207 protein-coding genes, 4 tRNA genes, 2 pseudogenes and 1 riboswitch (2 of these 214 running past the window's edge) are annotated in these 225,777 nt (G+C 71.5%); of the genes and pseudogenes, 101 read left to right on the forward strand and 112 right to left on the reverse strand.

Annotated features, from left to right (window positions below; all coding sequences use genetic code 11):
- Positions 1-816, forward strand: the 3' portion of a protein-coding gene (locus ACIQMR_RS00455; protein WP_401381152.1) for a hypothetical protein. 612 nt of this gene lie to the left of the window's left edge; 816 of the gene's 1,428 nt are visible here — the last part of the coding sequence; its start codon lies beyond the left edge, outside the window; its stop codon occupies positions 814-816.
- Here ACIQMR_RS00455 and ACIQMR_RS00460 read toward each other — a convergent pair.
- Together ACIQMR_RS00460 and ACIQMR_RS00465 are read right to left on the reverse strand one after the other, a co-directional pair.
- Positions 806-1,081, reverse strand: coding sequence for a DUF397 domain-containing protein (locus ACIQMR_RS00460; RefSeq protein WP_401381154.1), 276 nt, complete (start codon positions 1,079-1,081; stop codon positions 806-808). The genes ACIQMR_RS00455 and ACIQMR_RS00460 overlap by 11 nt on opposite strands.
- On the reverse strand, positions 1,063-1,917 hold the full coding sequence (locus tag ACIQMR_RS00465) for a helix-turn-helix transcriptional regulator (protein WP_401381157.1): 855 nt from the start codon (positions 1,915-1,917) through the stop codon (positions 1,063-1,065). Before ACIQMR_RS00465 ends, ACIQMR_RS00460 begins: the two co-directional genes overlap by 19 nt.
- Positions 1,918-2,050: 133 nt before the next feature.
- On the opposite strand from ACIQMR_RS00465, the gene ACIQMR_RS00470 reads away from it, so the two are divergent.
- On the forward strand, positions 2,051-2,266 hold the full coding sequence (locus tag ACIQMR_RS00470; protein WP_358667397.1) for a hypothetical protein: 216 nt from the start codon (positions 2,051-2,053) through the stop codon (positions 2,264-2,266).
- The gene (locus tag ACIQMR_RS00475) at positions 2,263-2,481 is read left to right on the forward strand and encodes a hypothetical protein (protein ID WP_401381160.1); all 219 of its coding nucleotides are present in this window, start codon (positions 2,263-2,265) and stop codon (positions 2,479-2,481) included. Before ACIQMR_RS00470 ends, ACIQMR_RS00475 begins: the two co-directional genes overlap by 4 nt.
- Before the next feature lie 16 nt (positions 2,482-2,497).
- On the opposite strand, the gene ACIQMR_RS00480 is transcribed toward ACIQMR_RS00475, so the two are convergent.
- Both ACIQMR_RS00480 and ACIQMR_RS00485 read right to left on the reverse strand, forming a co-directional pair.
- Entirely contained in the window at positions 2,498-2,635 is a 138-nt protein-coding gene (locus ACIQMR_RS00480) for a hypothetical protein (RefSeq protein WP_401381163.1), read from the reverse strand.
- A 118-nt stretch (positions 2,636-2,753) separates the two neighbouring features.
- Positions 2,754-3,101 carry a DUF6247 family protein gene (locus tag ACIQMR_RS00485; protein WP_401381165.1) on the reverse strand — a complete coding sequence of 116 codons (348 nt, stop codon included), beginning with the start codon at positions 3,099-3,101 and terminating at the stop codon, positions 2,754-2,756.
- Positions 3,102-3,296: 195 nt separating this feature from the next.
- On the opposite strand from ACIQMR_RS00485, the gene recO reads away from it, so the two are divergent.
- Both recO and ACIQMR_RS00495 read left to right on the forward strand, forming a co-directional pair.
- Positions 3,297-4,046: a DNA repair protein RecO gene (gene recO, locus ACIQMR_RS00490; protein WP_401381167.1), complete on the forward strand. Its 750-nt coding sequence runs from the start codon at positions 3,297-3,299 to the stop codon at positions 4,044-4,046.
- Between the two features lie 14 nt (positions 4,047-4,060).
- Positions 4,061-4,924, forward strand: coding sequence for an isoprenyl transferase (locus tag ACIQMR_RS00495; RefSeq protein WP_401381170.1), 864 nt, complete (start codon positions 4,061-4,063; stop codon positions 4,922-4,924).
- A gap of 80 nt (positions 4,925-5,004) precedes the next feature.
- Here the strand turns inward: ACIQMR_RS00495 and ACIQMR_RS00500 are convergent, their stop codons facing one another.
- From ACIQMR_RS00500 to ACIQMR_RS00515, 4 genes are all read right to left on the reverse strand, one after another.
- Positions 5,005-5,415, reverse strand: coding sequence for a Fur family transcriptional regulator (locus tag ACIQMR_RS00500; protein ID WP_266374322.1), 411 nt, complete (start codon positions 5,413-5,415; stop codon positions 5,005-5,007).
- A gap of 65 nt (positions 5,416-5,480) precedes the next feature.
- Positions 5,481-6,410, reverse strand: coding sequence for a metal ABC transporter permease (locus ACIQMR_RS00505; protein ID WP_401381172.1), 930 nt, complete (start codon positions 6,408-6,410; stop codon positions 5,481-5,483).
- A 2-nt stretch (positions 6,411-6,412) separates the two neighbouring features.
- Positions 6,413-7,171, reverse strand: coding sequence for a metal ABC transporter ATP-binding protein (locus tag ACIQMR_RS00510; protein WP_401381175.1), 759 nt, complete (start codon positions 7,169-7,171; stop codon positions 6,413-6,415).
- A gap of 47 nt (positions 7,172-7,218) precedes the next feature.
- Positions 7,219-8,232 carry a metal ABC transporter substrate-binding protein gene (locus ACIQMR_RS00515; RefSeq protein ID WP_401381177.1) on the reverse strand — a complete coding sequence of 338 codons (1,014 nt, stop codon included), beginning with the start codon at positions 8,230-8,232 and terminating at the stop codon, positions 7,219-7,221.
- 196 nt (positions 8,233-8,428) lie between these two features.
- On the opposite strand from ACIQMR_RS00515, the gene ACIQMR_RS00520 reads away from it, so the two are divergent.
- The gene (locus ACIQMR_RS00520; RefSeq protein WP_401381179.1) at positions 8,429-9,811 is read left to right on the forward strand and encodes a glycine--tRNA ligase; all 1,383 of its coding nucleotides are present in this window, start codon (positions 8,429-8,431) and stop codon (positions 9,809-9,811) included.
- 128 nt (positions 9,812-9,939) lie between these two features.
- A complete protein-coding gene (locus ACIQMR_RS00525; RefSeq protein WP_401381181.1) occupies positions 9,940-10,155 on the forward strand; it encodes a hypothetical protein in 216 nt (71 codons plus the stop codon).
- 76 nt (positions 10,156-10,231) lie between these two features.
- Here ACIQMR_RS00525 and ACIQMR_RS00530 read toward each other — a convergent pair whose 3' ends face one another.
- Positions 10,232-10,819, reverse strand: a complete 588-nt coding sequence (locus tag ACIQMR_RS00530) for a TetR family transcriptional regulator (protein ID WP_401381184.1) — start codon at positions 10,817-10,819, stop codon at positions 10,232-10,234.
- A gap of 77 nt (positions 10,820-10,896) precedes the next feature.
- A complete protein-coding gene (locus ACIQMR_RS00535; protein ID WP_401382601.1) occupies positions 10,897-11,901 on the reverse strand; it encodes an aldo/keto reductase in 1,005 nt (334 codons plus the stop codon).
- A gap of 279 nt (positions 11,902-12,180) precedes the next feature.
- On the opposite strand from ACIQMR_RS00535, the gene ACIQMR_RS00540 reads away from it, so the two are divergent.
- Together ACIQMR_RS00540 and ACIQMR_RS00545 are read left to right on the forward strand one after the other, a co-directional pair.
- Entirely contained in the window at positions 12,181-12,408 is a 228-nt protein-coding gene (locus ACIQMR_RS00540) for a DUF6243 family protein (protein WP_401381186.1), read from the forward strand.
- Positions 12,409-12,528: 120 nt separating this feature from the next.
- Entirely contained in the window at positions 12,529-12,774 is a 246-nt protein-coding gene (locus tag ACIQMR_RS00545; protein ID WP_266374332.1) for a DUF6158 family protein, read from the forward strand.
- 10 nt (positions 12,775-12,784) lie between these two features.
- Here ACIQMR_RS00545 and ACIQMR_RS00550 read toward each other — a convergent pair whose 3' ends face one another.
- Entirely contained in the window at positions 12,785-13,393 is a 609-nt protein-coding gene (locus ACIQMR_RS00550; RefSeq protein WP_401381189.1) for a Uma2 family endonuclease, read from the reverse strand.
- A 140-nt stretch (positions 13,394-13,533) separates the two neighbouring features.
- Complete coding sequence (locus ACIQMR_RS00555; protein WP_401381191.1) at positions 13,534-15,000, reverse strand: MFS transporter; 1,467 nt, start codon at positions 14,998-15,000, stop codon at positions 13,534-13,536.
- A gap of 52 nt (positions 15,001-15,052) precedes the next feature.
- Between ACIQMR_RS00555 and dusB the strand changes: the two genes are divergently transcribed.
- The 3 genes from dusB to ACIQMR_RS00570 all read left to right on the forward strand — a co-directional run bounded on the left by dusB (position 15,053) and on the right by ACIQMR_RS00570 (position 20,905).
- Positions 15,053-16,198 (forward strand): tRNA dihydrouridine synthase DusB, encoded by a 1,146-nt coding sequence (gene dusB / locus ACIQMR_RS00560; protein ID WP_401381193.1) that lies wholly within the window; start codon positions 15,053-15,055, stop codon positions 16,196-16,198.
- Positions 16,199-16,647: 449 nt separating this feature from the next.
- Positions 16,648-19,356, forward strand: coding sequence for a pyruvate, phosphate dikinase (ppdK, locus tag ACIQMR_RS00565; protein WP_401381197.1), 2,709 nt, complete (start codon positions 16,648-16,650; stop codon positions 19,354-19,356).
- A 517-nt stretch (positions 19,357-19,873) separates the two neighbouring features.
- Entirely contained in the window at positions 19,874-20,905 is a 1,032-nt protein-coding gene (locus ACIQMR_RS00570) for a helix-turn-helix domain-containing protein (RefSeq protein ID WP_401381198.1), read from the forward strand.
- Here ACIQMR_RS00570 and ACIQMR_RS00575 read toward each other — a convergent pair.
- Positions 20,871-22,031 carry a PhoX family protein gene (locus tag ACIQMR_RS00575; protein WP_401381200.1) on the reverse strand — a complete coding sequence of 387 codons (1,161 nt, stop codon included), beginning with the start codon at positions 22,029-22,031 and terminating at the stop codon, positions 20,871-20,873. The two genes, ACIQMR_RS00570 and ACIQMR_RS00575, sit on opposite strands and share 35 nt — an antisense overlap.
- Positions 22,032-22,283: 252 nt before the next feature.
- Here ACIQMR_RS00575 and ACIQMR_RS00580 point away from each other — a divergent pair, with 252 nt between their 5' ends.
- Entirely contained in the window at positions 22,284-22,688 is a 405-nt protein-coding gene (locus ACIQMR_RS00580) for a VOC family protein (RefSeq protein WP_266374343.1), read from the forward strand.
- Positions 22,689-22,864: 176 nt separating this feature from the next.
- Here the strand turns inward: ACIQMR_RS00580 and ACIQMR_RS00585 are convergent, their stop codons facing one another.
- From ACIQMR_RS00585 to ACIQMR_RS00605, 5 genes are all read right to left on the reverse strand, one after another.
- Positions 22,865-23,392, reverse strand: a complete 528-nt coding sequence (locus ACIQMR_RS00585; protein ID WP_401381203.1) for a hypothetical protein — start codon at positions 23,390-23,392, stop codon at positions 22,865-22,867.
- An 80-nt stretch (positions 23,393-23,472) separates the two neighbouring features.
- Positions 23,473-23,985: a DinB family protein gene (locus ACIQMR_RS00590; protein WP_401381206.1), complete on the reverse strand. Its 513-nt coding sequence runs from the start codon at positions 23,983-23,985 to the stop codon at positions 23,473-23,475.
- Positions 23,986-24,073: 88 nt separating this feature from the next.
- Positions 24,074-24,400 (reverse strand): nitrite reductase small subunit NirD, encoded by a 327-nt coding sequence (nirD, locus tag ACIQMR_RS00595; RefSeq protein WP_401381208.1) that lies wholly within the window; start codon positions 24,398-24,400, stop codon positions 24,074-24,076.
- Positions 24,397-26,916, reverse strand: a complete 2,520-nt coding sequence (gene nirB / locus ACIQMR_RS00600) for a nitrite reductase large subunit NirB (protein ID WP_401381211.1) — start codon at positions 26,914-26,916, stop codon at positions 24,397-24,399. The genes nirD and nirB overlap by 4 nt, the downstream gene beginning before the upstream one ends.
- Before the next feature lies 1 nt (position 26,917).
- Positions 26,918-28,162 carry an NAD(P)/FAD-dependent oxidoreductase gene (locus ACIQMR_RS00605; RefSeq protein ID WP_401381213.1) on the reverse strand — a complete coding sequence of 415 codons (1,245 nt, stop codon included), beginning with the start codon at positions 28,160-28,162 and terminating at the stop codon, positions 26,918-26,920.
- Positions 28,163-28,356: 194 nt separating this feature from the next.
- Here ACIQMR_RS00605 and ACIQMR_RS00610 point away from each other — a divergent pair, with 194 nt between their 5' ends.
- Entirely contained in the window at positions 28,357-29,709 is a 1,353-nt protein-coding gene (locus tag ACIQMR_RS00610; protein ID WP_401381216.1) for a ferric reductase-like transmembrane domain-containing protein, read from the forward strand.
- A 351-nt stretch (positions 29,710-30,060) separates the two neighbouring features.
- A complete protein-coding gene (locus ACIQMR_RS00615) occupies positions 30,061-30,840 on the forward strand; it encodes a TSUP family transporter (protein ID WP_328725186.1) in 780 nt (259 codons plus the stop codon).
- A gap of 68 nt (positions 30,841-30,908) precedes the next feature.
- Here ACIQMR_RS00615 and ACIQMR_RS00620 read toward each other — a convergent pair whose 3' ends face one another.
- The 4 genes from ACIQMR_RS00620 to soxR form a co-directional block, all read right to left on the reverse strand.
- Positions 30,909-31,529, reverse strand: a complete 621-nt coding sequence (locus ACIQMR_RS00620; RefSeq protein ID WP_401381218.1) for a class F sortase — start codon at positions 31,527-31,529, stop codon at positions 30,909-30,911.
- A 143-nt stretch (positions 31,530-31,672) separates the two neighbouring features.
- Entirely contained in the window at positions 31,673-32,185 is a 513-nt protein-coding gene (locus ACIQMR_RS00625; RefSeq protein ID WP_401381221.1) for a hypothetical protein, read from the reverse strand.
- 269 nt (positions 32,186-32,454) lie between these two features.
- Positions 32,455-33,237, reverse strand: a complete 783-nt coding sequence (locus tag ACIQMR_RS00630; RefSeq protein ID WP_401381223.1) for an aminotransferase class IV — start codon at positions 33,235-33,237, stop codon at positions 32,455-32,457.
- 20 nt (positions 33,238-33,257) lie between these two features.
- Positions 33,258-33,713 carry a redox-sensitive transcriptional activator SoxR gene (gene soxR, locus ACIQMR_RS00635; RefSeq protein WP_401381225.1) on the reverse strand — a complete coding sequence of 152 codons (456 nt, stop codon included), beginning with the start codon at positions 33,711-33,713 and terminating at the stop codon, positions 33,258-33,260.
- An 84-nt stretch (positions 33,714-33,797) separates the two neighbouring features.
- Here soxR and ACIQMR_RS00640 point away from each other — a divergent pair, with 84 nt between their 5' ends.
- Positions 33,798-34,421, forward strand: a complete 624-nt coding sequence (locus ACIQMR_RS00640; protein ID WP_401382602.1) for an NADPH-dependent FMN reductase — start codon at positions 33,798-33,800, stop codon at positions 34,419-34,421.
- A gap of 134 nt (positions 34,422-34,555) precedes the next feature.
- Here the strand turns inward: ACIQMR_RS00640 and ACIQMR_RS00645 are convergent, their stop codons facing one another.
- Together ACIQMR_RS00645 and ACIQMR_RS00650 are read right to left on the reverse strand one after the other, a co-directional pair.
- A complete protein-coding gene (locus ACIQMR_RS00645) occupies positions 34,556-35,842 on the reverse strand; it encodes a sensor histidine kinase (protein ID WP_401381228.1) in 1,287 nt (428 codons plus the stop codon).
- The gene (locus tag ACIQMR_RS00650) at positions 35,839-36,591 is read right to left on the reverse strand and encodes a hypothetical protein (RefSeq protein WP_401381230.1); all 753 of its coding nucleotides are present in this window, start codon (positions 36,589-36,591) and stop codon (positions 35,839-35,841) included. Before ACIQMR_RS00650 ends, ACIQMR_RS00645 begins: the two co-directional genes overlap by 4 nt.
- Positions 36,592-36,814: 223 nt before the next feature.
- Here ACIQMR_RS00650 and cutA point away from each other — a divergent pair, with 223 nt between their 5' ends.
- Positions 36,815-37,153, forward strand: coding sequence for a divalent-cation tolerance protein CutA (gene cutA / locus ACIQMR_RS00655; RefSeq protein ID WP_401381233.1), 339 nt, complete (start codon positions 36,815-36,817; stop codon positions 37,151-37,153).
- Between the two features lie 98 nt (positions 37,154-37,251).
- Positions 37,252-37,695 (forward strand): gamma-glutamylcyclotransferase family protein, encoded by a 444-nt coding sequence (locus ACIQMR_RS00660; RefSeq protein WP_401381236.1) that lies wholly within the window; start codon positions 37,252-37,254, stop codon positions 37,693-37,695.
- A gap of 79 nt (positions 37,696-37,774) precedes the next feature.
- Here ACIQMR_RS00660 and ACIQMR_RS00665 read toward each other — a convergent pair whose 3' ends face one another.
- Positions 37,775-39,895 (reverse strand): molybdopterin oxidoreductase family protein, encoded by a 2,121-nt coding sequence (locus ACIQMR_RS00665; protein WP_401381238.1) that lies wholly within the window; start codon positions 39,893-39,895, stop codon positions 37,775-37,777.
- A gap of 103 nt (positions 39,896-39,998) precedes the next feature.
- Positions 39,999-40,709 (reverse strand): vancomycin high temperature exclusion protein, encoded by a 711-nt coding sequence (locus tag ACIQMR_RS00670; RefSeq protein WP_401382605.1) that lies wholly within the window; start codon positions 40,707-40,709, stop codon positions 39,999-40,001.
- A 220-nt stretch (positions 40,710-40,929) separates the two neighbouring features.
- On the opposite strand from ACIQMR_RS00670, the gene ACIQMR_RS00675 reads away from it, so the two are divergent.
- The 5 genes from ACIQMR_RS00675 to dnaG all read left to right on the forward strand — a co-directional run bounded on the left by ACIQMR_RS00675 (position 40,930) and on the right by dnaG (position 47,261).
- Positions 40,930-41,226, forward strand: coding sequence for a hypothetical protein (locus ACIQMR_RS00675; RefSeq protein ID WP_401381241.1), 297 nt, complete (start codon positions 40,930-40,932; stop codon positions 41,224-41,226).
- Between the two features lie 66 nt (positions 41,227-41,292).
- Positions 41,293-42,279: a sirohydrochlorin chelatase gene (locus tag ACIQMR_RS00680; protein ID WP_401381244.1), complete on the forward strand. Its 987-nt coding sequence runs from the start codon at positions 41,293-41,295 to the stop codon at positions 42,277-42,279.
- 35 nt (positions 42,280-42,314) lie between these two features.
- On the forward strand, positions 42,315-43,637 hold the full coding sequence (locus ACIQMR_RS00685; protein WP_401381247.1) for a deoxyguanosinetriphosphate triphosphohydrolase: 1,323 nt from the start codon (positions 42,315-42,317) through the stop codon (positions 43,635-43,637).
- Between the two features lie 405 nt (positions 43,638-44,042).
- The gene (locus ACIQMR_RS00690; protein WP_401381249.1) at positions 44,043-45,311 is read left to right on the forward strand and encodes an NAD(P)/FAD-dependent oxidoreductase; all 1,269 of its coding nucleotides are present in this window, start codon (positions 44,043-44,045) and stop codon (positions 45,309-45,311) included.
- A gap of 51 nt (positions 45,312-45,362) precedes the next feature.
- A complete protein-coding gene (dnaG, locus tag ACIQMR_RS00695) occupies positions 45,363-47,261 on the forward strand; it encodes a DNA primase (RefSeq protein ID WP_401381252.1) in 1,899 nt (632 codons plus the stop codon).
- On the opposite strand, the gene ACIQMR_RS00700 is transcribed toward dnaG, so the two are convergent.
- On the reverse strand, positions 47,258-48,307 hold the full coding sequence (locus ACIQMR_RS00700) for a nucleotidyl transferase AbiEii/AbiGii toxin family protein (protein WP_401381255.1): 1,050 nt from the start codon (positions 48,305-48,307) through the stop codon (positions 47,258-47,260). The genes dnaG and ACIQMR_RS00700 overlap by 4 nt on opposite strands.
- A 349-nt stretch (positions 48,308-48,656) precedes the next feature.
- Between ACIQMR_RS00700 and ACIQMR_RS00705 the strand changes: the two genes are divergently transcribed.
- Positions 48,657-49,910 (forward strand): RNA polymerase sigma factor, encoded by a 1,254-nt coding sequence (locus tag ACIQMR_RS00705; RefSeq protein WP_401381257.1) that lies wholly within the window; start codon positions 48,657-48,659, stop codon positions 49,908-49,910.
- A gap of 43 nt (positions 49,911-49,953) precedes the next feature.
- On the opposite strand, the gene ACIQMR_RS00710 is transcribed toward ACIQMR_RS00705, so the two are convergent.
- From ACIQMR_RS00710 to ACIQMR_RS00725, 4 genes are all read right to left on the reverse strand, one after another.
- Positions 49,954-51,879 carry an ABC transporter ATP-binding protein gene (locus ACIQMR_RS00710; protein ID WP_401381260.1) on the reverse strand — a complete coding sequence of 642 codons (1,926 nt, stop codon included), beginning with the start codon at positions 51,877-51,879 and terminating at the stop codon, positions 49,954-49,956.
- Positions 51,879-53,612: an ABC transporter ATP-binding protein gene (locus ACIQMR_RS00715; protein ID WP_401381262.1), complete on the reverse strand. Its 1,734-nt coding sequence runs from the start codon at positions 53,610-53,612 to the stop codon at positions 51,879-51,881. The genes ACIQMR_RS00710 and ACIQMR_RS00715 overlap by 1 nt, the downstream gene beginning before the upstream one ends.
- Positions 53,613-53,758: 146 nt before the next feature.
- Positions 53,759-55,198, reverse strand: a complete 1,440-nt coding sequence (locus tag ACIQMR_RS00720) for an FGGY family carbohydrate kinase (RefSeq protein ID WP_401381265.1) — start codon at positions 55,196-55,198, stop codon at positions 53,759-53,761.
- Positions 55,199-55,819: 621 nt separating this feature from the next.
- Complete coding sequence (locus ACIQMR_RS00725; RefSeq protein WP_401381268.1) at positions 55,820-56,122, reverse strand: YtxH domain-containing protein; 303 nt, start codon at positions 56,120-56,122, stop codon at positions 55,820-55,822.
- 250 nt (positions 56,123-56,372) lie between these two features.
- Here ACIQMR_RS00725 and ACIQMR_RS00730 point away from each other — a divergent pair.
- From ACIQMR_RS00730 to ACIQMR_RS00740, 3 genes are all read left to right on the forward strand, one after another.
- Positions 56,373-56,445: transfer RNA gene (locus ACIQMR_RS00730), tRNA-Asn, on the forward strand.
- 5 nt (positions 56,446-56,450) lie between these two features.
- Positions 56,451-56,523, forward strand: a tRNA-Asn gene (locus tag ACIQMR_RS00735).
- A gap of 177 nt (positions 56,524-56,700) precedes the next feature.
- Positions 56,701-56,777: transfer RNA gene (locus ACIQMR_RS00740), tRNA-Ile, on the forward strand.
- Positions 56,778-56,924: 147 nt separating this feature from the next.
- Here ACIQMR_RS00740 and ACIQMR_RS00745 read toward each other — a convergent pair.
- On the reverse strand, positions 56,925-57,131 hold the full coding sequence (locus tag ACIQMR_RS00745) for a hypothetical protein (RefSeq protein WP_401381270.1): 207 nt from the start codon (positions 57,129-57,131) through the stop codon (positions 56,925-56,927).
- A 461-nt stretch (positions 57,132-57,592) separates the two neighbouring features.
- Positions 57,593-58,570 carry a helix-turn-helix transcriptional regulator gene (locus ACIQMR_RS00750; protein ID WP_401381272.1) on the reverse strand — a complete coding sequence of 326 codons (978 nt, stop codon included), beginning with the start codon at positions 58,568-58,570 and terminating at the stop codon, positions 57,593-57,595.
- Between the two features lie 130 nt (positions 58,571-58,700).
- Between ACIQMR_RS00750 and ACIQMR_RS00755 the strand changes: the two genes are divergently transcribed.
- Together ACIQMR_RS00755 and ACIQMR_RS00760 are read left to right on the forward strand one after the other, a co-directional pair.
- Positions 58,701-59,441, forward strand: coding sequence for an NIPSNAP family protein (locus tag ACIQMR_RS00755; RefSeq protein ID WP_401381274.1), 741 nt, complete (start codon positions 58,701-58,703; stop codon positions 59,439-59,441).
- Between the two features lie 346 nt (positions 59,442-59,787).
- Positions 59,788-60,531, forward strand: a complete 744-nt coding sequence (locus tag ACIQMR_RS00760; RefSeq protein ID WP_401381276.1) for a hypothetical protein — start codon at positions 59,788-59,790, stop codon at positions 60,529-60,531.
- Between the two features lie 46 nt (positions 60,532-60,577).
- On the opposite strand, the gene ACIQMR_RS00765 is transcribed toward ACIQMR_RS00760, so the two are convergent.
- Together ACIQMR_RS00765 and ACIQMR_RS00770 are read right to left on the reverse strand one after the other, a co-directional pair.
- On the reverse strand, positions 60,578-61,237 hold the full coding sequence (locus tag ACIQMR_RS00765; protein ID WP_401381278.1) for an NADPH-dependent FMN reductase: 660 nt from the start codon (positions 61,235-61,237) through the stop codon (positions 60,578-60,580).
- A 331-nt stretch (positions 61,238-61,568) separates the two neighbouring features.
- The gene (locus tag ACIQMR_RS00770; RefSeq protein WP_401381279.1) at positions 61,569-61,742 is read right to left on the reverse strand and encodes a CsbD family protein; all 174 of its coding nucleotides are present in this window, start codon (positions 61,740-61,742) and stop codon (positions 61,569-61,571) included.
- 468 nt (positions 61,743-62,210) lie between these two features.
- On the opposite strand from ACIQMR_RS00770, the gene ACIQMR_RS00775 reads away from it, so the two are divergent.
- Together ACIQMR_RS00775 and ACIQMR_RS00780 are read left to right on the forward strand one after the other, a co-directional pair.
- Complete coding sequence (locus tag ACIQMR_RS00775; protein WP_401381281.1) at positions 62,211-63,551, forward strand: MFS transporter; 1,341 nt, start codon at positions 62,211-62,213, stop codon at positions 63,549-63,551.
- Between the two features lie 357 nt (positions 63,552-63,908).
- Positions 63,909-67,592 carry a S8 family serine peptidase gene (locus tag ACIQMR_RS00780; RefSeq protein ID WP_401381283.1) on the forward strand — a complete coding sequence of 1,228 codons (3,684 nt, stop codon included), beginning with the start codon at positions 63,909-63,911 and terminating at the stop codon, positions 67,590-67,592.
- 162 nt (positions 67,593-67,754) lie between these two features.
- On the opposite strand, the gene ACIQMR_RS00785 is transcribed toward ACIQMR_RS00780, so the two are convergent.
- From ACIQMR_RS00785 to ACIQMR_RS00800, 4 genes are all read right to left on the reverse strand, one after another.
- On the reverse strand, positions 67,755-67,973 hold the full coding sequence (locus ACIQMR_RS00785; RefSeq protein WP_401381285.1) for a hypothetical protein: 219 nt from the start codon (positions 67,971-67,973) through the stop codon (positions 67,755-67,757).
- Positions 67,957-68,208: a DUF6400 family protein gene (locus ACIQMR_RS00790; RefSeq protein WP_401381287.1), complete on the reverse strand. Its 252-nt coding sequence runs from the start codon at positions 68,206-68,208 to the stop codon at positions 67,957-67,959. The genes ACIQMR_RS00785 and ACIQMR_RS00790 overlap by 17 nt, the downstream gene beginning before the upstream one ends.
- 125 nt (positions 68,209-68,333) lie before the next feature.
- The gene (locus tag ACIQMR_RS00795; protein WP_401381289.1) at positions 68,334-69,695 is read right to left on the reverse strand and encodes a carboxyl transferase domain-containing protein; all 1,362 of its coding nucleotides are present in this window, start codon (positions 69,693-69,695) and stop codon (positions 68,334-68,336) included.
- On the reverse strand, positions 69,688-71,208 hold the full coding sequence (locus ACIQMR_RS00800; protein WP_401381292.1) for an acyl-CoA synthetase: 1,521 nt from the start codon (positions 71,206-71,208) through the stop codon (positions 69,688-69,690). The genes ACIQMR_RS00795 and ACIQMR_RS00800 overlap by 8 nt, the downstream gene beginning before the upstream one ends.
- Before the next feature lie 182 nt (positions 71,209-71,390).
- Here ACIQMR_RS00800 and ACIQMR_RS00805 point away from each other — a divergent pair, with 182 nt between their 5' ends.
- Positions 71,391-72,110 carry an esterase/lipase family protein gene (locus ACIQMR_RS00805; protein ID WP_401381294.1) on the forward strand — a complete coding sequence of 240 codons (720 nt, stop codon included), beginning with the start codon at positions 71,391-71,393 and terminating at the stop codon, positions 72,108-72,110.
- A gap of 58 nt (positions 72,111-72,168) precedes the next feature.
- Here the strand turns inward: ACIQMR_RS00805 and ACIQMR_RS00810 are convergent, their stop codons facing one another.
- From ACIQMR_RS00810 to ACIQMR_RS00830, 5 genes are all read right to left on the reverse strand, one after another.
- Positions 72,169-73,392: a nitrate/nitrite transporter gene (locus ACIQMR_RS00810; RefSeq protein WP_401381297.1), complete on the reverse strand. Its 1,224-nt coding sequence runs from the start codon at positions 73,390-73,392 to the stop codon at positions 72,169-72,171.
- 86 nt (positions 73,393-73,478) lie between these two features.
- The gene (locus ACIQMR_RS00815) at positions 73,479-74,123 is read right to left on the reverse strand and encodes a LysE family transporter (RefSeq protein WP_401381300.1); all 645 of its coding nucleotides are present in this window, start codon (positions 74,121-74,123) and stop codon (positions 73,479-73,481) included.
- A gap of 219 nt (positions 74,124-74,342) precedes the next feature.
- Positions 74,343-76,064 (reverse strand): GAF domain-containing protein, encoded by a 1,722-nt coding sequence (locus tag ACIQMR_RS00820; RefSeq protein WP_401381302.1) that lies wholly within the window; start codon positions 76,062-76,064, stop codon positions 74,343-74,345.
- A 2-nt stretch (positions 76,065-76,066) separates the two neighbouring features.
- Positions 76,067-77,104: a rod shape-determining protein gene (locus tag ACIQMR_RS00825; protein WP_266374393.1), complete on the reverse strand. Its 1,038-nt coding sequence runs from the start codon at positions 77,102-77,104 to the stop codon at positions 76,067-76,069.
- 153 nt (positions 77,105-77,257) lie between these two features.
- On the reverse strand, positions 77,258-77,806 hold the full coding sequence (locus ACIQMR_RS00830) for a hypothetical protein (RefSeq protein WP_401381305.1): 549 nt from the start codon (positions 77,804-77,806) through the stop codon (positions 77,258-77,260).
- 138 nt (positions 77,807-77,944) lie between these two features.
- Between ACIQMR_RS00830 and ACIQMR_RS00835 the strand changes: the two genes are divergently transcribed.
- On the forward strand, positions 77,945-78,655 hold the full coding sequence (locus ACIQMR_RS00835; protein ID WP_401381308.1) for a hypothetical protein: 711 nt from the start codon (positions 77,945-77,947) through the stop codon (positions 78,653-78,655).
- A gap of 199 nt (positions 78,656-78,854) precedes the next feature.
- Here ACIQMR_RS00835 and ACIQMR_RS00840 read toward each other — a convergent pair whose 3' ends face one another.
- Positions 78,855-79,289, reverse strand: coding sequence for a MarR family winged helix-turn-helix transcriptional regulator (locus ACIQMR_RS00840; RefSeq protein WP_401381310.1), 435 nt, complete (start codon positions 79,287-79,289; stop codon positions 78,855-78,857).
- A gap of 92 nt (positions 79,290-79,381) precedes the next feature.
- On the opposite strand from ACIQMR_RS00840, the gene ACIQMR_RS00845 reads away from it, so the two are divergent.
- The 3 genes from ACIQMR_RS00845 (at position 79,382) to ACIQMR_RS00855 (ending at position 81,918) form a co-directional block, all read left to right on the forward strand.
- The gene (locus tag ACIQMR_RS00845; RefSeq protein WP_401381313.1) at positions 79,382-80,401 is read left to right on the forward strand and encodes an NADP-dependent oxidoreductase; all 1,020 of its coding nucleotides are present in this window, start codon (positions 79,382-79,384) and stop codon (positions 80,399-80,401) included.
- A gap of 61 nt (positions 80,402-80,462) precedes the next feature.
- Positions 80,463-80,885 (forward strand): organic hydroperoxide resistance protein, encoded by a 423-nt coding sequence (locus ACIQMR_RS00850; RefSeq protein WP_401381315.1) that lies wholly within the window; start codon positions 80,463-80,465, stop codon positions 80,883-80,885.
- Between the two features lie 199 nt (positions 80,886-81,084).
- Entirely contained in the window at positions 81,085-81,918 is an 834-nt protein-coding gene (locus tag ACIQMR_RS00855) for an EI24 domain-containing protein (RefSeq protein WP_401381318.1), read from the forward strand.
- A 31-nt stretch (positions 81,919-81,949) separates the two neighbouring features.
- Here ACIQMR_RS00855 and ACIQMR_RS00860 read toward each other — a convergent pair whose 3' ends face one another.
- The 3 genes from ACIQMR_RS00860 to ACIQMR_RS00870 all read right to left on the reverse strand — a co-directional run bounded on the left by ACIQMR_RS00860 (position 81,950) and on the right by ACIQMR_RS00870 (position 85,403).
- Complete coding sequence (locus ACIQMR_RS00860) at positions 81,950-82,684, reverse strand: carbon-nitrogen hydrolase family protein (RefSeq protein ID WP_401381321.1); 735 nt, start codon at positions 82,682-82,684, stop codon at positions 81,950-81,952.
- A 23-nt stretch (positions 82,685-82,707) separates the two neighbouring features.
- Positions 82,708-83,958 (reverse strand): pyroglutamyl peptidase, encoded by a 1,251-nt coding sequence (locus ACIQMR_RS00865; protein WP_401382607.1) that lies wholly within the window; start codon positions 83,956-83,958, stop codon positions 82,708-82,710.
- A 524-nt stretch (positions 83,959-84,482) separates the two neighbouring features.
- Entirely contained in the window at positions 84,483-85,403 is a 921-nt protein-coding gene (locus tag ACIQMR_RS00870; RefSeq protein WP_401381323.1) for an SGNH/GDSL hydrolase family protein, read from the reverse strand.
- Between the two features lie 245 nt (positions 85,404-85,648).
- On the opposite strand from ACIQMR_RS00870, the gene ACIQMR_RS00875 reads away from it, so the two are divergent.
- The gene (locus tag ACIQMR_RS00875) at positions 85,649-86,143 is read left to right on the forward strand and encodes a DUF3145 domain-containing protein (protein ID WP_385474392.1); all 495 of its coding nucleotides are present in this window, start codon (positions 85,649-85,651) and stop codon (positions 86,141-86,143) included.
- Between the two features lie 37 nt (positions 86,144-86,180).
- Here ACIQMR_RS00875 and ACIQMR_RS00880 read toward each other — a convergent pair whose 3' ends face one another.
- Positions 86,181-86,627, reverse strand: a complete 447-nt coding sequence (locus ACIQMR_RS00880) for a MarR family winged helix-turn-helix transcriptional regulator (RefSeq protein ID WP_401381326.1) — start codon at positions 86,625-86,627, stop codon at positions 86,181-86,183.
- A gap of 84 nt (positions 86,628-86,711) precedes the next feature.
- Between ACIQMR_RS00880 and ACIQMR_RS00885 the strand changes: the two genes are divergently transcribed.
- Positions 86,712-87,398 (forward strand): hemerythrin domain-containing protein, encoded by a 687-nt coding sequence (locus ACIQMR_RS00885; protein ID WP_401381328.1) that lies wholly within the window; start codon positions 86,712-86,714, stop codon positions 87,396-87,398.
- Positions 87,399-87,501: 103 nt separating this feature from the next.
- On the opposite strand, the gene fabF is transcribed toward ACIQMR_RS00885, so the two are convergent.
- The 5 genes from fabF to ACIQMR_RS00910 form a co-directional block, all read right to left on the reverse strand.
- Entirely contained in the window at positions 87,502-88,764 is a 1,263-nt protein-coding gene (gene fabF, locus ACIQMR_RS00890; protein WP_401381330.1) for a beta-ketoacyl-ACP synthase II, read from the reverse strand.
- 79 nt (positions 88,765-88,843) lie between these two features.
- A complete protein-coding gene (locus tag ACIQMR_RS00895) occupies positions 88,844-89,092 on the reverse strand; it encodes an acyl carrier protein (RefSeq protein ID WP_266374407.1) in 249 nt (82 codons plus the stop codon).
- An 81-nt stretch (positions 89,093-89,173) separates the two neighbouring features.
- The gene (locus ACIQMR_RS00900; protein WP_401381332.1) at positions 89,174-90,205 is read right to left on the reverse strand and encodes a ketoacyl-ACP synthase III; all 1,032 of its coding nucleotides are present in this window, start codon (positions 90,203-90,205) and stop codon (positions 89,174-89,176) included.
- A gap of 16 nt (positions 90,206-90,221) precedes the next feature.
- Positions 90,222-91,136 (reverse strand): ACP S-malonyltransferase, encoded by a 915-nt coding sequence (locus tag ACIQMR_RS00905; RefSeq protein WP_401381334.1) that lies wholly within the window; start codon positions 91,134-91,136, stop codon positions 90,222-90,224.
- A gap of 89 nt (positions 91,137-91,225) precedes the next feature.
- Entirely contained in the window at positions 91,226-92,422 is a 1,197-nt protein-coding gene (locus tag ACIQMR_RS00910; protein WP_266374410.1) for a CdaR family transcriptional regulator, read from the reverse strand.
- A gap of 296 nt (positions 92,423-92,718) precedes the next feature.
- On the opposite strand from ACIQMR_RS00910, the gene ACIQMR_RS00915 reads away from it, so the two are divergent.
- On the forward strand, positions 92,719-93,375 hold the full coding sequence (locus ACIQMR_RS00915) for a pirin family protein (RefSeq protein WP_401381337.1): 657 nt from the start codon (positions 92,719-92,721) through the stop codon (positions 93,373-93,375).
- A 42-nt stretch (positions 93,376-93,417) separates the two neighbouring features.
- Here ACIQMR_RS00915 and ACIQMR_RS00920 read toward each other — a convergent pair whose 3' ends face one another.
- Positions 93,418-94,242: a serine hydrolase domain-containing protein gene (locus tag ACIQMR_RS00920; protein ID WP_401381339.1), complete on the reverse strand. Its 825-nt coding sequence runs from the start codon at positions 94,240-94,242 to the stop codon at positions 93,418-93,420.
- Positions 94,243-94,252: 10 nt separating this feature from the next.
- Positions 94,253-94,714, reverse strand: a complete 462-nt coding sequence (locus ACIQMR_RS00925; RefSeq protein WP_401381341.1) for a GNAT family N-acetyltransferase — start codon at positions 94,712-94,714, stop codon at positions 94,253-94,255.
- A 110-nt stretch (positions 94,715-94,824) separates the two neighbouring features.
- Between ACIQMR_RS00925 and ACIQMR_RS00930 the strand changes: the two genes are divergently transcribed.
- Positions 94,825-95,280 (forward strand): MerR family transcriptional regulator, encoded by a 456-nt coding sequence (locus tag ACIQMR_RS00930; RefSeq protein WP_401381344.1) that lies wholly within the window; start codon positions 94,825-94,827, stop codon positions 95,278-95,280.
- A gap of 4 nt (positions 95,281-95,284) precedes the next feature.
- A complete protein-coding gene (locus ACIQMR_RS00935) occupies positions 95,285-96,295 on the forward strand; it encodes an aldo/keto reductase (RefSeq protein WP_401381346.1) in 1,011 nt (336 codons plus the stop codon).
- A gap of 68 nt (positions 96,296-96,363) precedes the next feature.
- Here the strand turns inward: ACIQMR_RS00935 and ACIQMR_RS00940 are convergent, their stop codons facing one another.
- The 7 genes from ACIQMR_RS00940 to ACIQMR_RS00970 form a co-directional block, all read right to left on the reverse strand.
- Positions 96,364-97,593, reverse strand: a complete 1,230-nt coding sequence (locus tag ACIQMR_RS00940; RefSeq protein WP_401381349.1) for an acyltransferase — start codon at positions 97,591-97,593, stop codon at positions 96,364-96,366.
- A complete protein-coding gene (locus tag ACIQMR_RS00945; RefSeq protein ID WP_401381352.1) occupies positions 97,590-98,630 on the reverse strand; it encodes an alpha/beta hydrolase in 1,041 nt (346 codons plus the stop codon). The genes ACIQMR_RS00940 and ACIQMR_RS00945 overlap by 4 nt, the downstream gene beginning before the upstream one ends.
- Before the next feature lie 104 nt (positions 98,631-98,734).
- The gene (locus ACIQMR_RS00950) at positions 98,735-99,415 is read right to left on the reverse strand and encodes a response regulator (protein WP_401381355.1); all 681 of its coding nucleotides are present in this window, start codon (positions 99,413-99,415) and stop codon (positions 98,735-98,737) included.
- A complete protein-coding gene (locus tag ACIQMR_RS00955; RefSeq protein ID WP_401381358.1) occupies positions 99,412-100,782 on the reverse strand; it encodes a sensor histidine kinase in 1,371 nt (456 codons plus the stop codon). Before ACIQMR_RS00955 ends, ACIQMR_RS00950 begins: the two co-directional genes overlap by 4 nt.
- Before the next feature lie 153 nt (positions 100,783-100,935).
- Positions 100,936-101,799 carry a DUF4429 domain-containing protein gene (locus tag ACIQMR_RS00960; RefSeq protein ID WP_401381361.1) on the reverse strand — a complete coding sequence of 288 codons (864 nt, stop codon included), beginning with the start codon at positions 101,797-101,799 and terminating at the stop codon, positions 100,936-100,938.
- Between the two features lie 86 nt (positions 101,800-101,885).
- The gene (locus ACIQMR_RS00965) at positions 101,886-103,097 is read right to left on the reverse strand and encodes an alpha/beta hydrolase (RefSeq protein ID WP_401381364.1); all 1,212 of its coding nucleotides are present in this window, start codon (positions 103,095-103,097) and stop codon (positions 101,886-101,888) included.
- 87 nt (positions 103,098-103,184) lie between these two features.
- On the reverse strand, positions 103,185-103,871 hold the full coding sequence (locus ACIQMR_RS00970; RefSeq protein ID WP_401381367.1) for a TetR/AcrR family transcriptional regulator: 687 nt from the start codon (positions 103,869-103,871) through the stop codon (positions 103,185-103,187).
- Positions 103,872-103,997: 126 nt separating this feature from the next.
- Between ACIQMR_RS00970 and ACIQMR_RS00975 the strand changes: the two genes are divergently transcribed.
- Together ACIQMR_RS00975 and ACIQMR_RS00980 are read left to right on the forward strand one after the other, a co-directional pair.
- Positions 103,998-105,602, forward strand: a complete 1,605-nt coding sequence (locus ACIQMR_RS00975; RefSeq protein WP_401381369.1) for an MFS transporter — start codon at positions 103,998-104,000, stop codon at positions 105,600-105,602.
- A 190-nt stretch (positions 105,603-105,792) separates the two neighbouring features.
- Entirely contained in the window at positions 105,793-106,206 is a 414-nt protein-coding gene (locus ACIQMR_RS00980) for a peptidase inhibitor family I36 protein (protein WP_401381371.1), read from the forward strand.
- Here the strand turns inward: ACIQMR_RS00980 and ACIQMR_RS00985 are convergent.
- Together ACIQMR_RS00985 and aceE are read right to left on the reverse strand one after the other, a co-directional pair.
- A complete protein-coding gene (locus ACIQMR_RS00985) occupies positions 106,187-107,026 on the reverse strand; it encodes a potassium channel family protein (RefSeq protein ID WP_401381373.1) in 840 nt (279 codons plus the stop codon). The genes ACIQMR_RS00980 and ACIQMR_RS00985 overlap by 20 nt on opposite strands.
- Before the next feature lie 85 nt (positions 107,027-107,111).
- Entirely contained in the window at positions 107,112-109,859 is a 2,748-nt protein-coding gene (gene aceE, locus ACIQMR_RS00990) for a pyruvate dehydrogenase (acetyl-transferring), homodimeric type (RefSeq protein WP_401381376.1), read from the reverse strand.
- Positions 109,860-110,198: 339 nt separating this feature from the next.
- Between aceE and ACIQMR_RS00995 the strand changes: the two genes are divergently transcribed.
- The 6 genes from ACIQMR_RS00995 to ACIQMR_RS01020 all read left to right on the forward strand — a co-directional run bounded on the left by ACIQMR_RS00995 (position 110,199) and on the right by ACIQMR_RS01020 (position 114,813).
- Positions 110,199-110,627: a DUF3052 domain-containing protein gene (locus ACIQMR_RS00995; RefSeq protein WP_266374427.1), complete on the forward strand. Its 429-nt coding sequence runs from the start codon at positions 110,199-110,201 to the stop codon at positions 110,625-110,627.
- A 162-nt stretch (positions 110,628-110,789) separates the two neighbouring features.
- A complete protein-coding gene (locus tag ACIQMR_RS01000; RefSeq protein ID WP_266374428.1) occupies positions 110,790-111,248 on the forward strand; it encodes a peroxiredoxin in 459 nt (152 codons plus the stop codon).
- 184 nt (positions 111,249-111,432) lie between these two features.
- Entirely contained in the window at positions 111,433-112,008 is a 576-nt protein-coding gene (locus ACIQMR_RS01005) for a TerD family protein (protein ID WP_401381379.1), read from the forward strand.
- Positions 112,009-112,138: 130 nt separating this feature from the next.
- Entirely contained in the window at positions 112,139-112,714 is a 576-nt protein-coding gene (locus tag ACIQMR_RS01010) for a TerD family protein (RefSeq protein WP_266374430.1), read from the forward strand.
- 69 nt (positions 112,715-112,783) lie between these two features.
- A complete protein-coding gene (locus ACIQMR_RS01015) occupies positions 112,784-113,917 on the forward strand; it encodes a DUF475 domain-containing protein (protein ID WP_401381382.1) in 1,134 nt (377 codons plus the stop codon).
- Between the two features lie 158 nt (positions 113,918-114,075).
- Positions 114,076-114,813, forward strand: coding sequence for a Tellurium resistance (locus ACIQMR_RS01020; RefSeq protein ID WP_266374434.1), 738 nt, complete (start codon positions 114,076-114,078; stop codon positions 114,811-114,813).
- 82 nt (positions 114,814-114,895) lie between these two features.
- On the opposite strand, the gene ACIQMR_RS01025 is transcribed toward ACIQMR_RS01020, so the two are convergent.
- Positions 114,896-115,768, reverse strand: a complete 873-nt coding sequence (locus ACIQMR_RS01025) for a TerD family protein (protein ID WP_401381384.1) — start codon at positions 115,766-115,768, stop codon at positions 114,896-114,898.
- Between the two features lie 207 nt (positions 115,769-115,975).
- Here ACIQMR_RS01025 and ACIQMR_RS01030 point away from each other — a divergent pair, with 207 nt between their 5' ends.
- From ACIQMR_RS01030 to ACIQMR_RS01040, 3 genes are read left to right on the forward strand one after another with little or no spacing between them, the layout of a single operon-like run.
- Positions 115,976-117,139: an HpcH/HpaI aldolase/citrate lyase family protein gene (locus ACIQMR_RS01030; RefSeq protein ID WP_401381386.1), complete on the forward strand. Its 1,164-nt coding sequence runs from the start codon at positions 115,976-115,978 to the stop codon at positions 117,137-117,139.
- On the forward strand, positions 117,139-119,730 hold the full coding sequence (locus ACIQMR_RS01035) for a phosphoribosyltransferase (RefSeq protein WP_401381389.1): 2,592 nt from the start codon (positions 117,139-117,141) through the stop codon (positions 119,728-119,730). Before ACIQMR_RS01030 ends, ACIQMR_RS01035 begins: the two co-directional genes overlap by 1 nt.
- Positions 119,727-120,620 (forward strand): HAD family hydrolase, encoded by an 894-nt coding sequence (locus tag ACIQMR_RS01040; RefSeq protein ID WP_401381392.1) that lies wholly within the window; start codon positions 119,727-119,729, stop codon positions 120,618-120,620. The genes ACIQMR_RS01035 and ACIQMR_RS01040 overlap by 4 nt, the downstream gene beginning before the upstream one ends.
- 136 nt (positions 120,621-120,756) lie before the next feature.
- Here the strand turns inward: ACIQMR_RS01040 and ACIQMR_RS01045 are convergent, their stop codons facing one another.
- Entirely contained in the window at positions 120,757-121,395 is a 639-nt protein-coding gene (locus tag ACIQMR_RS01045; protein ID WP_401381394.1) for a DedA family protein, read from the reverse strand.
- A gap of 133 nt (positions 121,396-121,528) precedes the next feature.
- On the opposite strand from ACIQMR_RS01045, the pseudogene ACIQMR_RS01050 reads away from it, so the two are divergent.
- Positions 121,529-122,679, forward strand: a pseudogene (locus ACIQMR_RS01050) (sensor histidine kinase).
- A complete protein-coding gene (locus ACIQMR_RS01055) occupies positions 122,670-123,332 on the forward strand; it encodes a response regulator (RefSeq protein ID WP_401381396.1) in 663 nt (220 codons plus the stop codon). Before ACIQMR_RS01050 ends, ACIQMR_RS01055 begins: the two are co-directional and overlap by 10 nt.
- Positions 123,333-123,679: 347 nt before the next feature.
- On the opposite strand, the gene ACIQMR_RS01060 is transcribed toward ACIQMR_RS01055, so the two are convergent.
- The 3 genes from ACIQMR_RS01060 to ACIQMR_RS01070 form a co-directional block, all read right to left on the reverse strand.
- Complete coding sequence (locus ACIQMR_RS01060; RefSeq protein ID WP_328725148.1) at positions 123,680-123,901, reverse strand: zinc ribbon domain-containing protein; 222 nt, start codon at positions 123,899-123,901, stop codon at positions 123,680-123,682.
- A gap of 118 nt (positions 123,902-124,019) precedes the next feature.
- Positions 124,020-124,619, reverse strand: a complete 600-nt coding sequence (locus ACIQMR_RS01065; protein ID WP_401381399.1) for a DUF4383 domain-containing protein — start codon at positions 124,617-124,619, stop codon at positions 124,020-124,022.
- A gap of 138 nt (positions 124,620-124,757) precedes the next feature.
- Positions 124,758-126,128: a hypothetical protein gene (locus ACIQMR_RS01070; protein ID WP_401381401.1), complete on the reverse strand. Its 1,371-nt coding sequence runs from the start codon at positions 126,126-126,128 to the stop codon at positions 124,758-124,760.
- A gap of 298 nt (positions 126,129-126,426) precedes the next feature.
- Between ACIQMR_RS01070 and ACIQMR_RS01075 the strand changes: the two genes are divergently transcribed.
- From ACIQMR_RS01075 to ACIQMR_RS01100, 6 genes are all read left to right on the forward strand, one after another.
- Positions 126,427-126,501: transfer RNA gene (locus tag ACIQMR_RS01075), tRNA-Val, on the forward strand.
- Positions 126,502-127,162: 661 nt separating this feature from the next.
- Complete coding sequence (locus ACIQMR_RS01080; RefSeq protein ID WP_401381402.1) at positions 127,163-128,368, forward strand: IS110 family transposase; 1,206 nt, start codon at positions 127,163-127,165, stop codon at positions 128,366-128,368.
- Positions 128,369-128,588: 220 nt separating this feature from the next.
- Positions 128,589-128,798: a hypothetical protein gene (locus ACIQMR_RS01085; RefSeq protein WP_401381404.1), complete on the forward strand. Its 210-nt coding sequence runs from the start codon at positions 128,589-128,591 to the stop codon at positions 128,796-128,798.
- Positions 128,799-129,840: 1,042 nt separating this feature from the next.
- Positions 129,841-130,707 carry a tetratricopeptide repeat protein gene (locus ACIQMR_RS01090; protein ID WP_401381407.1) on the forward strand — a complete coding sequence of 289 codons (867 nt, stop codon included), beginning with the start codon at positions 129,841-129,843 and terminating at the stop codon, positions 130,705-130,707.
- On the forward strand, positions 130,656-130,985 hold the full coding sequence (locus ACIQMR_RS01095; RefSeq protein ID WP_401381409.1) for a CPCC family cysteine-rich protein: 330 nt from the start codon (positions 130,656-130,658) through the stop codon (positions 130,983-130,985). The genes ACIQMR_RS01090 and ACIQMR_RS01095 overlap by 52 nt, the downstream gene beginning before the upstream one ends.
- 190 nt (positions 130,986-131,175) lie before the next feature.
- Positions 131,176-131,571, forward strand: a complete 396-nt coding sequence (locus ACIQMR_RS01100; protein ID WP_401381411.1) for a DUF4279 domain-containing protein — start codon at positions 131,176-131,178, stop codon at positions 131,569-131,571.
- Between the two features lies 1 nt (position 131,572).
- On the opposite strand, the pseudogene ACIQMR_RS01105 reads toward ACIQMR_RS01100, so the two are convergent.
- Positions 131,573-131,674, reverse strand: a pseudogene (locus ACIQMR_RS01105) (hypothetical protein); the annotation flags it as partial.
- A gap of 274 nt (positions 131,675-131,948) precedes the next feature.
- Between ACIQMR_RS01105 and ACIQMR_RS01110 the strand changes: the two are divergent.
- Together ACIQMR_RS01110 and ACIQMR_RS01115 are read left to right on the forward strand one after the other, a co-directional pair.
- Complete coding sequence (locus ACIQMR_RS01110) at positions 131,949-132,467, forward strand: Imm26 family immunity protein (protein ID WP_401381414.1); 519 nt, start codon at positions 131,949-131,951, stop codon at positions 132,465-132,467.
- Between the two features lie 336 nt (positions 132,468-132,803).
- The gene (locus tag ACIQMR_RS01115) at positions 132,804-133,091 is read left to right on the forward strand and encodes a hypothetical protein (protein WP_401381415.1); all 288 of its coding nucleotides are present in this window, start codon (positions 132,804-132,806) and stop codon (positions 133,089-133,091) included.
- Between the two features lie 356 nt (positions 133,092-133,447).
- Here ACIQMR_RS01115 and ACIQMR_RS01120 read toward each other — a convergent pair whose 3' ends face one another.
- On the reverse strand, positions 133,448-133,774 hold the full coding sequence (locus ACIQMR_RS01120; RefSeq protein WP_401381417.1) for a hypothetical protein: 327 nt from the start codon (positions 133,772-133,774) through the stop codon (positions 133,448-133,450).
- 196 nt (positions 133,775-133,970) lie between these two features.
- On the opposite strand from ACIQMR_RS01120, the gene ACIQMR_RS01125 reads away from it, so the two are divergent.
- The gene (locus ACIQMR_RS01125) at positions 133,971-134,306 is read left to right on the forward strand and encodes a hypothetical protein (protein ID WP_401382695.1); all 336 of its coding nucleotides are present in this window, start codon (positions 133,971-133,973) and stop codon (positions 134,304-134,306) included.
- Here the strand turns inward: ACIQMR_RS01125 and ACIQMR_RS01130 are convergent.
- On the reverse strand, positions 134,200-134,814 hold the full coding sequence (locus tag ACIQMR_RS01130; protein ID WP_401381419.1) for a DUF6959 family protein: 615 nt from the start codon (positions 134,812-134,814) through the stop codon (positions 134,200-134,202). The genes ACIQMR_RS01125 and ACIQMR_RS01130 overlap by 107 nt on opposite strands.
- Here ACIQMR_RS01130 and ACIQMR_RS01135 point away from each other — a divergent pair.
- The 4 genes from ACIQMR_RS01135 (at position 134,813) to ACIQMR_RS01150 (ending at position 141,848) form a co-directional block, all read left to right on the forward strand.
- Positions 134,813-135,154 carry a hypothetical protein gene (locus ACIQMR_RS01135; protein WP_401381421.1) on the forward strand — a complete coding sequence of 114 codons (342 nt, stop codon included), beginning with the start codon at positions 134,813-134,815 and terminating at the stop codon, positions 135,152-135,154. The two genes, ACIQMR_RS01130 and ACIQMR_RS01135, sit on opposite strands and share 2 nt — an antisense overlap.
- Before the next feature lie 663 nt (positions 135,155-135,817).
- Entirely contained in the window at positions 135,818-138,283 is a 2,466-nt protein-coding gene (locus ACIQMR_RS01140; RefSeq protein ID WP_401381423.1) for a SpoIIE family protein phosphatase, read from the forward strand.
- A gap of 341 nt (positions 138,284-138,624) precedes the next feature.
- Positions 138,625-141,081 (forward strand): SpoIIE family protein phosphatase, encoded by a 2,457-nt coding sequence (locus ACIQMR_RS01145; protein ID WP_401381426.1) that lies wholly within the window; start codon positions 138,625-138,627, stop codon positions 141,079-141,081.
- Between the two features lie 296 nt (positions 141,082-141,377).
- The gene (locus ACIQMR_RS01150) at positions 141,378-141,848 is read left to right on the forward strand and encodes a GNAT family N-acetyltransferase (RefSeq protein ID WP_401381429.1); all 471 of its coding nucleotides are present in this window, start codon (positions 141,378-141,380) and stop codon (positions 141,846-141,848) included.
- 113 nt (positions 141,849-141,961) lie between these two features.
- Here ACIQMR_RS01150 and ACIQMR_RS01155 read toward each other — a convergent pair whose 3' ends face one another.
- Positions 141,962-142,705, reverse strand: coding sequence for an SDR family oxidoreductase (locus tag ACIQMR_RS01155; protein ID WP_401381431.1), 744 nt, complete (start codon positions 142,703-142,705; stop codon positions 141,962-141,964).
- A 126-nt stretch (positions 142,706-142,831) separates the two neighbouring features.
- Positions 142,832-143,305, reverse strand: coding sequence for a VOC family protein (locus ACIQMR_RS01160; protein ID WP_401381434.1), 474 nt, complete (start codon positions 143,303-143,305; stop codon positions 142,832-142,834).
- A gap of 468 nt (positions 143,306-143,773) precedes the next feature.
- Here ACIQMR_RS01160 and ACIQMR_RS01165 point away from each other — a divergent pair, with 468 nt between their 5' ends.
- On the forward strand, positions 143,774-144,040 hold the full coding sequence (locus ACIQMR_RS01165) for a hypothetical protein (protein WP_401381436.1): 267 nt from the start codon (positions 143,774-143,776) through the stop codon (positions 144,038-144,040).
- 343 nt (positions 144,041-144,383) lie between these two features.
- Here the strand turns inward: ACIQMR_RS01165 and ACIQMR_RS01170 are convergent, their stop codons facing one another.
- Positions 144,384-144,842: a protein phosphatase gene (locus ACIQMR_RS01170; protein ID WP_401381438.1), complete on the reverse strand. Its 459-nt coding sequence runs from the start codon at positions 144,840-144,842 to the stop codon at positions 144,384-144,386.
- Positions 144,843-145,124: 282 nt separating this feature from the next.
- Here ACIQMR_RS01170 and ACIQMR_RS01175 point away from each other — a divergent pair, with 282 nt between their 5' ends.
- The gene (locus ACIQMR_RS01175) at positions 145,125-145,394 is read left to right on the forward strand and encodes a hypothetical protein (RefSeq protein WP_401382698.1); all 270 of its coding nucleotides are present in this window, start codon (positions 145,125-145,127) and stop codon (positions 145,392-145,394) included.
- Positions 145,395-145,531: 137 nt separating this feature from the next.
- Positions 145,532-145,831 carry a DUF2277 domain-containing protein gene (locus ACIQMR_RS01180; RefSeq protein ID WP_401381441.1) on the forward strand — a complete coding sequence of 100 codons (300 nt, stop codon included), beginning with the start codon at positions 145,532-145,534 and terminating at the stop codon, positions 145,829-145,831.
- Here the strand turns inward: ACIQMR_RS01180 and ACIQMR_RS01185 are convergent.
- The gene (locus ACIQMR_RS01185) at positions 145,800-146,492 is read right to left on the reverse strand and encodes a DedA family protein (protein WP_401381443.1); all 693 of its coding nucleotides are present in this window, start codon (positions 146,490-146,492) and stop codon (positions 145,800-145,802) included. The genes ACIQMR_RS01180 and ACIQMR_RS01185 overlap by 32 nt on opposite strands.
- A gap of 323 nt (positions 146,493-146,815) precedes the next feature.
- Here ACIQMR_RS01185 and ACIQMR_RS01190 point away from each other — a divergent pair, with 323 nt between their 5' ends.
- Entirely contained in the window at positions 146,816-147,445 is a 630-nt protein-coding gene (locus ACIQMR_RS01190) for a superoxide dismutase family protein (RefSeq protein ID WP_401381446.1), read from the forward strand.
- A 246-nt stretch (positions 147,446-147,691) separates the two neighbouring features.
- Here ACIQMR_RS01190 and ACIQMR_RS01195 read toward each other — a convergent pair whose 3' ends face one another.
- The 4 genes from ACIQMR_RS01195 to ACIQMR_RS01210 all read right to left on the reverse strand — a co-directional run bounded on the left by ACIQMR_RS01195 (position 147,692) and on the right by ACIQMR_RS01210 (position 152,985).
- The gene (locus ACIQMR_RS01195; RefSeq protein WP_401382609.1) at positions 147,692-148,144 is read right to left on the reverse strand and encodes a DoxX family protein; all 453 of its coding nucleotides are present in this window, start codon (positions 148,142-148,144) and stop codon (positions 147,692-147,694) included.
- Positions 148,145-148,218: 74 nt separating this feature from the next.
- Entirely contained in the window at positions 148,219-150,192 is a 1,974-nt protein-coding gene (locus ACIQMR_RS01200; RefSeq protein WP_401381448.1) for an FAD/NAD(P)-binding protein, read from the reverse strand.
- A 127-nt stretch (positions 150,193-150,319) separates the two neighbouring features.
- Positions 150,320-152,185 (reverse strand): alkaline phosphatase D family protein, encoded by a 1,866-nt coding sequence (locus ACIQMR_RS01205; protein WP_401381450.1) that lies wholly within the window; start codon positions 152,183-152,185, stop codon positions 150,320-150,322.
- Between the two features lie 146 nt (positions 152,186-152,331).
- Positions 152,332-152,985, reverse strand: coding sequence for an HNH endonuclease family protein (locus tag ACIQMR_RS01210; RefSeq protein ID WP_266374469.1), 654 nt, complete (start codon positions 152,983-152,985; stop codon positions 152,332-152,334).
- A gap of 308 nt (positions 152,986-153,293) precedes the next feature.
- On the opposite strand from ACIQMR_RS01210, the gene ACIQMR_RS01215 reads away from it, so the two are divergent.
- The 3 genes from ACIQMR_RS01215 to ACIQMR_RS01225 all read left to right on the forward strand — a co-directional run bounded on the left by ACIQMR_RS01215 (position 153,294) and on the right by ACIQMR_RS01225 (position 155,982).
- The gene (locus ACIQMR_RS01215; protein ID WP_401381452.1) at positions 153,294-154,103 is read left to right on the forward strand and encodes an ABC transporter permease; all 810 of its coding nucleotides are present in this window, start codon (positions 153,294-153,296) and stop codon (positions 154,101-154,103) included.
- Positions 154,104-154,469: 366 nt separating this feature from the next.
- Positions 154,470-155,054, forward strand: coding sequence for a TMEM165/GDT1 family protein (locus ACIQMR_RS01220; protein WP_401381454.1), 585 nt, complete (start codon positions 154,470-154,472; stop codon positions 155,052-155,054).
- A 238-nt stretch (positions 155,055-155,292) separates the two neighbouring features.
- Entirely contained in the window at positions 155,293-155,982 is a 690-nt protein-coding gene (locus ACIQMR_RS01225) for an HAD-IA family hydrolase (protein WP_401381457.1), read from the forward strand.
- Between the two features lie 112 nt (positions 155,983-156,094).
- Here ACIQMR_RS01225 and ACIQMR_RS01230 read toward each other — a convergent pair whose 3' ends face one another.
- Complete coding sequence (locus ACIQMR_RS01230; RefSeq protein ID WP_401381460.1) at positions 156,095-157,132, reverse strand: peptidoglycan-binding domain-containing protein; 1,038 nt, start codon at positions 157,130-157,132, stop codon at positions 156,095-156,097.
- Between the two features lie 237 nt (positions 157,133-157,369).
- On the opposite strand from ACIQMR_RS01230, the gene ACIQMR_RS01235 reads away from it, so the two are divergent.
- The gene (locus ACIQMR_RS01235; protein ID WP_401382612.1) at positions 157,370-159,451 is read left to right on the forward strand and encodes a DHA2 family efflux MFS transporter permease subunit; all 2,082 of its coding nucleotides are present in this window, start codon (positions 157,370-157,372) and stop codon (positions 159,449-159,451) included.
- Positions 159,452-159,550: 99 nt separating this feature from the next.
- Here the strand turns inward: ACIQMR_RS01235 and ACIQMR_RS01240 are convergent, their stop codons facing one another.
- Positions 159,551-160,030, reverse strand: a complete 480-nt coding sequence (locus tag ACIQMR_RS01240) for a GNAT family N-acetyltransferase (protein ID WP_401381462.1) — start codon at positions 160,028-160,030, stop codon at positions 159,551-159,553.
- A gap of 296 nt (positions 160,031-160,326) precedes the next feature.
- On the opposite strand from ACIQMR_RS01240, the gene gdhA reads away from it, so the two are divergent.
- Entirely contained in the window at positions 160,327-161,697 is a 1,371-nt protein-coding gene (gdhA, locus tag ACIQMR_RS01245) for an NADP-specific glutamate dehydrogenase (protein ID WP_401381465.1), read from the forward strand.
- A gap of 254 nt (positions 161,698-161,951) precedes the next feature.
- On the opposite strand, the gene ACIQMR_RS01250 is transcribed toward gdhA, so the two are convergent.
- Together ACIQMR_RS01250 and ACIQMR_RS01255 are read right to left on the reverse strand one after the other, a co-directional pair.
- Positions 161,952-162,407: a hypothetical protein gene (locus ACIQMR_RS01250; protein ID WP_401381467.1), complete on the reverse strand. Its 456-nt coding sequence runs from the start codon at positions 162,405-162,407 to the stop codon at positions 161,952-161,954.
- A gap of 106 nt (positions 162,408-162,513) precedes the next feature.
- Positions 162,514-162,846, reverse strand: coding sequence for an antibiotic biosynthesis monooxygenase family protein (locus tag ACIQMR_RS01255; RefSeq protein ID WP_401382615.1), 333 nt, complete (start codon positions 162,844-162,846; stop codon positions 162,514-162,516).
- A 225-nt stretch (positions 162,847-163,071) separates the two neighbouring features.
- Between ACIQMR_RS01255 and ACIQMR_RS01260 the strand changes: the two genes are divergently transcribed.
- Positions 163,072-164,058, forward strand: a complete 987-nt coding sequence (locus tag ACIQMR_RS01260) for an NAD-dependent epimerase/dehydratase family protein (RefSeq protein WP_401381469.1) — start codon at positions 163,072-163,074, stop codon at positions 164,056-164,058.
- A gap of 111 nt (positions 164,059-164,169) precedes the next feature.
- Here the strand turns inward: ACIQMR_RS01260 and ACIQMR_RS01265 are convergent, their stop codons facing one another.
- Both ACIQMR_RS01265 and ACIQMR_RS01270 read right to left on the reverse strand, forming a co-directional pair.
- The gene (locus ACIQMR_RS01265; RefSeq protein ID WP_401381471.1) at positions 164,170-164,838 is read right to left on the reverse strand and encodes an O-methyltransferase; all 669 of its coding nucleotides are present in this window, start codon (positions 164,836-164,838) and stop codon (positions 164,170-164,172) included.
- A gap of 309 nt (positions 164,839-165,147) precedes the next feature.
- Positions 165,148-166,302 carry a serine hydrolase domain-containing protein gene (locus ACIQMR_RS01270; protein ID WP_401381473.1) on the reverse strand — a complete coding sequence of 385 codons (1,155 nt, stop codon included), beginning with the start codon at positions 166,300-166,302 and terminating at the stop codon, positions 165,148-165,150.
- Between the two features lie 179 nt (positions 166,303-166,481).
- On the opposite strand from ACIQMR_RS01270, the gene ACIQMR_RS01275 reads away from it, so the two are divergent.
- The 3 genes from ACIQMR_RS01275 (at position 166,482) to ACIQMR_RS01285 (ending at position 170,184) form a co-directional block, all read left to right on the forward strand.
- Complete coding sequence (locus ACIQMR_RS01275) at positions 166,482-167,201, forward strand: SDR family oxidoreductase (protein WP_385481445.1); 720 nt, start codon at positions 166,482-166,484, stop codon at positions 167,199-167,201.
- 170 nt (positions 167,202-167,371) lie between these two features.
- Entirely contained in the window at positions 167,372-168,817 is a 1,446-nt protein-coding gene (locus ACIQMR_RS01280) for a basic amino acid/polyamine antiporter (RefSeq protein WP_401381476.1), read from the forward strand.
- Positions 168,818-168,828: 11 nt separating this feature from the next.
- Positions 168,829-170,184, forward strand: a complete 1,356-nt coding sequence (locus tag ACIQMR_RS01285) for an arginine deiminase (protein WP_401381478.1) — start codon at positions 168,829-168,831, stop codon at positions 170,182-170,184.
- Between the two features lie 237 nt (positions 170,185-170,421).
- Here ACIQMR_RS01285 and ACIQMR_RS01290 read toward each other — a convergent pair whose 3' ends face one another.
- Positions 170,422-171,957: a trypsin-like serine protease gene (locus ACIQMR_RS01290; RefSeq protein ID WP_401381480.1), complete on the reverse strand. Its 1,536-nt coding sequence runs from the start codon at positions 171,955-171,957 to the stop codon at positions 170,422-170,424.
- A gap of 93 nt (positions 171,958-172,050) precedes the next feature.
- Positions 172,051-172,545: a hypothetical protein gene (locus tag ACIQMR_RS01295; protein ID WP_401381482.1), complete on the reverse strand. Its 495-nt coding sequence runs from the start codon at positions 172,543-172,545 to the stop codon at positions 172,051-172,053.
- Positions 172,546-173,034: 489 nt separating this feature from the next.
- Between ACIQMR_RS01295 and ACIQMR_RS01300 the strand changes: the two genes are divergently transcribed.
- From ACIQMR_RS01300 to ACIQMR_RS01310, 3 genes are all read left to right on the forward strand, one after another.
- Positions 173,035-176,655: a hypothetical protein gene (locus tag ACIQMR_RS01300; protein ID WP_401381484.1), complete on the forward strand. Its 3,621-nt coding sequence runs from the start codon at positions 173,035-173,037 to the stop codon at positions 176,653-176,655.
- 112 nt (positions 176,656-176,767) lie between these two features.
- A complete protein-coding gene (locus ACIQMR_RS01305) occupies positions 176,768-177,313 on the forward strand; it encodes a hypothetical protein (protein ID WP_401381487.1) in 546 nt (181 codons plus the stop codon).
- A 124-nt stretch (positions 177,314-177,437) separates the two neighbouring features.
- Positions 177,438-179,639 (forward strand): trypsin-like serine protease, encoded by a 2,202-nt coding sequence (locus tag ACIQMR_RS01310; protein WP_401381490.1) that lies wholly within the window; start codon positions 177,438-177,440, stop codon positions 179,637-179,639.
- A 337-nt stretch (positions 179,640-179,976) separates the two neighbouring features.
- On the opposite strand, the gene ACIQMR_RS01315 is transcribed toward ACIQMR_RS01310, so the two are convergent.
- On the reverse strand, positions 179,977-181,176 hold the full coding sequence (locus ACIQMR_RS01315) for a serine hydrolase domain-containing protein (RefSeq protein WP_401381492.1): 1,200 nt from the start codon (positions 181,174-181,176) through the stop codon (positions 179,977-179,979).
- Between the two features lie 216 nt (positions 181,177-181,392).
- Positions 181,393-182,640 (reverse strand): cytochrome P450, encoded by a 1,248-nt coding sequence (locus tag ACIQMR_RS01320; protein WP_401381495.1) that lies wholly within the window; start codon positions 182,638-182,640, stop codon positions 181,393-181,395.
- 254 nt (positions 182,641-182,894) lie between these two features.
- On the opposite strand from ACIQMR_RS01320, the gene ACIQMR_RS01325 reads away from it, so the two are divergent.
- Positions 182,895-184,064, forward strand: a complete 1,170-nt coding sequence (locus ACIQMR_RS01325; protein ID WP_401381497.1) for a steroid 3-ketoacyl-CoA thiolase — start codon at positions 182,895-182,897, stop codon at positions 184,062-184,064.
- A gap of 272 nt (positions 184,065-184,336) precedes the next feature.
- Positions 184,337-186,817, forward strand: a complete 2,481-nt coding sequence (locus tag ACIQMR_RS01330) for a polysaccharide lyase 8 family protein (protein WP_401381500.1) — start codon at positions 184,337-184,339, stop codon at positions 186,815-186,817.
- Here ACIQMR_RS01330 and ACIQMR_RS01335 read toward each other — a convergent pair.
- From ACIQMR_RS01335 to ACIQMR_RS01385, 11 genes are all read right to left on the reverse strand, one after another.
- Entirely contained in the window at positions 186,804-187,922 is a 1,119-nt protein-coding gene (locus ACIQMR_RS01335; RefSeq protein WP_401381502.1) for a substrate-binding domain-containing protein, read from the reverse strand. The two genes, ACIQMR_RS01330 and ACIQMR_RS01335, sit on opposite strands and share 14 nt — an antisense overlap.
- Before the next feature lie 223 nt (positions 187,923-188,145).
- Positions 188,146-188,553, reverse strand: coding sequence for a transglycosylase SLT domain-containing protein (locus tag ACIQMR_RS01340; protein ID WP_401381503.1), 408 nt, complete (start codon positions 188,551-188,553; stop codon positions 188,146-188,148).
- 302 nt (positions 188,554-188,855) lie between these two features.
- A complete protein-coding gene (locus ACIQMR_RS01345; protein ID WP_401381505.1) occupies positions 188,856-189,785 on the reverse strand; it encodes an ECF transporter S component in 930 nt (309 codons plus the stop codon).
- Positions 189,782-191,719 (reverse strand): ATP-binding cassette domain-containing protein, encoded by a 1,938-nt coding sequence (locus ACIQMR_RS01350; RefSeq protein ID WP_401381506.1) that lies wholly within the window; start codon positions 191,717-191,719, stop codon positions 189,782-189,784. The genes ACIQMR_RS01345 and ACIQMR_RS01350 overlap by 4 nt, the downstream gene beginning before the upstream one ends.
- Complete coding sequence (locus ACIQMR_RS01355) at positions 191,716-193,050, reverse strand: energy-coupling factor transporter transmembrane component T (RefSeq protein WP_401381508.1); 1,335 nt, start codon at positions 193,048-193,050, stop codon at positions 191,716-191,718. Before ACIQMR_RS01355 ends, ACIQMR_RS01350 begins: the two co-directional genes overlap by 4 nt.
- A complete protein-coding gene (locus ACIQMR_RS01360) occupies positions 193,047-193,757 on the reverse strand; it encodes an SCO2322 family protein (protein WP_401381509.1) in 711 nt (236 codons plus the stop codon). The genes ACIQMR_RS01355 and ACIQMR_RS01360 overlap by 4 nt, the downstream gene beginning before the upstream one ends.
- Positions 193,757-195,019: a prenyltransferase/squalene oxidase repeat-containing protein gene (locus tag ACIQMR_RS01365; protein WP_401381511.1), complete on the reverse strand. Its 1,263-nt coding sequence runs from the start codon at positions 195,017-195,019 to the stop codon at positions 193,757-193,759. Before ACIQMR_RS01365 ends, ACIQMR_RS01360 begins: the two co-directional genes overlap by 1 nt.
- A 110-nt stretch (positions 195,020-195,129) precedes the next feature.
- Positions 195,130-195,264: riboswitch (cobalamin riboswitch) on the reverse strand.
- 58 nt (positions 195,265-195,322) lie between these two features.
- A complete protein-coding gene (locus tag ACIQMR_RS01370) occupies positions 195,323-196,375 on the reverse strand; it encodes an MBL fold metallo-hydrolase (RefSeq protein WP_401381513.1) in 1,053 nt (350 codons plus the stop codon).
- A 283-nt stretch (positions 196,376-196,658) separates the two neighbouring features.
- Entirely contained in the window at positions 196,659-197,333 is a 675-nt protein-coding gene (locus ACIQMR_RS01375) for a 1,4-alpha-glucan branching protein (RefSeq protein ID WP_401381515.1), read from the reverse strand.
- Positions 197,334-197,474: 141 nt separating this feature from the next.
- On the reverse strand, positions 197,475-198,371 hold the full coding sequence (locus tag ACIQMR_RS01380; RefSeq protein WP_401381518.1) for an RNA polymerase sigma-70 factor: 897 nt from the start codon (positions 198,369-198,371) through the stop codon (positions 197,475-197,477).
- Between the two features lie 177 nt (positions 198,372-198,548).
- Positions 198,549-199,748 (reverse strand): NAD(P)/FAD-dependent oxidoreductase, encoded by a 1,200-nt coding sequence (locus tag ACIQMR_RS01385; protein ID WP_401382618.1) that lies wholly within the window; start codon positions 199,746-199,748, stop codon positions 198,549-198,551.
- Positions 199,749-200,001: 253 nt separating this feature from the next.
- On the opposite strand from ACIQMR_RS01385, the gene ACIQMR_RS01390 reads away from it, so the two are divergent.
- Both ACIQMR_RS01390 and ACIQMR_RS01395 read left to right on the forward strand, forming a co-directional pair.
- The gene (locus tag ACIQMR_RS01390) at positions 200,002-201,465 is read left to right on the forward strand and encodes an aldehyde dehydrogenase (RefSeq protein WP_401381520.1); all 1,464 of its coding nucleotides are present in this window, start codon (positions 200,002-200,004) and stop codon (positions 201,463-201,465) included.
- Positions 201,465-201,698: a ferredoxin gene (locus ACIQMR_RS01395; protein ID WP_401381522.1), complete on the forward strand. Its 234-nt coding sequence runs from the start codon at positions 201,465-201,467 to the stop codon at positions 201,696-201,698. Before ACIQMR_RS01390 ends, ACIQMR_RS01395 begins: the two co-directional genes overlap by 1 nt.
- A 170-nt stretch (positions 201,699-201,868) precedes the next feature.
- Here ACIQMR_RS01395 and ACIQMR_RS01400 read toward each other — a convergent pair whose 3' ends face one another.
- A complete protein-coding gene (locus ACIQMR_RS01400) occupies positions 201,869-202,564 on the reverse strand; it encodes a TetR family transcriptional regulator (protein WP_401381524.1) in 696 nt (231 codons plus the stop codon).
- Between the two features lie 272 nt (positions 202,565-202,836).
- Here ACIQMR_RS01400 and ACIQMR_RS01405 point away from each other — a divergent pair, with 272 nt between their 5' ends.
- From ACIQMR_RS01405 to ACIQMR_RS01415, 3 genes are all read left to right on the forward strand, one after another.
- Positions 202,837-204,150 (forward strand): glycosyltransferase family 4 protein, encoded by a 1,314-nt coding sequence (locus tag ACIQMR_RS01405; RefSeq protein WP_401381527.1) that lies wholly within the window; start codon positions 202,837-202,839, stop codon positions 204,148-204,150.
- 121 nt (positions 204,151-204,271) lie between these two features.
- Complete coding sequence (locus tag ACIQMR_RS01410) at positions 204,272-205,003, forward strand: class I SAM-dependent methyltransferase (RefSeq protein ID WP_266374532.1); 732 nt, start codon at positions 204,272-204,274, stop codon at positions 205,001-205,003.
- Positions 205,000-206,094 (forward strand): prenyltransferase, encoded by a 1,095-nt coding sequence (locus ACIQMR_RS01415; RefSeq protein ID WP_401381530.1) that lies wholly within the window; start codon positions 205,000-205,002, stop codon positions 206,092-206,094. The genes ACIQMR_RS01410 and ACIQMR_RS01415 overlap by 4 nt, the downstream gene beginning before the upstream one ends.
- Before the next feature lie 52 nt (positions 206,095-206,146).
- On the opposite strand, the gene ACIQMR_RS01420 is transcribed toward ACIQMR_RS01415, so the two are convergent.
- Positions 206,147-206,443 carry a hypothetical protein gene (locus ACIQMR_RS01420; RefSeq protein WP_401381533.1) on the reverse strand — a complete coding sequence of 99 codons (297 nt, stop codon included), beginning with the start codon at positions 206,441-206,443 and terminating at the stop codon, positions 206,147-206,149.
- Between the two features lie 118 nt (positions 206,444-206,561).
- On the opposite strand from ACIQMR_RS01420, the gene ACIQMR_RS01425 reads away from it, so the two are divergent.
- Together ACIQMR_RS01425 and ACIQMR_RS01430 are read left to right on the forward strand one after the other, a co-directional pair.
- A complete protein-coding gene (locus ACIQMR_RS01425) occupies positions 206,562-207,098 on the forward strand; it encodes a hypothetical protein (RefSeq protein WP_401381535.1) in 537 nt (178 codons plus the stop codon).
- A 26-nt stretch (positions 207,099-207,124) separates the two neighbouring features.
- Positions 207,125-207,769: a cysteine hydrolase family protein gene (locus ACIQMR_RS01430; protein WP_401381538.1), complete on the forward strand. Its 645-nt coding sequence runs from the start codon at positions 207,125-207,127 to the stop codon at positions 207,767-207,769.
- A 55-nt stretch (positions 207,770-207,824) separates the two neighbouring features.
- On the opposite strand, the gene ACIQMR_RS01435 is transcribed toward ACIQMR_RS01430, so the two are convergent.
- From ACIQMR_RS01435 to ACIQMR_RS01450, 4 genes are all read right to left on the reverse strand, one after another.
- Entirely contained in the window at positions 207,825-208,838 is a 1,014-nt protein-coding gene (locus ACIQMR_RS01435; RefSeq protein ID WP_401381540.1) for an LLM class F420-dependent oxidoreductase, read from the reverse strand.
- 151 nt (positions 208,839-208,989) lie between these two features.
- Complete coding sequence (locus ACIQMR_RS01440) at positions 208,990-209,805, reverse strand: hypothetical protein (RefSeq protein ID WP_401381543.1); 816 nt, start codon at positions 209,803-209,805, stop codon at positions 208,990-208,992.
- A 162-nt stretch (positions 209,806-209,967) separates the two neighbouring features.
- The gene (locus tag ACIQMR_RS01445; protein WP_401381546.1) at positions 209,968-210,891 is read right to left on the reverse strand and encodes an N-acetylmuramoyl-L-alanine amidase; all 924 of its coding nucleotides are present in this window, start codon (positions 210,889-210,891) and stop codon (positions 209,968-209,970) included.
- A gap of 33 nt (positions 210,892-210,924) precedes the next feature.
- Positions 210,925-211,584: a class I SAM-dependent methyltransferase gene (locus ACIQMR_RS01450; protein WP_401381548.1), complete on the reverse strand. Its 660-nt coding sequence runs from the start codon at positions 211,582-211,584 to the stop codon at positions 210,925-210,927.
- Between the two features lie 159 nt (positions 211,585-211,743).
- Here ACIQMR_RS01450 and ACIQMR_RS01455 point away from each other — a divergent pair, with 159 nt between their 5' ends.
- The 5 genes from ACIQMR_RS01455 (at position 211,744) to ACIQMR_RS01475 (ending at position 218,411) form a co-directional block, all read left to right on the forward strand.
- Positions 211,744-212,892: a permease gene (locus tag ACIQMR_RS01455; RefSeq protein ID WP_401381551.1), complete on the forward strand. Its 1,149-nt coding sequence runs from the start codon at positions 211,744-211,746 to the stop codon at positions 212,890-212,892.
- Between the two features lie 72 nt (positions 212,893-212,964).
- The gene (locus ACIQMR_RS01460) at positions 212,965-213,246 is read left to right on the forward strand and encodes a hypothetical protein (RefSeq protein WP_266374550.1); all 282 of its coding nucleotides are present in this window, start codon (positions 212,965-212,967) and stop codon (positions 213,244-213,246) included.
- Between the two features lie 103 nt (positions 213,247-213,349).
- Positions 213,350-215,596, forward strand: a complete 2,247-nt coding sequence (locus ACIQMR_RS01465) for an acyl-CoA dehydrogenase (RefSeq protein ID WP_401381554.1) — start codon at positions 213,350-213,352, stop codon at positions 215,594-215,596.
- A gap of 15 nt (positions 215,597-215,611) precedes the next feature.
- Positions 215,612-216,799 carry a lipid-transfer protein gene (locus ACIQMR_RS01470; protein WP_401381556.1) on the forward strand — a complete coding sequence of 396 codons (1,188 nt, stop codon included), beginning with the start codon at positions 215,612-215,614 and terminating at the stop codon, positions 216,797-216,799.
- Between the two features lie 169 nt (positions 216,800-216,968).
- Positions 216,969-218,411, forward strand: a complete 1,443-nt coding sequence (locus ACIQMR_RS01475) for an MFS transporter (protein WP_401381558.1) — start codon at positions 216,969-216,971, stop codon at positions 218,409-218,411.
- Positions 218,412-218,415: 4 nt separating this feature from the next.
- Here ACIQMR_RS01475 and ACIQMR_RS01480 read toward each other — a convergent pair whose 3' ends face one another.
- Positions 218,416-219,045: a response regulator gene (locus ACIQMR_RS01480; protein ID WP_401382621.1), complete on the reverse strand. Its 630-nt coding sequence runs from the start codon at positions 219,043-219,045 to the stop codon at positions 218,416-218,418.
- A 74-nt stretch (positions 219,046-219,119) separates the two neighbouring features.
- Complete coding sequence (locus ACIQMR_RS01485; protein WP_401381560.1) at positions 219,120-220,304, reverse strand: cytochrome P450; 1,185 nt, start codon at positions 220,302-220,304, stop codon at positions 219,120-219,122.
- A 386-nt stretch (positions 220,305-220,690) separates the two neighbouring features.
- Here ACIQMR_RS01485 and ACIQMR_RS01490 point away from each other — a divergent pair, with 386 nt between their 5' ends.
- From ACIQMR_RS01490 to ACIQMR_RS01500, 3 genes are read left to right on the forward strand one after another with little or no spacing between them, the layout of a single operon-like run.
- Positions 220,691-221,581 (forward strand): MaoC/PaaZ C-terminal domain-containing protein, encoded by an 891-nt coding sequence (locus ACIQMR_RS01490; RefSeq protein ID WP_401381562.1) that lies wholly within the window; start codon positions 220,691-220,693, stop codon positions 221,579-221,581.
- A 21-nt stretch (positions 221,582-221,602) separates the two neighbouring features.
- The gene (locus ACIQMR_RS01495) at positions 221,603-222,679 is read left to right on the forward strand and encodes a Zn-dependent alcohol dehydrogenase (protein WP_401381564.1); all 1,077 of its coding nucleotides are present in this window, start codon (positions 221,603-221,605) and stop codon (positions 222,677-222,679) included.
- A 15-nt stretch (positions 222,680-222,694) separates the two neighbouring features.
- Positions 222,695-223,648 (forward strand): 3-oxoacyl-ACP reductase, encoded by a 954-nt coding sequence (locus ACIQMR_RS01500; protein ID WP_401381566.1) that lies wholly within the window; start codon positions 222,695-222,697, stop codon positions 223,646-223,648.
- A 59-nt stretch (positions 223,649-223,707) separates the two neighbouring features.
- On the opposite strand, the gene ACIQMR_RS01505 is transcribed toward ACIQMR_RS01500, so the two are convergent.
- Both ACIQMR_RS01505 and ACIQMR_RS01510 read right to left on the reverse strand, forming a co-directional pair.
- Positions 223,708-223,878 carry a hypothetical protein gene (locus ACIQMR_RS01505; RefSeq protein WP_358665410.1) on the reverse strand — a complete coding sequence of 57 codons (171 nt, stop codon included), beginning with the start codon at positions 223,876-223,878 and terminating at the stop codon, positions 223,708-223,710.
- A 133-nt stretch (positions 223,879-224,011) separates the two neighbouring features.
- Positions 224,012-225,175 (reverse strand): hypothetical protein, encoded by a 1,164-nt coding sequence (locus ACIQMR_RS01510; protein ID WP_401381568.1) that lies wholly within the window; start codon positions 225,173-225,175, stop codon positions 224,012-224,014.
- Between the two features lie 237 nt (positions 225,176-225,412).
- Between ACIQMR_RS01510 and ACIQMR_RS01515 the strand changes: the two genes are divergently transcribed.
- On the forward strand, positions 225,413-225,777 hold the beginning of the coding sequence (locus ACIQMR_RS01515) for an ABC transporter substrate-binding protein (protein WP_401381571.1). The gene runs 667 nt beyond the window's last position; 365 of the gene's 1,032 nt are visible here — the first part of the coding sequence; it begins with the start codon at positions 225,413-225,415; its stop codon lies beyond the right edge, outside the window.

Raw genomic sequence — 225,777 nt, forward strand, 5'->3', positions numbered from 1 at the left:
ACCTTCGGCCCCAGCGGAGCGAAGCTCCCCCTCGGCAGCCTGCGCCTCGACGTCGGCGCCGCCCTCGCCACCGCCGACGACGCACCCGTGTCCGCCGCCGCGTCCGTCTCCGGCTTCGTCCAGCTCGCGCCGCAGGTGGAGTTCTCCTACGACGGCAGCGCCAACGGCCAGTCCGGCCGCCCCGCGCCCGGCTCCGCCTTCCTCGGCATGACCGGCGACTGGAGCGCACAGTGGGCCCTCAAGGGCCGCGCCTCCGCGAAGGCCACCCAGCGCATCCCCTTCGCCAAGCTGCACGCCGACCCGGTCATCCAGGTCGGCCCCGTGCCCGTCGTCGTCAACCTCGACCTGACCTGCTACCTCCAGGTCGAGGCCGACGGCCGCATCACCCTCGACGTCCAGCAGAGCGTCAAGGGCGACTTCCGCGTCGGCGGCAGCTACGCCCCGGGCGACGGCTGGACGCCCGTCAGCACCTCCGACGTGAAGAGCACCCCGGTCACCAGCACCGTCACCGCCGCCGGCCAGGCGAAGACCACCCTCGGCGCCGAGGCGTCCGTCGGCCTGTACGGCATGGTCGGCCTCACCGCCGACTTCGCCCCCTACCTGCGCGCGGAGGCCGAGGCCCGCGCGGACGCGTCCTCGGACGGCACGGCGAAGGTCTCCGGCACCTGGGCGCTGCACGGCGGCTTCGACCTCAGCGGAAACCTCCAACTCCAGCTGGCGATCTTCGGCACACCGATCCTCCAGCACCGCATCCCGCTGGGCAGCCTCCACCGCGAATGGCCACTGGCGAGCGGCAAGGGCACGCTCAGGGTTTGACGACGCCCTCGACGAAGGCGGCCCAGGCCGCGGCGGGGAGGACGATGACGGACCCGTCAGGGACCTTGCTGTCCCTGACGGGGACGACACCGGGGAGGTCGTCAAGGACCTCGACGCAGTTGCCGCCTTCGCCGTTGCTGTAAGTGCTCTTGCGCCATGGTGCGGCGCCGGGGAAGTCGTGGGCGACCTCGACGCACTCGCCGCCCTCGCCGTTGCTGTAGCTGCTCTTGCGCCAGCGGGCGTTGCTCAGGTCGTACTCGGGCATCGTCTGTAGTCCTCAGCCGCCGACTCGATCATGGCGAGGGACGCCTCCGGCGACAGCGCGGCGACCCTGAGCAGATCGTAGGCGCGTTGTACGCGCTTCACCACTGCCGGATCGTCCAGCAACGTGCCCGAAAACGACGTCTCCGTATAGGCGGTTGGCGGCGCGTCATCGAACTCCATGAGCCTCAACGACCCATCCATGGAGGCATGCGCCCCAGCCGTGTACGGGACGACCGTTACGAGGGCCTTGCGCTCGCGCGCCATGACCGCGATGTGGTCCAACTGCCGGGCCATCTCGCCCCGGCCACCGACGGGAACGCGTAAGGCGTTCTCATGCAGCGTCGCCCAATACTCGGGCCTTGTAGCGTCCTTGAGGATGTGCGCGCGCTCCATCCGGGACACGACCTTCTCCTCGACGTAGTCCTCGGAGGCGAACGGGTTGGCCGCGAGCGTGACCGCCTGCGCGTACTCGGCGGTCTGCAGCAGACCAGGCACGACCGTCGGTGCGAACTCGCAGATCCTCGTCGCCAGCAGTTCCAGTTCCGCTACCGCCGCGAAGTAATCCGCGTACGGCGAACCGGCGATGAGCTTCCTCCACATCCGTTCGAAAAAGCCGTCGGTTTGTAGCGCCTCGTCGATCCGTCCCGCCACATCCTTCTGCGGCTTCCTAATCGCCTGTTCGAATTGGCCGATGTACCCGCCGGAGACGAATACCCGCCGCCCCAGTTCCCCCTGCGTCAGCCCGGCCGCCTCCCGCCTCCGCTTCAGCTCCAGGCCGAAGAACTCCCAGGCCGCCTGCCGTGCCCAGGCTCCCCGCCCCATACCTGCGTTGGCCATGGATTAACTCCTTTGTGCTGCCGTGCAGTTGTAGCGCGCGTATGTCTGCCGATTCTAGGTCCGTGTCTTCACACTCGAGATGGGAAAGACACAAGGCATCCGGAAGCACGGGAAGCACGAGGAGAGGAGCGCCGTGGCGGAAAGGGAACACCTCCAGGACGCGGAAGCGGTCGTGGCGGAATTGCGGGGCGCGCTCGCACGCATCGGCGTGACGCTGCCGTCGCTCGGGATCGACCCCCTGTCGTACGACGGACGCGAGACCCGCGTCCTGGTCGAACTGGGCCGGTGCAACGTCGAGACCGCGCGGAGGATGGCCGCCGCGCTGCCCGGGGAGGAGACGGACCGATGAAGCCGCCGGCGGTGGGGTCGTACGTGATTGACACGAGCTCCGGCCGGATGGGCAGAGTCATGGGGTACGAGGGGCCGTACGTACAGCTCAGACCGATCGGCGGTGGCCGCGAATGGGACTGCGCTCCGGAGGTGGTGCGCCCCGCCACCGCCATGGAGCGCCTGCGCGCGGCAACGGCGTACGCGAACGCCCGCAGCCGCGGTGAGGTGCCGTGAGACGCCGTGAAGCGCCTCAGCCGTACCAGGTGACGTTGCACACGTAGACGCACTCATGGCGCGGGACCGGCGGAAAGCTGATGAAGCCACGTCCACCGAGGATGTCGAACTCGCGCAGGCCGCCCTCGCGGTCGAAGGGCCTGCCGACCCGCACCGAGTCCTTGCCGAGAGCGGCGAGTTCGGTACTCAGGCGTCCACCTCCGCCATGACCCCGGGCGGCAGTCCCTCGGTGACGTACTCCTGGCTCGGGTTGCAGTCCCAGGTCCAGTCGCTCACAGGCCTGCCTCGGCCTCGGTCGCCGCGCGGATCCGCGTGATCTCCACAATGGCGTCCGCAGGGTCCTGCTCACCCGCGTCCACGATCCGCTCGAGCTCGCGAAGTCGCGCCGCACGCTCCGGGTGGCGTTCGATCGCGACGAACACGGCCCAGGAATGGACGAACGCCCGGAGGGGGGCGAGGCTCTGCGTCTGCTGGGCGTTGGTCGTCGCCTCGAAGAGGTGCCGGGTCAGGGCCGGCACACGACTCGGAGCGATCCGGGAGACCGCCTCCCGCAACGCATCAGGTGTCAGGGCGGGCATCGGGATCAGTGGCCCGTACGGGCCATCGGGCCGCGCGCTCACAGGGACCTCCGGGGCGGATGGGGCTGGCCTTCGTACCGTACCGGCCGGAGCTGGACGACCACCGGGCTTCCGGCCGGTACACCCGCCGGAGGATCGCGCACGGGACTCGGGCTCCGCCATGCCGCACCGACCTTTTCACCGCCAGGAGCGACGACCCCCGCCCGCCGCCCCGCACCCATACGCGAGAATGGGCCCATGAGTCTGTTCCGCGACGACGGCATCGTGCTGCGCACCCAGAAGCTGGGTGAGGCGGACCGGATCATCACGATCCTCACCCGCGGGCACGGGCGCGTCCGCGCCGTCGCCCGTGGGGTGCGCCGTACCAAGTCGAAGTTCGGGGCGCGGCTCGAACCGTTCTCGCACGTGGACGTGCAGTTCTTCGCACGCGGCAGCGATCTCGTCGGCCGCGGGCTCCCGCTGTGCACACAGAGCGAGACCATCGCTCCGTACGGCAGCGGGATCGTCACCGACTACGCCCGCTACACCGCCGGCACCGCCATGCTGGAGACCGCGGAGCGGTTCACCGACCACGAGGGCGAGCCGGCCGTGCAGCAGTACCTGCTGCTCGTCGGCGGGCTGCGCTCCCTCTCCCGCGGCGAGCACCCCCCGCACCTCATCCTCGACGCGTTCCTGCTGCGCTCCCTCGCCGTGAACGGCTACGCGCCGTCGTTCCAGGACTGCGCGAAGTGCGGCATCCACGGGCCGAACCGATTCTTCTCCGTCGCGGCCGGCGGAGTCATATGCGCCGACTGCCGGGTACCCGGCAGCGTCGTACCCTCTGCGGAGGCCGTCGCACTGCTCAGCGCGCTGCTGACCGGAGACTGGGACGCCGCGGAGGGGTGCGAGGAGCGCCACGTCAGGGAGGGCGGCGGACTGGTGTCCGCCTATCTGCACTGGCACCTGGAGCGCGGCCTGCGATCGCTGCGGTACGTAGAGAAGAACTAGGAGAGTGTGACCCCATGGCACGACGCGGATTCCTGGGACGTTCCCGCCGCGAGTACGAGGCCCCCGAACCACACCCCTCCGGTGCCCGTCCGCCGAAGATCCCCGGCGAGCTCGTGCCGAAGCACGTGGCGATCGTCATGGACGGCAACGGCCGCTGGGCCAAGGAGCGCGGCCTGCCCCGCACCGAGGGGCACAAGGTCGGCGCCGAGCGCGTGCTGGACGTGCTGCAGGGCGCGATCGAGATGGGCGTCGGAAGCATCTCCCTCTACGCCTTCTCCACCGAGAACTGGAAGCGCTCGCCGGACGAGGTGCGCTTCCTGATGAACTTCAACCGCGACTTCATCCGCAAGACCCGCGACCAGCTCGACGCACTCGGCATCCGCGTCCGCTGGGTGGGCCGGATGCCCAAGCTGTGGAAGTCGGTGGCCAAGGAGCTCCAGATCGCCCAGGAGCAGACCAAGGACAACGACAGGCTCACGCTGTACTTCTGCATGAACTACGGCGGGCGCGCGGAGATCGCCGACGCGGCGCAGGCGCTGGCGGCGGATGTGAAGGCCGGGCGGCTCGACCCGTCCAAGGTCGACGAGAAGACCCTCCAGAAGTACCTCTACTACCCGGACATGCCGGACGTCGACCTCTTCCTGCGGCCGAGCGGCGAGCAGCGCACCTCCAACTACCTGATCTGGCAGAGCGCCTACGCCGAGATGGTCTTCCAGGACGTGCTCTGGCCCGACTTCGACCGCCGTGACCTGTGGCGGGCCTGCCTGGAGTTCGCCTCACGCGACCGCCGCTTCGGCGGTGCGATCCCCAACGAGGAACTCCTCGCCATGCAGGGCAAGGACCCTGCCCCTGCCCCGGCTCCGGACCCCGCCGGCTGACCCGGCGCATGGGAAAGGGCCTGCACCCGGCGCCGGGTGCAGGCCCTTTCACCTACGTCGATCACGTCGACCACGTCGACTCACTTCCGCGCGCACTCCGCGCACGTACCGAAGATCTCCACGGTGTGTGCCACGTTCACATAACCGTGCTGCGCGGCAATCGTCTCCGCCCACTGCTCCACCGCGGGGCCCTCGACCTCGACCGCCTTGCCGCACATCCGGCACACCAGATGATGGTGGTGCTCACCGGACTCACAACGCCGGTACACCGCCTCACCGTCGCTCGTGCGCAGCACATCCACCTCACCGGCGTCGGCGAGGGACTGCAGCGTCCGGTAGACCGTCGTCAGGCCGACCGAATCGCCGCGGTGCTTGAGCATGTCGTGCAGCTCCTGCGCACTGCGGAACTCGTCCACCTCGTCCAGCGCCGCCGCCACCGCGGCCCGCTGACGGGTCGACCGGCCGCGCACGGGGGGTCCAGCCGTCGCCACAGGTGCCTCCTAACGTTGCGCCGCTCTCCGCCGGACATTCTGCCAGGCCCGGACCGGAGGGCCGATCAGCCTTTTTCGGCCACCGACCGGACAGTCGCGACATCAGCGGTCACACCGCCCACGGACGGAACGTCCACATCGCACTCCGCCCCGGCCGCCCCGGCCGCGCTCACCGCCGCTCTCGCCCGCCGCCTGGCCAGCGGCGCCGCCAGCACCGTCAGCAGCCCGAAGACCCCGATCGCCAGCAGCACGATCGTCGCACCCGGCGGCACGTCCTGGTAGTACGTGGCGACCGTACCCGTCAGCGTGACCGCCACACCGATCGCCACGGCCACGACGAACGTCACCGCGAACGACCGGGTGATCTGCTGCGCCGCCGCCACCGGCACCACCATCAGCGCGCTCACCAGCAGCAGACCCACCACACGCATCGCCACCGTCACCGTCACCGCGGCCGTCACCGCCACCAGGAGGTTCATCGCCCGCACCGGAAGACCCGTGACCCGTGCGAACTCCTCGTCCTGGCTGATCGCGAACAGTTGCCGCCGCAGACCGACCGTCACCAGCAGCACGAAGGCCGCCAGCAGACAGATCGCGACGACGTCCTCGTCGGAGACCGTCGACAGCGAGCCGAAGAGATAGGTGGTGAGCTTGGCCGTCGAGCCGGTGCCGCTGAGGTTCATCAGCAGGACGCCGCCCGCCATGCCGCCGTAGAAGAGCATCGCCAGCGCGATGTCCCCGCGCGTACGCCCGTAGGCCCGGATCAGCTCCATCGCGACGGAACCGGCGACCGCGACCAGCGTCGCCATCCACACCGGGTTGGTGGACAGCAGGAAGCCGAGACCGACCCCCGTCATCGCCACGTGGCCGATGCCGTCGCCCATCAGCGCCTGCCGGCGCTGGACCAGATGAATGCCCACGGCGGGCGCCGTGATGCCGACCAGTACGGCGGCCAGCAGCGCCCGCTGCATGAAGGGGTCCTGGAGCAGTTCCATGATCAGGTCAGCAGTCCCGTGCGGAGCGGCTCGTCGGCCGCGTGCGGATGTACATGGTCATGGCCCGGCAGCGCATGCTGGCCGACCGCCTCGGGCGGCGGACCGTCATGGACGACACAGCCGTCGCGCAGCACCACCGCGCGGTCGATCAGCGGCTCCAGCGGGCCCAGTTCATGGAGCACGAGCAGCACCGTCGCCCCGGCCGCCACCTGCTCGCGCAGCGTCCCGGCCAGGATCTGCTGGCTGGCGAGGTCCACGCCCGCCATCGGCTCGTCCATGATCAGCAGTTCGGGGTCGGCGGCCAGCGCACGGGCGATCAGCACCCGCTGGTGCTGGCCGCCGGACAGCGCGCTCACCGAGTCCTTCGCCCGGTCGGCCAGCCCGACCAGTTCGATCGCCCGCCGTACGGCGGCCCTGTCCTCCCCGGACGGCCACTTCAGCTTCGTACGCGACAGCCGGCCGGAAGCCACCACCTCACGGACCGTCGCGGGCACACCACTCGTCGCGGTCGTCCGCTGCGGTACGTAACCCACCCGCGACCACTGGCGGAAACGCCGCAGCTCCGTACCGAACAGCGACACCGAACCGTCCGTGAGCGGCACCTGACCGATCACCGACCGCACGGCCGTCGACTTGCCCGAGCCGTTCGCACCGAGCAGCGCGACGACCTCACCGCGGTGCACGGTGAGGTCGACGCCACGCAGCACGGGGCGCGAGCCGAGCGTGGCCCTGGCTCCGCGGACGGATATGACGGGCTCCATGGACTGCGCCTCCGATGCTGCTTCCGCTGTTGCTCCAGCTGCTGGTGTCACTTCGCGCCGAGCGCCTTCTGCAGCGCCGCGAGGTTGGACTCCATCACCTCGATGTAGTCATCGCCCTTGGACCTGTCCGTGATTCCCTCCAGCGGGTCCAGGACGTCCGTCTTCAGGCCCGTGTCCCCGGCGAGCGTCTTCGCCGTCCTGTCGCTGGCCAGGGTCTCGAAGAAGACGGTGGTGACCTTGTCCCTCTTCGCGACCGCCTGGAGCTCCTTGATCCGGGCGGGGCTGGGCTCGGACTCGGGGTCGAGGCCGGCGACGCCCTCCTGCTCCAGGCCGTAGCGCTCGGCGAGATAGCCGAAGGCGGAGTGGGTGGTGATGAAGGTCCTGGTGCCGGTGTTCTTCAGGCCCTCGGCGAACCTGGTGTCGAGCGCCTTCAGCTTGGCGACGAGTGTGTCGGTGTTCTTCCGGTAGTCCGCGGCGTGGGCCGGGTCCGCCTTCGCCAGGGAGGCGCCGACGCCCTTGGCGACCTCCGCGTACTTGACCGGGTCGAGCCAGACGTGCGGATCGGCGGCGGCGTTTTCCTCGCCGTGCTCCTCGCCCTCGTGCCCGCCGTGCTCCTCGCCTGCGTGCTCCTCGCCCTCGTGACCGTGATCGTGGCCGTGGTCGTGGCCCACTCCGGTCCCGTGGCTCTCCAGCTGCGTCAGCGTGGCCGCGTCGACCGTGTTCTCCACACCGGCCTGCGCGATCGCGTCGTCGACCGCGGGCTGGATGCCCTTCAGATACAGGACGTAGTCGGCCTGGCGGAGCTCCGAGGTCTGCCTGGGCTTCAGCTCCAGGTCGTGCGGCTCCACGCCGGGCTTCGTGAGAGAGGTGACCGCCACGTGTTCACCGCCGATCTGCTCGGCGAGATACTGCATGGGGTAGAAGGACGCCACCACATCCACCTTGCCGTCGTTCTTGCCGCCGCCCGCGGCTTCGGAACCCGAGCACGCGGAGAGGGTGACAAGAGCCAGAGCGCTCGCTCCGGCGACGGCGGTGGCGGGTATGAGGCGTCGTACGTTCATGACAGTCATTTTCAACAAAAGTGGAAACGATTGTCAACAAAGGGTCGCGTGCGCCCGTACCCCGGACCGATTTGATCCCGGGGGTGCGCCCGCCGGTAATCTGAAGCATTCGCCCCGCCCATCAGCCGATCACCCCCCTCACCAAGGCGCTTCGCGCCACCTCATCCCAATTCGTCGTCGTAGTGAAGAGAGCACCGTGGCCGCCGACAAGATCGACACGATCGTCAACCTGAGCAAGCGCCGTGGCTTTGTCTACCCGTGCAGCGAGATCTACGGCGGACAGCGCGCCGCCTGGGACTACGGGCCGCTGGGAACCGAGCTCAAGGAGAACATCAAGCGCCAGTGGTGGCGCTACATGGTCACCGCCCGCGAGGACGTCGTCGGACTCGACTCCTCGGTGATCCTGGCCACCGAGGTGTGGGAAGCCTCAGGCCACGTCGCGACCTTCACCGACCCCCTCACCGAGTGCACCTCCTGCCACAAGCGCTTCCGCGCCGACCACCTGGAGGAGGCGTACGAGGAGAAGCACGGCCACGGCCCCGCGAACGGCCTCGCCGACATCAACTGCCCCAACTGCGGCAACAAGGGCCAGTTCACCGAGCCCAAGCAGTTCTCCGGCCTGCTCTCCACCCACCTCGGCCCCACCCAGGACTCCGGCTCCGTCGCCTACCTGCGCCCCGAGACCGCCCAGGGCATCTTCACCAACTTCGGCCAGGTCCAGCAGACCTCGCGCAAGAAGCCCCCGTTCGGCATCGCCCAGGTCGGCAAGTCCTTCCGCAACGAGATCACGCCCGGCAACTTCATCTTCCGCACCCGCGAGTTCGAGCAGATGGAGATGGAGTTCTTCGTCAAGCCCGGCGAGGACGAGCAGTGGCACGAGTACTGGATGGAGCAGCGCTGGAACTGGTACACCGGCCTGGGCCTGCGTGAGGAGAACATGCGCTGGTACGAGCACCCCAAGGAGAAGCTCTCCCACTACTCCAAGCGCACCGCCGACATCGAGTACCGCTTCCAGTTCGGCGGCAGCGAATGGGGCGAGCTCGAAGGCGTCGCCAACCGCACCGACTACGACCTGAACGCCCACTCCAAGGCCTCCGGCCAGGACCTGTCGTACTTCGACCAGGAAGCCGGCGAGCGCTGGACCCCGTACGTCATCGAGCCCGCCGCCGGCGTCGGCCGCACCATGCTCGCCTTCATGCTCGACGCGTACAACGAGGACGAGGCACCCAACGCCAAGGGCGTCATGGAGAAGCGCACCGTCATGCGCCTCGACCCGCGCATCGCGCCCGTCAAGGTCGCCGTCCTGCCGCTCTCCCGCAACCCCCAGCTCTCCCCGAAGGCCAAGGGCCTCGCCGCCGACCTCCGGCAGAACTGGAACATCGAGTTCGACGACGCCGGCGCCATCGGCCGCCGCTACCGCCGCCAGGACGAGATCGGCACCCCCTACTGCGTCACCGTCGACTTCGACACCCTCGACGACAACGCCGTCACCGTGCGCGAGCGCGACACCATGAAGCAGGAGCGCGTCTCCCTGGACCAGATCCAGGGCTACCTCGCCACCCGCCTCATCGGCTGCTGACGTCCTCACAACCTTCACCAGGACGTTCACCAGGACGACGACAAAAGGCCCCCGGTTCCGGGTACGGAACCGGGGGCTTCGTTGCACACTGGGCCCACTCGTCGACCGTCGACAGGGGAGCCCCCGCCATGCCGTCCACCACCAGCAGCAAGGTCAGCAGATGGGACCAGCACGGACGAGAACACACCGTCCGGGTCCAGAAAGCAGGCGTACAAAGGTCGTTGACCTGCGACACCTGCGGCTGGCGCAAAGGCGCACAATTCCTGCCCTGGCTCAAGGCCGAGGAACACCTCGCCGACGCACACCAGGCAACCGTCGACCCCACCCGGGACCGCACGGACTGAACGGACCGCACGGACGGAACGGTTCGCACGGACGGAACGGACTGGACCCCGAACGCGCCGCGGTCACCCGCGCAGTTCAGGCCCGCAGCCCGCGCAGCAACAACTCGCACACCGCACGGAACTCGTCATCGATCGACGGCCTCCGCCACTCCGGCGCATGCACCGGATCATGGAAACGCGCCGTCGCGTCGAACACCGCCTGCGCCACCGACACCGGCGACGCGGCCCCGAACTCCCCGCTGCGCACACCCTCTTCGACGATCCGCGTCAACTGGCTCACCAGCACCATCAGATGCTCGTCCACGACCCCGCTCGCCTCGGTGATCAGCACCATGTACGTGGCGAACAGCTCGGGATCGTCCCCCGCCTTGTGACGCTTCGTCTCGAAGAGACCCGCCAGCCACGCACGCAGCTTCTCCTCCGCCGACCGGGCCCGCCCCTCCGTGATCTCCGACAGCAGCTCCTCGGTCCGGCCGAGCCAGCGCGCCGTCACCGCCTCACGCAGCGCCGCCTTCGTACGGAAATGCCGGTACACACTGCCGTGACTGACCCCGAGAGCGCGCGCCACATCGACGACCGTCGCCTTCGACGGGCCGAACCGGCGCAGCACCTCCTCGGTCGCTTCGAGGATGCGGTCGGCGGTCAAGGCCTCGGTGGTGGACATGGCAGTGACGTTACCCTTCACGACTGACACGACCGACACGACCTGGTCCCGGCCGCCGACACCCTCGACGACCACTCTCAGTGCTCGCTGTCGAGATGCGCCATCTGCCCCTCCGGGTAGCGCTCACCGGCCGCCGCGCCCATCGGCACGGCCCGCTCGATCGCCTCCAGATCGGCCGCGTCGAGCGTGACGTCCAGAGCGCCCAGCGCCTCGGAGAGCCGGTCCCTGCGGCGGGCACCGACCAGCGGCACGATGTCCTCACCCCGGGACAGCACCCAGGCGATCGCGATCTGGGCGACCGAGACGCCCTTCTGCTCGGCGATCTTGCGTAGCTGCTCGACGAGGTCGAGGTTGTGCCGCAGATTCTCACCCTGGAAGCGCGGGCTCATGCCACGGAAGTCGTTCGCCGCCAGCTTCCGGTCGCCGGTGAAATGGCCGCTGATCAGGCCGCGCGACAGCACGCCGTACGCCGTGATGCCGATGCCCAGCTCACGGGCCGTGGGCAGGATGGCGTCCTCGATGCCGCGCGAGATCAGCGAGTACTCGATCTGCAGGTCGCAGATCGGGGCGACCGAGGCCGCCCGGCGCAGGGTCTCCGCACCGACCTCGGACATACCGATGTGCCGCACATGCCCCGCCTCGACCAGCTCGGCGATGGCGCCGACCGTCTCCTCGACCGGTACGTCGGGGTCGAGCCGTGCGATCCGGTAGACGTCGATGTGGTCGGTGCCGAGACGCTGCAGCGAGTACGCCGCGAAGTTCTTCACCGCGGCAGGCCGGCCGTCATGCCCGGTCCAGCCGCCGTCCGGATCACGCAGCGCACCGAACTTCACGCTGATCAGCGCCTTCTCGCGGGCAGCCGCCGGAGCGGCGCGGAGCGCCTCGCCGATCAGCAGCTCGTTGTGGCCCATGCCGTAGAAGTCGCCCGTGTCGATCAGCGTGACGCCGGCGTCGAGCGCGGCATGGACCGTCGCGATCGACTCCGAACGGTCGGCGTCGCCGTACAGCGCGGACATGCCCATGGCGCCGAGTCCCAGGGCGGAGACACGGGGACCGGTGGTGCCGAGAGGGCGGGTGGGGATGGTCATGCGAAGGGCTCCTCGGGGGAGGGGAAAGCGGACGTTGCGATAACGACTATGGCATGACAGCTGACAGATTTCAAAATCTGTCAGTCATCATCTGTTCTCGCGTGTCCCGCCTCACTCGACGCACCGGGAAAATCGGGTGTCCGGCCCTGTGCCGGGCTGTACCGTCACTCGCATGTCCTCCTTCTTCCAGATCTACGAGTGAGAGTGCGGCGGCCACGTACCGCCCCCACCAGCTGACATTCGGATCACTTCTCACCACGATGGGAGAACCCCGTGGCCAAGGGCCGTAACAACCTCCTCGGCGTGGGCGGACAGCGCAAGAAGCTGTCCCGCGCCGACCAGCACGGCAACGGTCCGGCGCGCCAGGCCGACCGCCAGGCGACCGCCGACCAGAAGCAGGAACTCCTGCGCAAGATGCGCGAGCGCGCGCAGGGCGCCGAGCAGGGCGAGAACGGCGAGACCGCCGAGCCGTCCCAGAGCGGGACGGACGCCCAGAGCTGACGTTCACTCACCTCGGTCGGGCCCGGATCACTTCCCGTGATCCGGGCCCGATCCGCTTCCCGCTGCCGTCGCCGGATCCGGTCCATGATGGAGGGACGTATCGATCCGGAGGTGTGAGTCATGGCCGAGCGGGACCGCGGAGTGGCACCGGAGCAGTTGGACGAAGGGCTGCTGCTGAAGGAACTGGAGGCCATCCACCGCACGCGTCACGAGACGCTGCTGTACGGATCGGACGACGCCCTGGAGACGCACACCGCCCGGATGGCCGCCCTGGAGGCGGAGTACGTCCGCCGCCACCCCCAGCGGGCCACCTCCGCCTCCCGCACCAGGGCCGGCGCCCGCGCGCGCGGGGCCGACGGCTGCTGAGGGACGGACCTCAGCTCTCGGTGGTGGTCCTGCCGGGTACCTCGAAGCCGGAGGTGTCGAGTTCACAGCCGAACGGGTCGGGAATCTCGAGCTTGCCGCCGAACGGGACCGTCGTGCGCGAGAGATAGCCCTTCTCGGACGGGCCCCAGAAGACCGTGGCGGCTTCCTCTTCCATGTCGATGAGCAGGTACACGGGGACGCCTGCCCTGCCGTAGACAGGGGCCTTGTCCTGCCAGTCCACCAGGCGGGTGGCGGGTGACGTCAGCTCGCAGGCGAACGAGAGGGCCTCGCCGTCGATGTGCCGTGCTTCGGTCCGGAAGGCGGATGCCGCCGCGGCGTAGATGTCGGGACCGTAGGCTCGCTCTTCCCCTGGGAAGGTGAACAGGAACGGGGCGTGGTCGACGACGTGGCCCTTGCGTGCGTGCGGCTCCAGTTGAGCGCGGATTGAGCGCATTACAGGCAGGTAGAAACCCCTGGACCATGGCGACATGACGATGTTTCCCCCGACGATCTCTGCCCGGTAGCCGTCGGGCACCTCCATGGTCAGCAAGGTCTGGCACATCGCCTGGAAGGGCGGTGGGCCGTCCGCAGCCTCTATCGTCGTCGGTCGCTCAAGCATCAGGGTCATGATGCGCCTTCCCCACCCGTGCGGGCCAGACAGCCACGCGTGTTGTGCCGGACACTCAGAGTAGCGAGAGCCGCGGGCCGTGAGGTCGGCATCGGCGGGATTCAGGCCGGGATTCAGCGGGGTCGAGTGGATCAGGACGCGCGGCTGTCCGCCGGAGTTCGTGGCGGGACCGCCTCCAGGCGTTCTGCCGTCCGGCGCGCCGTTTCGCGTGCCCAGCGGCCGCTCGTCGCGAGTCCTACGACCAGGACGGACAGGCCGCAGGCGGTGATGATCCACCAGGCGGGGCGGCCGGCCTCGACGAAGCCGGCCGTGGGGTTCGCGGCGCTCGTGCCGGCGGCCAGGACGGAGCCGATGACGGCGACGCCGAGGGTCGCGCCGGTCTGGCGGCTGGTGGAGGCGACCGCCGCGGCGACGCCCGCCTGGGAGCGGGGCATGCCGGAGACGGCGGTGTTGGTGATGGGGGCGTTGACCATGCCGAAGCCGAGGCCGAAGAGGACGTATCCCGTGAAGAGGAGCGGGGTGGAGGTCTCGGCCTCGAAGGCGGCGAAGAGCAGTCCGCACGCGGCCATGGTGATTCCGGCGACGATGAGGGGCAGTCGTGGGCCGCGGTTGCCGACGATGCGGCCCGACAGCGGGGCGCAGAGGAAGGTGAGTGCGGCCATGGGGAGCATGTAGAGGCTGGCCTGGAGGGCGGAGAGTCCGCGTACGTCCTGCAGGTAGAGGGTGTTGAGGAAGAGGAAGCCGCTGAGTGCGGCGAATGAGCTGATCGCTATGACGGTTGCGCCGCTGAACGGGGCTGAGCGGAAGAAGCGCAGGTCGATGAGAGGTTCGGGGCGTCGGGGCTCGTATGCGAGGAGTGCGGCGAGGGCGAGGGCGGCGAGGGCGGTGAAGGGGAGTACGGCGCCGGGTCCTTCGGTGGGCGCTTCGATGATCGCGTAGGTGACCGAGCCGAGGAGGGTGATGACGAGGAGTTGGCCGACGGGGTCGGGGCGGCGTGGCTTGGGGGCGCGGGACTCGGGGACGTAGCGCCAGGTGAGGAGCAGGGCGGTGAGGCCGACCGGGACGTTGATCCAGAAGATGGAGCGCCAGCCGACGGTGTCGACGAGGAGGCCGCCGACGACCGGTCCTGCGGCCATGGATATGCCGACGACGGCGCCCCAGGCGCCGATGGCGCGGGCGCGTTCGCGTGGGTCGGTGAAGGTGTTGGTGATGATCGACATGGCGACGGGGTTGAGCATGGAGCCGCCGATGGCCTGGATCATGCGGAAGGCGACGAGGGATTCGAGGTTCGGCGCGAGGGAGCAGAGGACGGAGCCGAGGGTGAAGAGGACGAGTCCGGTCTTGAAGACCTTGCGGCGGCCGATGCGGTCGGCGGTGGATCCGGCGAGCATGAGGAGGGAGGCGAGGACGAGGGTGTAGGCGTCGATGGTCCACTGCATGCCGGCGACCGTGGCGTTCAGATCGCTGCGCATGGAGGGCAGGGCGACGTTGAGGACGGTGTTGTCCAGGCTGACGATCAGCAGACTCATGCAGCAGACGGCCAGGATCAGCAGCCTTCGTCGGCGGCTCGGCTCGGGTGTGGGCTCTGACGCTGGCATGCATGCATAGTACGTCTAACTAACGACTCGGGGAATGCGCGACAATGGGCCAATGACCACGCTCGCCCAGTCCTCCATGCTGTCCATCGGTCCGCACGCCGTGCAGCCCCCGGTGGTGCTCGCGCCCATGGCCGGCATCACGAACGCCCCGTTCCGCACCCTCTGTCGTGAGTTCTCAGGCGGCAAGGGGCTGTTCGTCAGCGAGATGATCACGACGCGGGCGCTGGTCGAGCGCAACGAGAAGACGATGCAGCTCATCCATTTCGACGAGGCCGAGACGCCGCGCTCGATCCAGTTGTACGGAGTGGACCCGGTCACCGTCGGCAAGGCGGTCCGCATGATCGTGGACGAGGATCTGGCCGACCACATCGATCTGAACTTCGGCTGCCCGGTCCCCAAGGTGACCCGCAAGGGCGGTGGTTCGGCGCTCCCGTACAAGCGGCATCTGCTGCGGGCCATCCTCGACGAGGCCGTCGGCAACGCCGGGGATCTGCCGGTGACGATGAAGATGCGCAAGGGCATCGACGACGATCACATCACGTATCTCGACGCCGGCCGGATCGCGGTCGAGGCGGGCGTCACGGCGATCGCGCTGCACGGGCGTACGGCGGCGCAGCACTACGGCGGCACGGCCGACTGGGACGCGATCGCGCGGCTCAAGGAGCATGTGCCGGAGATCCCGGTGCTCGGCAACGGCGACATCTGGTCGGCGGACGACGCTCTGCGGATGATGCGGGAGACGGGCTGTGACGGGGTGGTCGTGGGGCGGGGCTGCCTGGGGCGGCCGTGGCTGTTCGGGGATCTCGTCGCGGCTTTCGAGGGGGGCGGGGGCTGTGCGCGTCCGTCGCTGCGTGAGGTCGCGGACGTGATGGTGCGGCATGCCCGGTTGCTGGGGGAGTGGATCGGGGACGAGTCCCGTGGCGTGATCGACTTCCGTAAGCACGTGGCCTGGTACCTGAAGGGTTTCGCGGTCGGTTCCGAGATGCGCAAGAGGCTGGCGGTGACCTCGTCGCTGGAGGAGCTGGGTGCTCAGCTGAGCGAGCTGGACCTGGACCAGTCGTGGCCGGTGGGTGCGGACGGGCCGCGTGGGCGTACGTCGGGGAACAACCGGGTCGTTCTGCCGGACGGCTGGCTGAAGGATCCGTACGACTGTGCAGGTGTGGGCGAGGATGCGGAGCTGGACACCTCGGGCGGCTGACCGGTCGCCGGCGCTCCCGGCGGCGGTTCCGGGTCCTGCGGGGCGGGGTCCGGATCCGGGCAGGGGTGGGTCCGGATACTGGAATTCGGCCCCTGGAAGCGGCGTGATTCTCGCCACCCTTGATAAGGGTTGCGCTCAGATGAGCGCTCTCGGGGTGACTGTGACTTCAGAAGGGGTGGCACTCAGTGCCACCCCTTCTGTGTTCAATAAGTGAACTCAGATGCCTCGTGCGGCGCTCATGTGAGCGGGGATTCCCTGTTTTGAGTCAAGCGCCCTTCGAGGGATGAAGATGCTGGGGCGCCCAGCTTTACGCATCGGTAACCTGCGATCTGCTGGCGGACGGGTGGTTACGGCCGAATGACGGACAAGTGGACGTACCCAGGTGCCTTCGATCTGGGTATGTTCCTCGCCGTCAGGGCAGCCACCGAGTCCTCGAGGAGTCGAGACCCGTGTCGGAAAACAAAGATCAGAAGTTCGTCTACGACTTCACCGAGGGCAACAAGGACCTCAAGGACCTCCTCGGTGGCAAGGGTGCCAACCTCGCCGAGATGACCAACCTGGGTCTGCCCGTCCCTCCGGGCTTCACCATCACCACCGAGGCCTGCAAGGTCTACCTCGACAGCGGCGAGGAGCCCGCGGCACTGCGTGACGAGGTGAGTGCGCACCTCGACGCGCTGGAGCAGGGCATGGGCAAGAAGCTCGGCCAGGCCGACAACCCGCTGCTGGTGTCCGTACGCTCCGGTGCCAAGTTCTCCATGCCGGGCATGATGGACACCGTCCTGAACATCGGCCTCTCCGACGTCTCCGTGGAGGGTCTGGCCAAGCAGGCCGGCGACGAGCGCTTCGCGTGGGACTCCTACCGCCGGCTCATCCAGATGTTCGGCAAGACGGTCCTCGGTGTCGAAGGCGAGCTGTTCGAGGACGCCCTGGAGGCGGCCAAGGACGCCAAGAAGGTCAGCGTCGACACCGACCTGGACGCGGCCGACTGGAAGAAGCTGGTCAAGCAGTTCAAGAAGATCGTCAAGAGCGAGACGGGCCGGGACTTCCCGCAGGACCCGCGCGAGCAGATGGACCTCGCCGTCCGCGCCGTCTTCGACTCCTGGAACACCGACCGCGCCAAGCTCTACCGCCGCCAGGAGCGCATCCCCGGCGACCTGGGTACGGCCGTCAACGTCTGTTCCATGGTCTTCGGCAACCTCGGCCCGGACTCGGGCACCGGTGTCGCCTTCACCCGTGACCCCGCCTCCGGCCACCAGGGCGTCTACGGCGACTACCTGCAGAACGCGCAGGGCGAGGACGTCGTCGCCGGTATCCGCAACACCGTGCCGCTCGCCGAGCTGGAGTCGATCGACAAGAAGTCGTACGACCAGCTGATGCAGATCATGGAGACGCTGGAGACGCACTACAAGGACCTGTGCGACATCGAGTTCACCATCGAGCGCGGGCAGCTGTGGATGCTGCAGACCCGTGTCGGCAAGCGCACCGCCGGGGCCGCCTTCCGGATCGCGACCCAGCTCGTGGACCAGGGCCTCATCGACGAGGCCGAGGCGCTGCAGCGCGTCACCGGCGCCCAGCTCGCACAGCTGATGTTCCCGCGCTTCGACGAGTCGGCGAAGGTCGAGAAGATCGGCCGCGGTATCGCCGCCTCCCCGGGCGCGGCGGTCGGCAAGGCCGTCTTCGACTCGTACACGGCGGTCAAGTGGTCCCGCTCGGGCGAGAAGGTCATCCTGATCCGCCGTGAGACCAACCCGGACGACCTCGACGGCATGATCGCGGCCGAGGGCATCCTGACCTCCCGCGGCGGCAAGACCTCGCACGCCGCCGTCGTCGCCCGCGGCATGGGCAAGACCTGTGTCTGTGGCGCCGAGGAGCTGGAGGTCGACACCAAGCGGCGCCGGATGACGGTGAACGGCACCGTCGTCGAGGAGGGCGACGTCGTCTCCATCGACGGCTCCACCGGCAAGGTGTACCTCGGTGAGGTCCCGGTCGTGCCGTCCCCGGTCGTCGAGTACTTCGAGGGCCGGATGCACGCGGGCGCCGACGACGCCGACGAGCTGGTCGCGGCCGTGCACCGGATCATGGCGTACGCGGACCGGGTGCGCCGGCTGCGGGTGCGGGCCAACGCCGACAACGCCGAGGACGCGCTGCGGGCGCGGCGCTTCGGTGCGCAGGGCATCGGCCTGTGCCGCACCGAGCACATGTTCCTCGGTGAGCGCCGCGAGATGGTCGAGAAGCTGATCCTCGCCGACACCGACGACGAGCGCGAGACGGCGCTCGAGGCGCTGCTGCCGCTGCAGAAGAAGGACTTCGTCGAGCTGTTCGAGGCGATGGACGGGCTGCCGGTGACGGTGCGGCTGCTGGACCCGCCGCTGCACGAGTTCCTGCCGGACATCACCGAGCTGTCGGTGCGCGTCGCGCTCGCCGAGGCCCGTAAGGACGCCAACGAGAACGACCTGCGGCTGCTGCAGGCCGTGCACCGGCTGCACGAGCAGAACCCGATGCTGGGTCTGCGCGGTGTCCGTCTCGGCCTGGTCATCCCCGGTCTGTTCACGATGCAGGTGCGGGCGATCGCCGAGGCCGCGGCCGAGCGCAAGAACGCCAAGGGCGACCCGCGTGCGGAGATCATGATCCCGCTCGTCGGCACCGTCCAGGAGCTGGAGATCGTCCGTGAGGAGGCCGAGCAGGTCATCGCCGAGGTCGAGGCGAGGACCGGCATCGAGCTGAAGCTGGCGCTCGGCACGATGATCGAGCTGCCGCGGGCCGCGCTGACCGCCGGACAGATCGCCGAGGCCGCCGAGTTCTTCTCCTTCGGTACGAACGACCTCACCCAGACCGTGTGGGGCTTCAGCCGGGACGACGTGGAGGCCTCGTTCTTCACGGCCTACCTGGAGAAGGGCATCTTCGGCGTCAGCCCGTTCGAGACCATCGACAAGGACGGCGTCGGCTCGCTCGTACGCAATGCCGTGGCGGCCGGCCGGGCCACCCGCCCGGACCTGAAGCTCGGCGTCTGCGGTGAGCACGGCGGCGACCCGGAGTCGGTGCACTTCTTCCACGAGGTGGGCCTGGACTACGTCTCCTGCTCGCCGTTCCGGATCCCGGTGGCGCGTCTGGAGGCCGGCCGCGCGGCGGCGCAGTCCTCCGGCAGCGACAGCCGCTGAGACCCCGGGGCCGTCGGTAGGTCCCCGACCCTCACCGACCGGCCGGCGGCCCCGGCACACCGAGAGACGAGCGGGACGGACACCTTGTGCGGAGGTGTCTGTCCCGCTCGTTTCCTTTTGCTGAGTCCTGTTGCCGAGAGCGCGTCCGGGTTCGGTGAATCCTGTTGAACGGCGGACCAGTAGCGGGCATTAACGGAAGCTTGATTTTCGCCATTCGTTGAGCAAAGAACAGGCGGGGCGCGGTCGACGGATCCCCACCCGCCGGCCGCGCCCCATTACCGATGCCGGACACGGAGCCGCAACCTCCGCCGACCGCCGCCAGACGGGGAAAGCCCCCCACGGTCTTTGCCTCGTCCCTCGGTACCCGAAGGTTTCGTGCCCGACGTCGTACAGCTTTTCGGTTCGCCCCACCCTTTCGCGATGCGTTTCAACTGTGGCCGAAACACCGTGGTAACGTGCTGTGATTGCATGCATACTCAATGACGGGGGCGATTGCGGGTGCAACAGTGGGGGTTCCGTGCTGCGTATCCACTTCACCGGTGATGACCTCGCCAGGGTTCGGATGGCGGCCAGACCGGACGTTTTGTGGGAAACGATTCTGAGCTTTCATCGTTTACGAGACCGGCGTGGCGCCAGCGTCTTCGGTGAATGGCGGACGCTAACCCGCGCCCGGTTGAACGGTGAAACGCGCCTGCTGGCCGCGCTCGTCCCCTCGCGCGGATATTTCCCCGACTTTCTGACCCCGCCCGAGGCGCTGGACGGCCTGGAGGAGGGCCTCGAAGCGGTGCGGGCGACGCCGGCGCGCAGACTGCGCGCCGAGCTGGCGCTGCTCGCAGGCGACCGCCCGCACAGCGTGCTGTCCGGACGGCTGGCCGGGCTCGCCGACGGCGCGGCGGAGTCGATGGACCGGCTCGTGGGGGCGCTGCGCAGCTACCACCGGGCGGCGGTCGAGCCGCACTGGCCGCACATCCAGGCCGCCGTGGAGGCCGACCGGGCCGTCCGCGGCCGGGCGCTGCTCGACGGCGGCGCGGACGAGCTGCTTGCCTCGCTGCCGCCGATGCTGCGCTGGCGGGCCCCGGTGCTGGAGGCGGACTATCCGGTCGAGCGGGAGGTGCGGCTGGAAGGGCGCGGGCTGCTGCTGCAGCCGTCGTACTTCTGCCGGGGCGCCCCCGTGGTCCGCCGGGATCCGGAGCTGCCGCCCGCCCTGGTCTATCCCGTGACGCACACGGGCTCCCCGGTCACCTGCGAGCGGGACGGGCTCTCGCTCGGCCGGCTCGTCGGTCACACCCGCTCGGCGGTGCTGCAGTCCATCGGCAGCGGCTGCACGACGAGCGAACTGGCCCGCAGGGCCGGGGTGTCGCTGGCCTCGGCCAGCCAGCACGCCTGCGTGCTGCGGGAGGCCGGGCTGGTGGTCACCCTGCGCAACGGCAACGCCGTGCTGCACACGATGACGCCGCTGGGCACCGCCCTGCTCAGGGGCCGTGCCCAGCGGGATCCGGAACCGCCGGGGGTGCCTACGCCCGGAACGGTCCCGTCACCTCGTAGGTGATGCCGCCCGAGGAACTGCCGCTCGTGCCGCGCTGGCTGGAGAAGTACAGCCGCCTCCCGTCCGGCGAGAACGCCGGTCCGGTGATCTCCGAACCGGACTGGCCGCTGATCCGCAGGAACGGCGCGATGACGTCGTTCGGGGTGATGACGCAGATCTCCATGTTGCCGCCGTCCTCCGCGACGAACAGGTCGCCGGAGGACGAGCCGGTGACGTTGTCCACCCCGGTCAGCGGGGCCGAGCCGCCCGTCACCAGGGAGTCGTCGTACGCCAGCTCGTACGTGCCGGCGGTGAGGTTCAGCTGCCACAGGCGGTTGTCGCCCTTGGTGGTGAACCAGACGGTGTCATTGGCGTAGTGGCAGCCCTCGCCGCCGTTGAACTTCTTCGCGCCGGACACCTGGCTGCGGGTCGCGGTCGGGGACCCGTCCGGGTCCGGGACGGATCCCCAGGTGAAGGAGCCGGAGGTGGCGGTTCCGGCGACCAGGACCTGGAGCGTGCCGGAGGAGAGGCTGCCCCAGGTGGTGGGGACGAAGCGGTAGAGACAGCCGTTGCTCTCGTCCTCGGTCAGATAGACGACCTTGCGGACGGGGTCGGCGGCCGCGGCCTCGTGCTTGAACCGGCCCATGGCGTCCCGGCGGACGGCCGCGTTCACCCCCCACGGGTCGGTCTCGTAGACGTAGCCGAGGCTGACCTCCTCACAGGACAGCCAGGTGTTCCACGGGGTCGCGCCGCCCGCGCAGTTGGTGCGGGTGCCCGACAGGATCCGGTACGCGCCGGTGATCGCGCCGGCCGACGAGAACCTGACCGCGCTCGCCCCGCCCGACGGGTTGATCTCCGAGTTGGACACGTAGATCCAGCCCGTGCCGTCGGCGAAGCAGGCGCCGCCGTCCGGTGCGCTGTGCCAGGCGTAGCCGGTGGAGCCGACCTGCTGTCCGGACCGGGCGATCACCCTGCTGGTGAACCCGGCGGGCAGCTGGATGCCGTTCGCGTCGGCCGAGCCGAGCGCCCCGTACGGCCCGGGGCCGGGCTGTGCCGGTGCCGCGGAGGCGGCACCCTGCCACAGCGTGCCGCCGAAGGCGGCGGCCGAGGTGCCGATGACCGCTCCGCGCAGGAAGCTGCGTCGTTCCACTGTCACTCCATGGGGAGTCGTGACTTCCCCGCGCCGCCGGGCGGCGAGCGGGGTCGCGCGCCAACGGACCATAGAAGTGCGGAGTTGACATAGCGTCAACGCGTGGTGACCTGGAGACATCCTGTGCGGTACGGGGCGGGCGGCGGAAGATCTTCGCCCGCGGGCGATGAGTCCTGCGCGGCCCTCGGGTCTACCCACACGACAAGCGACGCCACGGCGTACGACGACGAGCCACGACACAAGGGAACCGCAATGACTCAGATCTTCGTGAACCTGCCGGTGAAGGACCTCGACACGTCGAAGGCCTTCTGGGAAGCGGTCGGCTACTCCTTCAACCCGCAGTTCACCGACGAGAACGCCGCCTGTCTCGTCATCAGCGACACCATCTTCGCCATGCTGCTCACCGAGCCCTACTTCAAGGGGTTCACGAAGAAGGAGATCGCCGACGCGGCCACCAGTACCGAGGTGATCACCGCGCTCAGCGCCGAGAGCCGGGAGAAGGTGGACGAGCTGGTCGACGCGGCGCTCGGCGCCGGTGCGTCGCCCGCGAACGAGGCACAGGACCACGGCTTCATGTACGTCCGCTCCTTCCAGGACCCGGACCACCACCTGTGGGAGATCATGTGGATGGACCCCAAGGCCGTCGAGGGCGAGTAGCGCGCAGCGTTCAGGCGACGGGGGTCGTCAGCCCTCGAGGCCGTCGTACGTCACGCCGGTGAGCTGCTCGAACGCCGCCCACAGCCGCTCACCGGCCGCGTCGCCCGGCGTCCACCCGGCACGCCGGGACCTGGCGGTGGCGCCCCGCCGGGTCCCGTACGGGTCGTGTGGTCCCGTCAGGTGCCGAGGTCCTCGATGATCTCGCTCACCTGGCGGTTCGCCTTGGGCGGCCACCATGTAGGCAATGGCGTGATCCGGGCGACGGCCGTGCTCAGCCATTCCGGGTCACCGAGGCGGTGGAGCGCCCTCGCTTCGGAGGTCTTCCGGAACAGGGCGTCGACCAGGAAGACGTGCGGGCCCGTGTAGGGGCGTTCGTGATGGGTGTAGTTCGCCGACCACTGCTCGTACGGATGGCGCAGGAGTCCATTCACGGAACAGCCACTCGGTCCTGACTCCATCTGGCTGCCGCCCGACGAGATCAGAACGCCCGCGGTACGGGAGGCATGCCACTTCCGAAGGGTGGCTCGGATGCTCAGCTCCACGAACGTGGACCACGGGACGACGGCTGGAGGTCCCAGTGCTTGGGACCTGTGGTGCTCCATGCCCTCGGGGGTGAGGACCAGGCACGAGCCGCCCGCCCGCTTGGGGTCCCCGATGATCCAGCGGTCCCCGACGAATTCCAGTGGCCCCAGGTGCTCCGTCATGATCCCCCGTCGGTCGTGTGCTCGTCCGGTCCGCAAGCGATCCCTTGCGCCGGCCTCGGCCACCCGCTTCACGCCGACGGTCAGTAGTAGCCCGTCTCGCCGTCGAGCAGTTCCCGGATCGTGTCCAGGTGTCCGGCGTGCCGGGCGGTCTCCTCGACCATGTGGATCAGCATCCAGCGCAGCGACGCGGCGGCGGACTTGAAGTCGGAGTGGCGGCCCACGTCGTCCAGCGAGTGGGCCGAGATGATCTCGTTCGAGACCGCGCACTGCCGCTCGTACTCCTCCAGCAACTGCGCGAGAGGGACGTCGTCGACCATCATGTCGGCGTCCTCGGGATCCTCGCTGAACTGGGGCCCGTCAGCAGGCCGGCCGAGGAAGAGCACCTCGAACCAGCACTGCTCGGTCCAGCGCAGGTGGGAGACGAGCCCCGCCACCGTCATGAGCGGGGACGTCGGGAGCACCTGCCGGTGTGCGTCCGCCTCGGACAGCTCCTCGCACTTGTAGTGGACGATCGCGCGCTGCATGTCGAGCCAGCCGACGAGTTGCGTCCGCTCGTCGGCCACGAAGGGCGGGCGGATACGGGAGGGCGTCATGGGCGCCGACGGTATCGGAGGCGTGTTCGGCTCCGCACGGCAATTTGCCCGCCCGCCAGCGGCCGCCCGCGAACGGAGCGGCCTCCCCTCAGACGGCCTCCCGGACCGGGTACGCGCGCACCGAAACCGCGTCGTCGTCCAGGCAGCGGCCGGTCTCCAGGTCGAAGCGCTGTTTCAGCAGCGGCGAGGCGACGAACAGCCGCCCCTCGGCGGTGCCCACCAGCCCCCGGGACAGGACCTGGGCGCCGGTGAACGGATCGCGGTTGTCGATCGCGTACGCCTGGCCCGCGCGGTCCAGGAAGACGGCGGCCTGCCGGCCGTCGGGGAGCAGGGCGGCCATGCCGCGCCCCGGGGTCAGCCGGGACACCTCGCAGACCGGGAACCAGGTCTCCTCCAGCTGCAGTTGGAGCGTCATCGGGTGAGAGTCCCTTCCAGGGTTTCCAGGGTGGTCAGAACGGTCAGGTCCGGCTTGATCTGGTCCCGCTCGGGCACGAACCTCACGGACGGGTCCGGCGCGTCGGGCGCGTTCACGAACGACACGAAGCGGCGCAGCCGGTCCGGGTCGTCCAGCGTCTGGGCCCACTCGTCCCGGTAGCCGGCCACATGCCCGGCCATGAGCGCCTCCAGCTCGTCGCACAGCCCGAGCGAGTCGTGCACCACGACGTCCCGCAGATGGTCGAGCCCGCCCTCCAGACGCTCCAGCCACACCGAGGTGCGCTCCAGCCGGTCCGCGGTGCGGATGTAGAACATCAGGAACCGGTCGACGAGCCGGACGAGTTCGGCGTCGGAGAGGTCCTGGGCGAGCAGGTCCGCGTGCCGGGGAGTCGCCCCGCCGTTGCCGCCGACGTACAGGTTCCAGCCGTTCGCCGTGGCGATCACGCCAAAGTCCTTCGACTGCGCCTCCGCGCACTCCCGCGCGCAGCCGGAGACCGCCGACTTCAGCTTGTGCGGGGCCCGCAGGCCCCGGTAGCGAAGCTCCAGGTCGATGGCCATGCGGACGCTGTCCTGGACGCCGTAGCGGCACCAGGTCTGCCCCACACAGGACTTGACCGTGCGCAGCGCCTTTCCGTACGCGTGCCCCGACTCGAAACCCGCGTCCACGAGCCGTGTCCAGATCGCCGGGAGCTGCTCCACCCGGGCGCCGAACATGTCGATCCGCTGACCGCCCGTGATCTTCGTGTAGAGGCCGAAGTCCCGGGCCACTTCGCCGATCACGATGAGCTTGTCGGGGGTGATCTCGCCGCCCGGGATGCGCGGCACGATCGAGTACGAGCCGTTGCGCTGCAGGTTGGCGAGGAAGTGGTCGTTGGTGTCCTGGAGGGCGCCCTGTTCGCCGTCGAGGATGTAGCCGCCGCCCAGGGACGCCAGGATCGAGCCGACGGCGGGCTTGCAGACCTCGCAGCCGTCGCCGCCACGGGCGTCCTCGCGGCCGTGGGAGTCGAGCAGCTCCGCGTACGAGGTGAACCGCAGGGTGCGGACGATCTCGTACAGCTCGCTGCGGGTGTACGGGAAGCAGCCGCACAGGCCCTTGTCCGCGGCATGCGGCAGCAGCTGGCCGATGACCTTGACGCAACTGCCGCAGCCCGTCCCCGCCTTGGTGCACTTCTTCACCTCGGGGAGCGTGGTGTGCTCGCAGATCTGCCCCTTGGTGACGTTGTGGCAGGAGCAGACGACGGCGTCGTCGGGGAGCGCGGACGGGCCGAGGGCGACGGGCGCGCCGGCGCCGGCGGGCAGCACGAGCTGCTCGGGCGGCACGGGCGGTACGGAGCCGGTGAGCGGGCGGAGCATGCCGTACGTCTCGGCGTCGCCGACGAGGACGCCGCCGAGGAGGGTGCCGTCCGGGGCGACGACGAGCTTCTTGTAGATCCCGGAGCGGGAGTCGGAGTAGACGACGTCGAGGCAGTCGCCGGCCGTGCCGTGCGCGTCGCCGAAGGACGCCACGTCCACGCCGAGGAGCTTGAGCTTGGTGGACAGGTCGGCGCCGGTGAAGGAGCTCTCCGCGGTGCCCGCGAGGGCGTCCGCGACGGTCTTCGCCATCTCGTAGCCGGGCGCGACGAGCCCGTACACGCGGCCGTCCGCGGCGAGCGCGCACTCGCCGATGGCGTACACGTCCGGGTCGGACGTACGGCACCGCTCGTCGACGACGATGCCGCCGCGCTCGCCGACCGTGAGGCCCGTGTCGCGGGCGAGCTGGTCACGGGGCCGCACGCCGGCCGAGAAGACGACGAGATCGGTGGCGAGGGCGGAGCCGTCGGAGAGGTTCATGCCGGTGACGACCGAGTCGGCGGTGACGATCTCCTGGGTGCCGACGCCGGTGTGCACGGTCAGGCCCATGCGCTCGATGGTGCGCAGCAGCGCCGCGCCGCCGCCGTCGTCGACCTGCACGGGCATCAGCCGGGGCGCGAACTCCACGATGTGGGTGTCCAGCCCGAGGCCCTTGAGCGCGCCCGCCGCCTCCAGGCCGAGGAGGCCGCCGCCGACGACGACGCCGGTGCGGGAGGTCTTCGCGTACTCCTCGATCGCGAGGAGGTCCTCGATGGTGCGGTACACGAAGCAGCCCTCGGCGTCCCTGCCGGGGACGGGCGGCACGAACGGGTACGAGCCGGTGGCCAGCACGAGCGTGTCGTACGTGAAGGTCCGCCCGGCGCGTGAGGTGACCGTGCGGGCGGCGCGGTCGATGTGCTCGGCCGGGTCGTCGAGATGGAGCTCGATGCCGTGCCGCGCGATGAAGCCGTCCTCGACGAGGGAGAGCTCGTCGGGGGTCCGGCCGGAGAAGTACGAGGTGAGCTGGACCCGGTCGTAGGCGGGGCGCGGCTCCTCGCACAGCACGACGACCCGGGCGCGAGCGGTGACGCCGCGCTCCGCGAGGGCCTCCAGGAAGTGCTGGCCGACCATCCCGTGGCCGACGAGCACGATCGTGGGGGTGGTCATCTCAGAGTCCTCCATCGGTGGTGAGCAGGTGGAGCAGGGGCGCGTCCGGCAGCGGGTCGTCGCCCTCCCAGGCCCGGGCGAGCGCGCCGACGGTGCCGAGGTCGCCGAGGAGCACGCCCCCGACGAGCCGGTCCCCTCGGACGACGACCTTCCGGTACGCGCCCCGGGTGGCGTCGGCGAGCCGCACGACGTCGTCCCCCGGCCGCGGTGAGGGCTGCCCGAAGGCGGCGACGTCGAAGGTGCCGCTGCCGGAGAGGGTGAGGCGGGTGAGTGCGCGGGTGCCGGTGTAGCGGGGGGCCTCGGGTCCACCGCTGCCGGTGCAGCGGGGAGCCTCGGGTCCGCCGCTGGTCAGGAGGGCCGCCAGCACGTCGGCCTGTTCCAGGGCCGGCGTCGCCAGGCCGTAGACCGTGCCCGCGTGTTCGGCGCAGTCGCCGATGGCGTGGATGCGGGGGTCCGACGTCAGCAGGGTGTCGTCGACGACGACACCCTGACGGACCTCCAGGCCCGCGTCGGCGGCCAGCCCGGTGCGGGGGCGGACGCCGCACGCGAGGACGACGCAGTCGGCGTCGAGGACGAAGCCGTCGGCCAGTTCGACGCCGGTGACCGTACCGTCGCGGTGACGCAGCCCGCGGGCGTGGCACTCGGTGTGGACCTCCACGCCGAGATCCTCCAGATGGCGCCGGACCAGGCCGCCCGCCTCGGGATCGAGGTGACGGTCCATCGGCGTGGGGCCCTGATGGGCCAGGACCACGTCCGCGCCGCGTTCCGCCAGGGCACGGGACGCCGAGACACCGAGCAGTCCGCCGCCGACGACCACGGCACGGGTGCCGCGCCGGGCCAGCGCCGCGAGGGCCAGACAGTCGTCGAGGGTGCGGAACGGATGGACTCCGTCCGGCAGCCCCCCGTCGAGGCCGCGCAGCGGCGGCAGCACCGGGTTCGAGCCGGTCGCCAGCACCAGCCGGTCGTAGCCGACCGCCGAGCCGTCCGCGCAGTGCACCGTCCGCGCCTCGCGGTCGATCCGCACCGCGCGCACCCCGCGCCGTACCGTGTCCGCGCCGCCCGGCACCGGCGGCAGCGCGATCACCTCCGGCCCGTACCGGCCCGCGAGCACCTCGGCCAGCAGCACCCTGTTGTACGGGGCGTGCGGCTCTTCGCCGAGCAGCGTGACGTCGCACGCCGGGCCGAGCCGGCGCGCCAGCCGCGCCCCCGCCATGCCGGCGCCGATCACCACGATCCTCGAGTCCATGTACGCAGCGTGCGGCGCGGGTGTTACCCGAGGGCATCCCGGTTGTTTCCCGTGCGGAACACTGCCCTCAGCGCGCACCGCGCCGCCGTGTGAGGCTTAACCCGTGGTCAGGGCTTGCTCAAGGCCGCCTTAAGGATCGCCGGTACGCCCCTGACCAGCCTCTTTCCCGTCCGCGGCGGCCCTAGGTTGGCGGCGTGACGATCGATGCCGCCCAGCACCGCACCCCTACGCCGCCACCACCGCGTGTCCCGCCGAGGGCACTCAGGGACGGGATCGCGGCCGGCGCCGTCCTGGTCGTCCTGCTGTGGGCCGTACAGGTCGAGCCGTCGGCCCGGCTGGACGCGCTCTTCGCCACCGGCGCCCATCTCAGCGGGCTGCTCGCCGGGTACGGCGTCCTCGTCATGCTGCTGCTGATGGCTCGGGTGCCCGCGATCGAGCACGGCGTCGGCGCCGACCGGCTCGCCCGGCTGCACGCCCGCGGCGGACGGCACGTCATCGGACTGTGCCTCGGCCACGCCCTGCTCGCCCTGTGCGGATACGCCGCCCATGCCGGCACCGATCTGCTCACCGCCACCGCCGGACTCCTCGGCTACGGCGGGATCGCGGCCGCCACCGCGGGCACCGCCCTGCTCGTCTCCGTCGGGGCCGTGTCCGCCCGTGCCGTCCGGCGCCGGATACGGCACGAGACCTGGCGGGCCGCGCATCTGCTCACCTACCTCGGCGCGGCCCTCGCCTTCGGGCACCAGCTGTCCGGCCCCGACATCGCGGGCAGCGTCCTCGCCGTGTGGGTGTGGGCGATGCTGCACACCACCGTCGCCGTACTGCTGCTCTGGTACCGGGCCGTCGTCCCCGTACGGCAGGCGCTGCGGCACGGGCTGCGCGTCGTGGAGGTGCGCCGGGAGAGCCCGGACGTCGTCTCCGTCGTGATGCGCGGCACCGGGCTCGACGAACTCCACGCGGAAGCCGGCCAGTTCTTCCGCTGGCGGTTCCTGCGCCGCCGGCTGTGGCACACGGCCCTGCCGTTCTCGCTGTCCGCGCCGGTACGTGACGACACCCTGCGGATCACCGTCAAGTCCCTCGGCGACCACACCCGCCGGATGCGCCGTCTGCGGCCCGGCACCCGGGTGCTGGCGACCGGGCCCTTCGGCGCGCTGACGGCGCACCGCCGGACCCGGCGCAAGGTGCTGCTGCTGGCGGGAGGGGTCGGGATCACCCCGATGCGGGCCCTGTTCGAGACACTGCCCGGCGGGCCGGGGGACATCACACTCCTCTACCGCGCGGGCAACGCCGCCCAACTGGTGCTGCGAACCGAGCTGGAGGAGATCGCCCGGGCACGCGGCGCCGCGCTGCACTACCTGCTGGGCCCGTCCGACGCCGCCTTCGACCCGCTGGCCCCGCAGGCGCTGCTGGGTCTCGTACCCGATCTCGTCGAGCACGACGTGTATCTGTGCGGGCCGCCCGGAATGACGGACGCGGCGACCGCGGCGCTGCTGCGGGCCGGGGTGCCGGAGAGCCGCGTCCACACCGAATGCTTCACGTTCGCGTGAGCCCCCGGCACAGCACGGAACAGCACTGACACACAGCACGGCACAGCACGGCACTGACACACAGCACTGACAGCCCAGCCCCGCCCGAGTCCCCAGGAGCCCCACCCGTGGCACGCCATCGCAGACCCCACCGCCCCGCCCCCGGAACGCGTCACCTCGAAGGGGCCCGGCGCCGGCTCGCCGTCGCGCTCGTCGGCGCGAGCGCGCTCACCGCGACCCTGTTCACCGTGGCCGGCAAGCCGGCCGCCCCGCCCGCCCCCGACCGGATACCCGTCGGCGGAACCTCAGACGTAGCTCAACTCTCACGAGATTGATGGACGGCGCACCTATCTGCTCCTTAGGGTCGCGACCATGCCTGACATATCGCTCACCACACTCGTCCTCCTCTGCTGCGCCGCCGCGGTGGCCGGCTGGATCGACGCGGTGGTCGGGGGCGGCGGGCTGCTGCTCCTGCCCGCGCTGCTCCTGGGCATGCCGCAGGTCCCCGCCGCGCAGATCCTCGGCACCAACAAGGCGGTGGCCATCGTCGGCACCACCGGCGCGGCGGTGACCTACGTCCGCAAGGCCCCGGTCCAGGTGGGCACCGCGGTACGGATCGGGCTCGCCGCGCTCGCCGGTTCCATGGGCGGGGCCTTCTTCGCGGCGGGCATCAGCAGTGAGGTGCTCCGCCCGGTGATCATGGTGGTGCTGCTGGGCGTCGCGGCGTTCGTGATGCTGCGCCCTTCCTTCGGCACCGCCGAGGACCGCGGGCCGGTGACGCGCGCCCGGATCGTCACCGCGATCGTCCTGGTCGGCGGCGGGATCGGCTTCTACGACGGCCTGTTCGGACCGGGCACCGGCACCTTCCTGGTGCTCGCCCTCACCGCCGTGCTGCATCTGGACCTGGTGACGGCCTCGGCCACCGCCAAGATCGTCAACGTCTGCACCAACGCCGGCGCCCTCGCCATGTTCGCGTACCAGGGCACCGTGCTCTGGCAGCTGGCCGCAGTGATGGCGGTGTTCAACCTGGCGGGCGGCATGTTCGGGGCGCGGATGGCGCTGCGCAAGGGCGCGGAGTTCGTCCGCGGTGTGCTGCTCGTGGTCGTCTTCTCGCTGGTGGCGAAGCTCGCGTTCGACCAGTGGTCGGCCTAGCGCGCCGGGCCGGGGTCAGGGTCGGGGGTCGGGCCGGGGCTGACGCGGGTGCCGGTGCGAGCGGGAGCTCAGTGCGCCGAGCGCCCGCGTACGCCGACGAGGTGCGCGTACGCCACCACGTTACCCAGGTACCCGGTCCTGGGGTCGAAGCGGCCGCCGCAGGTGATCACGCGCAGCTCGGCCCGGCCCCTGTCGCCGTACACCTTCCGGTCGGGGAAGGCGTCGTTGTCGTACACCTCGATCGCGTCGACCGTGAAGACCGCGGTGCGGCCGTCCTCGCGCAGGACCTCGATGCGGTTGCCCTTCTTCAGCGTGCCCAGCTTGTAGAAGACGGCGGGCCCCCGGGAGTTGTCGACATGGCCGGTGACGACGGCGGTGCCCCTGGCGCCCGGCGTGGTGCCGTCCTTGTACCAGCCGGCCAGGTTGGCGTTCCCGGCGGGCGGGACTTCGAGGCTGTTGTCGCGGTCCAGCCCGAGGCGGGTCACGGGAGCGTCCACGGCGATCCTCGGGATGCGCAGACGGACCGGCGCGGACGGCGACAGGGGAGGGGCGGCGGCGTCCGTGTGCTGTCCGCTCGCGAAGGCCTCGGCGGCGGAGGGCACGGGCGGGGTCAGGGGCTTCGAGCCGTTCTGTATCAGCCATATGCCGACACACGCGGCCATGACCAGCAGCCAGCTCTTGGCCTTCATCAGCTCCTCCGGGAGTCTGCCGGGTGCCTTCCGGTCCGGGATTCCGGGAGTGTTGCTCCCCGCCCCCGTCAGCCGTACGAAGCATGACGGGGGCGGGGACGGCGGTACGAGGGACGGTGGAGGCCGAGCGATACCGCTCTCCGTCAGCCCTGCGCGCCGCTCGCCCGACGGCGCAGGAGCCAGGTCCCGCCGGCGGCGGCCGCGGCCAGAACGGCCACCCCCGCCGCGATCTGGGTGGTGTCGGGGCCGACGCTGCCGCCGACACCCGACTTCACATGGCCGCTCGGTGACTGCCCGTGGGACTGCACCACGAGGTCTCCGGTGGCCTCTTTTCCGTTGTCGCACAGCACGTCGACCGCGTAGTTCCCCGGCCCGGTGCCGTCCGGCACCGTGAACGTCCCGACCGCCACCTCCTTGCGGGCTCCGGGCGCCAGGTCGAACTCGTCCGCTCCGAGCGACTCGGCGTCCCCGGTGCCGTGGCCGCCCTTGCCGCAGGCGGTGGTGTTCACGGTGACGGTGGCGCCGGGAGCCGCGATCGAGGGTGACAGCTGCAGCGCCTCGGAGTCCTGGGCGTACGCCGAGGGTGCGGCAAGCACGCCGAGACAGACGGCCGCGAGGGACGCGGGGCCGGCCGGCAGGCGAGCGATGGTGCGCATGTCGTCCTCCGGGGCGATGAACTGCGCCGGCCGAACCGCGGGGCGCGGCGGCCGTTCCTACATCTCAGAGGTAAGAGGCAGTCCGCCGCCCACGCCTGCTGATGGGCGATCAGATTCGCTCGAACCGCGCGGCGTGTCACCTTGTCCGGAGCGCGTCACCGCAGGTCACGCGGGTGCGATTGCGCCATTGGCCGGGCTGTGGAACCGGACGCGCCGAACGAGTGACGATCCATCGCGCAGCCACTGGTGAATGTCCTCGTCAGCGCGCCTCAGATCGCGTCCCACGGCACCGTCGCGTACGCCTCCCGCACCCGCTGCATCAGCTTCCCGTCCACGGCGAACACGGTGGAGTCGATCCGGTGCACGGGCGCGAAGCCCTGCGAGTTCGTGAGGAACGCCGCCGCGTACGAGCCGAGATCCGCCAGCGTCACCTCGCGCCGTGACGACGGCAGCAGCGGCTCCAGCAACGCCATCGTGATGCCGCACAGCGCGGGCGCGTCCGGCCAGACCACGGAAGTGCCGTCCCAGAACGCGACGTTGGTGATGCTCCCTTCCGAGATCACCCCGTTCGGGCCGGTCAGCAGCGCGTCGTCGAAGCCGGCGCGGACGGCGGCGCGGCCGTAGTACGGCTGGCCGATGCCGCCCGCGTGCTTGAGGTGCGCGAGCGGCCGCTGGAACGGCACGGACATCAGGCTCCGCGGCTGCTCCGACATGGTCTGCGGCTCGCGTACGGTCACCACCTGCGTCGGTTCCGCGGCCTCGGGCACCCAGTACACGGCGATCCGCACCGACGCGTCGCGCCGGCCGGCCATGCCGAGAGCCCGGCGTACGAGCGCACGGACGTGGTCCCCGTCCAGCGGCGCGTCGAACATCTCGCGCGTCGCGGCGTCCAGCCTCTCCAGGTGCAGCGCGAGACCGCGGGCGCGGCCGTCGCGTACCTGCATCGCGGTGAAATGCCCGTAGCCGCTCTGCAGCACCGGGATCAGCTCCGGATCGAGCTCGGTCGCCGGCCTGCCGTCGATCTCGATGTACACGTTCGGCCCGGTCGTCATCCGCCCAGCCTAGGACGTGCTCAGTCCTCGATCAGGCGGCGCGGCCCGGGCCCGTGCGAGGACAGCTCGTCCCCCGGATTGGACAGCACGCACCGGTCCAGCGAGAGACAGCCGCAGCCGATGCAGTCCGTGAGATGGTCCCGCAGCCGCTGGAGCGTACGGATCCGCTTGTCCAGGTCCTGACGCCAGCACTCCGAGATGCGCGCCCAGTCCTCCCGGGTGGGCGTACGGTCCTCCGGCAGCAGCCCGAGCACGTCACGGATCGTGGCGAGCGGGATCCCGAGCCGCTGCGAGGTCCGGATGAAGGCGACCCTGCGCAGCGTGTCCCGGCTGTACCGCCGCTGGTTGCCGGCCGTCCGGCGGCTCGTGATCAGCCCCTCGCTCTCGTAGAAGCGCAGCGCGGAGGGGGCGACACCGCTACGTTCTGCCAGCTCACCGACGGTGGCTTCCTTGGCGTCCCAGGCGAGATGCGTCATGTGCCCAGCGTAGCGGTTGACCTCAACCATGCTTTAAGTATCAGGCTGCTCGGTATGGACCTCACCACGCACAAGACCGCCGGCATGCAGGAGTTCGCGTCCTCGTACGGATCCGGCAGCGCGCCCGCGCCCGATCCGCTGAAGCTCGCCGTCGTCATCGGGAGCAACCGCGAGGGCCGCTTCGCACCGGTCGTGGCCGACTGGTTCCTCGCCCGGGCGACCGCCCGCGAGGACTTCGGGGTCGACGTCGTCGACGTCGCCGACGTGGACCTGCCCACCTCGCTCTCCCACCGCCCCGCCGCCCCCGTCCGCGCCGAACTCGCCAAGGTCTCCCCGAGGCTCGCCGGCGCGGAGGCGTTCGTCGTCCTCACCCCCGAGTACAACCACTCCTTCCCCGCCTCGCTGAAGAACCTCATCGACTGGCACTACGGCGAATGGCAGGCCAAGCCCGTCGGCTTCGTCTCCTACGGCGGCATCTCCGGCGGACTGCGCGCGGTCGAACAACTGCGCCAGGTCTTCGCCGAGATGCACGCCGTCACCGTTCGCGACACCGTCGCCTTCCCGAACGCCGGCGGCCGGTTCGACGCCGACGGACAGCCCAAGGACCCGGCCGCGCCCGAGGCCGCCGTCAAGACGATGCTCGACCAGCTCGCCTGGTGGGGCACCGCGCTGCGGGACGCCAGGTCCCGGCGCCCCTACGGGGGCTGACGGCGGGACGGGCCCGGCCGGGACATCGGGCCAAGCCTGGTGGGAACATCGGGCCGGACCCGGCCGGGACATCGGGCCGGGCCCGTTGGGGCAGCACACCGCACGTGGACGCTCGCGCGGCACGTGGTGCACGCCTACGGCCCCTCGCCGTGGGCTCCCGGCAGGACGACGGTGGCCACCGCGCCGCCGTCGTCCGCGTTGCGGAGCACGATCTGCGCGCCGATCACCCGGGCCTGGCCGAGCGCGATGGTGAGCCCGAGCCCGGTGCCCTGGCCGCGCTCCGCCGCTCCCGTGACGAAGCGCTGCGGACCGTCCCGCAGCACGTGCTCCGGGAAGCCGGGTCCGTGGTCGCGGACCGTCAGCGAGGTCCCCGTGACCGTCACCTCCACCGGATCGCCGCCGTGCCGGCGGGCGTTGGCCAAGAGGTTGACGAGAACGCGCTCCAGCCGGCGCGCGTCGGTGCGTACGAGCTCTCCCGGCGCGCTGTCGCCGGCGCTGTCGTCGACGCCGTCGTGGGTGTCCTCGGCCCGCGGCCGTGGGGCGCCCGCCGCGAACCCGGCGCGTTGCAGGATGCCGTCGGTCAGCAGCCCCAGCGGATGGACGTCGAGATCGGGACGCTCGGCCTTCGCGTCGAGCCGGGCGACCTCCAGGAGGTCCTCGGTGAGACGGCACAGGGCCGCCACCCGGTCCCGTACCAGCTCGGTCGGCCGTCCGTCCGGCAGCAGCCCGGCCGCCGTGTGCAGGCCCGTCAGCGGAGTGCGCAGCTCGTGCGCCACGTCGGCGGTGAACCGCTGCTCCGCCTCGATGCGCTGCTGGAGCGAGGCGGCCATGGTGTTCACGGCCGACGCCAGCTCGGCCACCTCGCCCCCGTCGGAGCGCGGCGAGGACGGCATGGCGATCCGGGCGTCCAGCTCGCCCCGGCTGATCCGGCGGGCGGTCGCCGCCGCCGTACGCAGGTCCCGGCTCAGCCGGCTCGCGAGCCCCACGCCGCCGAGTGCGGCCAGCCCCACGACGACGGCGCCCGACGCCACCAGCTCCCGGTCGAGCGCGGCCACCTCGTCGCGTTCGGCGTCCAGTGGTTCGCGTACGGAGAGGACGTGCGAGCCGACCGGCCGGGCGGCCCACACCACGGGACGCTGCTCGTCGAGGTCGAGATAGGTGTTGCGCCTGCCCGACAGCGCGGAGGCGCGCAGAGCGGCCGGCAGCCGTGGCGAGTCGAGGGCCGCACCGTTGTCGGCCGGATCGACCCGGCCGGTGAGCTCGTAGAGCTGGCACACCCGCACCAGTTGCGCGACGGCGCCCGCACGGGCCGAGGACGACAACTGGTCCATCCGGGCATGATGGATCAGCAGCCCGATGGTGACGGCGACGAGGGCGCAGCCGCTCGCCAGCAGCACGGCGATCTTCCAGCGCAGGCTCACGGGCCCTCCTCCGCCGGGCCCTTCTCCACCGAGTTCTTCTCCGCCGGGCTCTCCCGCGTGGGCCGCGATCCGGGCGATGAGTGTGGGGAGGCAGGGGAGCGGGGGCAGGGCCGGTAGCGCTTCTCGTCGCTGATCGTCGACATCCGGGTGCCGTCCCAGGTGTAACGGACGGCCTGCTCGGCTCCGTCGCTCGCCGCGGCCCGGACCACCAGATCGCTGCCGACCGCCTCCACCGCGAGCCGCCGCCCGCCCGTGAACAGGACCTGCACCACCTTGCCGCGCTCCGCGGTGTACACGCTCACGACGGTTCGTCCGCTCTCCACGTCCGCCGCGACGATCAGCTCGGGTGCCCCGTCCCCGGTCAGGTCGCGGTACACGGGCGGCCGCACCCCAGCCCTGCCCGGCAGGTCGATCCGGGCCCGCCCGCACTGCGCCTTCATCCGGGAGTCCGCGCACACGATCGCGTCGGGCTCCATCGCGGCCAGCCCGCCGCGCCCCGGTACGGCGGGCAACCCGGCCAGTGGCGTGGGCGGGGCCTGTTCCTGCGCCGCCTCCGCCGCACCGGCGTCGCCCGGCGGCGTACCGGCCCGCGCCCAGGCGGGCCAGAGCCCCTCGGGGTGCGGCTGTACCGCGACGGGCGGAGCGGGCTCGCCGGAGCCCAGCCCGGAGGGGGTACCGCAGCCGACGAGTGCGGCGGCGGCCAGGGCGGTCGCGAGGAGCGCGTAGGCGAAGAGAGAACGCTGGATCATGGGCCCGGTGGGTGGTGGACGTACCGCCGTGGCGGCCTGGGGGCAAGCGACTCGTGCGACGTTAGGAAGGGACCGTCACAGCCACCGGGAGGTTGTGTAACAGTCGGGCGTACGGTGCGGGTGACCGGTGGGTAGGGGGCTTTGGTCCCGCCCTTTGGTCCCGTCCTGCGGACCCGGCCGCGTCGATGTGCCGTGCTTCGTCTTCTCCGCCGCCGTACGAGGAGTGTTCGTGACCCTGGCCGCCCTGACCGTACTGACCACCACCGACAGCGCCGCGAAGGCCGAGGAGCTGGCGCGCGGCGCGGTGGAGGCGCGCCTGGCCGCCTGCGCGCAGATCTCCGCGCCCGTCATCTCCGTCTACCACTGGCGGAACGCCATCGAGACGAGCGAGGAGTGGCAGATCCTGTTCAAGACCACCGAGGCCTGTTACGAGGCGCTGGAGGCGCATCTGCTGGCCCACCACGACTACGACACCCCGGAGATCATCGCGACGCCGGTGGTGCGGGGCAGCGCGGCGTACCTGGAGTGGATCGCGGCGCAGACGACGGCGAAGGCGCAGTGACGGACGGAGCGGCAGGCCACGTGACAGGCGGAGCGACGGACGCAGCGAGCGACGCGGTGAGCAACGCAGTGAGAGACGACGCAGTGAGAGACGACGCGGTGAGAGACGGACGCGGACACGGACGGGGGCACCGCGAGGCGCTGCCCTTCTTCGTCTACGGCACGCTCCGCCCGGGCGAGCACAACCACGACCTCTTCCTGCGCGGCCGCACCACGGCGGAGGAGCCCGCGCGGCTGCGCGGTGCGCTGCTGTACGAGGGGCCGGGCTATCCGTACGCAGTCGACGGCGACGGCGTCGTCACGGGCGAACTCGTCACGGCCGCGCCGGGCCACTACGGCGAGCTGACAGCGGTGCTCGACCACCTGGAGGAGTACTTCGGCCCCGGCGACCCGCGCAATCTGTACGTACGGGTCGAGCGCGACGTCGACACGGCATCGGGCGCCGTCACGGCGTGGGTGTACGTGGCGGCCGAACACGTGGCGCGCGAACTGAGGGAGAAGGGGGCGCCGATCCCTGGAGGCGACTGGTCGGCGACGCGCTGAGCTCCCTCCACCGGATCCACCCGCCCCACCCGTCGTACCGGTCCCACCCGTCGTAGCCGCCCCACTGCTCCCGTCCGGCTCACGCGGACGGGCGCTCCAGGCGCACCGCGCACACCTTGAACTCCGGCATCCGCGACACCGGGTCGAGCGCCGGGTTCGTCAGCGTGTTCGCGCGGCCCTCGCCCGGCCAGTGGAAGGGCATGAACACCGTGTCCGGGCGGATCGTCTCCGTCACCCGTGCCGGCGCCACCGCCCGCCCGCGCCGTGAGACCACCGCGACCGGCTCGCCGTCCGCCACCCCGACCCGCGCGGCGAGCCGCGGGTGCAGCTCGACGAAGGGCCCCGGGGCCGCCGCGTTCAGTTCGGCCACCCGGCGGGTCTGCGCCCCGGACTGGTACTGGGCCACGACTCGCCCGGTCGTCAGCACCACGGGGTACTCCGCGTCGGTCTCCTCCCCGGCCTCCCGGTGCACGACGGGCACGAACCGCGCCCGCCCGTCCGGTGTCGCGAACGCGTCCAGGAACAGCCGCGGGGTCCCGGGGTGGGCGTCCCGGGCGGGGTCCGCCGCCTCCGGGCAGGGCCAGAAGACGCCCTGTTCCTCCTCCAGCCGCCGGTAGCTGATGCCCGCGTAGTCCGCGGGCCCGCCCGAGGAGGCCCGCCGCAGCTCCCCGAACACCTCCTCCGGGTCCCTCGGGAAGCCCTTCTCGTGCCCCAGGAGCCCGGCCAGCCCGTGCAGGACCTCCAGGTCGCTCCGTACCCCCTCCGGAGGGGTGATCGCGCGCCGGCGCAGCAGCACCCGGCCCTCCAGGTTCGTCGTCGTTCCCGTCTCCTCCGCCCACTGCGTCACGGGGAACACGACATCCGCCAGCTCCGCCGTCTCCGACAGCACCACGTCCGCGACGGCGAGGAAGTCCAGCGCCCGCAGCCGCTCCTCCACATGCGCGGCGCGCGGGGCCGACACCACCGGGTTGGAGCCCATCAGCAGCAGCGCCCGCACATCACGGCCGAGCGCGTCGAGCAGTTCGTATGCGCTGCGCCCCGGGCCGGGCAGCGATGCGGGGTCCACGCCCCACACCCGCGCCACGTGTTCCCGTGCCGCGGGGTCGTCGAGCTTGCGGTAGCCGGGCAACTGGTCGGCCTTCTGGCCGTGTTCGCGGCCGCCCTGCCCGTTGCCCTGCCCGGTGAGACAGCCGTAGCCGGAGAGGGGACGGCCCGCGTTGCCGGTCGCGAGGGCGAGATTGATCCAGGCGCCGACCGTGTCCGTGCCCTTCGACTGCTGCTCGGGTCCGCGCGCCGTGAGCACCATCGCGGCGGGTGCGTCGCAGAACAGGTCCACGGCGGCGCGCAGTTCCGGTACGCCGACGCCCGTGATCCGCTCGACCAGCTCGGGCCAGTGCGCCATCGCCGCCGCCCTGGCCTCCTCCCACCCGGTCGTACGGGCCCGGATGAACTCCTCGTCCGTACGGCCCTGCGTCACCACCAGATGCAGCAGCCCGAGCGCGAGCGCGAGATCGGTGCCGGGACGCGGCGCGAGATGCAGATCGGCCTGCTCGGCGGTCTTCGTGCGGCGCGGATCGACGACGATGAGCGTGCCGCCGTTCTCCCTCAGCTCCGTGAGGTGGCGCAGCGCCGGCGGCATCGTCTCGGCGAGGTTCGAGCCGACGAGGACCACACAGCCCGTGCGCGGAACGTCCTCCAGCGGGAACGGCAGCCCCCGGTCCAGCCCGAACGCCCTGTGGTGCGCGGCGGCCGCCGACGACATGCAGAAGCGGCCGTTGTAGTCGATCTGCGAGGTGCCGAGCACGACCCGGGCGAACTTCCCCAGCGCGTACGCCTTCTCGTTCGTCAGCCCGCCGCCGCCGAACACCCCGACCGCGTCCGCCCCGTGCAGCGCGCGGGCGCGCCGCAGTCCGTCGGCCGTGACGCGGAACGCCTCCTCCCAGGTGGCCGGTTCGAGCCTGCCTGTGGCGGGGCGTCGGACCAGGGGCCCGGTCAGCCGTACCCGCGAGGAGAGCACATCGGGTGCCGTACGTCCCTTGCCGCACAGTGCTCCCCGGTTGACCGGGAAGTCCTCGCGCTCCACGATCTCGAGGGTCCCCGCACCGGACGCGCGCAGGTTCATGCCGCACTGCAGGGAGCAGTAGGGGCAGTGCGTCGGGACGAGTGCGGGGGTGCGCGCGGCGGCCGGTGCTGGGGACATGGCACCCAGCGTGCGTCGTCCGTGTTACGCGGGCGGGCCCGTCGCATTACGCCCTCGGTACACCGCCCTCCCCGCACCCGGATTCGTGCCGTGAGCGAAGGGTTCAGGGCCGGGCGGCGTCGCTCGCCAGCGCCTCCGTGACACCCGGCTCCTTCGGGCCGAGGAAGTGCGGGTCGGGTTCGAGCACGACGTCCAGCGCCGCCTTGCCCGCCGCGAACAGTTCCCGCGTACCGCCGTAGTACCAGACCGAGTCGTGCGGCTCGGCGACGCCGACACCGTACGACTCGATGCCCGCGGCGTCGCACAGCGCGATCGCCCGCTTGATGTGGAAGCCCTGGGTGACCAGCACCGCCCGGTCGACGCCGAAGATCTTCTTGGCGCGGACGCAGGAGTCCCAGGTGTCGAAGCCGGCGTAGTCGCCGACGATCCGCCCGTCCGGTACGCCGCGCTCGGTGAGATACGCACGCATCGCGTCCGGCTCGTCGTACTCGGCCCGGCTGTTGTCGCCGGTGACGAGGACGACCTTGACCTTCCCGGTCCGGTACAGCTCGGCGGCCGCGTCCAGCCGGTGCGCCAGATACGGGGTCGGCCGGCCCTTCCACAGACCGGCGCCGAACACGACGGCGACGTCACGTGCCGGGACGTCGGCGGTGGTACGGATACGGCTGTCCGCGACCGCGTGCATCCAGGTCGCCGGCGCGAGCGCCAGCACGCACCCGAGCATCACGGCCTGCACGGTGCGCCGCTGCGCGCGCCGGCTCCTCGGCAGGAGCGGGACGCGTCCGCGCGGGACGAGCCCGCGCAGGGCGCGCATGTGCGGTGCGAGCTTGCGGAGCGCGAGCTTGCGCATGGATCGACCCCCCAGGTCCCTCGGCACCTCGTCCGACGCCGTCGGGGGCCCGATGGTTCACGCCGTCGTACAGATGTGATCAGGATGACCCTCCGAGGCGTCACCTCTTCGAGGGCGGTACGCCGGTCAGGAGCGGGTCAGGAGCGGGTCAGGAGCGGGTCAGGAGCGGGTCACGGAGCGGGTCATGGAGCCGGCACTGCTCGCGGCCCGCGCCGCCACCGTGCCGGCAGGCACCACGGACGGCGGCACCCGTACCGTCGCCGCAGCGGTCGTGAGCCGCGACGGCGCCGTCGTGGGCATCTCCGATCTCTTCGCCGTGGACGACGACCTCGACGCCGCCCGGGCCGGCTGCCTCGCCGCCGTCGCCTGCTTCTGGCCGGGCGTCCGGTCGGCGGATACGGGCACGGCGGCGCTCTCGCCGCGGGGGCCCGGCAGGGCTGTGTGGGCCGAAGGGCTGACAACCGCGCACGCGCGCTCGTGAGGTGGAGGAAAAGACCCGTCACTCCCGCGCAACGGCATGGCAACCTGCGGCCGCCAGTATCGGTTCATGACGGAGTCGGCAGCACACCCTCGCGAGTCACTGGCCCCGAACACGATGCCCCTCGACAGCACCGCGGAACTGCTCACCCGCATCACCGCGCAGCTCGGGGCCCAGCTCAGTCACGTCCAGCTCAACGGAGTGCGCAGGCCCATGAGTTCACCCATCCTCGCCACCGCCGTGTCCGCCGTCACCGCCGTGTCCGCCGCGTCGGCCGTGTCCGTCGCGTCGGCCGGCTCGTCCACGGCCGGGACCGGCGGCCCGTCACTCGTCGCCGTCGCCCACGGCAGTCGCGACCCGCGTGCCCTGCACACCGTCACCAGACTGCTCGACCGGGTCCGTGAGCTGCGCCCCGGGCTCGATGTCCGGCTGGGGCACATCGAGCTCGACGAACCGCTGCTGCCCGACACCCTCGCCGGGCTGGGCGACCGCGAGGCCGTCGTCGTACCCCTGCTGCTCGGCCGCGGATACCACGTGAAGCGGGACATACCGGACGTCGTCGCCGCCGCGTCACGGCTGCGGGCCCGGATCGCCCCGCCGCTCGGCCCGCATCCGCTGCTCGTCGAGGCGCTGTACGCCCGGCTCACCGACGCCGGCTGGCGCAGCGCCGACAACGCCGGCCGGGGCGCCGCGGTGGTGCTCGCCGCGGCCGGTTCGCGGGACCCCGAGTCGGCCGCCGACGCCCGCCTCACCGCCGCGATGCTCAGCGAGCGCCTCGGCGGGGTGCCCGTCCTCCCGGCCTACGCCTCCGCCGTCTCGCCCACCGTTCCCGAGGCGCTGCGCGCCCTGGCGGCGCGCGGCCGGCACCGTATCGCCGTCGCCTCGTACTTCACCGCCCCCGGCCGGTTCGCCACGGCGTCCAGGAGCGCGGCGCCGTGGATCGCCGCCGCCCCGCTCGGCTCCCACCCCGCGCTCGCCCGGCTCGTCCTGCAGCGCTACGACGAGGCACGGACCGCGCCGTACGCGGCCGACCCGCGTCAACTGGTCACCGCCTGAGTCACGCTGTCGGCGACTGCGGTTACCGTCGGGGCATGGAAGGCACCACGGACACCGGAACCGGCAGCGATCCCCACGACCCCTGCGACTACGACGACGCGGCCACCGCGCGCTGGGCCCCCGAGCCCGACAAGCGCCCCGGCCGCACGGCCTTCCAGCGCGACCGCGCCCGAGTCCTGCACTCCGGGGCGCTGCGCCGGCTCGCCGGCAAGACCCAGGTGGTGACGCCCGGCTCGCGCAGCGCGGCCTGGGATCCCAGTCCCCGTACGCGGCTGACGCACTCCCTGGAGTGCGCCCAGGTCGGCCGGGAGCTGGGGGACGCCCTCGGCTGCGACCCCGATCTCGTGGAGGCCGCCTGCCTCGCCCACGATCTGGGCCATCCGCCCTTCGGGCACAACGGCGAGCAGGCGCTCAACGAGGTCGCCGAGGACTGCGGCGGCTTCGAGGGCAACGCGCAGTCACTGCGGCTGCTCACCCGGATCGAGCCGAAGCGGTTCGTCCACTCCGACGTGCGCGGTGAGCCGGTCAGCGTCGGACTGAACCTCACCCGCGCCGCGCTCGACGCCGCGACCAAGTACCCGTGGGCCCGCGGCGGCCACCCCACCGACCCCGGCACGCCGAAGTTCGGTGTGTACGAGGACGACCTGCCGGTCTTCGCCTGGGTCCGGGAAGGTGCCCCGCCGCACCGCAAGTGCTTCGAGGCGCAGGTCATGGACTGGTCCGACGACGTCGCGTACTCGGTCCACGACTTCGAGGACGGTCTGCACGCCGGCCACATCGACCCGAACGCCCTGCTCTCCGAGGCCGAGCGGAACGAGATCTGGGCGGTCGCCATCGGCCGCTACGTCCCCAAGGAGACCGATCCGCAGTCACTCACGGACGCTCTCGACCGCCTCGTCGACCAGGAGTGGTGGCCGCACGGCTACGACGGTTCGGCCGTCGCCCAGGCCCGGCTCAAGGACGCGACCAGCCAGCTCATCGGCCGGTTCTGCCTGGCCGCCGAGGCGGCCACCCGGCAGGCGTACGGCGGCGGCCGGCTCACCCGGTACGCCGCCGAGCTGGTCGTCCCGGAGGAGGCCCACCTCGAGTGCGCCGTCCTCAAGGCGATCGCCGACCGCTATGTGATGCAGCGCGCGGAGCAGGAGGCGCTCCGCGCCGACCAGCGGATCGTCGTCGCCGAGCTGGCCGAGGCGCTGGTCGCGCGGGCGCCGGAGGGCCTGGACCCGCAGTTCCGCGCCATGTTCGACAGCGCTCCGGACGACCGCGCCCGCAAGCGTGTGATCGTCGACCAGATCGCCTCCCTCACCGACGCCTCGGCCCGCACCCTGCACACCCGGCTGACCGGGCCCCGCCGATGACCGTGTGCCGTAAGTGACCACCCGCCGTGAATGACCGTGCGTCTCCGATGACCATGTGCCGCGAATGACCGTGCGTCGTCGGTGACCGTGGTGCCGTGGTGCCGTGGTGCCGTGGTGCCGTGGTGCCGTGGTGCCGTGGTGCCGTCGTGCCGTGGTGCCGTCGTGCCGTCGTGCCGTGGTGCCGTCGTGCCGCGGCGCGCAGCCCGCTGCCGATGGTCGTCCGCCGCCGGTGACAGCCCGTGGCCGGAAACCGTCGGAGACGGCCGGGAAGCGGTGTGCCCTGCGGAGCACCCCCTCTTCCCCCATCACCCTCCGTGCGGGACGCTCGCAGTCGGGCGGCGTAGCGTGCTGTGTTGTCCTGGGGGTCACCCCCGGGACCCCCGGTCGTCAACAGGGAGGCATCAAGTGGTCGACGCACATCGGACATTCGTCATCGTGGGCGGAGGACTCGCCGGGGCCAAGGCGGCGGAGACCCTTCGCGCCGAGGGTTTCACCGGCCGGGTGATCCTCATCGGTGACGAGCGCGACCACCCCTACGAACGCCCCCCGCTCTCCAAGGGCTATCTGTGCGGCAAGGAGGAACGCGACGTCGTCTTCGTCCACGAGCCCGCCTGGTACGCCCAGAACGACATCGAGCTGCACCTCGGCCAGCCCGTCACCTCCATCGACCGCGAGGGCGGCTCCGTACGGCTCGGCGACGGCGCCGTCATCCACTACGACAAACTGCTGCTGGCCACCGGATCCGAGCCGCGCCGGCTCGACATCCCCGGCACGGACCTGGCCGGCGTCCACCATCTGCGCCGTCTCGCCCACGCGGACCGGATGCGACAGGTTCTCGCCACTCTCGGCCGCGACAACGGCCACCTGGTGATCGCCGGAGCCGGCTGGATCGGTCTGGAGGTCGCGGCCGCCGCTCGTGGCTACGGTGCCGAGGTCACCGTCATCGAGCCCGAGCCCACCCCGCTGCACCAGGCCGTCGGACCCGAGCTGGGCCAGTTCTTCGCCGATCTGCACCGGGACCGCGGCGTCCGCTTCCACTTCGGTACCCGTCTCACCGAGATCATCGGCCAGGACGGCATGGTCCTCGCCGCCCGCACCGACGACGGCGACGAGCACCCCGCCCACAGCGTCCTCGCGGCGATCGGCGCCGCCCCCCGCACCGGCCTCGCCGAAGCCGCCGGCCTCGCGCTCGTCGACCGCGCCCACGGCGGCGGCGTCGCCGTCGACGCCTCGCTGCGCACCTCCGACCCCGAGATCTACGCCGCGGGCGACATCGCGGCCGTGCACCACCCGCTCCTCGACATCCGCCTGCGCGTCGAGCACTGGGCGAACGCCCTGAACGGCGGCCCCGCCGCGGCCCGCGCCATGCTCGGCCGGGACGTCTCGTACGACCGCGTCCCGTACTTCTTCTCCGACCAGTACGACCTCGGCATGGAGTACTCCGGCTGGGCGCCGCCCGGCTCGTACGACCAGGTCGTACTCCGCGGCGACGCGGGCAAGCGCGAGTTCATCGCCTTCTGGCTCAAGGACCGCAGGGTGCTCGCGGGCATGAACGTGAACGTGTGGGACGTGACGGACGACATCCAGGGCCTGATCCGCTCCGGCACACCCGTGGACACGGACGTCCTCGCCGACCCCGCCACTGCGCTCGGCGCCGTCCCACCCGCCCCGTAGCGGTATCTCCCGGGGGACGTCCCCCGGACCCCCGCCCCGTAGAATCGGCGCGTGGCAGGCAGGATCAACGATGACGACGTGAAGGCGGTACGGGACGCGGTCCCGATCGACTCCGTCGTGTCCGAATACCTCCAGCTGCGCAACGCCGGCGGCGGGAACCTCAAGGGGCTGTGCCCCTTCCACGACGAGAAGTCCCCCTCCTTCCAGGTCAGTCCGAGCAAGGGTCTCTTCCACTGCTTCGGCTGCCAGGAGGGCGGGGACACCCTCACCTTCGTGATGAAGGTGGACCACCTGTCGTTCTCCGAGGCGGTCGAGCGGCTCGCCGCCAAGGCCGGCATCACCCTGCGGTACGAGGAGGGCGGGTACAACCCGGCCCATCAGCGCGGCGAGCGCATCCGCCTGGTCGAGGCCCATCAGGTCGCGGCCCTGTTCTACGCGGAGCAGCTCGACAGCGCCGAGGCCGAGATCGGCCGGAAGTTCCTCGCCGAGCGAGGCTTCGACCAGAGCGCCGCGCAGCACTTCGGTGTCGGATACAGCCCGGCCGGCTGGGACCACCTCACCCGCTATCTGCGCGGCAAGGGCTTCTCCGACAAGGAGCTCGTCCTCTCCGGCCTCTCCCAGGAGGGCCGCCGCGGCCCCATCGACCGCTTCCGCGGCCGGCTGATGTGGCCGATCCGCGACATCTCCGGCGACGTCGTCGGCTTCGGCGCGCGCAAGCTCCGCGACGACGACAACGGGCCGAAGTACCTGAACACCCCCGACACGGCGATCTACAAGAAGTCCCAGGTGCTGTACGGCATCGACCTGGCGAAGAAGGAGATCGCCAAGTCCAGCCGGGCCGTGGTCGTCGAGGGCTACACCGACGTGATGGCCTGCCATCTCGCCGGTGTTCCGACGGCCATCGCGACCTGCGGCACCGCCTTCGGCGGCGAGCACATCAAGATCCTCCGCCGGCTGCTGATGGACAACGGCAGCGCGAAGGTGATCTTCACCTTCGACGGTGACGCGGCCGGTCAGAAGGCCGCGCTGCGGGCCTTCGAGGACGACCAGAAGTTCGCCGCCGAGACCTTCATCGCGGTCGCCCCGGACGGCATGGACCCGTGCGAGCTGCGGCTCGCCAAGGGCGACGAGGCCGTGCGGGAGCTGGCCGAACCCCGCAACCAGCTGTTCGAGTTCGCCATCCGGCAGATCGTGAAGAACTACGACCTGGAGACCCCCGTCGGCCGTGCCGCCGCGCTCGACGAGGCGGCGCCCATCGTCGCCCGGATCAAGAACAGCGCCTCGCAGCACGAGGTCGCCGTCCAGCTCGCGGGCCTCCTCGGCATCCTCGACACCCAGTTCGTGGTCAAGCGGGTCTCCCAGCTCGCGCGCTGGGCGCGGGAGCGGGGCAGCGGCGGCGGGCAGCAGTCCCGCCAGGCCCCCTCGTACGACGGCCCCCGGCCCACGGCGCAGCCCAGCGGCCCCGCGCTCAATCTGCGCAGCCCCGCCCACCGCACCGAGCGCGAACTGCTCAAGCTCGCGCTCCAGCACCCGGAGCTGGTCTCCCCGGCGTTCGACGCGTACGGAGCCGACGAGTTCACCGCCCCGCCGTACGCCGCCGTGCGCCAGGCGATCGCCGAAGCGGGCGGCGCCGAGCTGGGCGTCCCCGACGCGCCGGCCTATCTGGCCCGCGTCCGGGACGCCGCACCCAACGACACCGTCCGCGCGATGACCACCGAACTCGCGGTGGAGGCGGTCCACGCCAAGATCGTCGACGAGACCTACGCCGGCGTCCAGCTCGTCCAGGTCCGCCTCCGCGCGGTCGACCGCCGCATCCGCGACGTCCAGGGCACCCTCGCCCGCCTCGGCGCCCACGCCGATCCGGAGCAGCTCTCCGCCGTGCAGAACGAGCTGTGGGTGCTCCAGCAGTACGGGCAGTCGCTGCGCAACAAGGGCGCGGACGCGCTCTAGCCTTCTCCGGTGCTGTCCTGCCCGGTCGAGTCCTGCCCGGTCGAGGCCTGGCCTGTCGAGTCCTGTGCGGTCCGGGCCTCGAAGGTGGGGCGGAGTGCCGTGACGAGCCGGTCCACATAACGCCGGTCGTCGTCGCCCACGCCCGGGTACTCGGCGACGAACTGCTCCCACTCCACCCACTGGGCGATCTCGGCGACATCGCCCAACTCGACGTCACGCGGGTACGGTTCCGCCTCGGCGTGCCGAATCACCCGCGCCAGCAGCTCGTACCGCAGCGGGTGCCGCTCGGCGAGCAGCACCGCGTCGTACAGGTCCTTGCCCTGCGGGTACGAGTCGTCGATCAGCCACATCACCTTCCACGCCAGCGACAGCTCGGGCGTCGCCGCCCGGACGACGGCCGTCCCGACCCGCGCGGGCTCCGCAGGCACCGGCAGCTCCTCGTTGAAGACGAAGTCCAGCTGCACCAGTCCGCCCGGCAGCCCCGGAGCCGACCACGGCAGCACCATGCGCCGCCCGGGGACGCGTTCGTACGTCCAGATGTACTCGGACTCCGCGCCGCGCGCCGAGATGCCGACCGCGCCGCCGCGCTCCTCTGCCGTGCGCTGAGCGGCCTCCGCGATGCCGTCGAGCATCTGCTGCGTGCGGTCCTGCTCAATGCGCCACTCCGCGGGCACGACCACGAAGTCCAGATCGCCCGGGTCGCGCGCCGCGTCGCCGAACCACGCCCTCAGCAGCACGCTGCCGCGCAGCACGAGCGAGTCGGCCCACTCCGAGCCGGCGATCGCGCAGAGCACGATGTCGAGCGCCTCGGCCCGCGCCGCGCGCCATGCTCCGGCCAGGTCGGGGTCGGAGAACCGGGGTTCGCTCGCGCGGTAGGCGTGCGCGAAGTGCTTCAGCGCGGGGTCGAACACCGAATCGTCCGGTCTGCCGCCCGGCGCGAGAACGGTGCGCGGCATGTCGCGCTGCCGTCGTTCCCGCTCGTCCGCCGGCTCGTTCGGGCCCTCCGGGCTCCCGGGAAACGCACGCCGCTCCGATGCGGTGCTCATGGCTCCACCCCCTGCGCCGGATCGTCCCAGACAACGGTGTCACCCGCACCTGGGTATGCGAGCCCGGCATCCACCCGGTCGCGCACCGGCCTCGCTGTGCTGTCCCGGGGGCACCCCCGGACCCCCGGCCCGGTAACCACGCGGTCACGCACCGGCCTCGCTGTGGTGTCCCGGGGGCACCCCCGGACCCCCGGCCCGGCATCCACCCGGTCGCGCACCGGCCTCGCTGTGCTGTCCGGGGGCACCCCCCGGACCCCCGGCCCGGTAACCACGCGGTCACGCACCGGACTCAAAAAGTCATCGCACGCCCCTCGTGGCGGTGATGTGTCGTACCCCACACTGGGGGGCGGTGCCTGAGTCCTCGGAGCGCGGCCGGTCCACAGCAGGTGGGCCACTCACCCCCGCGGATCCGCTCATCGTGAACGGGACGGACAGCGGCCGGGCCGCCGTCCCCGTCCCGCTGCCGCCTGCCCCCGAACCGGCAGCGCCCACCTTGGAGGTCGCCCCCGTGCAGACCCAGACCCTGACAGAAGCCGACCCGGTCACGGCCGTTCCGCCGCAGAGCCGGGCCGCGCACCACCCGGAGAACGAGCCGCCCCCGGAGGCCGGGGCAGCGCCGGACGTCCCCGAGCCCGCGGAGCTGTTCGAGCCGCCCGAGCCGCCGGTCCGCGTCGCGGACACCGGCGGCGGCAGCCCCTCCTCCGACCTCTTCCGGCAGTATCTGCGGGAGATCGGACGCATCCCGCTGCTCACCGCCGTCGAGGAGGTGGAGCTCGCCCGCCGCGTCGAAGCGGGCCTGTTCGCCGAGGCGAAGCTGGGCAACACCCCGGACCTGGACTCCCAGCTCGCCCTCGACCTGGACAAGATCGTCGTCATGGGCCGGATGGCCAAGCGCCGCCTGATCGAGGCCAATCTGCGTCTCGTCGTGTCCGTCGCCAAGCGGTACGTGGGCCGCGGGCTGACGATGCTCGACCTCGTTCAGGAGGGCAACCTCGGCCTGATCCGCGCGGTCGAGAAGTTCGACTACGCGCGCGGCTACAAGTTCTCGACGTACGCGACGTGGTGGATCCGCCAGGCCATGTCCCGCGCCCTCGCCGACCAGGCCAGGACCATCCGCGTGCCCGTCCACGTCGTCGAACTCATCAACCGGGTCGTCCGCGTCCAGCGCCGCATGCTCCAGGAACGCGGCTACGAACCCACCGCCGAAGAGGTCGCCGCACAGCTCGACCTGTCGCCGGAGCGGGTCGGTGAGGTCCTCCGCCTCGCCCAGGAGCCGGTGTCGCTGCACGCGCCGGTCGGCGAGGAGGACGATGTCGCGCTCGGCGACCTCATAGAGGACGGCGATGCCGCGTCCCCCGTGGAGTCCGCGGCGTTCCTGCTGCTCCGAGAGCACCTCGAAGCCGTCCTCTCCACGCTCGGCGAGCGCGAACGCAAGGTCGTCCAGCTGCGCTACGGGCTGGCCGACGGCCGGCCCCGCACCCTGGAGGAGATCGGACGGATCTTCGGCGTGACGCGCGAACGCATCCGCCAGATCGAGTCCAAGACCCTCGGCAAGCTGCGGGACCACGCCTTCGCCGACCAGCTGCGCGGCTATCTGGACTGAGCCCCGCCGGCCCGGGCGGTCAGTTCCCGGGCCGCCGGACGGCTCAGTCGACCTCCGCCACCGCCTGCGCGAACTGCGCCGAGTACAGCCGCGCGTACGCGCCACCCGCCAGCAACAGCTCCTCGTGCGTGCCCTGTTCGACGATCGAGCCGTTCTCCATCACCAGGATCACGTCCGCGTCCCTGATGGTGGAGAGCCGGTGGGCGATCACGAAGCTCGTACGCCCGTGGGCGAGCCGCGCCATCGCCTTCTGGATCAGCACCTCGGTCCGGGTGTCGACGGAGCTGGTCGCCTCGTCGAGAACCAGGATCACCGGGTCGGACAGGAACGCCCGCGCGATGGTGATCAGCTGCTTCTCGCCCGTACTGACGCCCGCGCCGTCGTCCTCGATGACGGTGTCGTAGCCGTCCGGGAGGGTCCGGATGAAGCGGTCGGCGTGGGCCGCCCGCGCCGCCTCCTCGATCTCCTCCCGGGTGACCTTGCGCGAGGTGCCGTACGCGATGTTCTCCGCGATCGTGCCGCCGAACAGCCAGGTGTCCTGCAGCACCATCCCGATGCCGGACCGCAGGTCCTCCCGGGACATCGTGGCCGCGTCGACGCCGTCGAGGGTGATCCGGCCGCCGGTGACCTCGTAGAACCGCATCAGCAGATTCACCAGCGTGGTCTTGCCGGCTCCGGTCGGGCCGACGATCGCGACGGTGTGCCCCGGCTCGACCGCCAGCGACAGATCCTCGATGAGCGGCTTCTCCGGCTCGTAGCGGAACGAGACCTTCTCCAGCGCGACCGCGCCCCGCGGCTCCCCGGGCCGCGCCCCGACGACCGGGTCGGGCGCCTGCTCGTCCGCGTCCAGCAGCTCGAAGACCCGCTCGGCCGAAGCGACCCCGGACTGCACCAGGTTCGCCATCGACGCGACCTGCGTCAGCGGCATCGAGAACTGCCGCGAGTACTGGATGAACGCCTGGACGTCACCGATCGACAGCGTGCCCGACGCGACCCGCAGCCCGCCGACGACGGCCACCAGCACATAGTTGAGGTTCGAGACGAAGAACATCAGCGGCTGCATGACGCCGCTGTTGAACTGCGCCCGGAACCCCGCCTCGTACAGCGCCTCGTTCTGCTCGGCGAACTCCTTCGCCGACTCGTCCTGCCGGCCGAAGACCTTCACCAGCGCATGGCCGGTGTACATCTCCTCGATGTGCGCGTTGAGCCGGCCCGTGGACATCCACTGCTGCACGAACTGCGGCTGCGAACGCTTGCCGATCTTCGCCGCCACCCACACCGACAGCGGCACGGTCACGAGCGCGACCAGCGCCAGCAGCGGCGAGATCCAGAACATCATCGCCAGCACACCGACGATCGTCAGCAGGGAGTTGAGCAGCTGACCCATCGACTGCTGCATGGTCTGCGAGATGTTGTCAATGTCGTTCGTCGCACGGCTCAGCACCTCACCGCGCTTGGCCTTGTCGAAGTACGAAAGCGGCAGCCGGGACAGCTTGTCCTGGATGTCCTCCCGCATCCGGAACATGGTCCGGTTGATGACCACGATCGACGCCCGCGTGGCCACCAGCATCAGCAGCCCGGAAGCCGCGAACACGACCAGCGCCACCAGCAGGATGTCGCCGACCGCACCGAAGTCGATGCCCCGGCCCGGGGTGAAGTCGACCCCGGACAGCATGTCCGCGAGCCCGTCGCTGCCCTGCGCCCGCAGGCCGTCCAGGGCCTGCTCCTTGGTGGTGCCCTCCCGCATCTCACGGCCGACGACACCCGCGAAGACGAGGTCGGTCGCCTTGCCGAGGATCAGCGGCCCGACCACCGAGAGCCCCACGCTCAGCACACAGGCCGCCAGCATCACCCACAGTGCGCGCCGGTCCGGTGCGCACTGCCGCAGCAGCCGCTTGCCCGAGCCCTTGAAGTCCATGGACCGCTCGCCGGACTGGCCCATCATCATGCGTCCGCCAGGACCGGCCATCAGGCAGCCTCCGCCTCGGTCAGCTGGGAGAGCACGATCTCCCGGTACGTCTCATTGCCCGCCATCAGCTCGTGATGGCCGCCCGTCCCCACGACCCGGCCCTCGTCGAGGACCACGATCCGGTCGGCGTCGCGGATGGTCGACACCCGCTGCGCGACGATCACGACCGTCGACTCGGCGGTCTCCAGCGACAGCGCACCGCGCAGCGCCGCGTCCGTCGCGTAGTCCAGGGCCGAGAAGGAGTCGTCGAAGAGATAGATCTCGGGCCGCTGCACCAGCGTCCGCGCGATGGCGAGCCGCTGCCGCTGACCGCCGGACACGTTCGTGCCGCCCTGCGCGACCGGCGCGTCCAGCCCGCCTTCCAGGTCGCGTACGAAGTCGGCCGCCTGGGCGACCTCGAGCGCGTGCCACAGCTCCTCGTCGGTCGCGTCCGGATTGCCGTAGCGGAGGTTCGTCGCGACCGTGCCGGAGAAGAGGTACGGCTTCTGCGGTACGAGCCCGACCGTCCGGGCCATCAGCGCCGGATCCAGCTCCCGTACGTCCACGCCGTCGACGAGGACCTCGCCGCCGGTGACGTCGAACAGCCGCGGCACCAGCCCGAGCAGGGTCGACTTTCCGCTGCCCGTCGACCCGATGATCGCGGTCGTCTCACCGGGCCTGGCGACCAGATCCACCGCGCGCAGCACGGGCTCCTCGGCGCCCGGGTAACGGAAGTCGGCGCCGCGGACCTCCAGATGGCCGTGGCGCGCCAGCTCGTGCACCGGGGAGAGCGGCGGGACGACGCTCGAACCGGTCGCCAGGACCTCCTCGATGCGTTCGGCACAGACCTCGGCCCGCGGCACCATCATGAACATGAAGGTGGCCATCATGACGGCCATGACGATCTGCATCAGATAGGCGAGGAAGGCGGTGAGCGCGCCGATCTGCATCCCGCCGCTGTCGATGCGGTGGGCGCCGAACCAGACGACGGCGATGCTCGACACGTTCACGACGGTCATGACGATCGGGAACATCAGCGCCATGAGACGGCCGGTGGACAGCGACACGTCCGTCAGCTCGGCGTTCGCGCCGCGGAAGCGGTCCGCCTCGTAGGTGTCCTTCACGAACGCCCTGATCACCCGGTTGCCGGTGATCTGCTCGCGCAGCACCCGGTTCACCGTGTCGAGGCGCTCCTGCATGGTCCGGAACAGCGGCCGCATCCTCGTCACGATCAGTGCCACGGAGATGCCCAGCACCGGCACGACCGCGAGCAGCACCGCCGACAGCGGAACGTCCAGGGCCAGCGCCAGGACGATGCCGCCGACGCACATGATCGGCGCGGACACCATCAGCGTGAACCCCATCAGCACCAGCATCTGGACCTGTTGGACGTCATTGGTCGTGCGGGTGATGAGGGACGGGGCACCGAAGTGCCCGACCTCACGGGCCGAGAACGACTGCACCCGCTCGAAGACGGCGGCCCGCACGTCCCGGCCGAGCGCGGCGGCGGTCCTCGCGCCGTAGTACACGGCGCCGATGTTGCACACCACCTGGACCACGCTGACGCCGATCATCAGGGCGCCGAAGCTCAGGATGTAACCGGTGTCACCCCGCACGACACCGTTGTCGATGATGTCGGCGTTCAGCGTGGGCAGATAGAGGGTCGCGCTGGTCTGCAGCAGTTGCAGCGCCACCAGCAGGGTGATCGCTTGTCGGTAAGGACGCAGGAACGTCCGGAGGATTCGTATGAGCACGCGCGGCTGTCTCTCGGGTCGGTGCCGGATCGTGGAGTCGCCCCAATACTCCGACACTCGGCCACCGTCTGCCCAAGGGATTTCGCCAAGGACGGGTCAAGAACGCGCGGACGCACGGCGGTCCGGAACTCGGCCCGTCGGCCGGCTCAGGGGTTGAACGCCCCGGGGTGCACCTGCTCGCGTGTCGCGGCGTACTGCTGCCGCACCGCCTGGCCGACCGCGAGTTCCTCGCCCGCCTCGAACACCTGGGCCGACGCGCCCTGCCAGGCCGGCGGGGTGTGGGGGGCGAGTGTGCCCTGCGCCACACCGAGCGCCCAGGCGGCCTGACGGGCCGCGCCCAGCGCCGCGTAGTCGGCGGGCTGCGGGACGACGACCTGGGCGGCGAAGATCGCGGGCGCCGCGGCCTGCACCGCCGGCAACTCGGCGGCCTGCCCCAGCAGGAACACGCGCCGCACCACCACGCCCCGCCCGCGCAGCACGTCCAGCGCGTCGGCGAGCGAGCACAGCATGCCCTCGAAGGCGGCCCGCGCCAGATGCTCGGGCTTCATCGACTCGCGCCGCAGCCCGGTCAGGGTGCCGGCGGTGTGCGGCAGCTGCGGGGTGCGCTCGCCCTCCAGATACGGGAGCAGGACGAGACCGGAGGAGCCCGGGGTGGACTTCACGGCCAGCGCCGACAGTTCGGACAGATCCTCGATGCCGAGCATCTCGGCGGTACCGCGCAGGACCCGTACGGCGTTGAGGGTGTGCACGACCGGAAGATGCATCCCGGTGGCGTCGGCGAACGAAGTGATCATCCCGGACGGGTCCGCGAGCGCCTCGTGATGGATGGCCATCACGGAGCCGGACGCCCCCAGGGACACCACCGCGTCGCCGGTCCCGAGGCCCAGCCCGAACGCGGCGGCCATCGTCTCGCCGGTGCCGGCGGAGATCAGCAGCCCCTCCGGGGTGGTCCCGGCCGCGTCGGCCGGACCCAGCACCTCAGGCAGCGCGGCCTGCTGGCCGAGCGCCAGCTCCACCAGGTCGGGCCGGTACGAGCCGGTGCCCGCCGACCAGTACCCGGTCGCGGACGCCGCGCCCCGGTCCGTCGTCCTGCGCGCCGGCCGGCCCAGCAGCTGCCAAACCAGCCAGTCGTGGGGCTGCATCACCAGCGCGGTGCGCCGGGCCGCCTCCGGCTCGGTCCGCGCCAGCCAGCGCAGCTTGGCCACGGGCAGCCCGGACTGCGGTACGCAGCCGACGGCCTCGGCCCAGGCGTGCCGCCCGCCGAAGCCCTCGATCAGATCGGCCGCCGCGGCCTGCGCCCGCTTGTCGTTGCCGACCATCGCGGCCCGCACCGGCGCACCCGAGGCGTCCAGCGGGATCACCCCGTGCTGCTGCGCGGACACCCCGATGGCCTGCACACCCTCCAGCAGCCCTCCGGCCGCGGCCTCACCGAGGGACAGCAGCCACGCCTGCGGATCGACGTCGGTGGCTTTCGCCTCGACGGGATGCGGCGCGTATCCCTGGCGCAGCACGGCGCCCGTGTCCGTGTCACAGACGACGATGCGAGTGAACGCGGACGAACTGTCCAGCCCGGCGACTATCCCCATGCCTTCAGATTCTGCCGCACTCCGGCCGCGGTCATGGTCATGGCCCGCTCAATCCGGGACCGCGCGGGCTCGGGGAGGGGGCTTTCGGGGGTTCGAGGACGGGCCTTCGGGACACCGGATGCCGCGCCCGGAAGCCGGAAGGCGGCGGCGACCTCCGTTCGCGCTCCGCAGCGAGGCCGCGGCCCGCGGGGCCCGCCGGGGGCGGGTCGGTGCCCGGCCGTGCTTCGAGGCGGGCCGCTCAGTGGGGCCGGCCCCCGCGGTCGGGGGCGGGTCGATGCCCGGCCGTGCTTCGAGGCGGGCCGCTCCGGGGGGCCCGCCCCCGCGGTCGGGGCCGGCCCGCCGGGCCGGGGCCCGCGAGTGTCGGCCGCACCCGGGCGGGTGCCCGCGGGTGTGGGCGCCGACCCTGGCGGGTGCCCGCGGGTGGTGTGTGCCGGACCCGGGCGGGTGCCCGCGGGTGTGGGTGCCGACCCGGGCCACCTGCGCCCTCGGGTGTCGGCCGTACCGCGGCCGTCTGCGTCCCCGGGTGTCGGCCGTACCGCGGCCGTCTGCGGCCTCAAGTGTCAGCCGTACCGTGGCCGCCTGCGTCCCCGGGTGGCGGCCTGACCGCGGCCGCCCGCATCACTAGGTGTTGGTCGTACCCCAGTCGTCCTCGCCGCCGCCCTGGCCCCGCTCCCGCAGGGAGCGCACCCGGTCGGCCACGGCTTCGGGCATCCGGTCGCCGATCGTGTCGCTCACCACGTGGTAGGCCTTCCCGGCGACCTCGCGGCTCGTCTGCGCGGCGGACTCGGCCGCGTTGCGCACGGCCGGGTTCTGCGTGAACTCCCGAGCGGACTTCTTCAGCTGCTCGTAACGCTCGCGCCCGGCGCGCGTGCCGAGCACGTATCCCAGGGCAAGTCCGGCGATGAACGTGAGCCGGTAGCGCATGGCTGCCACCCTTCGACGGCGTCGTCGGGACGCCGGAGTCGATACGGACCGTGAGGCTGCGGTGCTCGCCTACCCGCCGGTCCCCGAGATCACCCCGCGATCACCTCCAGGGCCACCTGGAGCTCACCGCGAGGTCACCGGGGGAACCGATTGGCGGAGCACCCCCCTGCTTGCGCTAATGTATGTGTCGCAGCGAGCGAGCGCCGCCTGGGAAGCCCCGGGGTAGGTACGTTCGGTGCACACGCAGCAATCCCCTGTAGCTCAATTGGCAGAGCAGCCGGCTGTTAACCGGCAGGTTACTGGTTCGAGTCCAGTCGGGGGAGCGCGATCCCCTGTAGCTCAATTGGCAGAGCATTCGGCTGTTAACCGGAGGGTTGCTGGTTCGAGTCCAGCCGGGGGAGCAGCAGCGGAAGAGGACCCTTCGGGGTCCTTTTTCATGTAGTCGTCCCATCCTGGAACCGGACAGACGGCAGCGCAGTCCTCAAGGTCATAGCGATGCCGACCATCCGAAGCAGGAGATCGTATGAGCGGCTATGCTGCGGCAGACGGCGCGCACAAATGTGCGCGACGCGCCGTTAGGGGCGGTAGCTCAGCCGGTTAGAGCAGCGGACTCATAATCCGTCGGCCGTGGGTTCGAGTCCCACCCGCCCCACCACGCGTTGCTCCCGGAGAACCGTTTCTACCTGCGCAGACGCGAGTACGGTGGTCACCACTCCACGGTGGGGGCCACCGTTCATTCGTTCAGATCAAGAGCCGGGGGACCCCCAGGGGACACGGGGCCGGCTCAGGGGCAGAGGGGCCTTCACACCGGCTTCCAGCGCCTGTTCGAAGCCCGGCGGGCGATCGTGAAGCGCGTGAGCGCGAAGCCGGCCGGCTGCTCCCCGAGGTAGTGGTCGTCGAACTGCCCTGCCCGGCCCGCCTCCAGGCCCTTCGCGGTGCACTGCTCACCCGTCCACGTCACGGCAGCGTCGCCGGCGTCGTCCTGGCCCCGACCGGCGAGGGTGATCATGCCGCGACCCTCGGCGTCGGGCGGCCCCGAGCCCCAACGGCCCAGTGGCACCCGACTGCCGCGCGCCGTGGGCGAAGAGTCGCCCCGAGCCCAGAACCAGGAGCCGGGTCCGGGAGTGGCGCCGAGAGATCAGGATTCGGCGATTCCGCAAACCCGGGCCCACCAATTCCGGCTTCTCGCCGTGGCTTCGCGCAAGGCGTTTCGGAGCGGTCTGCGGAATCCTCTTCGGTCTGTCCCCGGGGATCGCCGGCGCGATGAGGCATTCACCGGGGAGGCATTGACCGGGGAGGCCGCTGCGACCGGTTTCATCGTCGGTATGGGAATCGCGGACTTCGGAGTGCCGCGCGCTCTTTGCGGTCCCTCTCCGCCAGGCGAGACGCCTCCGGCGGAATCGGAGCCATCGCCGCCGCCGTTCGGAGGTCCGGGAAGAGGTGCGCGGTCGGGCCGAGCGCGTGCCGGCGTCAGGGGAGTTCGTAGGCGCGGGCGAGGAACCCTACGGTCTCCGCCATGGTCAGGCGCAGTTCCGCCGGCGCGACGACCTCGACGTCGACGCCGAGCCGCAGCAGCTCGCCGCAGGCGTGTTCGGTGCTCTCGGTCGGGATGACCGCCTCGACCCAGCCGTCGTCGCCGACGGCGGTCGCGGTGGAGTCGACCGCCCGCACCACCTCCGGTGGGACGTTGTCGGGCAGGCGCCGGCGTCCCCGAGGGGACAGGCGGACGGTGGCTGTGCCGGTGTAGCGGCGTGCCTGGAAGTCGTCCAGGTAGGAGGCCCAGTACGTGCCCAGGTCGAAGTCGCCCGGCCGGTCGAACACCTCGTCGCTCAGTACAGCGTCGAGGACATGGGTGACGCGGTAGGTCGCGAGGCCCTTCTCCGTGGCGGCCACGAGGTACCAGGTACCGGACTTGAGGACCAGTCCGTAGGGGCGGAGGCGGCGGTTCACCTCCTGCGGGGCGCGCCAGCGGCGGTAGCGCGCGTCCACCGCACGCCGGGTGAGGACCGCGTCGACGAGCAGGGGGAGATGCGGCGTCTGGTCGGGTTCTCGGTACCAGCCGGGGGCGTCCAGGTGGAAGACCGCCGCGGTCTGCGTCGCCTCTTCACGTAGTCCTGTGGGCAGCGCGGCCAGCAGCTTCAGCCGGGCTGCGGCCACCTCGCGCGCGAGGCCCAGGTCCGCGGCCGGCCCGGGCAGTCCGGCGAAGAACAAGGCCCGCGCCTCGCCCTCACTCATCCCGGTCAGCCGGGTGCGGTAGCCGTCGAGGAGTTGGTAGCCGCCCCCGCGGCCCGACTCCGCGTAGACCGGAACCCCGGCGGCCTGCAGGCGCGTCAGGTCACGGTACGCGGTCCGCACCGACACCCCCAGCTCCTCGGCGATCGCTGGTGCGGACAGGCGGCCACGGGACTGGAGCAACAGGAGCACCGACAGCAGTCGACCGGCAGACATGGACGCATTCTCCTCGGAAACCCTGACAGCCCCTGTCACACGGCTCCCCTACCGTCGGGTCCGCGATCCCGGCTCGGACCGCGCGAGCCGGGATCGCGTCCCCGATGAAGCGTCGAACAGGAGTCCTGCTGTGCCACCGACCGGCCTTGTCGGCCCGCCTGCCGTGATCGAGCTGCGCCAGTACACCCTGCGGCCCGGCAGGCGCGACGAGCTCATCGCGCTGTTCGACCGAGAGTTCGTCGAGCCCCAGGAAGAGGTGGGGATGATGGTGCTCGGCCAGTTCCGGGACCTCGACGACCCGGACCGCTTCGTCTGGTTGCGCGGATTCCGGGACATGGCGGCGCGCCGTCGCGGGCTCACGGACTTCTACGGCGGCCCCGTCTGGGCCAGGCACGGTCCGCAGGCGAACGACACGATGATCGACTCCGACGATGTCCTGCTCTTGCGCCCCGAGCCGGCCGGGAGCGGATTCGCCTGCTCCCCCTCCGGGCGGCCCGCGGTCGGAGCGCCTGCGCCGGACCGGTTCGTGGACGCCACCGTGTGGTCCTTCCCTCCCGGACGGCACGAGGGCGTCGAGCTGATCAGGGACGGACTCCTCCCCGTGCTGCGGGAGACGGGGCCCGCGCCACTCGCCTTCCTGACGACCGAGCACGCGCACAACACGTTCCCCAGGCTGCCGGTCCGCTCCGGCGAGAACGTCGCCGTGATCTTCACCTCGTACCCCGACGAGAGCGCGCACCGTCGACACCTCACCGACATGCGAGCGGATGCCCTGACGCGGGGCGAGCTCCTGCCGGCCATCGCGCGAGAACAGACAGCGGCGCCCCGGAAACTCCGGCTGGCGCCCACGGGCCGCTCACTCGTCTCCTGACTCGTGGGCCGACGACTCAGGCTGCCGTCAGTTCTCGTGCCGCTCCTTCTCGTCCATCACCGCCCGAGCCTCCTTACCCGGGACGCGTCGGTCGGGCCGTGCGCGCCGCGCGTGCCGTGCGCGTCGGCCGGTGACGGACACGCGGTCCCCGGCGGGGGTGTGCCCGTGCGCCTTCGAGGTACGTTCGGGGACAAAGTGGGCGGCCGCGCCGCTCGGTTCCGCGAGGAGGCTGGGGTGGTGGAATGCCGGACGAGGCCCTGACCCGCTGGTGTCACGCCGCACTCCGTGTGCGGTGGGCGGACCCGCAGACCGGCGCCCCCGTCCCGACCCGGCGCAGCAGCCGAGCATGACCGGACATCACCACGCCGATGCCGGCGGTCCGAGCGGTCCGCATGAGCCGGAACCGGAGCCGGAGCCGGAGCCGGAGCCGGAACCGGAGCCGGGGCAGGCGGCGTTCGGCGAGGCGCGCTGGCCGATGGCCGGGGCCGTCATCGCCGCCATGGTGCTGACCCTGCTGATGCCCGACGACCTGCGGCTGGGGCCCCGCTGGCTGCTCCCCTTCGGCGAAGGGCTGCTCCTGGTGACGCTGATCGCGGGTGACCCGGGCCGGATCAGCCGCCGCTCGGCCGCCCTGCGCGCCGTATCGATCGCCCTGGTGGGTGTGCTGGCGGTCAGCGCCATCTGGTCGACCGTCCGGCTGGTCGACGACCTCATCCACGGCGGGGCCGAGACCAACTCCGCCGCAGGCCTGCTGCAGGCGGGCGGCGTCGTCTGGGTCTCCACCGTCCTCGCCTTCTCCCTGCTGTACTTCGAACTCGACAGCGGCGGAGCGGCCGCGCGAGCCCACCACATGCCCACGACCCCCGAACTCGCCTTCCCCCAGCACCTCAGCCCCGAACTGAACGCCGCGCACTGGCGCCCCCGCTACGTCGACTACCTCTATCTCGGGCTCACCAACTCCACGGCCTTCAGTCCCACCGACGTCATGCCACTGGCCCCCTGGGCCAAGATCGCCATGGCGGTGCAGTCCCTCGTCTCCCTGCTCATCCTCGGCCTCGTGATCGCCCGAGCGGTCAACGTCCTCGCCTAGCGCTGTGACCGGTCACAGCACCAGCGGCCCGCTGGGCCCGTGGCGGTCAGTCCTCCGCCCGCTGGGTGACCGCCGCCTCCGTGCCGTCGCCGAGGAACTCGTACCACCGGCGCTGCAGGCAGACGTAGCGGACGTCGGCCTCGACGAGGCTGAGGAAGCCCGTCACGGTGTCGGTGAGCCGCTGCTGCAGGTGGGCGCTGGCGAGCAGACCGTCCTCGGTGAAGCTCTGGTGCGCCTCGGCGAGGCTGAACATGTCCGGGTAGACGCGGGTGCCGAGGTGTTCCAGGGGAACTCTCAGCGCCCACAGCCCACGGTTGCCGCCCACCATGGACGGGGACGCGGAGACGAGCATCGCGTGCTTGGTCTTGAAGGGCTGCGGGCGGACGCGGGAGACCCAGTCGATCGCGTTCTTGAGCACTCCGGGCACCGAGGCGTTGTACTCGGGGGAGGAGATCACGAACGCGTCGCACAGTTCGAGGCGGTCGCGCAGCGCGAGCGCGCCCTCCGGCAGCCCCTCGGCGGCCTCCACGTCACCGTCGAAGAGCGGCATCGTGAACTCGCGCATGCCGGCCAGGTCCGCGTTCGCGCCGGTGTCGGAGACCAGGCGGGCGACGAGCGAGGCCAGGCGGGCGTTGACGGACTCGGCCCGTAGCGCCGCGCCGAAGACGAGCACCCGCAGCGGGCCAGGGTGGGCGTCCGTGGGCATGGGGGAACGCTCCTTCCGGCGTGCGGGCGCCCTGGTCAGGGCGTACGGGATCAGTGTCGTCCGGTCGCGGGCGCCGCGCGATCGCGGCGGGGCCTTCCGGGCGATGCGCGGGAAGGAACGGGTGCGGGGCGGGGTCCTGGCGGAGCGGGGTCAGGACCAGTCAGGACCAGGCCAGGACCAGTCAGGACCAAGCCAGGACCAGGTCAGGGCCATGCCGGGGCCAGGCCAGGGCCAAGCCCGGGCCAGGGCAGGACTCAGGACCAGGCCAGGGCAGGACGAGGGCCGGGCCCGCGCCGCCGCGGCTCCGTACGCGTGCCCCTGCCGCCCCGGCTCAGTGCCTGGTGGTGCCCTTGCGTACCCGTTCCGCCGCCTTCTCCGCCATCTCCTGCGCCTTGCCGCGCAGCTGGTCACTCCGGCCGTGCCGCTGCATGGACTTGTCGTGGATGGTCCTGCCGAGGGTTTCCTTCAGCTTGCCCTTGATCTGTTTCGTCCTGGCGCTGCTCATCAGGATCGCCGTCCTCTCCGGGTCGGTGGGGCGCCCACACGCGTGTTCACCCCGCGCCTGTTCACCCTGCGCCTGCCCGTGGGAGGCCGCAACCGGCGTCCGTCACACCCCGTGAAGACGATCTTGCACTTCGCGCGGCCCGTGTCGCGGATCCCGTCTCGCCGATCCCGTCTCGCCGATCCTGTGTGGCGATCATGAGCCGGTGCGCGCCGCCCCCGACCGGGGCCGTGGGGCCGTGCGGCGGGGTGGGCGACATCGGGCGAGCGGTCGTCAGATCGCTTACGTCGCACAGCACTCCGGAGCAGGTCCGCTCTGCTCCGGCCCGCCCTCGGGCACGCCGACAGCCGCACATCGCCGCGCGACGGACCCCTGCCCCCATGCCCGTAAGGGACCCTTCCGTACGCGTCCCTATACTGCGCCCATGCCGCCGATATCGCCCGCAGCCGCCCGTCGCACGACACCCGTCGCATGACCGCCACCGGCACTCCGTCCGGCACTCCGTCGGGAACCCCCGCCGGTACTCCGCCCGGCGCCCCTGCGGGCACTCCGCCCGGCACCCCGGCTTCCGCTCCCCTGCGCCGCCGCATCCTCGCCGACCTCACGCCGCTGAGGATCTCCGCCCACTACCGCCGGCTCTGGTTCGGGAGCACCATCTCCTGGGTCGGCCAGGGCATGACCACCCTGGCGATCTCCCTCCAGGTGTACGACATCACCCGTTCGACCTTCTCCGTCGGGCTCGTCGGGCTCTTCTCGCTCGTCCCGCTGATCGTCTTCGGGCTGTACGGCGGCGCCGTCGCCGACACCGTCGACCGGCGCGCGCTCGGGCTGTACAGCGCGGCCGGTTCCGCCGGGCTCTCGGCCGCCCTCGCCACCGCCGCGCTGGCGGGCTTCCACCACGTCTGGTTCCTGTACGGCATCGTCGCCCTGCAAGCCGTGTGCGCCGCGCTCAACGCGCCCGCCCGCAGCGCGATGATCCCGCGGCTGCTGCCGCCCGAACAGCTGCCCGCCGCCAACGCGCTCAACTCCATGACGGCGACCTCCGGCATGCTGATCGGGCCCATGCTCGGCGGCCTCATCGTGGGATACGGCGGCTACCAGACGGCGTACCTCATCGACGCCCTCGCCTTCGGCGCCGCCCTGTACGCCATGTGGCGGCTGCCGTCGATGCTTCCCGACCGGGACCGTACGACCGCGAAGCGCGCGTCCGTGCTCGACGGGCTGCGTTTCCTCGCCACCCGGCCCAACATCCGCATGACGTTCTTCTCCGACTTCTGCGCGATGATCCTGGCGAAACCGACGGCGCTGTTCCCCGCCATCGCCGTGCTCTGGTACGGCGGGGACGCCCGCACCACCGGCCTGCTCGTCGCCGCGCCGGCCGTCGGCGCGCTGCTCGGCGGGGTGTTCTCCGGCTGGCTGGGAGGGATCCGCCGGCACGGGGTGGCGATCCTGCTCGCCGTCGCCGCGTGGGGGGTGGCGATCGCCGTATTCGGGCTGACCAGGAACCTCTGGCTCGGGCTGCTCTTCCTCGCCGTCGCCGGCTGCGCCGATACCGTCTCCATGGTGTTCCGCAACACCATGATGCAGGCGGCCGCGCCGGACGAGATGCGCGGGCGACTGCAGGGGGTGTTCCTCGTCGTCGTCGCGGGCGGACCGCGCCTCGGCGACTTCCTCGCGGGCTCGGTCGCCGATCTCACCTCGCCCGCCGTCGCCGTCACCGGGGGCGGGCTCGCCTGTGTCCTCGCGGTGGGTCTACTGGCGCTGCGTGGACGCGGGTTCGTACGGTACGACGCCCGCGAGCCCACTCCGTAAGGCCCCGAGAGGCCCCGGGAGGCCCCGAGGCGCGGCGGGCCCGACGCCCCGCGGGCTCGACGTCTCGCGGGCTCGACGTCTCGCGGGCTCGACGCCCGGCGGGCTCGACGCCCCGCACGCCTGACGCCGCGGATTCCCCGCAGCCCTGACACCCCTGGCTCCGGGCGGTTCCTGACGCCCCGACACCCCGACACCCCGACGCCCCGACACCTCCGCGGACCCGTGTCCGACCTGGCAGGTAGCCGCCATGGCAGATAACCGCCAGGGTTTGGTCGCCCCAAGCGACATCTGAGCGCTCAGACTCTTCGCCAACGCCCGGACACCACCCCGTCACCGGGCGTACGAGGAGAGACATCCATGACCAGAGCGTCCGCGAGGAGGAGAGCCCGGCTGCTGGCTGCCGGGCTCTCCCTCGTCCTGCTCCCGGCCGGACAGGCCCTCGCCGCCGAGTCACCCGAGCACGGCGCCGGGCAGCAGGCCCCGGCTGCCGCCTCCCGGCACACCGTCACGCTCATCACCGGCGACAAGGTCACCGTCACCGACCTCGGTGCCGGCCGCAAAGCCGTCGCCGTGGAGCGCCGCAAGGGCGCCACCGGTGCCGTCCGCAGCGAGATCTCGAACGGCCGGGTCACCGTCGTACCCGACGAGGCCCGCCCGTACCTCGACGCCGGTGTCCTCGACAAGCGGCTCTTCGATGTCACCGGACTCGTCGAGCAGGGCATCGACGGCAACCTGCCGCTGATCGTCACGTACGCCAAGGGCGCCCGCACGGCCGCCCCGCAGGGCGGCGACACGACACGGTCCCTGCCCAGCATCGGCGGCGTGGCCATGAAGGCCGAGCCGGGGACCGTCTGGGACGCGGTGGCCGGCGCCGGTGCCGCCACCCGCCGCACCTTCTCCGGCGGCATCGAGAAGATCTGGCTCGACGGCCGCGTACAGGCCGACATGGCCGAGTCCAACGCCCAGATCGGCACCCCCGAGGCCTGGCAGGCCGGCCTCACCGGCAAGGGCGTCAAGGTCGCCGTCCTCGACACGGGCGTCGACGCCGCCCACCCCGATCTCGCCGGACGCGTCGGTGAGTCGAAGAGCTTCATCGCGGGCCAGGAGGTCGCCGACCGCGACGGTCACGGCACCCATGTCGCCTCGACCGTCGGCGGCAGCGGCGCCGGCTCGGACGGCAAGGAGAAGGGCGTCGCGCCCGGCGCCGACCTGGCCGTCGGCAAGGTCCTCTCCGACGAGGGCTTCGGCAGCGAGTCGGAGATCATCGCCGGCATGGAGTGGGCCGCGAAGGACATCGACGCCAAGATCGTGTCGATGAGCCTCGGTTCGCGCGAGGGCAGCGACGGCACCGACCCGATGGCCGAGGCGGTCAACACCCTCTCCGCCCAGACCGGCGCCCTCTTCGTCATCGCCGCCGGCAACTCCGGCGCCCCCGGCACCATCGGTTCGCCCGGCGCCGCCGACTCCGCACTCACGATCGGCGCCGTCGACCACGCCGACGAGGCCGCGTACTTCACCAGCCAGGGCCCGCGCTACCGCGACTACGCCCTCAAGCCGGACCTGTCCGCACCCGGCGTCGACATCCTCGCCGCCCGCTCCCAACTCACAGCCGGCGAGGGCCTGTACACGTCGTTGAGCGGTACGTCGATGGCCACCCCGCACGTCGCGGGCGTCGCCGCGCTGCTGGCCGAGGAGCACCCCGACTGGACGGGCGCGCAGCTCAAGGACGCGCTGATGTCGTCGTCGAAGCCGCTCGACGCGTCCCCGTACGCGCTCGGCGCCGGCCGGGTCGACGTACCGGCCGCGACCCGTGCCACGGTCACCGCCACCGGCTCCGCCGACCTCGGCTTCTACAGCTGGCCGTACGAGGCCAACGAGCCGGTCACGAAGCCCGTGACGTACACCAACCACACCGACGCGCCCGTCACGCTGACGCTCGCCGTCGAGGGTGCGCCCGCCGGTGTCGCGACACTCGCCGACACCACGCTCACGGTGCCCGCGCACGGCACCGCGCGGACGACGGTCACCGGTGACGGCGGCAAGGCGGCCGTCGGCAACACCGGCGGCCGGATCACCGCCACCGCGGCCGACGGCAAGGTCGTCGCCCGCACCGCGTTCGGCCTGGTCAAGGAGGAGGAGCGGTACACCCTCACGGTCCATGTGAAGGACCGCGACGGCGCCCCGACGCCTGCCTACCTGGGCGTGCAGCGGCTCGCCGAGGGCGAGGACCCGTTCCCCGAGACGGTCGGCGAGTCCGGCACGCTCGAGCTGCGCCTGAAGCCGGGCACGTACACGCTCGACACCTTCCTCGACGTACGCGGCAGCAAGGGCGCGGACTCCCTCGGCCTCGGCTTCATCACCGAGCCGGAGATCACCCTCGACCGCGACCGCACCGTCACGCTCGACGGGCGCAAGCTGCGCGAGATCCGGGCCGAGGTCGACCAGCGCACCGAAACCCGTCAGCTGCTGATGGAGTTCGACCGGCAGGCGAACGGAGCCCACTACGGCGGGGCCGTGCAGGTCCCGATGACGTACGACTCGGTCTTCGCCGCGCCCACCCGCAAGCCGGCCACCGGCACCTTCGAGTACCGGACCGTCTGGCGTCTCGGCAAGCCGATGCTGGAGGCGGGCGTCGACGGTGCCCGGATCTCCGACGCGACCCCACAGAACGGCAGCACGGTGCTCGACGGCCGCTTCCGGCTCGGTGTCGTCGACGCGGGCGCCGGTGACGCGGCCGCCTACGAGGGCAAGGACGTGCGCGGCAAGGCCGTCCTCGTCCGCCACACCGGTGCCGTCCCGCCGGTGGAACTCGCCCAGAACGCCCAGGACGCGGGTGCCAAGATCCTCTTCGTGACCGACGCCGAGTCCGGCCGGCTGATGAAGTGGTTCGGCACCGCCGAGTACGAGTACCGGCCGCTCGCCGTCGCCACCGTCAACTCCGCGGACGCGGCGCTGCTCTCGTACGCGGCGGCGCGCGGCAAGCGGCTCGACCTGACGGCCACGCGCTACACGCCGTACACCTACGACCTCTCCGAGGGGCACCCGGGCGCGGTCGGCCACGATCTCGTCTTCCGGCCCGGCAGACACGAACTCGCCACGGTGAAGTCCACGTTCCACATGCCGACGGGACGGAAGGAGGACGGCGGCGAGTTCCGGTACTCGATCACCGACGCCTTCCCGATCGGCTTCGGCTTCAAGGAGCGGATCGCGTTCCCCGTCGAGCGCACCGAGTACGTCTCCACCGGCCCCGGCCAGCTCTGGCACGAGTCCGTCGACCTCGGCGACTCGCTGGAGGAGCGCGGCGGCCTTATCCCCTACCGGGGCGGAAGCCAGGTGGACCGTGACTGGTTCAAGCCGGTCTGGCACCCGTGGCTCGGCACCGGCCTCGGCTGGGGACAGACCCGCACCGGCAACAGCCTGCAGTTCAACACCCCCGGCTGGGGCGACTCGGGTCCGGACCACACCGGCTTCGGCAACGTGTGGAGCGACGACTCGCTGACCCAGTTCACCGAGGTGTACGTGGACGGGGAGCGGGTCGACCGCAGGATGAGCTCGGGCGCGTACGCCTGGGACGCAAAGCCGACCGAGCAGGAGTTCCGGGTCGTCACGGACACGACGATGGACCCGGAGCGGTGGCGGCTGTCCACCCGCGGCCACTCCGAGTGGACCTTCCGCTCGAAGGAGACCCCGGCCGACCGGGAGACCTACCTGCCGATGCTGAACCTCGGCTTCGACGTCGACACCGACCTCACCGGCAACGTCCGCGCCGGCCGCAAGCTCGACGTCGGCATGTTCTCCGAGTACGTGAAGGGCGCCGAGAACACCGGGAAGATCACCGGCGGCGCGCTGGAGGTGTCGTACGACGACGGGAAGACCTGGTCCAAGGTCCGGCTCGACGACGTCCGCGGGAAGTCCGCCACGTGGGAGGCGTCCCTGTGGGTGCCGAGGGACGCGCGGTTCGTCTCGCTGCGGGCCTCGGCGTCGGACGACCGGGGCGGCTCGGTGAAGCAGGAGATCATCCGGGCGTTCGGCGTGAAGTGACGCGCTGACCGATCCCCGGAGCAGCGGCCCGGTACGGCGAAGCGGAGCCGTACCGGGCCGGCCCATGTGCGGGTGCCGGCCCATGGGCGCGTACCGGCCGGGACCGTGCGCCCGGACCGGGACGGTTCAGGTTCGCTCAGGACCCGGACGGTTCAGGTTCGCTCAGGACCGGGAGGCGCGGGTGTCGACCGACCACATGTGCGTGCAGCCGGGACACTGCAGATGGACGACCGCGCCCTTGTTGGAGATCAGATAGCGCCAGTGCTCGGTGCAGTTGCGCCGGTCGGTGCAGGTGGCGCAGTCGCGGGCGTCGTCACAGCCGGGGCAGGGCACCCAGGCGCGGCGGGCGATGTCCGCCTGCGGGTCAATGGGCAGACGCACGGCCCGGCTCCCCTCCCGGCAGGACCCCGGCGGCGACGAGCATGTCGTACGTGCGCTGCTGGTCGGCGTCGAGTCCCGAGTAGAGCAGCGCGTACGCCGCCTCCTCGCCCTCCAGGGCCGCCACCGGGTCCCAGTCGGGACCGAGCGCGGTCACGACCTCGGCGCGCCGCCTGGCCTCCTCGAAGGTCAGGTCGATCGTGAAGGGTATGAGGCCGGGGGAGGGGTCCTGGTCCATGGCGCGAGACTTCCGGTGGTGCGTGCGGGGGACTGCCACGTGTACCAGAGGGTCCCGGCGACAGGGAAGGGTTGCCTAAGTCGCTGTGACGGACCTCATGGCCACGGCGCGGTGCGTCCCACCCGTCATGCCCGCCGGGTCACGATCCCCCGTACGACCCCCAGCTCCACCAGCTCCTCGGGGCGCAGCCGGAGCTGGTCCGCGGTCGCGGGAGCGTCGGCGGGCGCGCGTTTGAGGATGGCCGCCGCGAGCTCCGGCGCGATGACGGAGAAGTAACTGTCGGGGGTGACCCAGGTGTTGCCCGGGGCGGCCAGCGCCAGGGCTCCGCCCGAGCCGCCCTCGCCGATGACGAGGGTCGTGACGGGAACGCGGACCGAGGCCATCGCCGCGAACACGTCGGCGATGGCCGCGCCCGCGCCGGCCCGCTCGGCGTCGGCGTCGTTGGCGGCGCCGGGCGTGTCCACGAGGGTGAGCACGGGAACCCCCAGCCGGTCCGCGAGCCGCACCAGCCGGGCGGCGGTCCGGTAGCCGGCGGGCCGTGTCGCCGTCCCGAGCTGCGCGGCGTAGGCGACCGCCCGCCCCTCCCGCAGGCCGAACCCGCACGTCACCCCGGGGTCCGTGCCGCCGCACCGGTCGCCGTGGATCTCCAGCCGCTCGTCGAAGTACGCGTCGAGATACGCCCCCGCGCGAGGTCTGGCCGCGGCTCGCGCCCGCTGCACGGCCTCCCATCCGGTGGCCGCGGTGCCGACACCGTCGAGTGCGCGGGGAGGCGACGCGGGCTCCGTGCCGCCCCGCGTCAGCAGGGTCAGCCAACGCGACAGCGTGGAGCGCAGGTCACCGGGGCGGACGATCGCGTCGATGTGGCCCGCGGCCAGCTGGCCCTCGGCCGTGTACGCCGACGGGTCCGCGTCCGGCGGGCGCACCCGGGAGCCGGCGAAACCGATCTGCGCGCCGGGGAGCGCGAGGACGACGTCCGCGCCCGCGCCGAGCGTGGCCCAGCCGCCGCCCGTCGCCGGATCGCGCAGGACCGCGAGCTGCGGCAGCCCGGCCGCGCGGGCCTGCGCCGAGGCGCGGGCCACGCGCTGGAGCTGGCCGAGCGCGACCATGCCCTCCTGCATCCTGCTGCCGCCCGTCGCGATCAGCGACACCATCGGCAGCCGCTCGGTGCGGGCGTACGCGTACGCCGCCTCCAGCAGGTCCCCGGTCCGCCGGCCCAACGACCCACCGAGGAACCGGAACTCGAACGAGACCAGCACGGCCCGCACCCCGCCGATCTCCGCCGCCCCCCACACGACGGATTCCTCCTCGCCGGTCCGCCCCACCGCCCGCGCCCGGGACTCCCCGTAACCCGCCCAGTCCAGCGGCCCGTCCGCGGACTCGCCGACGCCGACGCCGACGCCGACGCCGACGGCGGGGTGCCGGGGCGCCTCCTCGAAGTGGGTCGCGACCAGGGCGATCGCCTCACGGGCCGTCAGGCCGTCAGCCATGGCCGAGCGCCCGCTTCATGATCTTGCCCATGTCGTTGCGGGGCAGCGCGTCGAGGTAGCGGACGGTGCGGGGGCGTTTGTGCGGGGCGAGCCGGCGGGCCACGTGGTCGGCCAGCTCGCCCGCGGACGGTGGGCGCGCCGCATCCGCCGGCACGACCCACGCGACCACCCGCTCGCCCAGGTCGTCGTCCGGCTCGCCGGTGACGGCCGCCTCCCGCACCCCCGGGTGCTCCAGCAGCGCGTTCTCGATCTCGCCCGCGCCGATCTTGAAGCCGCCGCTCTTGATCAGATCGGTCGCCTTGCGTCCCACGATCCGTACGTACCCGTCCGGGTCCCGGACCGCCATGTCGCCCGTACGGAACCAGCTCCCGTCGAAGGCCGCCGCGGTCGCGTCCGGCCGGTTCAGATACTCCGTGAAGAGGCTCGGCCCCCGCACCTGGATCTCGCCGACCGTCTCCTCGTTCCGGTCGAGCATCTCCTCGCTCCGGTCTCCGGCTCCGGCCCCGATCACGGTCCCGTCCTCGTCCACCAGCCGCAGCTCCACGCCCGGCAGCGGCAGCCCCACCGACCCGGGCCGCGGCTCCCCGTCCACCCGCACACTGCCGGGGGCCTGGGGAACGACACCCACGGAGCACAGCATGAGGGTCTCCGTCATCCCGTACCGCTCCACGACCCGCCGGCCCGTCGCCGCGAACAGCCGCTCGTGGTCGTGGACCGGCAGCGCCGCCGAGCCCGACACCAGCAGTCGCGCGCCCGTCAGCGCCTTCCTCAGCTCCGGGTCGCCCTCCACCGCTTCCGCCAGCCGGTGGTACATCGTCGGCACCCCGAACAGCATCGTCCCCCCGGACGCCAGCTCCCGTGCCACGCCCTGCGCCGAGAACCGCCCCAGGTGCCGCACCGCACCGCCCCGCCGCAGCGGCCCGAGGATCCCCAGGATCAGTCCGTGCACATGGAACAGCGGCAGTGCGTGGACGAGGACGTCGTCCCCGGTCCACGCCCACACGTCCGCGAGCGCGTCCAGCGTCGCCGCGATCGCCCGCCGCGGGAGCACCGCGCCCTTCGGCGGGCCGGTCGTCCCCGAGGTGTAGACGATCAGCGCGGGCGTACCGGGCCCCGGCTCGGGCGGGAGGGGCGCCTTCGGCCCGGATGGTCCGGACAGCGGGACGTCGATCCGCCGCAAGGCGCCCAGGGCCGACGGCAGTTCGTCCCCCGGCCCCGCCAGCACCAGGTCCGGCGAGCTGTCCCCGAGGATGTGGGCCAGCTCCCGCTCGCCCGTGCGCGGATTGAGCGGTACGGCGGGCACGCCCGCGAGCAGCGCGGCGACCACACCGACGGCCGTCTCCGGCGTGGGCGCGGCCCAGACCGCGACCCGCCCCGCACCGGCGATCCGCGCGGCCAGGGCCCCGGCGGCCGAGACCAGCTCGCCGTACGTCAGGGCACGGTCTCCGAAGCGCAGCGCGGGCCGGCCCGAAGCCTCGTGGCCCGCGGCCAGAGCCGGGAACAGAGCACTCACTCGTCGTCCTCCTCAGGTGTTCGCCGGTGTCCTGGGCGTACGCGGGTGTTCTCGGATGTCCGCAGGTTTCCTCAGGTTTCCTCGCGTTGTCCCGAGCTTCCCCAAGTCCCCTGCGCACAGGGCTGTTCATCCATGCCCACAGACCTCACCATTCTCCCGGATGCCTGCCGGAGGGGGATGCCGTGGCCGTCACGCGCGCAAGGCTGATCATGCTCTTCGTCGTCCTGACCTCGCTCCTCGTTCCCCAGGCCCAGGCCCAGGCTCAGGCACAAGCCCAGGCCCCGGGGAAGGCCGAGGTCCGGGCCCAGGCCCGTAACCCCGTGATCCTCGTCCACGGCTACAACGCCGACCCGGGCGTCTGGGGCAGCCTCCGCGAGGACCTCAAGGCCGACGGCTACACCGACTCCGAGCTGTTCTCCTGGGGCTACGACACCCACCGGTCCGTCAACGAGACCCTCTCCGGAACCTTCGCCTCCTACGTCGAGGACGTCCGCAGGCAGACCGGGTCCGAGCGCGTCGACGTCGTCGCGCACTCCTTCGGCAGCCTCGTCACCCGCTGGTACGTGAAGTTCGGCGGCGGCACCGGAACCGTCGGCCGCTGGGTCTCCCTCGGCGGCCCCAACCACGGCACCTCCGTCGCCTGGGCGTGCGCCGCCTGGGACCAGGCCTGCCGTGACATGACCCCCGGCTCGTACGTCCAGACCCAGCTGGCGTCGGGCGACGAGACGCCGGGCGAGGTGAGCTACGCGACGTGGTGGTCCAGCTGCGACGAAATGATCAACCCCGACAGCAGCGTGCCGCTCACCGGCGCCGCCAACAACGCCGCCGGGTGCCTTGACCACAACGCCCTCCTCGGCAACGAGACCGTGTCACAGGGGGTACGGGCCTTCCTCCGCGGCTAGGCGCACTGCGCGGCCAAGGCGCACGTCCGCCGCCGGGCGTACCGACCCGGCGCCCGTCTCACGCCTTCGCCGGCGCCGGGGCCCGCCCCGCCGGCTCGCCGCCCGCGCGGATGTTCCGCATCCGTCCGTACGCGTACACACATCCCGCCAGCGCCAGGTCCGAGAGCAGCATGAAGCCGATCGAGTACGAGTCCTTCGCGCTGTAGACCGCGCCCATCACGAGCGGCGGCACGAAGCCGCCGAGCCCGCCCGCCGCGCCGACGATTCCGGTCACACTGCCCACCTGCGGCTGCGGCGTCACCTGCGCGACGAGTGCGAAGACGCTGCCGCTCGCGGTGCCGAGGCCGGCGGCCATGCACAGCAGCGCGAGCGTGCCGCCCGGGGCGAGCGGCGGATCGAAGGCCTGGACGATCGCCCAGAGGGCCACGAACCCCAGTGCCGCCGACGTCACCAGGGCCGGGTGGACATGGTCCGAAAGCCAGCCGCCGATGGGCCGGAAGATCACCGTCAGCAGCGCGAACCCGGCGGCCTTCGTGCCCGCTTCCGTCGGGGAGAGCTCGTACCAGGTCTTCAGATACGTCGGCAGGTACACCCCGAACGCCACGATCCCGCCGAAGCCGATCGCGTACAGCGCGGACAGCTCCCAGGTCACCCGCAGCCGCCCGGCGAGCGCGAGCCGGTGCGACAGCGAAGCCGTCGGCACCGGCCGGTCCGGGCGGTCCCTGAGCAGCACCGCCGCGATCACCGCGTACACGGCGAGCGCGATCGCCACGACGTAGAACGGCAGGTTCTCGCTGTGCTTGGCCATGCGCGGAGTGAGATACCCCGAGAGCGCGACGCCGCCCATGCCCATGCCGAACACACCGATCGCGAAGCCCCGGTGGGCGGGCGGGAACCAGGAGTTGACCAGCGGCACGCCGATCGCGAACGTCGTACCGCCGAGGCCCAGCAGAAAGCCCACCGCCAGCATCGCGCCGTACGAGTGCTTCGCCGGGATCAGCAGCAGTACGGGCACGATCGTCAGCGCCGACACCAGCGGGAACATCAACCGGGCGCCGTAGCGGTCGGTGAGCGCGCCCACCGGGATCCGGCCGAGCGAACCCACGAGCACCGGCACCGCCACGAGCAGCGACTGCTCGAAGGAGCTGAGCCCGAGCTTGTCCTTGTAGACGCCACCCAGCGGAGCGATCAGATTCCACGCCCAGAAGGTGAGGGCGAAGCCGACCGTGGCCAGGACGAGATCGACGTAGGCGGTGGGGGAGGGCTTCTCGGCGGTGTCCACGAGCCCAGTCAAAAGTCACGCTCACGTGGGGGCGCGCGGTGCGGGGCCGTATGGGGTAGCGCCGTCGTCCCTTCGTCCGCGTTCGTTCACGGCAGCGGCAGGGCCACCTTCACCGCGTACACGGCCACCAGGCCGTAACCGGCGCGGAACGTCCACGCCCGCGCCCGCGCCCCGATCCGGGCCCCGGTGAATCCGCCTGCCGCGACGAGCAGCTGCTGCCACGCGAGCGAGGCGACGAACACCCCGGCGACGAACACGAATCCGGCGCCGCCGCCGCTGAGCGAGCCGCCCTGGGCGGTGGTCAGCGCGACGAAGTACAGCGCGGTCGTCGGGTTGACGAGGGTCAGCGCGGCGAACCTCGTGAACGTCCGCCCGGCCCCGACCCCGCCCCCGGTCCCGCCCCCGTCGGGGGCCTCGGCCGCCGCGAGGCCGTCGTCCATGTGCCGCGAGGCCCAGAGCCCCCGTACCGCGATCACCATCAGGATCACCGCCGACACCAGCCGTACCCACGCCTCGACCCCCGAGAGCGCGGACGCGACCAGCGGCCCGAGGGCCGTGGCGACCGCCGCGTACGCGAGATCCACGACGGCCACGGCGGCGGCCGCGGCGACGGCGTTGCGGCGGTCCCGCATCCCCTCCTGGAGCAGCAGAACGCCGATCGCCCCCAGGGGCATCGCCACACCCAGCCCGGCGGCCGCGCCGGCGACCGCGGTCGTCCACATCTCACTCATGGCGCCCACTCTCGACGGCGCCCCGCGTGCCCCGCGACCGAATTTCCGCGCTCCTGCGCCGTTGCCGGGTGGGCGGGTGCGTTTCTCAGCGCGTTCGTCGGCATAGTGGGTTCGAAGGCTCAGTGGGTTCGTCAGCTCACTGGGTTCGTCGGCTCAGTGGGTTCGAAAGTTCAGTGGGTCCGTCGGCAGCCCGGCGTGTCCCTCGGCTCGGCGTGTCCCTCAGCGCGGCGTCTGCCAGACCAACGTCGTCCCCGGCGCGCCGTCGTCCGACGTGGCGTCGTCCGTGACGGTGAGCCGCAGGCCCGCGCGGCCGTCCGGGAGGGCCGCCGTCGCGTCGACCTCGACGTCGACGGCGGTGAGCCCGGACCGCCGGTGCGCCGCGGCGAGCGCACCTCGCAGCGCACCGAGGAGCCGACCGGCCCGCTCGTCGTCCACCAGCGCGTCCACCGGCCCGGTGAAGTGCACCGACGGCTGGAAGCCGAGCACCGCCGCCGCCCCGCCCGTCTCCCGCAGCACCCGCCCGCGAAACGACGTCGGCGCGCTCGCCGGCGGCTGCTGGAGGGCGAAGATCGCGGTGCGGACCTCCTGGATCGTGGAGTCCAGCTCGTCCACCGCCCGCCCGAGCAGCTCGTCCTCCTCGGACGAGGCCGCCGTCCGCCGACGTGTCGACTCCAGCATCATCTCCGTGGCGAAGAGCCGCTGGACCACGAGATCGTGCAGGTCGCGGGCGATACGGTCGCGGTCCTCGTACACCGCGAGCTGTTCGCGGTCGTGCTGGGCGTCCGCGAGGACCAGCGCGAGTGCCGCCTGGGAGGCGAACTGCGAGGCCAGCAGCCGTTCCGCCGCCGTGTACGGCCGGTCGCCGCGCTTCCTCGGCAGCGCGAGCGTGCCGATGAGCCGGCCGCCGCTCTGCAGCGGCAGCATCATCGACGGCCCGAAGCGGTGCCGTACGCGCGTCGTCATGCGCGGGTCGGTCGCGGAGTCCTCGATGAAGACCGGCTCCCCGCCGAGGAGTTGGACGAGCACGGTCGAGCCGGGCTCGATGGTCGTGCCGATCAGATCGCCGGGGTCGTCGTGGGTGGAGGCCGCGACGATCTCCATGCCGCCGGTCTCCGTGGGCTGCAGGACGACCCCGGCGGAGGCGTCGGCGAGGACCCGGGCCCGCTCGGCGACGGTCATCAGCGCGTCCGCCGCGGTCTCGCCGGTGAGCAGCGCGGTGGTGACGGCCGCGGCGCCCTCGATCCAGCGTTCCCGCTGGCGGGCCGTGGCGTACAGCCGGGCGTTGCCGATGGCGATGCCGGCCTGGGTGCCGAGGATCCGCAGCAGCGCGAGATCGTCCTCGGTGAAGGAGCCGCCGCGCTTCTCGGCGAGGTAGAGGTTGCCGAACACCTCGGTGTGCACACGGATCGGTACGCCGAGGAAGGTGCGCATCGGCGGGTGCCCCTCCGGCACTCCGGACGAGCGGGGGTCCTCGGTGATGTCGTCGAGGCGCAGTGGCCGCGGATCGTCGATGAGCGCGCCGATGAGTCCGGCGTGTCCGTCCGGGAGCCGGCCGATCCGTTCCCGCTCGGCGTCGCTCAGCCCGCAGGTGAACAGTTCGGTGATGTCGCCGCGCTCCGGGTCGACGACGCCGAGCGCCCCGTACCGCGCGCCGGTCAGTTCGGTCGCCGAGTCCACGAGGTGCTGGAGCGTACCGCGCAGTTCGAGATCGGTGCCGACGCCGAGGACCGCCTCCAGCAGCGCCGGCAGATTCGTGGCCGTGGCGTGCCGTGGTGCCCGCCCGGGCGGGCAGCCGCCGGGAGTGCTTCCCGGTGCTGGCGGTCCGTCCGGCGTGTCTCCCGGTGGCGGCGGGCCGTCCGGCGTGCTTCCCGGTGGCGGCGGGCCGTCCGGCGTGTGTCCCGGTGGCGGCGGGCCGTCCGGCGGGCTCTGGGCGGGCGGCATCCTCAGGCGGTCAGCGGATCGAGGACCATCGAATGGACCCGGCCCTCCAGCATCTCCCCGAGCCCGAGCACCGCGCACACGTCGGGCCGCTCCGCGATGTGCACCGGCATCCCGGTCGCGTCGCGCAGCATCTGGTCGAATCCCGGCAGCAGCGCGCTGCCGCCGACCATCATGATCCCGCGGTCGGCGAGATCGGCGACGAGATCCGGCGGGCACTCGCGCAGGATCCTCCCGATGCCGTCGAGCACCGCGGTCAGCGGGGTGTGGATGGCGTCGCGCACGGCCGCGGTGTCGACCTTCACGGACCGCGCCAGCCCGGTGGCCACGTCCCGGCCGTGGATCTCGGTGGAGGCGGGACCCTGGGCGGTCAGACCGTTTCCGCTGAGGGCGAGCTGGAGAGGCCGTACGGACTGGCTGGGCAGCATCAGTTCGTGCTGGTGGCGCAGATGCTGGATGACCGCGTGGTCGACGGCTTCGCCGCCGATGGGGATCCGTGTGGCGGTGACGATCGAACCGAGGGAGAGCACAGCGACCTGGGTGGTGGCCGCGCCGCACATCATGATCATGGTGGCGGTGGGCTGCTCCACGGGAAGCCCGCAGCCGACGGCCCCGGCGATGAGCGTGTCCACCAGCTCCACGCGCCGGGCGCCGAGTCCGACCAGGGTCTCCACGGCCGCGCGCTGCGCGAGCGGATCGGCCTCGTGCGGGGTGCAGGCGGCGGCGCGCAGCCGTGGTTTGCGGCGCAGCTGGCGGCGGAGCTTCTCGCCGAGCAGGTGCCGCAGCATGCGCTGGGCCATGTCGATGTCGACGACGGTGCCGCCGGAGACGGGGCGCATGACCCGGATGTAGTCGGGTGTCCGGCCGGTCATCTTCTCGGCGAACTCGCCGACGGCGATGAGAGAGCCGTTGCGGGTGTTGACCGCGACCACGCTCGGCTGGTCGACGACGAGCCCGGCCCCCTTCACATAGACCCGGGTCCGCGCGGCACCCAGATCCACGGCGACGTGGCAGCGGCGCAACTGCTCAAGACTGACGGTCACAGCGGATCCTCCCGAGAGCGGTTCTTCTTCGCATCCTGCGATCGCCCGGCGCGGGGCGCGCGCTGAGCTGAGCCGGTCGGGGGTGCGCGGGAGGGGCGTACCTGACGTGACATCAGGCGGCACGGCAGGCGTGGCGTCGGATCTCGCCGGGCGTCACATGAGGCGTTGCAGCAGGCCCCAGGTGAATTCGGCGACGCACGGCCGGCCGCCGGGCAGGGTGAACGCGAGCCGCCATCGCGTCGGGGCCGTGCCCTCCATCGGCCGTACCGGGGCGAAGGACCTCGCGACCTCGTCGACCGTGCAGGACCAGGGGCGCAGATCCTCCTCCGTGCGCAGTTCGGGGCCGGCCGCCCCCGGTGCCCGTACGAGCCACTCGTTCCACACCGCCCCGCCCGGCGCCGCCAGCACCTCGAACCGCAGATCCGGCCAGAGCGGTACGGGCCACAGCAGCGCGTCGCACTCCAGGTCGCCGATCCGGCGGCGGGCCGTGCGCTCGGGCTCGCCCAGCACGGAGCGGTACCGGGCCAGCGAGCCGCGGGCGCGCGGCGAGCGCACCATCGCCTGCCAGCGGCGGTTCGCCTCGCGCATGTCGGCGACCGAAGCGCCCAGCTCATGGCGGGCCCGCTCGACGAGCCCGGGCTGGTGGTCGGCCATCCGGCGGAGCAGGACGAGCTGGAAGTCGCGCGGCCCGAAGGTGTTCATGCCCTCATCGTGCCCGTATCGCCCGGTCCGTGAGGACGTCGTGGCCAGCCGCCGTGCCGTTAAGATGTCGTTTCCACACAGGATCCTCACAGGCGCGGCTATCTCTGTTGTCCGATCGCTGCATACGCTGCGGGCGCCATGGATTACTGCCACCAGTGCCGTCGACACCTCAACGGGGCTTTGGCGTGCGCCGGGTGCGGTACTCCCGCCGAGGAGCTACGGCATCGCGGTCCCGCCGCTGCGCGGGAGGACGACGTTGTCATCGAACTGGGCGGTGCGTACGGTGACGAGCACCGGCCGCCCGCCGGACACCGGCGTGCGTCCGCGTCCGGCCGCCGAGCCGCCCGCAAGTCCGCCGGAACCCGGGCGCGCCGCAGGCGCGGCCGGAAGCTGCTGATAGGGACGGTCGGGCTGGCGCTCGCGGCGGGTGCGCTGAGCCTCGCGGAGCTGGCGCAGGAGTCGTCGGGCGGTGACGACACGTCCGTCGAGGTCCGCGAGGAGGAGTCGCTCGCGGTCGACGACATACCCGAGCCGACCGGCAGCGCGGAGCCGCCGCCCGGGCCGAGCGCGGTGGAGGAGCCGCCCACGACGTCGTCGGCGACGGCCAGGCCCACCAGGACGGCCGTCGGGCAGATCAGCACGCGACCCACGGCCGCCCCGTCGTCGTCACAGGCGGAACCGTCCGAGTCGTCATCCGCGCCCGATCCGCGCGACGGCGGATCCCCCTCCGCGTCGGGCGCTCCGTCGCAGCAGCCCTCGCAGTCCCCGTCCCAGCAGCCGCCCCCGCCGCCGCAGCCGACGCCCACGCCGTCCGAGACGGAAGACTGCTGGTTCATCTTCTGCCTGTAGGCGCAGGCACGGACAGGGCCTGGTCGGGGCATCCGGCCTGGTCCGGGGACTCACCCTCGTTCAGGAGCCCGGTCTGATCCGGGCACTCGCCCTGGTTCAGGAGCCCGGCCTGCTCCGGGTACTCGCCCTGGTCCGGGCATCCGGTCTGGTCCAAGCGCCCGGCCTGGTCCGGGGGCTCGCCCTCGTTCAGGGGCCCGGCCTAGTCCGGGGACTCGCCCAGCATGCGCTTCAGCAGATCCCGCAGTACTCCCCGCTCCTGCGCCGACAGTTCCGCGAGCGGCTCGCGCGCGAAGCGCAGCGAGTCCCGCAGCTGCCGTGCCGTGTCGCGGCCCTTCTCCGTCGCCGCGGCTATCTTCACGCGGCGATCGTCCGGATCGGGGCGCCGTTCGACGAGGCCGCGGGCTTCCAGGCGGTCGATGATCCCCGTCACGTTCGACGGCTCGCACTTCAGCTTCTGGGCGATCCGGCGCATGGCCGTGGGCTCCACGGAGAGCAGCCCGAGCACCCTGGCCTGCGCTCCGGTGAGGCCGTACCGCGCGGCGACCTCCTCGTACTCGTCGTGGTAGCGCGCCACGACGGTGCCGATGAGATCGACGACCTCGAGGGTCAGCGGGTCCGTACGTGTGGTGGCCATGCCGTTCAGCATACCCAGATGCTTGACAACATGAAATATTCAGTCGCATGGTTGTTTCAGTCAGTGAAGCTTTTCCATGAGGAGCCCGCATCATGTCCGCACTTCCCTCGTCCAGCCGTGAATGGCACCTCGTCTCCCGCCCGCACGGCTGGCCCGAGCCGAAGGACTTCGCCCTGCGCGAGGCCCCGGTGGCCGAGCCGGGCGAAGGCCGGATCCTGGTCCGCAACCTGCACTTCTCCGTGGACCCGTACATGCGCGGCCGGATGAACGACGTGAAGTCGTACACACCGCCGTTCCAGCTCGACAAGCCCATGGACGGCGGCGCGGTCGGCGAGGTCATCGCGTCGAACGCCGAGGGTTTCGCGGTCGGCGACCACGTCCTGCACGGCCTCGGCTGGCGCGAGTACGCGGACGTGCCCGCCAAGCACGCCACGAAGGTCGACGCCTCCGTCGCGCCGCTCTCCGCCTATCTGGGCGTCCTCGGCATGCCCGGCCTCACCGCCTACGCGGGCCTCTTCGAGGTCGCCTCCTTCAAGGAGGGCGACGCGGTCTTCGTCTCCGGCGCCGCCGGTGCCGTCGGCAGCCAGGTCGGCCAGATGGCCAGGCTGAAGGGCGCCTCCCGGGTCATCGGCTCGGCGGGATCCGACGAGAAGGTCAAGCTCCTGGTCGAGGAGTACGGCTTCGACGCGGCCTTCAACTACAAGAACGGCCCCGTCGCCGAGCAGCTCAAGGCCGCCGCCCCCGACGGCATCGACGTCTACTTCGACAACGTCGGCGGTGAGCACCTGGAGGCCGCGCTGTCCTCGTTCAACGTGCACGGCCGCGCCACCATCTGCGGAATGATCGCCCAGTACAACGCGACCGAGCCCACCCCCGCCCCGCGCAACCTCGCCCTGGTGATCGGCAAGCGGCTGCGTCTGCAGGGCATGCTCGTCAGCGACCACGCCGCGCTCCAGCCGCAGTTCGTCCAGGACGTGGCCGGCTGGATCGGCTCGGGGGAGCTCAAGTACAACGAGACCGTCGTCGAGGGCATCGAGAACGGCTTCGACGCCTTCATCGGTCTGCTGCGCGGTGAGAACACCGGAAAGATGGTCGTCTCGCTCACCCGATAGGCTCGGACCAGCCGTCGCGGTCGTGGGCGCGAGCCGCGGCGATCCACAGAAGGAACCTGATATGTCGATCCAGCAGTCCGACGTCCTGTACACCGCCGTCGCCACGGCGGAGAACGGCCGGGACGGCCGCGTCGCCACCGACGACGGCAAGCTCGACGTCGTCGTCAACCCGCCCAAGGAGATGGGCGGCTCCGGTGCCGGTACGAACCCGGAGCAGCTGTTCGCCGCCGGTTACAGCGCCTGCTTCCAGGGTGCGCTCGGAGTCGTCGCCCGCAACGAGGGCGCCGACATCTCCGGCTCGACGGTCACCGCCGAGGTCGGCATCGGCAAGAACGACGAGGGCTTCGGCATCATCGTCAAGATCTCGGCGGTCATCCCGAACGTGGACGCCGCCACCGCCAGGGACCTGGTCGAGAAGGCCCACCAGGTGTGCCCGTACTCCAAGGCCACCCGCGGCAACATCACGGTCGAGCTCGAGGTCTGATCCGCGTCTGATCCGCGGCACGACGCGGCGGCCCGCGCCGCGCGAGCGCCGCACCGGCACCCCACGAGGGCCGCACCCCGTCACGGCGGGGTGCGGCCCTCACCCATGCACCGACCGTCGCGTTGACGACCGAGGCCCCAGCCGCTGCGTCCGCATGCTCATGACCGGCGGTTCAGGCGTCCCGTATAGGCTGTGGCGCATGCGTGATCTCGGTGTGGGCTTCGGCTACTTGATGAAGGGGCAGCGGTGGGTCGGCCGGCACGGCCGCTGGTTCGGGTTCGGTCTGCTGCCCGGACTGGTCACCCTCGTGCTCTACGCCGGCGCCCTCGTCGGCCTCGGGTACGGCGCGGACGACCTGGTGGGCTGGGCGACACCGTTCGCCGCGGACTGGTCGTCGCCGTGGCTCGGGCTGTTCCGCGGCTTCCTGACCGCGCTCCTGTGGGTCTTCGGGCTGTTCCTCGCCGTGATCACGTTCACCGCCGTGACCCTGCTGGTCGGCCAGCCCTTCTACGAGTCGCTCTCCGAGCAGGTCGACCGCAGCGAGGGCGGTGACGTGCCCGAGTCCGGGCTGCCGCTCTGGCGGGAGCTGTGGATCTCCGCGCGGGACAGCCTGAAGGTGGTGCTGAGGGTCGCGCTGTACGGGGTGCTGCTCTTCGCGCTCGGGTTCGTCCCCGTCGTCGGGCAGACCGTCGTCCCCGTGATCGGCTTCTGCGTCACCGGCTTCTTCCTCGCCGAGGAACTCACCGCGGTGGCGCTGCAACGCCGTGGTGTCGAGCTCAGGGAACGCCTCACCCTGCTCCGCGGCCGCCGTCTCCTCACCCTCGGCTTCGGCGTCCCGCTCGCCGTCGCCTTCGTCGTCCCCTTCGTCGCGGTCTTCCTGATGCCGGGCGCGGTCGCGGGCGCGACCCTGCTGGTACGCGACCTGACGGCACCCGAGGACGACCGGGCACCGGACCCGGAGCACCGGATCCCGGCCGCGTCCGCGCCGAACTCCCCGTACGGCTTCGACAAGGACCGGACGGCCCGGTCCTAGACCCGGGCGCCCGGCCCGGCCCGGCCCTGGCTCAGGCGCGACGGCGCCCCGGCAGCTCCGCGACCGCGAGCCCGGGGGCCGCGGTGCCCGCCGTGGCCACGAGCGCGCCGTCCGGGCCCCACACCGCGCTGTTGCCGGCGCACTCCCCGACCTCGGTGCCGTGCCCCACGAGGTTGCCGAGCACCACGTGCATGCCGTTGTCCCGCGCCCGGACCGGGTAGACCGTCTCGAAGGAGTCGTTGCCGACGTCCAGCGCCGAACTCGCCACGTACACCTCGCAGCCGTCGGCGGCGGCGCGGCCGGCGACCTTGGGGAAGCGGTTGTCGTAGCAGACGGCGAGCGCGAACCGGACCCCGTCGAGGGCGAAGCGGCCGTCCGCCGTCCCGGCGGCGAAGAGGTCGTGCTCGGCGCCGTGCAGATGCCGCTTGTCGTAGCGGGTCAGCAGCTCGCCGTCCGGGCCGAGGACGAGTGAGGCGATGGTGGGCCGGCCCCCGTCCGGGGAAGGCGCCGCGCAGTTGACCACGGCGGCCGTGGAGGTGGCGCGGCAGGCCTCCCGCAGCCCGGACAGGCGGGCATCCTCGGGGGCCGTCCACAGGCCGGGGTCCGTGGTGAGCAGGCCCAGTTCGTACCCGGTGACCGCGAGTTCGGGGAAGACGACCAGCCGGGCACCGCGAGCGGCCGCCCGGTGGACCAGGGCTTCCATGGAGCGGACATTGGCCGGAATGTCGCCCGGCACCGGGACGAACTGGGCTGCTGCGGCGATCATGCGTCCATCATCGCCGGTGACTGTCAGCGGTTCGCCGCCGCCACCCCCACGATCGCCCGTACCTGGGCGATGATGTCCAGCCGGTTCTGTACGAACGCGGGGTCGGTCACGGTGCCCGTCGCAGGATCCGTGTTGCCCGCGCCGAACTGCAGCACCGGGGTGTGCACATGACCGCCCGGCAGCGTGTCGTGCAGACCGAGGCGGTCGCGCAGCAGTGTGGCCCGGTAGGCGATCTCGTTGGAGAGGTAGTCGCCACCGCCTCCGGCACGGGCCGTGGAGCCGGAGGTCGGGCCCTCCGGGCGGACCACCGGCGCGCTGCCGCCCGCAGGGATCTCGGTGACGGAGGTGTTGTCGTACACGGGGAAGCGGCCGGTGCCGGCGGCGACGATCGCGGCGTACGGGAGGGTCGTCGAGGTCCACTGCGGCTGCGACGCCGGATCGCCCACCGGCACGGTCTCGGTGCGGGACAGATTGTCGTTGTCCGGGAAGCCGCCGCGCCAGGCGCCGTTGGTGCGCTCGACGTCGAACTTGCCGACGCGGCCCTGGCTGACGGTGGTGAACAGGTCCGCCTCGGGAAGCCGGTGGCGCAGGGTCCGCTCGACCGTGCCGGCCGCGAAGTCCGCCCAGCGGACCGGGAAGACGGCCGTCTCCACCCGTGCCAGGCCACCGTCCGCGGTGCGTATCCACGTACCGTCCAGGGCCAGTGCCGTCGCCCCGCTCGGGTTGCTGATGCGGATGTCGCGGTCCAGTGTGAAGGGGTCGAAGCCGGTCAGCACGATCCGCTTGAAGCCCTTGCCGGCTGCTGAGCCCGCGCCCGCGCCCGCGTGGGCGCCGCCCGGGAAGTCCATCGTGTCCTGGCCGCGTGAAGTCCGCTCCAGCACGCCGAGCAGCCGCTCCCGCTCGGTCGCGGACACGGTGAACCGTGGTTCCCAGCCGCGCAGTTCGCGGGTCATGGTGAGCCTGGCCCAGTACAGCGGACGGTCGTCGTCCCGGCTGAGATCCCCTCGTACCAGCCCCTTGCCCTGCGCCCTGTCGACGGCCCGTCGCCACAGCCGCGAACCGTGCCGGTCCACGACCCGAGCGGCCTCGTCGGCCGAGTCCGCCGCCCGCAGCGCCCGTGTGAACCCGCCCGTCAGGGAGTCGAATCCGCTGCGCCGCAGGATCTCCCGCGGGACCGCCCGGTCCAGCCGCTGCTCCTCCACGGTCGGCGGCGCCGCCGACCCCGCCGCGTCCGCCGCCTGGTCGCCGGCGCTCGCCGGAGCCGTACCGGCCATCGTGCACGCCATCGCCGACACGAGCAGCACCCCGAGTGTCCGCCGCACGCCGCATCCCTTCGCCGAAACCGAATCGCTCGAAGTCGTCAGTATCGGAGGGGAGTTGCGATGTGACCAGAGGGACCGGCGAGAACTGGCGTGGTTCAAGCGGCTTCAGGAACTCAACGGAACCCCGCGGGCATCGACCGGCCGGCCGCTCGACGGCCGGGGCCGCGCCCGGCGAGAGCATCGAGACCGGGATCCCGCCGCCCCGGCGCGCCTTCGTGATCCGGGACGAGGAAAGCGCATCCTGGAGGTTCGTCTCCGGCTCCTGCCAGGTCCAGGCGTCCCACTCGCTCGGCGACCGCCGCCCGGCCGCGACCCTCGGAGTCCGAGACCCTCATCGCCCCGGGGCGGTCCCTGACAGCCGCCCCGGGGTCCCGGCCCGTGCCGCCCCGGTCCTGTCCCACCAGGTCCCGTCGCGCCAAGCCCTGTCACCCGGACAGGGTTCCGGACGGGATCCGGACGGGACGACCGGACACCTCCTAGGCGGGTGGCCTGGCCGCGGTGACGTTGCGGTACGCGATCTCCGCCAGCCGGCGCTGACCGTCCTTGCTCGGGTGGAACCAGTCCCAGGGGCTCAACTGCGCGCCGGTGAACCGGTAGTCGAAGACGTCCCCGCCGTCGTACCGGCAGCGCAGGTCCTTCGCGCAGACACTCTTCAGGGCCCGGTTGTACGCCACGACACGGTCCTGCACGAGCGCCCTCCGCTCCTGCGCCGCCGTACTCAGATCGTCCGCGTCGCCCAGCATCGAGGCGCAGATGCCCAGCTTCCAGATCTGCCTGCCGAGCGGATTGCCGCGCCCGGTCGACCACAGCCGCTCCAGGTCGGGCACGCTCGACACGTACACCTGCGTCCTGGGCGCGGTGCGGCGCAGCGAGCCCAGCGCCGAGGCGAACGTCTCCGTGAACTCCGCGACCGGTGTCATCTGCTCCGGACTGTCGCGGCAGGCGTCGTTGGCGCCCACCATCACGGTCACCAGCTCGGGCCGGCGGGCCGCGGCCTGCGCCATCTGCCCGGGCAGATCGGCCATGCGCGCCCCGGACCGCGCATGGTTCCAGGCACGCTCCGCGGCCGCCGCCGGACCGAGCAGCCGCAGCGCGAGACTGCGCACGGCCGTGTCGGTGCCGGTCGCCCAGGACACCTCGGGACAGTCGGAGAACAGCCTGCAGGCGTCGAAGCCCCGGGTGATGGAGTCGCCGACGGCGGCCAGGGAGGCGGGACTGCGGTCCCAGACGGGAGTGGGGGAGGGCTGCGGCCGCTTCACCGGGCCGCGCTGGGCCGAGGGCCCCGGCACGTCACAACCCGTCAGCGCCGCCACCATGACGAGGGCCGCCGCCGTGAGACCGGCGACGGCGCCGCGTCGTCGGCGTCCCGGCCGCCGGCTCCGCCGGAATTCACACATCTGCCCTCCCCCTTGACGTCCTCGCGGGTGAAAGCTTGGTGCGTACGGGCCCCCGGACGGGCGGTACGACACCCCTGGGACCCCGCCGCACGGTAGCTTTTCCCACGTCGAACCAGAGGCACCTGGCTCACCGGCTCCAGTAAATTACATCACGTCACATGCTGTCCGTTTTGCGGAGTTTCACGCTTGATGTTGTTTACTGAGGCCGCTGGGAAGGCAATCCTCGTCCCACACTGGAGGTCCCGGTGACGACACGCGGCGTTCTCTACGTCCACTCCGCACCCCGAGCGCTGTGCCCGCACGTCGAATGGGCGGTCGCGGGTGTGCTCGGCGTGCGGGTCCAGCTCGACTGGATCCGCCAGCCGGCGTCACCCGGCACCTGGAGATCCGAGTTCTCCTGGCAGGGTGAGCCCGGCGCGGCGTCCAAGCTCGCGTCCGCGCTGCGCGGCTGGCAGCTCCTCCGTTTCGAGGTCACCGCGGAACCCTGCCCCACCGCCGAGGGCGAGCGCTACAGCGCCACGCCCGAACTCGGCATCTTCCACGCCGTCACCGGCATCCACGGCGACATCCTCATCCCCGAGGACCGCCTGCGTGCGGCCCTCGCCCGCTCCGCCCAGGGCGAGACGGACCTGGAGGCGGAGATCTCCCGGCTGCTCGGCAAGCCCTGGGACGACGAGCTGGAGCCCTTCCGCTACGCGGGCGAGGGCGCCCCGGTCCGCTGGCTCCACCAGGTGGTCTGACGCGCCGGCTCCGCGTCCGGGGCGGTGGGAACCTGCCTCACTGTTCGCCTGCCGCCCGCTCCTGACGGTTCAGCTCCGCGAGCAGTCCGTGCAGCAGCGAGCGCGCAGCGGCGACGTCCTTCTCCGGCAGTGCGGCGAACAGCGTGCGGTGCTGCTCCGTCGCCCGTTCCGTCACGCTCGCGAGCGCGTCCCGTCCGCTCGGCGTGAGGGTCAGCAGGGGTGAACCCCGGTGGTCGGGATTGGCCGTGTACGCGGCGTGCCCGAGTTCCACGAGGTCGTTGGCGACACGCTGCACGTTCTGTCGCGTGACGCCGAGCCGGCGGGCCGCCTGCGGCACCGTGAGCGCCTCCTCGGAGGCGACGCTCAGCACCTGCCAGCGGGCCTGGGTGAGCCCCTCGGCCCGCGCGGTCCGCTCGCCGAGACGGCGCAGCGCCCCCGCGGCCTCGTACACATCCGCCACGAGCAGTGCGATCTCGTCGGGCACGGTCCCGCCTCCTTTGACAACATGTTGTCTGTATGTGAATGTGTTGTCATTCTAGCCGGGGGGTACATCCCAAGGAGAGGTGCCATGCCCAGGATCGATGTGTACCGGAACGTTCACATGGGCCAGCGCGCCCGGCTGTTCGCCCTCGCGGTCGGGCTCGGCGCGGCGGACGAGGCGGACCCCGCCGCCGTCGAGCGGCTCGCCGAGGAATGCCTGGCCATGACGCAGGAGCTGCGCGAGCACGCCGACCACGAGGACACCTACATACATCCGCTGCTGCGGGACCGGGCACCGGCGGCCGCCGACGCTTTGGACGCCGAGCACCTGCGGCTCGACACGGCTCTCGCCGCACTGGACGAGCGGGCGCGCTCGCTCCCGAAGGCGGCCTCCGGCGCCCGGTCCGAGGACCGGCACGCGCTCTATCTGGCCCTCAACGAACTCATCAGCGCCTATCTGGCCCATCTGCACGCCGAGGAGACCGTCGCCATGCCCGCGCTGTGGGACCGCTGCGGCGACGACGAACTCGCCGAGGTGTTCGGCGCCTTCCGCGCGTCCCGCACCCCGGAGGAGAGCCTCGGTGATCTGCGCCGGATGCTCCCGGCACTGCCTCCCGCGGACCGCGCGGCCGTCGCCCGCGCGACCGTCGAGGCCGTACCCGCCGGGGAGGCGGGCCGCGTGCTCGACGCCCTCGCCACCACGCTCACCCCCGCACAACGCGCCCGCCTCTACGCGGATCTCGGCGCCCCGGAGGCATGGGCGGCCCTGCGCTGAGACGCACCGGGGCGGATGCGCGCCGGAGCCGAAACGCACCGGGGCCGAAACGCACCGGGGCCCGACTCCCAGGAGGAGTCGGGCCCCGGACGGGTCATGGCTCTCAGACCGTACGGAACGCCAGCACCACGTTGTGGCCGCCGAAGCCGAACGAGTTGTTGATCGCCGCGATCGTGCCCTCGGGCAACGCGCGCGGCTCGTCGCGGACGATGTCCGCCTCGACCTCGGTGTCGAGGTCGTCGACGTTGATGGTCGGCGGGGCCACCCGGTGGTGCAGCGCCAGGACCGTGGCAACGGTCTCGATGCCGCCCGCGCCGCCGAGCAGATGACCCGTCATCGACTTCGTGGCGGAGATCGCGACATGGTCGAGGTCGTCGCCCAGCACCTTGCGCAGCGCCTTGATCTCGGCGATGTCGCCCTGCGGCGTCGAGGTCGCGTGCGCGTTGAGGTGGACCACCTCGGACGGCTTCAGACCCGTGTTGTCCAGCAGGTTCTGCACCGCGGCGGCGACACCGCGGCCGGTCGGCTCGGGCTGCGCGATGTGGTGGCTGTCCGCGGACAGACCCTGGCCCAGCACCTCGCAGTACACCCTGGCGCCACGCGCGGCGGCGTGCTCCGCGGACTCCAGGACGACGACACCCGCGCCCTCACCGAGGACGAAGCCGTCGCGGCCCTTGTCGTACGGACGCGAGGCCTTCTCGGGCTCGTCGTTGTTCTTGGACATCGCCATCATGTTGGCGAACGCCGCGATCGGCAGCGGGTGGATCGCCGCCTCGGTGCCGCCCGCGACCACGACGTCCGCGCGGCCGGTGCGGATCATTTCCACGGCGTAGCCGATCGCCTCGGCGCCCGACGCACACGCGGAGACCGGAGTGTGCACGCCCGCCTGGGCGTTCACCTCCAGACCGACGTTCGCCGAGGGGCCGTTGGGCATCAGCATCGGCACGGTGTGCGGAGAGACCCGGCGTACGCCCTTGTCCTTCAGCACGTCGTACTGGTCGAGCAGGGTCGTCACACCGCCGATGCCGGAGGCGATGACAGCGCCCAGCCGCTCGGGGAGGATCTGCTCCTCCTCGCCCGCCGGGGCGGAGAAGCCGGCGTCGGCCCACGCCTCACGGGCGGCGATGATCGCGAACTGGGCCGAGCGGTCCAGCTTGCGCGCCAGCGGCCGGGGCAGGACCTCACCCGGGTCGACCGCCGCCGGGGCGGCGATACGGACGGGCAGGTCGGCGAAGCGTTCGCCCTCGAGGGGCTTGACGCCGGAGCGTCCCGCGATCAGACCTTCCCAGGTCGATGCGGTGTCGCCACCCAGCGGTGTGGTTGCGCCGATACCGGTGACGACCACGGTGCGATTGGTCGAGCTCACAGGAATTCTTTCTCCACGGTCTATGAGGGTTCGTGAATCAGCGGCGCCACCGCTGGGTGGCGTACCTGATCGGCCTGGATCAGGCCTGGTGCTTCAGGATGTAGCCGGCGGCGTCGCCGACCGTCTTGAGGTTCTTGACGTCCTCGTCCGGGATCTTGACGTCGAAGCGCTCTTCGGCGGCGACGACGACCTCGACCATGGACAGCGAGTCGACGTCCAGGTCGTCGGTGAAGGACTTGTCCAGCTGGACGTCCTCGGTCGGGATACCGGCGATCTCGTTGACGATCTCGGCGAGGCCTTCGACGATCTCTTCCTGCGTGGCGGCCATGTGGCGCTCCTTCGGTGTGTAGCTGAGGGTTGAACTGGGCTTGCCCGGAGGACCGGATATCCGGAAGATCCGGATGCTTGCCTAGGGGAGGGTAACGACCGTCGCGGCGTAGACGAGCCCCGCCCCGAAGCCGATGACGAGCGCGGTGTCGCCGCTCTTCGCCTGCCCGGTCGCCAGAAGCCGCTCCATCGCAAGCGGAATCGAGGCGGCCGAGGTGTTGCCGGTGGTCTCCACGTCACGGGCGACCGTGACGTGCTCCGGCAGTTTGAGAGTCTTCACCATCGAGTCGATGATCCGCATGTTGGCCTGGTGCGGAATGAAGACGTCCAGGTCGTCCGCGGTGATCCCGGCCACGTCCAGCGCCTGCTGGGCGACCTTCGCCATCTCGAACACGGCCCAGCGGAACACCGCCTGGCCCTCCTGCGTGATCGCGGGGAACTTGATCTCGCCCTTCGAGTCGAGCGGCAGCTGCGACACGTCGCCGACGTGGAACTCGTTCCACGGCACGGTCTGCTTGATCGTCGCGGACTTGTCGCCTTCGGAGCCCCAGACGGTCGGGCCGATCCTCGGCTCCTGGGCGGGGCCCACGACGACCGCGCCCGCGCCGTCGCCGAACAGGAAGGCCGTCGCACGGTCCTCGAGGTCGGTCAGGTCGCTGAGCCGCTCGACGCCGATCACCAGGACGTACTCGGCGGAACCTTCCACCACCATGCCCTTGGCGAGGGTGAGGCCGTACCCGAAGCCTGCGCAGCCGGCCGAGATGTCGAAGGCCGCGGCCTTGTCGGTGCCGAGCTTGTCGGCGATCTCGGTGGCGATGGCGGGGGTCTGGCTGAAGTGCGAGACGGTCGAGACGACCACGGCACCGATCTGCTCGGCGGTGATCCCGGCGTCGGCGATCGCCTTGCCGGAGGCCTCGATCGACATCGCGGCGACGGTTTCCTCGTCGTTCGCCCAGTGCCGGGTCGCGATGCCCGAGCGGGAGCGGATCCACTCGTCGGAGGAGTCGATCTTCTCGAGGATCACCTCGTTCGGCACGACCCGGGTGGGGCGGTAGCCGCCGACACCCAGAATCTGTGCGTACGGGGCGCCCTGGCTGGGCTTGATCTTCGACATGCGCTACGGCTCCTTGTCAGGCTGAGTGCTCGGCGATCAGCGTGCGGGCCGCGTCGAGGTCTTCGGGGGTCTTGAGGGCGAGTGTCGCGACGCCCGGCAGGGCGCGCTTGGCGAGACCGGTGAGCGTGCCGCCCGGGCACACCTCGACGAGCGCGGTCGCGCCGAGCGCCTTGAAGGTCTCCATGCACAGGTCCCAGCGGACCGGGTTGGCGACCTGGCCGACCAGACGCGAGAGGACCTCGTCCCCGGAGGCGACGGTCTGCCCGTCCTTGTTGGAGACGTACGGCAGCTTCGGGTCCGCGGGAGCCAGGGCCTTCGCGGCCTCGTCCAGCGTGGCGACCGCGGGCGCCATGTGGTGCGTGTGGAACGCGCCGGCCACCTTGAGGGCGACGACCTTGCGGACGCCCTCCGGCTTGTCCGCCTCCAGCGCGGCGAGCTGCTCCATCGTGCCCGCGGCGACGATCTGGCCCGCGCCGTTGACGTTCGCCGGGGTCAGCCCGAGCTTCTCCAGGTGCGCGACGCTCACCTCCGGGTCGCCCCCGAGCAGCGCCGACATGCCCGTCTCGGTGACCGCGGCGGCCTCGGCCATCGCCAGGCCGCGGGTCCGTACCAGACGCAGCGCGGCGGTGTCGTCGAGGACACCCGCGAACGCGGCGGCCGTGATCTCACCGACGCTGTGACCGGCCACGGCGCCGGGCGCGACATCACCCAGCGCGGACGCCGACAGCAGACCGGCCGCGACGAGCAGCGGCTGCGCCACGGACGTGTCGCGGATCTCGTCCGCGTCGGCCTTCGTGCCGTAGTGGGCGAGGTCGAGCCCGATGGCGTCGGACCAGGCCGCGATGCGGTCGGAGGCGCCGGGGAGTTCGAGCCAGGGAGTCAGGAAGCCGGGCGTCTGAGCGCCTTGGCCGGGAGCGACGAGTACGAGCACCCTCACACTCTCTCTTGTGGATGGTCCCGGCCGCCCGTGGGGACAGGGACCAAGAACCGTCAGGGGAATTGTTGGTGTCCGACAAAATCCTAGAGTTGCTGATCGCCGTCTACCAGACGCCCGAGGATGAGCGCGATCCGCAGAGTGAACGCGGAGCGGACATCGGAGGGTGACCAGCCGGTGACGTCAGTCACACGTCGGAGCCGGTAGCGGACGGTGTTGGGGTGGACGAAGAGCATCCGGGCCGCGCCTTCGAGACTGCTTGCCTGCTCCAGATACACACTCAGCGTTTCCAGGAGCGCCGAGCCGGCCTCTTCGAGCGGTCTGTAGATCTCCTCCACCAGTTGCTCGCGCGCCGACGGATCTCCCGCGATCGCGCGCTCCGGCAGCAGATCGTCGGCCAGCACCGGGCGCGGCGCGTCCTGCCAGGCGGAACACGCCTTCAGCCCGGCGGCCGCGGCCTGCGCCGACCTCGTCGCGGCGAGCAGGTCCGGTACGACGGGTCCCGCGACGACGGGCCCGGCCGCGTACGGGCCGATCAGCGCCTTGGCGACATGCAGCGGATTGTCGCTGCCGCCCGCGATGACGACGAGCCGGTCGCCGAGCACTCCCGTCAGCACCTGGAGCTTGGCGTGCCGGGCCGCGCGGCGGATCGCCTCGACCGTCAGCTCGCTGTCCCCGTCGGGCGCGGTGCCGAGAACGACGCACACGTGCTCGGGCGAGTTCCAGCCGAGCGCCGCGGCGCGGCTGACGGCCCCTTCGTCGGCCTCGCCCGACAGCACGGCGTTCACGACGAGGGACTCCAGCCGCGCGTCCCAGGCGCCACGGGCCTCGGCGGCCTGCGCGTACACCTGGGCGGTCGCGAAGGCGATCTCCCGCGCGTAGACGAGCAGCGCCTCGCGCAGCACCGACTCGTCGCCGGGCGCGGCGACCTCCTCGATCGCGGCCTCCATGACCTCGATGGTCGTCCGCACCATCTCCACGGTCTGGCGCAGCGTGATCGCCCGGGTCAGCTCGCGCGGAGCCGTACCGAAGACGTCCGTCGAGATCGCCTGTGGGGTCTCGGGGTGCCGGAACCACTCCGTGAACGCGGCGATACCGGCCTGGGCGACCAGGCCGATCCACGACCGGTTCTCCGGGGGCATCGCCCGGTACCACGACAGCGTCTCGTCCATGCGGGCGATCGCGTTCGCGGCGAGGCGGCCGGACGACTGCTCCAGGCGCTTCAGGGTCGCGGAGTGCGGATGGGCGGTGTTCGGAGGCAGAGCCGGTTCGGGATGGGGCACGGGGACAAGAGTGCCTTATCGGGACGCCCCTGCGGAGACGCGGGGTCGGGGCGGTGCCGGGCCTCGCTGTTTCCCGGGCTCGCCCGGACCTGCGTGCGGCGCCGCCTGCCGCGGCGCGGGGCCATTGCCCCGCCCTCCACGCGCGACCCGGCTCCCCGGCGGCGGACGGAACCGGGCCGGCGACGCAGGACGCGGTCGAGGCCCTGCCCGCCTGCGGGGGCCCGCCCCCGTTCCCGGGAGAGGGCGGGCGGGGAAAGGCCCGCCGCGGGCGGGCGACGGGCGTCTACCGTAGAGACGTGATTTCCGTACGGCGCGCCGGAGGGCGCTTCCGCGGTGGGGACGAAGCCGCGGGTATCGAGTCCCTGCACGCGTTCTCGTTCGGGCGGTTCTACGACCCGGACAATCTCCGCTTCGGTCCGGTCATCGCCTGCAACGAGGAGCGCCTCGCCCCCGGCGCCGGGTTCGACGAGCACCCGCACAGCCACACCGAGATCGTGACCTGGGTGGTGGACGGCGAGTTGACCCACCGGGACTCCACGGGGCACGCCACCGTCGTACGGCCCGGAGACGTGCAGCGGCTCAGCTCGGCCGGCGGCGTGCGGCACAGCGAGCGCAACGACGCCGGTGTTCCCCTGACGTTCGTGCAGATGTGGCTCGCGCCGAAGGACCCGGGCGGGGAGCCGTCGTACGACATCGTGCGCGGCATCGCCGACTCGACGCCGTACGCGCTGCCGGAGGCCGGGGCGATGCTGCACGTACGGCGGCTCGCGGCCGACGAGCGGACCGCGGTCCCGGACGCACCGTACGTGTACGTGCACGTCGTCCGCGGAGTCGTCCGCATCGACGGCGACGACCTCGGTCCGGGGGACGCGGCACGCATCACCGACGCCGACGGTCTCGAACTCGCCGCCGCCGTGGCCTCCGAGGTACTGATGTGGGAACTCTCCGCGTGAACGCCCGAGTTCGCCGCACGCCGTCCCCGCCGGGCGGGAGGCCTACCGGCGCGTCGCACGCAACTCCGCCAGTACGGCGTCGGTGAACGGCGGCCACGCCTCGACCGCCCACGGCCCGAAGGCGCGGTCGGCCAGCGCCACGCACGCGGCGCCCGCGTCCGGGTCGATCCACAGGAAGGTGCCGGACTGGCCGAAGTGCCCGAAGGCGCGGGGTGAGGACGTGGAGCCCGTCCAGTGCGGGGACTTGCCGTCGCGGATCTCGAAGCCGAGTCCCCAGTCGTTGGGCTTCTGGTGCCCGTAGCCCGGCAGGATGCCGGACAGCCCCGGGTGGACGACGGACATCGCCTCCAGGACGGTCCTGGCGTCGAGGAGCCGTGGCGCCTGCAGCTCCGCCGCGAACCGCACGAGATCGTCGACCGTCGAGACGCCGTCCTTCGCCGGTGAGCCGTCGAGCGTCGTGGACGTCATGCCCAGCGGCTCCAGCACCGCCTGGCGCAGATACTCCGCGAACGGGATGTCGGTCGCCTTCGCGATGTGGTCGCCGAGCACCTCGAAGCCGGCGTTCGAGTACAGCCTGCGGGTGCCGGGAGCGGCGGTCGCCCGGTGCTCGTCGAAGGCGAGTCCGCTGGTGTGTGCGAGCAGATGACGCACGGTGGAACCCTCGGGCCCGGCCGGCTCGTCCAGCTCGACGGCGCCCTCCTCGTACGCGACGAGCGCGGCGTACGCGGCGAGCGGCTTGGTGACCGAGGCCAGCGGGAAGCGCTGCCCGGTGGGGCCGGCGGCGCCCGCGACGGTGCCGTCGGCGAGGACGACGGCGGCGGCCGCGGTGGGGACGGGCCAGTTCTCGATCATCGCCAGGCTCTGCATGCGTACGAGCCTAAAGGGTCAGCCTCATGGCCGGATCGGGGGTCCGGACGAAGCCGAGGGAGGCGTACAGCGGCTCGCCCTCCTCGGACGCCCGCAGGTCGACCCTGCGGACGCCGCGCTCGCGGAACCAGTCGAGCAGCGCCTCCACGCAGGCGCGCGAGTGGCCGCGGCGACGCCGGTCGGGATCGGTGGCTACGCTGAAGACGTAGCCGGTCGTACCGGTGGGGTTGCCGGGGCCGCCGAGGCGGTGCTCGATCGTGCCGACGGCGCAGGCGGCGAGCCCCTCGGGCCGCTCGACCACGAACGCGGCCAGATCGCCGCCAAGGTCGCCGAGGCGTCGGCGCAGGGTCTCGGCCGCGGTGGTCTGCCAGCCGGTGTCGGAGGCCGGGAAGGCGAGTGTCCCCAGCATGACGGTACGCAGTCGTACCAGCTCTTCGGCGTCGTCGGGGCGGGCGCGGCGTGCCAGGCTCATGGACGGCGAGGCTAGCCGGACCGGCACCGGTGGCGCCGACGCTTTTCCGCCCCGCCTTCCTTCGGTATTCGCTTGCTTGGAGTGCACTCCAACCTTCTAGCGTGGAGGTCATGACGGTGCTGGAAACCACATCCGCGACGACCGACATCTGCGTGGCCGCGCCCCCCGCCCACCCGCGGCCCGACGGACACGACCACTACACGATCAGCGAGGTCGTCGACCGGACCGGGTTGAGCGCGCACACACTGCGCTGGTACGAGCGGATCGGGCTGATGCCGCACATCGACCGCTCGCACACCGGACAGCGGCGCTTTCGCAACCGCGACCTCGACTGGCTGAGCTTCGTCGGCAAGCTGCGGCGGACCGGGATGCCGGTGGCGGACATGGTCCGCTACGCCGAGATGCTGCGCGAGGGCGAGCACACCTACCAGCAGCGGCAGGACCTCCTGGAGGCGACACGGCGCGACGTCATCGCCAGGATCGCCGAGCTCCAGGACACGCTCGCCGTGCTCGACCACAAGATCGGCTTCTACGCAGACGCCCAGCGGGCGCCGGAGAGGGCCTGAGCCCATGACGGACACCATGATCGACCGGATACGACTCGGCGCGCAGGGGCCCGAGGTCGGCGTGCAGGGACTCGGCTGCATGGGCATGAGCGAGTTCTACGGCCGGACGGACGAGGCCGCCGCGCGCGACACGCTCGAAGCGGCCCTGGCCGCGGGGGTGACGCTCTTCGACACGGCCGACGTGTACGGGCGCGGCGCCAACGAGGAGTTCCTGAAGCCGTTCGTGACCGCGCACCGCGACGAGATCACCCTGGCGACGAAGTTCTCGATCCTACGGACGGACGATCCGCAGTTCCGCGCCGTCCGCAACGACCCCGCGTACATCCGTGAGTCCGTCGAGGGCAGTCTGCGGCGGCTCGGCGTCGATGTCATCGACCTCTACTACATGCACCGGCGCGACCCGGAGGTGCCGTTCGTCGACTCGGTCGGAGCGATGGCCGAACTGGTGGCGGCGGGCAAGGTGCGCCACCTCGGGCTGAGCGAGGTGACCGGGCCGGAACTGCGCGAGGCGCACGCCGTGCACCCGATCTCCGCGCTGCAGTCGGAGTGGTCGCTCTTCAGCCGTTCCGTGGAGCGGAGCGCGGTGGGTGCCGCGGCGGAGCTGGGCGTGGCGCTGGTGCCGTACTCGCCGCTCGGACGGGGCTTTCTGACCGGCGCCTTCGCCGACGCCGGGGAACTGTCCGAAGGTGACTTCCGGCGCCGCCAGCCGCGCTTCACGGGCGACAACGCGGCCCTCAACGCGGCGCTGCTGGAGCCGGTGCGGAAGATCGCGGCGGCGCACGGGGCGACGCCGGCGCAGATCGCCCTCGCCTGGGTCCAGCAAAGGGCCCAGGTCCACGGCCTGCCGGTCGTCCCGATCCCCGGTACCCGCAAGCGCTCCAGGCTGGAGGAGAACACCGGCGCGACGCGGATCACGCTGACCGAGGACGAACTGGCCCTGCTGGAGCCGATCGCGGGGCGCGTCGTGGGGGACCGCTACCCGGAGATGACGTCGCTGTCGGACACACGGGAGTAACGGGAGCGGACGCCAGGCACCGCGGGTGGGCCGCCCCGCGGCACGGAGGGCGGTCCACACACCGCGGTTCACGTCAGGCCCAGCGCGAACGCCGCGAAGCCCGCAGCCAGGACGCCCGCCACCGCGCGGCGGGCCGGTCCCGCCGTGCGCCAGGGGGACTCGAAGACGCGTGCGTGGCGGCCGATCAGGATCAGCAGGGCCGCGAAGAGCGGCATCCAGGCCAGCCGGGCCAGGACCCATCCGAGCGAGTCGGGCGCCGTCGTCAGGCCCGGGAGCGCGCCCGCGTAGGAGGCGGGAACCGCCGCAGCGAGCATCGCCGTCTGGTGCCAGCACAGGATCGTCATCGCCGAGAGGTTGACCACGACGACCGGCGCCCACAGCGCGGGCCGTGCCAGCAGCCGCCCGAGCCGCTCGCGCAGCAGGATCGCCGCGCCGCTCTGTGCCGAGGCCAGGGCGAGGACCAGCAGCGACGGCGGATGGGAGTTGGTGCGGGCCTCACCCGGGACGCCGACCATCGACGCCGGGTAGTGGAAGGCGACGAGCAGCACGGCGAACAGGACCGCCCCGCCGGCCAGCAGCAGCACCCCGCCCCGCTTCCCGATGCGCTTCTCGCCCCAGGACACGCCGAGTTGGTAGGCGAAGAGCCAGCCAGGAAGGATGTTGAGCACGCTCAGCCAGGACGGCACGGCGTCGGCGTACGGCCCGTAGCGCAGGAAGTCGACGGCGGCGACGGACAGCAGCAACGGCGCCGCTGCCCAGCCGCCCATGCGCCGGGCGGCCCGTACGCACAGCGGGGTCAGGGCGGTGACGACCACGTACACGCCCACGAACCACAGCGGTTGGACGACCAGCGTGGCCCCCGTCCGCAGCGTGTCCTGCGGCACTCCCGCGGCGGAGAGGACGGCGATCAGCGCCGCCCACACCGCGGTCACCCCCAGCACGGGCCGCCCCAGCCGGGCGACCCGCCCGCGGAGCCAGTCGGCGGGGCTGCCGGGGCGGCGGCGGTAGGAGAGCGCCGAGGCGTATCCGCCCACCAGGAAGAAGATCCCCAGCAGTTGCAGCACCCAGCTGACCGGGGCGAAGGATCCGAACGTGGACAGCGGGCTCGCGTTGTGGATCGCGCCGTCCGCGTCGAGGGTGAACCCGCCGAGCAGCCAGTGCCCGGTCGGCACGGCGAGCAGCGCGAGGGCGCGCAGTCCGTCGATCGCGCGGTCGCGGTGGGCGGGGGTCGAGGACTCGATCCTCTCGACGAAGGGTGCGAGCCGGGGGAGCGGGGCGAGCGGGGCGAGTGTCTTCATCGGGTCTCTCCCCGGGCGATCGCGGCGAAAGCGCGCAGTGACGAGGTACCCGGCGCGAAGTAGCCGGTGTGGCCGTCGGTGTCGTCGGCGGGAACGCGCCGCGCGCCGAACTCGGGTGTGGTGGGGTCGTTTCCGTGGCCGAGTCCGGCGAACTCGACGTTCGGGACCTTGGAGATCCAGTCGTCAGGGGCCTTCGCGGCCCAGACCCGGGCGTCCGTCCCCAGGTCGGCGACGCTGTCCGCGCGCATCCCGGGCGAGCCGAACGCGACGATGTCCGACGCGCCGGCCTCGTGCGCGGCGAGGCCGCACACGACCGAGCCGTAGCTGTGGCAGAAGAGGGCGGGCTTCGTGGCGCCGGGTGCGCCGGTCGCCGCGAGGCCGCGGGTGAACCTGGTCAGCCGTTCGGCGCCGGCCTCGGCGAGATCGCCGGTGGCGGCGTCGATGCCGACACCGAGGGGCGTGGTGTAGCCGGCCCACGCGACCACGGCGGTAGGCCCGTTCGCCGCCTCGTTCGCCGCCGCGCGCGTGGCCCCGTTCGTGGCCCCGTACAGTGCGCGTGCCATCGCGGACGTGCGGTTGAAGGTGGCGGCGTCGATGTCCGAGCCGGGCACGATCACGGCGATGTGCCGGGCGTGGTCGAGGTCCCCGTACACCTCGGCGAGCTGACCCCGGCCGCGCGGGTCGTACGCGAGGATCCGCCGGCCGTCGGCCTCGGCGCCCAGGGCGCGGGCGTTGGCCTCGTACCGCAGGGCGACCGGGGCGCCGTCGAGGTTGCCGACGACGAGCGGATGACGGTCGGCCAGCGCGTGCCGCTGACCGGGCGTCAGCGCGGCGAAGAACGCGGCGATCTCGACCGGTGACGCGCTCGCCGGGTCCGGCAGTTCGCGGCCGAGCGAGCGGTCGGCCCGCCACTGGGCGGTTCCCGGCGGCGGCCCGGTGACGGGCGTCTGGGCGGTCCCCGAAGCCCACCCGGCCGTACTCGCGACAACGGTCGACGCGAGCGCCGCGGCGACGAGAGTCCTCCTGAACCGTCGCATGATCCCCTCTTCCTTCTCCGACTGCGTGGCGGAGAGGAAGGTAGGAAGACGACGCCTGAGGGAGCGTCACACCGGGGAGCCAACTGCCCGGTGATACCCGGGTACTACTGGTCTCCAGGGGTCACGAGGCCGGACTCGTACGCGAAGATGACCGCTTGCGCGCGGTCGCGCAGGCCGAGCTTGGCGAGGATGCGGCCGATGTGGGTCTTCACGGTCTGCTCGGCGAGGACGAGGTGCTCGGCGATCTCCTGGTTGGACAGGCCGCGTGCGATCAGCTCCAGGACCTCGGTCTCGCGCGGGGTGAGGCCGTTGAGACGCAGGGCGGCCCGGTCCTTGCGCGGGGCCGGGCGCTTGTCGACGAGGTCGGCGATCAGGCGGCGGGTCACGGAGGGCGCGAGCAGGGCCTCGCCCGCGGCCACGATCCGTACCGCCGAGATCAGATCGGCGGGCGGCGCGTCCTTCAGCAGAAAGCCGGACGCCCCGGCGCGCAGCGCCTCGTACACGTAGTCGTCGATGTCGAAGGTCGTCAGCATCAGCACCTTCGGTACGTGGACGACTCCCGGCGGCGGGGTCAGGATCTGCCGCGCCGCCGCCAGCCCGTCCAGCTCCGGCATCCGCACGTCCATCAGCACCACATCGGGGTGGGCCGAGTGCGCCAGGTCCACACCCTGCCGGCCGTCCGGTGCCTCGCCGACGACGTCGATGTCCGCCTGGGCGGACAGCAGCGCGGCGAAGCCCGCGCGCACCATGGCCTGGTCGTCGACGATGATCACGCGGATGGTCAACTGGGGTCCTTCACATCGTCCGGCACGGTCGTCAGCGGCATGCGCGCGGCGACCCGGAAGCCGCCGTCCGGCAGCGGACCGGTGTCCAGGCTGCCGCCGGTCAACCGTACGCGCTCGCGCATGCCCACCAGCCCGTGGCCGGTGCCGGTGGTCTCCAGCGCGGAAACCGGTTCGGCCGCGGGGCCGTTGACGACGAGCACCGTCAGATGTTCGTCGTCCGCGGTCACCGACACGCGCGTCGGTGCGCCCGGGGCGTGCCGCACCACGTTCGACAGCGCTTCCTGCACGATGCGGTACGCGGACAGGTCCACGGCCTGCGGCACGTCGACCAGCCCGGCCGGGAGCGACAGCTCGGCCGGCACCCCGGCCCGTACCGTCGCCTCGACCAGTTGCTGCACCCGGCCGAGCCCCGGCTGCGGCGCCCGTTCGCTCTCGGAGCCGTCGCTGCGCAGCACCGCGAGCAGCCGCCGCATCTCCGACAGCGACTCCCGGGCTCCGGCGGCGATCGTGGCGAACTCCTCCTGAGCGGCCTGAGGCAGGCCCTGGATCCGGTACGGCGCCGAGTCGGCCTGCACCGTGATCACCGACATGTGGTGGGCCACCACGTCGTGCAGTTCACGGGCGATACGCGCGCGTTCCTCCAGCAGGGTGCGCTGCGCGCGCTCGGCCTCGCTGATGGTCTCCTGCTCGGCCAGCCTCCGCTGGACGTCGCCCCGGATCCGCAGCGTGTGGGCGACCAGCAGGACGACGCCGCTGAGGACGAACAACAACACGTGGATGCCGTCGCTGAGCTTCTGCGAGACCAGTTCGAGGAGGAACCCGGTCCCACCGGTCACCAGCCAGACGGCCACCATGGTGCGGCGCGGAGCGCGCAGCCCCAGGCAGAACATCAGCACCAGGTAGCCGACGACGATCATCGGCGTCCACGGCCAGCTCCTGCCCGCGGTGCCGTCCGCGTTCAGCAGGACGACCGCGCCGAGCACATCGGCGGTGAAGACGATCCACCAGGCCTGCAGCGGCCGGGTCACGGCGAGGAGCAGCGGGGCGGTCTGTGCCGTGGCCAGGGCGCCCGCGAGCGCGCCGCCCATCCGGTAGTCCTGGGTGAGCACGCTGATCGTCACCGGCAGCAGCGTGCAGACGGCGGCGAGGGCGACGACGTACGGCAGCCATCGCTGCCAGCGGGCCGACGCCTGCGCGAGCAGCGGCGCGGACGGCGAGGTCGGTGTGGTCAGCGCGGCGCCGAGCGACCGCAGGGACTCACCGGCGGCGGAACGCGCCCGCAGTGCGGGCCCGGACCTCGCCGCACCACGCAGCGCGCCGCGGACCCGGTCGAACCTCGTGGGAGTGGAAGGCGGTGCGGTACTCATGTCCGGCCCAGCGTAGGCAACCCGGGCCGCACGCGGCGTCATACCGCAGGGCCGGGTGGGACGTCATACCCCGGTATGACGTCGGCCCGCAGCGCCGCCCGACCGACCGGCCCCGGTGGCCCCGCAGCCCCCGGGCCCCGGGCCCCGAGGTTCCTACAGCTCCGCCAGGAGCTCCGCCTTCTTCGCATGGAACTCCTCGTCCGTCACCAGGCCCGCGCTGTGCAGCTCCCCGAGATGACGTATTCGCTCCGCGACTCCCGCCGGATCGTGCGGGACCGCCGGTGCCAGGGGCAGGACCGGTGTGGCGTCGCGGACCGCTTCCAGAACGGCCGCGGCGAAGGGCAGGGACTCGTGCAGCGGGCCGTAGCCGAGGCCGAAGACGACCGCCGCCGGGTCCTGGTCGGCCTGCGCGGGCCGGGCCGCCGGGTCGGCGCCGCGCGGCAGCAGCCGGAGGTAGCCGTCGAAGACGTCAGGGGAGCGCCACTCGACACCGCTCAGCTCGGAGACCGCGTACGTCTGGTCGCCGGCCTTCCACTTCGCGGACGAGGCGCCCGTCCACGACCAGCGGAACGACACCTTGTCGCCGTCGAACGTGGCCTTTCCGTCGTACGCCTTGAACTGCAGCGGCGCCGCGACCGAGGACGCCACCAGATATCTCCCCGCGGGTCCGGTCCCCGGTCCGGGCAGTACGGCGCGCAGTTCGTCCGCGTAGTACTCCGCGAGCGTCTCGCGCTCCGCGGGCAGCACGAGCCGGTACGGGTCGCAGCCGTCCTTCAACTGGCCCGCCGCAGCGTCCATCAGCGGATCGGCGCCCGGTCTCGGCACCGTGTGCAGCACCACCGTGCCGCGCTTGCCCGGGGAGAGGGTCACCGACTCGAGCGCTTCGAGGGGGATTCGCCGTTCGCCCAGCGCCTGGAACAGCTTCGGTGCGCCGCGGTTCCCCCGTGTGAAGCGGATGAGTACGGAGTCCGGTTCGAACTCCCAGGTGGCATGAATTCCGGCCAGCACATCACCCATGTGCCTCATCGTATGCGGCGTGCGCCCGCGCGTCGCCCCCGTACACACGACGGTCATATGCGCCCCGTCGCCGTTCTCTACGCGCGTCAGACCTCTCGCGCACCATAAATTCCACTGCGACACGCGCTTTCACCGTCCGCGCAGCTCAAGGTGAGGTACGAACCGACGCCTATCTCGGCCAGGTTGCTGAGGCTCTCCGTACCCGGCTCGAAGTAGCCGGTGTGGCCGATCGCGCCGGCGGCCGACAGCAGGCGCGCGCCGAAGTCCGGCGTCATCGGGTCGGCGCCGTGACCGAGCCCGCCGACCTCCAGGTACGGCACGTCCTGGATCCAGTCGTCGCGGTCCCGCATCGCCCACACCCGGGCGTTCGTCCGCAGCTGTGTCGTGGTCTGCGCCCGCATGCCGGGGCTGCCGGCCACAGCCATGTCGCCGACCCGGCCGGGCAGTTCACGCGCGGCGACCCCGCACACCACCGAGCCGTAGCTGTGGCAGAACAGCGTGACCCCGGCGTCGCCCGGCAGCGCGCCGGTCAGCGCCACGAGCCGGTCCGCGCCGCTCGCGGCGAGCCTGCCGGTCGAGGCGTCGAGCCCGATCCCGGTCGGCGAGGTGTAGTCGGCCCAGGCGATGACGGCCGTACGCACGCCGGGGGCGGCGGCCCGCTCCGCCGAGTACAGCGACTGCGCCATGCCCACCGGGGCCGTGTACTTGCGCCGGGTCTTCTCGAACGTCAGGACGTTGGTGTCGACTCCAGGGACGATCACCGAGACCCGCTGCGCGCGGTCGAGGTCGCCGAACACCTCGGCCACCCGGCCCTTGCCCGTCGGGTCGAAGGCGAGGATCTGCCGGCCTGCGCTCAGCAGGGACTCGTACCGGTGCATCCGCCGGCCCGCGTCGTGCCGGCCGTCCGCAGAGAGCCGGCCGTCGTGCATGCGCCACCGCTCCACCTGGCGTGCCTGGGCGAGCGCGACCCGGTTGGCGCGGTAGCGCAGCGTCACCGGTGCGCCGTTGAGATTGCCCACCACGAGCGGGTGCCGGTCGGCGAGCGAGGCCGCCCGCGCGGGCCCGATGGAGGCGAAGAAGTCGGACAGCCGACCGGCCGGCGAGCCGGGGTCGGGCAGCTCACGGCCCCCGATCCGGGCGTGCTCCCAGGCGGCGAGCGCGGCCTGTCTGGGCTCACCGGGACCGCGCTGATGTCGTACGGCGGTCCAACCGGTGGTGGCGAGCAGCACGAACACAACGGCAAGAGCGAGAAGGGCGCGCCAGACGTTGAGAGTGGGGGACGAGTCGAAAGCAGTCACTGAGGGGACAGCCTAGGGGGCGCCTACTGACGCCCGCGAAGACCGTGAGGGAGATCACGCGTCCGGACATCCGAGAGGATGAATCGACTACTCTCCGTGCGCGCCGGAGGTACGGTGAGACGCGTCCCGGGACGCGGCGGCGACCGGGCTGTGCCAGTCCGTCGCCAGCGCGGGCCCGAGGTGGTCGAGATACTTCTCGGTCAGTTCGCGGATGGCGGCCAGGCTGGGGTCCTCGCCCTGTCCCCAGAGCCTGCCGGTCACCCGCATCACCGCGGCGACGGCGGCGACGGCGACGCGCGGCCGGGGGTCCGTGTCGACGTCGAGGCCCTCGCGGTCGGCGATCAGCCGGGCGACCTGCTCGTCCAGTTCGGCGGAGCGGCGCAGATGGACGGCGATCAGGGAGGGGGTCGACTCGATCATCTGGTAGGCCCGCATGTGGAGTTCGACGGGGACGACCTCGCCGATGGCCTCTTCGATGGTGTCCCAGGCGGTTCGCACGGCGTTGCGCATGGCCTCGAACGGGCCCTCCTCGGCGGGCCGTGCGCGCAGGGCGTCGACGAAGTGGGACTCGACGACGTCCTGGACGGCGAAGGCGACCTCTTCCTTGTTGGCGAAGTACCGGAAGAAGGTGCGCTGGGAGACCTCGACGGCGTCGGCGATCTCGTCGACGGTCGTGTGCTCGTACCCCTGCGTCGTGAAGAGTTCGAGCGCGGCCCGCAGCAGGGCGTCTCGGGTGCGCTGTTTCTTCAGCTCACGCAGTCCGGTTCCCGTCACCTGTCGGCTCGCCCTCCGTCGTCTCTGTGCTGCTTTCCCCTGCTCAGCCTACTTGTGAGCCACATGACAGTTACCGACTGATGAAATGTTTTGTCAACTGTCAGACGCTGACATAATGTGCTCGGCATGACTAGTCAGACCACCGTCGACAAGGTGCCCGTGGACCACGGTCCCGTACCGGCACCGGCCAAGGGGCTCCGCGGCCACCCTTGGCTGACGCTCTTCTCCGTGGCCATCGGCGTGATGATGGTCGCGCTGGACGGCACGATCGTCGCCATCGCCAACCCGGCCATCCAGAAGGACCTCGGCGCGACCCTCGCCGACGTCCAGTGGATCACCAACGGATACCTGCTGGCGCTCGCCGTCGCGCTGATCACCGCCGGCAAGCTCGGTGACCGCTTCGGCCACCGTCAGACCTTCCTCATCGGTGTCGCGGGCTTCGCCGCCGCCTCCGGTGCCATCGGCCTGTCCGACTCCATCGCGCTCGTGGTCGGGTTCCGGGTGCTCCAGGGCCTCTTCGGCGCCCTGCTGATGCCCGCGGCGCTCGGCCTGCTGCGCGCCACCTTCCCCGCCGAGAAGCTCAACATGGCGATCGGCATCTGGGGCATGGTCATCGGCGCCTCGACGGCCGGCGGTCCCATCCTCGGCGGTGTCCTCGTCGAGCACGTCAGCTGGCAGTCCGTCTTCTTCATCAACCTGCCGGTCGGAGTCCTCGCGCTCGTCCTCGGCCTGGTGATCCTCAAGGACCACCGCGCCGAGAACGCGCCGAAGTCGTTCGACATCCCCGGCATCGCGCTGCTGTCGAGCGCGATGTTCGCCCTCATCTGGCCGCTCATCAAGGCCGGCGAGTGGGGCTGGGGTTCGGCGAGCACGCTGGGCTGGCTGGCCGGGGCCCTGGTCCTCTTCGCGCTGTTCGCCTTCTGGGAGACCCGGGTCGCCGAGCCGCTCATCCCGCTGCGGCTGTTCCGTTCCGTCCCGGTCACCGCGGGCACGGTGCTGATGGTCCTGATGGCCTTCGCCTTCATGGGCGGTCTGTTCTTCGTCACCTTCTACCTGGCGAACGTGCACGGGATGAGCGCCGTGGACAGCGGTCTGCATCTGCTGCCGCTCACCGCGATGATGATCGTCTCCTCGCCGCTCGCCGGAGCGCTCATCACCAGGTTCGGCCCGCGCATCCCGCTCGTCGGCGGCATGGTGTGCACGGCCGTCGCGATGTTCGGGATGACCACCCTTTCGACGGACACCGGCACGCTGCCGCTGTCCGTCTGGCTGGCCCTCCTCGGTCTCGGCCTGGCGCCGGTCATGGTCGGAGCCACCGAGGTCATCGTCGGCAACGCCCCGCTGGAGCTGTCCGGTGTCGCGGGCGGTCTGCAGCAGGCCGCCATGCAGGTCGGCGGCAGCCTCGGCACGGCCGTGCTGGGCGCGGTCATGTCGGCCAAGGTCAGCTCCGACCTCGCGGGGAACTGGGCGGACGCCAAGCTGCCGCCGCTTTCGCCCGATCAGCTCGGCCTGGCGAAGGAAGCGGTCGAGGTCGGCATGCCGCCCGTCGCCCCCGGGACCCCGACGCAGGTCGCGGCCCAGATCACCGACGTCGCGCACGAGACCTTCATCTCGGGCATGGGCATGGCCTTCACCGTCGCCGGCATCGTCGCGGTGCTGGCCGGGGCGGTCGCCCTGTTCACCAAGCGCGGTGAGAACGCGGAGGCAGGCGCGGGCGCGGGCCACATCTGACAGCGGCGCGTCGGCGTCGGCCCTCCGACGTCAACGCCGTGACGCCTGTGAGGGACGACAGCCCCGCCGGAAGTGTCCGGCGGGGCTGTCGCCTATCAGGATGAACCGGCCCGGCGGGTCTTCCGTACCCGCGTCGGCGCGGGTCAGGCTGCGGCCGAGTGATCCACATCGACACGGGGGTTGATCCACCATGCGTACGACCGTCCTCGCGGCCGCCCTGGCACTGACCGCGGCATTCGCCTCGACCACAGCCGCAGACGCCGCAGCCACAGCGACAGCCGCAGGCGCCGCAGCCACAGCCAACGCCGCGCCGCGTCCGCAGCTCGGCGCCTGCGCGCCCGGCGAACTGTGCCTCTGGGAGAAGCCGGACTTCACGGGGCCCCGGCACGTCCACGAGCTGTCCGGGCTCGACATCGAGTCCTGCGTGGCGCTCCCGGCGGGCGCGAGCGCCCAGGCTCTCGCCAACCGCACCGGCCGGCCCGTCACCACCTACCAGTCGGCGGAGTGCGCGGAGACCGCCGAGTTCGAGACGTATCCGGGCGGCGGGACGTGGGTCCCGCAGTCCCCTTACCGGGTACGGGCGTTCAAGGTGTGGGAGAACTAGGAGCAGGAGCAGGAGCAGGAGCAGGAGCAGGAGCAGGAGCAGGAGCGGAAACGGAAGCGGCGGTCTGTGCCGGCACCTCGGGCGGGGACGTCGCCGTCCTGTCCGACAGCCGCGCCACCTCCGCCCGCAGCTCCCTGACCTCCGTGGTCAGGGCTTCGAGGAGCGCCGTCTGACGGCGCTCCTCGGCGTCGTCCCGCTCGAAGCGGGAGATGAACCAGGCCGCGATGTTGGCCGTCACCACACCGAGCAGGGCGATACCGGAGAGCATCAGCCCGACCGCGAGCACCCGCCCGAGGCCGGTGGTCGGCGCGTGGTCCCCGTATCCGACCGTCGTCATCGTCGTGAACGACCACCACACGGCGTCGCCCAGCGTTCTGATGTTCCCGTCGGGCGCGTTCCGCTCGACGTGCAGCACCGCGAGCGAGCCGAACATCATCAGCCCGACGACCGCGCCCGCCACGTACGTCGTCAGCGTGACCTGCGGGGCCATCCGGGCGCGCCGCCCGACCAGCAGCAGGGTGGCGACCACCCGCAGCAGCCGCAGCGGCTGCACGAGCGGCAGCAGCACCGCCAGCAGATCCAGCGGATGCTTGCGCACGAACAGTCCCTTGTACGGCGCCAGCCAGAGCCGCACGAGGTAGTCGGCGGCGAAGACGCCCCAGACCGTCCACTCCACGACCGCACAGAGATCGTGCACCCAGGGTTCGGCGTCCGGTGCCACGATCGGTACGGCGTACGCGACGCCGAACGCCACGGCGAGCCCCAGCAGCGGTCCCTGGGTACGCGCCTCCCAGCGCATCTGCGCGGTTTGTTCCTTCATGGGCCGCATAGTAGGCGGCGGTACGGGACGGCCCCCGCCCGCGCCCACCGTGGGCGCGCGCGGGGGCCGTCCCCTGCGGCAGGAACTACGCGTCGCCGCCGGCCGGGCCCGGGTCCGCCGCCGCCACGTCCAGCAGCTGGTAGCGGTCCACGGCCTGCTTCAGCACCGAGCGGTCCATCTTGCCGTCGCGCGCCAGCTCGGTCAGCACCGCCAGCACGATCGACTGCGCGTCGATGTGGAAGTACCGGCGGGCCGCGCCGCGCGTGTCCGCGAAGCCGAAGCCGTCCGCGCCCAGCGAGGTGTAACGGCCGGGCACCCAGCGGGAGATCTGGTCCGGCACCGACCGCATCCAGTCGGAGACGGCCACGAACGGGCCCTCCGCGTCGCCGAGCTTCCGCGTCACGTACGGGACGCGCTCCTCTTCCTCCGGGTGGAGCAGATTGTGCTCCTCGGCGGCGACGGCCTCGCGCCGCAGCTCGTTCCAGGACGTCGCCGACCACACATCGGCCCGGACGTCCCACTCCTCGGCGAGGATCCGCTGGGCCTCGACGGCCCACGGCACGGCGACACCGGACGCCATGATCTGCGCCGGGATCCGGCCCGCCTCACCCGCCCGGTAGCGGTGGATGCCCTTGAGGATGCCGTCCACGTCCACGTCCGAGGGCTCGGCCGGGTGCTGGATCGGCTCGTTGTAGACGGTCAGGTAGTAGAAGACGTCCTCGCCGTGCGGGTGTTCGGCATCCGAGCCGTACATCCGGCGCAGACCGTCCTTGACGATGTGCGCGATCTCGAAGCCGAAGGCCGGGTCGTACGCGACGCAGCCGGGGTTCGTCGAGGCCAGCAGCTGGGAGTGGCCGTCCGCGTGCTGCAGACCCTCGCCGGTCAGGGTCGTGCGTCCGGCGGTGGCGCCCAGGACGAAACCGCGCGCGAGCTGGTCGGCCATCTGCCAGAACTGGTCGCCGGTCCGCTGGAAACCGAACATCGAGTAGAAGACGTAGACCGGGATCAGCGGCTCGCCGTGCGTCGCGTAGGCAGAGCCGGCGGCGATCAGCGAGGCCGTGCAGCCGGCCTCCGAGATGCCGTCGTGCAGCATCTGTCCGGTCGGCGACTCCTTGTAGGCGAGCAGCAGCTCGCGGTCCACGGCCTCGTACTGCTGGCCGAGCGGGTTGTAGATCTTCGCGCTCGGGAAGAACGAGTCCATGCCGAACGTGCGGTACTCGTCCGGCGCGATCAGCACGAAGCGCCGGCCGATCTCCTTGTCCCGCATGAGGTCCTTGAGCAGCCGCACGAACGCCATCGTGGTGGCGATCGACTGTTGCCCGGAGCCCTTCTTCACGGCCGCGTACGTCTTGTCGTCCGGCAGGGCCAGCGGCTTCGACCGCACGACGCGGGTCGGGACGTACCCGCCCAGGCCCTTGCGGCGGTCGTGCATGTACTGGATCTCCTCCGAGTCGCGGCCCGGGTGGTAGTACGGCGGCGCGCCGTTCTCCAGCTGGGCGTCCGTGATCGGCAGGTGCAGCCGGTCGCGGAAGCCCTTCAGGTCGTCGACCGTCAGCTTCTTCATCTGGTGGGTCGCGTTGCGGCCCTCGAAGTTCGGGCCGAGCGTCCAGCCCTTGACGGTCTGGGCGAGGATCACGGTCGGCTGGCCCTTGTGGGCGCGGGCCGCCTCGTACGCGGCGTAGATCTTCCGGTGGTCGTGACCGCCGCGGCCCAGCATCAGGATCTGGTGGTCGGTCATGCCCTCGACCATCTGGCGCAGCCGGTGGTCGTCGCCGAAGAAGTGCTTCCGGATGTACGAGCCGGTCTCCGTGGCGTACGTCTGGAACTGGCCGTCCGGCGTCGTGTTCAGCCGGTTGACCAGCACACCGTCCCGGTCCTGCGCCAGCAGCGGGTCCCAGGTGCGGTCCCAGATCAGCTTGATGACGTTCCAGCCGGCGCCGCGGAAGATCGACTCCAGCTCCTGGATGATCTTCCCGTTGCCGCGCACCGGGCCGTCGAGTCGCTGGAGGTTGCAGTTGACCACGAAGGTCAGGTTGTCCAGGCCCTCACGGGCGGCGATGGACAGCTGGCCGAGCGACTCCGGCTCGTCCATCTCGCCGTCGCCGAGGAACGCCCACACATGGCTGCGGGAGGTGTCGGCGATGTCGCGCGCCTCCATGTAGCGGTTCATCCGCGCCTGGAAGATCGCGCCGAGCGGGCCGAGGCCCATCGACACGGTCGGGAACTCCCAGAAGTCGGGCATCAGCCGCGGGTGCGGGTACGACGACAGACCGTTCGGGTACTTCGACTTCTCCTGGCGGAAGGCGTCGAGCTGCGTCTCGTTCAGCCGGTCCAGCAGGAACGCGCGCGCGTAGATACCGGGCGAGGCGTGGCCCTGGAAGAAGATCTGGTCGCCGCCGTCGCCCTCGTCCTTGCCCCGGAAGAAGTGGTTGAAGCCCACGTCGTAGAGGGAGGCGGAGGAGGCGAAGGTGGCGATGTGTCCGCCGACGCCGATCCCGGGCCGCTGGGCGCGGGACACCATCACCGCGGCGTTCCAGCGGGTCGCGTTCAGGATCTTGCGCTCGATGTCCTCGTTGCCGGGGAAGAACGGCTCGTCCTTGGTCGCGATGGTGTTCACGTAGTCCGTGCTGCGCATCTCGGGCACGGCCACGCGCTTCTCGCGGGCCCGCTCGATCAGTCGCAGCATGAGGTAGCGGGCCCGTTCACGGCCGCGCTCGTCGACGGCGGCGTCGAGCGAGTCGAGCCACTCCCGGGTCTCCTCCGGATCGAAGTCCGGGACCTGGCTCGGAAGGCCGCCAATGATGATCGGATTGCGATCTGATCCGGAAGCCACGCTGTTCCTTCGCTGGTCGGTTGCTGTGTCGTTACGCCGCCACCATCGTGTACCCCCGGGGAGCAAAACGTCATCTCTACCGAACGGTAACCAAGCGCCCCCGATTGGCGAACCGTGGGTGCGGAAGCGTACAAAGGTGGCGAAGGGGTGAGCGCGGCTCACCAGGGCGGACGGAAGCCCGATCCGGAGTTGGGGCGAGTCGGCCGTAAACGTCACCGTTTCGGCGGTCTCGACGGCCGGGTACTTGCGCGATCCGTCCCGCCCGTGTGGACTACGGGCCAACGCCTCGCGTACGCGCGCGGCTGAAGCATTTTCCGAAACAAGATCAGGAGGCAAGCCGTGAGCGCGACCGCGGACCACGCGGAGGAGCGGACCAACCCGGCTGCAAGGCTGGGGTTCGAGCCCGGACAGGTGGTCCAGGAGATCGGCTATGACGATGACGTCGAGCACGAGCTCCGTGAGGGCATTGAGGCCGTGATCGGCCAGGAAATCGTCGACGAGGACTACGACGACGTCGCTGACGTCGTCCTGCTGTGGTTCCGGGACGAGGACGGCGACCTTACGGATGCGCTCGTGGACGCCATCGGTCTGGTCGACGACGGCGGAGTGGTCTGGCTCATGACGCCTAAGACCGGCCGTGACGGCTACGTCGAGCCCAGCGACATCAACGAGGCCTCCCAGACGGCCGGCCTCTCGCAGACGAAGAGCGTCAACGCGGGCAAGGACTGGACCGGTAGCAGGCTGGTCACGCCCAAGGCCAAGCGCTGAGCCAGAGCAGTCCAGGGCCCCCGCCGGCAGCCGCCGGCGGGGGCCCTGTGCGTAGGCTGGGCGCCACAGACACGGCACCGGCAGGTCCCGGACGCGGCCCGGACACGGACCCGCGCCGGCCACGGCCGGCGCCGGAGCGGCGAGCGAAGGGATGCATCAGTCATGGCGATCGAGGTCGGCACCAAGGCCCCGGACTTCGAGCTGAAGGACAACCACGGGCGGACCGTGAGCCTCGCCGGGTTCCGCGGCGAGAAGAACGTGGTGCTGCTGTTCTACCCCTTCGCCTTCACCGGGGTGTGCACCGGTGAGCTCTGCGCGCTCCGCGACGAGCTGCCGAGGTTCGTCAACGACGACACCCAGCTGCTCGCCGTCTCCAACGACTCCATCCACACCCTGCGCGTCTTCGCCGAGCAGGAGGGACTGGAGTACCCGCTGCTGTCGGACTTCTGGCCGCACGGCGAGACCTCGCGCGCGTACGGCGTCTTCGACGAGGAGAAGGGCTGCGCGGTACGCGGCACGTTCATCATCGACAAGGAGGGCGTGGTGCGCTGGACCGTCGTCAACGGCCTCCCGGACGCCCGTGACCTGAACGACTACGTCAAGGCGCTCGACACCCTCTGATCGCCCGGGCCGACACCCGCGACCGCGGGGGGACCCCGGCCGCTGTGCCGTTCCGGGGGACAAACCCCCGGACCCCCCGGCCCAAAGGGTGTCTCACCCGGGAACCGGTCACTAGGATCCACACGTTGATCCGAATGCCAACGCACGACGGGGGCGCTGCCCCTGAAACCACATGGGAGGACTCGTGGGAGTCAGCCTCAGCAAGGGCGGCAACGTCTCGCTGACCAAGGCCGCCCCCAACCTGACCGCGGTCACCGTCGGTCTGGGCTGGGACGTCCGCACCACCACCGGGACCGACTTCGACCTCGACGCCAGCGCCCTGCTGACGAACGACGAGGGCAAGGTCGCACTCGACGGCAACTTCGTGTTCTTCAACAACCTGAAGAGCCCCGACGGCTCGGTCGAGCACACCGGTGACAACATCACCGGTGAGGGCGAGGGCGACGACGAGCAGATCAAGGTGAACCTCGCCGGTGTCCCGGCCGACGTTCAGAAGATCGTGTTCCCGGTGTCGATCTACGACGCCGAGACCCGTCAGCAGTCCTTCGGCCAGGTCCGCAACGCGTTCATCCGCGTGGTGAACCAGGCCAACAACGAGGAGCTCGCGCGTTACGACCTGAGCGAGGACGCCTCGACCGAGACCGCCATGGTCTTCGGTGAGCTGTACCGCAACGGAGCGGAGTGGAAGTTCCGCGCCATCGGCCAGGGCTACGCCTCGGGTCTGCGCGGCATCGCGCAGGACTTCGGGGTCAACGTCTGAGCCACACCCGTACGTCCCAGTCTGCTGGGGGTCCGGGGGCCGACCCCGGAGAAACGCAGCCGGCGCCGCACACCATCCGTGCGGCGCCGGACGCGCCTGTAATTCCGCACATCCAGGGGAGGACACCGACATGGGCGTCACGCTCGCCAAGGGAGGCAATGTCTCCCTCTCCAAGGCCGCACCGAACCTCACCCAGGTCCTCGTCGGGCTCGGCTGGGACGCGCGCTCCACCACCGGAGCGCCCTTCGACCTCGATGCGAGCGCACTGCTCTGCCAGTCGGGCCGGGTGCTCGGCGACGAGTGGTTCGTCTTCTACAACAATCTGACGAGCCCCGAGGGCTCGGTCACGCACACCGGCGACAACCTCACGGGTGAGGGCGACGGGGACGACGAGTCGCTGATCGTCGACCTCTCCGCGGTCCCGGCCCACTGCGACAAGATCATCTTTCCGGTCTCGATCCATGACGCCGACAATCGCGGCCAGACGTTCGGCCAGGTCAGCAACGCCTTCATCCGCGTGGTCAACCAGGCCGACGGTCAGGAGCTCGCGCGTTACGACCTGAGCGAGGACGCCTCGACCGAGACCGCGATGATCTTCGGTGAGCTGTACCGGTACGGCGGCGAGTGGAAGTTCCGGGCGGTGGGCCAGGGGTACGCGTCGGGGCTCCGGGGCATCGCTCTAGACTTTGGGGTCAACGTTTCGTAAAAAGCCGCGTGCGGCGCGGGGGGAGTCCCGTTCGGCGGGAGGCTTCCGTACACAACGATTGGGTAGCCAGTGGTTCTGAAAACCTTCGGCTGGTCGTTCGCAGTCACTGCGCTCGGCTTGGTCGCTGCGGTGTTCTACGGGGGATGGACGGCCTTCGGGCTGGTCGCGATCCTGTCCGTCCTGGAGGTCTCGCTCTCCTTCGACAACGCGGTGGTCAACGCCGGCGTGCTGAAGAAGATGAGCGAGTTCTGGCAGAAGATCTTCCTCACCATCGGCATCCTGATCGCCGTCTTCGGCATGCGGCTCGTGTTCCCCGTCGTGATCGTCTCGATCACCGCGCAACTCGGCCCCATCGAAGCGGTGGACCTCGCGCTGAACGACCACGCGCGTTACGAGGAACTGGTCACCGACGCCCACCCGGCGATCGCGTCGTTCGGTGGCATGTTCCTTCTGATGATCTTCCTCGACTTCATCTTCGAGGACCGTGACATCAAGTGGCTCGCCTGGCTGGAGCGGCCGCTGGCCAAGCTCGGCAAGGTCGACATGCTGGCGGCCTGCATCGCGCTGATCGTCCTGCTCATCACCGCGACGACCTTCGCGGTCCACGCCCACCAGTACGGCGGCGTGCACGCGGACAAGTCGGCGACGGTGCTGCTCGCCGGCGTCGCCGGCCTGATCACCTACATGGTCGTCGGCGGTCTCTCCGGCTACTTCGAGGACAAGCTCGAAGAGGAGGAGGAGCGGGAGCACGAGGCCGAGGAGGAGGCCAGGCGGACCGGAAAGCCGGTCTCGGCCGCCAAGCTCGTCGGCAAGGCCGCGTTCTTCATGTTCATGTACCTCGAAGTGCTGGACGCCTCGTTCTCCTTCGACGGTGTCATCGGCGCCTTCGCGGTCAGCAACGACCCGGTGGTCATCGCGCTCGGCCTCGGTATCGGCGCCATGTACGTCCGGTCCCTCACGGTCTACCTGGTCCGCCAGGGCACCCTCGACGACTACGTCTACCTGGAGCACGGCGCGCACTACGCGATCGGCGCCCTCGCCGTGATCCTGCTGATCACCATCCAGTACGAGGTCCCCGAGGTCGTCACGGGCCTCATCGGTGTGGCCCTGATCGCCTGGTCCTTCTGGTCCTCCGTGCGGCGCAACCGCCGGCTGGCGGCCCAGGAGCCGAAGGAAGAGGTCCTCGCGGCAAAGGAAGTGTGACGCCGCGGGGTTTGAGGAACGCTCTGAGCGGGGCGGCCAGGAGGCAGACGGTCTCCGGGCCGCCCCGCGCGGTTACCGGGACGAGGCCGTCACCGGGACCGCGCGAGGGGTGATCGGGACCGGCTCCGGGAGGGCCGGCGCAGGCAGAGGTGGGGGACATGGCCTTCTGGGACGGTTTGTGGCGCGGCAGGGACGCGCAGTTCGACTCGGGCAGCGCCTCGACGAACTCCATCCAGCTGACCAAGCGGCGCCCGCAGGTCTCGCTCAGCAAGCAGGGCGCCGCCACCGGAAACCTCCGGGTCAACCTCTCCTGGCGGATGCGGACGTCCGACATCGAGGGCCGGTCCCGGCAGAGCGGCCGGCTGCTGCGTCATCCGTCGAAGCTCTTCCGGCCCGAGGTCGTCCAGGCGCACACCCAGGGCGTCGTCAACGTGGACCTCGACCTCGGCTGTCTCTACGAGCTGACGGACGGCAGCAAGGGCGTGGTGCAGCCCCTCGGCAGCTTCTTCGGCAGCCTCAACGAGCCGCCGTTCGTCCGGCTCAGCGGCGACGACCGGTTCGGCGCGCCGTCCGGCGAGACGCTGTTCGTCAATCTCGACCACCGCGATTCGATCAAGCGGCTGCTGTTCTTCGTCTACATCTACGACCGGACGCCGGCGTTCGACCGTACGCACGCGAAGGTGACGCTCTACCCGAGCAACGGGCCGCGGGTGGAGATCGAGCTGGACGAACGGGCACCGCAGGCCCGCTCCTGCGCGGTCTTCATGGTGGAGAACGTCAAGGGCGAGCTGGTCGTGCGCCGCGAGGTCAAGTTCGTGTACGGCTTCCAGGCCGAGCTGGACCGGCTGTACGGCTGGGGGCTGCAGTGGGGCCGCGGCTACAAGACCAAGGCCTGAGCGGCTCCCGTCTCTGCCGTCTGCTGCCTGCCCGCCGCCTGCCGACTGCCACCTGCTGTCTGCTGCGGAAGGACCGCGCGGACTACTGCCGGATGAACTGGGGGCCCATCGGAGGCAGCCGGAAGTTCGGGTCCGGAGCGGGTGCGGCCGCGGCGGCGGGCTGCGGGTAGCCGTACCCGGTCTGCGGGTCCGTGGCGGCGGCCGCCGGCTGCGGATAGCCGTACGCCGGCTGCGTCGCCGGGGATGTGGGCTGGGGATAGCCGTAGGCGGGCTGGGCAGTCGGCGAGGCCGGCTGAGGGTAGCCGTACGCGGGCTGGGCCTGCGGCTGAGGCTGGGCCTGCGGCAGCGGCGCGGAGACGGTGGGCGCGGCGGGAGCCGTGGCCGCTCCTTCCGCCGGGGTGCCGGACGGCTCGCTGTCGTCCACCGAGATGCCGAAGGCCGTAGCAAGACCGATCAGCCCCGTCGGATAGCCCTGACCCACCGCGCGGAACTTCCAGCCGTCGCCGCGCCGGTACAGCTCGCCGCAGATGACCGCGGTCTCCTCGCCCGTCTCCGCGCGGACGTCGAACGAGGCCAGCGGCTCGCCGTCCGTCGTCGCGGCGTCGTAGATCATGATGCGCAGGTCACGCACGCCCGAGAAGGTGCCGCCGTCGGAGGACGCCGCGAGCACCACCTGGTCGACCGACGCGTCCAGCGAGCCGACGTCCGCCTGGACCGTGTCCGTGAACCCCTCGGAGGTGTGCTTCTTGGGCAGCAGCCGCACCAGCCCGGACGGGTGCCGGGGCTGGTTGTAGAAGACGAAGTCCTCGTCGGACCGCACACGGCCGTCGGTGCCCAGCAGCAGGGCGGACGCGTCCACGTCAGGCACCCCGGCGCCGGGGGTCCAGCGCAGAACGGCCCGGAGCGCGGTCGCTCCGAGCGGAACGTTGGAGCCCTTGAGCATCGCGTGCGTCATGCCCGTCATCCTGCCTTCCCGCGCCCCCTGCGGACAACGCGGGGTCGACCGGGCATGTCCCGGGGCGGCACAGGGCAGTCTGAGTCGGGGACGAAGCGCACGAGTTACCTGGATTTCATACACCTGGGGAACTCTTGACACCTGTCCCTACGTACTATTACCGGCCACCTCAACCACAGGGCCGCAAAGGCAGTACGGGGGATTCGGATGCGACATTTCGGGCATATCCCGGCCACTGCCCGGAAGGAACTGTTCCATCAGGAGCCGGCGGAATTCGACGCCGGCTCTCCTGCGAGCGCGCTCTCCGTCGCCCTCGGCGCCACGCTCTACAGTCCCGCGACCCGGCCGCGTCTCGCGGACGACGTGATCAAGCAGGCCGCGCGCGGAGTCGTCTCCATGGTGCTCTGCCTGGAGGATTCCATCGACGACGCCGAGGTCTCCGGCGCCGAGGAGAACCTGGTCCGTCAGTTCGCCGAGCTCGACGCCCGCGGCGGCGAGGTGCCGCTGCTCTTCGTCCGCGTGCGGGAACCCGGCCAGATCGAGGACCTCGTCCGGCGCCTCGGCGACACGAGCCGGCTGCTGTCCGGATTCGTACTCCCCAAGTTCACCGAGGAGCGCGGCGGCGCCTTCCTGGCGGCCGTGGCGGCGGCGGAGGCGGCGAGCGGCCGCAGACTGTATGCGATGCCGGTGCTCGAATCGCCCGAGCTGCTCCACCTGGAGACCCGGCGCGAGACGCTGAGCGGCATCGCCCGCACGGTCGGCACCCACCGTGACCGGATCCTGGCGCTCCGTCTCGGCGTCACGGACTTCTGCTCGGCGTACGGACTGCGCCGCTCGCCCGACATGACGGCGTACGACGTCCAGATCGTGGCCCATGTGATCGCGGACGTGGTCAATGTCCTCGGCCGCTCCGACGGCACCGGATTCACCATCACCGGCCCGGTCTGGGAGTATTTCAGGCACCAGGAGCGCATCTTCAAGCCGCAGCTGCGCCGCAGTCCCTTCCTGGAGGTACGGGCCGAGAAGCTGCGTACGACACTGATCGAGCACGACCTCGACGGGCTGCTGCGGGAGATCGAGCTCGACCGTGCCAACGGACTGCTCGGCAAGACCTGCATCCACCCCTCCCATGTGCTGCCCGTCCACGCACTGTCGGTCGTCAGTCACGAGGAGTTCAGCGACGCGCAGGACATCCTTCGCCCGGAGCGGGGAGGAGGAGGCGTGATGCGTTCGGCGTACACGAACAAGATGAACGAGGTGAAGCCGCACCGCGCCTGGGCGGAGCGCACCATGCAGCGCGCCGAGGCGTTCGGGGTCGCCCGCGAGGACGTCGGCTTCGTGGAGCTGCTGACCGCGGGTCTGGCAGGCTGATGACGGAGGAAACAGAAGCAGTGGAGTGGTCGGGCAGCTGGGTCTCCCAGCGACTGGGCGTGGAGCTCGTCGGCGACGACGGGCTGAAAGAGCTGCTGGGCCTGGCCCTGCGGCGCAACCCGAAGCGGGCCCATCTGCTGGTGTCCCACGTCCTCGGCAAGCACGTGCCGCAGAAACCTTCCGTCGTGTACGGCCACGGCTTCGCGCTCGGTGAGCGGGTACGGGAGCTGCTGGGCAGCGAGGAGGCGGCGCGCGCCGTCGTCCTCGGCTACGCGGAGACCGCGACCGGCCTCGGCCACTCGGTCGCCGACGGCCTGGGCCTCGCGCCGTACCTGCACTCCACGCGCCGCCCCGTCGACGGCGTCGACCCCGCCGGCGGCTTCGAGGAGTCCCACTCCCACGCCACCTCCCACCTGCTGCTCCCCGAGGACCCGAAGCTGCTGGCCGGCGAGGGCCCGCTGGTGCTCGTGGACGACGAGTTCTCCACCGGGAACACCGTCCTGAACACCATCCGCGACCTCCATGAGCGCCACCCCCGCAAGCGGTACGTGGTCGTCGCCCTGGTCGACATGCGCTCGCCGGCCGATCTGGGCCGCCTGGAGGTCTTCGCCCGGGAGATCGACGCCCGGATCGATCTGGTGGCGACGGCGGGCGGAACGGTCCGTCTCCCGGACGGAGTCCTGGAGAAGGGCCAGGCCCTGGTGGCCCACCACGAGACCACGCCCTCGGGGACCGAGTCCCCTGAGACCGCTTCCTCGCGTGGCACCGCCGCGGGTGACGCGGGCGATGCGGGTGACGCGGGCGACGCGGCGCCGGGCCGGGGCGTCGTGCGCGTCGAGCTCGACTGGCCCGCGGGCGTCCCCGACGGCGGACGGCACGGCTTCACCCCGGCGCACCGCGTCGAGCTGGAGGCGGCCCTGCCCCGTATGGCGCGGCGCCTCGCCGAGGCCCTCGGGACCCCGGAGGGGAGGGCCACGCCGCAGCGGGTCCTCGTGCTCGGCTGCGAGGAGCTGATGTACGCGCCGTTGCGGCTCGCCCTCGAGCTGGAGCGGGCTGCGACCGCGCACGAGGTCGAGGTGCGCTATTCGACGACGACCCGCTCACCCGTGCTCGCCGTGGACGACCCCGGCTACGCGATACGCAACCGGCTCGTCTTCCCGGCCCACGACGATCCGGCCGACGGCCCCGGCGACCGGTACGCGTACAACGTCACCGGCAGCGGCTTCGACGCGGTCGTGGCCGTCGTGGACTCGACCGCGGACACCCCCTCGCTGCACGCCCCGGACGGACTGCTCGCGCAGCTTGCCGCACACGTACCGCACGTCGTGCTCGCGGTCCTCCCCAGCCATGTCCCCGGAAGGGAACCCAGTCACGTCCCCGGAAGGGAACCCATGCACGTCCCCGGAAGGGAACCCATGCTGCCCGAGCCGCTCCGCGGACCCGGCTTCTCCTCGTACGCGCCCGAAGAGGTCGGCTGGCTGCTCCAGGACCTCTCGGACGTCGAACTCGAAGCACCCACCGAGGAGCGCGAGGAGGCGATACAGAGCGGTGGCGCGCACTACGCCGAGTCCCTGCCCGTCGAGTACCAGCCCAGCGCGCAGTATCAGGAGCTGTTCCACGCCGCGCTCGACACCTCGGCCGCCCGCATCGCCCGTGCCGTCGGCGCCGTCACCGACACGGTCCTCGCCGAACTCCCCCTGCGCCGTGGCCGGCGCGCAGCGGACCCCCACCCGCGCCCCGTCCTGGTCTCGCTCGCCCGAGCCGGCACCCCCGTCGGCGTACTCATGCGCCGCTGGGCCCAGCACCGCCACGGCCTGGACCTGCCGCACTACGCCGTCTCGATCGTCCGCGGCCGCGGCATCGACGCCAACGCGCTGCGCTGGCTCGCCGCCCACCACGACCCCGCCGACGTCGTGTTCGTCGACGGCTGGACGGGCAAGGGCGCCATCACCCGCGAACTGGCGGCCGCCGTCGCGGAGTTCGACGGCTTCGACCCCGAGATCGCGGTCCTCGCCGACCCGGGCGGCTGTGTCCGTACGTACGGCACCCGCGAGGACTTCCTCATCCCCTCCGCCTGCCTCAACTCCACCGTCTCCGGGCTGATCTCCCGCACCGTCCTGCGCACCGACCTGGTCGGCCCGTCCGACTTCCACGGCGCGAAGTTCTACCGCGAGCTGGCCGGAGCCGACGTCTCCGGACACTTCCTGGACACCGTCGCGGCCCGCTTCGACGACGTCGCCGACGCCGTCGACACCGACGTGAAGGAGCTGCTGTCGGCGGACCGGGCACCCACCTGGGTCGGCTGGGCCGCGGTGGAGCGGATCAGCGAGGAGTACGGCATCCACGACGTTAACCTGGTCAAGCCCGGCGTCGGCGAGACCACCCGGGTCCTGCTGCGCCGCGTCCCCTGGAAGATCCTCGCCAAGCGCGGCGCGGGCGCCGACCTCGACCACGTACGGCTGCTGGCCGCGCAGCGCGGCGTCCCCGTCGAGGAGGTCGACGACCTGCCCTACAGCTGCGTCGGCCTGATCCACCCCCGGTTCACGCGCGGGGCGACCGGCGCCGACGGCAAGGCGGTGGCCACGCCGTGACCTCGACCTCCCTCTCCCTGATCGCCAGCGATCTCGACCGGACGCTCATCTATTCGGCCGCCGCCCTGCAACTGCCGATGCCCGACGCGCAGGCGCCCCGGCTGCTGTGCGTCGAGGTGTACGAGCGCAAGCCCCTGTCGTACATGACGGAAACCGCCGCCGCGCTGCTCGCCGGCCTGGCCCGATCGGCCACCTTCGTACCGACCACGACCCGCACCCGTGAGCAGTACGGGAGGATCCATCTGCCGGGCCCCGCCCCGCGGTTCGCCATCTGCGCCAACGGCGGGCATCTGCTGGTCGACGGCGAGTCCGACCGCGACTGGCAGCGCGTGGTCGCGGCCCGGCTCGCCGACGAGTGCGCCTCGCTCGACGAGGTCCGCGCGCATCTGCTCGCGGCGGCCGACCCGGCGTGGCTGCTCAAGGAGCGGGTCGCCGAGGACCTCTTCGCGTATCTCGTCGTGGAGCGTTCGCTGCTGCCCGACGGCTGGACGCAGGAGCTGGCGGAGTGGGCGGGGACGAAGGGCTGGACGGTCTCCCTGCAGGGCCGCAAGATCTACGCCGTCCCGAAGCCGCTCACCAAGAGCGCGGCGGTCCACGAACTCGTCCGGCGCACCGGTGCCGAGCGGGTCCTCGCGGCGGGCGATTCGCTCCTGGACGCCGATCTGCTGCTGACCGCGGACCACGCCTGGCGTCCCGGGCACGGCGAACTCGCCGACACGGACTGGTCGCCGCCGCATGTCACCGCGCTCGCCGAGCGCGGCGTCGCAGCGGGCGAGGAGATCCTGCGCCGGTTCACCGCGACGGTGACCGAAGCCTCCGCGGCGCCCGCCGGCCCGGTGCGCGCGACCGTACCGGCACCGGGCGGTACGGGGGCCCCGGTCGCGCTGTAGGGGCCGTGTGGTCCGGACGGCCAGGTCCTGTCAGCAACGTCCGTCCGGGCGGCCAGGTCCTGTCGAGTCGGCAACGTCCGTCAGTTGTGGACCCGGAGGGTGTCCGGCGAGCCCGGCAAGACCCGCCGGACACCTCCTAGCCCCGCCGCGCTCCCCGCCCCGGACGCAGCAGCCGTAGCGTCACGAACAGCACGACCGCGGCCAGGGCGGACACCAGCACCACCTTCGCGTAGGCGTCGACGTAGCCCGTCACCTCGGACCAGTTGTCCCCGAGGGCGTACCCGGCGAGGACGAACGCCGTGTTCCACAGGGCGCTGCCCAGCGCGGTGAGTCCCAGGAACACCGGCAGCGGCATGCGCTCGATCCCCGCCGGTACGGAGATCAGGCTGCGGAAGACGGGGATCATCCGGCCGAGGAAGACCGCCTTCGTACCGTGGCGAGCGAACCAGGCCTCGGTGCGTTCGATGTCCGTCGCCTTCACCAGCGGCAGGCGTGCCGCGATCGCGACCGTACGGTCCCGGCCGAGCAGCGCCCCGACCCCGTACAGCGCGAGCGCGCCCACCACCGAACCGAGCGTGGTCCACAGCACCGCGTCGAGCAGGTCCATCCGTCCGGTCGCGGCGGCGAAGCCGGCCAGCGGCAGGATCACTTCGCTGGGCAGCGGCGGGAAGAGGTTCTCCAGGGCGACGGCGATCCCCGCGCCGGGCGCCCCGAGGGTGTCCATGAGGCTGTTGATCCAGCCCGGTGCGCTGCTCTCAACGCTGCTCGCATCCATGGCCGCCACGTTAGGAACCCGTAGCTGAAGGCACCCTGAAGACGGCCGCACACCTCACTGAGGGCGTCCGCACGGCAATCCTGCGGCTTTCCGCAGTGTGCGCGGGAGGGACGGCCCGTTAGCGTGGCCGATCATGAAGGACATAGCCGTACGAGGGGTGTGGTACGCGGCCGGGCTCGCCCTCGGGACGGTCACCGCCGTGGCCGAGCTGGTCTTCGCCCTGTTCGCGGGCCTGGCGCTGCTTCCCGTACTCGCCTGGCCGCGCGGCCGGCGCGCGGTGCTGCGGCCGGTGGGCGCGGTGGCGGGCCGGCTGACGGAGCTGGAACGGCGGCGCCTGCGCCGCTTCCTCGCCGTGACGCTCGCGGCGGCGTACGAGGACGGCCGCGGCACCCGCTACCTCCTCGCGCGCTGGCCGCTGGGCCTGCTCGGCGGAGTCGTGCTCGGCTGCGCCCTCACCGGCGTGGCCTACGGCAGCTTCATCCTCTGGGGCTGGCTGGTCGCTCCCATCAACTACCTCGGCCTCGTGGCGCTGAGCAGCCTCGCCGGCCTCCTGCTGCTCTTCCTCGCCGCCCAGGGCATCTTCGGGGTGGCGCTCCTCGAAGGCCATCTGGCCCGGCACTTCCTGGGCCCGAGCCATCAGGACGAGCTGGAGCGGCGGATCGTCCAACTGGCCACCACCCGCGCCGAGGTCATGGCCGCGGTCGACGACGAACGCCGCCGTATCGAACGCGACCTGCACGACGGCGTGCAGCAACGGCTCGTCGCCCTCGGCATGCTGCTCGGCCGCGCCCGCCGCAGCCGTGACCCCGAACGCGCGGACCGCCTGCTGCTCCAGGCCCATGACGAGAGCCGCCGGGCCTCGCCGAACTCCGCGACGTGGCCTGGCGCATCCACCCGACCGTCCTCGACGAGGCGGGGCTGCGGGCCGCGCTGGAGACGGTCGCCGAACGCACACCGCTGCCGCTGGCACTGGACTACACCGTGGCCGGCACGGCGCCGCTGGCGCGGACGGTGCAGACCGTCGCCTACTTCGTCGTCTCCGAGGCCGTCACCAATGTCGTGAAGCACTCGGGAGCCACCCGGATCGGCGTCAGCCTCACCCGGGACCGTGCGGCGGGCCCGCTGCGACTGCGCGTCGAGGACGACGGCCGCGGCGGCGCGGACCCGTCCGGCGGCGGACTCACGGGGCTGGCGAGCCGGGTCGCCGCCCTCGACGGCCGGTTCGCGGTGCACAGCCCGCCCGGCGGACCCACCGTCGTCACCGCGGAGCTGCCATGCGCGTGATCCTTGCCGAGGACTCGACCCTGCTGCGGGAGGGGCTCGTACGGCTGCTCGCCGAGGAGGGCCACGACGTACTGGCGGCGGTCGGCGACGCGGACCTGCTCCTGGCGGCCGTCGTCGCCGAGCGGCCGGACGTGGTGGTCGCCGACGTACGGATGCCGCCCTCGCACACCGACGAGGGACTCCGTGCCGCCCTGGAGATCCGGCGCCGCTGGCCGGAGGTGGGGGTGCTGGTGCTGTCGCAGTACGTGGAGCGGCGGTACGCGACCGAGCTGCTGACCGCGGACCCCTCGGCGCACTCAGGAGGTGTCGGCTATCTGCTGAAGGACCGGGTGGCCCAGGTCGACGAGTTCCTCGACGCGCTCGAACGGGTGGGCGACGGGCAGGCCGCCTTCGACCCCGAGGTCGTACGCGGGCTCCTGGTGCGCAGCACCCACACGGACCCGCTGGCGCGGCTGACCGGGCGCGAGGGGGAGGTGCTCGCCGAGATGGCTCAGGGGCACACGAACGCGGCGATCGCGGCGCGCTTACACGTGTCGCAGAGCGCGGTGGAGAAACACATCAACGCGATCTTCGACAAGCTGGGGCTGACGGGGGAGTCGGCGGCGGGCTACAGCCGCCGGGTGCTGGCGGTGCTGCGGTACCTGGAGACGTAGCGGGGGTGGTGCGTGGCCGGCGGGGGCGGCGGTGCGTGGCCGGTGGAGGAGGCCGTAGGCCCCTGGCGGGGCGGCGGTACGGGGCCGAGTGCAGGGGCAGGCGGTGCGTGGCCGGTAGGGGGCGGCGGTGCGTGGCCGGCGGTGACGGCGGTGCGTGGCCCAGGGGCAGGCCAGGGCGGGGCGGGGCAGGCCGGGTTCTGGGCCCGGGATCCATGGCCTGGCTGGCCAGGGCAGAGCAGGTCAATGCAGGTTCTGGGGCCGGGGTCGACGGCCCTTTGGGGCTGCCGTTGGATCCTCGGGACCTGGGGGTCTTTGGCCCCCAGGCCCGTGCGGGGCTCGGGCGCGGCTCAGCCGCAGCAGCCCCCGCCGCAGCAACCGCCACCGCCGCCGCCGGAGGCCGACGCGGGGGCGGGGCCCGTGCTCGTACCGCCCACGGCCACGGCGGACAGCAGCTTCACCGTGTCGTCGTGCCCGGCGGGGCAGGTGGCCGGGGCGGAGGACTCGGCCATGGGCCGGCTCAGCTCGAAGGTGTCGTCGCAGGAGCGGCAGCGGTACTCGTAACGGGGCATGCACACAGATTAACCGTGGCTCAGCCGTGGACGTCAGTTCCGGCTCAGGCCGTCAGCTCCGGCCATCAGCTCCTACCGTCAGGGCGCCGGTCCGCGTCGGCTGGTCAGCTGCGGCCGGTCAGCTCCGGCCGTCCGAGACGGCTCCGCGCGCCTGCGCCGCGCGTGCCTCACGCGCCCGCTGCTCCTGCGCGGCCTCGTCCGGGTGGCGGGCCTTCCAGTACGGGTTGTCGTGGGGCAGCGTGCTGCTCACCCGTCCGTACATCCCGAACCACATCAGCATGATCCCGACGACGAAGCTGAAGAGGACGTTCTGGATCCGGAAGTTGAGGAAGTTCGCGCCGGTATCGAGCATCCCGAGGTTCACGAAGCCGCTGAGGATGAAGAGGATGCCGAGGACCATGTTGAGGGTGGAGGCGAAGTTTCCGCCGATGACCATCCCCACGAACAGCAGCAGTCCGATGCAGATGGACAGCACGCTCAGCGTGCCGTTGGTGTTGAGGCCCCCGACGCTGTTGTTGCCGGTGTCGAAGAAGCCGATGTTGTTCGTCAGACCGAGGATCCCGAAGGCCAGCAGCACCAGCCCCATGATCCCGGCGCCGTAGCGGTAGACCTGGCTGAGGCGGTGATCGACAGGCAGATGATCGTCCAGGGCGACGTGCAGGCCGCCGCCGGGCTGCTGCGAGGGCTGTGCGGGCTGCGACGCGTTCGTGGATGCCATAACGGCCTCCTTCGGGCGGTGCGTACCTCCATGCCTCCATACAGCATCCGCCCGCACCGACGCGCCGACAAATGGGGCGGCCGTCCCACTCCATGGCCGGTGGTGCTCTCCTGGCTCGCTGTCCGCTCAGGCTCAGGCTCAGGCTCCGGCGCCGCGCTCGCTGCGGATCTGGTCCACGACGCGGGCCACGGTCTGCCGTACGCCTTCGGTCTCCGTCAGGAAGTGCCAGTAGTCGGGGTGGCGGCCCTCGAGACCGGCGATCGCCCGGTCGAGCCGGGCCACGGAGTCGTCCAGGGGTCGGGCGTGACGCGGGTCCGGGGTGTTGCGGCCCGCCATGGCCAGGCGCTGGGCGTCGCGGATCGCGAAACGGGTCCGCTGGATCTCCTGCTCCGGATCCTTGGCCACGGCATCGAGCCGGCGCAGCCGGTCACCGGCGGCCGACACGGCCTCGTCCGTGCTGTTCAGCAGGGCCCGGACGGTGCCGAGGAGGGCGGTCGCGTCCGGCCAGCGCTGCTCGTCGCGCGCCTTGCCCGCCTCCTTGAGCTTCTCCTCGGCGCGCTGGACGTTGTCGGCGGCCTGGGCGGGAACGGGCTGCAGATCCTGCCAGCAAGCCACGGTGAAGCGGCGTCGCAGCTCGCTGAGGATGGGCTGCACGCCGTCCGCGCGGGTGGTGAGGGCCTGGGCGCGGGTGCGCAGCGACACCAGCCGCTTGTCGATCTCGGCCGCGCGCTCCGGGAGCCGCTCGGCCTCGGCCCGTACGGCCTCGGCATCGCGCACCACGCGGTCCGCGCGCTGCAGGGTCTCGGGCACACCGTGCCGGCCGGCGCCTTCGTTGAGCCTGGTCAGCTCGGGGGCGAGGGCGGCGAGCCGGGCGGCGAGGTCGTCCGCCCGCATTCCGGCGGCCCGCGCCGCATCCAGGGCGTTGCTCGCGGCGAGCAGCGCCTGCCGCGCCCGCTCCACCGCGGGCGCGAGCCGGGCCAGCTGGGTCTCCGCCGTTTCGAGCAGCGGCCCGAGCCCCTGGGCGAACCGGTCGAGCTCACCCTTGACCCGGACCAGCTCGTCCTTCGCCTTCGTCAGCTGCGTACGTGCCTGGGCGGCCACCGAGGGATCGAGATCATCGCGGTCGAGATCGTGGGCGTCGACGGCCGTGATGTACGTATGGCTGACCTCGTCGATCCGCCGCCCGAGCGCGGCGAAGTCCTCGACCACTCGGCGCGCTCCCGGTGAGCTGTCCACCGCCGTGATCGTCTCGATCGAGATGCGCAGATCGCGCTGCGCCGTGTCCAGCTCGTAGAAGGCGGCGGCCGCCGCGTCCTTCGCGGCCTGCGCATCGGCCCGCTGACTCTCGCCCCGGCCTCCGAACCAGCGCCGCGTACCTCCGGCGGCGAAGGCGGCAGGCAGCGCGGCGGCGATCAACGGCAACGGCAACAACACCAGGGCAACGACATCCCGCACGACACCCGCTCTCGCCTTCGCTCCTGCGTCCGGCCGCGCGTGTGTCGCCGTCACATCCCTCTCCCGTGCCGTGTCCGCCCTGCCCGGTTCATTCTCCCACTGGGTAAGGACGAACACACGGGCCTGTCAGTTCGCGATTCCTGCGACGATCTCACCACGTTCCCCCTCGGGCCCCAGGGGGGACGGCCTCCTCGCTCCCCGCCTCGTACCCCGCGGGCCTCCACGCCGGGTCTCTTCGCGGGGTCTCCCACGCGGCTGATCACGAGGTTGACCACGGGGTTGACCCCTGCGCCCGCCGGGATCTGGTTTGCGGCACCCACCGGTGCGCCATGTACGCTGTTGCCTCATTCACGGGTGCGTAGCTCAGGGGTAGAGCGCTGCTCTTACAAAGCAGATGTCGGCGGTTCGAAACCGTCCGCGCCCACCAGCGAAAAGGCCCCCAGCCGATCATGGTTGGGGGCCTTTGACGGTAGTGAGTGACGGCAGTCGCTCGCTCACTCGGGCCGGCGTGGCTCGTCGAGGCATGTAGCAACTGGCGCTGCTCCAGGGCGAGAGCCGCACTTGAGGTGCGTGAGTAGAAACCTTCTCTACGGGTTCAAGGGCTCGCTCCGCTCGCCGCGCGCCCGGCTTGGCGCCGGGCGACGCTCCTGTCTCCGCCCCGCTCCGCCCGGCCGCCGGACGCGCGCGACGCGAGCCAACAAAGAGAAGAAGGCCGGCATGGGCTGGGGCGGCCGGTTCCGCGGCTTTAGGCAGCCACCATGGGGCGAGCCTCGAAGATCGGGGGCCCACATCGGGCTATTGCGGGCAGGTCCAGAGACTGCCTGAGTCGCGGGAAGCTTACGGGCCCCCGATCTCTCGCCCCATGGCAGCTCCCGCCCAAAGCCGCTCCGTAAGTTGTTCGGCGGTCCGGGAGAGTCGGGTGTGGCTCTAAAACCGCTTGCCCACAGATGGCTCCGGTGGAGTGGCCGCCCGACTCTCCGGGACGCCTTGGCCGCTGATTGAGATGTGCGATCGGTCGCTGTTTACGGAGCTGACGGCGGGGTGTTCCTCGGACCGACGTCATGCTGCCTGGAGCCGAGGAGACACACATGATCGAGCAACTGACCCGCATCTGGGTCGGTATCGATGCGGGCAAGGCCCATCATTGGCTGGTTGCGGTCGACGGTACCGGCGCGACGGTGTGGAGCAGGAAGGTCCACAACGACGAAAGCGCCATCCTGACCGCGCTCGGCGAGATCCTCGACCTCGCCGAGGAAGTTCTGTGGGCCGTGGACATCGCCGGGACGGCATCTGCCCTGTTGCTGGGCTTACTTGCGGCCCATGGCCAGCAGGCCCTCTACGTTCCCGGTCGGACGGTCAACCGCATGTCCGGTGCCTACCGCGGTGAAGCAAAGACCGACGCTCGAGACGCTTACGTCATCGCCGACACAGCTCGCCTGCGGCGCGACTTCAGCTCCATCGACGTGCCCGCCCAGCTCGCCGCCGACCTGGCCTTGCTGACTGCCCACCGATCCGACCTGATCGCCGACCGAGTGCGCTTGCTCAACCGGCTCCGCGATGTGCTCACCGGTATCTTCCCCGCTCTGGAACGAGCCTTCGAATACGCCGACCACAAGGGCGCGCTCATCCTGCTCACGGGCTACCAAACCCCAGCAGCCATCCGTCGCCGCGGGCAGGCCCGCCTCACCGCCTGGCTGGCAGGCAGGCACGTCCGCAATGCTGAGACGGTGGCCACCACCGCTCTGCAGGCAGCGGGTGCTCAGCACACCACGCTGCCGGGCCAGGACGTCGCCGCCGGCATCGTCGCGGCCATCGCCACTCAGATCCTGGCCCTGGACGACCGGATCAAGCACATTGACCAGCAGATCCGCGAGGCCTTTCGCAATCACCCACAGGCCGACATCATCGAGTCCCTGCCAGGCATGGGCCCTATTCTGGGAGCAGAGTTCATCGTCGCAGCCGGCGACCTTGTCTCCTTCGCAGACGCAGGTCACCTCGCGTCCGCCGCCGGTTTGGTGCCCGTCCCCAGGGACTCCGGACGGCGCACCGGCAACCTCCACCGACCCAAGCGCTACAGCCGACGCCTCCGCCGCGTGTTCTACCTGTCCGCCCAGACCAGCATCATCCGCGAAGGCCCCAACCGCGACTACTACTTGAAGAAGCGCGGCGAAGGCTGCAAACACGTCCAAGCCGTGATCGCCCTCGCCCGCCGACGCGTCAACGTGCTCTGGGCCCTGCTCCGAGACGGAAGGCTCTTCACCCCAGCTCCACCGGCCACCGCTGCAGCAGCTTGACTCGACTCCACCAATCTCACTGGGCCGCCGACGCCCAACGCCTCTAACCTGCTGTCCTCCATACCCGTCCACCAGCTCGGAGCCCACTTTGGAACCGATAGAGCTCCTAGCCGCTCTTCGGCGCGGAACGACTCTGGTAGCTGACTGTCCTGCCACGGAGCCGACGTGGCAGGCCTGGGTCGCTGTGAGTCCCGGAATCCACCTCGAAGATCGTCTCGGGGTGCGGAATCCTCACCTCGACCTCATCTGGGTCGTCCGCGAGTGGCACCCCGATTACATCGCCAACGATCTCTGCTGGGCAGAAGACGACGGCATGCACACGCTCCAGCGCACCACCTCGCGCGGAGAGGACGAGCTGAGGTCAGCAGCGGCACAGTACGGCGGGGGCACAGCCTTCGACTACCCCTGGCGAACCCTCTATCCGGGATGACGAGTGGTCGAGGCGATCACCTCAGATGCGTGCCAGAAGCGCGCCCGATCAGTCGGGGACGCAGGGAGACAGGCGCGCGAAGGCCCTTGACTGAGCCATTAAGACTCCACCAACTTCGTGTTCCCATATGCTCGGTGAACCAGCGGAGCTTCCACCATGATGAGGCTCATGGATCTTGGAGGGATCGCCGCCGTAGTCGCAGCCGGGGTCACGGCCTTGGTACTTCCAGCGACATATTTGCAGGCCAGAGCGGCACGACGCGCTGCGGATAATGCGGTGGAAGCAGCGAAGATAGCCGCTCGCGCCCTACACGCCGAGGCGCGTCGCACCGCTCAGAAACAAGCCTACGTAGATCTTCTTGCAGCAGCAGACGGGTTCGAGAAGGCCGCCGTAGGCATGTCATGGTGTGCATCGCTTCCGCCAGGGTCCCCAGCTCGTGAGGAAGCAGCCACCAGACTGAACGACTCGCACACAGCTTTAGGCAGAGCCGCCAGCCTGGTCGCACTAGACGCACCCGAGGCGGTCATCCCACTGGTGGAACGCCTCAAGCATGTTGCCGACGTGCTTCTTATCTCGTCCCATAGTGAGGAAGACGACGAGTGGCCAACCGACGACGGGATGGTACTCGGCAGCTATGTCCCCGCGCTGTACCGACGTGCTCGGCATGTGTTCGTAGATCATGTGCGACAGACCCTCAACGCTGATGTGAGGCAAGCGAGCGACCCTGTTCGGCAGTAAGGGGAAGCGCGGGGGCAGTGAGTGTCTAACTGCGTGACAACGCCGACGAACAGCGGCGGACAAGCGCGAACGTATGTGGACCGTCAATGCAGGTGAGGAGCCTGCCACCCCAAGGGAGAGCTCCCACCCGAGTTGCTTCGGGACAAAGAGGTTGCGGGTCCAAATCCCGCCACCCCGTTGCTGACCCCGGATCAGGTCGAACCCGTACACCACTCCCTGGACGCAACCGTTTCGACACCCCTCTCCAGCAACCTTTCAGGCGTCGTGCGAAACTCCCTCCCTGGTCAGAGGGAGGGACAGGGACGTGGAGAAGTCCGAGGCGAAGCGGTTGCTGGAACGAGCTCGCGAGATGTGGGATGCGGAGGAGTGGCTGCGTTCCGCCGAGCTGTACGAGCAGGTCCTCGCTCACTATCCGGACGAGGGCCCCAGTGCGGTGTGGTGGTACGACGCAGCACTGGCGTACAAGTTTCTCCGCAACTGGGCAAAAGCCTACGAACTCGGCTGTGAGGCTGCTGCCCGCTCGCCGCGCGGCGAGCAGGACCCAGCGTTTTGGAACCTGGGGGTCGCTGCCACGATCCAGCGTGACTGGTCGACCGCCCGTGACGCTTGGGAGGGCTTTGGGATCCCGATGCCAGAGGGCGAGGGGGAGATCAACGGCACCTTCGGCCCGGCGTGCGTACGGCTGGACACGGGCGGCGAGCGCGAGGTGGTCTGGATCCAGCGGCTCTGCCCGACGCGTGGGCGCGTGATGAACGTCCCTGCCACGAAAGGCCGGCGCTTCGGGGAGATCGTTGTACACGACGGGGAGCCGACCGGCGAGCGGACGTACAACGGCCAGAGAGCCGCTGTGTTCGAGGAATTGCTGCTTTTCGAGGCCTCTTCGCTACCGACGCTGCATGCGACCGTGAACGCAGCGAATGCATCCGACATCGACGCCTTGGTGGCTTCATTCTTCGCGCAGGACTTCGGCGCCGAGCCGGCGAGCAGCTTCCACATGCTGTGCGCATGCTGCAGCGAGGGGCGGGTCGACTGGGATGAGGCCAGCGTGCCGACACACGGCGGCTCACAGACTGTCTGGCTGGCCGCCCCTGAGACCGAGGCCCGGCAGCTACTGGATGCGTGGGCGACGGGCGGCGAACGCAGCTGGAACGGACTGGAGCTGCTCGGTTGAGCCCCGGGAGTGAGGGGAAGGCCGAGGCCAGCTCGTACCGCTGTCCCTGCTGCGGCTTCCTGACGCTCGACGAGCGTTGCAGCTTCGACATCTGCCCTGTGTGTTTCTGGGAGGACGACGGACAGGACGACCACGATGCCGACCAGGTTCGAGGTGGTCCGAACGGCCGACTGAGCCTCACGGAGGCACGTCAGAACTTCCAGGCCATGGGAGCCTGCGGCGAGCGGTGTACCGCATTCGTACGCGAGCCTCTGCCGCACGAGCACCCAGCGGTCTGACATCACCGGCTGACATCAACGTCGCCAGACGGCCCCGCATCTCGGCGCCCTGGACTGGATGCAGAACCGGTCGGCAAGCAGGTGTCCGAGCAACTCGCACGGCCCAGGGGGCGAACTTACGAGGCAGGTGTCGGCGTGCGCGTGACTGCTCAAGCGTGCCGACAGGAGGGTGGGCAGCTATCGTCTGCGGATGCCTCTGAACCAGTACGTCTATTTCGCGCTGTCCAGCGAACGGACCACCGCGAAGGAGATGGCCGCGGTGCTGGGTATCGAACCAGACGAGACAACAGTGCGGGCAAGCCGCCTGGCTGAGCCGTCCATGCCGGTCTGCCACCGTCGGAAGATCGTGTGTCGAGCACCGGGCCTGCGGGTCGATGAGCAGGTTGCCCAGATTCTGGACCGGCTTCGGCCCCAGGTAGGCCGCATCGCGGAGCTCGCGCGCCAGCTGGCTCAGGAGGGAGAGGGCGACTCCGCGGTGCTGCAGGTCGTGCGTTACTCAACGATGGCGCAACGAGCGTGGGGTTTTCGAGATCCCCGATCCAGTCGGCCAACGTTTCGACGGCGAGTCCATGCTCACCGGCCCTGAGGAAGTCGAGCACGTGGTCACGCACAGGATCTGAGTCGGAACCCGTAAGGGACTCGACAAGGTCCCGTACACGCTTCTCCCACGCGGCATGCGATTGCACCATTCCGGCAGCCTGGCACGCATGCCCCTCACGTGCCCAGTCGGAGCGGAACGAGGGGGGAGCCACAGGGAAGGCCGGTCACGCACTGCTGCCCCCGCAGCTCGGAGAAGCTGCAGGTCAGTCGGAATCCGCATGCGTGGTCTTCCAACACTCACCCCATGGCAGCTCCAGCCCAAAGTCTCGGAGCCGACCTTTCGCCGTTGTCGACCGCCGGGAGCCGCGGGCGGAGGGGGCGAGTTTGGCTGAGGGGTGCAGGCCCGACGGAGATAATCCGCACGTGAAGCAGCCAGCACCAGGAGACGGAAAGATCACTAAGGCTCGCGCCAGCAGAGCCCCCGGACGGGTGGTGCGCATCGATTTGGGTGATGGCCGATGCGCCTTCGGAAGGCAACTCACCGGGGTGTGCGTCGAGTTCTACGACCTCGTCGGCCAGCCTGGAGCGCCTGTCGAGCTCATCAAGATCGTGGCGATGCCCGTTGCCTTCAAGATCTGGGTCATGGATGCGGCATTTCGGCGTCGTAGCGGCTGGGAACTGCTCGACGTAGTGCTCCTGACCCACGAGGAACAGACCGTGGTCCATCCGTTCAGCAAACAAGATCCGCTCAGCGGCGACATCACCGTCTATCACGTCGATCCGGTCACCGGGGCCAGCGCTGAAACACCCGCGACACTCGAAGAGTGCCAGAGGCTGGAGCGGGCTGCCGTTTGGACCCCTGAGCACATCGAAGATCGGCTACGGGACCATTTTGACGGCCGCCCGAACAAATGGGTGGAATCATTGCGCTTGAAGCCGTGATGCCAGGGCCCACTTCTGTAGCCACGGATCAGAAGGTTTCGAATCCAACCGATTGCGCACACACCAGAGGTCCCGGAGAGATCCAGGATCGCTTGCGGCAGGCACTTGGTCAGCTCCGTCCCGTGCGCTGGACGGGTACGTCCGGTGGCGCTGGGCTGATCAGCCGGATGAGCCGCTGGAAGTCCGCCCGGTACCAGGGCTCTTACGCTGAGATTCGAGTTCGGCCTATCTGTGGACTGGCACCTGCCGACTCCGCCCTGACCCAGCCCCACGCGAGTGCGTCGAGGGCGAAAGGGGCATCCGGAGCAGTGTGCGCTGGGCGGCATGATGGCCCCCATGACCTCCGAATACAGCGCCCCCGTTGAGAGCACGCAAGTTACGGCCGTGACTGATGGTGTCGCGCAAGTCTTCACATGGGAGGCGGATGCGCGGATCGAGGTAAGGGGCCTTGGGGGAGAAGTCGTCATCGAGGCGAATGCCGCCGGCCTCAGGACGCTCGCCGGGCATCTCCTTGTGCTCGCAGGGGACGGTGTTCCCGATGGAAGTCACCTGCACCTCGAAGACGGCAATGGTCTGGAGGACGGGTCGATGGGCTTGGTCCTGGAGCGCAGCGACGACGAGTGAAGCGCCTGTGGTCAAGGCGAAGCTGGGCGAGGAGCTGACGTCCATGGCTGACATCAACAGGGGTGGATAGCAGCGTTCATGCTCGGCTCCTGGCGTCGCGGGCGGAGGCGGCAGGGCAAGCAGGTATAAGCGTCTGGGCGAACTTGCAAAGCGGATGCCGGCTGTTCGAAACCGTCCGCGCCGCCCACCAGCGAAAGGGCACTGACCGAACCGGTCGGGGCCTTCTGCATGCCACGTGCTGATTCCAATAGCTGCTTCGTCTGACCGACGTGGCGTGTCGAGGTGCGTAGCAACTGGCCCTGCTCCAGCGCGAGAGCCGCACTTGAGGCGCGTGAGGAGAAACCCCAAAAAAGCCGCTACACCGACCTCGCACATGAGCCCGTAGCCTGTCGCCTCTGCCACGGCAGTACCTCGATCGCGGCGATGTCGCCGGCGGCGAGGAGCCCGAACAGTCGCAGGACTTCCTCGCGGCTGACCGTGTGCATCTCGCCGGGGACCACCGAGTCGTCCTCGGTGTTCTCCCAGAGCAGCAGGCCACTGGCGAACGCACTGAGGGACCAGCCCGACTCATGTGACAACGACACATCCGGATGCTCATCGTCAGCGTCCGTCAGCCCATCCAGGACCTGGCGCATAGTCTCCGCGTCAGGTTCATCGATCGCCCCGCCCGTGACGTCGTACATGAAGTAGCTCATACCGCCGATTACCTCATGCGGCGATCCACATGACAGACCCGCGCCGTGTCCGCGTGCTCGATGAAGCGGGGGAGCCACGACGCCGTTTTCCCAACTAGGGCTTGGGAACTGGAGCGCCGCCACTGCTTCCCACGCCAATTCGGACCCTGCAGGAAAGGCTGGTGTGCACCCATACTCAACCATCATGGACATACGCCTGAAGACCTTCGGTGACGAAGTGAGCGCGAGGCTGGACTTCCTGCGTGAAGATCTTGGATGCGCTGGTCCCATGGTTGAGCATCCTGGCGACGTCTACCCGGCGGTGGTCAGAGTCCATTACCGTCGTCACGATCTGGCCGTGGAGGTCTTACTGGTACTCACCTACGCAGGCGAGGAGTACGTAGCCACGCGGCTGTCACTGGGGGGATCCGCTCTCAGAGAGCGGGAGATCGGCTCACACACTGCCCGCACGGGTTACGCGATGCGCCGGGCACTCGATCTCCAGACTGACGCGCTGCGTGGCGCCCTCCGCGACGCGTAGCAGCATGCCTGCTCCGGACACCTCGTCGCGGAGTCAGTACGGCCGGGGGATCTCGTGCGCTTCCCAGTGCGGCGGAGTAGCGCATGAGGAGCGCGTCGAGGCCGGCCAGCAGCAGAATGGCGGCTTCCCGGCCCTCCTCCACATCGCCCTGGTCGAAGGCCTCCACCACTTCAGCGACCTCGCTGCGGAGGCTCGCCAGAGAGTCACCCTGGATCAGGACGCCAGGGAACCGGCGGCCGGGCAGGCGCACGACAGCGTCGTTCCCACCGTCCGTGAACAACTCGGCTTCCACGCGTTCCATGCAGCCATCCAACTTGACATCACCATGTGACATCAACGGCGACGGACGGACACGGCATTGAGCGGTCGAGCACGGAGCGGGATTCCCTGAGGGAGCGCCACAGAGCCCACCCATCGAACGTACAAAGCGGTGTCGGTCGAGCGCTGCACGCTCTCGATGCCTCAGGCGCAGGCCGTCTGTCAGTGCTCGCTGGGAGGGTGCTGTCATGCAGGACGCACTCTTCGACTTGCCGGAGGCACCTCCGGAACACGCCGTGATCGCTCGCTTCCAGCTGGGCGGCGGCCTTGGTGATTCTGACCAGTGGTCACGGGTGTTTGAAGCCGAGCGGTCGATGGGTGCCGCGGTCGTCGCTGCTGGTGTTGGCGAGGCTGACGGCAACGAGTTCGGTGGGGGTCAGGCTGTGATCTTCGCCTACGGGCCTGATGCAGGCGCCTTGTACCTGGTGATGGAGCCGGGCTTGCGTGCGCTTCCCTTTCGGCCGGCACACGTCGTGCTGCGCTATGGGGAGCCTGCTGACGACGTTGTGAGCGAGCGGGTTGAGCTCTGAGCATGCGCGCCGAATACGTGCCAGATTGAGCGGTCAGCCACGGTCGTTGGAGGAACGCCACGGCGTCCACAGCTTGTGGCAACCGTTGCAGCGCCCAGGTGGGATGAGGCGCCGAGATGGCTCAACTGTCGCCAGGCTTGCACAGCACATGTCGGCGGTTCGGAATCGTCCGCGCACACCAGCGAGAGGCCCTGACCGAACCGGTCGGGGCCTTCTGCGTGTCACGTGCGGACTTCGGTAGCTGCTTCGTCCGACCGACGCTGGAAGCGCGTGAAGGAGAAGCCTTCTCTACGGGTTCAAGCCGCTCCGAGAGTTGTTCGGAGGTCCGGAAGAGCCGGGGTGTGGCTCCACATGCCCCCGGTGGCTCCGGTGGAATGCCGCCCCGCTCCGCGTGACCCTGGCCGCCGATGGAGATCTGCGAATTGATCGCTGTCTACGGAACTGCCGGCGAGTGTTCCTCCATGCCCGGGCTGCCGCGGCGCATGCCGTCCACGTGCTGCGCCGGCCTCGCGGCCCGTCGGCGGGCTTGCATGGCCGAACCGGCATCAGCCACGGCTGCGACGTTGTCACAGGGCGGAGCGCCATCCGGTCGCTGTCCAGTAAGGAATGAATTTACCGATACACCCCAATGTCGCCCATTGTCCATCGCTCCGAGGTCAACCAATGACTAAGACCACGATCAGCACCGACCGAGTCGCACTCGGTAGGCAGATACACGCGTCTCACATATCCGACACGGCGTTCGCGCTGCTCGACGAGCAGGGGACGGTGGTCGCGTGGACGCAGGCCGCCGAGCACCTCGTCGGATACTCCGCCGCTGAGGTGGTGGGCCGGTCCGCCGCACGCGTACTGCCGTCCTTTGTAGAGGCGTCGGCGTTCGTCGAGCGGTGCCGTGGACGGAACGGCTGGTCGGGCGCGCCGGCGGTGCGCCACCGGGACGGTCGCATGCTCGACGTCAATGTGCGGATCTCGCTGGTGCGGGGGCAGGGCGGAGCAACGCGGTGGCTCGTGTCCGTGGCCGACATGGGCACGCTGGCCGGGGACGTGGGGAACGGATCGGTACAGGGAGCGATTCTTGACCGCGCTCCGATCGGCGTCGTGATACGTGACCTGGAGCTGCGCTGCAGCTGGGTGAACGACGCGGTGGAGAGCCACAACGGCATCTCCCGTGAGCGGCGGCTCGGATTCCGGATGACCGACGCGTGGCCCGGTATCGAGGCCGAAGTGGCCGAGGCGGTGATGCGGCGGGTGCTGAGGAGCGGGAGCACCAAGGTCCACGAGTACCGGACGTGGCTGCCGACGACGAGTCGGGGTGAGGAGCGCCCGTTCGCGGTGTCGTTCTCCTGTCTCCAGGGCGCCGACGGCCGAGGACTGGGCGTGTGCGTCATCAGCGTCGATCTCACCGAGAGCTGTCAGGAGCGCGAGCGCCTGGCGGTTCTCGGGGAGGCGGGTACGGGCCTGGGCAGCACCCTGGATGTGATGCAGACCGGGCAGGAACTGGCCGATCTCGCCGTGCCCCTGTTCGCCGACTTCGTCACGGTGGACCTGGAGCAGTCGGTCCCGTTCGGCGAGGGGCCCCCGGTCCGCATCGGCTCGATCGGCGAACGTTTCCCCGTTCTCCGGCGTGCCGGCGTGGCCTCGATCCGCCAGGGGATCCCGGAAGCCGTGTGGGAGCGTGGTGAGCCCGTTCACGTACCGCCCGCCTCGCCCTTCATCGACGTCCTTCGCACCGGCAGGTCACAGATGGTGCCGGTGCTGAACTTCGCTCCGGGCTCATGGATCGACCGGGACCCATTGCGGGCGCAGAAGATCCGTGAGACCGGCATGCATTCCGCGATGGTCGTGCCCATCCGCGCCCGGCGCACGCTGCTGGGCGCGGCGGTGTTCGTCCGCACCGAGAATCCCGTGCCGTTCCAGGTGGACGATCTGCTGCTGGCCGAAGAGCTCGTCAGTCGCGCCGCGGTGTCGCTGGACAACGCGCGCCAGTACGCGCGCGAGCACACCGCAGCTCTCGCCGTCCAGCGCAGTCTGCTCCCACGCCATCTCAGGGGAGGCTTGGCGGTGGAGGCGGCGTCGCGCTACCTGCCCGCCGATGTGGACCGCGGTGTCGGGGGCGACTGGTTCGATGTGATCCCGCTGTCCGGTGCCCGCGTGGCCCTCGTCGTGGGCGATGTGGTCGGGCACGGCCTCGACGCCGCCGTGGCCATGGGCAGGCTCCGCACCGCGGTGCGCACGCTCGCCGACATGGAGCTGCCCCCCGACGAACTGCTGGCCCGTCTCGACGACACGGTCCAGCGACTGGCGGAGGAGGACACCGACGACCCGGACCAGGGTGCCACGGTGGTGGGTGCCACCTGTCTGTACGCCGTGTACGACCCGGTCACCCGGAAGTGCGCCATGGCGACGGCGGGGCACCTCCCGCCCGCGATCGTCGATCCGCAGGGCCAAATAACCTTCCCCGACCTTCCCACCGGAGCCCCGCTCGGCATCGGGCTGGGCGTGCCGTTCGAGGCCGTGGAGCTGGAACTGTCCGAGGGGAGTCTCATCGCCCTGTACACCGACGGCCTGGTCGAGACCCGCGAGGACGGCATCGGGGAGGGAATGCGCCGTCTGGGCACTGCCCTGGCACAGCCGAATCCCTCCCTGGAAGACCTCTGCACCCGCGCGATGCGGCCCGCCCAAGGTCATGCGGCGTTCGACGACGCCAGCCTGCTCCTGGTCCGCACCCGTTCGCTCGGCCCGGCCCAGGTCACCTCCTGGACCCTGCCGAGCGACGACACCACTGCCCGCCGCGCCCGGAACCTGGCGGCCCGTCAGCTGACCGAATGGGGCCTGGAAGGTCTTGAGGACTCCACGAAGCTGATCGTCAGCGAACTGGTCACGAACGCCGTGCGGCACAGCACCGGCCCGATCGATCTGCGGCTGACCCGGCACCAGGTCCTGACCGTCGAAGTGTCGGATACCGACGCCTGCTCCCCGCGTCCGCGTAACGCGGGTACGTCCGACGAGAACGGCCGCGGCCTCTTCCTGGTCTCCCAGCTGTCTCGCCGGTGGGGTACGCGCCCGATGCCGGGCGGCGGCAAGGTCGTCTGGGCCGAGGCGGACCTCGCCCACGCATCCGGCCGCTGACTCGCTTGCCCGTCGGGGCGCCGTCGGGCAAGTACGCGAGGTGACCAAATCCGGCACCGCCGGCCACGGGGGTGACCGTCTCATCGCGGAGCCGTCGCATGCCCTCTCCGCATGCCGTCTCCGCATGCTGCGCCCGCCTCGCGGCCCGTCCGCGGGCTTTCCTGACCGAACCGCTCTCGAGCCGCTGCTGCAGCGCTTGTCACAAGGCAGAGCGCCATCCGGTCAGTGGGTCCCAAAGGCGTAAATTTACCTCTATGTCGCCTACCTCCCAGCCACCCGAGGACGACAGCTCGATGACGAGTACCACGATCAGTGCCGAGCGAGTGACGCTCGGTAGGCAGATGCATGCGTCTGACATATCCGACACGGCGTTCGCGCTGCTCGACGAGCGGGGGACGGTGGTCGCGTCGACGGAGGCCGCCGAGCACCTCGTCGGATACTCCGCCGCCGAGGTGGTCGGCCGGTCCGCCGCACTCGTCCTGCCGTCCTTCGGTGAAGCGTCCGGGACGTCGGGGACGTCGGGGACGTCGGCGACATCGCCGATGTCGGCGTTCGTCGAGCAGTGCCGTGCCCGGAACGGCTGGTCGGGCGCGACGGCGGTGCGCCACCGCGACGGCCGCGTGCTCGACGTCTGCCTGCGGATCTCGCCTCTGCAGGGGCAGGACGGAGCAGCACGCTGGCTTCTGACGGAGACCGACATCGGCGTGCCGTCCGGGGACACGGTGAGCCCATCGGTGCAGGGGTCGATCCTCGACCGCGCGTCCATCGGCGTCGTCGTCCGTGACCGGGAGCTGCGTTGCACCTGGGTGAACGACGCGATGGAGAGCCACGACGGCATCTCCCGTGACCGGCGGCTCGGAATCGGGATCACCGACGCGTGGCCCAGTGTCGAAACCGAGGCCATGGAGGCCGTGATGCAGCGGGTGCTGAGGAGCGGGAGCACCAAGGTCCACGAGTACCGGACCTGGCTGCCGACGAGTCGGGGTGAGGAACGCCCGTTCGCGGTGTCGTTCTCCTGCCTCCTGGGCGCCGACGGCCGAGCGCTGGGGGTGTGCACCATCAGCGTCGACGTCGCCGAGAGCCGGCGGGCGCGCGAGCGCCTCGCCGTTCTCGGGCATGCCGGCACACGCCTGGGCAGCAGCCTGGATGTCATGCAGACCGGGCAGGAACTGGCCGATCTCGCCGTACCCCAGTTCGCCGACTTCGTCGCCGTGGACCTGGAGCAGTCGGTCCCGTTCGGCGAGGGGCCCCCGGTCCGCATCGGCTCGGTCGGCCAGCGCCTGCCCGTTCTCCGGCGTGCCGGCATGGCCTCGATCCACCAGGGGATCCCGGAAGCCGTGTGGGAGCGGGGTGAAACCGTAGTCGTACCGCCCGCCTCGCCCATCGCCGAGGTCCTTCGCACCGGCAGGTCCAGTCTGGAGCCCATCCTGGACACCGCTCCGGGCTCGTGGATCGACCAGGCGCCGGCACTGGCGCAGCGGATCCGTGAGAACGGCATGCACTCCGTGATGATCGTCCCCATCCGCGCACGGCGCGTCCTGCTGGGCATCGCGGTGTTCATCCGCACCGAGAATCCGGCGCCGTTCCAGGAGGCCGATCTGCTGCTGGCCGAAGAGCTCGTCAGTCGCGCCGCGGTGTCGCTGGACAAAGCCCGTCAGTACAGCCGCGAGCAGACCGCGGCACTCGCGCTCCAGCGCAATCTGCTCCCGCACCGTCTGCGCGGCGGTGTGGCCGTCGAGGCGGTGTCGCGCTACCTGCCCGCCGACATCGACAGGGGCGTCGGTGGCGACTGGTTCGACGTGATCCCGCTGTCCGGTGCCCGGGTTGCCCTTGTCGTGGGCGATGTGGTCGGCCACGGCCTCGACGCGGCCGCGACCATGGGCAGGCTCCGCACCGCGGTGCGCACGCTCGCCGACATGGAGCTGCCCCCCGACGAACTGCTCGCCCGCCTCGACGTCACGGTCCAGCGACTGGCGGAAGCAGACGCGGACGCTCCGGAGGAGTACACCGCGGTGGAGGGAGCCACTTGCCTGTACGCCGTCTACGACCCCGCCACCCGGAAGTGCACGATGGCAGCCGCCGGGCACCCCCCGCCCGTGATCGTCGACCCGCAGGGCCGGGTGACCTTCCCCGACCTTCCCAGCGGGGTTCCGCTCGGCATCGGGCTGGGGGTCCCGTTCGAGGCCGTGGAGCTGGAACTGCCCGAGGGGAGTCTCATCGCCCTGTACACCGACGGCCTGATCGAGGCCCGAGGCCAGGACATCGACGAGGGAATGCACCGCCTGGGCACCGCCCTCGCGCAACCGGATCTGCCCCTGGAGGAGCTCTGCACCCGCGCGCTGGAGCCCGTCCAGGGTCAGGCGGCGTGCGACGACACCAGCCTGCTCCTGGTCCGCACCCGCTCGCTCAGCCCGGCCCAGGTCGCCTCCTGGACCCTGCCCGGTGACGGCACCGTCGTCCACCGCGCCCAGAACCTCGCCGCCGACCAGCTGACCGCATGGGGCATGGAAGCCCTCGAGGGCTCCGTGAAGCTGATCGTCAGCGAACTGGTCACCGACGCCGTCCGCCACAGCACCGGCCCGATCGGTCTGCGCCTGATCCGGCACCAGGTCCTGACCGTCGAAGTGTCCGATGCCGACTTCTCCACGCCGCGTGTGTGTGACGCGCGGATCGTCGACGAGCACGGCCGCGGCCTCGCCAAAGTCGCCCAACTGTCCCGCAGATGGGGCACCCGCCCGGCGCGGGGCGGCAGGGTCGTCTGGGCCGAGGCGGACCTCGCCCACGCATCCGGCCGCTGATCGCTCGAACGGCGCACCCGGATCAACGACCGGCTGGTCCATCGAGGTTCCCGTCGTGGTCAGGGTTCCTCGGTATGCAGCTTGAACGTCGCGTAACCGTTCGCTCGGCGCCGTGTCGGCCCGGCGTGCCAGTCCCGTTCCGGATCGGCTGGGTCGCATACGCTGCGAAGGCGATCAACGCGGCGTCCTGGACCACGCGTACGCACCGCGTAGGCAGCCCGTACGCACCGTTTAGGCAACCCGTACGCAACGCGCACCCGGACGGCGCAGCTGCCGGATGCAGGAAGGGGTGTGGCATGGAGTCCCCAGGCGTGCAGCTGCGGGAGGTCACCGACGACAACTGGGATGCCGTTCGTGCACTCCGCGTCCGGCGCGACCAGAAGCAGTTCGTCGCCTCCGTGTCCAGGTCGCTCAAGGATGCGGCAAAGACACCGGAGGCCAATCCCTGGTACCGCGCCGTCTACCGTGGCGACGATCCGGTCGGCTTCGTGATGTTGTCGTGGAAACCGCCGGCCGGTCCTTACAAGGGACGGCACTTCCTGTGGCGCCTCCTCATCGACAAGCGATACCAGAAGCGAGGGATCGGCCGGGACGCGCTTGCGCAGATCGCCGCCCTGGTTCGCGCGGACGGCGGCACCGAACTGCTGACCAGCTACGAGCCAGGCGACGGCGAACCGTGGCCCTTCTACCGGAAGTTCGGGTTCGAGCCCACCGGGGAGATCGACGACGGCGAGATCGTCCTCCGGCTCACCTTCCCCGATCAGTGAGCTCGTGCGCCCGGGCACTCACCGATCATGCTCATGGCCGGAGACTGGGCGGGGCCACTGACAAGGCTCCGACGGCGTGGGGCAGTTGGCCGCCCACCGGCTTCCCCGGGTTGTCACTTGGGGAGGAGCTGCTGGCCGCCGTCGATGTCGTACGTTGCGCCGGTGAGCGCGTCGTTGCACATGATGTGTACGGCCAGGGCGGCGACGTCCGCCGGGCCGACGACCCGTCGGATGGGAAGCGTGGCGCGCAGTTCCGCACGCCGGGCGTCGAGCTGATCGCCCAGGAGCGAGGCCGACAGGGGGGTGTCGACGAAGCCCGCGGCGATGAGGTTCGCCCGGACCGGCGCCAGTTCGAGCGCCAGGTTCGCGACGAGGGCGGACAGAGCCGCGGTGAGGGCGGACACGACGGAAAGGCCGACAGCGGGACGCCGACCGCCGGTGCCTCCGATGAAGATCAGGGTGCCGCCGGCCCGGACCTTGCCACGGCTGTGGAGGGCGATCCCGAGCGTCATGCCGAGACGCTGCTCGAACTCTCGCGAGGCGGCCGCGAGGTCCATGCCTTCCAGGGGCATGTAGAAGGGGCCACCGGCCGTGACCATCACATGGTCGACCGGACCGGGAAGGTCCCCGAAGAACTGCTCGACGCGCTCGGTGTCGGTGGCGTCGAACGTCGCTGTGCCGAGGGGTTCGAGCTCTTGCGCGGCCTGTTGCAGCCGTTCGGGGTTGCGGCCCACCAGGACGAGCCGGGCGCCGTCTGCGCGCACCTGGCGGGCGGTTTCGAGGCCGATGCCCGCGCTGGCGCCGATGACCACAACGGTCTGGCCGGCGAGGGCGTGGTTCGGTTTGCCGGCCGTCATCCGCACACACCTCCGGGCACGGCTATCGGGACGGCTGCGGGTTCGCGTGCGCGTTCGCGTGCGGGTACGGGCACGGGCTGTGGCTTCAGGGGAACGTGAAGCGAACCGGCCCGCTGCCGAAGGGTGTCAGCGGCCAGGGGCACGCTGCTTCACCTCCTGGAGCACCCAGCCGTTGCCGTCCGGGTCGCTGAAGGAGGCGTAGGTGCCGTAGTCGGCGCGGGTGGGGTGCGGGCCGACCACCTGCCCCTTGTTGCCGGCCGGGTACACGATCTTTCCGCCGTCGTGGCTGTGCGCGAAGATGCCTTCGGCATCGTGGAACAGTTCGCTCACGTCGATGCCGCGGCCGACGAGTTCCGCACGGGCCACCTCGATGTCGTACACGATGAGGTACAGGCCCTGCGTGGAGCCGGGCGCGGCGGAGGTGACCCCTTTTCCGAGGATGATCGCGCACTCGGAGCCGGGTGGTGTGAACTGCACGACCCGGTAGTCCTCATTCGCGGTGACGTCGATGTCCATCCGGAATCCCGCCGCCTCGTAGAAACTCTTGGCCCGGTCGACGTCGGAGACGGGCAATATGATGACTTCGAGTTTCAGATCCATGAGGGATCTCTTTCTTCGCGCTCTGCTGAATGTCCTGCCTGATGCTGGGGGCCGTAATAGGGCGCACTCCAGCGGGGCACCGACGAGGGCGGTGGCCAGTCCGGCGGCCGCGCTCGGGTAGCGGTTGTTGGTCCGGCGCATGTGCGTTTCCCACGCAAGACGGAGATGCGCCCCTCGTATCTCAACGTACCGGCTTGTTCGGCCGATCGCGCGGCGTGCCCGCCCACGGCCCCGTGGCCGGGCGGATCCAGGTGAATCGCGAGCTGGGACCGCCGGGCCGCTGCAGCTTTTAACGTGATTGTCGCCTGCTGTCAAGCCCCGAAATTCAGCGACGTGACGTGCTTCGGTGGTGCGGGCGTAATTGAGTCATGGGTTCACGCGGAGCAGGTGGCCCACTCGAAAGGTCCGGCTCGTACCGGCAGGACTTTCCACCGAAGCTTTTCGCCCTTTTCGCTGGAGGAGATTTCCATGGCTCGCACAACCTGCACGCAGCGTCTCGTGATCCTTACCGCTTCGACCGCTCTCGCCGCAGGAGGTGCCCTCATTCCCTCCAGTGCATTCGCCGCCCCGGCGCCGCAGACCGGCACCGTGAGCGCGAAGGCGCCCACTTTCGACCATCACGACAAGCGTGACCGCCACGGGGAGCGCAAGCGGGAGAAGACCAAGATCGTCTTCAAGACGGGGAAGACCAAGATCGTCATCGTGGTCGAGAAGAAGACCGTGAAGAAGAGGTAGGGCTCGGCCCTGAGCAATGGTCCGGCCGGACGGCGTCGCCGTCCGGCCGGACCGCGCGTGCGAAGGCGGCGTGGCCCCGGGGCGTGCGGCGGTCTTCGGCCAGGCTCAGCTTCTTCTGCGGCTTCTCCGGCTCCTCCGCCTTCTCGGTCGCCGGCTGGTCCCTTGCTCGGCCGGTTTCGCGTCCTGCGGCGGCTTCTCGGGTGCTGCATCGCCACCGGACGGCTCGTCGGCGGTGGAGCTGGTGTCGCCGCCAGAAGGCGGCTCCGAGCAACAGTCGTGGTGGCGGCGGAAGTTCGGTTGCGGGAGTGCTGCGCGTGCGGGTTCCGGCGAAACGGATCCGGCGTCAACCGCCTTGCAGAGGAGGCGCGGAGGTGGCGGGGAAGCGGCGGACGTATCGCCGTTGCCAAGGGGTTTCGACGGCGTGGCGGTCGTAGTGCCGTCGTACGAAGGCGACCGCCTCGGCCGGCGGTACGCCGTCGAGGGCCGCCAGGCAGGCCAGCGCCGTACCGGTGCGGCCGCGGCCACCGCCGCAGGCGATCTCGACGCGATCGGTGGACGCCCTGGCCAGGGCCTCGCGGAGGGCGGCGTGGGCGTCGGCGGGGTCGCCGGGGAGGCGGAAGTCCGGCCAGCGAAGCCAGCGGGCCTCCCAGGGGGTGCTCGGCGGCTGCTTGCCCAGCAGATACACCGCGTACGTGGGCGGAGGACCGGGCGGCAGGACACGGCGCAGGCCGCGGCCCCGGACGAGGCGACCGGAGGGCAGACGGAGCACTCCGGGGGCGCTTTCGGGCCAGGGTGTGGTCATGTCGCCAACGTAGTCGAGGCTCTGCGCGTCGTCGCAGACGTCGCCGATGAGCCTGGCGTCGAGGCAGGGCCCTGGCGTCGATCCTGCCCGCGGTGACCGCAGTGCCCGCGCTCGTCGGCCGTCGACGTCGGAGGTCGGCGCCGGTCGCCGGTCCGGGCGCAAACTCTGGGGGTGAGCGGGACGTTGGGGTCGGTGGCGGTATCTCCGTCCGGCATATGAACTCCGTCACCGTGCGCGTCGCCAGGGTCACGGTTGTCAGTCCCGCGGCGTAACCTTGTGCGCATGTCCCCAACCCTTCGCGAGCTTGGTTCCGTGCGGTCCGCTGCCGTGGTGAATGCGGAGATTCGTGCGTTGTGGGCGAGGTCCGGGGCACGGCTGTCCGCCGCGGACGAGGCGAAGTACCAGCGTCTGCTCGTGGAGTGGGCGGCGGCTGTCGGCCCTGCGCCGGCCGAGGGCGTTGAGGGCACCGAGGGAGTTGAGGGCACCGAGGGTGTTGAGCCCGCACCTCTCGCCGAAGGCACCGCGCGAGCCTCCCTCGCCGAGGCGGCCTGACACTCACCACCGAGGAGCCGGCTGCGGGATCTGGGAGCCGACCCGGTCGTCACACCGGCCACGCCGGTCGCGCCTGCCATACCGGGGCCGGCGCCGGGACGAGCCCGGTTGTCGGTGGCGTGGCCCACACTGGAGACATGTGCCGCAGCATCAAGACTCTCCGACCGCCGGTCCTCCCCGAAGAAGCCACCGAGGAGGACATCAGGGCCGCGGCCCTGCAGTTCGTACGGAAGGTGTCCGGGTTCCGGGCCCCCGCCGCGCACAACCGGGAGGTGTTCGAGCGCGCCGTGGACGAGATAGCGGAGGCGACGCGGAAGCTCCTCGACGGGCTGGAGGTGCGGGGCGGCGTGACCAGGACGGCCAGGGCCACCGGAGTGGATGGATCGGACGGATCGGGCGGATCGGCTACGACGGTTCCGGCACCGGACGCCGCATGACGTAGGCCGCGACGGACCCGGCGGCGAAGAGGGCGAGGACGGACACCGCCACGCCCACCCAGGTGGCGCCCAGCCACTGGCCGCCGAAGTAGCCGAGGCCGACGCTGTAGCACGCCCATGCCACGCCCGCGAGGGCCGACCAGGGGAGGAACTCCCTCACCCTGCGGCGGGACGCGCCCGCGCCCAGGGAGACGACGGAGCGGCCCGCGGGGGCGAAGCGGGCGATGACGACGAGCATCCCGCCGCCTTGGACGAGCGCCGTGCCGAGACGTTCCTGCGCCCTGGTCAGGCGTCGGGAGCGCGCGATGGCCCGGTCCAGGCGCTCGCCGCCGCGCCAGGCCAGCCGGTACGCGGCGAGGTCGCCGAGCACGGACGCGGTCGTCGCGCAGAGCAGCAGCGCGAGCAGCGACGGCACTTCGCCGGACACCTGGCCGGCTGCCGCCTTCGCTCCCGCGACCGCCCCTGACTCCGCGGCCGCCTTCGCCCCGGCGACAGCCGTCGATCCCGCGACGGCCGTCGACCCGGCCGCGGCCGCCGTAGCGGCCGTGATGACCAGCACGCCGCTCGGCAGTACGGGCAGGAACACATCGAGAAGGACCGAGAGAGCCACGACGGCATAGATCCATGGGCTGCCGGTCAGCAACCCCACAGTCTCGAGCACCAGGACACTCCCCACAGGACGAAACGCCGCGACGTCGCAGGGGAGCGGCAGGGGCGGCATGACAGCCATACAGCGTACGCCTGAGTCGGGCGCACAGATCGTCAGGGGTGGGGTGAAGTCGGGCGCGTCCGTACGGGTGCAGTCTGCGGCACAGCGGCCTCCCTACGGGCGCGGCTCGGCCGGTGGCCCGACCCACTCGCGGTAGGAGAGAGGGCCGGGCGAGCCGGGCCGACGCGGCAGCGCGACGAGCGCGACGAGCGCGACGAATGCGGCGAGCGCGGAGAGTGGGCACGGAGAGTACGGCGAGCACGAGGAGTGGGCACATGGCGGTGACGTCGGCGGGAGTACTGGCCGGGGCGGCGGCGCTCGGATTGCTGGCGGTCGGTGCCGTGGGTGCTGCCTACGGCACCTCGGACGGGTCCGGGGTCAGGTCCGGATCCGGGTCCGGGTCCGCGGGTGTGGGCGTGGGTGTCGGCGCGGACGTGGGCGAAGGGCTCGTGCTGCGGGTCCACGGCCGGTTCGCGCCGCCCGGCTCGTTCGTACCGTCGACGGCGCTCACGTACGACCGGACACTCGTGCCGGCCGGGGCGTGGATCGTGGTCGAGCAGGAGGCGGGCCGGGCGGGAACCGTGGTGCGGGCGCGCGTGGGCGGGGTGAAGGCGGGCCACGCGTTCGGTGCGCACGTTCACACCGAGCCGTGCGACGCGGCTCCGGACCGGGCGGGGCCGCACTACCGCCACCATGCCGACCCGGCCGGTGTCGCCGAGCCCGCGAACGAGGTGTGGCTGGACTTCACGACCGACGCGACCGGCCAGGCGACCGTGGAGGCCCGGCACGACTGGGGATTCCGGCGCGGCAGCGCGAATTCGCTGGTCCTCCACCAGGAACAGGGCGGCGCCGGTGCCCGCGTCGCCTGCTTCACCATTCCGTTCGGCGGCTACGGAACGCCGTGAGCCCGGACTGAATCCGCGACACGGGCCCCGGCCCCGGACGCGGACCGGACCCGCAGTGCACTGCTACCGGCCGAACGAGACCCGGACCGGACCCGCTACCGGCCCCTGTCCGGACCGCTCGCCCCGGCCGCCAGGTCCCCTACGCGTCTGAGTCCGGGTCCGGCAGGGTGCGGACCCGGGCTCAGCGGCCGGGAGGCCCGGAATCGGCGGGGCGCCGGGCGCCGGGCATCGGGCTCGGTCGAGGGCTCAGGCCGCGACTGCCGTCGGCTCGTCGCGCTTGGCGCTGTCGTCCGCGTCGCCGCGTGCGGCGAAGAGCCGGTCCAGAGCCAGCGCGCCCGGCCCGGTGAAGACCAGGAGCAGGAACGCCCACGAGTAGACAGCCGCGCCCTCGCCGCCGTTCTGGATCGGGAAGAGGGCCTCGGTCTGGTGCACCGTGAAGTACGCGTACGCCATCGCGCCCGAGGCGATGAACGCCGCGGCGCGCGTGCCGAGGCCGAACAGCACCAGGATGCCGGCGGCGAGTTCGATGACGGCCGCGTACCAGCCCGGCCAGGCGCCGGTGGGTGCCGTGCCGCCGGCGGCCTCGGCGCCGAGAACGCCGAAGAGCGAGCGGGCGCCGTGGCAGGCGAAGAGCAGGCCGAGGACGATGCGGAACAGGCCCAGCGCGTACGGCTGGACCTGGTCCAGCCGTGAGGACAGCTGACGGGTGGCCATGTGGGGGATCTCCTTCGGTCTGGGGACGTGAAACCGATGAGACCCCAAGTTAGGCGAGCCTAATCAATGCTTGCAAGTTCAACATTGTGCTCGCGGTCGTTCTTCATCAGAAATTCACGGCTGACCGCGACGACACGCAGCACCGCCCGTGCCACCGCGTCCGCGTCGGAGAGCGTCACCGAGTCGACGCCCGGCCGCGCCCCTGCCGCGGTCACCCAGTGCACTCCCTCGGTGGGGACCCCGACCGCGAACCGCCGGGAGTGGGCCCTGCCCCGGCGGTCGATCAGACGGTAGGGGCGCCCCGTCACGTCCAGGCCGCCGGTTTCGTAGCCGCCGATCGTATGCGGTCGGCACTGACCCGTCCGAAGCATCCGCGCGAGCAACTCGTCGTGGCTGCGCCGCAGGTCGGGCTCCGGGAGCCGGGCCTCGATCAGCGTCGTCGCGGTCACCCGCGACCCCGGCACGTCGGGGGACTCGGCCGTGAACACCCCGCCTTCCGCCCGCACGGACATCCTCGGGCCGACCACGTCCAGCACGCCGGCCTCGATCAGCGCGGTCATCTCCTCGATCCGGCGGCGCGGCGGGCCGATGGAGAGGAAGGCGTTCAACGGCGTGTACCAGCGGTCCAGATGGTCGCGCCGTGACGCCCCTGACAGGCCGCGGTGGTCCACGATCTGCCGTACCTCGTTGCGCACGTCCCGCAGGACGTCCAGGGCCGCCTTGACCGGACCCGCCACATTGCCGAGCGTCGCGTGCTCGGCGTCGCGCCGCAGATGGCCGAGCAGCCAGTCGCGGAAGGCGGCAGGACCGGTGAAGGTCTCGCCCTTGTACGGCCGTGAGATCCGCTCCCAGGACCAGCGGTCGGCCTGCGCGCACCCGTAGGCGTCCAGGACCGCCGCCTCCTGCGCGCTGCCGTGCGCGGTGTCCAGGAACGCGGCCCGGAAGCCGCCCCGTTCACCGGTCCGACGGTCCGCCCGTCCGTGGGTCCGGGAGCCGGTCCCGTCGCCCGAGCCCTGCGCGAGCAGCGCCTCGTAGTAGACCGTCTCCACCTCCTTCGCGATCCGCGGCCATATCTCGTCCAGGAAGACCGGCGGATCACCGGCGTCCGCGCGTTTGCGGAGGACCGCGATCACATCCGGGGTGAGGACCAGCGGATGGTGACGCCCCGAAGCGCCCTTCGCGTTGTCCCCGCGCGCCTGGTGCGGAACGCCGCGCCGCGAACCCGCGTACAGCCGCGGCTCACGCCCCGAGGGCCGGTACGCGAGGCGGTCCCCGTCCCGGACGAACGCTCCGCCGCGGGCCGTCGTCAACAGCGCCATGTGGTCGAAGAAGTTGAGGCCGAGACCGCGCAGGAGGACCGCTTCGCCCGGCGCGATCACGGAGAGGTCCAGGTCGGCGGGGTTGGCGGGGGCGTAGTGACGCAGTCCGTACCGCTCCGCGTACGCGCCGAGCCCGGCCGGCGCCGCGCCCGCCGCCACCGGCAGATGGCCCTGCGCCAGCACCACCGCGCTCAGTCCGGTCAGTGCCGTCCCGTCGTCCAGCGCCAGTTGCTGCGAGCCGTCCTCGGCGTCGTCGAGGCGTATCGCCCGTGCCCGGTGCACCTCCACCCGGACCGTCACCGGCGCGTTCAGGACGATCGAGCGGAACGCCCATTCCAGATAGCGTCCGTAGCAGGCGCGGGTCGGATAGTCGTCCGGGCCGAGCGTCCCGGCGGCCGCGTCACCCGTGGCGGCCCACTCGTACAGGCTCGGGCCCGGCCGCACCGGCCCCTCGCACTCCACGCTGGCGTCCGTGAAGAGCGTCACCTGCGAGGCGACCGTGTTCATCAGCAGCTCGGCCGGCTGGTCCGTACGCCACACCTGGCCGGGACCGGCCGGAGCCGGGTCGATGACATGGACGGTCAGCGGGGTGTCCGGGGTCAGCTCGGGCACGGAGGCGCAGAGCCTTTCGAGGACCGAAGTGCCGCGGGGCCCCGCGCCGACCAGCGCTATGGCGTGCGGAGCTGAGGGCGGCGCTGCGGGCAACACGGACAAAGCACTGACTCCCGGGGCAATGTGGGGGCGTGGCGTCGCGAGAAGCGGATCGACCGCCTCATCATGCCGGTGCCTTGTGAGGACCCGAAGGGGCGGGGGTGAGGATCGTCGCCTGCTGTGTGAAGTGTCACGGACCATTCGTCAGGTTCCGTGTTTCCACGGTCAGGAGCCGCGTACCCGTACGATCCGCCCGGGCCTGATCGAGCTGGAGCTCGGCCGAACGCCCGTTCAGCGTCAGTGTCATCAGCTGGTTCCCGAACCAGGGGCCGCCGCTTCTGCTCCAGTCGATGACCGGCCGACCCGCCCGGCCGTGCCGGGCGAGCGCATGGCCCAGGCGCCGCCCCGCCCGGCTCCAGCCGAAGCGGAAGCCGAGCCGCACCGAGGAGTGGATGGCGTTGTGCACGGGGGAGCAGGTCAGCTGGAACACCCGCGCGTCAGGCGCCCCGCCGGTCGCCCCGCCGGTCGCCCCGCCCGGCACCGCGGCGGCGGCGCCGCCCGGTGTCGTGTCCACCGCCCTGCCGGGCGACTCGGGCCACTCGGGCTCCGCGACGTAGGCATGGTGCACGTCCCCGGACAGGACGCAGATCGTCGCGGGCGCCAGTGGGCCGGTGCCCACCTCCGCGATCAGCGCGGTCAGCTTCTCGAACGAGGACGGGAACGCCGCCCAGTGCTCCAGATCGGCCCGTCTGCGCAGGTCCTCGCCGAATCGCGCCCAGCGCTCGCCGCGCTCCCCGCGGCACAGCGCCGCGTTCCAGCTCTCCGCGTCATGGATGAGCGGCGGCAGGAGCCACGGCAGCGACGTCCCGATGAGCAGGTGGTCGTAGGACCCCGGAGCCTCCAGCGCCTGGTCGCGCAGCCAGTGCGCCTCGTCCTGGTCGAGCATCGCCCGGTGCCGCTCGTCGAGGACCCGGGCGGCGCGGGTGTCGATCATGAGCAGCCTGCTTCTGCCGAAGTCGCGCCGGTAGCTCCAGCGGACGGCGGCGGGGTCGGCGTCGGCCGTGGCCGCGAAGCGCCGCAGCGCGTCCGTACCGTCCGGGGTGTCCCGTACGGCCGCGTACACCGGGTCCGTGGCGAGCTCGGCCGGGGAGAGATTGCCCAGGTGCTGATAGACCCAGTACGACATCAGCCCGCTGAGGATGCGCTCACGCCACCACGCCGTGGCGCGCTTCTCCGCCAGCCACGACGCGCTCGTGTTCCAGTCGTCGATCAGATCGTGGTCGTCGAAGATCATGCAGCTGGGGACGGTGGAGAGCAGCCAGCGGACCTCGGGGTCCAGCCAGGACTCGTCGTACAGCCGGGTGTACTCCTCGTAGTCCGCGACCTCGACGCCGGGGGGTTCGTTCAGATCGCGCCGCGCTGCCAGCCAGCGCTGGGTCGCCTTCGACGTCGCGTCCGCGTACACCTGGTCGCCCAGCAGCACCAGCACGTCGGGGCGCGGGGCGTCGGGGTCGTCCGCCAGCCGGGCGGCGAGGGTGTCGAGCGCGTCGGGCCCGATGGGGTCGTGCTCGTCGGCCGGCGCCGCGGCCCAGCGGCAGGAGCCGAAGGCCACCCGCACGTTCTGGGCGGGGATCGCGGGCGTACGGATCGTGCTCGGCGGGAAGGGCGAGTCGTCGAGCGGCCAGACCCGGCGGCCGTCCAGCAGCACCTCGTACGCCGTCGAGGAGGCGGGCGTGAGGCCCGAGACCGGGATCAGCGCGTAGTGATGGCCCTCGACCTGGAACGTACGGGCCGACCCACCCGCTCCGGGGCGCCCGTTCGTACCACCGTCCGTCCCGTCCGCTCCGGGCCCGCTCGTCCCGGCGCCCGCCCTCGTCCCGGCTTCCGGTCCGGTGCCGTCCGCACCGCCGGCCGTCCCGGTCCGGCCCGCCCCGGCGTCGGTGCACCGCACCTCGGCCATGCAGGGCCGGTCGGCCTCGATCCAGATGGTCGCGTGCTCACCGGTGTCCCAGTCCACGTACCGCAGTAGTGGTCCCAGGCGCAGCCCCGCTGCCATGTGCCCTCCTCCGTCGCCCCCGTACGGTACGGAACGACGGGGGAGGGTAGCGCGGTTCCGTGTCGACAGGACCCGCGGGGCCGGGCGGACCGCCGGCCCGCGGGTCAGCGGCCGTCAGAGGTCGTCGACAGCCGCTCGGCGGCCGTTCAGCAGCCGTTCAGGATGGACTGCAGCGCGGACTTCTCGGCCGAGTCGACCGAGAGGTTCCAGTAGTGCTTCGTGTGCACCCACATGCGGGCGTACACACAGTGGTAGGCGGTCCGCGACGGCAGCCACTCCCCGGGGTCCTGGTCGCCCTTGGACTGGTTGACGTTGTCCGTGACGGCGATCAACTGCGGGCGGGTCAGGTCGTTGGCGAAGGCCTGGCGCGAGGAGGTGGACCAGGAGTTGGCGCCGGAACGCCAGGCCTCGGCGAGCGGCACGATGTGGTCGATGTCGACGTCGGCGGCGGCCGACCAGGTGGCGCCGTCGTAGGGGGAGTACCAGCTGCCGCTGGTAGCCGCGCAGCTGGAGTCCTGGACGACGTTGGAACCGTCGCGCTTGAGGACGACCTCGCGCGTGTTGCAGGCGCCCGACTGGGTGATCCAGTGCGGGAAGAGATCCCGGCTGTAACCCGAGGAGGAACCTTCCGTCTTGACGGTGAGCTGGCCGAGATACGTGCGGGCGGTGGCGGCGCTGACCGGGGTGGGCGGGGCGGCCTGGGCGGCGGGCGCGGTGAGCAGCGCGGTGGCGGAGGCGAGCGCGACGGAGGCGGCGAGTATGGCGGTACGGGTCACTCGACGCGCGTAGACACCTGACATGCGAACTCCTATGGCTGTGGGGGGTGTTGGCCGGAGCGAGCCCTGGGTCAGGGCCCGCGCCATCGTTGCGGCGCCAGGTTGCTCAGGGATGGGCGCCAGGTAACAGAGTGGCGACATGAACACGTCACATCAAGGCTTCGATGTGCGGTTCCCGTGCCGTTCCGATGCTGATCCGGTGCGGGTTCGGACGGGTTCGGACAGGTTCACGCGGGTTCAGGCCCGATCCCGGGACTCCCTGACGCGACATCAAGAGCGGCGGCAGGACCCGGGTTTCCCCAAGGCCCGGTGAGGATCCCTAGGGTTGGTGCGTGCTGCTGCCGGTCAATGTGATGCTCGGGGTCGTCCTCGCCGTACTGCTGGCGGTCGCGGCCACCGTCGCGGCCCTCGCCCATCTCGGGCCACGCCGCGCCCGCGAGATCGTCGTCGCGGGTGTGCGTGCCGCCGTCCAGCTCGCCGCGGTGTCGCTCGTCATCGGGTGGGCGATCCACTCACTGCCGCTGCTCCTGGCCTTCCTGCTCGTGATGTACGCCGTCGCCGTACGCACCGCCGGCCGCCGCGTCACCCCGAACGGCACCTGGTGGCTGACCGCCCTGCCGATCGGCGCGGGCGTCGCACCTGTCGTCGCCGCGCTGCTGCTCACCGGGCTCGTCCCGGTCAAGGGCATCGCGCTCATCCCCGTGACCGGCATCCTCATCGGCGGCGCACTGACCGCGACGGTCCTCGGCGGGCGGCGCGCCCTCGACGAACTCGCGACCCGGCACGGGGAGGTGGAGGCCGGGATGGCACTCGGGCTGCCCGACCGCGAGGCCCGGATGGAGGTGGCGCGCGACGCGGCGTCCGACGCGCTGCTGCCGGGCCTCGACCAGACCAGGACGGTGGGCCTGGTCACCCTGCCCGGCGCGTTCGTCGGGATGCTGCTGGGCGGGGCGTCACCGCTCCAGGCGGGGGCGGTGCAGCTCTTCGTCCTGGTGGGGCTGATGGCGGTGCAGGCGGTCGCGGTCGCGCTGGTGCTGGAGCTGGTGGCGCGGGGGCGACTGCACCGGGACGAGGGGAAGGAGCCGGCGGGTGGAGGCGTGGGAGGGGTCGCGGGAGGGGCCGCGGGAGGGGTCGCGGGTTGAGGCGCGAGTGGAGGCGCGGGTGGGTGACAGGCCGCCGAGTGGCGGGGTGACGGGTGACGAGGCCGGCGGCGAGGGGCCCGCCGGTGGCCGGCCGGAGCGGGACCAAGGTCCCTGACGGCGGCGGGCGGGCGTCGCGTACTGTGTACGGAGCAGAAGGGGAGTAGCTCTTCGCCGGAACGTCGACATACTGCCGGGCTCGCCCCGGCCGGCGCCCGGAGGCGGCCGCAGCGCGGCCCGCCAGCGAGACCTTCGGCAAGCAGTGACCATGACCATTCATGGCCGCTGCCGTGCCGAAGCGACCCCTGAAACGCTGGTCAGCAGGTCTCTCGGTACGGCAGGGCCCGACCGATTGAGGAACCCCGTCCCGTGCTCAGTTTCACGATCATGGCGATCACCTTCGGCGTCGTCTTCCTGGCCGAACTCCCCGACAAGACGGCCCTCGCCGGGCTGATGCTCGGCACCCGCTACCGCGCCTCGTACGTCTTCGCGGGCGTCGCCGCGGCCTTCGCCGTGCATGTCGCGCTCGCGATCGCCGCGGGCAGTGTGCTGACGCTGCTGCCGCAGCGGCTGGTGCAGGCGGTGGTGGGCGTGCTGTTCCTCGCGGGCGCGGCGATGCTTCTCCTGAAGAAGCAGGACGAGGGCGACGACGGCATCAAGGCGCCGGCCGACCAGTCCTTCTGGAAGGTCTCCGGCGCGGGCTTCATGCTGATCCTCGTCGCGGAGTTCGGTGATCTGACCCAGATCATGACCGCGAACCTGGCCGCCCGTTACGACGACCCGCTGTCGGTGGGCCTGGGCGCGGTGCTGGCGCTGTGGGCCGTGGCGGGGCTCGGGATCGTGGGCGGCAGGACGCTGCTGAAGTACGTCCCGCTGCGGTTGATCACGAAGGTGGCGGCCGGGCTGATGCTGGTACTGGCGGGGCTGAGCCTGTACGAGGCGATCGCGGGGTGACCTGGGGGCCCGAACCCCGGGGCCCTGACCCCGTGACCCCGTGACCCCGTGACCCCCTGACCCCCTGACCTCCTGAGTCCTGAGCCCTCGGCGGTCCCGGAGGCGGGTCCGGAGGTGGGCCTCGGTCGGCCCGGACTTGATGAGAAGCCCTCTGCTTTGTATCGTTGGTGAACAAAGTGGTCTCCGTCCGCACTCCCTGACCGGTGGGCGGAGGCCGCTCCCTACTTCCAGGACGGCGATGTTGTCCAGCTCAGAGACGCCCCGCGTGGCGACCGCAGAGACCATCGGCTCCTTCAAGGCGCTGCTCCTCGACATGGACGGCACGCTCGTCAACTCCGACGCCGTCGTGGAGCGCGTCTGGCGCGGCTGGGCCATCGGCCACGGGCTCGACCCGGACGCGACGCTCAAGGTCGTCCACGGGCGCCAGGGCTACGCCACGATGGCCGTCCTGCTGCCGGACCGGCCGATGGCGCAGAACCACGCCGAGAACCGGCTGCTGCTCGCGCAGGAGACCGCCGACCTGGACGGTGTCGTGCCGATCCCGGGCGCGCCCGCGTTCATGGACGCCATCGCGGGCCTGCCGCACGCCCTCGTCACCTCCGCGGACGAGGGCCTCGCCCGCGCCCGTATGAACGCCGCCGGGCTGCGGATCCCGGAGGTCCGGGTCACCGCCGAAAGCGTCGGCGCCAGCAAGCCGGACCCGGAGGGCTTCCTCAAGGGCGCGGCGGAGCTGGGCTTCGACCCGGCCGACTGCGTCGTCTTCGAGGACTCCGAGGCGGGCATCACGGCCGCTCGCGCGGCCGGTATGCGCGTCGTCGGCGTCGGCCCGCGCGCGGCCGCGTTCGCCCCGGACGCCCACGTCCAGGACCTCACCCGTCTCCGCGTCACGGCGGACGCGACCGGCACCGCCGTCTTCGCTGCTGCCTGACGGCTTCTGCCTGACCGTCTCTGCCTGACGGCTTCTGCCCGAGTCCTCGGCCTGACCGCCGGGCCGGCCGGCTCGCGGCAGCCGCATCGGCCTGGACGTGGCACGGCGCGGCTTACGCAAGCTCTGTGGGAGCGGGGCGCGCGCCCCGGCCGCCGCCGCTGCCGCGGTTGTCGCCGTCCCCGTCGTCGTCCCAGCCGCCCCCGTGGTTCGGGTACCGCGTCTCGGCCTCCAGGGCGCGCCGGGTCTCCGGGCCGTAGACGCCCTCGGGGTCGCCGTTGATACCCCGGTAGGCCTGGTACGTCGCCACCGCATCCTCGACGCGGCCGTCGTAGTGGCCGTGGGACGGGCCGTTGTACAGCCAGACCTGTTCGAGGCGCTCCTGGAGCTCGACGACCTCGTCACCGCTGTCGCCGGGCCGCAGCGTCCCGGGCGCGGACGGAGTGGACGGGTCCGAAGACACCTCGCCCGTCGCGCCGATCGTGGACGGAGAGGCAGGAGCGTCGGCGAGCTTCGTCGTGGCCGACGGGCGGGCTTCGGACGATGCCGAGGCCGAAGGGGACGCGGAAGGTGACGCCCCGCGCGACGCCGAGGCCGAGGCCTCGGGCGAGACGGCCGACGACGACACCCGGGGTGCGTCGGGCGCGGCGGTCAGGAAGGGTGCCATCGTCTCGCTGTCGGGCAGCGCCCGGTCCTGCCCGTCACCGTCGCCCGCGAGCAGCCCGCTCGCATAGGCCGCGGTCCCGAGGACGGCGACGACGGCCGCGGCGGCGAGGAACACGCGGCGCCCGCGCCGACGCCCGGGCTCCTGCGCCGCGGGGCCGGAGCCCGTGTCCCGCTGCGGAGCGTCGTGCCCGGCCTCGTACGCGTAGGCGTACTGGCGCGGGATCTCCTGTGTGTCCTCCGTCGCGCCGCCTTGGGCGCCCTGCGCCGCGGCCACCTCCGTGAGCTCGGGCGGCGGTCCGGCGGCGGGACCCGCGCCCGGCGGGGCAGCGGGCCCGACATGGGGCACGTACGGCCGGACGCGCAGCGGATCGAAGCCCTCCGCCGCCGCGGTCTCCGCGCAGACGCAGCCCTGGCCGCCCCGGCCGGCACCGTCCTGTCCTCGTGGTGCTTCTGGTGCTCCCGGTGCTCCCGGACCGTCCGGGCCCATTGCTCCCGGACCGTCAGGGCCTCCCGGGCCGGATCTGCCCTCCCCATCACGCTGTCTGCCGCATTCAGGACAAGCGCGTCCCGTCATCGTGGGTTCCCTCCCCTTGAGCTGCCAGCGATTATGCAGCCCCTGTCCAGCGCCCGGCCGCCGCGTCCCCCTTCGGCAGGCCATAACAGGGCGGAACACCCAGGATGGGAGAAGCAGACGAGCGTGCTGCGGACCGGAGGTACGTACTCCATGGCGCAGGAACTGAGCAGCTCGGCCGTGAGTCCCGGCCCGGTACCCCGGCCGGGCGAAGGCGGGAACCGCCGGAGCGTCCTCGTCGCGATCAGTGCGCTGCTGCTCGGCCTGCTGCTCGCCGCGCTCGACCAGACCATCGTCTCCACCGCGCTGCCGACCATCGCCAGCGAACTCGGTGGCCTGGAACACCTGTCCTGGATCGTCACCGCGTACATACTCGCCTCCACCGCCGCCACACCGCTCTGGGGCAAGCTCGGTGACCAGTACGGCCGCAAGAAGCTGTTCCAGGCCGCGATCGTCATCTTCCTCGTCGGCTCCGCGCTGTGCGGCATCGCCCAGAACATGCCGCAGCTCATCGCCTTCCGCGCGCTCCAGGGGCTCGGCGGCGGCGGCCTCATCGTGCTGTCGATGGCGATCGTCGGAGACATCGTCGCCCCGCGCGAACGCGGCAGGTACCAGGGCCTGTTCGGCGGCGTCTTCGGCGCGAGCAGTGTTCTCGGGCCGCTGCTCGGCGGGCTCTTCACCCAGCACCTCAGCTGGCGGTGGGTGTTCTACATCAACCTGCCCATCGGCATCGTCGCGCTCTTCGTGATCGCCGCCGTGCTGCGCATCCCGGCCCGCAGGACCCATCACACCATCGACTACCTGGGGACGTTCCTGATCGCCTCCGTGGCGACCTGCCTGGTCCTCGTGGCTTCACTGGGCGGCACCACGTGGCCCTGGGGCTCGGCGCAGATCATCGTCCCCGCCGTGCTCGGGATCGTTCTCCTCGTCGCGTTCGTGTACGCCGAGAAGCGCGCCGCGGAGCCCGTACTGCCGCTGAAGCTGTTCCGGAACCATACGTTCACGCTGGTCTCCGTCATCAGCTTCATCGTCGGCTTCGCGATGTTCGGCGCGCTGATCTACCTGCCGTCGTTCCTGCAGATCGTCCAGGGCGTGACCCCGACGGCGTCCGGTGTGCACATGCTGCCGATGGTGCTGGGCCTGCTGATCACCTCGACCCTGTCCGGCCAGATCGTCAGCCGCACGGGACGGTGGAAGGTCTTCCCGATCGCCGGTACCGCCGTGACGGCCCTGGGACTGCTCCTGCTGCACCAGCTGGAGCCCGCCACCTCGGTCTGGGAGACGAGCGTCTATCTGTTCGTCTTCGGATCCGGACTCGGCATGGTGATACAGGTGCTGGTACTGGCGGTGCAGAACTCCGTCCGTTACGAGGACCTCGGCGTCGCCACGTCCGGCGCGACCTTCTTCCGCTCCATCGGCGCCTCGTTCGGCGTCGCCGCGTTCGGCTCGGTCTTCACCGGACGGCTGCGGGAGCTGCTCCCCGAAGTGCTCGCCGGGCACCAGCTGCCGCCCGGAATCGGCCCCGACCAGCTGGCCTCCGACTCGCGCACCATCCTGGAGCTGCCGCCGGGGCTGCGGCCGGCGGTCCTGCAGGCGTACTCGACCTCCATCACCGACGTCTTCGTCTACGCCGCGCCGATCGTTCTCGTGGCCTTCGTCGTCGCCTGGTTCCTCAGGGAGGACAAGCTGCGCGGCTCGGTCACCGCGCCCGAGGTCAGCGAGACGCTCGCCTCCAACCCGGTGCATCGCTCGTCGTACGAGGAATGCGCCCGCGCGCTGTCCGTGCTGGGCTCGCGTGAGGGCCGCAAGGCGATCTACGTCAAGATCACCGACAAGTCCGGGCTCGATGTGAGCCCGGCGGCGAGCTGGCTGCTGCTGCGTATCAAGCGGCACGGAATGGTCGAACCGTCCCGGCTCGCCGACACCACTCCCGTGCCGATCAAGGCGATCACCGAGGCGTCCCGGCAGGTGGAGGAGCGCGGGCTGGCCCGGCGGGAGGGACTGTCGCTGATCCTCACCGAGAAGGGCGCCGACGCCGTGGCGAAGCTGTCGGCGGCGAGGGAGGAGTCGCTGGCGGAACTGCTCGGCGACTGGTGGGGTCCGGACCGGCCCACCGACCTGATCCAGCTGGTGAAGGAACTCACCTCCGAACTGTGCGGTTCGGACGGCGAGCGCCCCGATGTCGGCGTCCCGCACCGCGACCACCAGGCGTGGCACCATCCCTCGCCGCACTGAGCACGGCGAGGGCGTGGGCGAGGCGCGGGCAACGGCAACGGCTCTGGGCCCGGCCACGAAGCCCGGCCACGAAGCGCGGCAGTCAACAGCTCTCCGCCGTCACAGCTCCTTGCCGTACCAGATGTCCATGTACGGCCCCTCGCAGTACGCCGGGATCTCCCGGTAGCCGTACCGCGTGTACAGCCCCCGTGCCTCGACGAGGTCCAGGCGGGTGTTGAGGACCATGCGCCGCGCCCCGAGACGCCTCGCCTCCTCCTCCAGCGCGGCCAGCAGCGCTCCGCCGCCTCCCGTGCCACGGAAGGCAGGACGTACGAACACCCGGGTCAGCTCGGCCCTTTCCGCGTCCAGCAGCAGCACCCCACCGCACGCGGCGGCGGCCCCGCCGTACCGCCCGACGACGAACTCCCCGCCCGGCACGGCGAGCCGTTCCACCTCGTCGTCCCTGAGCCCTTCGTCGATCTCGGCCTCGGTGACCGGCCGCCGCCAGTAACTCCCCGCGACGTCCGCGTAGTAGTCGCGCCGCAGGGCTGTGGCGTCGGGGGCGTCGAAGCGCTCGGGGAGTACGGACCAGGTCGTCATGCCGGTCTCTCTACCTGATCCGGCCGCCGCTCGGCGAACGAATTCGGTGCGCTCCGGTTCGCGGTACCCGCTCCGTGTCTGGCAACTGCCCTTCCTGGGCAGGCGTCGCATGATCGACGATCGACGGCCGGATCTACGTATAGGTACGTGGACGGAGCCCACGACGGCTGTCGCGTCGTGTCTTCGCCCTGGTCGGCGCCGTTCACAGCCCGAGCCGCACCGGCACTCGGCGGCCTCCCGCCGAGTACCGGCCGACGTACCGCCGAAGTACCGCCGAAGGAAAAGGAACGCATCTGATGCCACCCACCGCCTCCAGCCTCGCCAGTGTCGCCACCTGGATCGAAGCCCTGGAGCAGGCCGTCCAGCAGCGCAACCCCGGTGAGCCCGAGTTCCACCAGGCCGTCCACGAGGTGCTGGAGACGCTCGCCCCGGTGATCGGCCTCCGTCCCGAACTCCGCGAGGCGAAGCTGGTCGAGCGCATGGCCGAGCCGGAGCGGCAGATCATCTTCCGGGTGCCCTGGCAGGACGACCGCGGTGAGATCCACGTCAACCGTGGCTTCCGGGTGGAGTTCAACAGCGCCCTCGGCCCCTACAAGGGCGGGCTGCGCTTCCACCCCTCCGTCAACCTGGGGATCGTGAAGTTCCTCGCGTTCGAGCAGATCTTCAAGAACGCGCTGACCGGCCTCGGCATCGGCGGCGGCAAGGGCGGCAGCGACTTCGACCCCCGTGGCCGATCCGACGCCGAAGTGATGCGCTTCTGCCAGTCGTTCATGACCGAACTGCACCGCCACCTCGGCGAGCACACCGACGTCCCGGCGGGCGACATCGGCGTCGGCGCGCGGGAGATCGGCTACCTCTTCGGCCAGTACCGGCGCATGACCAACCGCTGGGAGGCCGGCGTACTGACGGGCAAGGGCACCGCGTGGGGCGGCTCGCACGTACGCACCGAGGCCACCGGGTACGGCAATGTGCTCTTCACCGCCGAGATGCTGAAGATGCGCGGTGAGCACCTCGCCGGCCAGCAGGTCACCGTCTCGGGCTCGGGCAACGTCGCCATCTACACCGTCGAGAAGGCGCAGGAACTTGGCGCCCACGTACGTACCGTCTCCGACTCGGCCGGTTACGTCGTCGACGACAAGGGCATCGATCTGCCGCTGCTCAAGCAGATCAAGGAGGTCGAGCGCGGCCGGGTGAGCGACTACGCGGCCCGCCGGGGCAGCTCCGCGCGCTACGTCCTGGGCGGCAGCGTCTGGGAGGTGCCCACCGATGTGGCCCTGCCGTCCGCGACCCAGAACGAGCTGACCGCCCAGGACGCGGCCACCCTCGTACGCAACGGGGTCAAGGCCGTCTCGGAGGGGGCGAACATGCCCACCACCCCGGACGCGGTACGGATCCTGCGGGACGCGGGCGTCGCCTTCGGCCCCGCGAAGGCCGCGAACGCGGGCGGGGTGGCCACCAGCGCCCTCGAAATGCGCCAGAACGCGGGCCGGGACAGCTGGCCCTTCGCCCGGGTCGAGGAGGAACTCGCCCAGGTGATGGGCCGTATCCACGACACGGTGTACGAGACGGCCGGACGTTACGACCGGCCGGGGGACTACGCGGCGGGCGCGAACATCGCCGGCTTCGAACGGGTCGCGGACGCGATGCTGGCCCAGGGGCTCATCTGACCCGTGCACCGCTGTCCGGGGCGCCCCGGCCCTCTGCGCCGGCCCGTGTGCTGTTGTCCGGGGCGCCGCGACCCGTGCGCCTCCGACACCATGTCCGCCCACTGCCCCTGGGACAGGTTCCCGTCCCCGCACCCGCCCCCGCCATCGTTCCGGCAGCCGATGGTCCGCGTGCGGAGGGCTGACGCGTCGCGGGCAGGCGGACGGCGGCGGAGCCCGCTGGAACATCGTTCCGGCGGGCTCCGAGTCAGCTCCGGTCAGGCGACGTCGCCGCGCAGACTCCAGATGACCTCGATGGACTCGGACGGTTCCTCGGGCCCGACGACCGCCGCGCCGCCGAGAAGGGCGGACACCTTCTGGCACTGCACGTAGCCCGCACCGCTCCTGGAGCGAAGACCGAGGACGAGCCGCGTCGACCTCCACCGGGCAGGCACGCCGGACATCTCGAGGATGCGCCCGCTCTCCGCTTCGTCGAACATGTGGAGTTCGAGCGCCCCGTAGCGGGTGACCAGTTGCATGGCCTCGACGCCCTCGAAGAGGAGGTCCAGGCGCTTTGGGTGCGAGGGTTCCGGATCCGCCCGGAGCAGCAGTTGTGAGTGCCCGACGCCATAGCGCCATACCTTGAACGTCCGTTCGGAGCTGAACAGAACGGAGAGGTCGGCATCGTCGCACCGTGAACGGATCGCCAACTCGTCGCGCCTCCTGAAGATCACGAAGTGAGGATGTGTGTATGCGGCCGGCGGAACCGCTCGCCGCCGCCGGCGGCGCCGGGCCGACCGCGAGGCCGCCCAGGCGGGCCCGCGGCCGGGACGGCCGGTGTCAGCCGTTCTTCGGCGCTGCCTGCTGGACCACCTCGAAGGACCACAACGTCGAGCCCGTCGCAGCGGGCTTCGGGCGGTCGCCCTCGCCGCCGCCCTCGCCGCGGTGGGCCGCCTGCATGGGGCCGGACATCCAGTTCTGGAAGTCCTCCTCGCTCCGCCAGCGGGTGTAGACGAGATAGGTGTCCGTACCCTCCACCGGACGCAGCAGTTCGAACCACTCGAAGCCGTCCGAGGACTCCACCGCGCCCGCGCGCGCGGCGAAGCGCTTCTCCAAGGCTTCGCGCTGCTCGGCGGGCACCGTCAGCACATTGATTTTCACGACGCTGGGCACATGACCCCACTTACTCAAGAGGTCCCCCGGCTGGAGACCTGACACGGACAGTGTGCGTGCCATGATCCCGTGTCCCACAGCCGCAGCGCCGGTGGCCCGGCTCCCGGCAGGCCCCGGTACCCCGGCGGGAGCATGGTTCACGCGGGCGGCGGGCGGCGGGCGGCATCGGTCCGCCGTGAGCGAACCCGCCTGGGCGGTCGGCGTTCGCGGTGCTTGAGTTGCGGGATGGAGATCCTGGTTCTGGGCGGTACGGCGTGGGTGGGTCGCGAGCTGTCACGGCAGGCCGTGGAGCGCGGCCATCGGGTGACGTGCCTCGCGCGCGGTGAGAGCGGCGAAGTCGCCGACGGAGCAACGCTGGTGCCGGCCGACCGGCGCGATCCTTCTGCGTACGAGCCACTGCTCGACCGTGAATGGGATGCGGTCGTCGAGGTGTCGTGGCAGCCGGGCTTCGTGCGCGGGGCCCTCGACGCGCTGGCAGGCAGGGCCGGGCACTGGACGTATGTGTCCTCCGTCAGCGCCTACGCCTCCCACGGCGCGCAGCACACGGACGAGTCCACGGACCTCCTTCCCCCGACCGACCGGAGCGAGGCCGACCGTGAGCTGTACGGCGAGGCGAAGGTCGCCTGCGAGCAGGCGTCGACGGCGGCCGTGGGCGACCGCCTCCTCATCGCCCGCGCCGGTCTCATCGGCGGTCCGGGGGACCACAGTGGACGCTCCGGCTACTGGGTGGCCCGTGCCGCACGCGATCCGCAGGGGCCGATGTTGGTTCCCGACGTACCGGCCATGCCGACACAGGCCGTTGACGTACGGGACCTCGCCGGCTGGCTGCTCGACGCGGCGGAGGCGGGGACCACCGGCACCTACGACGCGGTGGGTCCGGTCGTACCGTTCGGGGAGTGGATCGAGCTGTCCCGCGAGATCGGCGGGCACAACGGTCAGGTGGTCACCGCCGATTCGGCCTGGCTCCTCGCGAACGGCGTAGCCGAGTACATGGGGCCCGAGTCGCTGCCGATGTGGCTGGTCGAGCCGGGGTGGGAGGGCTGGTCGGCCCGGAGCGGGGCCGCGGCGCGCGCCGTGGGGCTCCGGCACCGGCCACGGGCGGAACTGCTGGCCGACACACTGCGCTGGGAACGCGAGCAGGGTCTGGTCCGCGTTCGACGTTCCGGGCTGAGCGCCGAGCGCGAGCGCGAGTTGCTCGACGCGCTCGGCTGACGGCGGCGCGCGCTCGCTGCCGAGCCGAGCCGAGCCCGGGCCGCTCACGTCCGGCCGCGTCCTGGCCGGTCGTCGCCGGCCAGGACGCGTGCAGGGGGCGCTTCGGGTGGTTCAGCCGGTGACGCGGGCCAGCAGGAGGCCGTCGTAGCCGCGGGAGCCCACCGTCTGTACGGCGGTCGCCGTGAGGCGCGGGTGCTGCGATACGACCTCGAACATCCGGCGGGTGCCGACGACGGCCGCGTCCTCGCTCGTCGCGTCGGCAACCGTGCCGCCGCGGACGACGTTGTCGACGATGATGAGGCTGCCCGGACGGGACAGCTTCACCGCCCACTCCACGTAGTTGGGGTTGTTGGCCTTGTCCGCGTCGATGAAGAAGAGGTCGAAGGGGTCCGCGCCCTCCGCCTCCAGCTGGGCGAGGCTGTCGAGAGCCGCGCCGACGCGTACCTCGGCGGTCTTGTCGAGGCCGGCCCGGGCGAGATTGGCCCGGGCGACGTCCGCGTGCGCCGGGTTGTACTCCAGCGAGACGAGCTGTCCGTCGGCGGGCAGTGCCCGGCCGAGCCAGATGGTGCTGTAGCCCCCGAGCGTGCCGATCTCGAGGATCCTCCGGGCGCCCTGGGTGAGCGCCAGCAGATGCAGCAGCTTCCCCTGATTGGGCGCCACGGCGATCTGCGGCAGTCCTGCCGCGTCGCTCGCGTGCACAGCTTCCGTCAGTGCGTCGTCCTCGGGGACGAGCAGATCGGTCAAGTAGGCGTCCACGGCGTTCCATTGCTCTTCAGACATACGGGAAACGTATCCCAGATCCGTGGTCCCGGACCGGGCATATCCCGGCCGAACGCGGCCTATCCCGGCCGGTTACGGACCGGTCCGCACTCGTCCGGGCCGACGTACGGCAGCGCGTCCGAATGCGCACCGAATGCGCGCCGGAGGAGCACCGGATGAGCCGGGGCGGGACGGTCACGGGGCGCGTCCGCAGCAGGGCGCGGACGTGCCCGGGAAGACGCCGAAGGCGCCTCCCCGGGTGGATCGTCGCGTCCAGCCAGCATCCCCCCGCGTGGCCCGTCGCGCCATTCGACCAGCTCCCGGGCCCGGTCAGCCCCCGGCCACGTACCGCCAGAAGTCCCTCATCAGCGCGGGCGGCGTCGGCCCGCTCATCGAGACCTGGCTGCACATGACGCTGACGGTCCCGGTGGACGGGACGACATGCGCCGTGGTGCCCGTGCCGCCGACCCAGCCGTAGCGGCCGGGCACGTTCCAGGGGTGGGTGGCCTCGACGTCGACCGCCCCGCCGAAACCCCAGCTCTGGCCCTCCAGGAACAGATCGCTCCCCTCGCGCTGGGCCTTGGTCAGCCGGTCGCCGGTCATCCGCCGTACGGACTCGGGGGACAGCAGCCGGCGTCCCCCGACGCTGCCTTCGGCGAGCAGCATCCGGCCGAAAGCGCACCAGTCGTCGACCGTCGAGACCAGACCGCCGGCGCCGGACGGGAACGCGGGCACACGGCTCCACTGCCCCTGCTCGTCGGGTGCGTCGACGAGTTCGAGTCCGCCGGGCTCATCGGGCCGGTACTGGCTGGTGAACCGGTCCAGCTTGCTCTTCGGTACGGCGAATCCGGTGTCCGTCATACCCAGCGGCTCGAACAGTCGCTCGGCGAGGAACTCGGGCAGCGGGCGGCCCGTGACCCGGGAGACGAGTACGCCCTGGATGTCGGAGCACGTGTTGTACAGCCATGCCTCGCCGGGCTGGTGCAGCAGCGGGATCCGGGCCAGCGCCGCCATCCAGGCGTCCGGCGCCGGAACGCTCTGCGGCTGCGGCGGCCCCTGCTTCAGCTCGCCGAACAACGGCGCGAGCGCCGGCAGCGAGAAGTCGGACGCGAACCCGTATCCGGCGCAGGAACTGAGCAGGTCGAACACGGTGATCGGCCTGGCCGCCGGGACGACGTCGTCTACGGGACTCGACGGCGTACGGACGACCACGGGGGCCGCCAGTTCCGGCAGCCACGGCGCGACCGCGTCGTCCAGCGCGAGCCGGCCCTCGTCGACCAGGATCATGACCGCCGCGGCGACCACGGGCTTGGTGATCGAGGCGATCCGGAAGATCGAATCCCTGGACATCGGGGCGCTGCCGCCGACGTCGACGGACCCGACGGCCGCCACCTCCACCCGGTCACCGTGGACGACCAGACCCACGGCGCCGGGCACCGATCCGTCGCCGACATGTCTCATGAGGGTCTCGCGCAGGCTGCTCATCGGTCCCCTTCCGCAGTGTGCGTTCGAAGGTAGGACTACCGCCGCGGCCCGGACTCATCGCTGCTCCACCGAACGACACGCTCGGCGTGTGCGCCCGTCGGCGCCGAAGCGGGGTGTGACACTACGCCGTGCCACTCCCACCTCGCCCCGTTCCACCCCCTGTCCGCTCGGAGGGCCTCATGGCCGCAGCACCCCTGGTCGTGGTCACCGGAGCAAGCCATGGCATCGGCAGGGCGGTGGCTGCGGCCTTCGCCGCGCAGGGGCACCCTCTGCTCCTGGTGGCGCGGCACCCCACGCCGCTCGAAGGGCTGCCCTCCGAGCAGATCGCCACGGCCGCGGTCGACGTCTGTGACCACGAGGCCCTCGAAACCGCGATCCGCGCGGCGGAGGCCCTGCACGGACCGACCGAATGCCTCGTCAACTGCGCGGGGTTCCTCCGGATGGGCGCTCTGGAGACCCGGGATCCGGCGGACATGTCGTACGAGGTCGACGTGCTGCTCAAGGGAGTGCTCAACGGCATCCACGCGGTGCTGGGCGACATGAAGAGGCGCAACAGCGGCACGATCATCAACATCAGCTCCGTCGGCGACCGGGTGCCGGGCCCCGACGGCGAGGTCTACCACGCCTGCAAGGCCGCACTGCGATCGCTGGCGGGCTCCCTGCAGAAGGGCGAGGCGAAGAGCGGCATCCGCGTCATCAACGTCGCTCCGGGCTTCGTCAGGACCAACATCCACGCGGAGATGGGCATCAGCTTCGAGGAGTACAACGAGCGTCTGGGTCATCCCGACTTCATCAGCGCCGAGGAACTCGCCGAGATCGTCCTGTTCTGCTGGAAGCAGCCGCAGCGCATCTGCGTCCGCGACATCGTGGTCATGCCGACGGGTTCGGACTTCGGCTGACGGCGTCGGCGCGCCCGGCCGTCCAGCCCTGACCCGCCTGTCCTGTCCGGCGTCTCTGGTATCTCCGGCACCTCTCCCATACAGGTATATTGCCGACGTTTGCGGGCATTGCTCCGCTACCCTCTGGCTGGTCACCGTCGTCCCCGCCCAGAGGCAGGAGCAGTCACGACATGAGCCAGGCGGACGCCACGACTGAGTCGCCGCCCGCGGCCAAACTGACCCTGATGACGCTGACGGCGATGGTCGTCGGCTCGATGGTGGGCGCGGGCGTGTTCTCGCTGCCGCGGCGCTTCGCCCAGGAGACCGGCGTCGCGGGCGCTCTCATCGCCTGGGCGATCGCCGGCACCGGCATGCTGATGCTCGCGTTCGTCTTCCAGAGCCTCGCCGTACGCAGACCCGACCTCGACGCCGGTGTGTACGCCTACGCCAAGGCCGGTTTCGGCGAATACCTGGGCTTCTTCTCGGCGTTCGGCTACTGGGCGAGCGCGTGTGTCGGCAACGTGACGTACTGGGTCCTGATCATGTCGACGCTCGGGGCCGTCTTTCCCGCGCTCGGCGACGGCGACACCCTTCTCGCCGCAGCCCTCTCCACGCTCGGGCTCTGGGCGTTCTTCCTGCTCATCCGACGGGGCGTCAAGGAAGCCGCGGCGATCAACAGGATCGTCACCGTCGCCAAGGTCGTCCCCATCCTCGTCTTCGTCGTCCTCGCGCTGTTCTTCCTCGACCCGCAGGTCTTCGCGGACAACTGGGCCGGTGCGGACTACGCGGGCTCCCTCTTCAACCAGGTACGCGGCACCATGCTCGCGACCGTGTTCGTGTTCCTGGGCGTCGAGGGCGCCAGCGTCTACTCACGCCACGCCCAGCGGCGCGAGGACGTCGGCCGGGCCACGGTGCTCGGCTTCCTCAGCGTCTTCGCCGTCTTCGCGTCGGTCACGATCGTGTCGTACGGCATCCTGCCGATGGCCGAGATCGCCGAGCTGCGTCAGCCGTCGATGGCCGGTGTGCTGGACGCCGCCGTGGGCACATGGGGCGAGATCTTCGTCAGTGTCGGCCTGATCGTCTCCGTACTCGGCGCCTATCTCGCATGGACGCTGATGGCCGCCGAGGTGCTCTTCGTGGCGGCGAAGGACAATGACATGCCGCGGTTCCTGCGGCGCGCCAGTGCCGCCGACGTTCCCGTGCCTGCGCTGGTGATGACGACGCTGATGAGCCAACTCGTCCTCATCGTGACGCTGTTCTCCGAGGACGCCTTCAACTTCGCGCTCGACCTCACGAGTGCCCTCACCCTGATCCCGTTCCTGCTGGCCGCCGCGTTCGCGTTCAAGATCGGCGTGAGACCTGACCGGCGCACCGAGGGCGGCGCGGGCTCGGCCCGCGAGATCACGGTGGCGACGGTTGCGACCCTCTACACCGCGTTCCTGCTGTACGCGGCCGGGCTCAAGTTCGTGCTGGTGTCTTTCATCGTCTACGCGCCCGCGACGCTGCTGTTCGTGAAGGTCCGGCGCGAGCAGGGCCGACGGCTGTTCTCGCCCGCGGAACTCGTCATCTGCGCCGTCTCGGTCGCCGGCGCGGTCCTCGGTGTGATCGCCCTCGCGGCCGGTTGGATCAGTCTCTGAAAGGCCCTCGCATGAGCAACGCCACGAACGCCGACAACGCCACGAGCACCACGAGCACCACCAGCGCCGCGACGAAGCCCGCAGCCCTCGCTCTCGGTGTGCACTCCGAAGTCGGCAGACTCCGTAAGGTCCTCGTCTGCTCACCCGGCCTCGCGCACCGCCGCCTCACCCCCACCAACGCCGACGAACTGCTCTTCGACGACGTGATGTGGGTGAACAACGCCCAGCGCGATCACGCCGACTTCGTCAACAAGCTCCGCCTGCGCGAGGTCGAGGTGGTCGAACTCCATGACCTGCTCGCTCGGACGATGGCCGTGCCGGAAGCCAGGGACTGGCTCCTCGACCGTAAGATCACCGCGAACGAGGTCGGCCTCGGACTCGTCGAGAGCACCCGCGCCTTCCTGGAGACACTGGAACCCCGCAAGCTCGCCGAGTACCTGATCGGCGGCCTCGCGACGGCCGACCTGCCCGAGGAGTACCGGCCCGGCTACGTCGCCCTCGCCATGGAGTCCACCGGCATCCGCGAGTACCTCATGCCCCCGCTGCCCAACACCCTCTACACCCGTGACACCACGTGCTGGCTGTACGGCGGCGTCACCCTCAACCCGCTCTACTGGCCGGCCCGGCACGACGAGACCCTGCTGATGAAGGCCGTCTACCGGTTCCACCCCGACTTCACCGGCGCCACCGTCTGGTGGGGCGATCCCGAACGGGACTGGGGGCAGGCGACGTTCGAGGGCGGCGACATCATGCCCGTGGGCAACAAGGTCGTCCTCATGGGCATGAGCGAACGCACCTCGCGCCAGGCCATCACCCAGGTCGCCGCGTCCCTCTTCGGGAGCGGCGCCGCCGAGCACGTCGTCGTCGCCGGCCTGCCCAAGCTGCGGTCCGCCATGCACCTCGACACCGTCTTCACCTTCGCCGACCGTGACATCGTCACGCTCTACCCGAAGATCATGGACGGCGTCCACACCTTCTCGCTGCGTCCGGGCGGCACGAGCCGCAGCACCAAGACCCGTGGCGACGATGCCCGCGGCGTCGAGGCCCCTGGAGTCGAGATCACCGACGAGGGCTCCCGCACCTTCGTCGATGTCGTCGCCAAGGCACTCGGGCTCAGGGAGCTTCGGGTCATCGAGACCGGCGGCGACGTCTACGCGTCCGAGCGGCAGCAGTGGGACAGCGGAAACAACGCCGTGGCCCTGGAACCGGGCGTGGTCTTCACGTACGACCGCAACACCCAGACCAACACCCTGCTGCGCAAGGCCGGCGTCGAGGTCATCACCATCGTCGGCGCGGAACTCGGCCGGGGGCGGGGTGGCGGACACTGCATGACCTGCCCTCTCGTCCGCGACCCCGTCACCTTCTGAGGCTGTTGGGCGAGCAACTCACGCCTGCCCGGCGCACGTTGACGTCGGCTCCTCGGATCCGCGTGAAACGAGTGGGACCCCGGCGGCCGTGTGCCGCCGGGGTCCTCGATGGTGCCGGTGCTGCCAGTAGTTGTAGGTGTTGAGGAACGCTGTCGGCGGGGCCGAGGTGTTTCCCGGGCCCGATGCCGTGCTCCTGGCCGTCGCGACCGGTTGGAGCCGCGAGCGGGAGGCCGCAGGTCAGCTGATGGAGCGGATGGTGTCCCAGGAGCCGTTGCCGACCTTGGTGCTCGGGCCGTCGATCGGGCCGTGGATCGAGGTACCGCCCTTGTAGAACCACAGGGTGCCGTCACCCGCGGTGGTCCACATGTCGGCGGTGCCGTCGAGGTTGGCGTCGGAGGCGCCGGCGATCAGGGGCCGGTTGGTGACGGTGTATGCGCGCCCGTACTCGGTCCGCGAGCCGAACGTTCCGTTGGCCTGTCCGAGGTAGTGGTACAGGATTCCGTCACGGGTGTCCCGGGCGAGGAGATCGACCCGGCCGTCCTTGTCGGCGTCGCCGGGCGCCGTGAGGGTCATGACGTTCCAGCCGCTGTTGCCGATGAGGACAGGTGCGGCGACGGACGGCGCGGGGCCGCCGACACCGTCGTACCGGTACAGCTTGTCGTTGTACGAGATCACGAGGTCGGGCTGCCCGTCGCGGGTGACGTCGCCGACGCCGACGAGCTTGGAGGTGGTGGGCAGACCGCTGCCGATCCTGATCGGAGCGGCGAGGGAGCCGTCGCCGCGGTTGGGGTAGACGCGCAGCTCGCCGCCGACGATGGCGACGACGTCCTCCATGGCGTCCCCGGTCCAGTCACCGCGGTGCGTCACGGAGGCACCCGACCAACCACCGGACCCGATGTAGATCGGCGAGCCGAGGGCGCCGGTGCCCGTACCGGGGTAGAGGCGCAGCTTGCCGAGGTCGTCGACCGCCACGAGGTCGGGCTTGTTGTCGCCGGTCATGTCGCCCGGGGCGGCGAACGCCGTGCTCGTGATCCACGTACGCACGTCGTCCACACGGGTCGCGACGGCTCCCGTGCGGGTCTCCGTCGACGGCGTACCGAGGCAGCCGCCCTGCCACGACCTGCTGGTGACGGCGACCAGCTCCTGGGTGGCGCCCGCTTGTCGCAGGACGGGGCCGCCCGCGTCTCCCTGGCAGATGGCCGCGTCGCCCGTGGCGGTCAGGGCGACGTCCGCCGAGCTGTCGCCCGCCGCGGTGAACGGCGCGGTGTGCAGCTTGTCGGGGACCCAGGTCGTCTTCGTACGGCCGAACCCGGCCGCCTGGACGCTTTCGCCGGCCGTGACCGGTGTGGCGGCCAGGGCGACCGGCTTCACGCCGGCGACACCGGTGGCCAGCTTCACCATGACCAGGTCCCGGTCGGGGTGCGGGACGAGTGTGACCGCGTTCCGGGTGGCCCCGACCGTGGTCTGGGTCAGGTCGGTGCGGCCGACGGTGACGGTCGTCTTCTCGGCGGGCTTGCCGGGGGCGAGCTGGGTGCGGCCGCCGGTGAAGCAGGAGGCGGCGGTGACGACCCAGCGGGGGTCCACCAGTGCACCGGAGCAGGCACGGGCGGTGTCCTCGCTGTCACCGATCTCGATCTTCGCGGTGAACGCGTGGGCGTTGGCCGCGACGGGGGTGCCGTTGACGGCGTGGGCGGGCGCGGTGAGGACACCGGTCACGACGGTGGCCGCGAGCAGTGCGCTCGTCAGGGCCACGCGCCGGCGATTTCTGGACACGTTGGTTGCTCAGTTCCTTCGGTTCTACGCGGTTGACGTGGGCGGCCGGCGACGTCACGGAGCAGGCACGCGAGGTCGCCCGTGCGGGGCCGGTCAGCCGGTGACGCGGAGTTCGAGGAGAACGGTGGGGGCATCGCCGACGCCCTCGCCGACGCCCTTCAGGTTGTTCTTGGGCACGTCGACGGTCTGGCTCTTGCCCTCGGCGGTGAGTTCGGCACGGACCGGGTGCGACTTGGTCTGGATCGCGAAGACATCGGTCAGTTCGAGGGTCAGGTGGCCGGTGGCGGAGGTGACCTTGAAGCAGAATTCGCCCGCACCGACGCGTGTGAGGACCTTGAGCTGGTCGGCGGCGTCGCTGCACGTGGCAAGGGTGATGTGACCATCGCCACGCTTGAGGGCGATGCCCTGCTCGGCGAGGATCTTGTCGGCGCCCGGGTAGTTGAAGTCCTCGACGGCGAACGGGGGGACGTCGGCGGCCACGGCCTCGGCATTGGCGTCGGTGTGGGTCGCGGCGAGGGTGGAGGCGCCGACGATCACGGCGGCGGTGAGAGCGGAGAACAGCAGCTTGCGGGCGTGGGATATCACCACAGGGTTCCTTCCAGAAGGCATGCAGAACGAATCCGCAGGGGCAGTCTCAGCAAACTCGACAGGGCGCACACCGACTGAGTTTTGACGCGTCATCGAAACTGCGCACAGGGAAATCAGCCCGGAAAGCCGTAAAGGCGGTCCTTCGTGTGCAGGCGTGGAGGGTGAGTTTGTTGGTGCGCTCGTTGCGCGCTTGAGCCCATCCCCTTGGGCTCCGTCCCCCACTGCATCCAGACGCGCTCAACTCGCGTCGTCCGCCACCCGTCCGCCCCCCGGCGGTGAACACACGATAGCAAGCATCCCAACCGTGTGCATCCGATGGGTGTACGACACCTGCGTATACTCGGCGAGCCGAAATTCGGTAACTGGTGGGACAGTTGGCGCCAGATAGGGAAATGGTTGCTTGGTATTTTGAGCCAAAGACATGGAGCCCACGCCGGACTGTCCGGCAGGAAAGGGCTCGCAAACACAGTGAAGCGATCGATACGGTCAATGCAGGCGCTCTGCCTGGCACTCCTGATCTCGCTGATGGCCGGACTCATCGGTGCCGTACCGGCACAAGCCCTCGAAGGCCCGGCCTCCGACGAGGATCTGAGCAACGATCACATACCGGCCACGGACCGCGGCAAGGTCCTGGAGGCGTGGAAGGCCGGTGGCCCCGCGGTCAAGGCGGCCGCAGAGGTCGCCCTGTTGGGGTCGGACTCGGACGTACGCACGTTCCTCGACGGCGAGAAGGCGGTGGCCGAGCTCAGCGATGACCGGGTAGCAACCGTGCAGATCTTCTCGGCCGGCGGTCGTGGCGTGCGCGAGGCGGCGGAGCGGGCCCTGGCCGGTACGCCCGCACAGCTGGACACCTTCCTCAAGACCGGCTGGCAGGCGCCGTTCGAGCAGGACCAGCGGGTCCGTGCCACCCAGATCATCAGCGCCGGTGGCCCCGAGGTGAAGGAGGTCGGCCAGGCAGCGCTCAACGGCACCGCCGACGACATCCAGAACTTCATCGCCGAGAGCCAGTACGCAGCCCGGCAGAACGACGAGCGCGTCCAGGTCGTGCAGATCCTGAGCACGGGTGGTCCCGCGACCAGGGAAGCCGCGCAAGCCGCACTCGACGGTGCGCACGAGGACGTGACGGAGTTCCTGGAGGTGGGCCAGCACGTCGCGCGCGCCCGCGACCAGGAACAGGCCACCATCGAGGACCTCGTCGCCCTCGTCGAAGAGGCCGGCCGTCAGGCCCGGGTCGAGACCGAGGCCGCCAAGGAGGCGTCGGCCCGCGCGGTCGCCGCGACGAAGCTGGCCAAGGAGGCCGCGCAGAAGGCGGCCGCCGAGACCGAGGCCGCCAAGGACGACGCGACCAAGGCGTCCAACGCCGCCGGCCGCGCGGCCGACGCCGCCGAGGGTGCGGCCAAGGCCGCGCAGCAGGCGATCACCGCATCCCGTGCGGCCAACACCTCGGCCCGGGTTGCCGCGAACGCCGCGGCCCAGGCGGCGTCCGCCGCCGCGGCAGCCGCCCAGGCCGCGTCCCGCGCCCGTAACGCGGCCGCGGCCGCCGCGACCGACGCGACCAAGGCCAATGCAGCGCGCCAGGCCGCCGAGGGTGCCCGTACCGCTGCCAAGGGTGCCGAGAAGGCGGCTGTGGCCGCCGAATTCGCCGGTGACGCGGCCGACGAGGCCGGCAAGGCGGCCCTGGCCGCCGCCAGCGCGGGCAGCAACGCCGACCTCGCCGCGGCCGCGGCGCAGCAGGCGAGCGGTCACGCAGGCGTCTCCAGTGCCCAGGCCCAGCGGGCAAGGGACGCGGCCGCGGCGGCTCGCCGGCACGCGGCCGAAGCCACCCGGGCCGCGAACAAGGCCGTGGAACTGGCCGGCAAGTCTGCCAAGGCGGCGCGCGAAGCCCGCGACGCCGCCAAGTCGGCCGCCGCGCACGCCAGGAACGCCGCTGCTGCCGCGGACGCGGCCGCCGAACACGCCGGTGACGCCGCCGTGGCCGCGGCCGAGTCGACCAAGCACGCCGCGGAGGCCAAGAAGGCGGCCGACGCGGCGACAGCCGCGGTCGCCAAGGCGAGGACCACCTACGACCTGGCCCGTGAGGTCGAAGCGGAGGAACTGGCCGACCGCAGGTACAGCGAGGTCGAGGAAGCCAAGGCCCTGAAGGTCGCCGACGACGAGCGCAAGGCATCGGAGCAGAAAGCCGCCCAGGAGGCCAGGGCGGCCGACGAGGAGGCGCTCCGTCTCGCGGCCGAGGTGACCAACCCGGGCAACGACCTGGAGGAAACGGCCACGAAGTCGCGCAAGGTCGCGCTGCACGTCGCGAAGACGCGGGGCCCTTGGAGCGTCACCACGGCCGAGGCCGCCCTCGCGGGCTCCGACGAACTGGTCGTCGAGTACATCCGGGCCGGCTGGAAGGAAGCAGGCGAACGGGACGAGTACGCCCGCACCGTCAACCTGGCCTGGGACTCCGAGTACGAACCCGTCCGCACGGCCGCGAAGACCGCTCTCAAGGGCGACACGGCGCAGATCGGCGCCTTCATCGCGACCGGACAGCACGAGGCGGCCAAGAACGACTACCGGATCAGGACGACCCAGCTCATCGACGGCGCCGGATCCGGGGTGAAGAAGGCCGGGCAGGACGCGCTCAACTCCGGCTCGACGGACAAGCTGCGGGAGTTCATCCACACCGGCTACTACACGGCGCGTACGACCGATGAGCGCGTCCGCGCCGTCCAGCTGAGGAGCATCGGCGGCCCCGAACTCAAGGCCGCCGCCGATGTCGCGCTCGCCGGACCGCCCCAGGTGCTGCACCGGTTCATCGAGGTCGAGCAGTTCCGCGCCAAGCGCAAGGACCAGCTCACCGCCAGCCATGTCTCCCGGGTCCAGCGTCTGATCGCCGGGGCGGCCCGCGTTGCCGCGACGGCACAGAAGGACGCCGCGCTGGCCGCCAAGGTGGCTGCCGATGCCCGCAAGGCGGCGGAGGACGCGGCCAGGTACGCCCGGGAGGCCGAGGAGTCCGCGAGGCAGGCGGGCGAGTACGCCAAGCAGGCCGACGCCCATGCCGATGCCGCCGAGAAGTCCGCCGCCGAGGCGGCGGCCTCGGCCCGGACGGCTCGCGCCGCCGAGGCCAGTGCGAAGGACGCCGTACTGCGCGCCGACCTGTCGGCGTCCCGTGCGGAGGCCTCCGCCGTCTCGGCGCAGCACTCCGCGAGTGAGGCCTGGGCGGCGGCAGACGCCGCGTACGCTTCGTCCGTCGCCGCCGGCAAGGACGCCACCGCTGCCAGCAAGGCGGCCGACGAGGCCGGGGACATCGCCTTCCGGAAGCTGCAGGAGGAGATCAGGGCGCACTTCGCGAACCTGGCCGCCGAGATGGAGGAGCGCTCCCTCAAGGCGGAGGACGAGGAGTTCGAGGAGTACCTGCGCAAGCTCGACGAGGTCGACTGGGGGAAGGTTCTCTCCGAGGGCGGCCACTTCACCCTCGACGCGCTCGGCCTGATCCCGGGCTTCGGCGAGATCGCGGACGGCGCCAACTGCGCCTGGTACTTCGGCGAGGACAAGAAGATCGACGCGGGCCTGTCCTGCGCCGGCATGGTCCCGTTCGCCGGATGGGGCGCCGCGGGCGTCAAGTTCGGCAAGTGGGGCACCAAGGCGGACGGCTTCTTCAAGAAGCTCTTCGGCAAGAACGCGCAGTTCCCCTCGTGCGCCAGGACGCTCGCCAGGTCCATGGCCAGGTCCATGGCGCAGGGGATCTCCTGCCCCGTGGGCTTCGCGAACATGGGCAACGACATCTTCGTGTCGCCCGCGGGCCTGGTCTACATGCGCGAAAGCGCCGCCAAGCACCGTATCGACCACATCATGGACCACACGAAGGCCGTCGACGGCAAGCCCCTGCACGGTGTGTTCAAGGTGAAGAACCAGGACGAGCTCCTGAAGATGATCGACGACGCCTGGAAGAAGGGCGGCGAGGTCGTCCCGACCAACAACAAGAACAAGGTCACCCGCATCGACTACGACGAAGCGATCGGTGAGGGGGGCGAGAAGTTCCTCTGCGTCGTCACCAGGGTCGTCAAGAAGAAGGACAGGGTGATCACCGCCTACCCGTCCTCCTCGCGCGACTGCCCCAGGTTCTGAGGACGCTGCGGGGCCGACACCCCGTCCTGACCCATCGAGGGCGGTGGGCCCGGCACCCGGCCGGGCCCACCGGTTTCCAGCCACACGCCTGCACAACACGAAGGACCCGACCATGCTCCCGACCGACGAGATCCGGGCGCTCCTGAGGGAGCACGACGATCCGGACCACCTGGAACGCCCGCCGCACTTCGACCTGGTCGTCGGGGGGAAACGCTTCGCAGGGCTCGTACGCGCCCTTGAGGGGCGCTTCGGGCCTGCCTGTACGAGCGGTCTCACCCAGGACACCAGTCACTACGGCGGCATCACGGTCCCCACGGAAGTGACGGGCCTCGAACGGCCGTTGTGGGTGCTGCTGAGCAACTTCGGCGGCTTCGTCACGGCCGGGACGGGCGGCGAGGGCATGCCCGGTTCCCAGCAGGGCCTCACCGAGGACTTCCTGACCTGGCTCGACGGTGTCTGTACCGACCTGGGCTGCGTATTCGTCCCCGTAGAGCTCCTCCTGGAGCCGTACGACGGCAGGTCGGTCCTCGAGCAGATGTACGCCGAGCCGCTCCTGGCGGCGCTGGCGGCCGAGCAAGGCTGGGACGACGACGGCGACGACGAGGACGAGGAGGACCTGCCCCCGGTTTGGTTCGACCGCTACTTCCAGTACATGTGAGGCCCACCCCGCCGGCCGGTCCTTCAGCGGCCGTGCCGGCTGCGCCTGCCTCCCCGACATCACCCAGAACCAACCGCCGTCCGCCCACCACCGGGCGGCACACCCCGAACTCAGGACACCACACATGAGCTACACAAGACCCCTGCGCCTCGCCGCGCTTGCCACCGCCCTGACAGCGGTCCCCCTCGCGCTCAGCGCCGCACCCGCGTCCGCCGTCACCGGTGGCACCGTCCCCACCGGCAGCGCCTTCGCCTCCACCGCGCGGCTGGACATCGGTGACACCACCCGCGGCTGCTCCGCCGTGCTGGTCGACGCCGAGTGGCTGCTCACCGCGGCCAGTTGCTTCGCCGACGACCCGGGCGCGGGCCTCGCCGTGCCCGCCGGTGCCCCGAAGCAGAAGACGACCGCCGTCATCGGCCGCACCGACCTGACCGGCACCCAGGGCGCCGAGCGCCGCGTCGTGGAGCTGGTCCCGCGTACCGACCGCGACGTGGTCCTGGCCCGACTCAACCGTCCGGTCACCAACGTCACCCCCATCTCCCTGGCCACCACCGCCCCTTCCGCGGGCGAGGAGCTGACGTTCGCGGGCTACGGCCGCACCAAGGACGAGTGGGCACCGCTCAAGCTGCACACCGGCACGTACACGGTGGACTCGGCGGCCGCCACCACGGCCGGCGTCACCGGCAAGAACGGCGCGGCCGCGTGCAGTGGCGACGCCGGCGGTCCCGTGGTCCGCGTGACGGGTGGCACGGCCGCCCTCGCCGCCCTCACCAGCCAGTCCTGGCAGGGCGGTTGCTTCGGAGTCGACGCCACCGAGACCCGTACCGGCGGCGTCGCCGCCCGTGTCGACGACCTGGCCTCCTGGGTGAGCTCCAAGGCCGGTGCCACGCGCGTCACCGACTTCAACGGTGACGGCATCGAGGACATCGCGATCTCCGACCCCAAGGCCGTCGTCGGCGCCGACGACGGGGCCGGTGTGGTCCGGATCGTGTACGGCGGTGGCAAGGGCACCGCCGAGATCAACCAGGACCTCGACTGGGTGCCGGGCGGTGCCGAAGCGGGGGACTGGTTCGGTGAGGCCCTCGCCACCGTCGACCACAACGAGGACGGCTACACCGATCTCGTCGTCGGCACCCCCTCCGAGGACCTGGGCACGGCGCCCGACGCGGGCATGGTCGACGTCTTCTACGGCGCCGCCGGCGGCATCGGCACGGGTGCCGTGAAGGGCGTCCACTTCGAGCAGGGCACCGGCACGGGCGCCATCGCGGCCTCCGCCGGCGAGAACGGCGACCGCATGGGCCACGCCGTCGCCGCCGGGCGGACCGCCGCGGGCGAGCCGTACCTGGTCATCGGCGTCCCCGGCGAGGCTCTCGGGTCCGTCGCCAAGGCCGGCAGCGCGTTCTACGTGCGCGGCGCCACCAACGTCGCCGTCCACCAGGACAAGCCGGACGTCCCGGGCAACGCGGAGGCGAACGACCGCTTCGGCACCAGCGTCGCGGGCGATGCCCACCACATCGCCATCGGCAACCCCAACGAGGCCATCGGCACGCTGGCGAACTCCGGCGGCGTCGCGGTCTTCGGCCACGGTGGCGCGGACGGCGTTCCCACCCCGCAGTTCGGGCTCGACCAGGACCTCGACACCGTCTCCGGCGCCGCCGAGGCGGGCGACGAGTTCGGTGCCTCGCTGGCCCTGGTCGCGTACCGCCCGTCGGGTGCCGCCACCGCCACGGAATCGTTCCTCGTGGTCGGCTCGCCCGGTGAGGCCCTGGCCGTGAACGATGCCGACAAGGCCGACGCGGGCCGCGTCGTCACCTTCCGCGTCACCGCCGCCGGTGCCTTCAGCGAGGTCGACGCCCTCTGGCAGGGCACCGCTGACGACACGGTGTCAGGCACGGCCGAGGCCGGCGACCGCTTCGGCGAGAAGGTCACGGCCGTCAACACCGCGCCGCGCGCGACGAGCACCGTCTCGACGCTGCGGGTCGCGGTCGGCATCCCCGGCGAGGCCGTCGGCACGGCGGCGGGCGCGGGCGCGGTCCAGACGTTCCCGCTCCTCGGCACGGCGGGCGGCTCCGATGTCTGGATCGAGGCGGGCAACCCCTCGGGCCTGCCCGGCACCCCCGGCGCCGGCCAGCACGTCGGCAGGAGCATCACCTTCACCGGCACGAACCTGTACGTGGGCATGCCGTACGGCCCCGCCCTCGGCGCCGTCCACGTCCTGCCCTGGGCGAACGTGAGCGGCGGCACGAAGGCGGCCGTCACCACCCACAAGCCCGGCGCGGGCGGCCTCCCGCCGGCCGGCGGGCGCTTCGGCTACGTGGCGAAGTAGCCGCGTCCACCGAGTGGTCGGCACGACAGGAGCCCCCGAAGACCCGGCACGGGTCTTCGGGGGCTCCTGTCCGCGGCGGCCGGAAGCTCCGCCCAACCGGCGAAGAGCACGGAGGCCACGATCGCCGGTCCGTGCCGGCACGGCCGTCGCCGCCGTCGGTCGTGAAGCTCCCGTCGGCCGTGAAGCTCCCGTCGCGAAGACGTTCTCCGAGGTTGTCGTATGCCCACCAGCCCGGGCGGTAGGGGATGTCGGCGACATCCCCATGCAGCACGGTGATCGTCAGCCGCAACAGGCGCTCCCTTCACCGCACTTCGCCCGACCTCGCTCTTCGGCGACGTCAAGTATGGCTCGGCTTCGGGGACCGCGGATCGGATTGCGGGGCGGACGGCATGGTGAAGACGTGGTCCGGGGTCGCGACGGACGTGACCGCGTGGCCGATCAGCGTGCTCAGTGAGTTGCCCTCGTGGTCGGCGTCGGAGTTGATCAGGACGACCAGGGTGGCGTCCTCGGACGGCAGCTGGACGGCGAGCGTCTCGTACCCCGGGAGTTCGCCGTTGTGGCCGATCCAGTCGTTGACGCGCATGATGCCCAGCCCGTACGCGACGCCGGGGTGTCCCGTCGGCCCGAAGTCCAGGCGCTGCTTCTGCGTCGCCGGTTCGAGCAGGCGGCCGTCGGCCAGGGCGGGGACCCAGGTGTGGAGGTCCTCCAGGCTCGAGATCATGGCGCCGGCCGCCCAGGCCCACGAGGGGTTCCAGTGGGTGGCGTCGACCGTGGCGCCGGTCGTCGTGGCTCCCGTGGGCGAGTAGTCCGTGTATCCCCGGGCGTACGGCTCCGGCAGAGCGGCGCTCGTCGGGAACGACGTCTGCTCCAGCCCGAGCGGCTCGTACACCTGCTGCTCCAGCTCGGCGCCGAGAGATCGTCCGGTGACCTTCTCGATGACCAGGCCGAGCAGCACCGTGTTGGTGTTGCTGTACTCCCACTTGGTGCCCGGTGGGAAGTCGGGCGGGTGCGCGAACGCGTAGTCGAGCAGCTGCCGGGGTGTGTACGTGCGCTGGGGATCGGCGAGCAGGGACTTCGACCAGGCGTCGTCGTCGGTGTAGTTGTACAGGCCGCTGCGCATCGCGGCCAGCTGGCGCAGGGTGATGCGGTCCCCGTCGGGGACGCCTTCGACATACCGCGAGACGGGGTCGTCGAGGCCGATCTCGCCCCGGTCCACCAGCCGCAGAAGACCCGTGATCGTGAACGTCTTGGTGACGCTGCCGATCCGCATGTGCAGATCGGACTTCATCGCTGCGCCGGACTCCTTGTCGGAGACCCCGAACGATTTCTCGTACCTGCCGCGTCCGGGTATCCACAGCCCGACGTCGACACCGGGGATCCCGGCCCGCTCCATGACGTCGGTGATCGCGGTGTCGAGTCGTTCCACCGTCGTGGGATCGAAGTCGTGCCCAACGGTCCCGGCCGGTGCGCCGCTCGCGCCCACGGCGACCATGAGCAACGCCGCGAGGCTCGCGAGAAGCATTCTGAGACGGGTCATCCGCAGTCACCTCTGATCTCTCAGCGACCGGGGTGAAATGGGTGTTGTGCGGACTATCCATCATAGGATCGCCCAAATCGGAGGGCGACTCGGGCGGCGACTCGGGCGGAAGGCGGAGCGTGGGCGAGGCGAGGCGAGGGCAAGGGGGCGGGAGACGGGGGCGGGGCGTAGGGGGGATCGCCCCCGTCTCCCATGTCCGGGTGCGGCGTCGGCGGCTCAACCGCCCACGCTGACCTGGAGTTCCTTGATGCCGTTCAGCCAGGCCGCGCGCAGCCGGCGCGGGTCGCCGGCCAGGCGGAGGTCCGGCAGGGTGTCGGCGATGGCGTTGAAGATGAGTTCGATCTCCTGGATGGCCAGGGACTTGCCGAGGCAGAAGTGCGGGCCTCCGCCGCCGAAGCCGAGGTGGGGGTTCGGGTCGCGGGTGATGTCGAAGGCCTCGGGGTTGTCGAAGACCTCGGGGTCGTTGTTGGCGGAGGAGTAGAACAGCCCCACCCGGTCGCCCTTCTTGATCTTCCGGCCGCCGAGTTCGGTGTCCTGGGTGGCGGTCCGCTGGAAGGAGACGACGGGCGTCGCCCAGCGGACGATCTCCTCGGCCGCGGTCGCCGGACGGTCCCGCTTGTACAGCTCCCACTGCTCGGGGTGGGTGAGGAAGGCGTGCATGCCGTGGCTGATGGCGTTGCGCGTCGTCTCGTTTCCGGCGACGGCGAGCAGCAGCACGAAGAAGCCGAACTCGTCGGAGCTGAGGTTGCCCTCGCCCTCGGCGGCGACGAGCTGGGTGACGATGTCCTTCGCCGGGCACTGCTTGCGGTCGGCGGCGAGGTTCATCGAGTAGCCGATGAGTTCCATGGCCGCCTCGGCGCCGATCTCCTCGGTGATGGCGTACTCGGGATCGTCGTACGCGACCATCTTGTTCGACCAGTCGAAGATCCGGGCCCGGTCGTCCTGGGGGATGCCGATGAGTTCGGCGATCGCCTGGAGCGGCAGCTCGACGGCGACACTGGTGACGAAGTCGAAGCTGCCGTCGGCGGCCGCTCCGCTCCGCGCCGCCTCGACGATCTTCCGGGCGCGGTCGCGAAGTGCCGACTCCAGGCCGCGTATCGCGCGCGGGGTGAAGCCGCGCTGGACGATCTGGCGGACCCGGGTGTGCTCGGGCGGGTCCATGTTGAGCATGATCAGGCGCTGGACCTCGATCTGGTCACGGCTGATGTGCTCGTTGAAGCGGATGACCGCCGTGTTCTCGTTCGAGGAGAACAACTCCGGGTGGGTGGAGACGTGTCTGACGTCCGCGTGCCGAGTGACGACCCAGTACCCCTCGTCGTCGAAGCCGGTGATGCCGCGCGGCTGCGGGCACCACCAGACCGGTGCGGTCTGCCGCAGTTGGGCGAACTCGGGGAGGGGTATACGGCTCTGCAGCAGATCGGGGTCGGTGGCGTCGAACCCTTCGGGGAGATGGGGGCAGGGCATCGGCAACTCCAGGTCTGACGGCTGGGCGCTGGCTGGAAAGTTCTGACGGCCCATCAGAAGTGTCCGCAAGGTAGTAACGGGTTCTACAACTGGCAAGGGTCACGCCGGGAACTGTTGCGTGCAGGAGCCTTGCGTACCTGGGGTAACCCTCATAAGACTGCAACAAGAACTAGAACGCGTACTAGTTCTTCTTGCGGTTCTTGCGTGCGGGGTGCCGGGACACCCCGCCGCCGTGCTGAGGAGAGGACGAGCTCATGGCCGCGGAACCCGTCATCGTCGAAGCCGTACGCACACCGATCGGCAAGCGCGGTGGCGCGCTCGCCAATCTGCACCCCGCCTATCTACTGGGCGAGACCTACCGGGAACTCCTCGGCCGCACCGGCATCCACGCCGACTGCGTCGAGCAGATCGTCGGCGGCACCGTCACCCACGCCGGCGAACAGTCCATGAACCCGGCGCGCACCGCCTGGCTCACCATGGGCCTTCCGTACGAGACCGCGGCGACGACCGTGGACTGCCAGTGCGGCTCCTCGCAGCAGGCCTCGCACATGACCGCCAACATGATCGCGGCAGGTGTCATCGACATCGGCATCAGCTGCGGCGTCGAGGCCATGTCGCGCGTACCGCTCGGCAGCGGATCCAAGCACGGGCCGGGCAAACCCTGGCCGGACGAGTGGAACGTCGACCTGCCCAACCAGTTCGAGGCGGCGGAACGCATCGCACGCCACCGCGGGCTCACCCGGGAGAACGTCGACTCGCTCGGGCTCATATCGCAGGAGCGGGCGGCCGTCGCCTGGTCCGAGGAACGCTTCAAGCGTGAGACGTTCGCCGTCCAGGTCCCCACGACCGAGGAGGAGCAGGCCGCGGGGCAGGGCATGTGGCGGCTCGTCGACCGCGACGAAGGACTGCGGGACACCTCCATGGAGGCCCTGGCCGGGCTGAAACCGGTCATGCCGACCGCTGTCCACACGGCCGGGAACTCCTCGCAGATCTCCGACGGCGCCGCGGCGATCATGTGGGCGTCCAAGCGCATGGCGCGGGCGCTGAAGCTGAAGCCACGCGCCCGGATCGTCGCGCAGGCGCTCGTCGGCTCCGATCCGCACTACCACCTGGACGGGCCGATCGACGCGACCCGGGCGGTGCTGGGGAAGGCGGGGATGTCGCTCAAGGACATCGACCTCATCGAGGTCAACGAGGCCTTCGCCTCGGTCGTCCTGAGCTGGGCGCAGGTCTTCGAGCAGGATCTGGAGAAGGTCAACGTCAACGGCGGGGGCATCGCGCTGGGGCACCCGGTCGGGGCGACGGGGGCGCGGCTGATCACCACGGCGCTTCATGAACTGGAGCGTACGGACAAGGAGTTCGCGTTGGTGACGATGTGTGCGGGCGGGGCGCTGGCGACCGGGACGATCCTCCAGCGGCTGTAGTTCCCCCTCCTTCCCCCGCGCGCCCGGCGGGCACGTCGAGCACGAGGGGCACGACGGGCACGACGAGCACGGTCGAGGCTCCGAAGCGATGACCGCTTCGGAGCCTCGGCCATGTGCGGACGTCACTTCGGGGGTTCGCTGCGGAAACGATCGAAACGCTCAATTCCGTCTGCTCTGTAGAGCGATTGAGCGTATGCGTGCTAGAAACCGCCAGCGGTAATCGCCTGCTTCCCTCTCCGCGACCAGCCCGCCCCCCCGTACAGGAGACCGCCATGACGCGTTCCTGGTCCCGTCGCACCTTCCTGCGCACCACCGGCGGCACGGCACTCGCCCTCGGCCCGACCGCCGGACCGCTGCCGGCCCATCAGGCCGTCGCCGCGTCCGCGTCCGCGTCCTCGTCCGCGGCCATGGCCTCGTCCGCGGCCGCGGACGACTTCAGTGCCCTGCGCGCCAAGTGGCGCACGCTGATACTCGGCGAGGGCTTCAGCCCGACCGCCGAACCGTTCAGGACGAAGCTGGCCGCACTCGGCGCCCGCGCGGGCGAGTACCGGTCGGCGATGGCCCCTGCCACCGGATCGCTCTGGCCCGACCTGGTGTGGGCCGACCCGGAACCCGACACGGACCAGGAGTCCTTCGGCTACTCGGCCCGGCTGGTCGACAGTCTCAACCGGCTGAACACCATGGCCCAGGCCTACTGCCGGCAGGGCACCGGGCTGACCGGGAACGCCGCCCTCAGGGACGCCGTCGTCACCGGCCTCGACCACATCCACGCCCGGGTCTACAACGAGAACCAGGCCCGTTACGGCAACTGGTGGAGCTGGCAGATCGGCGGCCCGCAGGCACTCCTCGACGTGTGTGTCCTGATGTACGACCAGCTGTCCGCCACCCAGATCGCCGACCACTGCCGTGCCGTCGACCATTTCGTGCCGGACTCGGCGGTCGCCGCCTACACCGGTACCAGCACCGGTGCCAACCGCGTCGACCTGTGCCGGGTCCTCATCCTGCGCGGCATCGTCGGCGGCAGTGCGGCCAAGATCGCGCTGGGCAGGGACGCGCTCTCGCCCGTCTTCCCGTACGTCACCACCGGCGACGGCCTCTACGCCGACGGCTCGTTCGTCCAGCACGGCACCATCCCGTACACGGGCTCGTACGGCGCGGTGATGCTGGGCGGTCTCGGCGCGCTCTTCAGCCTGCTCGCCGGCTCCGGCTGGGCCGTCACCGACCCCGGCCGGCAGATCGTCCTCGACGCGGTCGAGAACGCCTGGGCGCCCTTCCTCTACAACGGGCTGATCATGGACGGGGTCTCGGGACGCGCCATCAGCCGTGGCATCGCCGCCGGCGCCGCCAGCGGGGTGCAGGCCGACGACCATCTGCGCGGCCACGGCATCCTCGCCTCGATCCTGCTGCTCGGCCAGGGCGCGAGCGCCACCGAGAACGCCCGCTGGCGGGGGCTGGTCAAGGGCTGGATACAGCGCGACTACTACAGCCCGCCGCTGAGCAGCCCGTCACTCGGCCTGGAGAGCCTCGCCCGGCTGAAGGCCGTGGCGGACGACACCTCGGTCACGGCCATCGCCGAGCCCACCGGGCACCGGCTCTTCCCGTCCATGGCCCGTGCCACCCACCGCCGCCCCGGCTGGGCCGCCTCGATCAGCATGGCCAGCAAGCGCATCAGCTACTACGAGACCGGCAACGGCGAGAACCTGCGCGGCTGGCACACCGGCTCCGGAATGCTCTACTGGTGGGGCGACACCTACGCCAACGGACAGTACAGCGACGCCTTCTGGCCCACCGTCGACCCCTACCGCCTCCCCGGGACGACCGCCTCGCGCAAGACCCTCGCCGACGGGGCGGGCGGCGACTGGGGAGCGGCCAAGCCCGACGTCAACTGGGTGGGCGGTGCCACCGACGGCACCAGGGCCGCGATCGGCCAGTATCTGAGGGGCCTCCAGAGCACCCTGATGGCGAAGAAGTCCTGGTTCTGTCTGGACGACTCCGTCGTCTGCCTGGGCGCGGGCATCACGTGCACCGACGGCACCGCGGTCGAGTCGGTCGTCGAGAACCGCAACCTCGGGCTCTCCGGCGCGCACACCTTCACCGTCAACGGCACGGTGAAGCCTGTGAGTCACCCCTGGTCCGAGACGCTGACCGGCGCGACCTGGGCACACATCGGCGGCATGGGCGGCTATGTCTTCCCCGGCGGTGCGACGGTCAAGGCGCTGCGCGAGGAACGCACCGGCCGCTGGAGCGACATCAACCGGAGCATGTCCACCACCGCGCTCACGCGGCGGTATCTGACCCTGTGGGCCGACCACGGCACCAACCCGTCCGACGCGACGTACGCCTACGTCCTCATGCCCGGCGCGAACACCACGCAGACCGCCGCGCGCGCCGCCGACAGCGGCTGGGTGCAGATCCTCGCCAACACCGACGACCAGCAGGGCGTACGCGTGCCCTCCCTGGGCTTCACCGGGGTCAACTTCTGGTTCGGCGGGACCGTCGGGGCGCTCACCGCGAGCGCGCCCTGCTGCGTGATGATCACCGAGAAGAGCGACGGCACCGCAGTGATCTGCGTCAGCGACCCGATGCGCATGCAGACCAGCCTGAGCCTCACCTGGAACCGGGCCGTGGCCTCCGTGACCTCCAGGCCCTCGACGGTCACCGGAGCGAGCACCGGCTCCTCGCTGAACCTCACGTTCGGCGACCTCAGCGGCACCGCCGGCGCCACCCAGAGGATCACCGTCAGGCTCGGCTGACCGGAAGGAGCCCAGGAGCACCCCGTACGCCTCCGCAGGAGGCCCGTACCCGCAACTCCGGCAGCAGCTCCAGATGCTGACGGGGCGCGGGAACGTCCCCCGCGCCGCGCTCGGCGAGCCGCTGGAGCACGAGTTTCGCCGCCAGTTCCCCGACCGACCGCTTCGGCGGGGCGATCGCGGTCAGCGGGACGTCGGCGAGCGCGGCCACCTCGTCGTCGTACGCGATCAGCGCGAGGTCCTCCGGAACGCCGATGCCGCGCGCCTGCAGGCGGGGCACCAGCACGATGGCGTCCTCGTCGCTGTGCACCAGGGCGGCCGTGACCCCGTGCCGTTCGACGGCCTCGACGAGGTACCGCACCGACTCGTCGAACTCCGCCCCAGGGGTGCGGACGGACGGCGACCCCGGCACGGTCTCCAGGCCCAGGGACTGAACGGATGCCAGGTAGCCCGCCGTGATGCCCGCGGTGTGCGGGCCGTCCTGCAGCAGCGCGGCGATCGAGCGGTGGCCGAGGGCGGCGAGATGGCTCACCGCCAGCGCGGCGCCGTGCGCCCGGTCGGTGCGTACGCGGTCGAGCGCGGCGGCCGGATTGCCGGCCGGCGCCGAGCGCTCGACCAGCACCACTGGTGCCTCGCATGCCATGAGCCACCGCTCCTGGCCCGCGGCGGGCACGCCGCCGAACCAGCTGGGCGCCACCAGCAGCCCCTCGGCGCCACCGGCCAGCAGATGCCCGGCCCGGACGGGGTCCTCGCCGTCGACGTAGCCGGTCATGCCGAGCACCAGCCGGCCGCCCCGCGCCTCGACCGCCTCGCGGGCCCCGTGGATGATGTCGGCGAAGATGTAGTTGGTGGTGGGCACGATCATGCCGATCACCGCGCCGCCGGAGCCCGGCGCGGACGCCCGGTTCTCCGTCGGCGCCCCGTCCGGCGGCAGCACCGCGCCGTGCATGCGCCGCACCTTGCCCTGGGCGGCGAGCGTCTCCACGTCCCGGCGCAGGGTCACGGCGGAGACGCCGAGTTCGGCCGCGAGCTGTGCCACCCGGAGGCTGCCGCGTTCCCGTACGAGCGCGAGTACCCGCTCATGGCGCTGGTCGACGTGCAGTCGCATGGGCTCCCCCTGGGCGAGTCGGGTTGCGTCACTGTACGCCGCGGCCGTATGGCTCGGTCCCGCCCGATCCGCATGCCGAGGGCGGGGCTCGGCGGTTCCGGGCAGAGGCCTGGAATGGAGCAAGGCTCCGAAGCGGGGTCACCGCTTCGGAGCCTTGTGATTCTGGTGCCGCCGTGGCGGCCCGGGTGGTGCCGGTGCGTCGGCTCGGGGCCGGTGCGTCGGCTTAGTACCAGTGGTTGGCCTGCCAGAAGTTCCAGGCGCCGCACGGGCTGCCGTAGCGCTCGTTCATGTAGTCCAGACCCCACTTGATCTGGGTCTTGGGGTTGGTCTTCCAGTCGGCGCCGGAGGAAGCCATCTTGCCGCCGGGCAGGGCCTGGACCAGGCCGTAGGCGCCGGAGGAGGCGTTGGTGGCGGACGGGTTCCAGTTGGACTCGTGCGTCACGATCTTGTCGAAGCACTGGAACTGGGCGGCGGGCATCATCTGCTTCGCGATCTCCTGCGGCGTGGCGGTCGAGGCCGACGCCGCGGATCCCGTCCCCATGACCGCACCGACCGCACCAAGAAGCACGGCGGTACCGGCAATGACGGACTTGTTGCGGGCAGAGAATCGGTTGATCAGCGAGCGGGTCAAGGGAGTGCCTAACGTTCGGGGACTGGGCGGTCGCGAGGGGCGGGCCGAGCCGGGCTCGTGTGCTGGGCTTCCAGGCCCTGCGACTCCTTGCGACGGGAACAGTTGTAACCAGCCCCCGGGCCCCCGCGCCGTGACCGGGCTCACCCCGTAGATACGACGTAGACAGGGCAGGGAGGGTCTAAAGTCCCAAACTGGACATATAGGGTTTATGTGCAGGTCGGGGACGGTGGCCCGAGGACTCATGTCCTCGCATTGCGGCTACGAAGGCCGATAGTTTTGGGACCAAAGTCCTGTGGGCCGCCTCACGGCTCCGGGGAGGTTTTGGCGGGCTCGAATGTGACCTGGGCCTCGAAGGCCGCCCTCCTGGTCGCCCTGCGCAGCGCCTTCAGCAGCGTCGGGCCGACGGCGAGCGTCAGCACGACGGTGAGGGCGGCGCGGCCAAGGTCCCAGCCCAGCGAGGTGGCGAGCACGTACGCGACGAAGCGGACGAGGTTCTCGCCGATCGGGTCACCCGCGTGGAAGGAGATCCCCGAGGCCGTGCCCGGCACGATCGTCCAGCCCTGCAGATTCATGACCGTGCCGTACGCGAACGACGCGGCGAAACCGTATCCCGCGAGCATCAGCAGCTCGGCACGGCCCCTCAGCCGGTCCGGGCCCGGCAGCAGGCCCGCGCCCATCGTGAACCAGCCCATGGCGAGCATCTGGAACGGCATCCACGGCCCGACACCGCCCGTGAGCAGCGCGGACGCGAACATCGTCACCGAGCCGAGGACGAAGCCGAAGCCCGGGCCGAGTACCCGGCCGCTCAGCACCATCAGGAAGAACATGGGTTCCAGGCCCGCCGTACCGGCGCCGAGCGGACGCAGGGCCGCGCCGACCGCGGCGAGGACGCCGAGCATCGCGACGGCCTTCGCGTCCATGCCGCCGTCGGCGATGGTCGCGACGACGACGCCGACGAGGAGGGGAAGGAGCGCGGCGAAGAGCCAGGGGGCGTCCTGGGCGTGGTCCGTGATGGCGGCGTCCGCGTCGGCGAGCAGCGGCCAGCCGAAGGCGGCGACGCCGATCGCGCTGATGAGGACGAGCGCGGCGACGGCGCGGGGGCCGAGGCGTACGGAACGGGCGGGGCGGGTGCCGGGGGCCCGGGCGGGGCCGGGGAGCGGGTCACGGCGAAGGCTCGGGCGACGGGCCCGGCGCGGGCCTCGGCCGGGGGAGACAGGGGGCACGGAGGTCACAGCGCCGCCTCCACCTGGGCGACCGTGAGCCACGGTTCCGGTGCGAGGATCTTCGCGACCTGCGGTGCGAAGGCGGGGGACGACGTGACGACAGCGGCCGTCGGGCCGTCCGCGACGACCTCGCCGTCCGCGAGGATCACCACCCGGTGCGCCAGCTCGGCGGCGAGCTCCACGTCATGGGTGGCCAGGACGATGGCGTGCCCCTCGGCCGCGAGGCCCCGCAGGACGGCGACCAGGCGGGCCTTCGCCGCGTAGTCCAGGCCGCGGGTCGGCTCGTCGAGGAGCAGCAGCGGGGGACGCGCGGTCAGCACGAGCGCGAGGGCGAGCGCCAGCCGCTGGCCCTCGGACAGGTCCCGCGGGTGGGTCGCGTCCGGTACGCCCGGCAGCAGCGCGGTGACGAGGTCCCGGCAGGTCCCCGGCGCGGCTCCCGCGTCCGCGTCCGCGGCGGCGCACTCGGCGCCGACCGTGTCCGCGTACAGCAGGTCCCGAGGCTCCTGCGGTACGAGCGCGACCTGGCGGATCAGCTCGCGCGGCGCCGTACGCCGCGGGTCGCGGCCCCCGACCCGCACCGACCCGGACGTCGGCCCGACCAGCCCGACGAGGCTGCTGAGCAGCGTCGACTTCCCGGCGCCGTTGCGCCCCATGAGCGCGACGATCTCGCCGGGCGCGACGGTGAGGTCCACGCGCCGGAGCGCCTCGACGCGTCCGCGCCGGACGCCGAGCGCCCGGACGACGGCCGCGGGTGCGCCGGCTTCGGTGACGGCCGCGGGTGCATCGGCGTCGGTGACGGCCCCGGGAGCATCGGCTTCGGTGACGGCCCCGAGTGCGTCGGCGTCGTCGGTGGTCGCGGGCGCACGCACCGGCTGCGCCGGCGGCCCGGGCTGTGCGGGTGCCCCGCCGACGGAGGCCGAGGGCCGGCTCCGCCGCAGCAGCCTGCCGAGCAGGCTCGTGCGGGCGGGCTCGTGCGCTTCGGCCGCGGGCCGGTGGTGAGTCCGCCCGGCCGGCGCCGGGGGCTCGCCCGCCACGGGGCGGAGCCGCGAGCCGTCGCCGCCGGGACGGGACGGGGCGGAGGAGGCGGACGGCTCGGCCTGCCCGGACGGCGACGGCGGCGTGCGGCCCGACAGCCGGACCCGTACGTCGGACGCGCGGCGGCGGGCGTCGCGCACCGACAGGGGCAGCGGGTCCCAGCCCACGAGGCGGCCCAGCGCCACCACCGGGGGATGGACCGGGGAGAGGGCCATCACCTCGGCGGGAGCGCCCATCACCGGGGGCTCACCAGGAGCCGGGAGCAGGATGACCTGGTCGGCGTACTGGACGACCCGTTCGAGGCGGTGCTCCGCCATGAGGACCGTCGTCCCCAGGTCGTGGACCAGGCGCTGGAGCACCGCCAGGACGTCCTCCGCCGCGGCCGGGTCGAGCGCCGACGTCGGCTCGTCCAGGACGAGCACCTTCGGGTGCGGGGTCAGCACGGAACCGATCGCGACCCGCTGCTGCTGGCCGCCGGAAAGCGTCGCGATCGGCCGGTCGCGCAGCTCCGCGAGCCCCAGCAGATCGAGCGTCTCCTCCACCCGCCTGCGCATCACGTCCGGGGCCAGGCCCAGCGACTCCATCCCGTACGCGAGCTCGTCCTCGACCGTGTCGGTGACGAAATGCGCGAGCGGGTCCTGGCCCACCGTGCCGACGAGGTCGGCGAGTTCACGCGGCTTGTGCGTGCGCGTGTCCCGGCCGTCCACCGTGACCCGCCCCCGCAGCGTGCCGCCGGTGAAGTGCGGCACCAGCCCGGAGACCGCTCCCAGGAGTGTCGACTTGCCGACTCCCGAGGGGCCGACGAGCAGGACCAGCTCTCCCTCCGGAACCGTCAGGTCCACCCCGGCGATCGTGGGCGGCGCGGCGGGGTCGCCGTAGGTCACCGAGACGTTCTCGAAGCGGATCATGACGACGACTCCTTCGGCGACGGCTCCTTCGGTGACGGCTTCCTCGCCGGCGGTACGGGGGCGACGAACGCGGGCAGCAGGCCGACCAGAACGCCCACGGCCGGCCACAGCGGCAGGACGGGCGCGGTCAGCGGTACGACGCCGGGGTGCAGGGCGTCGGGAGCGTACGAACCCGCGCGGATCATCAGCACCGCGACCGCGACGCCCGATCCCGCCACCAGCCAGGCGCGCGCACCCCAGCGGTCGGGGCGGTAGCGGGTGCGCACCTGGCGCCGCCCACCGAGCCACAACCCGCCGAGCGCCGCGGCGAACCCGCCCAGCAGCACCGGCAGTCCGTATCCCGCGCCCTGCGCGGCGAGCAGTCCGTACGAGCCGGCGCACACCCCGAGCAGGCCGCCGAGGGTGAGGACGGTGGTGGTGTGCCGCACCGCCGGCGGAACCTGCGCCGTACGCCCATACCCGCGCGCGTCCATCGATGCCGCCACCGCGACCGACCGTTCCAGCGCGCCCTCCAGCACCGGCAGCCCGATCTGCAGGACCGCCTTCACGCCGCCGGTGGGACGGCCGCGCAGCCGGCGGGCCGTCCGCAGCCGCACCACGTCCGCGACCATGTTCGGCGCGAACGTCATCGCGACGACGACGGCGACTCCGGCCTCGTAGAGCGCGCCCGGCAGTGACTTCAGGAGGCGAGCGGGATTGGCGAGCGCGTTCGCCGCGCCGAGGCAGATCAGCAGGGTCGCCAGCCTCACCCCGTCGTACAGCGCGAACACCAGCTGCTCGGCGGACACCCGGCCGCCGATCCTGATGCCCTGTGCCCAGTCGGGCAGCGGCACTTCGGGCAGGGTGAGGAGGATGTGCGTCCCGGGGATCGGTGAGCCGAGGACGGCGGAGAAGACGAGCCGGATGGCGATCACGGCGAGGCCCAGCTTCACGAAGGCGCCGTAGGACCGGGCCCAGGGCGCGTCGGTGCGGCGCGCGGCGACGACGTATCCCGCGACGCCGACGAGCAGCCCGAGGAGGAGCGGGTTCGTCGTCCGCGACGCGGCGACGGCGAGACCGAGCGCCCACACCCACCACGCCCCGGCATGCAGTGCGTTGCTCCGGCCCGCCTCGGGCGCGCGCAGCACTCCGCCGTGGGGCGTCCGCCCCCGGGGGCCGCCGTGACGCGCGGCGTCACCGTCCTGGCCGGGACGGCCGCCGAGTCCGACCTCGGACTTCGGACGGGCCTCGTACGTACGGCGGGGACCTCCGTCCTCGGACGCCGCACGGGCTGGGTGGGGTGGCGGGTCCCCGTCCCCGAGCGGGGGACGGGCCCGCGGGGGCGGGGTCATCCTCGGCGGCGGGACTGCCAGAACGCCGCCGCGCCCAGTGCGAGGACCGCGGCGACGCCCGCGAGGACGCTCAGCGACGGGCCGCCGTCGCTCTCGTCGGCAGACGACGACGAGGACGAGGACTCGGACTGGGACGCGGACGTGGCCGGCGCGGAGTCCGAGGACTCCGGCGACGCGGGCGCCCCGGCCGAGACCTGTTCGCCGCAGCCCGTCCCCGGGTATCCGGCGATCGCGCACAGCAGCGCGTCCGCGTTGTAGCGCAGAGGCTTGGCCACCGCGGCGAGCGCCTCGGCGCTGCTCGCGTCCGTACGCACCTGCGCGCAGCCGGTGCGCGGCGAGACGGGCGGGGTCTCGCCGGACGGCGCGTCCGTGGCGCTGCCGAAGTCGATGACGACGCCGACCCGCTTGGTGCCGGGCTTCGCGGGTGTGTCCGCGCACAGCGCGGCGAAGCCCGGGGCGGTGCGGGGCTTCGCCGAGTCCTGCGAGTCCGCGCTGACGGAGAAGCGGAAACCGTCCACCGTGCCGTCGGCCGGCCTGGCCGTCGCCGGGCCCTGGGTGGCGTACGCCCAGGACCCGCCGTCGGACTGCCAGAACGACCAGTACCGGTAGCCCGCCGCCTGCGCCGCCCCCGCCGCACCCAGCACCGTGACGACGGCGACGAGTGCGGCGCAGAGCGCGAGGACGAGCGCGGCCGGTCGCCCGCGCATCACTGCTGCTTGCTCTTGCGCCGGCCGCTGATCAGGATGCCGATCCCGGCGCCCGCCGCGACACCGGCGCCGATGAACCACCAGATGCCGGCGCTGTCGCCGCTCGTGCCCGACTCGGAGTCGTCGGCCTTCGCCTGCGGAGCCGCCGGCGCGGTCGTGGAGACCGGCGCGGGGCCGGTCGCGTTCAGCTGCTGGACCAGGTCCGCGCCGCCGAAGTCACGCGGGTCGGCGCCGAAGGCGTGCACGGCGAGGATCAGCTGCGCGTACGCGGCCGGGCCCGCCCCCTTCGCCCAGGCGGCGGAGTTCTGCTCCAGCCACCGTATGGCGTCGGACGCCTTGTCGGAGTGTCCTGCGGCCGACAGCGCGAGCACCGCGTCCGCCGTGTTGCCGAAGTCCGGCTTCGGGGCCGGGTCGGTGGCGCCGGGCAGCGGAGGCGAGTCCAGGTGACCGGTCTTCGCCAGCGCCTTCGCGAGGTACGCGGCGCCGTTGCGCGCGGACTGCTCGGGGGTCGCCTTGGCGGGCGTGGCGCACCGAGGCTCGCCGCCCGGCTTCGGTCCGGCCAGGATCATGCCCCGGCCCAGTCCGGCCAGTACGCCCGCCGCGGTGGCGTCGCCGTTCGCGAGGAGCTTGCCCGCCTTGTCCGGCTGGTAGGCGAACGCGCCGCCGCCCGCCGTGTCCGCGCACGGGATGGCGAACGAGACCAGCGCGTCGAACGGCGTCTTCCCGCTCTTCGACCTCAGCTCGCCCGGCCTCGCCTTCGCCGAGGCGAAGGCGCTGATCACGATCGAGGTGGAGTTGGCGTCGGAGGGCATGCCCGGGTTGTAGCTCCAGCCGCCGTCCTCGTTCTGCACGGACTTCAGCCAGCCGATGCCCTTGTTCACGGCGTCCCGGTGTCCGCCGAGGGCGCGCAGGGCCTGCACCGCGACCGCGGTGGCGTTGGTGTCCAGCATCGTCTTGGCGTCGCACGGCTTGGCGACGTCGGCACGGTACGAGGCGAAGCCGCCGTTCGCGCACTGCTGCCCGGTCAGCCAGTCGACGGCCTGGTCGGCGGGCACGGTCTTGACGACGTCCTGCGCGAGCAGCGCCAGCGACTGCCGCCACACACCGTCGTACGTCGGGTCCTGCGTGCCGTACAGCCCGGTGGGGAGCGCGGCCGAGGGGGAGGGGGACGGAGCGGGGGCGGCCGTCGCGGCCGGGGCACCGGCCACGCAGAGCACGGCGGAGGCGGCGGCGAGCGCTGCTGCGCTGCGGCGAACGGACATAGGGGGCTGGGCCTCTCCTGCGGGGAGCCGGGCACAGGCACGCATAGGTACCAGGCTCCGGCCCCGTATTCCTCGACGGTGCCTGCCAACGGGCCGGTCCCGATGGCACGAGCCGGTCACGGCCGGTACGAGGCGTTCCGACTCGCCGCCTGGCAGGGCGGCTCACGGTTGCGGGTCAGTGCCGGATTTGCACCGGCTTTCCCTCGTACGGGTGTGATGACGACTCGCACACTCTACCGGTGCGTATCCGGGACCCCCGGGGCTGCCCCTGGGGCTGCCCGTGAGCCGGTGGAGTCCGCAGGGTCAGCCGGTCGCGGTCGCGGTCGCGACGTACGTCACCGGCTCGCTGCCCGCCACCGCTTCCGCCCGCCCCAGTTTCACCAGCCGGCGCAGATGGGCCTCCGCCTCCGAGACCGCGATGTTGCGTGAGCCGTACGGGATCCGGTCCCAGGGACGGTTCCACTCCATGCGCACGGCCAGCTGCCACGGGGTGAGGGGGGTGGCAAGGAGCGACAGCAGTCCGGTGAGCCGCTCCTCGTGGTGGGCGAGCAGTTCCCGGACCCGGCCGGAGGCGTCGGTGAAGGCGTGCTGATGGGCGGGGAGCACCTCGGCGACGCCCAGGCGCCCGACGCGTTCCAGGGAGTCGAGGTAGTCGCCGAGGGGGTCGGTGACCGTGGAGTCGTCGGGGTCCTCGTAGAGGCCGATGTGCGGACTGATGCCGGGCAGCAGATGGTCGCCGGAGAAGAGCCGGCCGTGACCCGGGAGGTTCGCCGGGTGGTCCTCCTCCAGGTGCAGACACACATGCCCGGGAGTGTGACCGGGCGTCCATATCGCGCGCAGCCGCCGCCCGGCGAGGTCCAGCAGCTCACCGGGGACGATCTCCCGGTCGGGCAGTGCCGCCCGCAGCCCGGGCAGGGTCCGCATCCGCCCTTCGTCGCGGGCGGCGCGCAGCGGGGCGAGGTGCTCCTCGGGCGCCCCGACGGCGGCGAGCTTCCCGGCCAGGTAGTCGAGCCAGGCCCCGGGCCGTGCGTCCCGGGTGCGGCGTACGACGTCGATGTCGGCCGCGTGCATCGCGATCCAGGCACCGGACGCCTCGCGCACCTGACCGGACAGCCCGTGGTGATCGGGGTGGTGGTGGGTGACGACCACCCCGTGGACGTCGGCCGTCGCGATCCCCAGCGCGCCGAGACCCTCCGTGAGCGCGGTCCAGGACGCCGGATCGTCCCAGCCGGTGTCGACGAGGACCGGGCCGCGATCGGTGTCGAGGACATGGACCAGGGTGTGTCCGAGCGGGTTGTCCGGGATGGGGACCTGAAGGGACCAGACGCCTCCGCCGTGCTCCGTCACCTGTGGCATACGTCCTCGTCTCCCCTGAGCGGCACGGCCGTTGCCCACTATAACGAGAACTGATGCCCCGTCAGAACGGGTCGGAGTCGTTCGCCGGAATCCCCGGCTGCCCCCGCGCGCGCCCCGCAAGCCGTGCCGGACACCGCGACCGCGCCGCTGTGCCCCGCCGCCCAGTAGACGGTCCGCTCCGCAGTTGTCGCGGCTCGCGCCACGACCGGCCGGCGCGCAGGTACTCATGCGTGTCTGAGCACTCCGTACCGCGGGCCGGCCCGGCGCCGCCCTGGCCCCCGGGTCAGTGCGCCTCGGCCCGGCGGCCGGTGTGCAGGACCGCGAAGAGCCCCGTTTCGCGGGTGCCGTCCGGCAGGTGCCAGGCGCCCGCGATGTGGCCGGTCGCCCCGTGCGGAGGGAGGGTCGGGTCGTCCGGGGCAGGTCGCAGGACTCGGTGCAGGCGGAGGGTCATGCCGTGCGGTGCGGGCAGCTCGGTGCTCTCCCGGTCGTCGGCGGCTGTGCCGGCCACGTCCGTGGAGAGGGCGCCTTCACCGGTGTAGGAGCGGGTGACCTCCCGGTCCGGGACGTCACTGACGTTCTGGTCCTGGGCCTGTACCCGGCCGTCGATCAGGGCCGTCAACTGGGCGACCAGCACGGGGTCGTGGCAGCCGTCGTAGGCCCAGCGCCGTCCCAGCACCCCGTGTTCCATGGTGCCGATGAGAGCGTGCTCCGCGCCGGCGAGCGGGGCACCGCGATAGGTGAGCGGGACCAGGTAGGCGGTCGGGTGGGGAGTTGAGGCATCGGTGACCACCATGAACTCGATCCCGACCTCGCCCTGCGGGTCATCCAGCCGGAAGCCGCCGGCCTTGGCCAACTCCGGTTCGCCCGCCCCGCCGCAGTACCACGGGCGGGACGGGAGCCAGGAAGTGAGCAGTTCCAGCTTGGTCGGCTTGAGGGTGGTGCGGTGGATGACGGCCATGCCGAAGGTTCTCCTCCATCACGCGGATACGAGCCCTCACACCTTGCCATCCGCGCGGCTCCGGGGGAGCGGTTCTCCATCCGGCATGAACGCCGCGGTCGACCGTGTCGCGGGGGACGGTCGGGCGACGGTCGGGGACGGTCAGCGGGACGTGAGGGGGGTTTCGGACTCGACGCGGGTGAGCTTCTCGGGATTGCGGACGTAATAGAGGCCGGTGACGCGGGCGTTCTCCACGCGGAAGGCCAGCACACCGTCGATCACGCCGTCCAGGCGCAGGACGAGTCCGGGGTTGCCGTTGACCGTGGTGGACTCACTGGTGAAGGCGCCGCCGGCCTTGGCGAGGCTTCCGGCCATGTAGCGGAGCACCTTGTCGGCGCCGACGACCGGCCGCAGGGCCGCCAGCTTGAGGCCGCCGCCGTCGCTGACGAAGACCACGTCCGGGGCGAGTACGTCGAGCAGACCCTGGAGGTCCCCGGTCACGAGCGCGCGCTGGAACGAATGCAACGCTGCCCGGGCCTCTTCCGGGGAAACCGGTGTGCGCGGCCGACGGGCGTCGACGTGCCGGCGGGCGCGGTGGGCGATCTGGCGTGCGGCGGCGGGGCTCTTGTCGATCGCGGCCGCGATGTCGTCGTAGCCGATGTCGAAGACCTCGCGCAGCACGAAGACGGCGCGTTCGGTCGGTGAGAGGGTTTCGAGGATGAACATGAGTGCCAGCGACAGGTTCTCGGACAGTTCGATGTCCTCGGCCACGTCCGGCGCGGTCAGCAGGGGCTCGGGCAGCCAGGGGCCGACGTAGGCCTCCTTGCGCCGTTTGAGGGTGCGCAGCCGGTTGAGCGCTTGCCGGGTCGTGATCCGTACGAGGTAGGCACGCTGGTCCCGCACCTGCGCCAGGTCGACCTTGACCCACCGCAGCCAGGCCTCCTGGAGGACGTCCTCGGCGTCCGCCGCCGATCCGAGCATCTCGTAGGCGACGGTGAACAGCAGGTCCCGGTGGGCGACGAAGGCCTCCGTCGCGGGGTCGGTGACGTGGTCGTTCATGTCGTGCGCTTCGCTCTCTCGTGGTCGTACCCACGTGCCGCGAGCAGGCCGTGGGACATGTACCCAGTCTGGTGACGGGGCCCGTCGCCGGCAGCTTCCCCACTGATCAGGGGCACTGCGGCTCGGTCCTCCTCCGGCCGGACCGGTCGGTCCGGCCCACAGAGGAGCGCTTGGCGGCTAGGCGGGACGTCGGCTGCCGGACGGCGTCGTGCGGAGTTCCGGCTCAGGCGATTCCGGGCGGTCGGCGCCGGTGCCGCGGGATGCGCGGGAACTGGCCTTCCGCGCCCCGGACACCAACTTGTTGAGGGTGAACCGGCAGGCGATCTCCTTGACGCCGGCACCGGGCCGCCCGCCGATGCTGAGCGCGTTCACCTTGTCGTTCGGGTAGGAGAACTGGGTGACGCCCTCGTCCCGGCCGAGGCTGAGGCACTGCCCGGCGAAGAACATCCGGACGGGAGCGGGTGTCTTCCCCGCGATGCGGCGCAGGATCGTGTCGGCGGCCGCCGGGCCCAGCTGTACGGCGGCCTGGCAGCTCATCCGGAACGGCCGGTCAGTCATCACCGCCGCGTCCCCGGCGGCGACGATGCGCACGTCGTCGACGCTGGTCAGCGTCGCGTCGGTGACCAGACGGCCTTCGGCGTCGGTGCGCAGCCCGCTGCGGGCGGCCAGGTCCGGGACACGGAATCCCGCGGTCCAGATCGTCACCGCGCTGGGCAGCTCGCGGCCGTCCTCGAGCCGTACGCCGTCGCGCGTCACTTCCGTCACCCGCGCACGGGGACCTTCGAGGACGGTCACACCCAGCTCGGCCAGCCGGCGGGCGACCGGGCGGCGGCCCCGGGCGTGCAGGGAGGGGCCGAGCACGTCGCCGCAGACCAGGGTGACCTTGCGGCCCAGTTCTGCCAGCTCGGCGGCGGTCTCCAGGCCGGTCGGCCCGGCGCCGACCACGGTCACCGGCTCCGACGCGGGCGTAGCGGCAAGCGCCGACCGCAGTCGCTGCGCCCCCTCGAGGTCCGACAGCGCATGGGCGAACTCCGCGGCTCCGGGCACGCCGGGATCACAGGCGCCGCTGCCCACCGCGTAGACGAGGTAGTCGTAGGGGAGAGGGCCACCGCCCGCCGGCGACACCCGGCGCTCGGCGGCGTCGATCCGGGTCACGGTGTCGACCACGAGCCGGACGTTCCCGCCCAGAACCTCGTCGAAGCCCACGACCGCGTCGTCGGAACCGGCCACCAACTGGTGCAGGCGGATCCGCTCGACGAAGTCGGGACGCGGATTGACCAGGGTCACCGACACGCCATCGCGCCGAGCCAGGCGGTTGGCCGCCGTCACGCCCCCGTACCCGCCGCCGACCACGACCACCTCGACGTTCCCGTTCATCATGTCTCCTTCGCGTTGTGGGCTCGGCATGGAGACACCGGCCGCCGGTCCGGTGTAACAACCCGCGAATGAGACGTAGCACACATCGGACGGCCCAGGCCGCCGCATGAGGCGTGCCCCCACCAGCGGCAAAGCCGCTGGTGGGGGCCTATTCGGTCCCGCGTCTGGCTTAGTTCAACTAGAACTGGTATCAGTTCTGAAACAGTGTCAGAAGATCCCCCGGTGGAACCCCGGTGCGCGGGAGGCAGTCGCCATGACCGAACTGATCGAGCACGGAAAGCTGTTCATCGGCGGGGAGTTGGTCGATCCCCTCGGCGCGGACACCATCGAGGTGATCTCGCCGCACACCGAGCAGGTCATCGGACGCGTCCCGCACGCGTCGCGGGCCGATGTGGACCGGGCGGTCGCGGCCGCGCGTGCCGCGTTCGACCAGGGCCCCTGGCCGCGGACGTCGCTGGAGGAGCGCGTCGAGATCGTGGGGCGGATCAAGGACGCGATCGCCGTACGGCACGAGGAGATCGCCCGCTCGATCAGTTCGCAGAACGGGTCCCCGTACTCCTGGAGCGTCCTGGCGCAGGCGCTCGGCGCCATGATGGTCTGGGACGCGGCCATCACCGTCGCCCGGGACTTCACGTACGAGGAGCGGCGCACCGGTGTGCTCGGGCCGCTGCTGGTGCGGCGGGAGCCGGTCGGTGTGGTCGCGGCGGTCGTCCCGTGGAACGTTCCGCAGTTCGTCGCCGCGGCGAAGCTCGCGCCCGCGCTGCTCGCCGGCTGCACGGTCGTGCTGAAGCCCTCGCCGGAGTCCCCCCTCGACGCGTACATCCTGGCCGACATCGCCCGCGAGGCCGGGCTGCCCGCGGGTGTGCTGTCGATCCTGCCCGCCGATCGCGAGGTCAGCGAGTACCTCGTCGGACACCCCGGAATCGACCGGGTCTCCTTCACCGGCTCGGTCGCCGCGGGTCGGCGCGTGATGGAGGTCGCCGCCCGCAATCTCACGCGCGTCACCCTGGAGCTGGGCGGGAAGTCCGCCGCCGTGATCCTGCCCGACGCGGACCTGGACGCGACCGTCCAGGGCATCGTCCCGGCGGCCTGGATGAACAACGGACAGGCCTGTGTCGCCCAGACCCGCATCCTGGTGCCCCGCGCCCGCTACGACGAGTTCGCCGACGCCTTCGCCGCCGCGGCCGGCGCGCTGGTCACCGGCGACCCGCTGGACCCGGCGACCCAGGTCGGCCCGCTGGTGGCGGACCGTCAGCGGCAGCGCTCGCTCGATTACATCCGCATCGGCCAGGAGGAAGGCGCCAAGATCCTCACTGGCGGCGGCCGGCCGGCCGGTCTCGACCGCGGCTGGTACGTCGAGCCGACACTCTTCGGCGGTGTCGACAACTCGATGCGCATCGCGCGCGAGGAGATCTTCGGGCCGGTGATCTGTCTGCTGCCGTACGGCGACGAGCCCGAGGCCGCCGCCGTCGCCAACGACTCCGACTACGGGCTCAGCGGCAGCGTATGGACCGCCGACGTCGAGCACGGCATCGACTTCGCCCGCAGGGTGAGGACCGGCACGTACAACGTCAATACGTTCAGCCTCGACATGCTTGGCCCGTTCGGCGGATACAAGAACTCCGGTCTGGGGCGGGAGTTCGGTCCCGAGGGCTTCGGCGAGTACTTTGAGTACAAAATGGTGCATTTGCCGTCGGGATACGGGAGCGAAGGCTGATGGGCGACCGCTGGCACATCGAGATCGACCGGGGCGTGTGCATCGGCTCGGGCATGTGCGTGAGCAACGCACCGGACGGATTCAAGCTGGACTCCGCCCGTCAGTCCCACCCCACCGAGCCGGACACCGACGCCAACGAGCAGATCCTCGCGGCGGCCGAGGGCTGTCCCGTCGAGGCGATCCTGATCACCCTGCCGGACACCGGCGAGACGGTGTTCCCGCCCGAGGAGTAGCTCCGGCCCTCCTCAAACCGGAGCCGGGGCCCGAGCCGAAGTCCAGAGTCGGGGCCCGAGCCGAAGTCCAGAGTCGGGACCGGAGCCGGAGCCGAAGTTCAGGGTCGGAGCCCGGCCGAAGTCCAGAGTCGGGACCGGAGTCGGAGGCAGTCGCGGTGCCGGCTCCGGACTCAGCCGGTGGGCCGGCGCCCCGACCGGCCTCGCCCCGGGGTCGGGACCCGCTCCTGACGCGGGTCCCGTTCCGGGTCCGTCAGGTCGATCAGGCGGCAGACCGTCTCGATGTCGATCTTCACCTGGGCGATCGAGGCGCGTCCGGACAACCAGGTAATCAGGGCGGAGTGCCAGGTGTGCTCGATGACCCGGACCGCGGAGAGCTGCTCGGGCGTCGGGTTCTCCAGGCCCATCGCGTCCAGGATGATCGCCGTCGTCTGGCGCGAGACCGTGTCCACCTCGGGGCTGACGCTGCGGTCGGCGAAGGTGAGCGCCCGCACCATCGCGTCCGCCAGGTGCGGCTCGCGCTGGAGCGCGCGGAACGCCCGCATCAGCGTCTCCGCGACCCGCTGCGCCGAGCTCTCCGCGGCCGGCGGGCGCTTGCGCAGGGTCGTGTGCAGATGCTGGAGCTGGTCCTGCATGGTGGCGACGAGCAGATGCACCTTGGAGGGGAAGTAGCGATACAGGGTGCCCAGCGCGACCCCGGCGGCCTCGGCGACCTCACGCATCTGTACCGCGTCGAAGCCGCCCCGGCTGGCCAGCTGCGCGCTGGCGTGCAGAATGCGCCGGCGCCTGGCCTCCTGGCGCTCCGTCAGAGGAGGGGTCGCCGGAACCGCCGTCACCGACGGAACCGCTGTCCTGGCTTCCGCGGTCATGTCTCCTGCCCCCGTCCCCAATTCCGGTAACGCGCTGTCTCCGTTCCCGGTGACGCCCGTCTCCGTTCGCGTCCCCCGGAGCTTCGGAGGGCACAGCATGGCAGGGCTCCGCGCCGTGGCGCGAATCACCTGATCCGGGCCTTACAGCAGCGCTACCTGCCGGTAGATTCGATGCTCCTTGAGCGATCAAGAACGATCAAGTGTGAAACTTGTTCTAGATTAGCGCGAGCGGTTACGCTCCGGCGAAAAGTGGAGTGAGAAGGGGGCCGTGAGTGACCGCTGAGGCCATAGCGGCCGGGCCCCGTGCGGGTGCGGCCGGTGTCGGTGACCGACCACTGCGCATCGCTCTCCTCACCTACAAGGGCAACCCGTTCTGCGGGGGCCAGGGCGTCTACGTGCGGCATCTGTCGCGGGAGCTCGCCCGCCTCGGACACAGCGTCGAGGTGATCGGCGCGCAGCCTTATCCCGTACTCGACGAGGGCGTGCCGCTCACCGAGCTGCCCAGCCTCGATCTCTACCGGCAGCCCGACCCCTTCCGCACGCCGAAGCGGGGCGAGTACCGCGATTGGATCGACCGGCTCGAGGTCGCCGCGATGTGGACCGGCGGCTTCCCGGAACCGCTGACCTTCTCCCTGCGGGCCCGGCGTCACCTGCTGGCCCGCCGCGGCGAGTTCGACGTCGTCCACGACAACCAGACGCTCGGCTACGGCCTGCTCGGCGACCTCGGCGCGCCCCTCGTCACCACCATCCACCACCCCATCACCGTCGACCGGCAGCTGGAGCTCGACGCCGCACCGGACTGGCGGCGGCGCGCCTCGGTACGGCGCTGGTACGGCTTCACGCGCATGCAGAAGCGGGTCGCGCGCCGGCTGCCGTCCGTGCTGACCGTCTCCGGCTCCTCGCAGCAGGAGATCACCGACCACCTCGGCGTACGGCCCGAACTGGTGCGGGTCGTGCACATCGGCGCGGACACCGACCTGTTCTCACCGGACCCCTCGGTCGCCGAGGTGCCCGGCCGGATCGTCACGACCTCCAGCGCGGACGTGCCCCTCAAGGGCCTCGTGTTCCTCGTGGAGGCGCTCGCCAAGCTCCGTACCGAGCGCCCCGACGCGCACCTCGTCGTCGTCGGCAAGCGCGCCGAGGACGGGCCGGTGGCGCGGATGATCGAACGGCACGGGCTCCAGGGCGCCGTCGAGTTCGTGAAGGGCATCTCCGACGCGGAGCTCGTGGACCTCGTGCGCAGCGCACAGGTGGCATGCGTGCCGTCGCTGTACGAGGGGTTCTCGCTGCCCGCGGCCGAGGCCATGGCGACCGGCACCCCGCTCGTCGCCACGACCGGTGGGGCCATCCCGGAGGTGGCGGGCCCCGACGGCGAGACCTCTCTCGCGGTCCCGCCGGGCGACGCGGCCGCCCTCGCCGACGCGCTCGGCAGACTCCTGGGCGACGTCTCGCTGCGCCGGCGCATCGGTACGTCGGGCCGCGCCCGCGTCCTGTCCCGCTTCACCTGGACCCGCGCGGCCCAGGGCACGGCGGACCTCTACCGCGAGGCGATCGAGGCACGCACGGCCCCGGCCGGTGCCCGATGACCTCCCGGCGCACCGCGCCGTGGGCCGGGGCCCGCACCGCGCGTGCGGGCCGGTGGCCCGCAGACTCTGCAAGGCGCGCCCCGTACGCGGGCGCCGTGACCCATCCGGAAGGGCAGACCTCGTGCTGACCGTCGACTTCTCCCGCTTTCCGCTCGCCCCGGGCGACCGCGTGCTCGACCTCGGGTGCGGTGCCGGGCGCCACGCGTTCGAGTGCTACCGGCGCGGGGCCCAGGTCGTGGCCCTCGACCAGAACGGCGAGGAGATCCGCGAGGTCGCCAAGTGGTTCGCGGCGATGAAGGAGGCCGGGGAGGCCCCGGAGGGCGCGAGCGCCACCGCCATGGAGGGCGACGCGCTCAACCTGCCCTTTCCGGACGAGTCGTTCGACGTCGTCATCATCTCCGAGGTGATGGAGCACATCCCCGACGACAAGGGCGTCCTCGCCGAGATGGTCCGGGTGCTCAAGCCCGGCGGCCGGATCGCCGTCACCGTGCCCCGCTACGGCCCCGAGAAGATCTGCTGGGCGCTCTCGGACGCGTACCACGAGGTCGAGGGCGGCCACATCCGCATCTACAAGGCCGACGAACTCCTCGCCAGAATGCGCGAGGCAGGCCTCAAGCCGTACGGCACCCACCACGCGCACGCGCTGCACTCGCCGTACTGGTGGCTCAAGTGCGCCTTCGGCGTCGACAACGACAAGGCGCTGCCCGTGCGCGCGTACCACAAGCTGCTCGTCTGGGACATCATGAAGAAGCCCTTCGCGACCCGGTTCGCGGAGCAGCTGCTCAATCCCGTCGTCGGCAAGAGCTTCGTGGCCTACGCGACGAAGCCGCACACACCGAAGGTGGGCGAGTGACCGTGCCCTGGCGCGGTCCCGGCCGCACCGAGCATCTCGTCCTGCCCGGTGTCCTCACCGCCGACCAGGCCGCGGAGACCGTCGCCGGCATCCTCGCCGTCCAGCGTGAGGAAGGCGCGATCCCCTGGTTCCGCGGGCACCACCTGGACCCGTGGGACCACACCGAGGCGGCCATGGCGCTGGACGCGGCGGGCGAGCACGCCGCGGCCGCGCGCGCCTACGAGTGGCTGGCACGGCACCAGAACGAGGACGGCTCCTGGTACGCCGCGTACCACGACGGCGACGCCGACCGGCCCACCGACCGCGGCCGCGAGACCAACTTCTGCGCCTACGTGGCCGTCGGCGTCTGGCACCACTACCTCGCCACCGGCGACGACGTCTTCCTCGACCGGATGTGGCCGTCCGTCTACGCGGCGATCGAGTTCGTCCTGCGGCTGCAGCAGCCGGGTGGCCAGATCGGCTGGAAGCGCGAAGCTCCCGAGGACGGCGGTGCGGTCGTCGACGACGCGCTGCTGACCGGCAGTTCGTCCGTCTACCACGCCCTGCGCTGCGCCCTCGCGATCGCCGAGGAGCGCGAGGAGCCGCAGCCCGACTGGGAGTTGGCGACCGGCGCGCTCGGCCATGCCGTGCGCAGCCACCCGGAGCGCTTCCTCGACAAGTCGCGCTACTCGATGGACTGGTACTACCCGATCCTCGGCGGCGCCCTCACCGGCGCCGAGGCGAAGGCCCGCATCGAGGAGCACTGGGACGCGTTCGTGGTTCCCGGGCTGGGGGTGCGCTGTGTGCTGCCCAACCCCTGGGTGACCGGCGGCGAAAGCTGTGAACTGGCGCTCGCGCTCTGGGCGATGGGGGAGTCGGACCGGGCGCTGGAGATCCTCCAGTCCATCCAGCACCTGCGCGCCGACGACGGCCTCTACTGGACGGGCTACGTCTTCGAGGGCAACCGCGCCGTCTGGCCGGAGGAGCTGACGACGTGGACGGCGGGCTCCCTGCTGCTGGCGGTCGCCGCCCTGGGGGGAGACGAGGCGACCACCGCCGTCTTCGGCGGGGAACGGCTGCCGCGCGGGCTCGAACCGCAGTGCTGCCAGTGACCGCCCGCGGGCGGGAGGGCCAGGGGGGCTCTCCCGCCCGCGGACGCGGACATCAGGTCTGGCGGCGCAGGCGGCCGGCCACGGCGTGTCCGACGACGAGGTACACGACGGCGGCGAGACCGTAGCCCGCCACCACCCGTGCCCAGTCGTCGTCGAACGTGAACAGGTCGTACGACCAGCCGGCGAGCCAGCGGGCCGCGTCCTGGATGAAGCCCACCAGGCTGTTGGCCCGGTTCGCTTCCAGTAGGTACATCAGGATCCACAGGCCGAGGATGACGGCCATGACGTCGGCGACGACGGTGATGATCGCCGCCGCCTGGTGACTTCCACTGCGTTGACGAGGGGACATGGGTTCCGCTTTGCCGTTCTGAGTTCAACGAAACCTGTCGGGATTCGCCCGAGTGGCGGAACGCCCGCTCGCGGGTGACGCTTGCGCAGAGGTCTCGGGGAGGTCAGGGAGGACTGCCATGCCCACTCCGATACGCCGCGCGGCCCTCGCGCTGCTGGTCTGCTGCGCACTCGTCATCGGCACCGCCGCCTGCGGAGGCGACGACGAGGCGGGCGGCGGAGCGTCGCCGACGAGTTCGGCGGAGAAGCAGAAGTTCGCCAAGACCCGTTTCGTGGCCAACGCCGGCCTCGCCGCGGGTGCGACGTACCAGTGGATCGTCAAGCCCTACCGGGCGGGCAAGTTCAAGAAGGGCGCGGACGGCCAGAAGGTCGCCCTGGTGAAGGCGGGCCTCGCGGGCGCGTTCGCGTACAACCGGCTCAAGGCGGCGTCGAACAACGCCAAGGGCGACCCCCTGCTGTCGAAGGCGGTCGCGCCGATCACCGCCGGCATCGAGTCGCTGAAGGGGCTCGGCACCAAGCTTCGCAAGGGCCAGGCGAACGAGTCCGACGTGGGCGCCTTCGAGGACGTCATCACCAACATCAAGAACGCCGGCAAGAGCGCCGGTGCCGAGGTGAAGGACAAGGTGCCGTCGGCGACCCAGCTCAGCGGCGGGTAGCCGGGCCGCGGCCGGTCGGGACGACGATGAACGACGAGACGGACGGCGCCGGTTACAACGCCGCGAACACGGGACTTCTGCTGGTCGACCCGTACAACGACTTCCTCTCCGAGGGCGGCAAGCTGTGGCCGCGCACCGCGCCCGTGGCCGAGCAGGTGGGTCTGCTCGGCCATATGCGCGAGGTGCTGGCCGCGACACGGGCCTGTGGGATCCGGACCCTGTTCGTGCCGCACCGCAGGACCGCGCCGGGCGACTACGCGGACTGGCGGCACCTGTCGTCCTCGCAGCAGGCGACCGCGCGGGCGCAGCTCTTCGCCGTGGGCTCCTGGGGTGGTGAGTTCCATCCGGACTTCCGGCCCGTCGAGGGCGAACCCGTCGTGCACGAGCACTGGTCGGCGAGCGGCTTCGCCAACACCGACCTCGATCTGCTGCTGAAGCAGTACGGCATCTCGCGGATCGTGCTCATCGGCATGCGCGCGAACACCTGCATCGACACCACGGCCCGCATCGGCCAGGAACTGGGCTACCACGTCACGCTGGTCAGGGGCGCCATCGGAGCGTTCCGGCCCGAGGAGGTGGAAGTCACCTTCGAGGTGAACGCGCCCACGTACGCGCACGCGATCGTCACGGTCGACGAGTTCGTGGCGGCGCTGCCCGGGAAGGCCGCGTAGCCGTCCGGTGGCGAGGCGTTCCGCTGTACGAGGTGTGCGGCTACGAGGTGTGCGGCTACGAGGGGTTCAGCTCGGCCAGCACTCGCAGGGTGGCGGGGTCCGGTGCCGTCACCAGCAGATCGGTGACCGGGCCCTTGCGCCACAACTCCAGCCGTTCGGCGATCCGTTGCCGCGGACCGACGAGCGAGATCTCGTCGGCGAAGGCGTCCGGGACGGCGAGCACCGCCTCCTGACGGCGGCCCTCGGCGAACAGCCGCTGGACGTGCCGGGCCGCGTCCTCGTACCCCATGCGCGCCATCAGATCGGCGTGGAAGTTACGGGCGGAATGGCCCATGCCGCCGATGTAGAAGCCGAGCATCGCCTTGACCGGCAGCAGCCCTTCCGCGACGTCGTCGCAGACCTGGGCCCTGGCCATCGGCGCGATGACGAAGTTCTCGGGCAGTTCGGTGAGCGACGCCTCGTAGACGTCCGTCCGCAGCGGGGACCAGTACAGCGGCAGCCAGCCGTCGGCGATCCGGGTCGTCTGGGCGATGTTCTTCGGCCCCTCGGCACCGAGCAGGACCGGGAGCCCGGCCCGCAGGGGGTGGGTGATCGGCTTGAGCGGCTTGCCGAGGCCGGTGCCGTCCTCGCCCGCGTACGGGTGCGTGTGGAAGCGGCCGGCGAGCTCCACGGGGCCCTCGCGCCGCAGGACCTGGCGGATGACGTCGACGTACTCGCGGGTCGCGGTCAGCGGGCTCTTCGGGAACGGCCGTCCGTACCAGCCCTCGACGACCTGCGGCCCCGACAGCCCGAGACCGAGCAGCATCCGGCCGCCGGAGAGATGGTCGAGCGTGAGCGCGTGCATCGCCGTGGCGGTGGGTGTACGGGCCGCCATCTGCGCCACCGCCGTGCCCAGCCGGATCCGTGAGGTACGGGCGGCGATCCAGGTCAGCGGGGTGAACGCGTCGGAGCCCCAGGCCTCGGCCGTCCACACCGAGTCGTAGCCGAGCCGCTCGGCCTCTACGGCGAGGTCGACATGGGCGGGGTTCGGACCGCGGCCCCAGTACCCCAGTGCGAGTCCGAGCCGCATGACGCCCAGCTCCCATCCGTCACGTCCGAGATGCCTGACGATGCACGTTGCCTGACGAACCGTCAGTTCGCTGTCCGGGGGCGACTGTACGGCAACGGCCCCCCGCCCGGAAGGGCGAGGGGCCGCGAGGCGCTGTGGGCAGGATGCCGGATCAGCCGCGCTGGATGCCGCTCGTGTCCTGCAGGACGCCACGACGGCCGTCCTGCGTCTGGGCCACCAGGCCGGGACCGCGCTGCTCCACCGCGAGATACCAGGTGCCGGGCGCCAGCTCGGCGACCGGCGTCTGCGAGCCGTCCTCCGCGAACAGCGGGCGGGCCACCGGCACCGCGAACCAGAACGGGGAGAAGTCCGAGGCCTGCGGGGCCGGGCCGCCCTGCGGCTGGCCCTGCGCCGGACCGGCCGGTCCGGGCTGCGGCTGGCCACCGTACGGCTGCGGCTGACCCGGCTGCGCGCCGTACGGCGGCTGCTGGGCGCCGGGGTAGCCGTAACCGCCCTGCGGCTGCGCGCCGTACGGCTGCGGGGTCTGCGGCTTGGGCGGGCCGACCAGGGCGACCTTGAGGGCGGGCACGAGCGGGGTGGCGATCGCGGCACCGGCCAGCACCAGGGTGCCGAGCAGGCCGAGGATCGCGCCGGCTCCGGCGTCGGCGTTCATGTCGATGATCGTCCAGAACATCGTCCACAGGGCGAAGACGCTCAGGGCGACGCCGAACTGGCCGATGTCCAGGCCCAGGACCTTGCGCCCCGGCAGCGCGCGGGCGACGACGATGAGCGCCGCACCGATGATCCCGGCGATGTAGATCGACATCACCGTGCCCAGCGAGTCCCAGGCGTTCGGCAGGTCCGCGCGGGAGCAGTCGATGCCGCTCGGGCAGTCGACGCTGATGAAGCCGAGGAACGAGGCGATGAACAGCACCACCGCTGCTCCGATCACCACGCCATCGCCTCGAGTGAGGGAGCGGATGTTCACGTGTAGGTCCTTAGTCGGTTGCGTCTCATCGGGGCGGTCGTCGGTGCCGCCGGTCGGCGGTGCACGGCGCAGAACTCGGGGGTGGCCCCATCGTACGGGTGCCGGGCTGTCCCGGCATGCGGCCCCCGACCCGGCGGGAAACGAATCTATCGCCTCTCGGGTCTACCCCAGCAGGTAGGTGCTGATGCCGTCCGCGATTCCCTGTGCCGCCTTCTGCCGCCACTGTGAACTTGTCAGCAGGGCCGCGTCCTTCGCATCACGCATGTTGCCGCATTCGATGAACACCTTGGGAACGGTCGACAGATTCAGTCCGCCGAGGTCCCCGCGGACGTCCAACCCGGTACCGCCGCCCACGTAGTTGGAGGGCTTGCTGCCCGTGGCGCGTACGAACTTCCCGGCGATGCGCTCGCCGAGTTCGCGGGAGGGGCCGACGATCTTCGTGGTGTCGGCGGACCCGTCCTTCACCAGTGCGGGAAGGATCACATGGAAGCCGCGGTTCCCGGCCGCCGAGCCGTCCGCGTGGACGGACACCACGGCATCGGCCGAGGCCTTGTTCCCGATACGTGCGCGTTCATCCACGCAGGGACCGAAAGGCCGGTCGTCGTCCTGAGTGAATTGCACCCTTGCGCCCTGCTTTTCCAGCAGGGTGCGAAGGCGGTGTGAAACATCGAGGGTGAATTCCGCCTCGGTGTGACCATCGTTGGTGGACGTGCCCGTGGTGTCGCATTCCTTGCGGTGCGTGCCGATGTCCACGAGCGCGTTGATCTCACGGGTGTGCCGGAAGTTGCCGGGGTTGTGGCCCGGGTCGATCACGACGACCTTTCCGGCGAGCGGGCCGGCGCCGGCCTCCGGGCCGGGGTCCGCGGGCTTGGCGTCCCCGGAGGGCTCCGGCGTCCCGGCGGGGCGCCGGGTCGGGGTGTCCGTCGCCGTGGCGGACGGCGAGGCACCGGCCCCGGCCTCGGGCGGACCGCTCGGCCCGCCGCATCCGGACAGGCAGGCCGCCGCCAGCGCGGCGGCCGCGAGCAGGGCTCCACCGCGGACCGGGCGGCGGGACCGGACGGGGGGCTGGTTCACGTCGTACGGCACGTCGTGATGCTAGGGGATCTCCGGCCCCTTCCCTCAGATCCCGGGTCCCGTGCGCCGCAGCACCCGCAGCGAGTCGGTCGCCGACACCTCGGTGAACGCGCCGGAGGCCAGGGCCCTCAGCCAGATCCGGTACGGGGCCTGGCCGGTCCATTCGTCGACCGGGTCCGGGAAGACGTCGTGGATGACGAGGAGGCCGCCGGCGGCGAGGTGCGGGGCCCAGCCCTCGTAGTCGTTCACGGCGTGTTCGTCGGTGTGCCCGCCGTCGATGAAGACCAGCCCGACCTCCCGGCCCCACACCTTCGCCACCTGCGGCGACCGCCCGACGACCGCGATCACGTGGTCCTCCAGGCCCGCCCGGTACACGGTGCGGCGGAAGGCGGGCAGGGTGTCCATCAGGCCCACCTCGGGGTCCACCACCGACGGGTCGTGGTACTCCCAGCCCGGCTGCTGCTCCTCGCTGCCGCGGTGGTGGTCGACGGTGACCGCGACGGTGCCGGCCTCGCGGGCGGCGTCGGCGAGCAGGATCGTGGACCGTCCGCAGTACGTCCCGACCTCCAGCAGCGGCAGCCCGAGCGCCCCGGCCTCGACGGCGGCCGCGTGGAGCGCCAGCCCTTCGCGCACGGGCATGAAGCCCTTGGCGGCCTCGAAGGCCGCGAGGGTCTTCGGCCTGGGGGCGGCGGGGGCGACGGCCATGGGTTCCTCCGGCGGGCAGCGCTACTCGGCGGTCACATCGTAGGCGGAGGGCGCCCCGGTGCCCCCAGGGCCTACCCGCCCGGCCCGACCGGGTGGACACGGTCGCGGCGGCCGTGTCGGCGGGGCTCCCGCGCGGGGCGGACGGTGAGGGTGAGGCGCATGGACGCAGCGCTCGATGCCGTACTGCACGCCCTGTCCCTCAGCGGTTCCATGGCGTGGGAGATCACCTGGGCCCTGATCCTCGGCTTCGCGCTGTCCGCGGTCGTGCAGGCCGTGGTCCGCAAGTCCACGGTCGTCTCGCTCCTCGGCGACGACAGCCCGCGGAGCCTTCTCGCCGCGGCCGGTCTCGGCGTGGCGTCGTCGTCGTGTTCGTACGCGGCGGTGGCGCTCGCGCGCTCGCTGTTCCGCAAGGGGGCGAACTTCACCGCGGCGATGGCCTTCGAGATCGCCTCGACCAACCTCGTCGTCGAGCTGGGAGTCATCCTGGCGCTGCTGATGGGGTGGCAGTTCACCGCGGCCGAGTTCGCGGGCGGGCCGGTCATGATCGTGGCGCTCGCCGTGCTCTTCCGGCTGTTCCTGCGTGAGCGGCTGCTCAGTGAGGCACGGGCGCAGGCCGGGCGCGGGCTGGCCGGCTCGATGGAGGGCCACGCGGCCATGGACATGTCCGTCGGGGGCGAGGGCTCCTTCCGGCGCCGGCTGCTGTCCGCGGCGGGCTTCACCGCCACGGCGCACGTCTTCGTGATGGAGTGGGCGGCGATCCTGCGCGATCTGGTACTGGGCCTGCTCATCGCCGGGGCCGTCGCCGCCTGGGTGCCGGACGCGTTCTGGAGCGCGTTCTTCTTCGAGGGGCACCCGCTGCTCGCGAAGCTGTGGGGCCCGCTGGTCGGGCCGCTCGTCGCCATCGCCTCGTTCGTCTGCTCGGTGGGCAACGTGCCGCTCGCCGTGGTGCTCTGGCAGGGCGGGATCAGCTTCGGCGGGGTGATCGCCTTCATCTTCGCCGACCTGCTGATCGTGCCGATCCTGAACATCTACCGGAAGTACTACGGGGTGCGGACGGCCGCGTTCATCCTCGGGACGTTCTACGCCTCGATCGTCGTCGCCGCGTACGTCGTCGAGTTCGTCTTCGGGGCCCTCGGGATCGTCCCGGACCGGTCGGGCGCGAAGGTCCCCGACGAGGGCGTGTCGTGGGACTACACGACCTGGCTCAACATCGTCTTCCTGCTGCTCGCGGCGGCGTTCGTGGTGCGCTTCCTGCGCACCGGCGGTATGGGGATGCTCCGGTCCATGGGAGGCGCCCCCGGCGCGTGAGCCGGGCGCGTCGGCGGGAATGCGGAGAGGATGGACATACGTACGTGCACAGGACTGCTGCGGAGGCGTGCCATGGACACCTGGGCGACCTGGACCACTCAGGGAATCGTCGCCGGCACGGGCGGGGTGATGACCACGGAGGGAGGTCCGATCACGGGAGACCTGACCGTGCACACCACATGGATCGACGGCCTGGCCCAGGTGACCGTGCAGCACACCGGCGCGACCGAGTGGTACGCGGTGGAGGGCAGTCCCGTACCCGCCGTCGACGAGGACACCGGCAGGGCCGTGCACCAGGCGGCCGTGGAGGCGGTGAAGGAGGGCGGCGGCGTCACGCTCGCGTTCCCCGGCTGAGCGGTGGTCCGGCGATCCACCGGCTTTCCGATCTCACCGGCTTTCCGATCCACCACGTTTCTGACCTTCCGTCAGATTGGAACGTGTTCTAGTCTGCCGGTTCATGGGCAGTGCAAGCACTGGTACGGACAGCGGCGGCATCGCCATCACACAGGAGCAGCGCGCTCTGGCGGACTCCGTGCGCGGCTGGCTCGCGCGTGCAGCCCCGCCGGAGACCGTGCGCAAGCTGCTCGACGCGCCGGAGTGCGGCAGCGGGGGACGCCCCGGGTACTGGGACGGCGCCGTGGAGCAGGGCCTGCTCGGGGTGCACCTGCCCGAGGAGCACGGCGGCGGGGGCGGGACGCTTCTCGATCTCGCCGTCGTCCTGGAGGAGACCGGGCGGGCCGCGCTGCCGGGCCCGTATCTGCCCACCGTGCTCGCCTCCGCCGTGCTGGCGCGCGCCGGGCGAGGCGATCTGGCCGCCGGGCTCGCCGACGGGCGGCGCATCGGGGCCGTGGCGCTGGGGCCCGGCAGCCTCACCGCCGCCCCCGTGCCGGACGGCCACCGGCTCGACGGGACCGCGCCGCCCGTCCTCGGCGCCGGGCACGCGGACCTGCTCGTCCTCGGCGCGGGCCAGGCCCTGCTCGCCGTCGACACCTCCGGGCTGTCGATACGTACGCACGAGAGCGCCGACCCGACCCGTCCCACGGCCGAGGTCACCGCGCATGCCGTCGGCGTCCCCGCGGACCGGGTCCTCGACGCCCCCGCGGCGCTCGTACGGGACCTCGCGGCCGTGCTGTTCGCGGCCGAGGCGTGCGGCACGGCCGGCTGGGCGCTGGACACCGCCACCGAGTACGCCAAGGTGCGGGAACAGTTCGGGCGGCCCATCGGGGGGTTCCAGGCGATCAAGCACCTGTGCGCGGACATGCTCATACGGCTCGAACAGGCCCGCGCCCTGACCTGGGACGCGGCCCGAGCCGTCGACACCGGCACAGGAACCGGAACCGGAACCGGAACCGGAATCGGCGCCGATGCCGGAGACGATGCGGACGCCGGTGCGGCGTCGCTGGTCGCCGCCCTCGCGGCCGCGGCCGCGCTCGACGCCGCGTACGGCTGCGCCAAGGACTGCGTCCAGATACTCGGCGGCATCGGCTTCACCTGGGAGCACGACGCCCACCTCCATCTGCGCAGGGCGGTCGTCGCCCGGCAGCTCCTCGGCCCCGGCGACGCCCACCGGCTCCGCGCGGTCGGGCTCGCGGCAGCCGGCGCGCGCCGCGAACTCCGCCTGGAACTACCGCCGGAGGCCGAGCCGTACCGTACGCGGGCCCGCGAAGCAATCGCCCCCGCCCGGGGCCTGGACCCGGCCGCCGCGCGCCGCGTCCTCGCCCCCACCGGCCACGCCGCCCCGCACCTGCCGCCCCCGTACGGCCTCGGCGCGGGCCCGCTCCAGCAGCTCGCCGTCCAGCACGAACTGCGCGCCGCCGGGGTCCGGGTGAGCGAACTCGGCATCGCCACCTGGGTGGTTCCCTCCCTCATCGCGTACGGGACGAGGGAGCAGCAGGACCGCTTCCTGCTGCCGACGCTGCGCGGCGAACTCCTCTGGTGCCAGCTCTTCAGCGAGCCCGGCGCCGGCTCCGACCTCGCGAGCCTGCGTACCCGCGCCGAGCGCACGGCGGACGGCCGCTGGCGGATCACCGGCCAGAAGGTGTGGACGAGCGCGGCGCACCGAGCCGACCACGGCATCCTCCTCGCCAGGACCGACCCCGAGGCCCCCAAACACAAGGGTCTGAGCTACTTCCTCGTCGACATGAGAGCCACCGACGGCATCGACATCCGGCCGCTGAAGGAGATCACCGGTGAGTCGATGTTCAACGAGGTGTACTTCGACGGGGCCCTGCTTCCCGCGGACGCGATCGTCGGCGAGGTGAACGACGGCTGGCGGGTCGCACGGAACACGCTCGGCAACGAACGCGTCCACATGGCCGATCAGTTGAGCTTCGACACCGGTCTGGAGGAGCTGATCGGGCGGGCGGACGGACTCGACGACACCTACCGGGCCCGGATCGGCGCGCTCGCCGCCGAGGCGCACGCCCTCGCCTGCATCGGGCTGCGGACGACCCTCATGCAGGTCGACGGCATCGAGCCGGGCGCGGGCGCGTCCGTACGCAAACTCGTCCAGACCCCGCACCAGCAGAAGGTCGCCGAGCTCACGCTCGAACTGCTCGGCCCGGCGGGCGCGGTACGGGAGGGGCCGGGCGAGCGGGCCGTCCACGGATTGCTGATGTCGCGCTGTCTGACCATCGCCGGCGGCACCACACAGGTGCAGCTCAACGTCGTCGCCGAGCGCATCCTCGGCCTGCCGCGAGACTGAAGGAGCCACGAGACCATGAAGAGCTACATCGCCGGCGTCGGGATGACGAAGTTCGAGAAGCCCGAGTCGAGGGACTGGCAGTACTGGGACATGGCCAAGGAGGCGGGATCGGCGGCCCTCGCCGACGCGGGCGTCCCGTACGAGCGCGTTCAGCAGGTCGCCGTCGGTCACTGCTTCCAGGCCTCCACGGCCGGCCAGCGCGCCGCGTACGAACTCGGCCTCACCGGAGTCCCCGTCTACAACGTCAACAACAACTGCGCGACCGGCTCGACGGCGCTGATGATGGCGCGACAGTTCGTGAAGGGCGGTCTCAGCGACTGCGTGCTGGCGCTGGGCTTCGAGAAGATGAAGAAGGGCGCGCTGGGCGGCGGAGCGGACGGGGGAGACTTCAGCACGTCACCCGTGGCGCGGCACTACGGGATCATGGCGGCCCGGCACGGCTTCGAGATGACCCCGCCCACCGCCCAGATCTTCGGCAACGCCGCCCGCGAGCACATGGAACGCCACGGCACCACCGCCCGGCAGCTCGCCGCCGTCGCCGCCAAGAACCACCGGCACTCGGCGGGCAACCCCAACGCCCAGTTCCAGGACGTCTACGAGGTGGACGAGATCCTCGCCGCGAAGCCCATCCACGAACCGCTCACCAGACTCCAGTGCTCACCGACCTCCGACGGGGCCGCCGCGGTGCTCGTCGTCTCCGAACGGTTCGCCGCCGAACACGGCCTGCACGACAAGGCCGTCGAGATCGCCGGACAGGCCATGGCCACCGACACCGCCGACTCCTTCACCTCCGGCTCCTGCATCGACGTGGTCGGCAGGCCCATGTCCCGGGCCGCGGCCAGGGACGCGTACGAGGCGTCCGGCCTCGGCATCGAGGACATCGACGTCATCGAGCTGCACGACTGCTTCTCCGTCAACGAGCTGCTGACGTACGAGGCGCTCGGCATGTGCCGGGACGGCGGGTCCGGCGCGCTCGTGGAGTCCGGGGCGACGACGCACGGCGGGCGGTGGGTGGTCAATCCGTCCGGCGGGCTGATCTCCAAGGGGCATCCGCTCGGCGCGACCGGCCTGGCCCAGGCGGCCGAGCTGACCTGGCAGCTCCGGGGCGAGGCGGGGGACCGGCAGGTGCCCGGCGCCCGGACGGCCCTCGCGCACAACATCGGGCTGGGCGGGGCGGCGGTGGTGACCGTGCTGCGGAAGTGACCGTGCTGCGGAAGTGACCGTGCTGCGGAAGTGACCGTGCTGGGAAAGCGACCGTGCCGCGGAAGCGACCGTGCTGGGAAAGTGACCGTGCCGCGGAGGTCCTAGGACCCGGGGTCCCGGCATCCGTACGCCGAAATCCTGATGTACGGGCCGTCGGGTGCCTGGGACCATGACGGTCATGGTCCAAGCCCCGTCACCCACAGCAGACCCCCGGATATCCGCGCCGGACCGGCGTCCCGCGCGTATGTGGGCCGTCGTCCTGGCCGCCTGCGCCGGGCAGTTCCTCGTCGTCCTCGACGTCTCCGTCGTCAATACGGCGCTGCCGTCGATGCGGGCCGACCTCGGGCTGAGCGCGGTGGGACTGCAGTGGGTGGTCAACGCGTACTCGATCGCCTTCGCCGGCTTCATGCTGCTCGGCGGACGGGCCGGGGACCTGTACGGACGCAAGCGGATGTTCCTCGTGGGGCTCGGGCTGTTCACCGCCGCGTCGCTGGCCGGCGGGCTCGCCCAGGAGGGCTGGCAGCTGCTCGCCGCTCGCGCCGGGCAGGGCCTGGGCGCCGCGGTCCTCGCCCCGTCGACGCTGACGCTCCTGACCTCGGCCGTGCCCGAAGGCCCGGCCCGGGCACGGGCCATAGCCACCTGGACCGCGGTCGGCGCGGGCGGCGGCGCGGCGGGCGGACTGGTCGGCGGAGTGCTGACCGACGCCCTCTCCTGGCGCTGGACGCTGCTGATCAATGTGCCGGTCGGCGCGCTCGTCCTCGCCCTGGGGGTGTGGTGGCTCACGGAGAGCCGCGCGGGGGAGCGGCGCCGGCTGGACCTGCCGGGCGCGGTGCTCGTCACGGCGGGCCTCGCGACCCTCGCGTACGGCATCGTGCAGACGGAGCAGGAAGGGTGGACCGCTCCCGCGACCCTGGTGCCCCTGGGCGCCGGGCTCGCGCTCCTCGGGGTGTTCGTCGCGGTCGAGGCACGGGCGAGGACACCGCTGATGCCGCTGAAGCTTTTCCGGACGCGGTCGGTGTCGGCGGCGAACGCGGCGATGTTCAGCTGCGGCGCCGCGATGTTCTGCATGTGGTACTTCATGACGCTGTACGCCCAGAACGTCCTCGACTACAGCCCGCTCGCGGCCGGGCTCGCGCTGATGCCCAGCTCGCTCGCCGTCATCCTCGGCTCCAAGCTCGCGCCACGGCTCATGCCCGTCATCGGCGCGCGCAATGTCGCCGTGCTCGGTGTGCTGGTGTCCGCGGCCGGCTTCGGCTGGCAGTCCACGATGGACGCGCACGGCTCGTACCTGACCGCGATCATGCTGCCCGGCATCGTGATGATGGCGGGCGCCGGTTTCGCGGGGACGCCGCTCGCGGCCCTCGCCACCTCCGGCGCCGCGCCGGGGGACGCGGGACTCGTGTCCGGGCTCATCAACACCTCCCGTGTGATGGGCGGCGCGCTCGGCCTCGCCGTCCTGTCGACGATCGCGGCGGCCCGCACCGCCGGTGCGACGACCCCGGAGGCGGTGACGGCCGGGTACGCGCTGGCGTTCGGAACGGGCACGGGGATTCTGGTCTCCGCGGCGCTGCTGATGCTCCTGTGGCTGCCGAGGGACCGGGTACGGAAGTGACTCCTCAGAGCCAGCCCTGGCGGCGCGCCGCGCGTACCGCCTCCACACGGTTGCGGGTGCCGGTCTTGCCGATCGCCGCGGAGAGGTAGTTCCGTACCGTCGACTCCGACAGATCCACCTTCGCCGCGATGTCCGCCACCGTCGCCCCGTCCACCGCCGCGTTCAGCACATCCCGCTCCCACGGCGTGAGCGGGCTCGGCGCCGTGCTCAGGGCCGCCGCCGCGAGTGCCGGATCGACGACGGTCTCGCCGCGCAGCACGGCCCGGATCGCCTCCGCCAGCTCCCGCACCGGCCCGTCCTTGACGAGGAACCCCGCGGCCCCGGCCTCCATCGCACGCCGCAGACAACCAGGCCCGGCGAACGTCGCCAGGATCAGCACCCGGCAGTCGGGCACCTCCTCACGCAGCTCCGCGGCGGCGTCCAGCCCGCTGAGGCCGGGCAGTTCGACGTCCAGCAGAGCCACATCGGGTCGTGCCACGAGCGCCGAACGGACGACCTCGTCGCCCGCGGCCACCTGCGCGACGACCTCGATGTCCGCCTCCATCCCGAGCAGCAGCGCGAGGCCCCGCATCATGCCCCGGTCCTCGGCGAGAAGGACACGGACGGACCTGGCGGGCCGGTGCTCCCGCGGCATCTCGTTCACAGCCCAAGGCTAGGGCGGACGGCCCACCGGGGCGCGCTTTGCGAGCCCGTGCCGGGCGCTCGCGGTCAGAACCGCACCGGCAGCGCGACCAGTCCCCGGGCACGCATCGAGGGCCGCCACCGCAGATCGTCACGAGGCACGTCCAACTCCAGGGCGGGGAACCGCCGCAGCAGAGTGCTCACGGCGATCCGCGTCTCCACCCGCGCCAGCGGGGCCCCCACGCAGTAGTGGATGCCGTGGCCGAGCGCCAGGTGTCCGCTCTCCCGTCGGTCCAGGTCGAGGCGGTCGGGTTCGGGGAAACGGGCGGGGTCCCGGTTGGCCGAGGCGAGCGACAGCATCACCGTCTCCCCGGCCGGGACCGTCACCCCGCCGACCTCCACGTCCTTGGTGGGGAAGCGGCGGATGGCGAGCAGCGCCGGGCCGTCGTAGCGGGCGAACTCCTCCACGGCGTCGTCGATCCCGTCCGGGTCGTCGCGGAGCGCCGCCAGTTGGTCCGGATGGTCCAGCAGCGCCAGCACGGCGGTGCCGATGAGCTGCACCGTGTTCTCGTAGCCGGCGACCAGGATGAGGAACGCGAGGGACGTCAGCTCGTCCTCGGTGAGCCTGTCGCCGCCGTCGCGCACGTCGATCAGATCGGACAGCAGGTCGTTGCCGGGCAGGCGGCGCTTGTCGGCGATCAGCCGGGGAAAGTACGACAGCATGGCGACCACGGCCTGCTTCGCGGCGCCCGGGTTCGCGGGATCCGGGGCGACCAGGGCATCGGTCCAGTCCCGGAAGTCCCGGCGGGAGTCGTGCGGCACACCCAGCAGATCGCAGATGACGGTGATCGGCAGCGGCGCGGCGTACGCGGCCACGAGGTCGGCGCGTCCCTGCTCGGCCACGGCGTCCAGCAACCGCTCGGCCAGCGCCCGTATTCCGGGGCGCATCCGCTCCACGCGGCCCGGTGTGAAGGCCTTGGTGACGAGGCGCCGGATCCGGGTGTGGTCCGGCGGATCCATGTTCAGGAGATTGGCGTCGAGGGCCGGGGGCAGCGTGAACCCGCTGTAGTGGTCGGGAAGTCGATGCGTCTTGTCCAGGGAGAGGCGGGGGTCCGCCAGGAGTCGCCGCACGTCGGTGTAGCGGGTGACGACCCAGACGGGCGTCCCGTCCGGGCCGGTGACGCGGTGCACGGGACCGGCCTCGCGGAGACGGGCGTACGCCGTGTGGGGGTCGGCGACCAGCGCGGACAGGTCGGGGAACGCAGCAGCCATGGTCGGCAGCCTAGGCCGGTCGTCCCCGACCGCGTCCCGCTGCCCCGTCCCGTTCATGCGTCATGACCACGGCGCCAGGGAGCGGGCGCGGGTGAGCGGCAGGTGCGGCTGTGCCGATCCGGCAGTGACGAATGTCCCTGGGTGAGCCGGTACCGGCGGGCCGACACGACCGATCTGACGTTGCGTCAGGAGCCTTCACAAGTCCTGGGGGGTGCGTTATACATAGGGTCCGACCGGCCCTAGAACGCGTTCTAGAACGGACGCGTGGAGCGGCCGGCCCCCGTACGGCCTCGGTGCGACCGACGGTGCGGACGGCCGCACCGAGGTCTTCCACTCCTTTGGGAGCCAAGGAGCCAAGGAACCAGGAACCAAGGAGCAGTGTCCCCATGCCCATCGATGCCGCCAGGGCGGTCGCCGCGGAGCCGCGCAGCGCCGAGATCACCTGGGACCACAAGGACATCCAGCTCTACCACCTCGGCCTCGGCGCCGGTACTTTCCAGGGCCAGGGCCAGGGCCAGGGCCAGGGCAGTCCGGCCACCGATCCCGACGAACTGCGCTACACCCTGGAGTCCCGGCTGCACGTCCTGCCCAGCTTCGCCACCGTCGCGGGCGCGGGCATGGGCGTCGTCGGCGGGCTCTCCGCCCCCGGCATCGACGTCGACCTCGCCGCCGTGCTGCACGGCGGCCAGACGATCAGGCTCCACCGCCCGATCCCCGTCAGGGGACGGGCCACCAGCACCTCGCGCGTCGCCGCCGTCTACGACAAGGGCAAGGCCGCGATCCTCGTGCTCCGCTCCGAGGCGGCCGACGAGGACGGGCCGCTGTGGACGAGCGACGCGCAGATCTTCGTACGAGGCGAGGGCGGCTTCGGCGGCGAACGCGGCCCCTCCGCACGCGCCGAGCAGCCGGACCGCGAGCCCGACAGGGTCGTCGAACGGGCGGTACGCGAGGACCAGGCGCTGCTCTACCGGCTCTCAGGCGACTGGAACCCGCTGCACGCCGACCCGGAGTTCGCCAAGCTCGCGGGCTTCGACCGGCCGATCCTGCACGGCCTGTGCACGTACGGCATCACGCTCAAGGCCGTCGTCGACACGCTCCTCGACGGGGACGTCACGCGCGTCCGCTCGTACAGCACGCGCTTCGCCGGGGTGGTGTTCCCGGGGGAGACCCTGCGTATCCGGATGTGGGCCGCAGCGGACCGCGTCCAGGTGTCGGTGACGGCCGTGGACCGGGACGACGCACCGGTGCTCGCCGACACCATCGTCGAATTCTCCTGACCTCCCGAAGGGAGCCGCACCATGCGCGCAGCCGTACTGCACGAGATCGGCCAGGACAAACTCGACGTCCTCGACGACGTCGAAGCGGTGGGCTTCGGCCCCGGCAAGGTGAGGGTCCGCCTCAGGGCGACCGGGCTGTGCCACTCGGACGTCTCCGCGATGAGCGGTGTGCTGCCGCAGCCCGCGCCGTTCATCCCCGGCCACGAGGGCGCCGGGGAGATCCTCGACGTCGGCGACGGAGTGACGGGCGTCCAGCAGGGCGACCGGGTGCTGATGTGCTGGCTGCCGGCCTGCCGGGCCTGTCCCGCTTGCAAGCGAGGCCAGACCCAGCTCTGTCTGGCCGGGTTCATGAACGCCGGCACGCCCAACTTCAAGCGCCCCGGCGGCGATGTCTTCGGCTTCGCCGGGACCGGCACTTTCGTGGAGGAGGTCGTCGTCGACGCCGGCTGCGCGGTGCCGATACCGCAGGACGTCCCCTTCGAGATCGCCGCGCTCATCGGCTGCGGAGTGACCACGGGACTCGGCGCGGCCATCAACACCGCCAAGGTGGAGGCCGGTTCGTCCGTCGCCGTCATCGGCTGCGGCGGCGTCGGCATCTCCACGATCCAGGGGGCGCGGGTGCAGGGCGCCGCGCAGATCGTCGCCGTCGACCCGGTGGCGTCACGGCGCGAGGCGGCACTGTCCTTCGGCGCGACCGAGGCGGTCTCGCCCGACGAACTCGCCGACGCCAGGCAGCGGATCACCGCAGGCGAGGGCTTCGACTACGTCTTCGAGGTCGTCGGCAAGTCGGCGACGGCCAGGACGGCGTACGAGACGACCCGGCGCGGCGGGACGCTGTGCATCGTCGGCGCGGGCGCGATGGACGACTTCCTGCAGCTCAACATGTTCGAGCTGTTCTTCGACGAGAAGCGGATCCTGCCGTCGATGTACGGCGGCGGCGATGTGCTCCGCTCGTACGAACGGGCCATCACGCTGTGGCGGGCCGGCCGGATCGACCTGGAGTCGCTGATCACGCACCGGGTGCAGCTCGCGGAGATCAACGAGGCGCTGCACCAGATGCGTACCGGTGAGGCGCTGCGTACCTGCATCGAGATCTGAGGGGGACCCGCTCGTATGTCACTTCCACAGTCACTTCCCCTGCGGGGCCTGTCCGCGGTCGTCACGGGTGCGGGCCGCGGGCTGGGCCGGGCGGAGGCGCTGGAGCTGGCCCGGCTCGGGGCTGCCGTCGTCGTCAACGACTACGGGCAACCCGGCCGGGACGGCTCGGGCGAGGCGTCCGCCGCGCCCGCGGAACAGGTCGCGGCGGAGATCCGCGCGGCGGGCGGGCAGGCGGTGGCGCACGTCGGCGACGTCGCGGACTTCGACGCCGCCCGCGCCCTGGTCGACCTGGCGACCGGCACGTACGGCAAGCTCGACATCCTGGTCAACAACGCGGGCATCCTGCGGGACCGGATGGTCTTCTCGATGAGCGAGGACGAATGGGACTCGGTGATCCGGGTCCATCTCAAGGGCCACTTCAACACGACCCACTTCGCGTCGGTGCACTGGCGCGAGCGCTCCAAGGCGGCGGGCGCCCCGGTGTACGGCCGGATCGTCAACACCTCGTCGGAGGCGTTCCTGGCGGGCTCGGCGGGCCAGCCCAACTACGCGGCGGCCAAGGGCGGCATCGTCGGCCTGACGACGTCGACCGCGCAGGCGCTGCGGAAGTACGGCGTCACGGCCAACGCGATCTGCCCACGGGCCCGTACGCGCATGACCGAGGACGTCTTCGCGGGCCTCGCCGTGCCGGCCGACGGCGGACTCGACCCGCTCGCCCCGGAGCACGTCGCACCGCTCGTCGGCTACCTCGCCTCGCCGGCGGCGTCCGGCGTCAACGGTCAACTCCTGGTCGTCCACGGGGGCATGGTCGCGGTCGTCGAACGGCCGCGGGTCGCGGCCCAGTTCGACTCGGCGAAGGAGACGTTCTCGTACGAGGAACTCGACGGGGCCCTGGGCGCGTACTACGCGGACCGTGCGCCCGACGAGACCTTCGCGGCGACGGACGTCCTGGGCCTGAAGCGGGCCTGACGCCCCGTGTCCTCGATCACCGGGCGGGCTCCGACGGAGCCCGCCCGGCGATCCGGAACCTACTGCCCGCCACCCGTCGGGCGACGGTGGCGGCCGTGGGCCGGGGACTGTGTGTCCTCCGATGCCGCCGCACCGCCCCGGTGCTTTCCGGCGGCGCCGACGGGCTCGGCCCGGTTCGCGGCCGCTCCCTGCGGACGCGCCTGGGTCGTGTCGGTTCGGGCTTCAGACATGTGGGAAGTTCACCCCGTTGTTCATCGCTGATTTCTGTCACCGGGGGAATCCGTCGGAATTCGCGGAATTTCGCCGGAACCCGTCACCGTCGGCATCCGGACGGTGCGGCTGCGTAGCCCCCGGCCGCAGAGTCTAACCACGTGCTCCACGCGCCGTGAGTGGCGCCTGCTGCAACGGCACAGGTCTGCACACAGCAGGACTCCCGGCACCCTCGTACGGTTCCCCACCTGCGCATTCCGATTGTGGCGGTGCTGTGACCGGCTCGTGCGGGACGGGTGGGACGAGGGCCTCGGGAGGCTCCAGCCGGGCCACCCCGCACGGCACCTCCCCGGTCGCGTACGGCAGTTGCAGCACCCCGTCCCGCGACCACAGTCCCGAGCCCGCCAACCAGCCCTCCGGTGCGGCCAGTTGATCCATCCGGCGCCCCGCCGGCCGCCACACCCCGACCCAGCTTCCCGCCGCCGCGTCGATCCGCAGCGCCACCGCGCACGTCTCCGGTATCAGCACCTGCCCCGGCTGGATCGCGAACGGTGTCACCGCCGCGTCGGCCAGGCGCAGGCACTCGGGGAAGCGCACCGGCCGCAGACTCCCGAGCACCCCCCACCCCAGCCGGTCGTGCCCTGCCGCGTCCGAGCGGATCAGCAGCAGTCCGCTCTCGGCGTCGGCGAGCAGCAGCCGGTCGTTGCTGTCCTCCGTGATCTGCAGCAGCGGCGTCACCTCCCCACCGCGCTCCAGGTCGACCACCACCGCCTTGGTGATCCCGTCCCGCTCCCGGTCCAGGGCGAGCATCCGGCCGGTACGGTCCAGCCACACCCCGCCGGAGCAGCGGCCGGGCACCTCCGCGACCCGCTCGGGTCCGAACGCCCCGCCGGCCACCAGCCACACCGTCGTGGAGTGCTCGCCGGGCGCCAGCGCGTACGCGCACGTGCCGTCCGGCGACGGCGGCAGCAGCCGCAACCCCTCGGACTCGACCGCGCCCAGGAGCAGTTCGCCCGTGCCGGGCCCCGTCGGATACAGCAGGGAGAACGCCCGCCGCTCCGCCACCCGCCGGTGGACGAGCACCCGCCCGTCGGCGAGCGGCGCCACCTCCGTGTCGGATTCCTCCGGCTGGCCGAGCGGCAGCGGCACCGCGTACGGCTCCGGACCGTCGAGCGTCCAGCGCTCCGCGAACCGGGCGTCTCCCTCACCCGCGAGACGGGCCGCGTAGCAGCCGTCCGCGCCGACCGTGAGCGCCGCGCGCGGAGCGGACCGTGCGATCCCGGGCTCCGCGGCCTCCTCGATGGCACACGCTGTCATCGGATGGTCACCTCCGGCCACCGAAGCTAGTTTTCGTACGTCCAGCCGAACGGCGAGGGCCCTCTCACTTCACACATAAGGGTGGCCAAGTCGCGATTCGCCTGAGGGTGAGGGGGCGGTTGTGCTGAGAAGGGCGCCGGTTAAGGTAAGGCACGCCTAAGGCGGACCCTCGCGGTCCGCTTGTGTCCACTCGTACGCACCTCGTCGTACGCACCTCGCCCCGCAGGAGCACCCGCCATGTCGCCACGCCGCGGAACCGCAGCCGCACTCGCCCTCGCCGCCGCTCTCACCCTCGCGGCCTGCGGAAACAGCGAGGGCGAAGGCGCCGGCGGGACCAAGGCCGACAGCGGCGGCAAGAAGTCCGTCGCCCAGGGCGGCAAGGACTTCGGCGACGCCGCGAAGAAGACGGCGGCGATGGGCACGGACGCGGCCCCCGGCCACTTCCCGCGCACCCTCACCCACGCCATGGGCACCACCGAACTGAAGTCCGCCCCCAAGCGCGTCGTCGTCCTCGACGTCGGCGAGCTCGACAACGTTGTTTCGCTCGGCCTGCGGCCGGTCGGCTACGCCCCCGCCGAGGGCGACGGGGGCATTCCGTCGTA

Source organism: Streptomyces sp. NPDC091376, assembly GCF_044757085.1.
Lineage (GTDB): Bacteria > Actinomycetota > Actinomycetes > Streptomycetales > Streptomycetaceae > Streptomyces > Streptomyces pratisoli.

Bases quoted from the DNA above. Each gene is read 5' to 3' on its own strand.
- ACIQMR_RS00460 (WP_401381154.1), bottom strand. From the start codon at position 1,081: ATGCCCGAGTACGACCTGAGCAACGCCCGCTGGCGCAAGAGCAGCTAC.
- ACIQMR_RS00465 (WP_401381157.1), bottom strand. From the start codon at position 1,917: ATGGCCAACGCAGGTATGGGGCGGGGAGCCTGGGCACGGCAGGCGGCC.
- ACIQMR_RS00475 (WP_401381160.1), top strand. From the start codon at position 2,263: ATGAAGCCGCCGGCGGTGGGGTCGTACGTGATTGACACGAGCTCCGGC.
- recO (WP_401381167.1), top strand. From the start codon at position 3,297: ATGAGTCTGTTCCGCGACGACGGCATCGTGCTGCGCACCCAGAAGCTG.
- ACIQMR_RS00495 (WP_401381170.1), top strand. From the start codon at position 4,061: ATGGCACGACGCGGATTCCTGGGACGTTCCCGCCGCGAGTACGAGGCC.
- ACIQMR_RS00505 (WP_401381172.1), bottom strand. From the start codon at position 6,410: ATGGAACTGCTCCAGGACCCCTTCATGCAGCGGGCGCTGCTGGCCGCC.
- ACIQMR_RS00510 (WP_401381175.1), bottom strand. From the start codon at position 7,171: ATGGAGCCCGTCATATCCGTCCGCGGAGCCAGGGCCACGCTCGGCTCG.
- ACIQMR_RS00515 (WP_401381177.1), bottom strand. From the start codon at position 8,232: ATGAACGTACGACGCCTCATACCCGCCACCGCCGTCGCCGGAGCGAGC.
- ACIQMR_RS00525 (WP_401381181.1), top strand. From the start codon at position 9,940: ATGCCGTCCACCACCAGCAGCAAGGTCAGCAGATGGGACCAGCACGGA.
- ACIQMR_RS00530 (WP_401381184.1), bottom strand. From the start codon at position 10,819: ATGTCCACCACCGAGGCCTTGACCGCCGACCGCATCCTCGAAGCGACC.
- ACIQMR_RS00545 (WP_266374332.1), top strand. From the start codon at position 12,529: ATGGCCGAGCGGGACCGCGGAGTGGCACCGGAGCAGTTGGACGAAGGG.
- ACIQMR_RS00550 (WP_401381189.1), bottom strand. From the start codon at position 13,393: ATGCTTGAGCGACCGACGACGATAGAGGCTGCGGACGGCCCACCGCCC.
- ACIQMR_RS00555 (WP_401381191.1), bottom strand. From the start codon at position 15,000: ATGCCAGCGTCAGAGCCCACACCCGAGCCGAGCCGCCGACGAAGGCTG.
- dusB (WP_401381193.1), top strand. From the start codon at position 15,053: ATGACCACGCTCGCCCAGTCCTCCATGCTGTCCATCGGTCCGCACGCC.
- ACIQMR_RS00580 (WP_266374343.1), top strand. From the start codon at position 22,284: ATGACTCAGATCTTCGTGAACCTGCCGGTGAAGGACCTCGACACGTCG.
- ACIQMR_RS00585 (WP_401381203.1), bottom strand. From the start codon at position 23,392: ATGACGGAGCACCTGGGGCCACTGGAATTCGTCGGGGACCGCTGGATC.
- ACIQMR_RS00590 (WP_401381206.1), bottom strand. From the start codon at position 23,985: ATGACGCCCTCCCGTATCCGCCCGCCCTTCGTGGCCGACGAGCGGACG.
- nirD (WP_401381208.1), bottom strand. From the start codon at position 24,400: ATGACGCTCCAACTGCAGCTGGAGGAGACCTGGTTCCCGGTCTGCGAG.
- nirB (WP_401381211.1), bottom strand. From the start codon at position 26,916: ATGACCACCCCCACGATCGTGCTCGTCGGCCACGGGATGGTCGGCCAG.
- ACIQMR_RS00605 (WP_401381213.1), bottom strand. From the start codon at position 28,162: ATGGACTCGAGGATCGTGGTGATCGGCGCCGGCATGGCGGGGGCGCGG.
- ACIQMR_RS00615 (WP_328725186.1), top strand. From the start codon at position 30,061: ATGCCTGACATATCGCTCACCACACTCGTCCTCCTCTGCTGCGCCGCC.
- ACIQMR_RS00620 (WP_401381218.1), bottom strand. From the start codon at position 31,529: ATGAAGGCCAAGAGCTGGCTGCTGGTCATGGCCGCGTGTGTCGGCATA.
- ACIQMR_RS00625 (WP_401381221.1), bottom strand. From the start codon at position 32,185: ATGCGCACCATCGCTCGCCTGCCGGCCGGCCCCGCGTCCCTCGCGGCC.
- ACIQMR_RS00630 (WP_401381223.1), bottom strand. From the start codon at position 33,237: ATGACGACCGGGCCGAACGTGTACATCGAGATCGACGGCAGGCCGGCG.
- soxR (WP_401381225.1), bottom strand. From the start codon at position 33,713: ATGACGCATCTCGCCTGGGACGCCAAGGAAGCCACCGTCGGTGAGCTG.
- ACIQMR_RS00640 (WP_401382602.1), top strand. From the start codon at position 33,798: ATGCAGGAGTTCGCGTCCTCGTACGGATCCGGCAGCGCGCCCGCGCCC.
- ACIQMR_RS00650 (WP_401381230.1), bottom strand. From the start codon at position 36,591: ATGATCCAGCGTTCTCTCTTCGCCTACGCGCTCCTCGCGACCGCCCTG.
- ACIQMR_RS00665 (WP_401381238.1), bottom strand. From the start codon at position 39,895: ATGTCCCCAGCACCGGCCGCCGCGCGCACCCCCGCACTCGTCCCGACG.
- ACIQMR_RS00670 (WP_401382605.1), bottom strand. From the start codon at position 40,709: ATGCGCGCCCTGCGCGGGCTCGTCCCGCGCGGACGCGTCCCGCTCCTG.
- ACIQMR_RS00675 (WP_401381241.1), top strand. From the start codon at position 40,930: ATGGAGCCGGCACTGCTCGCGGCCCGCGCCGCCACCGTGCCGGCAGGC.
- ACIQMR_RS00680 (WP_401381244.1), top strand. From the start codon at position 41,293: ATGACGGAGTCGGCAGCACACCCTCGCGAGTCACTGGCCCCGAACACG.
- ACIQMR_RS00685 (WP_401381247.1), top strand. From the start codon at position 42,315: ATGGAAGGCACCACGGACACCGGAACCGGCAGCGATCCCCACGACCCC.
- ACIQMR_RS00700 (WP_401381255.1), bottom strand. From the start codon at position 48,307: ATGAGCACCGCATCGGAGCGGCGTGCGTTTCCCGGGAGCCCGGAGGGC.
- ACIQMR_RS00710 (WP_401381260.1), bottom strand. From the start codon at position 51,879: ATGGCCGGTCCTGGCGGACGCATGATGATGGGCCAGTCCGGCGAGCGG.
- ACIQMR_RS00720 (WP_401381265.1), bottom strand. From the start codon at position 55,198: ATGGGGATAGTCGCCGGGCTGGACAGTTCGTCCGCGTTCACTCGCATC.
- ACIQMR_RS00725 (WP_401381268.1), bottom strand. From the start codon at position 56,122: ATGCGCTACCGGCTCACGTTCATCGCCGGACTTGCCCTGGGATACGTG.
- ACIQMR_RS00745 (WP_401381270.1), bottom strand. From the start codon at position 57,131: ATGATCACCCTCGCCGGTCGGGGCCAGGACGACGCCGGCGACGCTGCC.
- ACIQMR_RS00750 (WP_401381272.1), bottom strand. From the start codon at position 58,570: ATGTCTGCCGGTCGACTGCTGTCGGTGCTCCTGTTGCTCCAGTCCCGT.
- ACIQMR_RS00760 (WP_401381276.1), top strand. From the start codon at position 59,788: ATGACCGGACATCACCACGCCGATGCCGGCGGTCCGAGCGGTCCGCAT.
- ACIQMR_RS00765 (WP_401381278.1), bottom strand. From the start codon at position 61,237: ATGCCCACGGACGCCCACCCTGGCCCGCTGCGGGTGCTCGTCTTCGGC.
- ACIQMR_RS00770 (WP_401381279.1), bottom strand. From the start codon at position 61,742: ATGAGCAGCGCCAGGACGAAACAGATCAAGGGCAAGCTGAAGGAAACC.
- ACIQMR_RS00775 (WP_401381281.1), top strand. From the start codon at position 62,211: ATGACCGCCACCGGCACTCCGTCCGGCACTCCGTCGGGAACCCCCGCC.
- ACIQMR_RS00780 (WP_401381283.1), top strand. From the start codon at position 63,909: ATGACCAGAGCGTCCGCGAGGAGGAGAGCCCGGCTGCTGGCTGCCGGG.
- ACIQMR_RS00790 (WP_401381287.1), bottom strand. From the start codon at position 68,208: ATGGACCAGGACCCCTCCCCCGGCCTCATACCCTTCACGATCGACCTG.
- ACIQMR_RS00795 (WP_401381289.1), bottom strand. From the start codon at position 69,695: ATGGCTGACGGCCTGACGGCCCGTGAGGCGATCGCCCTGGTCGCGACC.
- ACIQMR_RS00815 (WP_401381300.1), bottom strand. From the start codon at position 74,123: ATGAGTGAGATGTGGACGACCGCGGTCGCCGGCGCGGCCGCCGGGCTG.
- ACIQMR_RS00820 (WP_401381302.1), bottom strand. From the start codon at position 76,064: ATGCCGCCCGCCCAGAGCCCGCCGGACGGCCCGCCGCCACCGGGACAC.
- ACIQMR_RS00830 (WP_401381305.1), bottom strand. From the start codon at position 77,806: ATGAACACCTTCGGGCCGCGCGACTTCCAGCTCGTCCTGCTCCGCCGG.
- ACIQMR_RS00835 (WP_401381308.1), top strand. From the start codon at position 77,945: ATGGATTACTGCCACCAGTGCCGTCGACACCTCAACGGGGCTTTGGCG.
- ACIQMR_RS00840 (WP_401381310.1), bottom strand. From the start codon at position 79,289: ATGGCCACCACACGTACGGACCCGCTGACCCTCGAGGTCGTCGATCTC.
- ACIQMR_RS00845 (WP_401381313.1), top strand. From the start codon at position 79,382: ATGTCCGCACTTCCCTCGTCCAGCCGTGAATGGCACCTCGTCTCCCGC.
- ACIQMR_RS00850 (WP_401381315.1), top strand. From the start codon at position 80,463: ATGTCGATCCAGCAGTCCGACGTCCTGTACACCGCCGTCGCCACGGCG.
- ACIQMR_RS00855 (WP_401381318.1), top strand. From the start codon at position 81,085: ATGCGTGATCTCGGTGTGGGCTTCGGCTACTTGATGAAGGGGCAGCGG.
- ACIQMR_RS00860 (WP_401381321.1), bottom strand. From the start codon at position 82,684: ATGATCGCCGCAGCAGCCCAGTTCGTCCCGGTGCCGGGCGACATTCCG.
- ACIQMR_RS00865 (WP_401382607.1), bottom strand. From the start codon at position 83,958: ATGGCCGGTACGGCTCCGGCGAGCGCCGGCGACCAGGCGGCGGACGCG.
- ACIQMR_RS00870 (WP_401381323.1), bottom strand. From the start codon at position 85,403: ATGTGTGAATTCCGGCGGAGCCGGCGGCCGGGACGCCGACGACGCGGC.
- ACIQMR_RS00885 (WP_401381328.1), top strand. From the start codon at position 86,712: ATGCCCAGGATCGATGTGTACCGGAACGTTCACATGGGCCAGCGCGCC.
- ACIQMR_RS00895 (WP_266374407.1), bottom strand. From the start codon at position 89,092: ATGGCCGCCACGCAGGAAGAGATCGTCGAAGGCCTCGCCGAGATCGTC.
- ACIQMR_RS00900 (WP_401381332.1), bottom strand. From the start codon at position 90,205: ATGTCGAAGATCAAGCCCAGCCAGGGCGCCCCGTACGCACAGATTCTG.
- ACIQMR_RS00920 (WP_401381339.1), bottom strand. From the start codon at position 94,242: ATGCAGAGCCTGGCGATGATCGAGAACTGGCCCGTCCCCACCGCGGCC.
- ACIQMR_RS00925 (WP_401381341.1), bottom strand. From the start codon at position 94,714: ATGAGCCTGGCACGCCGCGCCCGCCCCGACGACGCCGAAGAGCTGGTA.
- ACIQMR_RS00930 (WP_401381344.1), top strand. From the start codon at position 94,825: ATGACGGTGCTGGAAACCACATCCGCGACGACCGACATCTGCGTGGCC.
- ACIQMR_RS00935 (WP_401381346.1), top strand. From the start codon at position 95,285: ATGACGGACACCATGATCGACCGGATACGACTCGGCGCGCAGGGGCCC.
- ACIQMR_RS00940 (WP_401381349.1), bottom strand. From the start codon at position 97,593: ATGAAGACACTCGCCCCGCTCGCCCCGCTCCCCCGGCTCGCACCCTTC.
- ACIQMR_RS00945 (WP_401381352.1), bottom strand. From the start codon at position 98,630: ATGCGACGGTTCAGGAGGACTCTCGTCGCCGCGGCGCTCGCGTCGACC.
- ACIQMR_RS00955 (WP_401381358.1), bottom strand. From the start codon at position 100,782: ATGAGTACCGCACCGCCTTCCACTCCCACGAGGTTCGACCGGGTCCGC.
- ACIQMR_RS00960 (WP_401381361.1), bottom strand. From the start codon at position 101,799: ATGGGTGATGTGCTGGCCGGAATTCATGCCACCTGGGAGTTCGAACCG.
- ACIQMR_RS00975 (WP_401381369.1), top strand. From the start codon at position 103,998: ATGACTAGTCAGACCACCGTCGACAAGGTGCCCGTGGACCACGGTCCC.
- ACIQMR_RS00980 (WP_401381371.1), top strand. From the start codon at position 105,793: ATGCGTACGACCGTCCTCGCGGCCGCCCTGGCACTGACCGCGGCATTC.
- ACIQMR_RS00985 (WP_401381373.1), bottom strand. From the start codon at position 107,026: ATGAAGGAACAAACCGCGCAGATGCGCTGGGAGGCGCGTACCCAGGGA.
- ACIQMR_RS01000 (WP_266374428.1), top strand. From the start codon at position 110,790: ATGGCGATCGAGGTCGGCACCAAGGCCCCGGACTTCGAGCTGAAGGAC.
- ACIQMR_RS01010 (WP_266374430.1), top strand. From the start codon at position 112,139: ATGGGCGTCACGCTCGCCAAGGGAGGCAATGTCTCCCTCTCCAAGGCC.
- ACIQMR_RS01020 (WP_266374434.1), top strand. From the start codon at position 114,076: ATGGCCTTCTGGGACGGTTTGTGGCGCGGCAGGGACGCGCAGTTCGAC.
- ACIQMR_RS01025 (WP_401381384.1), bottom strand. From the start codon at position 115,768: ATGACGCACGCGATGCTCAAGGGCTCCAACGTTCCGCTCGGAGCGACC.
- ACIQMR_RS01030 (WP_401381386.1), top strand. From the start codon at position 115,976: ATGCGACATTTCGGGCATATCCCGGCCACTGCCCGGAAGGAACTGTTC.
- ACIQMR_RS01035 (WP_401381389.1), top strand. From the start codon at position 117,139: ATGACGGAGGAAACAGAAGCAGTGGAGTGGTCGGGCAGCTGGGTCTCC.
- ACIQMR_RS01045 (WP_401381394.1), bottom strand. From the start codon at position 121,395: ATGGATGCGAGCAGCGTTGAGAGCAGCGCACCGGGCTGGATCAACAGC.
- ACIQMR_RS01055 (WP_401381396.1), top strand. From the start codon at position 122,670: ATGCGCGTGATCCTTGCCGAGGACTCGACCCTGCTGCGGGAGGGGCTC.
- ACIQMR_RS01060 (WP_328725148.1), bottom strand. From the start codon at position 123,901: ATGCCCCGTTACGAGTACCGCTGCCGCTCCTGCGACGACACCTTCGAG.
- ACIQMR_RS01065 (WP_401381399.1), bottom strand. From the start codon at position 124,619: ATGGCATCCACGAACGCGTCGCAGCCCGCACAGCCCTCGCAGCAGCCC.
- ACIQMR_RS01080 (WP_401381402.1), top strand. From the start codon at position 127,163: ATGATCGAGCAACTGACCCGCATCTGGGTCGGTATCGATGCGGGCAAG.
- ACIQMR_RS01100 (WP_401381411.1), top strand. From the start codon at position 131,176: ATGCCTCTGAACCAGTACGTCTATTTCGCGCTGTCCAGCGAACGGACC.
- ACIQMR_RS01115 (WP_401381415.1), top strand. From the start codon at position 132,804: ATGACCTCCGAATACAGCGCCCCCGTTGAGAGCACGCAAGTTACGGCC.
- ACIQMR_RS01120 (WP_401381417.1), bottom strand. From the start codon at position 133,774: ATGTACGACGTCACGGGCGGGGCGATCGATGAACCTGACGCGGAGACT.
- ACIQMR_RS01125 (WP_401382695.1), top strand. From the start codon at position 133,971: ATGGACATACGCCTGAAGACCTTCGGTGACGAAGTGAGCGCGAGGCTG.
- ACIQMR_RS01135 (WP_401381421.1), top strand. From the start codon at position 134,813: ATGCAGGACGCACTCTTCGACTTGCCGGAGGCACCTCCGGAACACGCC.
- ACIQMR_RS01130 (WP_401381419.1), bottom strand. From the start codon at position 134,814: ATGACAGCACCCTCCCAGCGAGCACTGACAGACGGCCTGCGCCTGAGG.
- ACIQMR_RS01140 (WP_401381423.1), top strand. From the start codon at position 135,818: ATGACTAAGACCACGATCAGCACCGACCGAGTCGCACTCGGTAGGCAG.
- ACIQMR_RS01145 (WP_401381426.1), top strand. From the start codon at position 138,625: ATGCATGCGTCTGACATATCCGACACGGCGTTCGCGCTGCTCGACGAG.
- ACIQMR_RS01150 (WP_401381429.1), top strand. From the start codon at position 141,378: ATGGAGTCCCCAGGCGTGCAGCTGCGGGAGGTCACCGACGACAACTGG.
- ACIQMR_RS01155 (WP_401381431.1), bottom strand. From the start codon at position 142,705: ATGACGGCCGGCAAACCGAACCACGCCCTCGCCGGCCAGACCGTTGTG.
- ACIQMR_RS01160 (WP_401381434.1), bottom strand. From the start codon at position 143,305: ATGGATCTGAAACTCGAAGTCATCATATTGCCCGTCTCCGACGTCGAC.
- ACIQMR_RS01165 (WP_401381436.1), top strand. From the start codon at position 143,774: ATGGCTCGCACAACCTGCACGCAGCGTCTCGTGATCCTTACCGCTTCG.
- ACIQMR_RS01170 (WP_401381438.1), bottom strand. From the start codon at position 144,842: ATGACCACACCCTGGCCCGAAAGCGCCCCCGGAGTGCTCCGTCTGCCC.
- ACIQMR_RS01175 (WP_401382698.1), top strand. From the start codon at position 145,125: ATGTCCCCAACCCTTCGCGAGCTTGGTTCCGTGCGGTCCGCTGCCGTG.
- ACIQMR_RS01180 (WP_401381441.1), top strand. From the start codon at position 145,532: ATGTGCCGCAGCATCAAGACTCTCCGACCGCCGGTCCTCCCCGAAGAA.
- ACIQMR_RS01190 (WP_401381446.1), top strand. From the start codon at position 146,816: ATGGCGGTGACGTCGGCGGGAGTACTGGCCGGGGCGGCGGCGCTCGGA.
- ACIQMR_RS01205 (WP_401381450.1), bottom strand. From the start codon at position 152,185: ATGGCAGCGGGGCTGCGCCTGGGACCACTACTGCGGTACGTGGACTGG.
- ACIQMR_RS01210 (WP_266374469.1), bottom strand. From the start codon at position 152,985: ATGTCAGGTGTCTACGCGCGTCGAGTGACCCGTACCGCCATACTCGCC.
- ACIQMR_RS01225 (WP_401381457.1), top strand. From the start codon at position 155,293: ATGTTGTCCAGCTCAGAGACGCCCCGCGTGGCGACCGCAGAGACCATC.
- ACIQMR_RS01230 (WP_401381460.1), bottom strand. From the start codon at position 157,132: ATGGGCCCGGACGGTCCGGGAGCACCGGGAGCACCAGAAGCACCACGA.
- ACIQMR_RS01235 (WP_401382612.1), top strand. From the start codon at position 157,370: ATGGCGCAGGAACTGAGCAGCTCGGCCGTGAGTCCCGGCCCGGTACCC.
- ACIQMR_RS01240 (WP_401381462.1), bottom strand. From the start codon at position 160,030: ATGACGACCTGGTCCGTACTCCCCGAGCGCTTCGACGCCCCCGACGCC.
- gdhA (WP_401381465.1), top strand. From the start codon at position 160,327: ATGCCACCCACCGCCTCCAGCCTCGCCAGTGTCGCCACCTGGATCGAA.
- ACIQMR_RS01260 (WP_401381469.1), top strand. From the start codon at position 163,072: ATGGAGATCCTGGTTCTGGGCGGTACGGCGTGGGTGGGTCGCGAGCTG.
- ACIQMR_RS01265 (WP_401381471.1), bottom strand. From the start codon at position 164,838: ATGTCTGAAGAGCAATGGAACGCCGTGGACGCCTACTTGACCGATCTG.
- ACIQMR_RS01270 (WP_401381473.1), bottom strand. From the start codon at position 166,302: ATGAGCAGCCTGCGCGAGACCCTCATGAGACATGTCGGCGACGGATCG.
- ACIQMR_RS01275 (WP_385481445.1), top strand. From the start codon at position 166,482: ATGGCCGCAGCACCCCTGGTCGTGGTCACCGGAGCAAGCCATGGCATC.
- ACIQMR_RS01280 (WP_401381476.1), top strand. From the start codon at position 167,372: ATGAGCCAGGCGGACGCCACGACTGAGTCGCCGCCCGCGGCCAAACTG.
- ACIQMR_RS01285 (WP_401381478.1), top strand. From the start codon at position 168,829: ATGAGCAACGCCACGAACGCCGACAACGCCACGAGCACCACGAGCACC.
- ACIQMR_RS01300 (WP_401381484.1), top strand. From the start codon at position 173,035: ATGCAGGCGCTCTGCCTGGCACTCCTGATCTCGCTGATGGCCGGACTC.
- ACIQMR_RS01305 (WP_401381487.1), top strand. From the start codon at position 176,768: ATGCTCCCGACCGACGAGATCCGGGCGCTCCTGAGGGAGCACGACGAT.
- ACIQMR_RS01310 (WP_401381490.1), top strand. From the start codon at position 177,438: ATGAGCTACACAAGACCCCTGCGCCTCGCCGCGCTTGCCACCGCCCTG.
- ACIQMR_RS01315 (WP_401381492.1), bottom strand. From the start codon at position 181,176: ATGACCCGTCTCAGAATGCTTCTCGCGAGCCTCGCGGCGTTGCTCATG.
- ACIQMR_RS01320 (WP_401381495.1), bottom strand. From the start codon at position 182,640: ATGCCCTGCCCCCATCTCCCCGAAGGGTTCGACGCCACCGACCCCGAT.
- ACIQMR_RS01325 (WP_401381497.1), top strand. From the start codon at position 182,895: ATGGCCGCGGAACCCGTCATCGTCGAAGCCGTACGCACACCGATCGGC.
- ACIQMR_RS01330 (WP_401381500.1), top strand. From the start codon at position 184,337: ATGACGCGTTCCTGGTCCCGTCGCACCTTCCTGCGCACCACCGGCGGC.
- ACIQMR_RS01335 (WP_401381502.1), bottom strand. From the start codon at position 187,922: ATGCGACTGCACGTCGACCAGCGCCATGAGCGGGTACTCGCGCTCGTA.
- ACIQMR_RS01350 (WP_401381506.1), bottom strand. From the start codon at position 191,719: ATGATCCGCTTCGAGAACGTCTCGGTGACCTACGGCGACCCCGCCGCG.
- ACIQMR_RS01355 (WP_401381508.1), bottom strand. From the start codon at position 193,050: ATGACCCCGCCCCCGCGGGCCCGTCCCCCGCTCGGGGACGGGGACCCG.
- ACIQMR_RS01360 (WP_401381509.1), bottom strand. From the start codon at position 193,757: ATGCGCGGGCGACCGGCCGCGCTCGTCCTCGCGCTCTGCGCCGCACTC.
- ACIQMR_RS01365 (WP_401381511.1), bottom strand. From the start codon at position 195,019: ATGTCCGTTCGCCGCAGCGCAGCAGCGCTCGCCGCCGCCTCCGCCGTG.
- ACIQMR_RS01370 (WP_401381513.1), bottom strand. From the start codon at position 196,375: ATGCCACAGGTGACGGAGCACGGCGGAGGCGTCTGGTCCCTTCAGGTC.
- ACIQMR_RS01375 (WP_401381515.1), bottom strand. From the start codon at position 197,333: ATGGCCGTCATCCACCGCACCACCCTCAAGCCGACCAAGCTGGAACTG.
- ACIQMR_RS01380 (WP_401381518.1), bottom strand. From the start codon at position 198,371: ATGAACGACCACGTCACCGACCCCGCGACGGAGGCCTTCGTCGCCCAC.
- ACIQMR_RS01385 (WP_401382618.1), bottom strand. From the start codon at position 199,748: ATGAACGGGAACGTCGAGGTGGTCGTGGTCGGCGGCGGGTACGGGGGC.
- ACIQMR_RS01390 (WP_401381520.1), top strand. From the start codon at position 200,002: ATGACCGAACTGATCGAGCACGGAAAGCTGTTCATCGGCGGGGAGTTG.
- ACIQMR_RS01395 (WP_401381522.1), top strand. From the start codon at position 201,465: ATGGGCGACCGCTGGCACATCGAGATCGACCGGGGCGTGTGCATCGGC.
- ACIQMR_RS01400 (WP_401381524.1), bottom strand. From the start codon at position 202,564: ATGACCGCGGAAGCCAGGACAGCGGTTCCGTCGGTGACGGCGGTTCCG.
- ACIQMR_RS01420 (WP_401381533.1), bottom strand. From the start codon at position 206,443: ATGTCCCCTCGTCAACGCAGTGGAAGTCACCAGGCGGCGGCGATCATC.
- ACIQMR_RS01425 (WP_401381535.1), top strand. From the start codon at position 206,562: ATGCCCACTCCGATACGCCGCGCGGCCCTCGCGCTGCTGGTCTGCTGC.
- ACIQMR_RS01430 (WP_401381538.1), top strand. From the start codon at position 207,125: ATGAACGACGAGACGGACGGCGCCGGTTACAACGCCGCGAACACGGGA.
- ACIQMR_RS01435 (WP_401381540.1), bottom strand. From the start codon at position 208,838: ATGCGGCTCGGACTCGCACTGGGGTACTGGGGCCGCGGTCCGAACCCC.
- ACIQMR_RS01450 (WP_401381548.1), bottom strand. From the start codon at position 211,584: ATGGCCGTCGCCCCCGCCGCCCCCAGGCCGAAGACCCTCGCGGCCTTC.
- ACIQMR_RS01455 (WP_401381551.1), top strand. From the start codon at position 211,744: ATGGACGCAGCGCTCGATGCCGTACTGCACGCCCTGTCCCTCAGCGGT.
- ACIQMR_RS01460 (WP_266374550.1), top strand. From the start codon at position 212,965: ATGGACACCTGGGCGACCTGGACCACTCAGGGAATCGTCGCCGGCACG.
- ACIQMR_RS01465 (WP_401381554.1), top strand. From the start codon at position 213,350: ATGGGCAGTGCAAGCACTGGTACGGACAGCGGCGGCATCGCCATCACA.
- ACIQMR_RS01470 (WP_401381556.1), top strand. From the start codon at position 215,612: ATGAAGAGCTACATCGCCGGCGTCGGGATGACGAAGTTCGAGAAGCCC.
- ACIQMR_RS01475 (WP_401381558.1), top strand. From the start codon at position 216,969: ATGACGGTCATGGTCCAAGCCCCGTCACCCACAGCAGACCCCCGGATA.
- ACIQMR_RS01480 (WP_401382621.1), bottom strand. From the start codon at position 219,045: ATGCCGCGGGAGCACCGGCCCGCCAGGTCCGTCCGTGTCCTTCTCGCC.
- ACIQMR_RS01485 (WP_401381560.1), bottom strand. From the start codon at position 220,304: ATGGCTGCTGCGTTCCCCGACCTGTCCGCGCTGGTCGCCGACCCCCAC.
- ACIQMR_RS01490 (WP_401381562.1), top strand. From the start codon at position 220,691: ATGCCCATCGATGCCGCCAGGGCGGTCGCCGCGGAGCCGCGCAGCGCC.
- ACIQMR_RS01495 (WP_401381564.1), top strand. From the start codon at position 221,603: ATGCGCGCAGCCGTACTGCACGAGATCGGCCAGGACAAACTCGACGTC.
- ACIQMR_RS01500 (WP_401381566.1), top strand. From the start codon at position 222,695: ATGTCACTTCCACAGTCACTTCCCCTGCGGGGCCTGTCCGCGGTCGTC.
- ACIQMR_RS01505 (WP_358665410.1), bottom strand. From the start codon at position 223,878: ATGTCTGAAGCCCGAACCGACACGACCCAGGCGCGTCCGCAGGGAGCG.
- ACIQMR_RS01510 (WP_401381568.1), bottom strand. From the start codon at position 225,175: ATGACAGCGTGTGCCATCGAGGAGGCCGCGGAGCCCGGGATCGCACGG.